Source organism: Roseivirga sp. 4D4 (assembly GCF_001747095.1).
Classification (GTDB): Bacteria; Bacteroidota; Bacteroidia; order Cytophagales; family Cyclobacteriaceae; genus Roseivirga.
The window spans coordinates 1,659,804-1,890,489 of the sequence record NZ_MDGP01000001.1 but is presented as its reverse complement, the minus strand read 5'-3'; the positions used below and the strand labels follow the sequence as shown (position 1 = coordinate 1,890,489).

183 protein-coding genes and 1 tRNA gene (2 of these 184 only partly in view) are annotated in these 230,686 nt (G+C 41.5%); 66 read left to right on the top strand and 118 right to left on the bottom strand.

The window, feature by feature from the left end; translation table 11 throughout:
* Positions 1-561, bottom strand: the 5' end (the start) of a protein-coding gene (locus tag BFP97_RS08100) for a hypothetical protein (protein ID WP_069841938.1). It extends 687 nt beyond the left edge of the window; 561 of the gene's 1,248 nt are visible here — the first part of the coding sequence; it begins with the start codon at positions 559-561; its stop codon lies off the left edge, out of view.
* A gap of 87 nt (positions 562-648) precedes the next feature.
* Positions 649-1,668 (bottom strand): AMP-binding protein, encoded by a 1,020-nt coding sequence (locus tag BFP97_RS08095; RefSeq protein ID WP_069841937.1) that lies wholly within the window; start codon positions 1,666-1,668, stop codon positions 649-651.
* Between the two features lie 79 nt (positions 1,669-1,747).
* Here BFP97_RS08095 and BFP97_RS08090 point away from each other — a divergent pair, with 79 nt between their 5' ends.
* Complete coding sequence (locus tag BFP97_RS08090) at positions 1,748-2,884, top strand: carboxypeptidase-like regulatory domain-containing protein (RefSeq protein ID WP_083262474.1); 1,137 nt, start codon at positions 1,748-1,750, stop codon at positions 2,882-2,884.
* On the opposite strand, the gene menD is transcribed toward BFP97_RS08090, so the two are convergent.
* Genes menD through BFP97_RS08075 form a run of 3 tightly spaced genes read right to left on the bottom strand, consistent with a single transcriptional unit; the run spans position 2,881 to position 6,211 of the window.
* Positions 2,881-4,560 carry a 2-succinyl-5-enolpyruvyl-6-hydroxy-3-cyclohexene-1-carboxylic-acid synthase gene (menD, locus tag BFP97_RS08085; protein WP_069841935.1) on the bottom strand — a complete coding sequence of 560 codons (1,680 nt, stop codon included), beginning with the start codon at positions 4,558-4,560 and terminating at the stop codon, positions 2,881-2,883. The two genes, BFP97_RS08090 and menD, sit on opposite strands and share 4 nt — an antisense overlap.
* Positions 4,557-5,789 (bottom strand): chorismate-binding protein, encoded by a 1,233-nt coding sequence (locus BFP97_RS08080; protein WP_069841934.1) that lies wholly within the window; start codon positions 5,787-5,789, stop codon positions 4,557-4,559. Before BFP97_RS08080 ends, menD begins: the two co-directional genes overlap by 4 nt.
* Positions 5,789-6,211, bottom strand: a complete 423-nt coding sequence (locus tag BFP97_RS08075) for a hotdog fold thioesterase (protein WP_069841933.1) — start codon at positions 6,209-6,211, stop codon at positions 5,789-5,791. The genes BFP97_RS08080 and BFP97_RS08075 overlap by 1 nt, the downstream gene beginning before the upstream one ends.
* A 57-nt stretch (positions 6,212-6,268) precedes the next feature.
* Between BFP97_RS08075 and BFP97_RS08070 the strand changes: the two genes are divergently transcribed.
* A complete protein-coding gene (locus BFP97_RS08070; protein ID WP_069841932.1) occupies positions 6,269-6,892 on the top strand; it encodes a histidine phosphatase family protein in 624 nt (207 codons plus the stop codon).
* Here the strand turns inward: BFP97_RS08070 and BFP97_RS08065 are convergent.
* Genes BFP97_RS08065 through BFP97_RS08055 form a run of 3 tightly spaced genes read right to left on the bottom strand, consistent with a single transcriptional unit; the run spans position 6,864 to position 10,198 of the window.
* Positions 6,864-8,258 carry a tol-pal system YbgF family protein gene (locus BFP97_RS08065; RefSeq protein ID WP_069841931.1) on the bottom strand — a complete coding sequence of 465 codons (1,395 nt, stop codon included), beginning with the start codon at positions 8,256-8,258 and terminating at the stop codon, positions 6,864-6,866. The genes BFP97_RS08070 and BFP97_RS08065 overlap by 29 nt on opposite strands.
* Positions 8,259-8,318: 60 nt before the next feature.
* Positions 8,319-9,089, bottom strand: a complete 771-nt coding sequence (locus tag BFP97_RS08060) for a zinc ribbon domain-containing protein (protein ID WP_069841930.1) — start codon at positions 9,087-9,089, stop codon at positions 8,319-8,321.
* A gap of 11 nt (positions 9,090-9,100) precedes the next feature.
* Positions 9,101-10,198, bottom strand: a complete 1,098-nt coding sequence (locus tag BFP97_RS08055) for a Nif3-like dinuclear metal center hexameric protein (protein WP_069841929.1) — start codon at positions 10,196-10,198, stop codon at positions 9,101-9,103.
* A gap of 52 nt (positions 10,199-10,250) precedes the next feature.
* Between BFP97_RS08055 and lpxK the strand changes: the two genes are divergently transcribed.
* The gene (lpxK, locus tag BFP97_RS08050; protein WP_069841928.1) at positions 10,251-11,273 is read left to right on the top strand and encodes a tetraacyldisaccharide 4'-kinase; all 1,023 of its coding nucleotides are present in this window, start codon (positions 10,251-10,253) and stop codon (positions 11,271-11,273) included.
* A 32-nt stretch (positions 11,274-11,305) separates the two neighbouring features.
* Positions 11,306-13,231, top strand: a complete 1,926-nt coding sequence (locus BFP97_RS08045; RefSeq protein WP_255399553.1) for a putative porin — start codon at positions 11,306-11,308, stop codon at positions 13,229-13,231.
* Here BFP97_RS08045 and BFP97_RS08040 read toward each other — a convergent pair.
* Positions 13,228-14,130 carry a DUF3078 domain-containing protein gene (locus BFP97_RS08040; protein ID WP_069841926.1) on the bottom strand — a complete coding sequence of 301 codons (903 nt, stop codon included), beginning with the start codon at positions 14,128-14,130 and terminating at the stop codon, positions 13,228-13,230. The genes BFP97_RS08045 and BFP97_RS08040 overlap by 4 nt on opposite strands.
* A gap of 128 nt (positions 14,131-14,258) precedes the next feature.
* On the opposite strand from BFP97_RS08040, the gene BFP97_RS08035 reads away from it, so the two are divergent.
* Positions 14,259-14,864, top strand: a complete 606-nt coding sequence (locus BFP97_RS08035; RefSeq protein WP_255399412.1) for a tRNA-(ms[2]io[6]A)-hydroxylase — start codon at positions 14,259-14,261, stop codon at positions 14,862-14,864.
* Here the strand turns inward: BFP97_RS08035 and BFP97_RS08030 are convergent.
* Positions 14,861-16,129 (bottom strand): asparagine synthetase B, encoded by a 1,269-nt coding sequence (locus tag BFP97_RS08030; RefSeq protein ID WP_069841925.1) that lies wholly within the window; start codon positions 16,127-16,129, stop codon positions 14,861-14,863. The genes BFP97_RS08035 and BFP97_RS08030 overlap by 4 nt on opposite strands.
* Positions 16,130-16,240: 111 nt before the next feature.
* Between BFP97_RS08030 and BFP97_RS08025 the strand changes: the two genes are divergently transcribed.
* Together BFP97_RS08025 and BFP97_RS08020 are read left to right on the top strand one after the other, a co-directional pair.
* Positions 16,241-17,473 carry an ABC transporter permease gene (locus tag BFP97_RS08025; protein ID WP_069841924.1) on the top strand — a complete coding sequence of 411 codons (1,233 nt, stop codon included), beginning with the start codon at positions 16,241-16,243 and terminating at the stop codon, positions 17,471-17,473.
* Positions 17,474-17,550: 77 nt separating this feature from the next.
* Complete coding sequence (locus BFP97_RS08020) at positions 17,551-17,928, top strand: hypothetical protein (protein WP_069841923.1); 378 nt, start codon at positions 17,551-17,553, stop codon at positions 17,926-17,928.
* Here BFP97_RS08020 and rsmG read toward each other — a convergent pair.
* Genes rsmG through BFP97_RS08005 form a run of 3 tightly spaced genes read right to left on the bottom strand, consistent with a single transcriptional unit; the run spans position 17,922 to position 20,297 of the window.
* Positions 17,922-18,548, bottom strand: a complete 627-nt coding sequence (gene rsmG, locus BFP97_RS08015; RefSeq protein WP_069841922.1) for a 16S rRNA (guanine(527)-N(7))-methyltransferase RsmG — start codon at positions 18,546-18,548, stop codon at positions 17,922-17,924. The two genes, BFP97_RS08020 and rsmG, sit on opposite strands and share 7 nt — an antisense overlap.
* 46 nt (positions 18,549-18,594) lie before the next feature.
* Complete coding sequence (locus tag BFP97_RS08010) at positions 18,595-19,203, bottom strand: RNA polymerase sigma factor (protein WP_069841921.1); 609 nt, start codon at positions 19,201-19,203, stop codon at positions 18,595-18,597.
* The gene (locus tag BFP97_RS08005; RefSeq protein WP_069841920.1) at positions 19,194-20,297 is read right to left on the bottom strand and encodes a glycosyltransferase; all 1,104 of its coding nucleotides are present in this window, start codon (positions 20,295-20,297) and stop codon (positions 19,194-19,196) included. Before BFP97_RS08005 ends, BFP97_RS08010 begins: the two co-directional genes overlap by 10 nt.
* Before the next feature lie 72 nt (positions 20,298-20,369).
* Between BFP97_RS08005 and tgt the strand changes: the two genes are divergently transcribed.
* Genes tgt through BFP97_RS07990 form a run of 3 tightly spaced genes read left to right on the top strand, consistent with a single transcriptional unit; the run spans position 20,370 to position 23,484 of the window.
* Positions 20,370-21,500, top strand: coding sequence for a tRNA guanosine(34) transglycosylase Tgt (tgt, locus tag BFP97_RS08000; protein WP_069841919.1), 1,131 nt, complete (start codon positions 20,370-20,372; stop codon positions 21,498-21,500).
* Positions 21,497-22,579: an LptF/LptG family permease gene (locus BFP97_RS07995; protein WP_255399409.1), complete on the top strand. Its 1,083-nt coding sequence runs from the start codon at positions 21,497-21,499 to the stop codon at positions 22,577-22,579. Before tgt ends, BFP97_RS07995 begins: the two co-directional genes overlap by 4 nt.
* The gene (locus BFP97_RS07990; protein WP_069841918.1) at positions 22,579-23,484 is read left to right on the top strand and encodes a DMT family transporter; all 906 of its coding nucleotides are present in this window, start codon (positions 22,579-22,581) and stop codon (positions 23,482-23,484) included. Before BFP97_RS07995 ends, BFP97_RS07990 begins: the two co-directional genes overlap by 1 nt.
* A 9-nt stretch (positions 23,485-23,493) precedes the next feature.
* On the opposite strand, the gene BFP97_RS07985 is transcribed toward BFP97_RS07990, so the two are convergent.
* The 10 genes from BFP97_RS07985 to BFP97_RS07940 all read right to left on the bottom strand — a co-directional run bounded on the left by BFP97_RS07985 (position 23,494) and on the right by BFP97_RS07940 (position 33,830).
* Positions 23,494-24,333 (bottom strand): M23 family metallopeptidase, encoded by an 840-nt coding sequence (locus BFP97_RS07985; RefSeq protein ID WP_069841917.1) that lies wholly within the window; start codon positions 24,331-24,333, stop codon positions 23,494-23,496.
* A complete protein-coding gene (gene ispE / locus BFP97_RS07980; RefSeq protein ID WP_317039319.1) occupies positions 24,293-25,120 on the bottom strand; it encodes a 4-(cytidine 5'-diphospho)-2-C-methyl-D-erythritol kinase in 828 nt (275 codons plus the stop codon). Before ispE ends, BFP97_RS07985 begins: the two co-directional genes overlap by 41 nt.
* 54 nt (positions 25,121-25,174) lie before the next feature.
* Positions 25,175-25,990: an enoyl-ACP reductase gene (locus tag BFP97_RS07975; protein ID WP_069841915.1), complete on the bottom strand. Its 816-nt coding sequence runs from the start codon at positions 25,988-25,990 to the stop codon at positions 25,175-25,177.
* A gap of 97 nt (positions 25,991-26,087) precedes the next feature.
* The gene (locus tag BFP97_RS07970; RefSeq protein ID WP_069841914.1) at positions 26,088-27,218 is read right to left on the bottom strand and encodes a carbohydrate porin; all 1,131 of its coding nucleotides are present in this window, start codon (positions 27,216-27,218) and stop codon (positions 26,088-26,090) included.
* A gap of 80 nt (positions 27,219-27,298) precedes the next feature.
* On the bottom strand, positions 27,299-28,951 hold the full coding sequence (gene recN / locus BFP97_RS07965) for a DNA repair protein RecN (protein WP_069841913.1): 1,653 nt from the start codon (positions 28,949-28,951) through the stop codon (positions 27,299-27,301).
* A gap of 37 nt (positions 28,952-28,988) precedes the next feature.
* A complete protein-coding gene (locus BFP97_RS07960) occupies positions 28,989-29,903 on the bottom strand; it encodes a DUF4835 family protein (RefSeq protein WP_069841912.1) in 915 nt (304 codons plus the stop codon).
* Complete coding sequence (gene coaBC, locus BFP97_RS07955) at positions 29,878-31,077, bottom strand: bifunctional phosphopantothenoylcysteine decarboxylase/phosphopantothenate--cysteine ligase CoaBC (RefSeq protein ID WP_069841911.1); 1,200 nt, start codon at positions 31,075-31,077, stop codon at positions 29,878-29,880. The genes BFP97_RS07960 and coaBC overlap by 26 nt, the downstream gene beginning before the upstream one ends.
* A gap of 6 nt (positions 31,078-31,083) precedes the next feature.
* Positions 31,084-31,413: a DNA-directed RNA polymerase subunit omega gene (locus BFP97_RS07950; protein ID WP_069841910.1), complete on the bottom strand. Its 330-nt coding sequence runs from the start codon at positions 31,411-31,413 to the stop codon at positions 31,084-31,086.
* A 2-nt stretch (positions 31,414-31,415) separates the two neighbouring features.
* Complete coding sequence (locus tag BFP97_RS07945; protein ID WP_069841909.1) at positions 31,416-32,246, bottom strand: outer membrane protein assembly factor BamD; 831 nt, start codon at positions 32,244-32,246, stop codon at positions 31,416-31,418.
* Between the two features lie 108 nt (positions 32,247-32,354).
* On the bottom strand, positions 32,355-33,830 hold the full coding sequence (locus tag BFP97_RS07940; RefSeq protein WP_221406595.1) for an OstA-like protein: 1,476 nt from the start codon (positions 33,828-33,830) through the stop codon (positions 32,355-32,357).
* Positions 33,831-33,903: 73 nt separating this feature from the next.
* Here BFP97_RS07940 and tilS point away from each other — a divergent pair, with 73 nt between their 5' ends.
* Together tilS and mdh are read left to right on the top strand one after the other, a co-directional pair.
* Positions 33,904-35,232, top strand: coding sequence for a tRNA lysidine(34) synthetase TilS (gene tilS, locus BFP97_RS07935; protein ID WP_069841907.1), 1,329 nt, complete (start codon positions 33,904-33,906; stop codon positions 35,230-35,232).
* A 101-nt stretch (positions 35,233-35,333) separates the two neighbouring features.
* Positions 35,334-36,254 (top strand): malate dehydrogenase, encoded by a 921-nt coding sequence (gene mdh / locus BFP97_RS07930; protein WP_069841906.1) that lies wholly within the window; start codon positions 35,334-35,336, stop codon positions 36,252-36,254.
* A gap of 76 nt (positions 36,255-36,330) precedes the next feature.
* On the opposite strand, the gene BFP97_RS07925 is transcribed toward mdh, so the two are convergent.
* The gene (locus BFP97_RS07925) at positions 36,331-36,873 is read right to left on the bottom strand and encodes a toxin-antitoxin system YwqK family antitoxin (RefSeq protein WP_069841905.1); all 543 of its coding nucleotides are present in this window, start codon (positions 36,871-36,873) and stop codon (positions 36,331-36,333) included.
* A gap of 407 nt (positions 36,874-37,280) precedes the next feature.
* Here BFP97_RS07925 and BFP97_RS07920 point away from each other — a divergent pair, with 407 nt between their 5' ends.
* The 5 genes from BFP97_RS07920 (at position 37,281) to BFP97_RS07900 (ending at position 46,507) form a co-directional block, all read left to right on the top strand.
* Entirely contained in the window at positions 37,281-39,788 is a 2,508-nt protein-coding gene (locus BFP97_RS07920; protein ID WP_139135227.1) for a hypothetical protein, read from the top strand.
* Positions 39,769-41,400: a mechanosensitive ion channel family protein gene (locus BFP97_RS07915; protein ID WP_083262473.1), complete on the top strand. Its 1,632-nt coding sequence runs from the start codon at positions 39,769-39,771 to the stop codon at positions 41,398-41,400. Before BFP97_RS07920 ends, BFP97_RS07915 begins: the two co-directional genes overlap by 20 nt.
* Before the next feature lie 6 nt (positions 41,401-41,406).
* Complete coding sequence (locus BFP97_RS07910) at positions 41,407-42,546, top strand: trans-sulfuration enzyme family protein (RefSeq protein WP_069841903.1); 1,140 nt, start codon at positions 41,407-41,409, stop codon at positions 42,544-42,546.
* Positions 42,547-42,791: 245 nt separating this feature from the next.
* The gene (locus tag BFP97_RS07905; RefSeq protein WP_069841902.1) at positions 42,792-43,157 is read left to right on the top strand and encodes a hypothetical protein; all 366 of its coding nucleotides are present in this window, start codon (positions 42,792-42,794) and stop codon (positions 43,155-43,157) included.
* Positions 43,158-43,333: 176 nt separating this feature from the next.
* A complete protein-coding gene (locus BFP97_RS07900; RefSeq protein ID WP_069841901.1) occupies positions 43,334-46,507 on the top strand; it encodes a VPS10 domain-containing protein in 3,174 nt (1,057 codons plus the stop codon).
* Positions 46,508-46,567: 60 nt separating this feature from the next.
* Here the strand turns inward: BFP97_RS07900 and BFP97_RS07895 are convergent, their stop codons facing one another.
* The 4 genes from BFP97_RS07895 to BFP97_RS07880 form a co-directional block, all read right to left on the bottom strand.
* A complete protein-coding gene (locus tag BFP97_RS07895) occupies positions 46,568-47,656 on the bottom strand; it encodes a family 10 glycosylhydrolase (RefSeq protein ID WP_069841900.1) in 1,089 nt (362 codons plus the stop codon).
* Positions 47,656-48,744 carry a carbohydrate-binding family 9-like protein gene (locus BFP97_RS07890; RefSeq protein ID WP_069841899.1) on the bottom strand — a complete coding sequence of 363 codons (1,089 nt, stop codon included), beginning with the start codon at positions 48,742-48,744 and terminating at the stop codon, positions 47,656-47,658. Before BFP97_RS07890 ends, BFP97_RS07895 begins: the two co-directional genes overlap by 1 nt.
* A 97-nt stretch (positions 48,745-48,841) precedes the next feature.
* Positions 48,842-49,960, bottom strand: a complete 1,119-nt coding sequence (locus tag BFP97_RS07885; RefSeq protein ID WP_069841898.1) for a hypothetical protein — start codon at positions 49,958-49,960, stop codon at positions 48,842-48,844.
* 64 nt (positions 49,961-50,024) lie between these two features.
* The gene (locus tag BFP97_RS07880) at positions 50,025-51,416 is read right to left on the bottom strand and encodes a sodium-dependent transporter (protein WP_069841897.1); all 1,392 of its coding nucleotides are present in this window, start codon (positions 51,414-51,416) and stop codon (positions 50,025-50,027) included.
* Positions 51,417-51,607: 191 nt separating this feature from the next.
* Here BFP97_RS07880 and BFP97_RS07875 point away from each other — a divergent pair, with 191 nt between their 5' ends.
* Positions 51,608-52,861 carry a DUF819 domain-containing protein gene (locus BFP97_RS07875; protein WP_069844237.1) on the top strand — a complete coding sequence of 418 codons (1,254 nt, stop codon included), beginning with the start codon at positions 51,608-51,610 and terminating at the stop codon, positions 52,859-52,861.
* Here the strand turns inward: BFP97_RS07875 and BFP97_RS07870 are convergent.
* Both BFP97_RS07870 and BFP97_RS07865 read right to left on the bottom strand, forming a co-directional pair.
* Complete coding sequence (locus BFP97_RS07870) at positions 52,858-53,124, bottom strand: hypothetical protein (RefSeq protein ID WP_069841896.1); 267 nt, start codon at positions 53,122-53,124, stop codon at positions 52,858-52,860. The genes BFP97_RS07875 and BFP97_RS07870 overlap by 4 nt on opposite strands.
* Before the next feature lie 31 nt (positions 53,125-53,155).
* Positions 53,156-54,109 carry an OmpA family protein gene (locus BFP97_RS07865; protein WP_069844236.1) on the bottom strand — a complete coding sequence of 318 codons (954 nt, stop codon included), beginning with the start codon at positions 54,107-54,109 and terminating at the stop codon, positions 53,156-53,158.
* Between the two features lie 135 nt (positions 54,110-54,244).
* Here BFP97_RS07865 and BFP97_RS07860 point away from each other — a divergent pair, with 135 nt between their 5' ends.
* The 3 genes from BFP97_RS07860 (at position 54,245) to BFP97_RS07850 (ending at position 59,334) form a co-directional block, all read left to right on the top strand.
* On the top strand, positions 54,245-55,114 hold the full coding sequence (locus tag BFP97_RS07860) for an SDR family oxidoreductase (protein ID WP_069841895.1): 870 nt from the start codon (positions 54,245-54,247) through the stop codon (positions 55,112-55,114).
* Between the two features lie 325 nt (positions 55,115-55,439).
* Positions 55,440-58,208 (top strand): TonB-dependent receptor, encoded by a 2,769-nt coding sequence (locus BFP97_RS07855; protein WP_069841894.1) that lies wholly within the window; start codon positions 55,440-55,442, stop codon positions 58,206-58,208.
* A gap of 76 nt (positions 58,209-58,284) precedes the next feature.
* Positions 58,285-59,334 carry a phytase gene (locus BFP97_RS07850; RefSeq protein WP_069841893.1) on the top strand — a complete coding sequence of 350 codons (1,050 nt, stop codon included), beginning with the start codon at positions 58,285-58,287 and terminating at the stop codon, positions 59,332-59,334.
* A gap of 73 nt (positions 59,335-59,407) precedes the next feature.
* Here the strand turns inward: BFP97_RS07850 and typA are convergent, their stop codons facing one another.
* The 4 genes from typA to BFP97_RS07830 all read right to left on the bottom strand — a co-directional run bounded on the left by typA (position 59,408) and on the right by BFP97_RS07830 (position 64,068).
* Entirely contained in the window at positions 59,408-61,213 is a 1,806-nt protein-coding gene (gene typA / locus BFP97_RS07845) for a translational GTPase TypA (protein WP_069841892.1), read from the bottom strand.
* A gap of 123 nt (positions 61,214-61,336) precedes the next feature.
* A complete protein-coding gene (folE, locus tag BFP97_RS07840) occupies positions 61,337-62,032 on the bottom strand; it encodes a GTP cyclohydrolase I FolE (RefSeq protein ID WP_069841891.1) in 696 nt (231 codons plus the stop codon).
* Positions 61,995-62,402 carry a 6-pyruvoyl trahydropterin synthase family protein gene (locus tag BFP97_RS07835; RefSeq protein WP_069841890.1) on the bottom strand — a complete coding sequence of 136 codons (408 nt, stop codon included), beginning with the start codon at positions 62,400-62,402 and terminating at the stop codon, positions 61,995-61,997. The genes folE and BFP97_RS07835 overlap by 38 nt, the downstream gene beginning before the upstream one ends.
* A gap of 124 nt (positions 62,403-62,526) precedes the next feature.
* Complete coding sequence (locus tag BFP97_RS07830; protein ID WP_069841889.1) at positions 62,527-64,068, bottom strand: kelch repeat-containing protein; 1,542 nt, start codon at positions 64,066-64,068, stop codon at positions 62,527-62,529.
* 333 nt (positions 64,069-64,401) lie between these two features.
* Here BFP97_RS07830 and BFP97_RS07825 point away from each other — a divergent pair, with 333 nt between their 5' ends.
* A complete protein-coding gene (locus BFP97_RS07825; protein ID WP_139135226.1) occupies positions 64,402-64,989 on the top strand; it encodes a hypothetical protein in 588 nt (195 codons plus the stop codon).
* 274 nt (positions 64,990-65,263) lie between these two features.
* Complete coding sequence (locus tag BFP97_RS07820) at positions 65,264-65,662, top strand: hypothetical protein (RefSeq protein WP_139135225.1); 399 nt, start codon at positions 65,264-65,266, stop codon at positions 65,660-65,662.
* Positions 65,663-66,033: 371 nt separating this feature from the next.
* Here BFP97_RS07820 and BFP97_RS07815 read toward each other — a convergent pair whose 3' ends face one another.
* The 8 genes from BFP97_RS07815 to BFP97_RS07780 form a co-directional block, all read right to left on the bottom strand.
* Complete coding sequence (locus BFP97_RS07815) at positions 66,034-66,450, bottom strand: BrxA/BrxB family bacilliredoxin (RefSeq protein ID WP_069841886.1); 417 nt, start codon at positions 66,448-66,450, stop codon at positions 66,034-66,036.
* 22 nt (positions 66,451-66,472) lie between these two features.
* Positions 66,473-66,793 carry an SUF system Fe-S cluster assembly protein gene (locus tag BFP97_RS07810; protein ID WP_069841885.1) on the bottom strand — a complete coding sequence of 107 codons (321 nt, stop codon included), beginning with the start codon at positions 66,791-66,793 and terminating at the stop codon, positions 66,473-66,475.
* A 1-nt stretch (position 66,794) separates the two neighbouring features.
* The gene (locus BFP97_RS07805) at positions 66,795-67,232 is read right to left on the bottom strand and encodes a SufE family protein (protein WP_069841884.1); all 438 of its coding nucleotides are present in this window, start codon (positions 67,230-67,232) and stop codon (positions 66,795-66,797) included.
* Positions 67,232-68,473 (bottom strand): aminotransferase class V-fold PLP-dependent enzyme, encoded by a 1,242-nt coding sequence (locus tag BFP97_RS07800; protein ID WP_069841883.1) that lies wholly within the window; start codon positions 68,471-68,473, stop codon positions 67,232-67,234. The genes BFP97_RS07805 and BFP97_RS07800 overlap by 1 nt, the downstream gene beginning before the upstream one ends.
* A gap of 2 nt (positions 68,474-68,475) precedes the next feature.
* Positions 68,476-69,801 carry a Fe-S cluster assembly protein SufD gene (gene sufD, locus BFP97_RS07795; protein WP_069841882.1) on the bottom strand — a complete coding sequence of 442 codons (1,326 nt, stop codon included), beginning with the start codon at positions 69,799-69,801 and terminating at the stop codon, positions 68,476-68,478.
* A gap of 3 nt (positions 69,802-69,804) precedes the next feature.
* Positions 69,805-70,563, bottom strand: coding sequence for a Fe-S cluster assembly ATPase SufC (gene sufC / locus BFP97_RS07790; protein WP_069841881.1), 759 nt, complete (start codon positions 70,561-70,563; stop codon positions 69,805-69,807).
* A gap of 34 nt (positions 70,564-70,597) precedes the next feature.
* Entirely contained in the window at positions 70,598-72,043 is a 1,446-nt protein-coding gene (gene sufB / locus BFP97_RS07785) for a Fe-S cluster assembly protein SufB (RefSeq protein WP_069841880.1), read from the bottom strand.
* A gap of 120 nt (positions 72,044-72,163) precedes the next feature.
* Entirely contained in the window at positions 72,164-72,631 is a 468-nt protein-coding gene (locus BFP97_RS07780) for an Lrp/AsnC ligand binding domain-containing protein (protein ID WP_069841879.1), read from the bottom strand.
* A 446-nt stretch (positions 72,632-73,077) separates the two neighbouring features.
* On the opposite strand from BFP97_RS07780, the gene BFP97_RS20710 reads away from it, so the two are divergent.
* The 3 genes from BFP97_RS20710 (at position 73,078) to BFP97_RS07770 (ending at position 75,673) form a co-directional block, all read left to right on the top strand.
* Positions 73,078-73,190, top strand: a tRNA-Glu gene (locus tag BFP97_RS20710).
* Positions 73,191-73,494: 304 nt separating this feature from the next.
* Positions 73,495-73,929: a hypothetical protein gene (locus tag BFP97_RS07775; RefSeq protein WP_069841878.1), complete on the top strand. Its 435-nt coding sequence runs from the start codon at positions 73,495-73,497 to the stop codon at positions 73,927-73,929.
* Positions 73,930-73,993: 64 nt separating this feature from the next.
* On the top strand, positions 73,994-75,673 hold the full coding sequence (locus BFP97_RS07770) for an AMP-binding protein (protein WP_069841877.1): 1,680 nt from the start codon (positions 73,994-73,996) through the stop codon (positions 75,671-75,673).
* Between the two features lie 47 nt (positions 75,674-75,720).
* Here the strand turns inward: BFP97_RS07770 and BFP97_RS07765 are convergent, their stop codons facing one another.
* The 3 genes from BFP97_RS07765 to BFP97_RS07755 all read right to left on the bottom strand — a co-directional run bounded on the left by BFP97_RS07765 (position 75,721) and on the right by BFP97_RS07755 (position 77,844).
* Complete coding sequence (locus BFP97_RS07765) at positions 75,721-76,272, bottom strand: energy transducer TonB (RefSeq protein WP_069841876.1); 552 nt, start codon at positions 76,270-76,272, stop codon at positions 75,721-75,723.
* Positions 76,273-76,363: 91 nt separating this feature from the next.
* A complete protein-coding gene (locus BFP97_RS07760; RefSeq protein WP_069841875.1) occupies positions 76,364-76,570 on the bottom strand; it encodes a DUF2892 domain-containing protein in 207 nt (68 codons plus the stop codon).
* Between the two features lie 194 nt (positions 76,571-76,764).
* Positions 76,765-77,844: a serine hydrolase domain-containing protein gene (locus BFP97_RS07755; RefSeq protein ID WP_069841874.1), complete on the bottom strand. Its 1,080-nt coding sequence runs from the start codon at positions 77,842-77,844 to the stop codon at positions 76,765-76,767.
* A gap of 84 nt (positions 77,845-77,928) precedes the next feature.
* Between BFP97_RS07755 and BFP97_RS07750 the strand changes: the two genes are divergently transcribed.
* On the top strand, positions 77,929-78,348 hold the full coding sequence (locus tag BFP97_RS07750; protein WP_069841873.1) for a hypothetical protein: 420 nt from the start codon (positions 77,929-77,931) through the stop codon (positions 78,346-78,348).
* Here BFP97_RS07750 and BFP97_RS07745 read toward each other — a convergent pair whose 3' ends face one another.
* The 4 genes from BFP97_RS07745 to BFP97_RS07730 form a co-directional block, all read right to left on the bottom strand.
* On the bottom strand, positions 78,349-79,929 hold the full coding sequence (locus BFP97_RS07745; RefSeq protein WP_069841872.1) for an N-acyl-D-amino-acid deacylase family protein: 1,581 nt from the start codon (positions 79,927-79,929) through the stop codon (positions 78,349-78,351).
* Between the two features lie 47 nt (positions 79,930-79,976).
* Positions 79,977-81,539, bottom strand: coding sequence for an FMN-binding glutamate synthase family protein (locus BFP97_RS07740; protein WP_069841871.1), 1,563 nt, complete (start codon positions 81,537-81,539; stop codon positions 79,977-79,979).
* Positions 81,540-81,675: 136 nt separating this feature from the next.
* The gene (locus BFP97_RS07735; protein ID WP_069841870.1) at positions 81,676-82,194 is read right to left on the bottom strand and encodes a paraquat-inducible protein A; all 519 of its coding nucleotides are present in this window, start codon (positions 82,192-82,194) and stop codon (positions 81,676-81,678) included.
* Between the two features lie 192 nt (positions 82,195-82,386).
* Positions 82,387-84,825, bottom strand: a complete 2,439-nt coding sequence (locus tag BFP97_RS07730; protein WP_069841869.1) for a zinc-dependent metalloprotease — start codon at positions 84,823-84,825, stop codon at positions 82,387-82,389.
* A gap of 105 nt (positions 84,826-84,930) precedes the next feature.
* Between BFP97_RS07730 and BFP97_RS07725 the strand changes: the two genes are divergently transcribed.
* Positions 84,931-87,909, top strand: a complete 2,979-nt coding sequence (locus BFP97_RS07725) for a S9 family peptidase (RefSeq protein WP_069841868.1) — start codon at positions 84,931-84,933, stop codon at positions 87,907-87,909.
* 213 nt (positions 87,910-88,122) lie between these two features.
* Here the strand turns inward: BFP97_RS07725 and BFP97_RS07720 are convergent, their stop codons facing one another.
* The 16 genes from BFP97_RS07720 to smc all read right to left on the bottom strand — a co-directional run bounded on the left by BFP97_RS07720 (position 88,123) and on the right by smc (position 103,799).
* On the bottom strand, positions 88,123-88,368 hold the full coding sequence (locus tag BFP97_RS07720; protein ID WP_069841867.1) for a hypothetical protein: 246 nt from the start codon (positions 88,366-88,368) through the stop codon (positions 88,123-88,125).
* The gene (locus BFP97_RS07715) at positions 88,365-88,958 is read right to left on the bottom strand and encodes a pyridoxamine 5'-phosphate oxidase family protein (RefSeq protein WP_069841866.1); all 594 of its coding nucleotides are present in this window, start codon (positions 88,956-88,958) and stop codon (positions 88,365-88,367) included. Before BFP97_RS07715 ends, BFP97_RS07720 begins: the two co-directional genes overlap by 4 nt.
* A gap of 57 nt (positions 88,959-89,015) precedes the next feature.
* Positions 89,016-89,585: a pentapeptide repeat-containing protein gene (locus BFP97_RS07710; protein ID WP_069841865.1), complete on the bottom strand. Its 570-nt coding sequence runs from the start codon at positions 89,583-89,585 to the stop codon at positions 89,016-89,018.
* Complete coding sequence (locus tag BFP97_RS07705) at positions 89,582-90,466, bottom strand: GyrI-like domain-containing protein (protein WP_069841864.1); 885 nt, start codon at positions 90,464-90,466, stop codon at positions 89,582-89,584. The genes BFP97_RS07710 and BFP97_RS07705 overlap by 4 nt, the downstream gene beginning before the upstream one ends.
* 76 nt (positions 90,467-90,542) lie before the next feature.
* Complete coding sequence (locus tag BFP97_RS20705; RefSeq protein ID WP_170827427.1) at positions 90,543-90,719, bottom strand: hypothetical protein; 177 nt, start codon at positions 90,717-90,719, stop codon at positions 90,543-90,545.
* A 10-nt stretch (positions 90,720-90,729) separates the two neighbouring features.
* Positions 90,730-91,611, bottom strand: a complete 882-nt coding sequence (locus BFP97_RS07700; protein WP_069841863.1) for a PD40 domain-containing protein — start codon at positions 91,609-91,611, stop codon at positions 90,730-90,732.
* A gap of 358 nt (positions 91,612-91,969) precedes the next feature.
* A complete protein-coding gene (locus BFP97_RS07695; RefSeq protein ID WP_069841862.1) occupies positions 91,970-94,174 on the bottom strand; it encodes a M56 family metallopeptidase in 2,205 nt (734 codons plus the stop codon).
* On the bottom strand, positions 94,171-94,542 hold the full coding sequence (locus BFP97_RS07690; protein ID WP_069841861.1) for a BlaI/MecI/CopY family transcriptional regulator: 372 nt from the start codon (positions 94,540-94,542) through the stop codon (positions 94,171-94,173). The genes BFP97_RS07695 and BFP97_RS07690 overlap by 4 nt, the downstream gene beginning before the upstream one ends.
* A 119-nt stretch (positions 94,543-94,661) precedes the next feature.
* Positions 94,662-95,144 carry a heme-binding domain-containing protein gene (locus BFP97_RS07685; protein ID WP_069841860.1) on the bottom strand — a complete coding sequence of 161 codons (483 nt, stop codon included), beginning with the start codon at positions 95,142-95,144 and terminating at the stop codon, positions 94,662-94,664.
* A gap of 88 nt (positions 95,145-95,232) precedes the next feature.
* The gene (locus BFP97_RS07680; protein WP_069841859.1) at positions 95,233-96,564 is read right to left on the bottom strand and encodes a hypothetical protein; all 1,332 of its coding nucleotides are present in this window, start codon (positions 96,562-96,564) and stop codon (positions 95,233-95,235) included.
* A gap of 18 nt (positions 96,565-96,582) precedes the next feature.
* Positions 96,583-97,086: a hypothetical protein gene (locus BFP97_RS07675; RefSeq protein WP_221406594.1), complete on the bottom strand. Its 504-nt coding sequence runs from the start codon at positions 97,084-97,086 to the stop codon at positions 96,583-96,585.
* Positions 97,087-97,181: 95 nt separating this feature from the next.
* A complete protein-coding gene (locus BFP97_RS07670) occupies positions 97,182-97,958 on the bottom strand; it encodes an anti-sigma factor family protein (RefSeq protein ID WP_069841857.1) in 777 nt (258 codons plus the stop codon).
* The gene (locus tag BFP97_RS07665) at positions 97,948-98,568 is read right to left on the bottom strand and encodes an RNA polymerase sigma factor (protein ID WP_255399401.1); all 621 of its coding nucleotides are present in this window, start codon (positions 98,566-98,568) and stop codon (positions 97,948-97,950) included. Before BFP97_RS07665 ends, BFP97_RS07670 begins: the two co-directional genes overlap by 11 nt.
* Positions 98,569-98,734: 166 nt before the next feature.
* On the bottom strand, positions 98,735-99,577 hold the full coding sequence (locus BFP97_RS07660; RefSeq protein ID WP_069841856.1) for a cyanophycinase: 843 nt from the start codon (positions 99,575-99,577) through the stop codon (positions 98,735-98,737).
* Complete coding sequence (locus tag BFP97_RS07655) at positions 99,574-100,242, bottom strand: SGNH/GDSL hydrolase family protein (RefSeq protein ID WP_069841855.1); 669 nt, start codon at positions 100,240-100,242, stop codon at positions 99,574-99,576. The genes BFP97_RS07660 and BFP97_RS07655 overlap by 4 nt, the downstream gene beginning before the upstream one ends.
* Before the next feature lie 23 nt (positions 100,243-100,265).
* The gene (smc, locus tag BFP97_RS07650) at positions 100,266-103,799 is read right to left on the bottom strand and encodes a chromosome segregation protein SMC (protein WP_069841854.1); all 3,534 of its coding nucleotides are present in this window, start codon (positions 103,797-103,799) and stop codon (positions 100,266-100,268) included.
* Between the two features lie 68 nt (positions 103,800-103,867).
* Here smc and BFP97_RS07645 point away from each other — a divergent pair, with 68 nt between their 5' ends.
* On the top strand, positions 103,868-104,314 hold the full coding sequence (locus tag BFP97_RS07645; protein WP_069841853.1) for a hypothetical protein: 447 nt from the start codon (positions 103,868-103,870) through the stop codon (positions 104,312-104,314).
* On the opposite strand, the gene BFP97_RS07640 is transcribed toward BFP97_RS07645, so the two are convergent.
* The 3 genes from BFP97_RS07640 to BFP97_RS07630 all read right to left on the bottom strand — a co-directional run bounded on the left by BFP97_RS07640 (position 104,311) and on the right by BFP97_RS07630 (position 106,744).
* Positions 104,311-105,612 carry a M56 family metallopeptidase gene (locus tag BFP97_RS07640; RefSeq protein WP_069841852.1) on the bottom strand — a complete coding sequence of 434 codons (1,302 nt, stop codon included), beginning with the start codon at positions 105,610-105,612 and terminating at the stop codon, positions 104,311-104,313. The two genes, BFP97_RS07645 and BFP97_RS07640, sit on opposite strands and share 4 nt — an antisense overlap.
* A 6-nt stretch (positions 105,613-105,618) precedes the next feature.
* A complete protein-coding gene (locus BFP97_RS07635; protein WP_069841851.1) occupies positions 105,619-105,993 on the bottom strand; it encodes a BlaI/MecI/CopY family transcriptional regulator in 375 nt (124 codons plus the stop codon).
* An 88-nt stretch (positions 105,994-106,081) separates the two neighbouring features.
* Positions 106,082-106,744, bottom strand: coding sequence for a DUF4159 domain-containing protein (locus tag BFP97_RS07630; RefSeq protein WP_069841850.1), 663 nt, complete (start codon positions 106,742-106,744; stop codon positions 106,082-106,084).
* A 179-nt stretch (positions 106,745-106,923) separates the two neighbouring features.
* On the opposite strand from BFP97_RS07630, the gene BFP97_RS07625 reads away from it, so the two are divergent.
* Positions 106,924-107,478, top strand: a complete 555-nt coding sequence (locus tag BFP97_RS07625; protein ID WP_139135224.1) for an NUDIX hydrolase — start codon at positions 106,924-106,926, stop codon at positions 107,476-107,478.
* 14 nt (positions 107,479-107,492) lie between these two features.
* Here the strand turns inward: BFP97_RS07625 and BFP97_RS07620 are convergent, their stop codons facing one another.
* From BFP97_RS07620 to BFP97_RS07610, 3 genes are all read right to left on the bottom strand, one after another.
* Entirely contained in the window at positions 107,493-107,882 is a 390-nt protein-coding gene (locus BFP97_RS07620; protein ID WP_069841848.1) for a RidA family protein, read from the bottom strand.
* Positions 107,872-110,358 (bottom strand): hybrid sensor histidine kinase/response regulator, encoded by a 2,487-nt coding sequence (locus BFP97_RS07615; protein ID WP_069841847.1) that lies wholly within the window; start codon positions 110,356-110,358, stop codon positions 107,872-107,874. The genes BFP97_RS07620 and BFP97_RS07615 overlap by 11 nt, the downstream gene beginning before the upstream one ends.
* A gap of 89 nt (positions 110,359-110,447) precedes the next feature.
* A complete protein-coding gene (locus BFP97_RS07610) occupies positions 110,448-111,035 on the bottom strand; it encodes a TIGR00730 family Rossman fold protein (protein ID WP_069841846.1) in 588 nt (195 codons plus the stop codon).
* Positions 111,036-111,513: 478 nt separating this feature from the next.
* On the opposite strand from BFP97_RS07610, the gene BFP97_RS07600 reads away from it, so the two are divergent.
* The 5 genes from BFP97_RS07600 to BFP97_RS07580 all read left to right on the top strand — a co-directional run bounded on the left by BFP97_RS07600 (position 111,514) and on the right by BFP97_RS07580 (position 133,460).
* Entirely contained in the window at positions 111,514-117,732 is a 6,219-nt protein-coding gene (locus BFP97_RS07600) for a BspA family leucine-rich repeat surface protein (protein WP_170827426.1), read from the top strand.
* Positions 117,733-118,157: 425 nt separating this feature from the next.
* On the top strand, positions 118,158-122,072 hold the full coding sequence (locus BFP97_RS07595) for a response regulator (protein WP_069841843.1): 3,915 nt from the start codon (positions 118,158-118,160) through the stop codon (positions 122,070-122,072).
* Positions 122,073-122,346: 274 nt separating this feature from the next.
* Positions 122,347-122,835 (top strand): hypothetical protein, encoded by a 489-nt coding sequence (locus BFP97_RS07590; RefSeq protein WP_069841842.1) that lies wholly within the window; start codon positions 122,347-122,349, stop codon positions 122,833-122,835.
* A 10-nt stretch (positions 122,836-122,845) separates the two neighbouring features.
* Positions 122,846-132,709 (top strand): immunoglobulin-like domain-containing protein, encoded by a 9,864-nt coding sequence (locus BFP97_RS07585; protein WP_069841841.1) that lies wholly within the window; start codon positions 122,846-122,848, stop codon positions 132,707-132,709.
* A gap of 307 nt (positions 132,710-133,016) precedes the next feature.
* Positions 133,017-133,460: a hypothetical protein gene (locus BFP97_RS07580; RefSeq protein WP_069841840.1), complete on the top strand. Its 444-nt coding sequence runs from the start codon at positions 133,017-133,019 to the stop codon at positions 133,458-133,460.
* A 100-nt stretch (positions 133,461-133,560) separates the two neighbouring features.
* On the opposite strand, the gene BFP97_RS07575 is transcribed toward BFP97_RS07580, so the two are convergent.
* From BFP97_RS07575 to BFP97_RS07565, 3 genes are all read right to left on the bottom strand, one after another.
* Entirely contained in the window at positions 133,561-134,811 is a 1,251-nt protein-coding gene (locus BFP97_RS07575) for a cation:proton antiporter (RefSeq protein WP_069841839.1), read from the bottom strand.
* Positions 134,812-134,874: 63 nt separating this feature from the next.
* Positions 134,875-136,227, bottom strand: a complete 1,353-nt coding sequence (locus BFP97_RS07570) for a sensor histidine kinase (protein WP_069841838.1) — start codon at positions 136,225-136,227, stop codon at positions 134,875-134,877.
* Between the two features lie 14 nt (positions 136,228-136,241).
* A complete protein-coding gene (locus BFP97_RS07565) occupies positions 136,242-137,615 on the bottom strand; it encodes a sigma-54-dependent transcriptional regulator (RefSeq protein WP_069841837.1) in 1,374 nt (457 codons plus the stop codon).
* 152 nt (positions 137,616-137,767) lie between these two features.
* Between BFP97_RS07565 and BFP97_RS07560 the strand changes: the two genes are divergently transcribed.
* From BFP97_RS07560 to BFP97_RS07530, 7 genes are all read left to right on the top strand, one after another.
* Positions 137,768-140,203, top strand: a complete 2,436-nt coding sequence (locus tag BFP97_RS07560) for an ABC transporter permease (protein WP_069841836.1) — start codon at positions 137,768-137,770, stop codon at positions 140,201-140,203.
* Between the two features lie 14 nt (positions 140,204-140,217).
* Entirely contained in the window at positions 140,218-142,641 is a 2,424-nt protein-coding gene (locus BFP97_RS07555; RefSeq protein WP_069841835.1) for an FtsX-like permease family protein, read from the top strand.
* A 1-nt stretch (position 142,642) separates the two neighbouring features.
* Positions 142,643-145,027: an ABC transporter permease gene (locus BFP97_RS07550; RefSeq protein ID WP_069841834.1), complete on the top strand. Its 2,385-nt coding sequence runs from the start codon at positions 142,643-142,645 to the stop codon at positions 145,025-145,027.
* Positions 145,028-145,038: 11 nt separating this feature from the next.
* Positions 145,039-147,393, top strand: a complete 2,355-nt coding sequence (locus BFP97_RS07545) for an ABC transporter permease (protein ID WP_069841833.1) — start codon at positions 145,039-145,041, stop codon at positions 147,391-147,393.
* Positions 147,394-147,564: 171 nt separating this feature from the next.
* Positions 147,565-149,958 (top strand): ABC transporter permease, encoded by a 2,394-nt coding sequence (locus BFP97_RS07540; RefSeq protein WP_069841832.1) that lies wholly within the window; start codon positions 147,565-147,567, stop codon positions 149,956-149,958.
* 3 nt (positions 149,959-149,961) lie between these two features.
* Positions 149,962-152,361, top strand: coding sequence for an ABC transporter permease (locus BFP97_RS07535; RefSeq protein ID WP_069841831.1), 2,400 nt, complete (start codon positions 149,962-149,964; stop codon positions 152,359-152,361).
* Between the two features lie 125 nt (positions 152,362-152,486).
* On the top strand, positions 152,487-154,805 hold the full coding sequence (locus BFP97_RS07530) for an ABC transporter permease (protein ID WP_170827425.1): 2,319 nt from the start codon (positions 152,487-152,489) through the stop codon (positions 154,803-154,805).
* Between the two features lie 7 nt (positions 154,806-154,812).
* Here the strand turns inward: BFP97_RS07530 and BFP97_RS07525 are convergent, their stop codons facing one another.
* The 7 genes from BFP97_RS07525 to ade all read right to left on the bottom strand — a co-directional run bounded on the left by BFP97_RS07525 (position 154,813) and on the right by ade (position 161,594).
* Positions 154,813-155,700 (bottom strand): tetratricopeptide repeat protein, encoded by an 888-nt coding sequence (locus BFP97_RS07525; RefSeq protein ID WP_069841829.1) that lies wholly within the window; start codon positions 155,698-155,700, stop codon positions 154,813-154,815.
* 77 nt (positions 155,701-155,777) lie between these two features.
* Positions 155,778-156,236 carry a hypothetical protein gene (locus tag BFP97_RS07520; protein ID WP_069841828.1) on the bottom strand — a complete coding sequence of 153 codons (459 nt, stop codon included), beginning with the start codon at positions 156,234-156,236 and terminating at the stop codon, positions 155,778-155,780.
* Between the two features lie 28 nt (positions 156,237-156,264).
* Entirely contained in the window at positions 156,265-156,741 is a 477-nt protein-coding gene (locus tag BFP97_RS07515) for a hypothetical protein (RefSeq protein ID WP_139135223.1), read from the bottom strand.
* Between the two features lie 81 nt (positions 156,742-156,822).
* Positions 156,823-157,101: a hypothetical protein gene (locus BFP97_RS07510; RefSeq protein WP_069841826.1), complete on the bottom strand. Its 279-nt coding sequence runs from the start codon at positions 157,099-157,101 to the stop codon at positions 156,823-156,825.
* Positions 157,101-158,417 carry a hypothetical protein gene (locus BFP97_RS07505; protein ID WP_139135222.1) on the bottom strand — a complete coding sequence of 439 codons (1,317 nt, stop codon included), beginning with the start codon at positions 158,415-158,417 and terminating at the stop codon, positions 157,101-157,103. Before BFP97_RS07505 ends, BFP97_RS07510 begins: the two co-directional genes overlap by 1 nt.
* A gap of 193 nt (positions 158,418-158,610) precedes the next feature.
* A complete protein-coding gene (locus tag BFP97_RS07500) occupies positions 158,611-159,900 on the bottom strand; it encodes a tetratricopeptide repeat protein (RefSeq protein ID WP_069841824.1) in 1,290 nt (429 codons plus the stop codon).
* Positions 159,901-159,971: 71 nt separating this feature from the next.
* Positions 159,972-161,594: an adenine deaminase gene (gene ade / locus BFP97_RS07495; RefSeq protein WP_069841823.1), complete on the bottom strand. Its 1,623-nt coding sequence runs from the start codon at positions 161,592-161,594 to the stop codon at positions 159,972-159,974.
* Positions 161,595-161,829: 235 nt separating this feature from the next.
* On the opposite strand from ade, the gene BFP97_RS07490 reads away from it, so the two are divergent.
* The 11 genes from BFP97_RS07490 (at position 161,830) to BFP97_RS07440 (ending at position 171,980) form a co-directional block, all read left to right on the top strand.
* A complete protein-coding gene (locus BFP97_RS07490) occupies positions 161,830-162,696 on the top strand; it encodes a hypothetical protein (RefSeq protein ID WP_069841822.1) in 867 nt (288 codons plus the stop codon).
* A gap of 7 nt (positions 162,697-162,703) precedes the next feature.
* A complete protein-coding gene (locus tag BFP97_RS07485; protein ID WP_069841821.1) occupies positions 162,704-163,231 on the top strand; it encodes a hypothetical protein in 528 nt (175 codons plus the stop codon).
* Positions 163,232-163,233: 2 nt separating this feature from the next.
* A complete protein-coding gene (locus tag BFP97_RS07480; protein ID WP_069841820.1) occupies positions 163,234-164,043 on the top strand; it encodes a hypothetical protein in 810 nt (269 codons plus the stop codon).
* Positions 164,044-164,147: 104 nt separating this feature from the next.
* The gene (gene cmk, locus BFP97_RS07475) at positions 164,148-164,834 is read left to right on the top strand and encodes a (d)CMP kinase (RefSeq protein WP_069841819.1); all 687 of its coding nucleotides are present in this window, start codon (positions 164,148-164,150) and stop codon (positions 164,832-164,834) included.
* Positions 164,835-164,842: 8 nt separating this feature from the next.
* Positions 164,843-165,736 (top strand): 4-hydroxy-3-methylbut-2-enyl diphosphate reductase, encoded by an 894-nt coding sequence (locus tag BFP97_RS07470; protein WP_069841818.1) that lies wholly within the window; start codon positions 164,843-164,845, stop codon positions 165,734-165,736.
* A 143-nt stretch (positions 165,737-165,879) separates the two neighbouring features.
* Entirely contained in the window at positions 165,880-167,247 is a 1,368-nt protein-coding gene (locus BFP97_RS07465; protein ID WP_069841817.1) for a Na(+)-translocating NADH-quinone reductase subunit A, read from the top strand.
* Between the two features lie 5 nt (positions 167,248-167,252).
* On the top strand, positions 167,253-168,470 hold the full coding sequence (locus BFP97_RS07460; RefSeq protein WP_069841816.1) for an NADH:ubiquinone reductase (Na(+)-transporting) subunit B: 1,218 nt from the start codon (positions 167,253-167,255) through the stop codon (positions 168,468-168,470).
* The gene (nqrC, locus tag BFP97_RS07455) at positions 168,460-169,224 is read left to right on the top strand and encodes an NADH:ubiquinone reductase (Na(+)-transporting) subunit C (RefSeq protein ID WP_069841815.1); all 765 of its coding nucleotides are present in this window, start codon (positions 168,460-168,462) and stop codon (positions 169,222-169,224) included. The genes BFP97_RS07460 and nqrC overlap by 11 nt, the downstream gene beginning before the upstream one ends.
* 4 nt (positions 169,225-169,228) lie before the next feature.
* The gene (locus BFP97_RS07450) at positions 169,229-169,894 is read left to right on the top strand and encodes an NADH:ubiquinone reductase (Na(+)-transporting) subunit D (protein WP_069841814.1); all 666 of its coding nucleotides are present in this window, start codon (positions 169,229-169,231) and stop codon (positions 169,892-169,894) included.
* A gap of 12 nt (positions 169,895-169,906) precedes the next feature.
* Positions 169,907-170,518, top strand: a complete 612-nt coding sequence (gene nqrE, locus BFP97_RS07445) for an NADH:ubiquinone reductase (Na(+)-transporting) subunit E (protein ID WP_069841813.1) — start codon at positions 169,907-169,909, stop codon at positions 170,516-170,518.
* 94 nt (positions 170,519-170,612) lie between these two features.
* Positions 170,613-171,980 carry a S41 family peptidase gene (locus BFP97_RS07440; RefSeq protein ID WP_069841812.1) on the top strand — a complete coding sequence of 456 codons (1,368 nt, stop codon included), beginning with the start codon at positions 170,613-170,615 and terminating at the stop codon, positions 171,978-171,980.
* Between the two features lie 3 nt (positions 171,981-171,983).
* On the opposite strand, the gene BFP97_RS07435 is transcribed toward BFP97_RS07440, so the two are convergent.
* The 3 genes from BFP97_RS07435 to BFP97_RS07425 form a co-directional block, all read right to left on the bottom strand.
* Positions 171,984-174,830, bottom strand: a complete 2,847-nt coding sequence (locus BFP97_RS07435) for a M16 family metallopeptidase (RefSeq protein ID WP_069841811.1) — start codon at positions 174,828-174,830, stop codon at positions 171,984-171,986.
* Between the two features lie 100 nt (positions 174,831-174,930).
* The gene (locus BFP97_RS07430) at positions 174,931-175,548 is read right to left on the bottom strand and encodes a hypothetical protein (protein ID WP_139135221.1); all 618 of its coding nucleotides are present in this window, start codon (positions 175,546-175,548) and stop codon (positions 174,931-174,933) included.
* Positions 175,549-175,701: 153 nt separating this feature from the next.
* Positions 175,702-176,244 (bottom strand): pyridoxamine 5'-phosphate oxidase family protein, encoded by a 543-nt coding sequence (locus tag BFP97_RS07425; RefSeq protein ID WP_069841809.1) that lies wholly within the window; start codon positions 176,242-176,244, stop codon positions 175,702-175,704.
* A 135-nt stretch (positions 176,245-176,379) separates the two neighbouring features.
* On the opposite strand from BFP97_RS07425, the gene BFP97_RS07420 reads away from it, so the two are divergent.
* Positions 176,380-178,620, top strand: coding sequence for a Tex family protein (locus BFP97_RS07420; protein WP_069841808.1), 2,241 nt, complete (start codon positions 176,380-176,382; stop codon positions 178,618-178,620).
* On the opposite strand, the gene BFP97_RS07415 is transcribed toward BFP97_RS07420, so the two are convergent.
* The 5 genes from BFP97_RS07415 to BFP97_RS07395 form a co-directional block, all read right to left on the bottom strand.
* Positions 178,597-179,379 carry a glycoside hydrolase family 16 protein gene (locus tag BFP97_RS07415; RefSeq protein WP_069841807.1) on the bottom strand — a complete coding sequence of 261 codons (783 nt, stop codon included), beginning with the start codon at positions 179,377-179,379 and terminating at the stop codon, positions 178,597-178,599. The genes BFP97_RS07420 and BFP97_RS07415 overlap by 24 nt on opposite strands.
* 176 nt (positions 179,380-179,555) lie before the next feature.
* Complete coding sequence (locus tag BFP97_RS07410; protein ID WP_069841806.1) at positions 179,556-181,010, bottom strand: S41 family peptidase; 1,455 nt, start codon at positions 181,008-181,010, stop codon at positions 179,556-179,558.
* 166 nt (positions 181,011-181,176) lie between these two features.
* Complete coding sequence (locus BFP97_RS07405) at positions 181,177-181,527, bottom strand: hypothetical protein (RefSeq protein WP_069841805.1); 351 nt, start codon at positions 181,525-181,527, stop codon at positions 181,177-181,179.
* A gap of 200 nt (positions 181,528-181,727) precedes the next feature.
* A complete protein-coding gene (locus BFP97_RS07400) occupies positions 181,728-181,919 on the bottom strand; it encodes a hypothetical protein (RefSeq protein WP_069841804.1) in 192 nt (63 codons plus the stop codon).
* A 161-nt stretch (positions 181,920-182,080) separates the two neighbouring features.
* Positions 182,081-182,377 carry an antibiotic biosynthesis monooxygenase family protein gene (locus BFP97_RS07395; RefSeq protein ID WP_139135220.1) on the bottom strand — a complete coding sequence of 99 codons (297 nt, stop codon included), beginning with the start codon at positions 182,375-182,377 and terminating at the stop codon, positions 182,081-182,083.
* A gap of 132 nt (positions 182,378-182,509) precedes the next feature.
* Between BFP97_RS07395 and BFP97_RS07390 the strand changes: the two genes are divergently transcribed.
* On the top strand, positions 182,510-183,316 hold the full coding sequence (locus BFP97_RS07390) for a lectin ESA-2 (protein WP_069841802.1): 807 nt from the start codon (positions 182,510-182,512) through the stop codon (positions 183,314-183,316).
* Positions 183,317-183,532: 216 nt separating this feature from the next.
* On the top strand, positions 183,533-185,428 hold the full coding sequence (locus BFP97_RS07385) for a tetratricopeptide repeat protein (RefSeq protein ID WP_069841801.1): 1,896 nt from the start codon (positions 183,533-183,535) through the stop codon (positions 185,426-185,428).
* 18 nt (positions 185,429-185,446) lie between these two features.
* On the opposite strand, the gene BFP97_RS07380 is transcribed toward BFP97_RS07385, so the two are convergent.
* Positions 185,447-188,758, bottom strand: coding sequence for an amidohydrolase family protein (locus BFP97_RS07380; RefSeq protein ID WP_069841800.1), 3,312 nt, complete (start codon positions 188,756-188,758; stop codon positions 185,447-185,449).
* Positions 188,759-189,141: 383 nt separating this feature from the next.
* Here BFP97_RS07380 and BFP97_RS20700 point away from each other — a divergent pair, with 383 nt between their 5' ends.
* Positions 189,142-189,291 carry a hypothetical protein gene (locus tag BFP97_RS20700; RefSeq protein ID WP_170827424.1) on the top strand — a complete coding sequence of 50 codons (150 nt, stop codon included), beginning with the start codon at positions 189,142-189,144 and terminating at the stop codon, positions 189,289-189,291.
* Positions 189,292-189,305: 14 nt separating this feature from the next.
* On the opposite strand, the gene BFP97_RS07375 is transcribed toward BFP97_RS20700, so the two are convergent.
* The 3 genes from BFP97_RS07375 to rluF all read right to left on the bottom strand — a co-directional run bounded on the left by BFP97_RS07375 (position 189,306) and on the right by rluF (position 191,700).
* Positions 189,306-189,824: a DUF1697 domain-containing protein gene (locus BFP97_RS07375; RefSeq protein WP_069841799.1), complete on the bottom strand. Its 519-nt coding sequence runs from the start codon at positions 189,822-189,824 to the stop codon at positions 189,306-189,308.
* A 91-nt stretch (positions 189,825-189,915) separates the two neighbouring features.
* Positions 189,916-190,884, bottom strand: coding sequence for an aldo/keto reductase (locus tag BFP97_RS07370; protein WP_069841798.1), 969 nt, complete (start codon positions 190,882-190,884; stop codon positions 189,916-189,918).
* Positions 190,885-190,965: 81 nt separating this feature from the next.
* On the bottom strand, positions 190,966-191,700 hold the full coding sequence (rluF, locus tag BFP97_RS07365) for a 23S rRNA pseudouridine(2604) synthase RluF (RefSeq protein ID WP_069841797.1): 735 nt from the start codon (positions 191,698-191,700) through the stop codon (positions 190,966-190,968).
* Between the two features lie 117 nt (positions 191,701-191,817).
* Here rluF and BFP97_RS07360 point away from each other — a divergent pair, with 117 nt between their 5' ends.
* The gene (locus tag BFP97_RS07360) at positions 191,818-192,687 is read left to right on the top strand and encodes a bile acid:sodium symporter family protein (protein WP_069841796.1); all 870 of its coding nucleotides are present in this window, start codon (positions 191,818-191,820) and stop codon (positions 192,685-192,687) included.
* Here BFP97_RS07360 and BFP97_RS07355 read toward each other — a convergent pair.
* From BFP97_RS07355 to BFP97_RS07335, 5 genes are all read right to left on the bottom strand, one after another.
* Entirely contained in the window at positions 192,684-193,178 is a 495-nt protein-coding gene (locus BFP97_RS07355; RefSeq protein WP_069841795.1) for a DUF2589 domain-containing protein, read from the bottom strand. The genes BFP97_RS07360 and BFP97_RS07355 overlap by 4 nt on opposite strands.
* On the bottom strand, positions 193,175-193,528 hold the full coding sequence (locus BFP97_RS07350; RefSeq protein WP_069841794.1) for a hypothetical protein: 354 nt from the start codon (positions 193,526-193,528) through the stop codon (positions 193,175-193,177). The genes BFP97_RS07355 and BFP97_RS07350 overlap by 4 nt, the downstream gene beginning before the upstream one ends.
* A 9-nt stretch (positions 193,529-193,537) precedes the next feature.
* Positions 193,538-193,735, bottom strand: a complete 198-nt coding sequence (locus tag BFP97_RS07345; RefSeq protein ID WP_069841793.1) for a hypothetical protein — start codon at positions 193,733-193,735, stop codon at positions 193,538-193,540.
* Between the two features lie 11 nt (positions 193,736-193,746).
* Entirely contained in the window at positions 193,747-194,355 is a 609-nt protein-coding gene (locus BFP97_RS07340; RefSeq protein WP_069841792.1) for a DUF2589 domain-containing protein, read from the bottom strand.
* A gap of 83 nt (positions 194,356-194,438) precedes the next feature.
* Positions 194,439-195,206 (bottom strand): DUF2589 domain-containing protein, encoded by a 768-nt coding sequence (locus BFP97_RS07335; RefSeq protein ID WP_069841791.1) that lies wholly within the window; start codon positions 195,204-195,206, stop codon positions 194,439-194,441.
* Between the two features lie 231 nt (positions 195,207-195,437).
* On the opposite strand from BFP97_RS07335, the gene BFP97_RS07330 reads away from it, so the two are divergent.
* Together BFP97_RS07330 and BFP97_RS07325 are read left to right on the top strand one after the other, a co-directional pair.
* A complete protein-coding gene (locus tag BFP97_RS07330) occupies positions 195,438-196,364 on the top strand; it encodes a carbon-nitrogen hydrolase family protein (RefSeq protein ID WP_069841790.1) in 927 nt (308 codons plus the stop codon).
* 68 nt (positions 196,365-196,432) lie between these two features.
* A complete protein-coding gene (locus BFP97_RS07325; protein WP_069841789.1) occupies positions 196,433-198,988 on the top strand; it encodes a M14 family zinc carboxypeptidase in 2,556 nt (851 codons plus the stop codon).
* A 107-nt stretch (positions 198,989-199,095) separates the two neighbouring features.
* Here BFP97_RS07325 and BFP97_RS07320 read toward each other — a convergent pair whose 3' ends face one another.
* The 13 genes from BFP97_RS07320 to BFP97_RS07265 all read right to left on the bottom strand — a co-directional run bounded on the left by BFP97_RS07320 (position 199,096) and on the right by BFP97_RS07265 (position 214,250).
* Complete coding sequence (locus tag BFP97_RS07320; RefSeq protein ID WP_069841788.1) at positions 199,096-200,118, bottom strand: TIR domain-containing protein; 1,023 nt, start codon at positions 200,116-200,118, stop codon at positions 199,096-199,098.
* A gap of 481 nt (positions 200,119-200,599) precedes the next feature.
* On the bottom strand, positions 200,600-201,451 hold the full coding sequence (locus tag BFP97_RS20230; RefSeq protein ID WP_083262470.1) for an ABC transporter permease: 852 nt from the start codon (positions 201,449-201,451) through the stop codon (positions 200,600-200,602).
* Complete coding sequence (locus tag BFP97_RS20225) at positions 201,451-203,010, bottom strand: ABC transporter permease (RefSeq protein WP_083262469.1); 1,560 nt, start codon at positions 203,008-203,010, stop codon at positions 201,451-201,453. The genes BFP97_RS20230 and BFP97_RS20225 overlap by 1 nt, the downstream gene beginning before the upstream one ends.
* A gap of 353 nt (positions 203,011-203,363) precedes the next feature.
* Complete coding sequence (locus tag BFP97_RS07310) at positions 203,364-204,158, bottom strand: MBL fold metallo-hydrolase (RefSeq protein ID WP_069841787.1); 795 nt, start codon at positions 204,156-204,158, stop codon at positions 203,364-203,366.
* Between the two features lie 14 nt (positions 204,159-204,172).
* Positions 204,173-206,011 carry a phytoene desaturase family protein gene (locus BFP97_RS07305; protein ID WP_221406593.1) on the bottom strand — a complete coding sequence of 613 codons (1,839 nt, stop codon included), beginning with the start codon at positions 206,009-206,011 and terminating at the stop codon, positions 204,173-204,175.
* Positions 206,012-206,199: 188 nt separating this feature from the next.
* Positions 206,200-206,886, bottom strand: coding sequence for a phosphoribosylanthranilate isomerase (locus BFP97_RS07300; protein WP_083262468.1), 687 nt, complete (start codon positions 206,884-206,886; stop codon positions 206,200-206,202).
* Between the two features lie 76 nt (positions 206,887-206,962).
* Entirely contained in the window at positions 206,963-208,123 is a 1,161-nt protein-coding gene (locus BFP97_RS07295) for an intradiol ring-cleavage dioxygenase (protein WP_069841786.1), read from the bottom strand.
* A gap of 89 nt (positions 208,124-208,212) precedes the next feature.
* Positions 208,213-209,019: a LytR/AlgR family response regulator transcription factor gene (locus tag BFP97_RS07290; RefSeq protein WP_139135219.1), complete on the bottom strand. Its 807-nt coding sequence runs from the start codon at positions 209,017-209,019 to the stop codon at positions 208,213-208,215.
* Positions 209,020-209,313: 294 nt separating this feature from the next.
* Positions 209,314-211,947: an ABC transporter permease gene (locus BFP97_RS07285; RefSeq protein WP_069841784.1), complete on the bottom strand. Its 2,634-nt coding sequence runs from the start codon at positions 211,945-211,947 to the stop codon at positions 209,314-209,316.
* Complete coding sequence (locus tag BFP97_RS07280; RefSeq protein ID WP_069841783.1) at positions 211,944-212,276, bottom strand: PadR family transcriptional regulator; 333 nt, start codon at positions 212,274-212,276, stop codon at positions 211,944-211,946. Before BFP97_RS07280 ends, BFP97_RS07285 begins: the two co-directional genes overlap by 4 nt.
* 389 nt (positions 212,277-212,665) lie before the next feature.
* On the bottom strand, positions 212,666-213,187 hold the full coding sequence (locus BFP97_RS07275; RefSeq protein WP_069841782.1) for a hypothetical protein: 522 nt from the start codon (positions 213,185-213,187) through the stop codon (positions 212,666-212,668).
* A gap of 8 nt (positions 213,188-213,195) precedes the next feature.
* Positions 213,196-213,795 (bottom strand): redoxin domain-containing protein, encoded by a 600-nt coding sequence (locus BFP97_RS07270; RefSeq protein WP_069841781.1) that lies wholly within the window; start codon positions 213,793-213,795, stop codon positions 213,196-213,198.
* A gap of 2 nt (positions 213,796-213,797) precedes the next feature.
* Positions 213,798-214,250 carry a TlpA family protein disulfide reductase gene (locus tag BFP97_RS07265; protein WP_069841780.1) on the bottom strand — a complete coding sequence of 151 codons (453 nt, stop codon included), beginning with the start codon at positions 214,248-214,250 and terminating at the stop codon, positions 213,798-213,800.
* A gap of 147 nt (positions 214,251-214,397) precedes the next feature.
* Between BFP97_RS07265 and BFP97_RS07260 the strand changes: the two genes are divergently transcribed.
* The gene (locus tag BFP97_RS07260) at positions 214,398-215,258 is read left to right on the top strand and encodes a LytTR family DNA-binding domain-containing protein (RefSeq protein WP_069841779.1); all 861 of its coding nucleotides are present in this window, start codon (positions 214,398-214,400) and stop codon (positions 215,256-215,258) included.
* 105 nt (positions 215,259-215,363) lie between these two features.
* Here the strand turns inward: BFP97_RS07260 and trxA are convergent, their stop codons facing one another.
* The 3 genes from trxA to BFP97_RS07245 form a co-directional block, all read right to left on the bottom strand.
* Positions 215,364-215,699 carry a thioredoxin gene (gene trxA / locus BFP97_RS07255; RefSeq protein ID WP_069841778.1) on the bottom strand — a complete coding sequence of 112 codons (336 nt, stop codon included), beginning with the start codon at positions 215,697-215,699 and terminating at the stop codon, positions 215,364-215,366.
* A gap of 102 nt (positions 215,700-215,801) precedes the next feature.
* Positions 215,802-220,094: a DNA polymerase III subunit alpha gene (dnaE, locus tag BFP97_RS07250; protein WP_069841777.1), complete on the bottom strand. Its 4,293-nt coding sequence runs from the start codon at positions 220,092-220,094 to the stop codon at positions 215,802-215,804.
* A gap of 314 nt (positions 220,095-220,408) precedes the next feature.
* Complete coding sequence (locus tag BFP97_RS07245; RefSeq protein ID WP_069841776.1) at positions 220,409-221,332, bottom strand: hypothetical protein; 924 nt, start codon at positions 221,330-221,332, stop codon at positions 220,409-220,411.
* A gap of 313 nt (positions 221,333-221,645) precedes the next feature.
* Between BFP97_RS07245 and BFP97_RS07240 the strand changes: the two genes are divergently transcribed.
* Positions 221,646-224,213, top strand: a complete 2,568-nt coding sequence (locus BFP97_RS07240; protein ID WP_069841775.1) for a M14 metallopeptidase family protein — start codon at positions 221,646-221,648, stop codon at positions 224,211-224,213.
* Between the two features lie 89 nt (positions 224,214-224,302).
* On the opposite strand, the gene BFP97_RS07235 is transcribed toward BFP97_RS07240, so the two are convergent.
* Entirely contained in the window at positions 224,303-225,553 is a 1,251-nt protein-coding gene (locus BFP97_RS07235; RefSeq protein ID WP_069841774.1) for a hypothetical protein, read from the bottom strand.
* 128 nt (positions 225,554-225,681) lie between these two features.
* Between BFP97_RS07235 and BFP97_RS07230 the strand changes: the two genes are divergently transcribed.
* Positions 225,682-226,791 (top strand): hypothetical protein, encoded by a 1,110-nt coding sequence (locus tag BFP97_RS07230; RefSeq protein WP_139135218.1) that lies wholly within the window; start codon positions 225,682-225,684, stop codon positions 226,789-226,791.
* A gap of 457 nt (positions 226,792-227,248) precedes the next feature.
* Here BFP97_RS07230 and BFP97_RS07220 read toward each other — a convergent pair whose 3' ends face one another.
* Positions 227,249-227,530: a hypothetical protein gene (locus tag BFP97_RS07220; protein WP_069841771.1), complete on the bottom strand. Its 282-nt coding sequence runs from the start codon at positions 227,528-227,530 to the stop codon at positions 227,249-227,251.
* A 151-nt stretch (positions 227,531-227,681) separates the two neighbouring features.
* On the bottom strand, positions 227,682-227,954 hold the full coding sequence (locus BFP97_RS07215) for a hypothetical protein (protein ID WP_069841770.1): 273 nt from the start codon (positions 227,952-227,954) through the stop codon (positions 227,682-227,684).
* Positions 227,955-228,186: 232 nt separating this feature from the next.
* Between BFP97_RS07215 and BFP97_RS07210 the strand changes: the two genes are divergently transcribed.
* Both BFP97_RS07210 and BFP97_RS07205 read left to right on the top strand, forming a co-directional pair.
* Positions 228,187-228,576 carry a hypothetical protein gene (locus BFP97_RS07210; RefSeq protein WP_069841769.1) on the top strand — a complete coding sequence of 130 codons (390 nt, stop codon included), beginning with the start codon at positions 228,187-228,189 and terminating at the stop codon, positions 228,574-228,576.
* A 93-nt stretch (positions 228,577-228,669) separates the two neighbouring features.
* The gene (locus tag BFP97_RS07205; protein ID WP_139135217.1) at positions 228,670-229,062 is read left to right on the top strand and encodes a hypothetical protein; all 393 of its coding nucleotides are present in this window, start codon (positions 228,670-228,672) and stop codon (positions 229,060-229,062) included.
* 54 nt (positions 229,063-229,116) lie between these two features.
* Here the strand turns inward: BFP97_RS07205 and mtaB are convergent, their stop codons facing one another.
* On the bottom strand, positions 229,117-230,436 hold the full coding sequence (mtaB, locus tag BFP97_RS07200; RefSeq protein ID WP_069841767.1) for a tRNA (N(6)-L-threonylcarbamoyladenosine(37)-C(2))-methylthiotransferase MtaB: 1,320 nt from the start codon (positions 230,434-230,436) through the stop codon (positions 229,117-229,119).
* Between the two features lie 234 nt (positions 230,437-230,670).
* Between mtaB and BFP97_RS07195 the strand changes: the two genes are divergently transcribed.
* Positions 230,671-230,686, top strand: the start of a protein-coding gene (locus BFP97_RS07195) for a glutamine synthetase III (RefSeq protein ID WP_069841766.1). It continues 2,147 nt past the right edge of the window; only the first 16 of its 2,163 coding nucleotides appear in the window; the start codon lies at positions 230,671-230,673; its stop codon lies beyond the right edge, outside the window.

The window sequence follows — 230,686 nt, the reverse complement described above, 5'->3', positions numbered from 1 at the left end:
GGCGTAACGTTTATCGTATTCTACTAAAAGGTTGGTGAGTGACTTATGGGTCAGGGCTGTTTTTTCTATCCTGTCTAGTATCAGGTCGCTCTTGTCAAGCATGAGTTTCAACACATCTAAATAAGGTTTGAAAACCCGATTGCGGAGTTTGTCTCCAATTACTTTTTCTGTGAGTGCTTCGAAATCTCCGGTAGTGGTGTTTTCCAAATAGAAGTAGTTTCTTCTGAACCGATCGCGATAGCCATAGAGACGCATTGTGCCCTCATAAATTACTTCCAGGAAAACGGCCTGCTTGTTATCGATCTGCTTGGAGTTAAATAAAAGCTTGTCTTCTATACCATATCCATAAATGTCTTCAGGTTGATAAACCTTCTCTTCTCCTGTATCACCATTTCTAAACACACATTGAATGGCCGCCTTGTTATAACTATAATACTTAATCTGCCCGCGGGTGGTGTCAAATGGACTGGTGAGAATAAATCCTTCTCTATATAATTCCTGACCTATACCTGTTTGGGTAAGGCACAAAAATGAAAAGCAAAGTAGAATGAGCTTTTTCATAGAAGGTTGATTGCTTCATTAATTTAATCAATCTTCAGGAGAAATGATATGATGGATTGCTATGAATGTCTTGCAGTTGACTGGTTTCTAGGCTTTTGAAGCTGCCAAAGAAGAAGCGCGATCAATTTTTCCGCTTGGGGTAAACTGGAATGAAGGTATCAATCGCCAGGTTTTGGGGAGATGGTATTTGGGTAAAGCCTGTTTTATAGCGTCATTGTGTTTGTGTATGTATTCTAGAGTCTGCTTATCATTCGTCATGCCGATCAGGCTTTCTCCAAGATCTTGATGTTCTTCTTTCCACAAAGCAATAGTACCCGATAATTCCTGAGGTAATTGTCCTTTAATCAACTCTTCCGCGCTTTCAATTAGGATTTTAACGCCACCACTATTGACTACCAAATCAGCTCTACCCAGCCATTTGAATTTGCCTCCTTTGAGCTCCACCAAGTCATTTGTGGTAATCCATCTGTTTTGGGTGACCGCTCCCTTGATTTCCAAACAACCTTGCTCGTTAGTTCTGACTTTAGTATCCCCGACAATGCTAAACCATTCTGACCGATTAGGTCCATTCAATGCTTTCAAACCAACATGAGAGACAGTCTCAGTCATGCCGTAAGTATGAAAGCATTCACAGTCGAGTTGTTGAAGTTTATCTGTCAGATCTTTCGAAACCGGAGCTCCTCCAATGATGATTTTTTTGATTCGATTAAGGTAGTTTTTACCATGTTCGGTTTTAACCAATGCGCTAACCTGCAGCGGTACTAAGGCAGCGAAATCATAGGCCTCATCAGGCGAAAAGGAGTTTACCTCCATAGAGGGTTCGATCAATTCCAATTGCCAATTGCCGATGATACCACGGACCAACATCATCTGCCCACCAATGAAAGATGTGTTAATGCAAACTAATGCCTGTGTTCCTTCAGAAAGATCGAGCGTTTTAATGGTCGCTAAGGCACTGGCGATCATTTGCTCTCTGGTAATGTTTATCTTTTTGGGACTTCCAGTAGAACCAGACGTGGTGATTGAAAAAGTCTTTTGATTGTTAAGCCATTGCCTAATAAAAATTTGTGCTGAAAGCGCCCAATGATCATTTTTCCCTAAACCCAATTGCGAAAATTGAGTTAAAGAATATGAGTGGTTATGGATAGAAATGGTACATTCCACGGCCCAAGTTTAACGAATTGAAATGAGATTAAAACTATACATATTACTAACTGTCTTATTGGTAAGTTTTGAAAGTTTGGCACAAGATCGTTATACGGTAAGGGGAACGGTAAAAGATGCTGCAACAGGAGAGGTTATGCCTTTCGCTACTGTCTTTTTTGCTGAAACAACCTATGGTACTGTTACGAATGAGGAGGGGCAGTATCGTTTGACGGTTTCAGATCCAGGGACCTACGATTTAATAGTGAAATTTGTGGGTTATCAGACATTTGCCGCACAGTTGAAACTTGGGGACCAGGAGGAGATTACTTATGATGTTTTAATTAAGTCAGGCGCCAAAAATCTGGGTAGTGTGGTAGTGACAGCTCGGAAAGATGCGAGGTGGCAGGAACACATGCGTGAATTCAGACTTATCTTCTTAGGCGAGTCGGCCAATGCACGACAATGCAAAATATTGAACGAGGAAGTGATAGACTTCATCTATGACGAAGAAAATGTAGTCTTGGAAGCTTTTTCTGCTGAACCCATTATCATTGAGAATAAGGCGCTTGGCTACAAAATCCAATACTATTTAGAACAGTTTGTGGTAGACTATAAAGCCAACATGAGTAGTTACTATGGTTATACCGTCTACGAAGAGCTCAAGTCAAGGAGCGACAGAAGGATGAAAAGGTGGGAGGCTAATCGCCAAAAGGCCTATGAAGGTTCGACAATCCACTTTTTCCGATCGTTATACGAAAATAAGCTTGAAGAGGATGGCTTTTATGTACAAGTAGCGAAGGATGTAACAGGATTAGGAAGAGTGATTGACCCAAAGGATGCCAATGTTTATCAGTTTCTAAAAAGCGGCACGACAGACATCTCAAAAGCGCTTCCATTCGACAACCTTCTTTACGTTACTTATGACAAAGAATTCGAGTCTAAGGAATATCAAGAAATTCAAAGCAGGCGCAATATAGGGCATGCATCAGTTGGTAAGTTAAATAAGAAAAAGCCCCAACAGTCTTGGATATCGATTATGGAAGGTCATGAGGCCATCGAATTTGAACCGAACGGTTACGTTTACAATCCGGTGTCCTTTTATTCAGCTGGTTATTGGGGATTTGAGAAAATAGCCGAGATGATTCCTTTGGACTATCGTCCGAAAAAAGGGAATTAAAGGGCAAACAATTTTTTGAACTCATTAAAGATCTCTGTGTTCTTCTTGCTCTCAGAGAAGACCTCTATGAGTCTCGGCCTACCAACCGGCTGAAAGAAACTTTCCAAAGCCGTATTTAGGCTTTCTAAGTCCGAACAAGCCTTATAATCAAAATTGTAATCCTTGGCGGTGTTCTCAGCAGTTAATGGTTGATGTGTCTCAAACAGCTTATCATAATCAGGCTGGTCTTGAGGGCCTTTGATCATTCTGAAAATACCTCCGCCATGATTATTTAATACAATCACTCTAAGTTTTGACAGGTCATATCCATGCCAAAATGCATTCCTATCGTAGAAGAAAGCCATGTCACCCGTAATTAGGGTTACTAGTTTGTCTTGACTCAGCGCTGCACCCACTGCGGTTCCGTTGCTGCCATCTATGCCGCTGGTACCTCTGTTTGAGAATACTTCAATGTTCTTTTTAAGGCCGATGAAATTAGCATAGCGCACAGCCATACTGTTTGCGAGATGCAGTTGACTATGCTCAGGGAGCGCTTCAATACATTTAGAAACGGCTTTTAACTCTCCGAAATCACAAGTTGCAAGAAAGTCGGAGATCGAATTACTAGCAGTTTCATCCGCAGACTTCCATTTTTCATTGAAGGAAGTATTGTCCTTGCCTGGATTGAAATTTTGAAAGAAAACCACTGGATCGGCTTGTATCCACCTTGTTAGGTGTTTGAATCCATCATTTATTCGATCTGAGTTTCTAATATGCCAGTGGGCCTTAGGGGACTTGTTTCTTAGGTAGACTTTCAAATTTTTAGAAATCAACGACTTGCCAAGTGTGATTACTAAATCTGGACTGAGACCTTCTAGAGCCTTCTGAGCAGTGGGTTGAAGAAAGGCATCTTGGTGTTGAACAGCACCCGGTATTAAATGTTGGTTGCCAATGATTTCGTTGATGATAACGGTTCCGGTTTCTTCGGCAAAGGCTTGCATGGCAGATGATAACGCTTCATCTGGTTCATGTTGTCCTATGACGATTACTTTGTTTTCATACTGATCCCATTCGGATTTGAGTGCCTCAAAAGTCTCTTTCGATAATTCGAGATTAGCCTGAGTATGTCTTATGATCCTTGTTTCAGGGAATTCGATATGCTCTCCGTCAGATGGATAGAATGGTTCGCGGAGTGGAACATTAATATGAACAGGTCCTTGGGGGAAAGACATCGATGCAATCAGCGCTTCGTTGGAAATTCGATTGCCATGCCAAAAAGCATCAGGGTGATTTCCATCAACGGGGTAGTCGTAGCTTGCCTTTACATGTTTGCCAAGTATTCCTGATTGCTGAATGGTTTGGCCATCGTATTGATTAACCCATTCTGGAGGTCTATCTGCTGAGATGACAATCAGTGGAATTTCTTGATAATATGCTTCTGCAATGGCAGGTGCATAGTTGAGCACAGCCGAGCCTGAGGTACAGACTAAAACAACTGGCTTTTTCTGTTGTTGGGCAATCCCAGTAGCAATAAAGGCCGCAGATCTTTCATCACCAATAATTTTGACCTCTATAGCTGGGTGTGCGTTAAAGGCAAGGGTAAGTGGTGCTGATCTAGAGCCAGGTGAAATAATTGCAGTTTGAACACCATGCCCAGCACAAACCGAAACGATATCGTTGATATGTTCAAGGATCAAACCTTCTTGTTCAGAATGTTAAGTAGAGTTTTGAACTTTAGTTCAGTCTCTTGGTACTCTTTTTCAGGCTGAGAGTCAGAAGTAACTCCCGCACCAGCATAGAGTCTTGCCCTGTTTTCGAGCAATTGCATACAACGAAGGTTCACAAACAAGTTAGTGTGGCCATCTATATTTACCGGCCCTAAGAACCCACTGAAGAATTCTCTATCTATTCCCTCATGTTCTTTCAAAAAGTCCATGGCTTCCTCTTTTGGCATTCCGGCTACTGCTGAGGTGGGATGTAGTAATTTGAGCATGACAGTGGCCAACTCTGGAAAATTGGTCTCTTTGGTATTGACGCTATACGAGGTTTTCAGGTGCAAGAGGTTGCCCGCCTTTACGGTTTTGGGTCCTGCTTCTTCAAACTCTCTCAGTCTAATTTTTTTGAAACAATTAATGATATACCGACTAACCATAGCCTGCTCCTCAATTTCCTTCTGCGTCCAGCTAGTATCACTGATTGGCATGATTGGATCGAACCGTTGTGTTCCTGCCAAAGCGATCGTCTTAAAACTGTCTTTTTTCTTTTCTATTAAGACCTCAGGTGTTGCACCGATCCATGTCCCTATTTGCGGTAGCGAAACAAAGGAAACAAAGGCATTAGCATAACTGTCGCACAAGTCTAAAAGAAGGTCAATAGCATGGAAGTCTTCTTCAAGTTCAATCTCTTTTGTTCTGGCAGGGACTACTTTATCGAAAGCCCCCTGTTTAATCGCCATGACAGATTTCTCTATCAGTTGATGATAGTCATCATTAGAGCTTGAAGAGTCCTTTGGTTTGACGTGGTAAGATTTTGCTTTGATAGATTGATCGAGAAATTGCTCAATACGGGCTTTCAGTTGCTCAATTTTTTCTAAGTTTTCCTCTTGCTGGGTTTTTTGCATTTGGACCACCTCGTCAAAGTCAAATGACAATGAGAAGTCCGCATCAATGAAGTGCGCAGGTAATTGGCCAAGGTGGAAAGGTGCGATGACAAAACCAGTTCCAAGGTCTTCTATATCTATTTGTTCAAGTTGTCTTGGAGCTTTAGAGCTAATCACCAAATGAATTTCCGATTGATGCGGTATACGCCAAACTGCAATAGGAAGGTCCAAATCGACAGCGGCCTTTAGAGCAGCGTTCATAATCTCCTCTTTAGAAAAGGAGTTAATGTTTAGTGTTAGTATTTTATCCTTTTGGGTTGAGGACATTAGTTCTTTTTGTCAATTATCGCCATTGTGAGCCTGCTAATACAAACCAGTTCGTCTTGATCATTGGTAATGCTAATCTCCCAGATCTGGGTTCGTTTCCCTAAGTGAATCGCCTTGGTCTTTCCAAAAACACACCCACTTTTCACACTTTTCACGTGATTGGCATTCACCTCTAGGCCAACGCAGTGTTGTAGCTTTTGGTTTAGCGTAAGACTAGCAGCAATACTTCCAATGGTTTCAGCTAAGACAACAGAAGCTCCTCCATGTAACAAACCCATGGGTTGATGGGTCCGGTGATCGACTGGCATTTTCGCGATAATGTAATCTTCCCCTAGCTCGATAATCTCAATACCCAAGTGTTCAACGAGAGTATTTTGGCACATCTGATTGATGGCGTCAAGCGTTATGCCTTTTTGAAACATATAGGTTCAGATTAATTTTTAGTTTTGCGCTGGCCAAGGCAAAAATAGGAGAAATTGATGATCAAAAAAATATACCTCACGAGACACGGACAAACTGATTATAACAAGATTGGGGTAGTGCAGGGTAGTGGTATAGACTCCGACCTAAATGACCTTGGAAAGGCCCAGGGGCAGGCCTTTTTTAATGCTTATAAGCATGTGCCTTTTGATAAGGTCTACATCTCTGCGCTCAAGAGGACCTACCAATCTGTAGCTAATTTCATAGAAAGTCCCTTGACACATGAAAAGCTCGCGGACTTGAATGAAATCAGTTGGGGTGATCGGGAGGGAATGCCTGTAGATGAGGAAGGTAATGCCTACTATCAGAATATGATTAGGTCGTGGCAGGAGGGACGAACAAATGTGGCGATCGATGGGGGTGAAAACCCGGAACAAGTTGCCATTCGAATGAAGCGTGCGCTTGAACATATTCTTAATCAACCTGATGAAGAAAACATCCTGATCTGTATGCATGGAAGGGCAATGCGCGTGATGTTGGCGGTCATGCTCAATTATCCATTAAAATGTATGGATCTATTCGAGCATACCAATCTCTGTTTATACGAATTGACCTATACCGGTTCTATGTTTATTCTAGACCGCTATAATGACGTCAATCACCTTTCGGGGTTATCTGTTTAAGCGCAATTTTGGCCTTACTATCAAGGCTACTTTTATAAGGATGTTTTCTGAATGAAAGTACCTCGTGGAAATACATCTTAGCACTTGCTATATCACCACTATCTTTCATAAGATAGCCCAGTTGAAGGAATGAATTAGGGGCGTAATAAGTCTCAGAAATTAGCGCTGCACTGCCGATCACTTGTTGATAGAAAGCCTTAGCTTCCTGAGTATTTCCTTGGAGGTGGTTGAGGCGAGCTTTACGATAGGTCAACTCTAATCTCTCGTATTCTGAGAGGTCTTTTTTCTTTCCAAGTAATGTAATCAGGCTATCGGCTTTTTGATAGAAACCACCATCTATGGCAAAGCGTATTCTTAAGGCTGTTGGGTTTTGTGTATCAAGTGTCTTAGCAATTTTTGCAGCGTTTTTGTCCACTTCAGAGTAATCATCGCCTTCATTTCTGCTTTTATCTAAATACCGTTCGTAGGTTTCTATTTGACCAATCAACCCATATGAAATGCTGAGTTTAAGGTAGGTGTCTTTAATATAAGACTTGCCCGTGAATGAGTTAAGAAATTTTTCGTAATGGTTAATGGCGGTTTGATAGTCACCAGCTTGAAAGTAGGTCTCCGCGATCAGGTAATCATGTATTGGAAAGTGCTTATCGCTATTGGATAACAATTCACGTGAAACGATCGCTTTATGTGCCTTTGAATAGACCAGAGACTTTACATAACGAAACAGCGGTTCGTCACCAGCTTTGCTTTGGTCAATGAAGTCAGCGGCTTTTCTGAAATCCTCCAATAAATACGCGTTCGTCATACCAAGAATTAGCTTTGACTCTATTGCCAATTCAGGATAATCCGCACCAATGGTACTTAGTTGGTTGAGTCCGGTGAGAACATCACCTCTGAGGCCAAATAGGTTCATGAGCCACTGGTTTTTGCTCGGTACATTGCCAAAAATGATATTCAGGACTCCAAGCGTTCTTTGGTTTGGTTCAAAACCTGGGTAATCTTTGGCATTGCTTTTTGCCAATCGATAAGCACTTCTTAAACTCCAGAAAGCATCCCATTCTTTCCCATATTTGAACTTTACGAATGCCCACTGCAGTTTAATCTCCGCTTGAACAAATGCTGACCATGGGGAAGGTTTATCTAAATTTTTGATGGTTTTGAGTCTGATACTTTCGTTATCCTCTAGTTCGTCAAAGCGCTCATCGCTTTCAAGAAGTATCAATTCTAGGATGTCTGCCAGGTTGGCGTAGTACAAATCCATTGGGACTTTGGAATTTGCAGTCGCAAGGCGTGTTTCTTCAAAGTCCAGATTAAGCAGGGGAGCTCTACCAACATGTTGTCCGCTGGCCGTCAAAAAAGTAGAGAGCATAAAAAATGGATAGACTAACAAGCCTATCCATCTTCTGTATTTTGTTGAAAGCTTCAACGATTATGCTTTCTTTCTTCTGCTTCTTTTTGGTTTCTCCTCCGTTACAATCTCATCAGTAACTTCGGCTAAAATTCTTCCACAGTGCTCACAGACAGTAATTTTCTTGCTGTCTCTAATGTCAGCTTGTCTTTGCGGAGGAACAACGTTGAAACAACCACCACAAGCTCCTCTGCTAACAGGAACAACGGCCAAACCGTTTCTGGCGTTTGTACGCAATTTCGTATAAGAGATCAGAAGTCTTTCTTCAATATTTTTCGCAGCCTTATCTCTTTCTCCTAAGAGTTTCTTCTCATCTGTTTCACTTTCTTTCGTCAATACTTCTAGCTCAGACTTTTTAGTCTCAAGATCTTTCTGTCTTTCTGCCAACTCACCTTGGGTCTTTTCGATTTCTTCTTTCTTAAGATCAATCTTAGCGTGAGCTTCTTTGATTCTCTTCTCAGAGATTTGAATTTCAAGGTTTTGCAACTCCATTTCCTTCGTAATGGCATCGTATTCACGATTGTTACGAACGTTCATTTGCTGCTCCTCATATTTTTTTATGAGCCCTTCAGAATTTTTTATTTGAGTCTTGTGATCAGAAATATTGCCTTCCAGTTCTGCAAGTTCAGTGTTGAACTTTTCAACTCTCGTTTCATATCCTGCAATCTCATCTTCAAGATCTGCTACCTCTTCAGGTAATGCTCCTCTTACTTTTTTGATCTCATCTAATTGAGAGTCAATCGATTGTAGGTTCTTTAACGCCTCTAATTTCTGTGCAACTGTTTTTTCCATTGACGGTTTTTTTAGAAGTACTTTACGGGATTCGTATCCACCTCTGATAAATAGGTTGCAATATTAGCAAAATTTTCTCTGATAAACCCATCAATCAAGTCTTTTGTAAAGACTTCACTTTCATAGTGTCCAATGTCTGCAATCAGGGTTTTTCCCTCTCCGTCAAAGAACTCATGATACTTGAAATCTCCGGTTACGAAAGCATCCGCTGACTGTGCTTTTGCCTGACTCAATAAGAAGCTCCCAGCACCTCCACAAACTGCAACTTTTTTGATCTGTTCTCCATCAAATGAAGTATGCCTTATCATACTTAGAGACATCTTGTTTTTTAGGTAGGAGAGGAACTCTGCAGGCGTTTTTGATTCGGGTAATTCTCCAATCATACCAGCACCTACCTGCTGGTTTGTATTTTCAACAGCTTGAATGAAGTGGGCCACTTCTTCATAGGGATGGGCAGAATGCATAGCACTAATGACCTTGTGCTTAAGTACTGCGGGTAAAATCATTTCAATTCGGTCTTCTTTTACAGTTTCCTGTTTGCCGGCCTCCCCAATGCTGGGCTTGGCAGAATCCTTAGGTTTGAATGTGCCTATTCCTGTCACTTTAAAGCTGCAGTGGCTGTAGTTTCCGACATTTCCTGCGCCCGCCTGATGTAGGGCCTCTAAGAGTTTGTCAGTGGATTCTGCTGGAACGAAAACCTCAAGTTTCAAAAGTGTGTCTGCCCTAGGTGCCAAGATTTGAAGGTTCTCAAGCTCCAGTTTCTCTGCGATTTTTGCATTCACCCCGTTGTAAACATTGTCTAGATTCGTGTGTATGGCGTAGATGGCGATATCATTTTTTATCGCTTTTATGACGGTTCTTTCGACATAGTTTTTACCATTGAGCTGCTTCAGGCCCTTGAACACGATGGGGTGATGTGCAATAATGAGATTGCACTTTTTACGAATCGCCTCATCAACAATAGATTCAATGCAATCCAATGTGACGAGTACGCCACTTACTTCCGTGTTAAATGCACCCGTAATTAGCCCAGAGTTATCGTAGCTTTCCTGATATCCCCTTGGAGCGATGCTTTCAAGTGCAGAAATGATATCCTTTATTTTCGTCATATTTGACTTTATTTGCAGCCTTTAAATCTCTAAAGATAATCAGCTGAACTGAATGAAATTCATCAGAGCTTTATTCTTTCCTTTTTCAATACTCTATGGTTGGTTGATGCTGGCCAGAAACCGGCAGTTTGATAATGGTCAGCGTACACAGACTGAGTTCGACAGAGTAGTAATATCGGTCGGTAACTTGTCTACTGGCGGAACAGGAAAAACTCCGATGATTGAGTTTTTAATTAGTAAGCTGAAAGATCAATATAAGCTGGCGACAGTGAGTCGTGGTTATGGCAGGCACACTAAGGGTTTTCGGATTGCAATTGATTCTGATGACGCTAAGAGCATAGGTGATGAGCCATTGCAGTTCTATCGTAAGTTTGGTAAAGATGTTGTTGTATCTGTATGTGAGGAGAGAATCCTTGCCATTCCATCGATCTTAATGGAAAAGGACGATATCGAGGTTTTCCTGCTTGACGATGCTTACCAACACAGGAAAGTAGCTCGCGATTATAATATCATGCTTTCTGATTACCATCATCCTTTCTATAATGACTATGTTTTGCCCACGGGTAATCTCAGAGAACCTCGTTCTGGGGCAAACAGAGCAGATGCCATTATAATAACTAAGTGCCCAAATTTAAGCCAGCAGGAAAAAGAAGAGGTTATTTCATCCATTCGAGCCTATAATGATTCTGCTCCTGTTTACTTTTCTCAAATTGCCTATCAGAAGATTTTACCTGTTTTCGGGGATGCCCAAGTATCTGGAGAAATAGCGCTCCTTACTGGTGTTGCAAAGGCTCAACCGATTGCCGATCACCTTTCGAATTCTTATAATGTTTTGAAGCATCTGGAATACGCAGACCACTATCATTTCAGATCGAGCGATTTGGATGAGATGTTAAAGACACTAGAAAAAATTGAAACCAAAGTACTCGTAACAACAGAGAAAGATATGGTACGACTTTTGCCTTTCAAATCGCATCCTCTGTTTCAAAAGATCGATTTGTTTTACTTACCTATTGAGTTCAAGATAGATCGGGAAGATGATTTTTTATCGGGGTTAATGAAGGTGATTCGATAAGGGAAAGGTAAACTGAATTTGTATTTTTGGCCGTGCGTAAGGGAATTCTATTATTAATTGGTTTAGTCAGTTTTGGTTCTTGGGCTTTGGCACAAGTAAACAATTTGAGTTCGTTTAGTAACGCTCAAACAGATTCACTTTTAGAGGCTCGTAGCAAGGCCAGGGAGGAGCGCCAGAAGAAAACCGGGAACTATGGGGCACATACCACGCGCTTTACATTCGAAGAGAACTTTAAGTTCAATAATATTCAGTTCACCACTCCCGACACAATTCCTGACAACCTCCATCGCTTTTCAGACTTGGAAAGAAGTGATTACCTAATCCAAAACCTTGGTAATATTGGTACGGCCCGAAGGTCGCTTTTCTTTGAACCCTCAAAAACCATTGGAAGAACCTCGGGCTATTCGGTTTATGATCATTTCTATACTAGCCCTGACCAGATTAAGTATTATGATACGCGATCACCTTATACAGATATTTTTGCTGCTTTTGGAGGAGGTGGTAGAGCCGTAACAGATGTGACCTTCACGCTGAATGATAGTGTTCAGTTCAATATTGGATTCAACTTTAATAGCATCAGGTCAGACAAACAACTGGCTTTTTTGACACGTGGCGATCGGCAAGTAAAGAACAACGACTGGAATATTTTTGGGTTCCTACGTCCAAAAAGCCTGCCCAAGTATTTGCTGTTATTTAATATGACTCAGTTAGATCATGAGGTGACGGAGCAGGGAGGGATTATCGACCCGAGTATCGATACATCTAACCCTGAAGCGACATTTTTTGACTATCAGGATGCCAATGTTATTCTTGACGATGCCTTTAGCAAAGACAAACGAGGAGGCTTTCATATTTATCAACAGTATGACTTAGATTCTATTTTTCAGGTTTATCACACCTTTAATTATCTGGAGCAAATCACCAGGTATGATGACTTTTATACATTGAGTGGTTCAGATTCTCTCCTTTATGAATCAGTTGGAGGAGAGATTTCTGGGACTATTGCTCAGAGAACCACTTTCAGAGAACTCTTGAATGAAGTAGGGCTGAAGGGCAGAACAAAGAAATTCTCATACACGCTATTCTATAAAAACAGACTATTGACTTATGATGTGGCACAAATTGCTAACACAATCAATGAAACAGAACACTATTTAGGTGGAACATTTAGACAACAAATTACTCCTAAAGTGTTTCTAACGGCCTCCGGTGAACTGCTGACCGGAGGGAACTATTATGCCGAAGGAAAATTCACCAGTGATTTTTTTGATGCTACCTATAGTCGTATCAATAATAAGCCTTCGTTTCTGGCCGAACGTTTTGAAGGTGAGCAGAGACAGTGGACTAATGCTTTTAATAATCAAATCTCGGACAACCTTAAAGGTACTATCAAATTACGTTCAGGGAATGTCGGTTTCAGGCCTTTCGTAAGGTTCAACAGAGTTTCTAACTACACTTATTTTGATGAAAACCGACTTGCTGCCCAAGCAACAGGTGATTTATTGTTGTTGTTGTCACCTGGTTTTCACCTGGACTGGAAGATTTCTGACAAATGGTATTGGAGTAGCTCGTTCTACTACAATAACGTGAGTGGAGGAGCGACTAGCACGTTTAGGATTCCTGAGACAATGGCACTTGCTCAAATAGCTTACAAGAATGTGTTATTTGATGGAAAAATGATTGTGCAAACTGGAATGGACGTGCATTTTAGAAGTGCTTATTTTGGACAAGCATACGATCCGACTTCACAGCAATTCTATCTTCAGAATAGTTTTGAACAAGGTAGTTTTGCTAAAATCGACTTGTTCTTGAACTTTAAGGTTAAGACCTTCCTTTTCTTCTTGAAATCTGCCCATTTGAATCAAGGTGTAACGAGTGACGGTTACTTCATAAGTCCGTTATTCACCGGCACTCGTAGAACACTTGATATGGGTGTTAGATGGTCTTTTTACGACTAATTAGAAGTAAAGAGCGCAAAGTTTGCACCGAAGTTCAATACATGCTTGAACTGTAACTCTCTCGTTGGAGGGCCACTTTCTTGCGTGAAGAAGATGTCCGCATCATAAATCATCTGAGTACCGAATGTGGCATTGAACCACTTGTTCACTTTCATTACTAATAGTGTTTCCCAGTTCACATCAATAGTTCCGAAAGTATCAGAATAAGGCGTAAAGAAGTTTGCTGTACTAGTAAATGTAATATTCTCCATCAATGGAAGACTAAGACTCGCCAAAAGGTTGGTACCGAATTCAGCCCTTACATTCTCATTTGGGTCTACACCATATGCTCCTACACGGGCAAGATCATCATCCGAAACAAAAGTGAATTTCCCTGCAGCAGGTGCGAATGAAATACTCAAGTGCTTACCTATCTGATGATCAATACCTAGGTTGATGGATAGGTAGCCAGGAGCCATGAAGTTTGAAATCTTTGTTACGAGCTCCTCTCCCGGGTTGTCCGGATCATCCTCGAAAGTGTTACCCACTAGCAGCTGTGTTCTCAAAATTCCCGTTAAACTCCATGAGAGATTCTCTCGGATTGACTTACTATACTGGGATAGGAGAATAATGTTATCATCGGTTTTTCTGAAGTCTTGCTCACCAACTTTAGCTCCACCAAGGGCGAAATCGAATTGATTTTTCCAAGTACCATTTCCTTGTTTTCTCACGATCGAAGTGTTGAACACAGTTCCAATGGCTAGAGAATTCTCTCCACCACCAGCCCAGTTGGAAAGGCCAACGTTAGCAAAATTCACTCCCCAAGAGCCCTTTTTTTCAATGGTGACGGAGTCAGCATCTTGGGCCTGAACCGTAACTGCAGCGACAAGCAATACCGCTATTAGAATATGTCTTTTCATGCTTTTATTTGAGTTGTTGATGTATTTGCAAAAATGAAGTTTATATCAGGATTATCAAAAAAGAATGGATTTTTAGATTGTGAATATTCAATATTTCCGATTTAGGAGACTAAGAGTACTTTTGCAGTATGGAGACTGAGTTCAAGAATAACATGTTGGGATTGCAACTTCCAACAGATCCCAGGTGGGTCAATATAGCCCAGATGAACATCGAAGATATATTGGTGGATCATGCCTATTGTGAACAAAAGGCGGCATCGTCATGTATCTCTCTAATCGTTCAGTATCCTGAGAAAGAAGCACTTGTGGAAATGATGACGCCAGTAGTGGCTGAGGAATGGAGTCATTTCGAGCGGGTGATCGAACACTTGAAGAAGAGAGGTATGGCTTTGGGCAAGATGCGCAAAGACGAATATGTTATTAAGCTCTCAGGCATTCTCAAGAAAGGAGGAAGTCGGGAAGCCCAGTTAGTCGAAAAACTGCTGATGAACGCCTTAATCGAAGCGAGAAGTTGCGAGCGATTCAAGTTATTGCATGAGGAAATAGAAGATGAGGAACTTCAGAAGTTCTATTACGAACTTATGGTCTCTGAGGCTGGGCACTACAAAAATTTTATCAGCCTTGCCAAAGAATACATGCCCGAAGACTACGTGAGAGATCGCTGGAAAGAGTTTTTACTAGAAGAAGCGAAAATTCTCCAGTCACTTGAAGTGCGGGGCGATCGGATGCACTAAGTCTTTCTCTTTTTCTTTTTTGCCGCTGGAAACAGGATGTTGTTAAGGATTAGCCTGTAACCCGGTGAATTTGGGTATAGGTTCAAATCGGTTGGTTCTTCACCTACCTGGTGTCTGTAATCTTCTGGATCATGTCCTCCATAGAATGTCCAAAAACCTTTACCATATACCCCATGAATGTATTTGGCCTCATCAGCCGCGGTAGTTTCACCCATAATCACCACATCTGGCTTTACAGTGAATTTTTTAAAGGAGGTGGTTTGACCATAAAAGCCTTTTACTAGGTTGATATGGTTTTGAGTCAGCATTGTGGGAATCGGGTCCCATTTTGCCGAGAATTGAAATAGCTTAAAGTAATCGTTCCTTTCATTTAAAGATCTGATTCTTCTGGCATCTGTATTATCAATATTAGAGAACTCATATTCCATCGGGTCCTTCTTGATCTTGAAATTCTCGAATGCCAAGGTTTGTGAAAAGTCGAATTTAGATTCGGCAGATGGGTCTGCAGGATCGCCATCGTACATGGCTTCAATAAAGTCTGTTCCGGCAGCAGCCAATGCAATATCAAAGCTATCGGTAGCAGAGCACATGGCAAAAAGAAACCCTCCACCTGCTACAAAAGTCTGAATCTTTTGTGCTATAGCAAGTTTTAGCTGGGAGACCTTTCTGAAACCATGTTTTTTGGCCATGGCTTCATAATCTTTTTGTTGTTGTATATACCAGCTGTAGTTTTTGAATGATGCATAAAACTTTCCGTATTGTCCTGTAAAATCCTCGTGGTGCAAGTGAAGCCAATCATAGGTAGTGAGCTCGTCAGCCATCAACTCATCATCGTAGACAACATCATAGGGTATTTCTGCATAGGTGAGTGCAAGCGTCACAGCATCATCCCATGGCATCTTACTCTTTGGAGAGTAAACGGCAATTTTCGGGACTTTTTCCAGACGCATCATATCCATGTTAGTCGAGGGTGATGAGAGTTCTCGCTCGTATCTGGCTGCATCCGCATCGGAGATCATTTCATAGGAGACACCACGAATGATCAACTCATTTTGAATTCCTGTTCGGGCAGGTAATAAAAAACTTCCTCCCCTAAAATTTAACATCCAGTCAATTGGTTCGTCTTGACTTAGAACCCAATAGGCTACGCCATAGGCTTTCATATGATTGGTCTGAGATTGATCCATTGGTACAAGGATCTTATTCGCATACCCAAAACTAGTAATGGCAGTCAAAAGGAGTAGGGAAAGAATTCTCTTCATCATGAACAGGATTTTAAACCGTTTAAGTGTGGAATCGTTTAATTTACGTATTAGTTACTAAAATCTGACCAGTGGTCAGGTACATTTGTAACGAGCTAAAACTCAAAATGACCAATGAATCTAGGACAAAATATTAGCGAAGGGATAAGTTCTATTAAGTCCAACATCTTAAGGACGGTCCTGACAGGACTAATTATCGCAATTGGGATTACCTCACTTGTAGGTATGCTTACCGCTGTGGATGGTATCAAAAGTGAAATAGATGCTAGTTTGTCCAATTTGGGAGCGAATAGTTTTGACGTTAACTCAAAATTTGCTCGTGGCAATAGAAATGGACGGAAATCTAAATCTTTTGAGCCGATCAAGTTTGATGATGCTATGCGATTCAAAGATGATTTTGATTATCCATCTACGACCACCGTTTTTACCAGAGCAAGTGGTATCGCTGAGGTCAAGTATGAAGAAAAAAAGACCAACCCTAATGTAACGATCACCGGAGGTGATGAAAACTATTTTGTCATTAAGGGTATTGAAATAGAAAAAGGTAGAAACTTCTCTTCGCTTGAAACACAGTATGGTAATTACGTCTGTATTCTCGGTACCGAAGTGGTTAAGAAACTCTTTGAAGATAATGAAGACCCATTGAATAAGACCATCAAGTTTTATGGTAATAACTATCGTGTAATTGGTGTGCTTGAAGAGAAAGGTGGATTTGGGGGGGATACTGAAGAAGACAGAAACATTATAATACCGTTATTGAATGCCAAACGTCTAGACAGAAGCGGTCGTATGCGTTACAGCATTACCACTATGATCGCCAACCCAGAAAACATTGATTATGCTATGGGCGAAGCGACCGGTTTCATGCGTAAGATTAGAGGTGATAAGATTGGAGAGGAAGACTCCTTTGAATTAGAGCGAAGTGATTCTGTAACAGAAGCACTAGACGACATTACTAATGGTATGCGATGGGCAGGTTTCAGTATTGGGGCTGTCACTTTGTTAGGTGCTGCTATTGGTCTCATGAATATCATGATGGTGACCGTTACGGAGAGAACTCGAGAAATCGGAGTTAGAAAGGCTTTAGGCGCCACGCCAAAGAGAATACTGCAACAGTTTCTAATTGAAGCTGTGGTAATCTGCCAAATGGGAGGTATTGTTGGAGCAATCTTGGGGATTATTGTCGGCAATCTCATTGCCAATTTCTTAGGAGGTGCGTTCGTAATTCCATGGTTATGGATTACTGTCGGACTCGTTGTTTGTGTGATTGTAGGAGTTGTTTCTGGATATGTGCCTGCAAAAAGAGCTGCCAAGCTTGACCCTATAGAGTCGCTAAGATTTGAATAAGCGGTTTGTGCCGCTGATGAAAAAGCCCCGACTTGTCGGGCTTTTTTTTATCTTGAAGTTCACAAATCTCAACAACTATGAATCTTCAAGACCCAGTCCATAAAAAGGTAATCGGTATCTCGTTTATCGTTTTTAGTGCATTATGGCTTTTGTCCATGGCGTTTTTCGATACGTTCATGGATTTTTTCGTAGACCGTGCTATGGAAGAATCGGGAGGAGACCCAGATGTGTTCTTCATCTTTGATATTATCAATTCAATCTTTTGGGGACTAACTATTCTCTTTTTCATACCAAGGTTGATTCTGGGAATAGCCTTAGTGAGTGGTCAGAAATGGGCTAATATTCCATCACTAGTATACGGTGTGGTGAGCCTCATTAACTTCCCTGTCGGAACTGCACTGGGTATTTATTGCATTTTGGTGTTTACCGCAAAGAAACCAGAAGAAGATTATTGAGCAGGAAGGTAAATTACCTTCTTGGTTTCAAAGAATTCCTCTTCAAAATAGTCGCTCAACTTGTGGGTGGCTATTTTTTTGAGTTTTGATTCTTGAAGTTCTTCCTGCAAGTCTCCTCCTTTTAGGTATAAGAGGCCATTCTTTAGTTTGTGCTTCGACCTCGGTTTGAAGTTTTTCCTGATCCATGGATAAAAGCGAACCAAACGGGTGACGGCACGGCTGATTACAAAGTCATATTCATCCTTGATTTGTTCAGCACGGGCATGTTCGCCTTTCACATTGGTCAATCCAAGGCTTTCACTCACGGCATTGACCACTTTGATTTTCTTGCCTATAGAGTCCACCAAATGAAAGTTACTTTCTGGGAAAAGAATGGCCAATGGTATGCCTGGGAAACCTCCGCCCGTACCAACATCAAGAATATTAGTGCCTTTCTTGAAGTTGATGACTTTAGCAATCCCTAAGGAATGAAGTACATGACGCTCATAAATATTTTCAATATCCTTTCTGGAAATTACATTGATTTTCTCGTTCCAATCGGCATATAATGACTGTAATTGAGAGAATTGATCAATTTGTTCCTTTGTGAGGTCAGGAAAGTACTTAAGAAGAATGTCCATTGATCAGGGAATGGTTTATTGAAAAAGGTTAGCCCTAAATCAAGTGCTATATATGGTCTTTTTTACTTTTGACCAAGTCATACATCAATTCACGTGCTCTGTGAAGTTGCGCTTTTACGGTACCTAATGGTGCTTCCAACTCTTTAGCAATTTCATCATAACTGAGTTCATCAAAGTACCTTAGCTTAACGAGCCGTTGGTATTTGGCCGGTAGTTTTGTTACAAATAGTCGGACGAGCTCTATTTTCTGACTTTTAATCGCTTCCTCTTGAGGATTAAGGTTTCTGTCAGCAACGTCAATCGTCACAGAATCTCCATTATCATCCTTGAAAGAAGTGTCAAGGCTCATGGTATCCAGCCTTTTTTTCCTGATGAAGTCAATGGTATTGTTTGTGGCAATTCTGAATAACCAAGTACTGAAAGTAAAGTCTTTCTTAAACTTATGAAGGTTCTTGAAGGCTTTTGCGAATGCTTCAATGGTCAGGTCTTCTGCATCATCAACATTTCTGACCATTTTCAGTATCATATGATAGACAGGTTTTTTGTACCGTTGCATTAGGTCAGCATATGCTTGCTGGTCCTGACCGTCAACGGCAGAGTCTATCAGGCGAAAATCTTGAAGTGCCTTATCAGAAAACTGTTTACCTACTTCCATTTAATACTTTTTGCTGATATCGCTCGGAGGCTCACAACAGGATAGTAAATACTATAACAAAGATCCAAAACAGGAAGTGCCCAAAAAATAATAGGGGAACCGAATTTTTGACCAATGCGGGCAAATATACTATAAAATGACAAGCTCCTTAGACCAAAAGCCGCCAAAATAAAATAAGGGTTAATTGCACTTACCAACAACGAGAAAAAGAAAATCCATCCGAACAAAAAGCTTAACGTAAAAACTCCTAAAAGCGTTTTGTCTTTTTTATGATAGTGTACACCGACTGATAAGTGACGAATTTTTTGTGTTAAATATTCGTGCCAAGTGTGCTTTGGTTTTGAAATGGTTTGGCTGGACGGTAGGGTGATGTTAATCGTGTTGTCCTTGGTCGCGATATGATTAATCATTAGATCATCATCGCCCCCGACAATATGTGCCATCGAAGCTAAGTAGTCTAGGTCGTAGGAGTTTCTTCTTATTGCCCAGTTACGACCTACTCCCATATAAGGTCTTCCAATTGCCGATAGTCCCAAGTATTGCAAGCCAGTTAACAAAGTCTCGAATTGAATGAATCTGTTTAAGAACCCGGCTACTTTTTGATAAGGTGAAAAGCCAAGTACAATGGCTGTTGTCTCCTTGAAAGCTCCTGCCATTAAAGAAGCCCATTGTGATGATTTGGGGATGCAATCGGCATCAGTGAAAAGTAGTATGTCATTTTTAGCTGCTTGAATACCCAGGCTTAAAGCATGTTTTTTGCCAGTCCACCCTTCGGGAAGGTGATCGATTTTGATCTGTTTAAAATGGGGTTTATTCCTTATGGATGTTTCAATAATAGTCTCTGAATTGTCTGTTGATCTATCATTCACAATGATCACCTCCAAGTCAGGGTGATCTTGATCGTGCAAAGCGCGAATGAGTTTAGCAAGGTTTTCATCTTCGTTTCTAGCGGCAATGATTATGGATACGCTGGGTGTTTGGGAAGACTTTTCGGGTGTATCTTCCTTTTGTAAGAGTTTTCTAAATACCAGTTGATGAAATAGAATCTGAACCAGCAGGCAGACTGAAAAAAGCACCAGTATGATCTCCGTCATTGGGGAAAGAATAAGTTTCAAAGAAACAAGAATTGACCAATACTGCTATTTTTGTGCCGTCAAAATGTGAGAATGGACTTTAAGTTAGAAACAGAAGATAAAGGCTCAAAAGCCAGAGCGGGAACCATAACTACCGATCATGGCAAAATAGAAACGCCCATTTTCATGCCTGTAGGAACAGCAGGAACAGTAAAGGCTGTCCATCAGAGAGAACTTAAAGAGGATGTTAAGGCTGAAATCATCCTTGGTAATACTTATCACCTCTACCTTCGACCTGGGTTGGAAATTATAGAAAAGGCTGGGGGGCTTCATAAGTTCAATGGTTGGGATAGACCATTGCTAACCGACTCTGGAGGTTATCAAGTCTATTCACTCGCCAATACAAGGAAGATCAAAGAGGAGGGTGTTACCTTCAAATCACATATTGACGGCTCTAAGCATACATTTTCTCCCGAATATGCGATCGATATTCAACGAACTATCGGTGCTGATATCATTATGGCCTTTGACGAGTGTACGCCTTACCCTTGTGAGTACGGTTACGCGAGAACCTCTATGGAAATGACCCATAGGTGGTTGAAGCGCTGTTGCGACCGTTTTGACCAAACCGAAGGAAAGTATGGTTATAATCAAACTTTATTCCCGATTGTACAGGGGAGCACTTATAAAGACTTAAGACAGAAATCGGCCGAGACGATAGCGTCTTTTGAAAGAGAAGGCAATGCGATCGGTGGTTTGTCGGTAGGAGAGCCTCATGAAATACTTTATGAGCAAACCGAGGTAGTTTGTGATATCCTACCTAAGGATAAACCAAGATATTTGATGGGAGTGGGTACGCCAGAGAACATACTGGAATGCATTGCTTTGGGTGTTGATATGTTTGATTGTGTAATGCCAACCAGGAATGCACGCCATGGCTTACTCTTTACATCCGAAGGGATCATCAATATCAGAAATGAGAAATGGAAAGATGACTTTTCACCTGTTGATCCAAACTTGGATGGCTATGTAGATAGTTTCTATACCAAAGCTTATTTAAGGCACTTGACTCACAGTAAGGAAATTCTAGCTGCACAGATCGCCAGTATTCATAATTTGACTTTTTATCTCTGGTTGGTTAAAGAAGCGAGAAAACATATTCAGGCAGGCACGTTTATTGATTGGAAGAACGTCATGGTTAAAAAGCTGGTGACAAGATTATGATGAGGATATTAGATCGATATATCCTTAAAAAATTCTTAACGACCTTCGTTTTTGTGGTTGCTATTCTTGTGGCCATAGTACTGATCATCACTTTCTCAGAAAGGAATGAGAGTTTCATCAAAAACAATGTTCCTGCAAGTCTGATACTTCAGTATTTTCTGTCATACGCTCCGTATATCGCCAACCTGATCACCCCAATCACAGTGTTCATCGCTACGGTTTTTGTGACTTCTAAACTGGCGAGCCACACAGAGATTATTGCGATTTTAAGTGGAGGAGTGAGTTACCCCAGAATGCTCAAACCATTCTTTATTGGCTCATTGATCATTGCATTAGTGAGCTTTGTTTTCACTGGTTGGATCATTCCTGACGCTAATAAGTTCAGGGTGGCATTCGAGATTAAGTACTTCGATAAGGAGTTTAATTTCAGCGACCGGGATGTCCACTTTAAGGTTTCACCAACAAAGTATGTCTATGTAGCTTCCTATGACAACCGGAGGGATATTGGTTTTCGATTTACGTTAGAGGAAATTCAGGACAAACAGGTGCTCTGGAAGTTGACCGCCAGGGATGCTACTTGGGATACACTGCAGATGGGCTGGAAGTTGAAGGATTGGAGTTTGAGAGAGTTTAATGGACCTAAAGAGATATACAAATACGAAAATGTAAAAGATACGGTCATTCAAATCAATATGACGCCAGCGGATTTTGGGAATACCAAGAGTTTCGAGCAGACATTGACAATTAATGAGCTGGATGACTATATCAACGAGCTAAAAATGAAGGGTGCTGATAATATTGCCATCTATAAAATTGAAAAACTTGTTCGGTATATGTCGCCATTTACGGCCATCATATTGACCTTCATTGGGGTAATTCTATCCTCAAGAAAGACGAGAGGAGGGGTAGGATTCCAAATCGCGTTGGGCTTCTTTATTGCCTTTATTTACATTTTACTTTTCATCGCTGCAAAGAGTAATGCCGAAACAGGTTCGATGAATCCTATACTTGCCATATGGCTGCCTAACATAGTATTCTCTATCTTAGGCGCCTTGTTATATCGCTTCGTGCCCAAATAATGACAGCCACTTTCAAAGATTTTGCTAAGCTTCACTTCATAGTGTTTCTGTGGGGCTTTACTGCCATTATTGGAAAGGAGTTGACCATCTCTACGGCAGATGTGGTCATGTACCGTACAGGAATGGCGGGATTAGTGGTGGCTATTTACATGTATATCAGAAAAGATCCTCTACGTTATCCTACTAAGGTTCTGATTCAGTTCGCACTTACCGGTTTGGTGATTGCAGCACATTGGTTTCTGTTTTTTGAGTCTGCGAGAGTTTCAACCGTTTCCGTTTGTCTGGCTGGGATGGCTACCACAACTTTTTGGACGAGCTTGATAGAACCCATCTTCACCAAGAGGAAGGTAAATGCAATTGAGGTGTTCTTGGGTTTGGTGGTAATCGGTGGACTCTATGTGGTTTTTAGCTTTGAGATAGACAACGTACTGGGGTTATCACTGGCAATTTTGTCTGCCATGCTTTCCGCTACATTCTCTGTGCTAAATGCAGGTTTTGCCAAAAAGCATTCTCAGTACGGTATTACATTGTATGAAATGTTGGCAGCCTGTCTGTTTACCATGACCTTTATACCGTTTTATAAAGTTTACTTTTTGGATGAGGCAGCAGCTTATGCTGTTCCTACGGGTTTTGAGGATTGGGGTCTACTTGTACTGCTTTCCGTGGTCTGTACGGTTTATGCGTTTTCTGCATCTGTTGAACTGATGAAGCGGATATCAGCTTTCGCTGTGAACCTAGCCATCAACATGGAACCCGTGTATGGTATTTTAATGGCCCTACTGATTTATGGGGAAAGTGAGGAAATGAGCCAAGGGTTTTATTTGGGTACATTGATAATCATGGTGGCGGTGTTTTCATATCCTATGATTAGAAGGTATCAGAGAAAAAAGCAGAGAAAGCATTAGCCTAGTCAGTTAAAAAGCGGAATACATCTTTCCTTGCTTTAAATATCCAATCTTGTTTGGTTGATATTTAAACTTCGTTTTAAATGTAATTTGGCGAGTGCCGTCCGTTTTAAAGACAATAAAGTGAAGATGCGATCCTGTAGTATAACCAGTATCTCCGCATTTGCCTATTGCTTGACCTTGTTCCACTACATCACCGACCTCGACAATTGCCCCATTCAATTGTAGATGGTGGTACTCTGCCATGGTTCCATCGTCATGCAAAATACGGATGTAGTTTCCGTCTGACATACACTTTCTGGAAGGACAGCCTTGATCCGAGTCTTCTTTTATTTTTACTACAGTCCCATTTCTGGCCGCCAGAATGGTTTCACCCTCTGGCATCGTAAAGTCAAGCGCGTTGATCCCTCTATGTGTTGAAGGACCATTATAACCTTGCGACATTAAGTATCGCTTTCCTTTTTCAAATGGGAGTTGATAGACATAATCTTCATCATGAACAGCATTGCCGTTGCCCTCCATATACTGAAACTCATAATTCACTTTCCATGGGATGTTTTGTTGCAGGTGGAAGGTGGCGATGATGAATCGTTTTTCATTGCTGGGTAGAACGATAAACTCTGGTAACGGTTTATCAAGACGAAGTCCTCTAGAGTCTATTTTTAATCTGATAGTGTAGGGGTAGGGGTCTGGGTTGTCCGCATATAGCAGAACTCGCTGACCTACTTGTGTATCGTAAATGGTGATGGTTTTTTGTGCGGATAATGAAGTGACAGTAAGGGCTAGTAATAAAGCCCAAAAGGATCGCCTATAAAGGCATAGCTTTAGTAAAGTATTTGGTATCCTCAAAGTCAGTCGTGTCAGCAGGTCTACTAAATATACCAAATAGTGTGGAACCTGACCCACTCATAGCTGCATATAATGCCCCTGAATCATATAATTTGGCCTTTATATCAACTAATTCTGAATGTTGATCAAAAACGGAAGCTTCGAAATCGTTGGTCAAAGATCGCTTCCAAAGCTCAAAATCCTTTGATTCTAAGATCTCTTTTAGGTCAATCTTTGGAGTCTGCGGACTAGTGCCGGCATAGGCAGCTTTTGTAGAAATATGGATTCCGGGGTTAATAACTAAAAGGTGACAACCACTCAGGTCCAAATCAAGATGATTAATCTCAGTTCCTGTACCTGTAGCAATGGCAGGCTTGTTTTTAATGAAAAAGGGGCAGTCACTTCCTAATTGAGCAGCATACTCCTCTAGAATAGAGTCATCTAGAAAGAGCTGAAACTCCTCATTTAGCATATGTAGCATAAAAGAAGCATCCGATGACCCTCCACCAAGGCCAGCTCCCATGGGAATAGTTTTGAGTAAATGAATATCTAGCTCAGGAAGAGGGTAGTCCCTCTTGAGTAGTTTATATGCCTTGAGAATAAGATTATCATTGGGATTGCCAGGAATCTCAATGCCACTTGACGCGAATGAGGTCTTTTTGGATGGAACTGCCTCGAGCACGTCACAGAGGGGGATGGGGTAAATGCCAGTATTGATGGTGTGATAACCGTTGGGTAGTTTGCCTGTGATTTGCAGGCCTAAATTGATCTTGGCATTTGGGAAGGTAATCATTCTAAAAAGCGCCATGCCTAGTTGAAGCAATGGTCTCAGCTTCTTCTCTAAGCATGGCGCTTGGTTTTATTAATCTTTCTTCAATTGGTCGATCAGTGCATCTGTAATTCCTGAGGAAGAGAAACCACCATCGTGCATCAGGTTTTGCATGGTCACCATACGGGTAAAGTCTGAAAAGAACATGACTGTATAGTTAGCGCAGTCTTCTGCACTTGCATTACCCAGTGGGGACATTTTATCAGCATAGTCGAAGAATACATCAAAGCCTCCAACACCTGTTCCGGCAGTTGTCATGGTAGGAGATTGAGAAATGGTGTTAACTCTTACATTCTTTAGCCTGCCGAACCTCTCACCATAACTTCTGGCAATTGACTCTAGCATTGACTTAGCATGGGCCATGTCTGAATAATCAGGGAAGGTTCTCTGAGCAGCTATATAAGATAAGGCCATGATGGAACCCCACTCATTCATTGCATCAAGCTTTTCTGCTGTCTGCATTACTTTATGGAATGAGATGGCAGAAACATCTAGTGTCTTTTGTAGCCAATCATAGTTCAGATTACCATATTCTCTACCTTTACGAACATTCGGACTCATACCTATCGAGTGCAAAACAAAATCGATTTTACCCCCCAGGATTTCCATTGATTTAGTGAACAGATTTTCAAGGTCCTCTACAGAAGTAGCATCGGCCGGAATGATTTCAGCCCCGCATTCCTCAGCTAACTGGTTGATGGCTCCCATGCGCATTGCAATTGGTGCATTGGTTAGCGTGAAGGTAGCACCTTCCGCCTTTGCAACTTGAGCTACTTTCCATGCGATAGAACGCTCGTCCAAAGCGCCAAAAATGATTCCTCTTTTTCCTTTGAGTAGGTTATGTGACATAGTTTGTTCGTCTTGATTTCGGTCGTAAAAATAGGGATTAGATTTTAAATAGTGATGCACTTAAGCCGCCCATTGCATCTGTAATGGATAATTCGCTTTAGAACTTAATATAGGCTCTCAAGGCAATAATGATAGGGTTTTTCTGATTATCGATGATTTGATTCATCCCGATCCAATGAAAATAGGGTTGCAAGCTTAACCAATCCGATATTTCTTGCTTGTAATTGATTTCGATGATCGTCTCACTTTTCAAGTTATATTTACTCCTAACACTCAAGAATTCATTGTTGAGTCTAGCATGGCCTAGGGCCAATCCAATTTCGTTAGTTTTCTTACCAATGTAATTCGAAAGACGTAGACCAAGGCCATAGTAATAATTTAAATCACTAACCACTTTAGTACTACTATTAAACTGAAAGAATAGGTTGACCGTTTTTTCATCCTTTTTTGAGATCAAGAGGTCTGAGACAAGGTAAAAGGCGGAAAGTCCACGTGTCGTATTTTGTGTTTCTCTATTTGTGAACTGACCTGAATGATGAAAAAAGCCGACTTTCTGAATAAGCCTGTCTCTAAATAACCTGAATTCAGGTTCTACTAAATAGAGAAGGCCTTGGTCATTGGGTAAGTCCCAGTTGACGGTTAGGAAGTTGTCTCGAGGAACAGCGAATTGTCCATCGAAGACACCAAGCTTCAGATCTAACTTGTCATTTAGTCGAATACCAGTGGTCAAGGCAGCACCGACAACAGGGTAGGTAGGAGCCGGCATGTTAATGGTCGCTACGGGATCTATACCAAAAGAACTATGGGTGAATAGCAGAGCGTTTTCAGATACAAAAAAGTCCGTATTTAAATCCTGTTGACCGAATTTCAACCAAAAATCATCCGTATAATATTGGTAATACATTTCATAGAACCCATATAAGAAGCCCGCCTCGATATTTGAAAAGGTCTGTAGATCACCGACTATGTTAGCAGAAGGTTCTCCACCGTGTGTAAGCATTAAGCCAAGATTAAGGCTGTGTTTTTCACTAATGCTGAGGTTTGAGGTGTTGAGTAACCAACCTATTAAATGTAAGTCCTTGCCTTCATTCTCTGAAGTATGAGCAAGAACTTCCGAGAGGTAAATGGTTTCATTGGTATACTCAAGTGACTGTGCGTTTAGATGGTTCAGTGTTGTGCCAAGGAAGAAAAGTATTGAGGCACCAAAAATGGATCGCTTTCCGAGCATTCAGTCTATTAGTATTTCCATCCGACCGAATATAGTAGACTGTTTTGTCAGAATAATTCTAAATAGGCTTTATTCAGATATTAGACTTTCATTAACTCTCTTGCAGAGTCAAAGGCATTAGTAGAAGCTTGTTTTCCACCTATCATCTCGGCAATTTCATTTAGGCGCTCTTCTTGATTCAGCTTACGGATTTGACTTGTTGTGATATCAGTACTCTCGTCTTTGAAGACAAAATAATGAGATTGGCCTTTGGCAGCAATTTGGGGGAGGTGAGTGATTGTGATAACCTGGTGGCTCTTAGCCATTTCAAGCATCATTTGAGCCATTTTGATGGCAATTTCGCCTGATATTCCCGTGTCAATTTCATCAAATACAATAGTGGGTAGGGCGGTCTTCTTAGCCAAGATGTACTTGATAGAAAACATGAGTCTTGAGAACTCTCCGCCAGATGCTGCTTGTTTTAAGACTTGAGGTGCAACTCCTTTATTAGCTGAAAACAGGATATCAATTTGATCTATCCCATTGGCATTTAGTTCCGTGTTTGAATGATCCATCGAGATGGTGGCGTTTGGCATGCCTAATTCCGATAGTAGGCTGATTACTTGATCGCTAAAGCCTTCAAATACGGACTGCCGCTGTCCAGAAAGCTCTTGCGCAAGTTTCAAAGCTTTTTGATAAGCTTCTTGCTTGGCCCTATTAGCCTCTTCTATGGCCTCATCAAGATTTTCTACTTTCAGTACTTTGTTGCCCAATTCATCGTAAATGGATAGCAGCTCCTCAATTGAGCCGACTTGGTGCTTTTGCTGAAGTTTATAGATCAGGTTGAGTCGCTCTTGAACTTCTTCAGCACGATTTGGGTCGTAGACAACACTGTCCTCTTCAGTCTCTAACTCACTAACAATGTCTTTCAGTTCTATCCTTGTACTCTCAACTCTTTCCAATAAGCTGGCATATTTGGGGCTAAATTGACTGATTTGATTAAGGAGTGTTTTCATCTCCTGTATCATATTAGTCAAATTAATCTCAGAACGATCAGATATGCTCAATGCCCCATTGAGTTTAGTCTTGATTTCTTCAGCGTTTTCGAGCTTATTTAATTCCTCCTCAAGACTTTCTTGCTCATCACTGTCGAGTTGGGCATTGTCTAACTCCTCAAAGAGAAACTGATTATAATCCGACTCTTTTCTAATTTGATCTCCTTCAGTAATGAGGCTCTTATAGATCCTGTGTTTCTCCTGGTAAGCTTTGAACGCCTCCTGCACTTCGTTTAGAAGCTCGGAAGTCGAAGCGACCGTATCGATGATTTCTAATTGATAGTGATTGTGGGCCAGGCGAAGGGTTTCATGTTGAGAATGCACATCCATGAGCCTGATACCCAATTGCTTCAAAAAATCCAGATTGGTAACACCATCGTTTACAAAAGCTCGAGATTTACCTGAGGCACTAATTTCTCTTCGGACAATACACTCTCGGTCAAAATCGATGTCAAATTCTTCGAAGAGCGGTTCTAATGCGTAGGCAGAGATGTCAAAAACTCCCTCAATAACACATTTTCGGCTTTGATCAAGGAGTACTTTGGTATCGGCACGATTGCCTAATAATAGACCCAGTGCTCCAAGCATGATAGACTTACCCGCGCCTGTTTCGCCCGTTACTATATTCAATCCCTTGTCGGGACTAATTTGCAAGTGCTTGATAAGGGCATAGTTCTCTATGGAAAGGCTCGTGAGCATTGAACAAAAGTATCAATTCAGGCAGCCAAGTACAATACTAATTCTGTACGATTTTCTGATACTTGGACCTTCGGGTTGGATCAAGTTTTAAGAGTTCGTTATAGACATTCCTTCGTACATCCATTTGTCCTTTTGAAAAGAGGTTGATGATTTCATCATTCTTAGCATCAAGGAAGGCTATGATAAGAATGGAGTTGGGAAGAATTCTATTTACATTCTGAATTTCTTTCAGTGATTCCAGAATAATTGCCCTGCTATCATCTGGTGTCCGTTGAAACTTATCTAATGCCCGCAGGTGATATTTGTAAATGGCTCTCCTTATCGGCTCGTACTGATTGTTTATTCTTAAGTTTTCTATCAACCAGTAACGATTTCTTCTGTTCTGGAATTGGCCCCAGCCAGTAGATCCCGAATTTTGGGCATTGTTTACAATCAACAAGGCCTTGTCGTAAAACTGTGTTCCGCCCAACGGGCTAAAAGAGTCATAATCTAAGCCTAAAGCAATGTAGGCGTAGTAGGCCAGGAGAGACGTGATGTTGCTACTGAAGTTATTCTCATTGAACTGCAGAGGTTGAGAAGTTGTGAATTGGAAATCCCAATCTCTATCAGCAAAATTTAATAGTACAGTCTCATAAGAAGTTCCATAAATAGGTCTTATCAATTGTATTTGTGCATTGGCAGTAAAACGTCCAATACTAGGCTGGTCTTGAATGGTAAGCAGAAGATTGCCTTTAATTTTTTCAGTATTACGAAACCGATCGTCACTCCATTTTGTATCGTTTAGAAAGCGTTGGAAAGCAGTCCTCATCTCATCGAAAATCCCTCGTTCTGTAGTTTGGACAACATCGGCATTGATACTAACCGTGAAGTCTAGTTCTTGGCCGATCGATTTGATCGGGGAAATGAGGAGGAGTAAAAAAAGGAGACTAGCTAACCTGCTTAATGATGGCATCGACAATGTCTTTTGCGACTTCTGTTTTAGTCTTTAACTCAAAGTGCTCAATATTATTGGCTTTGTCAATAATTGAAATTTTGTTGGTGTTGTGGCCGAAGCCGGCTCCAGCATCCTGAAGAGAGTTTAAAACGATGAGATCAAAGTTTTTGGCCTCAATTTTCTCTTTGGCATTATCCAACTCGTTGTTCGTTTCTAAGGCAAAACCCACGTTAAGTTGACTTTCAGTTTTCTTTTGGCCAAGTGCTTTTGCAATGTCGACCGTTTTGGATAAGGCGATTGACATGCTCTGTCCCTGCTTTTTGATTTTCTGATCAGCTACATCGTTAGGTGCATAATCAGCTACGGCTGCAGCAAAGATCGAAATATCAGTCTCTGCAAATATCTTATCACAGGCTCGGTACATTTCCTCTCCAGAACGGACCGATACCCTTTTCACATTGGGCTCATCGATCTCTAAATGTGTTGGACCAGAAATAAGGTTCACCTCGGCTCCTGCCTGAGCGGCAGCCTTGGCAATAGCATACCCCATTTTACCTGTTGAATAATTGCCAATAAATCTAACTGGATCAATGGCTTCATAGGTGGGACCAGCAGTAATGAGCACCTTCTTACCTGTAAGTGGTTTGTCAGCTGAGAAATGTGTCTCTAAAACTTCAATCAAGTCCTCTGGTTCTGCCATTCGGCCTGTGCCGATTAGTCCGCTAGCCAGTTCCCCATGCTGGGCCTCAATGATCTGATTGCCAAAAGATTTTAGCTTTTCAATGTTGTTTAAAACAGAAGGGTGCTGATACATATCAAGGTCCATAGCCGGGGCAAAAAAGACCGGGCATCGAGCGGATAAATAAGTTGCCAGCAATAGATTGTCACACAAACCATTGGCCATTTTGCCTATAGTGTTAGCGCTGGCTGGCGCTATCAACATAGCATCGGCCCAAAGACCCAGATCAACATGGTTATTCCATTCACCTTGGTCTCCATCTGTAAACTTGGAGAAAGTCGGATTTTTAGAAAGGGTGGAAAGTGTAAGAGGAGTAATAAAATCCTTGGCAGCATCCGTCATTATGACCTTGACCTCAGCTTCAGCTTTGACCAATAGTCGAACCAAAAAAGCAGCCTTATAGGCTGCTATGCTGCCGGTAACCCCGACTAATATTTTCTTTCCTTTCAACATGAAAGATTAGCTATTTGCTTCTTCCTCAGCCTCTTCAGCTTCTTTGAACCTGTGATAGATTTCACCATTGATGAATTCTTCCACGGCCATTGCTGTAGGCTTCGGCATTCTTTCGTAGAATTTAGAGATTTCAATTTGCTCTCTATTTTCGAAGATTTCCTCAAGGTTATCAACGGTAGAAGCGAATTCTGCGAGTTTACCATTCAATTCTTCTTTCATGGTGCTTGCAATTTGCTTCGCTCTTTTAGAGATGATTGCTACAGACTGGTAAATGTTACCGGTTGGTTCTGCGATTTTATCAGAATCTCTTGTAATGATTGATGGACTTGCTGCCATAATTAATTTGTTTTCAGTTTGTTTAATTCGTTCGTAGACCTTTCAAAATAGTCCTTTGCTTTATCCGAGTATTCACTTACCGGAAATCGCTCTATAAAGTCTTTATATAAATCTAGTGTTCTGTCAAATCGTTCCTCCTTCAAGGAGAAAATACTATTATCAGCCAACTTGAAACTTGTTTCAACACTTAAGAACATGAGTTCCTCATTGTACTTAGAATCTGGATAGTCAGATTTGAAAGATTGAAATGTCGTTAATGCCGCTTCCAGATAATTTCTAAATGAAAGTCCGGTGCTGAGTCTATAATATAGCTTAGCAGTTTGATAGGCTTTGGTTTCAAACCTAACCTGAAGCTCATCAATTATATCGTTGGCCTCTTGATAATACTGAGACGCTGGATAACGATTCAGGAAGGTTTGCATCGCTACTACTGCACTCTCAGAGCTGCTTTGCTCTAAATCAGGTCCTGGTGAATCTAGATATAATGAATAGGCCTCCATGAATTGAGCTTCTTCTGCCAAAGGACTTCTTCCATAAGTTCCGTAGAAAACACCGAACTGGTAAGCGGCCAGTTGATATAGTCCGCTGTAGTACTCACAATACGCCCAGTAGTACCTGATTTTTTCTGAATATTCCGATCCGCGATAGAAGGGTTGAATTCTTTCAAAAAGGACCTTAGCCTTGCTATATTGCCCTTTTTCGTAGAAAGCTACGGCTCCATTAAATAACTCGCCATACTCATTGGACCGCTCTAGTTTTGCCAACTGTGTAGTACAACTAGAGAGCACCAATATCAATGAGCATAAAGTCAATAAAATGGGGGCTTTTTTCATAAGCGTGCAAAGTTACCAGTATATCGGCAGAATTCCAATCTCTGGGGGTTGACAATCAATGATCAAAGAAAATTAGTTTTTAGCTTAATAATAAGCGTTTAACCCTTTTTAACGGTCATATCTCAGGTGTCTGGCAATCTCTCTGAGCTTTGGTTTTTCCGCAAAACGCCAATTAAAGCCTCTTAGTATTTTGTCGGTCGGTTTGATTTCAAAATCAGGGATAACCTGGCCGTCTACCTCTCTGTACGTCCTGATCTCCACAACTACATTTTCTTCAAAGAAGAGTGTCATAGACGAGCACTTGAGTTTATTCATGGAAGTGGCTCCCAAGTTGTCAACAACATAGTATATACTTTCTCCATTACCATTGACATCTGTCTTGCTCACGAATCCTTCTTTGAAAAACACTTCCATGGTCTTCCCGGAAACCTGATTGAAGTTTTTCGAACTGTCTTGTGAGATCACAAACGATTTAATGGCCAAATTCATTTTATGGACTTTATCATTCACTATCTCAATATTAATGGAGTCGGCAGTGATTTGGCTATCATTAGACCAAATCACTGGGTCTTGATACATGTAAATGGTGGAATCTGAGAAATTATAGCTCATTGAATCAGCGATTCCTTGCATATTCGACTTGAACATCTGTACTCCTTTATAGGCAGTGATATACTTGTTTTCAGGATCGCTTTGGTCGGAAAACAGCGTGTCAGCTTTAATAAATAAGGAGTCTCCCTGCATCATGCTTTTCATGTAGGCATTCTCATAGGCATAGGCAGTATTGTTGGCTTTATTGTATATGGCCTTGTCCCCATATATGGTCAAGGAGTCTTCCTTAGACAGCATGGTAATGTTGTTGAACGCCTCATAAACCTGGAGGCTGTCGTTTGTGATGAGCGTATCAGCCTCTATATCAAATTCAGCATTGAAAATTCTACCTTGATAAATTTCGGAGTAGCGGGTTTGTCTATTGTACAATAGTCCCTTGCTCGATTGCAAAGTGTCTCCATCAGTCGTTATCCCCAAGGTTGGGCCATAGCTTCTTGTCTTAGTATCGAGCGTATTGTAAAAAAGTGTGTCTGTTTCTAAGTAAAAATCTTCATTGACCATTCTTACGGAGTCATAAAAGCGGGATTCTTTGCTTACCGAATTGTAATAACCTGTTTTGCTAGTTAGCTTACTGGTATTGTCAATCAGTTTACCACCATTGAAATAGTTTCCGACTTGTGTATTTCGATCGTAATCGAGATTGTCTGTGTATAGCGTAGTGCTATCATCTTTCATAATGACATTATCTCTTAAGAAAGCAACCCGCGTGTTGCCATTGTATTCGAGGTAATCACTTTTTACATCAATGATGTCCACTGTATCAATGATCCGTACATGGCCAAAGGCCAAAGCAGAATTCGTGGCTCTAATCAGGTAAGCAGAGTCACAGAAAATTTCAGTATTGCCCTGAACCAAATGCACGCTATCAATCAGCTTCTGTACATTTTGTCCATCAATAATCTCAGACCTAAGTTTACCAGAGTAAACAAGCCGAACGGTGGACTGCCCAACTAAACTCAGGTGAAATACCAAAAACAAAAAATAAAAGAAGGTTCTCCTCATTTCAACAAGCCGCAAAATTAGCGATTTATGCTATTTTTGACCCATGCACAAACGCTTTTTGCAGTTTATCAAAAAACATGCCCTTAATGTCCATGAGCATAAATACCTCTTGGCAATTAGTGGCGGGGTGGACTCAATGGTGTTATGGCATTTAGCGGAACAGTCCGATGTTAATTATTCAATTGCGCACTGTAATTTTCAGTTGAGGGGCGAGGCTTCCGACAGGGATCAATCATTTATTGAAGAGAGGGCTAAAGGATTAGGCCGGCAATTTCATTCAAAACGTTTCGATACTGAGTCCTATGCCACGCTTAATAAGGTGTCGACTCAAATGGCAGCCAGAGAATTACGCTATGCTTGGTTTGATGAGTTATGTAGCAAAGAGGGCTATCAAAAGATTTTTTTAGCGCACCACGCAAATGATGATGTGGAGACTTTTTTGCTAAACATGATTAGAGGGACGTCAATAAAGGGTTTGACGGGAATGGATTCATTTGGCGAGAAGCTTGTACGTCCATTGCTCGATGCGAGTAAGGAGGAAATTATGGAGTTTGCTATAAGCCATGACATCCTATGGAGAGAAGATAGCAGCAACGCGGAAGTCTATTACAAAAGAAACTTTATTCGGAAGGAGATCATTCCTAAACTCGAGACCCTGAATCCAGATTTTTTAACCACGATGAAAAGGAATATGGTTAAAAATATGGAGGTTGCCCGACTTGCTGACCTAAACATTGAAAAGCTCAAAGCCGAACTATTAGAGGAAATCGGTGATGGGTTTTCCATAAGAAAGCGTGATTTGACCGAGCAGGAGATAGGACCTTATGTATTAAGTGAATTTCTGAAAGAGTTTGGTTTCAACTATTATCAATGTGAAGAAATAATTTCTGGACTATCAGGCATTTCTGGTAAAGTTTTCAAAAGTCCTTCTTATGAGTTACTCGTAGATCGAGAGGTAGTTCACATTAGACACATTTCTACAAATTTTCAGGAAGAGCTACTGATCGAGTTGGGAGACGTGCTGTCAGTTCAGAGGGGTGAATATAAAGTATGGATATATGATGATCCAAATCAAGAAATTGATCAGGCTTCCAGCAATGCAATGCTGGACTTAGACAAATTGAAGTTCCCTCTAGTCCTTAGGAAATGGAATGAGGGTGACAGAATTCAGCCTCTGGGAATGACAGGTCAAAAACTAGTAAGCGATTTGCTCATAGATTCAAAGCTATCTCGTTTTGAAAAACAATCTGTACATGTGTTATGCTCTGAGGGTGAGGTTGTCTGGGTTGTGGGTCTTAGAATTTCAGATAAGTTTAAGGTGGATAAGGACACCAAGTCCATATTGCACTATCAGCTTGCTGACCGTGTCTAGTATTTGATCAAAAAAACACAAGAATCATTTCTATAGCATTTTATTTAGGCGTCTAGGTTACTACCTTTGCGCGAGTTTAAAACCTAAATCAAATATTCATTATGAAAGTTACTGTAGTCGGTGCCGGAGCAGTCGGTGCAAGTTGCGCAGAATATATTGCGATCAAAGATTTTGCTGCTGAAGTAGTTTTAATTGATATCAAAGAAGGCTTTGCCGAAGGTAAGGCAATGGATTTGATGCAAACCGCATCATTGAATGGTTTTGATACAAAAATTACTGGTACGACAGGTGATTACAGTAAGACGGCCGGAAGTGATGTAGCGGTCATTACCTCAGGTATTCCACGTAAACCAGGTATGACCCGTGAAGAATTGATCAGTACCAATGCCGGTATTGTAAAGTCGGTAGCTGAAAACTTAATCAAAGAATCTCCTGATGTGATCATCATTGTGGTTTCGAACCCAATGGATACAATGACCTACCTTACCCACAAGGCTACGGGGCTTCCAAAGCATCGTGTGATAGGTATGGGAGGAGCTCTTGACTCAGCTCGTTTTAAGTATAGACTTGCAGAAGCAGTTGGAGCACCAATATCTGATATTGATGGAATGGTGATTGGTGGTCATAGTGACACTGGAATGATTCCACTTACGAGACTCGCAACACGTAACAGTGTTCCTGTTTCAGAATTTGTAAGCGAAGATAGGCTAGAGGAAGTAAAGCAGGCGACAAAAGTAGGTGGTGCCACTTTGACAAAACTCTTGGGTACATCTGCGTGGTATGCTCCTGGTGCAGCGGTATCGGCAATGGTTCAGGCAATTGCCAATGATTCAAAAAAGATGTTCCCTTGTTCATGCTTGCTTAATGGCGAATATGGGCTTGATGATATTTGCATTGGAGTGCCAACTATTATTGGAGCTAAAGGTGTAGAGTCAATTGTTGAAATTGAGTTAAGTGATGCTGAACAAGCAGATTTAACGGCTAGCGCTGAGGCAGTAAGAAAAACTAACGGATTGCTTTAAGTTCAATCAGTGTATAAAGAAAAAACCAGATGTTTCGTTTGAAGCATCTGGTTTTTTAATGTCGTTTAACTAATTTCTAATTTTCGAAAATAGTCTTTCCTTTCTTATTCATGAGTTTGTATTTGCTCTGACTCAGGATGGAGATGTTTTCGCTCGTTTCTAAAGTCTTATCTTGACTGTCAATGAAGTAGATGACCGCATCTTCTTTGGACTTTAGTTTATGCTTGCTGCCAGAAGCTACTTCAAGATTTGTCACCTTTTCACCGGAGCCGTAGGCGTTTAGTCCTACCTGGAACTGAACCTTAATATCACCGTTTTCATAATACTCTTTGAAGGATCCAAAAAGTTTACTAAACGTATAATTTCGCTCACTTTTGACACTTCCATTTGAGAAGAACTCGGTAGCAAGACCATGCAGACGCCCTTCGAGAACCCTATATCGAAATTTTAGGGTCTCGTTTTCGTAATAGTCAATGATCTCTCCTGTGATCAGGCGATCATCAAATTTGTAAAGTCCATTGGCAAATTCTACTTCTGAAATTAGAACTTTGTCAGAGCTGGAGTTCACAGGTGAAAATAGCACAGCTAATGCTATTAATTGTGTCAGTAATATCCTCATTATCAGTCATTTTTGATTAATCAAACTATCAATTAGCATTTGTCAGCCTATTGATATCTGCAATCAAAAGTCAAGTGTCAAGTCGATAACGTAAAATTCCATTAAAAGTGTCAGATATACAATACAAAAAAAGAATGTTTACATCTTATTCTTTGTAACTGACCAATTGTCAACAGTTTGTCTACATTATTTTCTTTTTACTTTGACACAGTTGGTTTAAGAATGGTTTAAACGGTGAATTAAAAACAACACGTATGTAGGTTTGAATACACAAGTCTGTAATTTTGAACGTTAGAGGTTTAAAATTTCGAAAAGCGTTGAAGTTAAAGGGTCTATTTTTTGTTTTGGTTTTGGTGGCTGTACTTGGGTATTTTCTGTACCCTTCACTTACCAGTTCTAAAGCGAATGTGAAGCTTCTTATCCCTGAAACAGCGTCCATTGCCTTACAACTTGAGAACCCACAGAAGACTCTAATTACCCTTGAAGAGTTAGGTTGGTATAAAGCCTACCGGTCGATTCCACTGATAGAAAGATTGCAGTTAGGAATTGAGAAGATTGACTCGCTGGAAAGCACCGGTGCATTAAGTTCTCAAATCTCCAAACTACCCTTATGGATAAGCTTGCATACTACTTCTAGTGATGATCTATCAGCTCTCTTCATGTTAAAGAGTAGCGGATTCGATTGGACCCCCGATAACCTAAAGACACTTCTCGGTAAACTGCTGAGCAGAGATGTTGATTTGAGTAATCAGCAATTTGATGGAAAAGAAATATTGACTTTTCAATCGCAGGAATTTAGCGTTTCTGCTCTAATCGAAGGTGAATATTTGGCTTTCTCTAAGAATGCAGTGCTCGTAGAAGATGTGGTTCGTGCCATTCAAGAACCGGAAAGTCGCTTGTTAAAAGAAACAGAGGGCTTTGGCAGTACAGGTGATTTGAACATAGTAGTGAACAGTTCCAGGCTGTCCGAATTGAGCGCGGTGTTCTTCGAATCCTTTACTTCATTTCAATTCGATACGCCTACGGATGGAAATCTGATAGTGGATGTTGACTTTAAGAATGATGGGCTGGCATTCCGAGGTAATGGACAAAATTTTTCAAGGCAAGGAAAGCCGGCCTCAATCTTCGCTGAAAACCTGATACCCATCACGTCAAATACCTTTTTCTGGAAGCCAATAGAAATCAACTCAGACCCTTGGCAAAACCTGTTCAAAGGTGATTTATGCAGTATTGAAATTGATAAAGGTGGCAGGGTGACAAGTAAGGTTTTTGTATTCTCAGTCACCGATACTACGAATTTGAGAAATGTAATGGATCGCCTTGCCGAGGAGAATCTAAGTGAGAAGGACTCAATGATTTATAAAGAGCGATTTGTTAATTCAGATATTGGTTTTATTGATAATAGTCAGTTGTTGAATGAACTGCTTTCAAACAATACCACAACATTCAAATCACCTTACTACACAGTTAATCAAGGTTTCTTGATAATGTCTGATGACAACGATGCTTTGAAAATGGTTCTCAATGATTTTGAAAACGAGAGCACTTGGGGTAGGTCAGTAGACAGAAGAAGGACCATTGACGAGATGATTCAAGAAACAGATTTGACCCTGGTTCGAGACTTTGAATTTGCGGCCGATCCTTTGAGGAATAGACTCAAGCCCAAGTGGAAGTCTTTTGTTGAAAAGAGTCCAGAAATACTTTCTGTTTTGAATGTGCTAATGCTTCAGTTCAATCGTACCAACAAGAATGTATTAGTCGCGGGCGATCTTTCCTTCAATACTGTTTTTGAAAGACTGGAAGACGATGTAAATACAAAAGAAGACCTGGTCGTCAAGGCGAATGTTTTTGGTGATGCCGATTTGACTTCCAAAGCACATGTGGTCAGAAACCATAATGATGGGAGCTTGGAAGTTCTTTTCCAAGACGCTGATCAACAGCTTTATCTAGCCAATAAGCAGGGTGAAGTGCTTTGGAAAAGAGATGTTGACGGTGCACTGAGTGGAGAGATTCACCAAATTGATTTCTACAACAACAAGAAACTGCAATACCTGTTTTTCACAGATTCTTTAATCCATTTAGTTGATAGAAATGGAGATAATGTCAGTGGATTTCCCGTAAACTATGATCAGGGTTTACCGATTGATGGCACAGCCATAATCGACTATGATAACAATAAGCGCTATCGCTACTTGACGAAAGATAGGCGTGGAAATTTGTACCTATATAATAAGGAAGGTTTGCCTTTGGAGGGGTGGCAACCAAAATCAATAGGTAGTGATCTGCTTCAAATACCTTTTCACACCAGAGTAAGAGGACGTGATTGTTTTGTGGTTGTTGAAACCACCGGTCGGATTCATCTACTCAATCGAAGAGGAGAGGAGTACGAAGGTTTTCCTGTGAACATCGATAAGCGTTTTTCCGGAAAAGTAGCCTTCACTAAGGGAGCAAATTTCGATCAGAGTCTAATCTCTGTGAGTACTGTCGATGGAGAGTTAATCCAAGTTGATCTGAACGGTAGGTTGGTGAATCGCAATCAGCTACTCAGGGCGTCAGGAAGTGAATTCAGTTTGGTTGATGATGCCTTAAAAACAACTTTCAGTATTGTTCGGAATGACGGTAGGGTCCTTGCCTTGTTTGACAAGAATGGAGACGAACGTTTTTCTCTCAACTTCCCTAACTCAAGATCGATTGCTGTCGATCAGTATAATTTCCGGAACGGTAAAGAGGTTTTTGCAGTCAGGGATTTGAAGGAGAAGGTCTTTAGATTAGTGGACAGGGAAGGTAGGTTCTTGACGTCTTTGATACCAGCCAGCCAACCCGTGAGCATACTTTTTTATCAGAATAGACTCGAATACGAAGTGTTTGTTAACTTCGCAGATCAGCTCAATATTTATGCGATTAAGCCACTTTAAACCATTGCGAGCCTATCTGGCATTAATTTTCATCTTCGGAGCCACGACTTTGAAGGGGCAAGAGTCTGAGCTTCCCTCTTCTTTTAGTACACCTTATGATGTTATTTATAACCATCTTCAATATCTACAGGAAGGGTCACGCAATGAAGCTCAAGCTGCAAAGTCGCTCTATTCTGAGGGTAGAAGTCCTGCTAAACTTAGACAGTTAGCTGTAGAGTTAAAGCAAATTTTTGATGGTTCAGGTAATTACATAAGGCTTGAAGACTTACCCCGTACCACCAACTATTTCGATTCTCTGACACAAAAGCATCGATACATACTGACTTCTGACTTTCCAGATATTTATGTTCAAAAATATGGAGATCGATGGCTCTTTTCAGAACGTACAGTTACTGAAATAGACGATATCCATAAGCAGGTTTATCCCTTTGGAACCGATAAACTTTTAAACCTGCTTCCTAAGTTGGGTAACAACAAATACTTGGGGCTTCATTTGTGGCAGTACTTGGGTATACTCATTCTAGTCTCTCTAGGGTTTATGCTGCACTTTGTACTTGTTTTCTTAATCAAGGCGTTTCTGGTGCGTGTTATGCATCGCTATGGGAAGATCGACTTGGCAAGAGATGTGCTCATACCTGCGGCTAAGCCCTTCAGTCTCATGGTAGTGGCTGAAGTCTCTAAGATATTGGTACCCACCCTTCAGTTGCCACCGTTTGTAGGCGCAAATCTGATTTTAGTAGCTAGGGCTTTGGTTCCATTCTTTGCCACCATATTCTTTTACAAGCTGGTTGATATTCTCGGCCTGTATTTTGAGAGAATGGCTGATAAGTCTGCCAATACACTGGATGATCAGTTAGTACCACTCATAAGAAAGATATTGAGGGTTTTTGTCGTGATCGTGGGCATAATCGCGATTCTTAGCAGTTTCAAATTTGACATTTGGCCTCTACTTACGGGGCTTTCAATTGGAGGTTTGGCATTTGCATTGGCTGCTCAGGATACACTGAAGAACTTTTTTGGGTCGCTAATGATATTTATAGATCGCCCTTTTCAAATCGGAGACTGGGTGACTTCAGGAGAAATTGATGGTACGGTCGAGGAGGTAGGTTTCAGGTCTACTCGAATCAGGACTTTTAGGGATTCGGTGATGTATGTGCCAAATAGTATTATTTCCAACAGTACAGTTGACAATCATGGATTAAGAAAGTACCGTAGGTTCTACACCAAGCTTTCGATAACATATGATTCTCCTGCAAGACTGATCGAAGTTTTTGTTAAGGGTATTGAAAGAATTGTTCAGAATCACCCAGAAACTAGAAAAGACTACTACAATATTTTCCTCAATGATTACGCTGCCAGTTCATTGGATGTTATGCTCTATATTTTCTTTGAAGTACCAGATTGGACAGCTGAGCTAAGGTGTCGTCAGGAAATAATGCTAGAGGTAAACAAGTTGGCTGAGCATCTAGGTGTTCGCTTTGCGTTCCCAACACAAACATTGATGATAGAGCAAACCCCTGGTCAGCTTTCCTTGACCCCTAATTATAATCAGACCGAGGAGGAGATGAATAAGGAGTTGGAGGCCTACTTTGACAAGCTAAATAAAAAGTAAAGCACAATGCATTTTGATACCAAAGCAGTACATGCCGGTGTGGAGCCAGATCCATCTACAGGTGCAATCATGACACCTGTTTTCCAGACTTCTACCTACGTTCAGAAGTCTCCTGGAGATCATAAAGGGTTTGAATATGCGAGATCACAAAACCCTACAAGGTCTGCTTTACAGAAGAGTATTGCTGTATTAGAAAACGCAAAACACGGACTGGTCTTTGGTTCGGGCGTTGCCGCTATTGATGCCGTAGTTAAACTACTAATGCCTGGAGATGAGGTAATCAGTGGTAACGACCTTTATGGTGGAACCTATAGAATATTCACGAAGATTTTTGAAGGCTTCGGTATAAAATTCCGCTTCGTTGACATGAATAATGCTGCTGAGATAGAGCAGTACGTGAATGACAACACAAAACTCATATGGCTAGAAACGCCAACTAACCCCATGATGAGCATCATCGACATCAGAGCTGTTGCCGCCATAGCGAAAAGCCATAAGCTACTATTAGGGGTAGATAATACTTTTGCCTCACCAGTTCTCCAGAGTCCAATTGACTTAGGTGCCGACATCGTAATGCATTCAGTTACCAAATATTTGGGCGGGCACTCAGATGTAGTAATGGGCGCATTAGCACTGAATAATGACGAGCTCTACGAAAGACTCGCCTTCATTCAGAATTCTTGCGGAGCTGTCCCCGGTCCACAGGATTGTTTCTTGGTGCTTCGAGGTATTAAAACGTTGCACTTAAGAATGGAGCGACACTGTGAGAATGGAGCCAAGGTAGCAAGATACCTGTCAGAACATCCGCAAATTGACAAAGTCTACTGGCCAGGCTTTGAATCTCACCCTAACCACCAGATAGCCAAAGAGCAGATGAAAGGCTTTGGTGGAATGATATCATTCACTTTTCACCAAGATGATATGCAACGCTCGTTCAGAGTCTTAGAGAATCTCAGGCTATTTGCTTTAGCAGAATCACTCGGAGGCGTAGAATCTATGGCCAATCATCCTGCTTCTATGACGCATGGTGCGATTCCAAAAGAAGAAAGAATGAAAGTTGGACTGCTAGATTCACTGATAAGGCTCAGTGTCGGTATAGAAAATGCCGATGATTTGATTGCTGACCTCGAACAGGCGATCGGCTGACCCAAAGAATATTTCGATTTAGAGGCCCGCGACAAGTGGGCTTTTTTGTGCCCGATATTTCAGTCCCTATATTCTACGGTTCATCCGTGGTTTTGACCGATTGGGAAAATATTCTACTTTTTTTTCGATTAAAATTAAACTTTTCATGAACTTTGTCGTCTAAATAAGTGTATAAAAAAGAATAATATTTGGTATCACAAGATTAACAACCTAGACACAAAGAATACATTCGAAACAACACGGTCATGAAAAGAAAGTTAAACACAAAGAGAACAATGTCAGCGATAGTCGCATTGGCATTGGCCGCAGCAGTAACGCTAACTGCGGGCATTGAGTCTTACGAGATCTCGAATAATGAAAAGGACGTAATGTTCGACTTAGAAGCATCTCTGGAGAGAGCTTACAGTGACGTTACTATGGATGAATTCGATTTCGATTTAGAAGTTGAGTCATTTGAGACAATCAAAGTTTATGACAGTGAGGATAATCTTGTAAGATCTATCGTACTGAGTAATGATGATGTAATTGAAGATGCGGAAGCTAAAAAGCTATTGAATAGAGCAGAGTTTTTGACGTCTTATAACAATACAAGCCTTTACAGAATCAACTAATAGGTAAGGGGATAAAGTTTAAATACAGATTCATAGCAGAGTCGACTCATTTTTGGGTCGACTCTTCTTTTTTCCATTCGTGTAAAACACGGTCTACACCTTCTGTAAGTGGGGCTTTGTTCATAACTTTTAGAACAATAACCTAGAGTACATTTACCTTAATCAAACTATTAATTATGATAGCAAAAAGATTCACAACGAAAGGTGTATTAGTTGTGGTATGTATGCTTCTTTTCTCTTTTGTCTACGATGCTGAGGCTCAAAGAAGGAATAGGAGAAATAGAACCGCAGATAACGCCAATACGCCTGATCCCAAAGCCGAAGTATACAAAGGCATAGAATGGCGATCAATTGGACCATATAGGGGCGGCAGGGCCTCCACAGTAACAGGTGTCCCTGGGAAACCTAAACTTTTTTATATGGGTGCCACAGGTGGTGGCGTCTGGAAAACCGATAACGGTGGAACCACCTGGAAGAATATTTCTGACGGTTACTTTGGCGGTTCTATTGGAGCAGTCGCAGTCAGCCATTCTGACAACAATGTAATCTATGTTGGACAAGGCGAAGAAACTGTAAGAGGGAATGTATCCTCTGGTTTTGAAGGCATTTGGAAGTCTACTGATGGTGGAGAAACTTGGGTCAATATGGGGCTCAAAGACGCCATGCATGTAGGTCGAATAAAAATCCACCCTGAAAATTCTGATGTGGCTTGGGTTGCCGTAATGGGAGACCTTTTTAAGTCAAGTGAAACTCGTGGTGTTTATAAAACCACTGATGGTGGTCAAAACTGGCGCAGAGTATTATTCGCCAATGCAGATGCAGGAGCAGTCGATCTATCGATTGATCCAAATAATCCAGATTTTATGATGGCCAGCACATGGCGTGTAAGAAGAACACCTTATAGTCTTACCTCAGGTGGTGATGGTTCAGGTGTTTGGAGATCGAAAGATGGGGGTGAAACCTGGGAGAATCTAATGGAGAAATCAGGTATGCCAAATGGCCCGATTGGGATCAGTGGAGTTTCGATCTCTCCTGTAAACCCTAACACCATTTACTCAATCATTGAAGCCAATAAAGGAGGCGTTTACAAGTCTACCGATGGTGGAGAAACTTGGAGAAATACTAATTCCGATAGAGCACTAAGACAGCGTGCCTGGTATTATTCCAGAATTTATGCCGATACAAAGGATGTTAACAAAGTCTATGTGATGAATGTGGGCTACCATACTTCTACTGATGGTGGCAGGACCTTCGACAGACGGGGTGCGCCTCATGGAGATCACCATGACTTGTGGATTGCTCCAGAGGACAATATGAGACTCGTTATCGCTGATGATGGTGGTGCTCAGGTATCATATGATGGCGGTGACAGTTGGTCTACTTATAACAACCAACCAACAGCACAATTCTATAGAGTTACTACCGATAATGCCTTTCCTTACCGAATTTATGGTGCTCAGCAGGATAACTCTACGGTTAGAATTGCACACCGTTCTTTCGGTTTTGCGATAACGGAGAATGATTGGGAATCAACAGCAGGAGGTGAGAGTGCTCACATAGCGCCAAATCCTGATAACCCAGATATTGTTTATGGTGGTAGTTATGGTGGATTTTTGACTAGAAGAGATCATGATAAGGACATAAGCAGAAATATCAATGCTTGGCCAGATAATCCAATGGGGCATGGGGCTGAAGATTACAAATACAGGTTCCAGTGGAACTTCCCGATTTTCTTCTCGCCACATAGTTCTAATAAGCTTTATACCGCTTCAAACCACCTTCATGTAACATACAATGAAGGCCAGTCTTGGGAATTGATTAGTCCAGACCTTACAAGAGCTGAGCCGGACAAATTGGGTAAATCAGGTGGTCCGATTACTTATGATGATACTTCAGTTGAATACTATGCGACTATTTTTGCCGCAACTGAATCACCTTATGAGAAGGATCTGATTTGGGCTGGTTCTGACGATGGTCTTATTCATGTTACCAGAGATGGCGGTAAGAACTGGGAGAATGTAACACCTCCTGATTTTCCTAAATACTTGATGATCAATAGTATTGATGCCGATCCTTTTGTAAAAGGAGGGGCTTACATCGCAGGTACTCAGTACAAGTTAGGGGATTATCAGCCATACCTTTATAAGACAAAGGATTACGGTAAAACCTGGACCAAGATTACCAACGGTATTCCAAATGATTACTTCACAAGGGTTGTTAGAGCAGACCAGAAGAAAGAAGGTTTGCTTTATGCTGGAACAGAAAGAGGAATGTTTGTGTCTTTTGATGATGGAGCTTCTTGGAAGCCATTCCAAATGAATTTGCCGATCGTTCCGATCACGGATTTGGCTATTAAAAACGATAACCTTATCGCGGCCACACAAGGTAGGTCATTCTGGATGATCGATGATTTGACCATCTTACACCAGTTATCAGATGAAATAGCTGCTAAGAACTTCCATATGTTTAAGCCAATGGATGCCTATAGGCTTGGTGGAGGCGGAGGTCGCTTCGGGCGTAGTGGTGGAAACGCATCATTGCTTTATGGTAAGAATAAGCCTGCTGGACCTATGATCTACTACTACATGAAAGATGAAGTAGAAAAAGGGACGAAGGTCGCAATTGAAATCTACGACAAGAAAGGTGAACTAGTGAAGTCATTTAAGCAGAAGGCCAAAAAAGGAATGAACTCCTTCAATTGGAACATGCGATATGAAAATGCAGAAGGTTTTGAAGGTCTTATCATGTGGGCTGCTTCTATCAGAGGGCCTGGGCCAGCTGCTCCTACAGGAGAGTATACGGCTAAGCTTATTGTGGGTGATGAGTCTCAAGAAACCAAATTCAAATTGATTAGAGACCCTCGTTACCCATCAACGGACGCTGATATTCAAGCACAGTTTGATTTCTTGATGAAAGTTCGAGATAAAGTGACTGAGACACACCGAGCCATTAAAGATATCCGTGCTGCAAGAGAGCAAATGGATGGCCTGATGGCTAAAATCAAAGGTGATGACAAGTATGAAGATGTAGTCAAGTCTGGCAAAGAACTGATGAAGAAGATGACCGCTGTTGAAGAGGCGTTGTATCAGACCAAGAACAGGTCTGGTCAAGATCCATTGAACTTCCCAATTCGATTGAATAACAAGCTAGCTGCACTACTTGGTGTTGCTGGCGGGGGAGAATGGAGACCAACTGCTCAGGCCGAAACAGTGAGGGTTGAGTTGACCAAGCAGATTGATGCAGAGTTGGCTACGCTGAAAGGGCTGATGGAAAATGATCTACCAGCGTTCAATCAGCTAGTAAAAGACAAATCTGTTGATGCCATTATCTTGAAAGAGAGAAAGAAATAGGCTCAGTTAATAAAATAAAAAAGGCCTCGACCCCCGAAACTTTGAGGGTCGGGGCCTTTTTTATTTTGTATTCTTGAGGTCTTCAAGAACCTTGGCCTTATCCTCATTGAGTAAACCATAATCGTAAAATGCTAAGCCATTCGATCCACCGGCTTTTGCTTCTTTGATCATCACAGCGACCTCTTCGGTAGTCTTGTCATGAAGGTATTGGGCTGTATAAAGCGGTTTTGAACCTTTGAGTGCTTTGACTCCTTCTGCTGTAGCCGTTCTGACAAAGTCGATCGGTTCAGCATAGAAATCATAATAGATCATTGGGAAAACAAAGTCTAAATCCCATTCGTCCCAAGCTTGTCTTACAAACTTGCGGGCCAAGGTTGGTGTTGCAAATACCGAAGCCGATAACTTTTTATCTCTGGCATGAACTTCCTTGGCAATTCGGTTCACTAGATTCGTAATAGAATCATATCGAAACTGCCGCCATTGTTCATCCTGACTTGGGTCTTCGAGATCTAAGGGGTCATATCCGCTTTCTGACCTAAACTTATTTCTACAAGTGTCACAATAGCAGAAGTCGTATTCTGCCATTTCATGATCTTGAACTAAGTCATACTTTTCCCATAACCCTCTGGGCAGAATTACATCGCAATAACGAACGTAATCGAGCTGTACACCATCCAGCCCTTCAACTTCTGCTATTTCAGTCATGCCCTTAATGATATAGTCCTGTACTTCAGGTTTGGAAGGACAAAGCCATTGATAATATCCAACATAGGGATTCACATCCAGGCTTGAATCTCCATTTCGGCTTACAGCATACCATTCCGGGTGTGCCATGGCCTCCTTATTTCCGGGACGATTCATTACCCATTGCCAGGAATGAATCTCTAGACCTAATGACTTAGCCAATGGTACGGTTGTCTTTAGTGTCTCAACATTCCCACCAGCTAGCACTCCATAAAATCCTAATTCACTAAGTCGGGTAAATTGCTCACGCCATTCTTTCTCCGGCTTATTGGCTCCACCACCAACCCACATCCAAAGCTTGAAATCTTCAGGTGTAGTTGATTCACAAGATGAAACGAGAGTAGGGGTAGCGGCTATTGCGAAAGAACCGAGGCCCAGTTGCTTAAGGAATTTTCTTTTGTTCATTACTTTTTTATTTCTCTCCAAAGCCTACCTGTTTCGTTAATGTGCCAAACGATAGACTTGTTAAATGGGTGTTGCATTATGGCATGATATCCATAATTGTCAGCTTCAATTTCCCATTGTATTGTTCGGCCTACATTAAAAACTTTGTGCCTGATCAAGGACTCTTTTTCATTACTATAAGGTTCTTTTTTTCTTCTCAGAGCGATTTGCTGTCTATGTACATCAAAGAGCAATTGTCTCACCTCTTCCGATCCAAAGTCAGATACAAAATCAATGTTCTCACCCACAGGGACATCAAAAAAAACAACCATCCCCCAGAATTCAGGTTCGTGCATGGCGATCGCTCTTTGAGGAGACCAAACCCAATTGTGTTCTGGCAGGTTCTTATCGGTTTCTGGATTCTTTTTCTTTAAATAGGACCTTCCTTTGATCTCGGTTTCCCATTGAACTCGGGAGAAGTTGACTCGCCAAACATCATTGTTCCTTGGAGGTACGGCAGCCCTTGTCGCTTCTTTCAAAGCCTTCCAGGGAATTGCTACTTCCAATGACCAGCCTTCATCCTGATCGCTTGGATCATTGATAGTCCCTATAATATCAACAGCAGACTTAAGCCCTTTAATATCCCAATTGTTGATGGCATGACCATTGTCTCGATAAGGTTTAGTCAATAGAAGGTCCCAAACAGTATTGAAGGCATTGACTTCGTATTCATAATAATTATGAGTGTCTCCATCAGGATCGATGAAAATCTCAAAGTCGTTATCATGGAAAATGACTGCGTCACGTTCGGTAAGTTTGGCCCATATATGAGGTTCTTCCATTTCAGCATAGAAGTAGAAGTACTTATCATCCCAGAGCATTTTAACTCTGGTTTTGTGATAGGGGGCAGGCTTCTTACTACCTTCTATATCAACGAAATACTCACTCCAAGAGGCTTTTTGCCAAGACGCCTCTGTTCCGAGTCCATCGACCGAGATATTGTCAATGGTATGTTTGGCAGCATAAGCTCTTCCTTCTATCAATTTAATTTGGGCCAAACATGTATTTGTAATGGCCAAAATGAATAATAGGGTAAGAAACTTCTTCATGGATAAACATATTCCGATTTTGGAATGGGTTCAATATCCTAAAAACTGATTAAATCTAAGCCACCAATTGAATAATAGATGCTTGGTTTGGGTTGAATTAATTAATCGGTATATGCACTAGTCCTTTTCGTGCACGCCACCTTGCATAATTAATTATGAACCACATTCGTCCGTTTTGTCCTGCTGTAAAGTGGTCTTTTTGGTCACTACCATAATACGCCATATAATTCGATTCACTTAGCTCATTAGTCGTCACCTGAACCTCAAGGCCCATAAACTTACCTGTCAGAAGCGTGATATAGTTCAGAACAGAATTGTTCTCGGTCAGTTCCTCCAGACCATCTCTATAGCCATATTTGATGCCCTCTGGCTGGTGAGTGGGTGGAGTATCTCCATAATCAATTCTATACTCCCAACGGGGTTGTGGAAGTTCAACATCGGGCAATGAGAAATGATAGTCATCAGGAAAATGCGTTCTGCCCGCAGATTCTGCATTAATAGCTCTTTTTCCAATCCAGAAGTTAACGTAGGACTCCGGATTCCAATAATACTCTCGTTGCCATACTTCTATAGACTGAGAAAAGACTTCATGCTGACTGTTATACCTATCGATTCCTATTTCATTCAAAGCCTGTCCTGCCTCGTCAACTTCTGCCAGAACAAAACTGAATTGGCTTGGTAAGTTTTGGCTACTGCTTATGTCAAGGGGTTGGAATGAGAACTTTGCGTTGAGTTTGTCAATGAATTCCTGCATCCGTTCACTGATATCGCCAGGTTCATTTTCTGATACATGGAAGATGACAGGTATTTCAACTTTTTGGTTTTCCAATACATATATGATGTGATTGGCTACAATCTCGTTATCAACTAAGAGTTGAAACTTATAGCTACCCGGAGTCTCAGGCGTAAAGCTATATTCTCTTTCCCCACTGGAAACAACTTGTCCATTCTGTACTACGGAAGATATACTTTGAAGCTCCTCAATAACACGACCATATTGATCGAAAAAGCCAATATCGAAAGTTGCGGTTGAGCTTCCATCAGCAACCAAGAAGGTAGCGCTACTGGCGAATTCAATCCTATCCGCATCTTGGACAGTAGGTTGAGGTTCTTCATTTTCACAACTTAAAAAGAAAAGGAAATTCAGGCACAGGAACACAAATGCGAGAGTGTGGTTCCTGAAAACAACCTTATCCGTCAGTTTTGATTGATGCATAACTAGCCTCAAGATATCTAATCTTCGCTAGAATTAAAAGGGTAAGTACTTATCTGTGAGTTAATTAGAATATGCTGATTCCAAAGAATTTGAATAACACGGTCAGCACAAACACAACTGCCAATACAAATGGAGCAAGATAACCAACGGCAAAGTTCAAGTACTTTTGAACAAATGAACCCTTATAATTTGGAGAACCTTCAGCTAGCTCATCATCTAAGTTATGCTTCCTCCAAACGTGAGCTGCAAAGAAGGCTATCATACATCCACCGAGTGGAAGAATACTATCATTTGCCAGAGAGGCAATAAAAGAAAGAAAATCGGTATCTGTCCCTCCTTCTTTATAAGTAGTGAATGCGGTACTAAAGAAGTCAGAATAGCCGAAGCCTAACAGCGAAGGAATACCAATCGCGAAAATGATACCCGCAACAATCCATACCGCTCTATTTCGTTTGATGTTTAATTCGTCTACAGCATAGGCTACCGGTACTTCAAGAAGTGAAACGGTAGAGGTTAGAGCTGCAAAGCAAAGCAGTACAAAGAATAAAGTTCCTACTACCGGGCCAATTGAGCCTAGTGTTCCAAAAATGGTAGGTAGAGTAACAAAGATCAGTCCTGGTCCACCGGCAGCACCTTCCATAGTTCCTCCGCTCATAAAACCTATTAAAGGGAAAATCATCAAACCGGCTATTACTGCAATACCAACATCTGCTAGCGTGATCAGCGCAGCTGCTGATACGATATTCTCTTTCTTATTAACATAGCTACCATAAGTGATCAATGCACCCATACCAAGCGATAATGAGAAGAAGGCTTGCCCCATGGCATTGTAAACAACCCCTGCATTAATTTTAGAAAAGTCCGGAACTAGGTAAAAGCGAATACCATCCATGGCATTAGGTAATGTCAGAGAGTAAATAACCATCGCCAGCATCATAACCACAAGTGTTGGCATAAGCATCTTAGCGGCTTTTTCAATACCACCTGAGATACCTCTTGAAACCACTAGTGCCGTAGTAGCCATAAAAGCGAGTCCATAACCACCCACTTTAAATATCTTGAGTGTGTATTCACCAAACTGTTCACCACCGCCAAAATGGCCAGCAGCCATTTCGAAGATGTACCCAAAGGCCCAACCCGCGATTACATTATAGAATGAAAGAATAAGAATGCCAGCTAGGATTCCGAGTTTTCCGACCCAGTTCCAATTTTTATAACCTAAGGCAGTAAATGCACCCACAGGGTTTTTCTGAGTTTTTCTTCCGATAGCGATCTCAGTGGCCATTACCGGGAAGCAAAGAATAAAACAGAACATCAGGTAGATGACTACAAAAGCAGCACCACCGCCTTCACCTACTTCGAATGGGAAGCCCCAAATGTTTCCTAAACCCACAGCAGAACCTGCTGCAGCTGCGATAAAACCTATTCTACTTGAAAAACCTCCTCTAGGTGCCATTCTGAAAAATTTTGAAATCCGAATATATGGGATTCTTGTTTTCAATTGTTCCTATTCATCAAAAAAGTAGCTGTAAATACTGATATGACAATTCTGACATGCTTGAATTGGATGGAATGAGCACTCAAGGAACAATGCAATCGACAACTTTCACGAAAAACAGCTATTATTGGTGTTTTGAAAATCACTTCATGGAACCATTCTTTACCAATGACGCAGTAGTTCTCGGACTATTGGTCATCATCGTTGCTGCTGTATTTCATACATCTTCTTCTTCGAACCCGAAGTGGAAAAAGTTCTACACTTACGTACCTAGTATTCTTTTGTGTTACTTTCTACCTGGCTTACTCAATTGGCCCCTAGGCTTGGTCTCAGGAGAGGAGTCGAATCTATACTTTGTTGCTTCAAGATATTTACTGCCTGCTAGTTTGGTACTGCTCTGTCTAAGTATTGACATCAAAGGAATCATCAACCTAGGCCCCAAGGCAGTCATAATGTTCTTTGCGGCCACCATTGGTATTGTTTTAGGCGGACCTTTGGCTATACTCATTATTTCTACCGTGGCACCTGATGTATTGGACGTGGGAAGTGGTGAAGAAGTGTGGAGAGGTTTAACCACGGTGGCCGGAAGTTGGATTGGTGGAGGAGCTAATCAAGCTTCAATGAAAGAGATCTTTGGAGTGAGCGATAGCTTATTTGCGACTATGATAGTGGTGGATGTTATCTGTGCAAATATATGGACGGGCTTCTTGTTATACGGGGCCAGTAAGACCCAAAAAGTTGATAAGTGGCTGAAATCTGATACAACCGCAATCGATGATTTGAGAGATAGAGTGGAGCACTATCAGGCGAGTATCGCCAAAATTCCAACCCTTTCTGAAGTGATGACAATTCTCGCGATCGCTTTTGGTGGAACAGCCCTGGCGCATTGGGGTGCGGATGTCATTGCCCCATTGATGGAAGCAAGGAGTGAGTGGCTCGCAAAATATAGTTTAGAATCACTTACCTCAGGGTTTTTCTGGCTTGTGGTAATTGCTACGACCATCGGAGTAGGTCTTTCCTTTACCAAGATGAGGAAATACGAAGGAGCGGGCGCTTCGCGATTAGGTAGTGTTTTCATTTTCATCCTTGTGGCGACCATTGGAATGAGAATGAACGTAGGGGAGGTTTTTGATAACCTAGGGCTCTTCGCAATCGGTATCACCTGGATGCTTTTCCACGTGATCATTATGATCGTTGTAGCCAAATTGATCAAGGCACCATTCTTCTTTGTCGCTGTGGGCAGCCAGGCCAATGTTGGTGGAGCAGCATCAGCACCTGTAGTGGCTTCGGCTTTCAGTCCAGCTTTGGCGCCAGTAGGTGTACTGTTGGCAGTTTTAGGTTACGCGCTTGGAACTTATGGGGCTTTGCTTTGTGCTCAATTGATGGCAGGCGTTTCTCCTTAGATGCCTTGTCGACTATCCAGTTCTGCTTGTATCTTCTTTTGCATTGGTCCAAAAGCCATAATAGGGTAGGCTATGCCAATAATGAGCATCAAACCTATAACGGGATATAGCTCACTGGTTTCTTTCCAAATAGACACTGCAATGGCAATCGAAGCCGTAATCAGGCATAAGATCATAATGACTTTTTGAATTGCCTTGAACTTCTTTTGTTTCTGTTTTAGTTCTTCTATGCTGTGGTTTGAGAACTCGTTTTGATCTGACATGCTTCTTAAATTACCTGCTTAACCGAATTGTTTAATAGGTTTCTAATAATTGGAAGAGCTCATCCAGTTTTGGGGTTAAGATGATTTCGGTACGCCTGTTCAGCGCCTTGTTTTCTGCAGTAGTATTTTCTGCTACTGGAGAGAATTCACCGCGCCCCGAGGCAGTGATTACTTCTGAACTAATGCCATTGCTGACCAAGATTCTTACAATAGAGGTGGCTCTTACCACACTTAAGTCCCAGTTATCGGCAAATTTCCCAGACCCTGATAGAGGTACATTGTCGGTGTGGCCTTCAACCATAATGTTGATGTCAGTATTTCCGCTTAAGGCATTGGCTAGTTGTTTCAGGGCATCTTCACCTTTAGCATCTACTTTGGTGCTTCCTGAATTGAAAAGTAGTTTTTCGGCCAGCGATACATAGACTTTTCCGTTTTTCACTTCTACCGATAGATCGCTTGCTTGAAAGTTGAGCAAAGCATCTGTTACTCGTTTCTTCAGTTGTTGAACAGCTTTGTCTTTTTCAGAAATCAATCGCTCAAGCTCTGCCACCTTCGCTTCTCTTTTTGAAAGGTCAATAGCCAATTCTTCATTCTTTTTTCGCTCAATTTCCAAATCATCTTCAATTGCTAATAGCCGCTGCTGTTGCTGGGCCAAATCTGTATTTAACTGACTACTATTGGTAAGCAGATTGTCATAAAGTTGTTTGATACGGGTGTATTCCCCTTGAACGTCCTTTAATTCTTTACTTACTAGATCGAAGTCACTCTGAAGGGCTGTGTTTTTTCCTTTTAAATCTTCGACCTGAACTTCTAGGCGTTTTGCCTTTTCATTTACCACTGCAAGCTGCTCTTGCAGTCTTGTCTTGTCATTTTCTAAGGCGTTCTTTTCGCTGACAACTGTATCGAAGTCTTTTTTAGCAACACAGGAACCTAAGAGGATTACAAAGGTTGTCAAGAGTGCAGCTTTTTTATAGAAGGTCTTCATAAGATCGATTTGGGTTGTACAAATATGCTCAATTCGGTTGAGATTGTCATGTGCTATATACTCATCGGCCATTATTAAAATTATGCTGCATGCATAATATTTTCTAACTTAAAGCCACTGATTTAAAGCTTTGTTATGAGAACTGATGGAATGCTAAAGGATGATGCCCTGAAGGGCCAAACGATCATAGTTACTGGTGGGGGTACTGGCCTTGGACGTGCCATGGGTAAGTACTTTTTAGAGCTGGGGGCCAACTTGGTCATCACCAGTCGTAAGATGGAGGTTTTGGAAAAGGCAGCTCAAGAACTTGAAGCCGAGACTGGAGGAAAAGTATTACCAGTACAGTGTGATGTCCGAGATTATGACCAAGTGGAAAATGTACTCACAAAGACTGAGGAGCATTTTGGGCAAATACATTGCCTCTTGAATAATGCGGCAGGAAATTTCGTCAGTCCTACCGAAAGGTTATCCAACAGAGCATTTGATACGATTATTGATATTGTTCTGAAGGGAACTACCAATTTCACACTAGCCTTAGGCAAGCGTTGGATCGCTGCTGAGCAAGCAGGTACCGTTCTCAACATAGTAACGACCTATGCATGGACCGGTTCGGGTTATGTCGTGCCCTCAGCATGTGCAAAAGCTGGTGTGTTGGCTATGACACGCTCACTGGCTGTAGAGTGGGCGAAATACAAGATCAGACTCAATGCCATCGCACCAGGTCCTTTCCCAACGGAGGGTGCATGGAGTCGCTTATTACCAGGTGACCTAATTGATAAATTTGATCCGGCCAAGCTTGTTCCGGTAGGCAGAGTAGGAGAACATCAGGAACTAGCCAACCTGGCGGCCTATCTTATGTCTGATTTTTCTGCATATGTGAATGGTGAAGTGGTGACCATCGATGGGGGAGAATGGCTGATGGGCGCTGGCGAATTTAGTCATCTGGAAAAAGTACCACAGGCCATGTGGGATATGCTAGAAGCCGGAAGAGGAAAAAAGTCATAGGCCCCAAGCTACTTTGGGGCTATTGGAAAGCCAAACGTCAATTAAGAAAGACCGAGTTTTAGCAAAAAATGCATTGAGCTTTTCGGTAAATCATAGAATGTAAATACAGCTTTACAAACCGATTGATTTCATGATGTTTCTTGCTTATTTGATTTTAAGTATTTAATAATCAGATGGATAGGTGGCCTTCTTAATATTCCCTTCACAATTTTCACAGAAAGTTATCATTTGAGTCAAGCCTACTTGATTTCTTAATTCTTTTCTTAAAGAATCGCACACATTCAAGTCTAAGGTGCTTTACACCTTTGGGTAAATTTTAAAACCCATGAAAAGAACCTTAACCACACTTTTATTTCTTTTGACGTTTACCACATTCGGGTTTGCTCAAAACGGAATTATTCGAGGAAAAATTACAGACGAGCTTGGTTTACCATTACCGGGTGCAAGTGTAATGATAACATCAATAGAGAAGGGAATGCCTTCTGATGACAATGGTAATTATACTATTGTGGATATACCCGCAGGTACCTATAAACTGATAACCACATTTATTGGCTACAAGAGAATAGAACAGGACATTACAGTAATCGCTGGGGAAACAACAGTCATCAACATAAAGATGGAGCCAGGATTTACGGCAGGCGGTGAAGTAATTGTCCTAGGCGATCGACTGAAAGGCCAAGCCAAGGCTTTGAATCAACAACGCACCAATGCGAATATTACCAATGTGGTAGCTGCTGATCAAATTGGTAGGTTCCCAGATGCGAATATTGGAGATGCATTGAAAAGGATTCCTGGTATCACGATTCAAAACGATCAAGGAGAAGCTCGAAACATCATCATTAGAGGCTTGGCCCCTCAATTGAATTCTGTGATGTTGAATGGTGAGCGTATACCATCTGCCGAAGGCGACAATCGAAATATTCAGTTGGATTTGATTCCTTCAGACCTTATTCAAACTATTCAAGTAAATAAAGCAGTGCTACCTGATATGGATGCTGACGCAATCGGTGGGTCGGTGAATCTAGTGACGCGTTCGGCACCAACTGGTAGGCGAGTATCCGGAACTCTAGCTTCAGGATATAACTTCTTATCTAATAAGCCGATTTGGACAGGCACGGTGGTTTTGTCCGATCGTTTTGCAGATAATAAACTAGGAGCTGTATTTTCTGCAAGCTACAACAATCACAATTTTGGATCGGACAATGTAGAGGCAGTCTGGTTCGAAGGTGATAATGGCGAAGCGCTTATCGAAGAGTTTGATATCAGAGAATATCGTGTTCAGCGAGTAAGAAGAAGCTTTAACCTGGCTTTGGACTACGAGATCAATGATAACCATAAGCTAATCCTCTCTGGAACTTACAATTGGAGAGACGACTGGGAGAATAGATATAGAATGCGTGTTTCGCAGATTGATGATGCCTTTGGTGATGGAGATGCAGTGCTTACCGGTGCAAATCAATGGACTTTACCGGCAAGGGTTCAATACCAAACTAAAGGTGGTATTGGAAACGATAGAGTTGATAATAGAAGACTGGAAGATCAGCGCAACAGGAATGTGACACTTAAAGGTGAGCATCAATTTGATAAGTTAAAGGTTGATTGGTTTGCTACCTATGCAAGAGCCTCTGAAGAAAGGCCTAATGAACGTTACATCAGCTATCGAGAGAGTGGTCAAAATGTGAGTTTGGATTTAAGAAACCCTGAGTTTCCGATTGCCACGTTGACCAATCCTAATGATAATTTTAATATCGGATTCCACGAAATCACTGAGGAGTTTCAAGATACTTATGACGAGGATTTCAATACTCGAATTGATTTCACTTTGCCAGTTTCTGAGAAGGCCATCCTGAAATTCGGAACTCGGTTGAGAACTAAAAATAAGGTAAGAACCAATTCATTCTTTTCTTACGAACCGGTCGACCTAAATACCTTTGGTGCGACCCTTGGAGATCTTCCAAACACTAATTTTTCTGATGCTGATTACCTTGCTGGTAGTCAGTACCAAATTGGAAACTTTGTCAGCCCGGAGTTCTTAGGAGGACTAGACCTGACCAATGCCTCTCTTTTTGATCAATCAGATGAAATAGGTGAGTATTTACCAGGTAACTATAATGCAGACGAGAACATCTTCAGTGCCTATGTGATGTCTGATATTCAATTCAGTGATAAGCTGTCTGGTATTGTAGGTTTAAGGTTAGAGTCTACAAGCATTGATTATTCAGGGTTTTTATTGGATGTCGATAATGATACGTTCACTGAAGAATCAGCTTCTCAGGATTACAGTAACTTCATGCCGGGCGTGCATTTAAACTATAATTTCTCTGAGTACTCAGTATTGAGGTTTGCCTATACTAATACCATTGCAAGACCCAACTATTTCGATTTGGTACCTTATGCGGAGTTCAGTCCGGACGATGAGGAACTCGTAAGAGGTAATCCGAACTTGGAAGCTGCTACTTCTACCAACTTTGATTTGATGTATGAGAACTACTTCCAAAACATCGGTATTGTCTCTGGAGGCTTCTTTTACAAAGACATTGATAACTTTATCTATGAGCAGGTTCAAGAAGGTTTCAACGATCCACAGTTTGGCAATGACCTTGAGTTCACAACATTTGAGAATGGTGGTACAGCTGAAATTTATGGATTTGAGTTATCTCTCCAAAGACAGATTTGGAAGGGCTTGGGTATCTACTTGAACTATACCTATACTCAATCAAACACGACAGGTATTCAAGGAAGAGAGAATGATGACTTATCACTTCCTGGTACTGCCGAGAATATGTTCAATGCCTCTCTTTCTTACGAAACGGATAAGCTGGTATTGAGAGCGTCTCTGAATTACGCCAGCGATTATATTGACGAGTTAGGGGGCGAGGCTTTCGAAGATCGTTTTTACGATAAGCAGACTTTCTTAGACTTGAATGGTTCATATGCATTCAAACCTAATTGGAGATTCTTCTTCGAGGTGAACAACCTTACGAACCAACCATTGAGATATTATCAAGGGATCAGTTCTAGGACTATGCAAGCTGAATATTACAATGTGAGATTCAATGCTGGTTTGAAGTTTGATCTGTTCAATAACTAGAAATTCATCATCATATATTGCTCTTTAATGATGGTAGGGGGTGGCTTAGGTCGCCTCCTACACATTTTTTAATAGTATGATAAAAAAGAAAGCTCTGATGACCTGCCTTGCCCTCATTATGGCGGGGTGTAGTGGTCCGAAAATTCATAAGGATGCCGTGAAACCGGTAATTATTACTGAGTCGGTGAAATATGATACCGATGACCCTGCAATATGGGTAAACCCACAGGATGCATCTAAAAGTCTGATTATTGGGACCGACAAGAATGAAGATGGTGCACTCTATGCATTCGATCTCGAAGGAAAAATTGTTCAAGACAAGGTAGTAAGAGGCTTAAAAAGGCCCAACAATGTTGACTTAGTTCATGGCTTTGTTTTGGGAAATGACACGATTGATATAGCGGTAACTGGCGAGAGACTCACACATAATTTAAGAGTGTTTTCAGTTCCTGATATGAAACCAATTGACAGCGGAGGGATACCTATGTTTGTGGGGGAAACTGAAGTGGAATATAGAGACCTAATGGGTGTTGCACTCTATAAACGTTCTTCAGATGGGGCGGTCTTTGTTATTATGGGAAGAAAAACTGGACCGACAGATGGCACTTACTTATGGCAATATCGCCTTGAGGGTACTGAAACAGGTTTAGTAAAGGCTACATTGGTCAGGAAGTTTGGCAAATACAGTGGTCAATTTGAAATAGAGGCGATTGCTGTGGATGACGAGTTAGGATATGTCTATTATTCTGACGAAGGTGTCGGAGTTAGAAAGTACTATGCTGACCCCGAAAAAGGTAATCAAGAATTGGCACTATTTGGAACGGAGGGCTTTGCACAGGATCATGAAGGAATATCGATTTTTGATTCAGGTAATGGTAAAGGTTTTATTTTAGTGTCTGATCAACAGGCAAATGCCTTTCATATTTTTCCGAGAGAAGGAACAGCGACTGATCCACATAGTCATCAAGTCACAAAGATGGTTTATGTTTCAACGAATGAGAGTGATGGTTCCGAAATCAGTAATGTCAGTTTCAACGCCACTTTCAAGAAAGGTATTTTCGTAGCCATGTCTGATAACAAGACTTTTCAATATTATCGAGTAGAAGATATATTGGATATCAACTGAAACGAGACCCGTGAAGACAAAAAAGAAAGGGAGTGAATAATTCACTCCCTTTTTTATGATCTAAATATCTTAATTAGGCTAGCGTCTTAGCCATTTTTGACCTTGTATGCTCATCTAAGTAAATCTTTCTCATACGGATGTTATTTGGCGTGATTTCAAGGTATTCATCCTTTTGGATGTATTCCATGGATTCTTCTAGTGAGAACCTTCTTGGAGGGGCAATTTTAGAGTTACTATCCGAACCAGAAGCTCGCATGTTAGTCAATTGCTTTCCTTTTTGAATGTTCACAACAATATCGTTTTCACGATTGTGCTCTCCAATTACCTGACCTGTATATAGGTTTTCTCCAGGTGCGACAAAGAAATAGCCTCTATCTTGAAGCTTGTCAATTGAATAAGGTGTTCCAGGTCCATTTTCCATTGAGATCAGCGATCCATTGATACGCCCCTTAATCTCACCTTTAAATGGCTGGTACTCTTTGAACCTGTGATTCATTACCGCTTCGCCACCTGTAGCAGTCAATACATTGTTTCTCAAGCCAATCAAGCCCCTAGAAGGGATGTCAAACTCTAAGTGCTGCTGATCACCTTTTGGCTCCATGATCTTTAGCTCTCCCTTACGCTGAGTAGCAAGTTCAATTACTTTACCTGAAACCGCATCTGGCACGTCTACCACAAGGGTTTCAATAGGCTCACACCGTTGACCATCAATTTCTTTAAAGATCACTTGAGGCTGCCCAACCATTAATTCATAGCCTTCTCGTCTCATGGTTTCGATCAAAACAGACAAGTGGAGTATGCCACGGCCATAAACAAGGAACTTGTCCTCAGAATCAGTCGGGTCAACACGAAGAGCCAGATTTTTCTCAGTTTCTTTCATCAAGCGATCTCTCAAGTGGCGCGAGGTCACAAATTTACCTTCGCTACCAAAACCAGGAGAGTTATTGATTGTAAAAAGCATGTTCATCGTTGGCTCATCGATTGATATACGATCAAGAGGAGCTGGGTTTTCAAAGTCGGTGAGTGTATCACCAATCTCAAAGTTTTCAAGCCCTACGATTGCACATAAATCACCGGCTTTCACTGAGCTTACCTTCTGTCTTCCTAAACCTTCAAATACTTGAAGTTCTTTGATTCTTACACGCTGAATTGAACCATCGGCTTTTGTCAAGCCCATTGATTTTCCTTCTTCTAATGTTCCTTGGTAGACTCTGCCAATTGCAATTCGGCCTACGAAGGAAGAATAGTCAAGAGATGTTACTTGAAATTGTGGTGTTCCTTCCGGAGATGGTGCTTCAGGAATTACTTCAATAATCTTATCTAAAAGAGGAGTGATGGTATCTGTAGGCTTTTGCCAATCATCACTCATCCAACCCATTTTTGAAGATCCGTACATGGTCTCAAAATCAAGCTGTTCTTCGGTCGCATCCAAGTTGAACATCAGGTCGAAGACTTGTTCATGCACTTCGTCAGGTCGGCAGTTTTCTTTGTCCACCTTGTTAACCACTACAATAGGAGTAAGGCCAAGGGCTAAAGCCTTGCTAAGTACAAATCGCGTTTGTGGCATAGCACCTTCAAAAGCATCGACCAACAAGAGCACACCATCCGCCATTTTCAGAACACGTTCTACCTCGCCACCAAAATCTGCGTGACCTGGAGTGTCAATGATGTTAATCTTTACACCATTATAGGTTACAGAAACGTTTTTTGAAAGAATGGTAATTCCTCTTTCTCTCTCGAGGTCGTTGTTATCCAGGATTAGGTCTCCAGACTCTTGGTTCTCCCTAAAGAGTTTAGAGGCGTGGATAATCTTATCTACAAGAGTAGTTTTGCCATGATCAACGTGGGCAATGATGGCGATATTTCTGATGCTTTGCATGAGCGCTTTCTAATTGAAGCCGCAAAGGTAATCTTTTAATATGAATCCATGATTAAGAATTCGAAATCAAGTGAATCAAACTGTCACTTGACAGTTTGATTCACTCGTCATTATAGAAATTGGCTATTTGAGTTTGTTCCCTATGTAAGTCAGAAGCTCGTTCTTTGTGCTGTCTTCCTTAAATTTCCCATCAAACTGGGCAGTAACTGTACTGCTGTTCACATCTTGAACACCACGAGAAGACACACACAAGTGCTCCGCGTCAATTATGACTGCCACATCTTCTGTTTCAAGAATGCTTTTGAGCTCATTGGCAATTTGGACAGTAAGTCGCTCTTGCACTTGCGGTCTTTTTGCGTAATAGTTGACGATGCGATTGATTTTCGATAGTCCAATTACCTTACCACTCGATATATAGGCGACATGTGCCTTTCCTATAATAGGAACAAAATGATGTTCACAGTTAGAATAGAAAGTGATATCCTTTTCAACCAGCATTTCATTGTACTGGTACTTATTTTCGAATAGTGCCACTTTAGGCTTGTTGGCTGGGTTTAATCCGCTGAAGATTTCTTGGATATACATCTTGGCCACTCTTTTTGGAGTTCCGCTCAGACTATCATCAGTCAAATCCAAGCCCATGATTTCCATAATATCTCTGAACTTATCTTCGATCAAGTTCATCTTTAGGTTATCATCCATGTCGAATGCACCTTCCTTGAGCGGGGTATCATAGCTAGTACCTATATGCTCATCACCAATCTCTTCTACTGTCAAACCGTTAAGCTGGGTATTCAACATAGTTTCGTTCTGTCTCATATAATGTTACTTTCAGATCGAGTTCAGGCTCGATTTTTTCTCTTAGGATGTTATAAATCACGACAACAATATTTTCAGCCGTAGGGTTTAGGTTTTCGAACTCAGGGACATCGAGGTTAAGGTTCTTATGATCAAGCTTGTCAGAAACATTCTCCTTGATTAAGTCGCTCAATACCTTCATGTCATATACATAACCCGTTTCAGGGTCAGGTTCACCACTTACCTTGACAATTAACTCGTAATTATGGCCGTGATAATACTTGTTATTACACTTCCCAAATACTTGCTCGTTCTTTTCTTCCGACCAATTGGGATTGTGCAATCTATGGGCAGCATTAAAATGCTCCTTTCTAAAAACCGCTACTTTCATTCGTGATTGTTTTATAGAGTAAGAAGTTTGCTTACTACTCAATTTGTTTCACTGGTCCTTTAACACAAGGTGGTAGAGAATTGTTCAGCTAGGCATTAATAAAAAATAGAATAGGGGAGATGATCTAGTTAGTCCTCCAAATATCCTCAAGGATTCCACTATTGTTACTTCCACCACTCACCCAAATGGAATTGTTAAATGAGAAAATGGCCATTTGATCTCGAACATCAAATATTGGGTTCGTGTCTTGCTGAGTCCAATTCAGGCCGTCTGGGGAAGTCCAAACGTCATTAAAACGGTTGCCTGTATCATCATCCCCACCAATAACCCATAAGAGGTTATTGTACGCTATGGCTCCGTGTAACCACCTTTCAACAAAGAGGTTGCCGCTTACGAAGACTTCTGTCCAACTGATACCATCAGTGCTCATCCATATATCATTGCGTTGTCTCTGTAATTGATCGCCATCCAGATCGGTACCTGCAATTAGGACCATTTGGCCATTGAACACCGTCAATGAATGACCTAGTCTTGGTGTAAATAAATTTCCGGTTGTTGTCACTTGGCTCCAAGTTGATCCATTGGAACTCATCCATACTTCGTTTTTGAAAGCCCCATCACTTCCTCCAACAACCCAGATGTTGTTATTAAAAACAACTGCTGCATGGTCTGCTCTGGGGCTAAAGATACCTTGTGTATTTACCTGTGTCCAATTAGCTCCATCAGGTGATGACCATACATCATTAGTTCTGCCATTGGCAGTAAAGCCTCCTATAACCCAGATTTTGTTATCAAAAATTACAGCTTCATGCCCGTTGCGTGGCGCAAAGGCATTAGTCGTGTTCACTTGAGTCCAAGTAATCCCATCAGTACTGGACCAGACTTCATTGATTCGATCAATTCCCCTTATTCCGCCTATCGAGAATAATGTTCCATTTAAGTCGACAATTTTATGCCCGTATAATCCTCCGAAAGCCGCATTGGCTGTTGCCTGCGTCCAAGCTATTTCGAAGAGATCATTAAGATTAACTGTCACTATAGATGTCTGGCTCAGTGATCCATTAAACACGTTGATGGTGGCAGTGAGGCTCGTATTTAATTCATAGTCGAATAAGCTTGCGTCTGCCACCGTCAATACTCCAGTGCTCATGTCTAATGCAAAGGCTCCTGCTACGCTCTCATCATCAAGATCAAAGCTTACCGATCCCAAATCTGTTGTTCCTGTAACCGTAACTAAAATGTCTCCATTCGATGGGTTTTCATCGATCGTAATCGTTTCATCCTGTGTACTTACTACCTCCAATACATTATTAAGATTTACTGTAATGGTCGCATTGTCAGTAACACTTCCGATTGAGGCTTCAATTGTGGCGGTTAGGGTAGGGTTAGTTTCGAAATCGAAAGCCTGAGGGTCGGCCACTGAAAGGATTCCAGTGTTGGAATCCAGGTTGAATGCACCAGAAACAGACTGTGAGACTAAATTGAACTGCACGTTTCCGCCACTTATGTTGGCGTTTATTGTGACTACAGACATGCCCGCCTGAGGGTTTTCATCTATGGAAATTATTGCGTCACTGGCGTCTACCGTTGGGTTGGTTTTATTGTTACAAGCAACAAAAGCTAGAGAAAAAATGAAAAGTAGGAGTTGGAAGACGTGCTTTTTCATGTTTTGGTAGAGGATTGTTGAAAAAATAACCGTTTAGTCAAAGTTTAATGAAAAAAAGATTTTTTGGCAAGTGGTATTGATCTTAATAGGTTGGTAGTAAGGTGTTTATGAGGTTTTGTAAGGCCATGCCCTAAGACTTATTTCCTTCATTTTCGTGATTATTCAAGGACAGTTTTACAACTTAAGATGGCTTTGTGACATCTTGTGACATTCGTTTACCCTTCCATGACAAACCCCTGTCGAAACCCCCGTTCATTTGAATAAGAATTCGCAAAAAGGTTATCGCGAAGACTTATGAAGATCAAATACAACAAAAACTCAAAAACAACAAAAATGAAAAAGCAAATCACAAAAGCAGTAGCAGCCATCGTTTTATTGGCTAGTGGATTCTTGGCCTCAGCTAACGAATCTGAAAGAGAAATCTCATTGTCAACTGAAAATCAAAAAGCAGTTGTCCTACAAATGAACAACATCAAGGCAGGAACCCAAATCTCTTTAAGAGATGAAAATGGTAAGCTCTTGTTCGAAGACAAAGCTGATGCAAATCAGTATGGTAAAGTTTTCAACTTGTCACGTTTAGAAAAAGGCCAATTACAATTGGAAATCGAAAATGAAGAGACGCTTGAAATCATGTCAATTGAAGTGACAGAAAGTGCTGCCTCAATAAAATCAGGTAGTGAGCAGGTTTTCCAGAAGCCAATTGTTAAGCATAACGGTGAATCAATGAAAATTTACTTCGGAGAAGGGGAGTCTGGCATGAAAATTACAGTATTAGACCAGTATGGCGATGTTGCCTTCAAAGATAAGGTAGAAGCAGGTAGCGCCTTGAAAAGATACGATGTGTCTAAGCTATCAGGAAAATATAATATTCAGTTTACTGCAGACGGCAGAAGCTTTTATCATACAATCACTCTAGATTAAAAGTGCAATTTTAAAATGGAGGAGACCCCGACTTGTCGGGGTTTTTTTATGCCTTGACGACAAACCTAGGTAAATGTTACACTGTATCATATGTGACAATAAGTGTACGTTTTTGTACAAGTATCTAGTCGTTCTGGCACAAGAAAATTATATAAACAATTGATAATCAGTATTTTAATGTTTTTGGCACAAGCATTGGAACTAGAATGGCAGGTCAGTTGCTTTGGTCAGCAACACTAAAAGATCGAAACTCAAAATAAAACAACAAAAGGTCATGAACTCAATAGCATTAAACAACTTAAGCACTTTGAAGAGACGATTCATACTAGCAATCGGAATCTTAGTGGGAATAAGCACAATGGTACTTGCGAATCCGATTGAGGACAGAGCAAGGTTAACAAAAGAAGAAGCCAAAGAATTAATTTCTATGATTTCTGAAGAATTGGAACTCGCAACTTACGAACCAGTATTGGTTTTTGATGAAGAGGGAATGTTCGAGGAAGTTCAACCGCTTCAGATTATTAAAGTATATGATAACAACGATGAATTGTTGTTAGAAGCACCAATCAGAAAATTACAACAGGCTAAGAATAAGCATTTAAGAAAGCTTTTGAATGCGAGTGATTTCTTAACTGAGTATGATAACATTAAATACTATAGACTGGATTTGTAAGGTTATTCAGACTATAACAAAAAGGGCGCTCATTGAGCGCCCTTTTTGTTTAAAGAGACATGTGACTGGTCTTACAAAAAAGAGGGTCACCAAATTAATGGCAACCCTCTTTCGAATTTTACTGAGTGTACAAAGTAATCTCAGATGTTTAGGGTACAACAATTATAAGATGCATTTGTGAACCAACCAAATGTAAAAAAGGCTCTTGGGTCCCCGAAATGGACTTTTTGTCTGTAAGTAGTTACGAATTGAGTGTGAACGACAGGATAGTATATGTACAAACATCTAAGATTTTTAAAGAAATTTTGATGGGTATAAAAAAAGCCACCCCGACAGGTCGGGATGGCTCTCTTATGATCTATGCTTTTGGATTAGCAGTGCTCTTCGAACACATCTGCTAAGTGGTTTCCTATTACTTCTGCAGATCTACCTTCAATATGGTGACGTTCTACAAAGTGAACCAACTCACCGTCCTTAAAAAGCGCAACTGAAGGAGACGAAGGAGGGAAAGGTAAATGGAATTCTCTCACCTTTGCCGTAGCCTCAAGGTCGCCACCAGCGAATACAGTTGTTAAGTTATCAGGTTGTTTATCAGCAAGCTTTAAGGCCATTTTAACACCTGGTCTTGCCGTTCCAGCTGCACATCCACATACTGAGTTGATTACTACCAAAGATGTTCCTTTGTGATCTGATAGGTGCTCTTCAACAGCTTCTGCTGTTTTTAATTCTGAAAAGCCCGCTTCAGTCAATTCTTGTCTAAATGGGACTAATAAATGTTCTGGGTACATATCTCTACTTTTTATATTCTTATTACATAAAGCCGAGCTCTAACTTGGCTTCTTCAGACATCATGTCTTGGGTGAAAGGCGGATCGAATGTCAGTTCAATCTCAACATCGTTTACACCTTCTATTTTTTTTATTGCTTGTTTTGTTTCTTCCGGAATAACCTCTGCTGCTGGGCAAGAGGGAGAGGTGAGTGTCATTAACACATAAACATTGTTTATTGGAAATACATTGATCTCATAGATCAAGCCCAATTCATAAATGTCTACAGGTATTTCAGGGTCGTAGACTGTCTTTATCGCAGCAACGACTTCGTCTCTCAAGTTTTCTTTCAATCCTTCCGCCATACTAAGCACTTTGTGTTTTGGTAGAAAAGGCTAAGCCATAAATTTTCATCTGCTTCATCATTGCTCCAAAGCCATTTGATCTTTGCGTTCCAATGAATCGATTCAAACCAATCTTATCAATGAAGTATAAGTCCGCATCGATTATCTCCTGAGGAGATTTACCCGAAAGAATTCTTACCAGTAAACTCACTAAACCTTTGGTAATGGCCGTGTTGCTGTCTGCCTCAAACTCTACCTTTCCATCCTCCAGGCCAGCTTTCATCCAAACCTTTGACTGACAGCCTTTCACTATGTTGTCCTCAGTTTTGTTTGCTTCGGTCATCTCAGGCAATTGTTCACCAAGCTCCATGATGTAGCTAATGGTCATTTCCATATCGCCATCTAGCATAGAAAACTCATCTATGATCTCATCCTGTATTTGGTTGATTGCCTGACTCATTATTTGAATTTGGTGATTATGTCTTTCAGAGCTGACACAAAAGTGTCTATCTCAGATTTGGTATTATAAACAGCAAACGAAGCCCTGGCAGTTCCCTCAATACAATAATGATCCATTAATGGTTGAGTACAGTGGTGGCCAGTTCTCACAGCAATTCCCTTCGCATCTAGCCACATACCAAGGTCAAAATGATGGATTCCTTCTACTTCAAAAGAAACAACACTGACCTTTTCTTGTGCAGTCCCAATAATCCTTAAGCCTTCGATTGCTGACAACTGCTCTGTCGCATAGGAGAGGAGTTCTTCCTCGTAAGCCGAAATGTTCTCTTTGCCCAACTCATCGATAAACTCGATTGCCTTCTTCAAAGCGATGACGTTGGCAATGTCAGGAGTACCTGCTTCAAATTTATAAGGAATGTCATTGTATGTCGTTCCACCAAATGAAACATCCTTGATCATCTCACCACCGCCTTGGTATGGGGGTATTTTTTCTAGAATGCCTCTCTTACCATAAAGCACGCCAAGGCCTGTCGGGCCATACATTTTGTGTGCCGAAAAGGCAAAAAAGTCAACATTCAAATCTTTTACATTCACCTCTAGATGAGAGGTAGACTGTGCACCGTCTATCAGCACTTTTGCACCAACGGCATGCGCCATTTTGGTGATCTTTTTTACTGGGTTAATGGTGCCCAGCGTATTGGAAGCATGGTTGAAAGCGACCATTTTGGCCTTCTCTGTCAAGAGTTGCTCTACTTCCTCCAGAATAATCTCTCCAGCCTCATTAATGGGCATTACTTTTAAAATAGCACCTCGTTCTTCACAGATCATTTGCCAGGGCACGATATTGGAATGGTGCTCCATGGCCGAAATCAATACTTCATCACCTTGGTTCAAGAACTTTCGTCCCCATGAACTAGCGACAAGGTTAATGCTTTCAGAAGTACCCTTTGTGAAGATAATTTCTTCAGCCTCATTGGCACCAATGAATTCTTGAACCGCTTTTCTGGTTTCTTCAAACTTTGCTGTAGATCTTTCTGCAAGGGTATGAATGCCTCGATGAATATTGGCGTTATCATTTTGATAATGATGTACCAATGCATCAATTACCCGTTGAGGTTTTTGATTGGTAGCCGCATTGTCAAAATAAATCAAAGGCTTTCCATTGACTTCTTGATCAAGTACTTGGAACTCCTTTCTAATGCGCTCTACATCGATATGGTGATCAGTCAGTGTATTTGACATGATTACTTTTCTAACCTGGCTGTAATAATCTCCTCTACGTAATCTTGAATGGCCTTAATCTCTAGGTTCTCGATTACATCACTTGCAAAAGCATGCAATAGTATGGCTCTTGCTCTTTCTTTTCTGATACCTCTGGCTTGCAAATAGAACAACGCATCCTGATCAAGCTGGCCAGTGGTACATCCATGCGAACATTTTACATCGTCAGCCCAAATTTCCAACTGCGGTTTAGTGTTCACAGTGGCATCATTGGTCATTAAAATGTTTTTATTGGACTGGAAGGCATTAGTTTTTTGAGCATCTTTTCTAACAAAGATTTTACCATTGAAAACTCCTTTTGACTTGTCGTCCATAATGCCTTTATAGAGCTCGTTGGAATAGGCATTTGGCATAGTGTGATCAACCGTGGTGTGGTTGTCAACATGCGTTTTTCCTCCCAAAACATAAAGCCCGTTCATGTGTGCTTCGCAACCTTCGCTATTCAGTTTGATGTCGAGGTTGTTACGTACCATGGCACCATTTAAGGCGATAGTATTTGCTGTAAAATTGCTATTTCTGTCTTGCGCTACATTCACATTTGAAATATGATAAGTAGCATCGGCATCGTTCTCTACTTTGTAGTATTTGGCGTTTGCATTTTCCGCAACAAAGATCTCATTAACGGCATTGGTAAATGACTTCTCTTTACCAAGCGTATCAAATTTCTCAAGAACAGTCACTTGGGCAGACTTTCCAACAACGACAATGTTTCTTGTATTGTAAATAGGCTGTTCACTAGAACTATCACTGACGAAATACAATGCAATTGGCTTATCGACAACGACATTGTTTCCAACATTTATGACTACTCCATTATGACTGAATGCCGTGTTTAAGGCTATGAATGGATCTTTCTCAAAATCTGCCTGTTTGCCAAAGTAATCAGCTACATGGTCCGCGTTTTCCTTTGAAGCCTGCTCGAAAGTATTCACCTCTAAGCCTTCAACTGAGAAGTCATCAGATTTCTCTGCCGAGAATTCTCCATTTATAAATACTAAGTTGTATGCATCGAGATTTGGAATCTTAACGCCTTCGATTTGCTTGGTAGTGATCGATGGGGCAGAGGCCTGCGTATGAAAGTCTATGTTCTTTTCTAAGGCTCTGGTGAGGTTAGTGAACTTGTATTCTTCATCCTTAGGCGCAGGGAAGCCATTGGCCTTCAATGCTTCGAAAGCATTTTTCCTAACCTGATGAATGGCTGACTTGCTCTGACCGTTTAAGCTTTTTTCAAAAGCCTCGAATCTACCAGTCAGTGCATCTAAAATAGATTGACCTGATAATTTGTCCATTGCTTAAACAGTTGCGTCAGCTTCTTCTTTAATCCAATCGTAGCCTTTTGCCTCTAATTCAAGGGCCAAGTCTTTGGTGCCAGACTTAACGATGCGCCCTTTGTACAATACATGTACATAATCCGGCACAATGTAGTCCAGTAGTCTTTGGTAATGTGTCACAACAATAGTCGCATTATCCTTAGACTTAAGTGCATTCACACCGTTTGCTACAATCTTAAGGGCATCAATATCGAGGCCCGAATCAGTCTCATCAAGGATGGCCAACTTCGGCTCGAGCATTGCCATTTGGAATATCTCGTTTCTTTTCTTTTCACCACCAGAAAAACCTTCGTTTAAAGATCGGCTTAGTAATGACTGATCGATTTCAACGAGCTTCATCTTCTCTTTCATCAACTTCAAGAAAGAAACTGCATCTAATGGCTTCTCGCCATGATGTTCTCTGACTTGGTTGATGGCTGTTTTCATGAAGTTAGTAGTACTAACTCCTGGGATTTCTACAGGATACTGAAATGCCAAAAAGATACCTTCTCGTGCTCTTTCGTCCGCATCCATATCCAAAAGGTCCTTACCTAGGAAGTCAACATCTCCCGAAGTAACCTCGTAATCTTCACGACCAGCAAGTACAGAAGCAAGTGTACTTTTCCCCGATCCATTAGGTCCCATGATGGCATGAACCTCTCCAGGTTTTACTTCTAGATTAATACCTCTGAGAATTTCTTTCTCTTCGATTCTGGCCTCTAAATTCTTTATAGATAACATTTTACTCTTTTGTCTTTTTGAAATAGGAGTGTGATTATCCCACTGAGCCTTCTAGGGTCAATGCGAGTAGTTTTTGTGCCTCAACGGCAAACTCCATTGGTAATTGATTCAATACTTCTTTGGCGTAGCCATTTACAATAAGGGCTACTGCTGACTCTTCATCGATACCTCTTTGCTGGCAGTAGAAGATTTGATCTTCACCGATTTTCGATGTCGTTGCCTCATGTTCTACTTGTGCAGATGAGTTCTCAATATCGATATAAGGGAAAGTGTGCGCTCCACATTTGTCACCCATTAATAATGAGTCACATTGTGAAAAGTTTCTTGCATTCTCGGCACGTTTCATCACCTGAACTTGGCCACGATAACTATTCTGAGAATAACCAGCTGAAATACCTTTCGAAACGATTCTCGATTTGGTGTTTTTCCCTATGTGGATCATTTTTGTTCCTGTATCCGCCTGTTGGTAGTTGTTTGTTACCGCAACGGAATAGAACTCACCTTGAGAATTATCTCCTTTGAGGATACATGACGGGTACTTCCATGTAACGGCTGAACCGGTCTCAACTTGCGTCCAAGAAATTTTGGAGTTATCGCCTTCGCAAATACCACGCTTGGTCACAAAGTTGTAAATACCTCCTTTGCCGTTTTTATCACCAGGGTACCAGTTCTGAACAGTCGAATACTTTACCTCCGCATCTTTAGCAGCTTTAATCTCCACTACAGCGGCATGTAATTGGTTTTCATCACGTTGTGGTGCTGTACAGCCTTCTAGATAGCTTACATAAGACCCTTCGTCTGCTACAATCAGTGTTCGTTCAAACTGACCTGTATTAGCAGCGTTAATTCTGAAATAAGTAGAAAGCTCCATTGGGCATCTTACTCCCTTGGGGATATAGGCAAATGAGCCATCCGAAAAGACTGCAGAATTTAATGCAGCGAAGTAATTATCAGAAGTAGGTACTACTGTACCCATGTGTTTTCTTACTAGTTCTGGATGCTCTTTTACTGCCTCAGAAAATGAGCAGAAAATAATACCAAGTTTACCTAGCGTATCTTTAAATGTAGTGGCAACAGATACGGAGTCGATCACTGCGTCTACGGCTACTCCAGTGAGCCTCTTTTGCTCTGTTAATGAAATACCAAGCTTTTCGAATGTCGCCAATAACTCTGGATCAACTTCGTCTAGTGACTTTGGTTTCACCTTTTGTTTGGGAGCAGAGTAGTAGATAAGGTCTTGATAATCGACTTTTGGGTAGTCAACATTAGGCCACTCTGGTTCTGTCATTTTTTGCCAAGTCCTAAAGGCTTCAAGTCGCCATTCAAGCAACCATTCTGGCTCTTCCTTCTTAGCGGAAATGAATCTAACAATATCTTCATTGAGCCCTTTGGGAGCTTCATCTGCTTCTAAGTCTACTGTCCAGCCAAATTCATACTCTTTCGAGGTGAATTCTTCTAAAATCTGGTCGTCATTGCTCATCAAATCTTATTTAGAATGATTTCAAATACAAAGGTACAACCTAAAACCGTAATGAAAGGTTTCAGACTTTCTTTTTTATAAATGGGATATAGAAATTGTTAATTAAAAAATGCCTTAAGACTAGCCATCTAACTCGATACTTCTACTTAATGTTTCCTCCAAAATCACAAATGTTTCTGTACGTTCGATGCCACTTACTTTTTGGATTTTGTCATGTAGTATATCCTTTAAGTGATCAGTGCTTTTAGCATAAATCTTTACAAACATACTATAGTTACCAGTGGTATAATGAATGGAGGTAATCTCAGGGATTTTGGCTAGCTGTTCTGCTACTTTATCATAGAGAGAGCTTTTAGAAAGGAAGACGCCAAGGAATGAACCAACTGTATAACCAAGGGCAGTCAAATTCAAATCGAGTGAAGCCCCTTTGACCACGCCCAATTTTTCAAGCTTATTCATTCGCACATGGACAGTACCGCTTGAGACGTAGGCTTGTTTGGCTACTTCGGTGTATGGTTTCTTCGCATTATGCTGTAGTAGCGATAGAATCTTCAGATCAACGTTATCGATTTCGTAATTATCGGGCATGATTGACTATCTAAATTATGGTATATGTATCAAAATTAATGATTAATTAATTAATCTGTAAAAATTAAGCTATTATGTTAATGATATTATATCAAAATCGTTTGATCTATTAACTTTGAAACAGTTTCAAACGAGAAACACGTTGAATTGACACACTGTAGGATGACGAAATAGGCAGCCGTGCCCTCCTTTCCCGGGGGTGGAGAACAAGAAATAAATTAAACTACCTAAGTAAGGCTAATCTCTCCGTGAAGGTTCGAGTCCTTCTCCTACAGCACAATGAAGATCATTCCTGAAGGGAGTGAATAAAAGTTATTGGAGATTTGGGGCCTTCTAAAGAAGTCCCTGTCTGCCTACAGGCAGGCTTCTCCTACAGCATAACGTTTTAGTATGATTAGTATCAATAGTGAGTGTCTTGCAATCAGGCACTCAATGTTGAGAAACACTGTAGGGTGACGAAACAGGCAGCCGTGCCCTCCTTTCTCGAGGGTGGAGGTTCTGAAATAAAGCCAATCGGCCTAATCACTCCGTGGAGGTTCGAATCCTTCTCCTACAGCCATTCAAAAGGGAACCATTTCGGTTTCCTTTTTTATACACTCTTTTTGGATGAGAACCTCGGTTCGACATCGAGCGCAGCGAAGATTCACGAGGGGCAGTGCGGCATGCCTTGCGCGTATGAGTAATCCTTCTCCTACAGCATCTTAAAAAGGGAGCCATTTCGGTTTCTTTTTTTTATACTCTTTTTAGACGAGAATCTCGGTTTGATCCCGAGGTCTCGGGACACCAGGGGGCGTGCTACGTAGCTTATGAGTGCGAATAATCCTGCTGCTTGCTTTCCTATTACAGATGAAATAGATTGTGTTATGGATTCTAACTATCCGGAGATAGTCGCCCTAAATGATATCTACATTGCCCATCAGGTTTATATCAAGATCGATAGAAGCCAGGTTTTGGGTGATCAGCAATATTATCCAAGAGTGGATTTTAAATTCTCAGGCAAAAAATTTCACCTGTTTGTCGATGATGAGTATGATGATTTTAGAAACAACTATCCACTGCTCAACCTCTGTTTGGTACTTAGGGAATTGGAAGGCTATGAATATGCCGATGATTACTATGTTTGGTGCCAAGAAAGAAGTTTAGATGCAGGGAGTCCTCAGGTCAAGGACAACTATGCACATTTAGGTGAGGTTTATTCAGCCATCAAATCAATTATGGGCAAGATCGATAGCCAGGTATCGGATTTTGACTTTGAAATGAATGCCCGGGCAGCACAGGCCTTAAGAAGGAGTAAGTGAGTTAAGATATTGAATTGATGAAACTACATTTCTCTTATATTTGGTGTTAGCCAAATTTTATTGAATGAGTACTCACCCTTGGATCGCCAATTATCCCGCGGGGATAGCGGCAGAAATCTCAGAAGACAGACCGGAAAACTTACTTGAACTGTTTAATCAAGCTTTCAAAAGCTTCGGAAGCCGAGAGGCCTTTGAAAACATGGGAAAGGTCTTAACCTTTCAGGAAATCAACCTTCAGTCAGATTTCTTCGCGGCATATCTACAAAATGAAGTTAATGTCCAGAAGGGGGATCGTATTGCCATTCAAATGCCTAATTGTCTACAGTATCCTATTGTCCTGATTGGGGCTTTAAAGGCAGGTTGTGTCGTTGTAAATACTAACCCGCTGTATACACCTCGTGAAATGGAGCATCAGTTCAACGATGCCGAAGTCAAGGCCATAGTCATCATTGCCAACTTTGCCCATAGTCTCCAGGAAATACTTCACAAGACTAAAATTGAACATGTGATCGTCACAGAGTTGGGTGATTTGCTAGGTGGCCTGAAAGGTAAGCTGGTGAATTTTGTGGTGAAGAATGTGAAGAAAATGGTGCCTGCCTATTCTTTACCAACGGCTAAGAAATTCAATGCGGTAATGAAGAAAGGGGCACGGATGAAATATACCAAGCCAGAAGTTCAGTCATCAGATACTGCCTTTTTACAATATACAGGCGGAACTACTGGAGTATCGAAAGGCGCTACTTTGTCTCACAGTAATGTAGTGGCACATACTTTCGCCATAAACAATTGGTTTACGCCATTGCTTCAAGAAGGACAGACAGAATTGATGATTACTGCCATTCCGCTCTATCACATTTTTGCTCTGAATGTAAACTGTACTTTCATGATGCACATTGGAGCCAAGAATGTCTTGATTACCAACCCTCGGGATATGCCGGGCTTTATCAAGGAATTGAAGAAGCATCCTTTCACATTGTTTACGGGAGTAAATACACTTTTCAATGGACTGCTAAATCAACCAAATTTTGGTGAGGTGGATTGGAGTCATTTAAAAGGAGCTATCGGTGGAGGTATGGCAGTGCAAGATTTTGTGGCTAAGAAGTGGGAAGAACAAACGAAATCTCCTTTGGTCGAAGGTTATGGCCTTTCCGAGACGTCTCCTGTGGCCAGTTGTAATCCTCTGGATGGAAGTCATCGGATGGGCACCATTGGTCTACCGATTTCTTCAACTGAATTATCGATTTGTGATGATGAGGGCAATCACTTACCACAGGGTGAGGTAGGGGAGATCTGTATTAAAGGTCCACAAGTAATGAGTGGCTATTGGAAAAAGGACAACTCAGGTGTCTTCTTTGAAGGTAGGTGGTTTCGGACTGGGGATATTGGACAAATGGACGCAGATGGTTTCTTCAAGATTGTCGATCGGAAGAAGGATATGATTAATGTGTCTGGCTTCAACGTATTCCCGAATGAAGTAGAAAACGTCATTGCCGATCATGAGAAGGTTTTAGAGGTGGCTGTTATCGGTATTCCTGACAAAAAGTCTTCTGAATGTGTAAAAGCCTTTGTAGTTAAAGGTGATCCATCTCTGACCGAGAAAGAATTAAGAGATTTCTGCGAAGAAGAGCTGACCGGGTATAAGAAGCCGAAGTATATCGAGTTTGTCGATGAACTCCCAAAGACCAATGTCGGGAAGATTCTCAGGAGAAAGTTGAAGGAGATGGAAGCAGCAAAGGATAGCTAATAAAAAAAGCCTCATAAGAGGCTTTTTTTATTCCATGACCTTTGGACTCAATTGTTTTCTTCTGTTTCGTAGATGATTGCTTTGTCTTTTTGTTCATAGACTATCACCTCGTCCACTTTCTTCGGTTCTTGGATTTGAATTACGCTGAGGTTTTTGTCATTCATTCTAAAAGCAACTCGTGCCGTCAATCTAGTTCTCACGGCTTGGTTCTTTTGCGTGCCAGGTACCCAATTGGGGCCGTCCATATACACTCTTAGTGCTTCCTCACCTAATCCACCACCAGGGTTTCTAAGTAGTTTAAAATCACTCAGTGATCCATCAGTTTCTACAATAAAGGTCATATATACATTTCCTTCAATGCCTTTTTCTTTTGCTTCTTGAGGATAGATTAAGTTTTCACCAAGAAATTTTCTATAAGCTTTTAGTCCTCCAGGGAAGGTAGGATCTTGCTCAACAACCAGAAAGACTTTGTCGTCTGCAGGCTTTTCGTGAATTGTTGAACCGACTTCGTAATCGCTTCCTTCGGGTTCTACAAACATTTCGGCATCTTCACACGAAACAATAATGACAATGGCTAATAATAGGGATAGTTTTTTCATAGCAGGGTTGTTTAACTAATTAATTAAATACAGAACTAATATATTAGTTAATTGTTACAAAAAAAAGCCACACCGAGGTATGGCTCGTTTGTCATGAAGTCACTTTACATGTTTTCACACCGAAAATGGCATAAATAGGGCAGAAGCCTGTTAAGCTTGTCAATGTGAAGATACCTGCGGCAACGAGCGCGACTGTACCCCAAAGACTCGTTACAGTTCCTGTGGCATAGAGTGCTACTAACGCAGCTACAATTACTAATCTCACGATTCTGTCAATGGATCCCATGTTCTTTTTCATCGCTTTTTATTTTAAGGTTTCTATCAAAATTGAAATACCGAAAATGATGCCTGTACAGATCAGACATACCATCAAAAACTTGATGATTTTACTTTTCATGGGATGAATTTCAACAATGTGACCAAATCATTATGTGACTTAAGTCACATAATCAAGTCATTTTGATCAGGTTTTGTCCCTATAGGTCTGCTGGCTTACTTGATAAAGAGTTCCATCAGCTCGTACTGGAGTCCACCATAGTTCAATGGATACATATTTCCGACTATTGCCAGGACCGTTTCGGTTTCTGGGTGGATCATGAAAAATGTGGTTCCTCCTACAGATCCACCACTGTGACCATAAAATGTATTACCGCTTGGTCTTTTTAAGGTTCTCCAACCAATTCCATAATTGGTTTCCCTGCCATCCGTGGTTGTCTGAGAAGTCATCCATTCATCTAGAGTAGACTGTTTTAAATAACCCGCCTTCATATGTGCTTGACCAAACTTGCAAAGGTCTTCGGTAGTGCCCACGAAGCCACCACCAGCCCATTTATAGCTATTGTCTACATAGGGTGCAATCACTGCCTCACCATTTCTCTTCTGATAGAATTGTGTTCTATTGGCAATATCGTGATCCGCATGATCAGGTACCGTGTTTTTCATTCCAATGGCATCAAAGACCTCTTGTTGCATAATGGACAAGAAGTTTTTACTGGAGAGAAAGCTGGCTTGGGGGGCTGCTGCATTTTCCATGGCAGCAGAAATCAGGTTCCAACCATAGGATGAGTAGGAGTATTCCGTTCCCGGTTTATTGATGAGTGGATCATTGATGAATATAGCAAGTCCGTCAACCACATCTTCGTATTTCACACGGCTCATGAATTCAGCACCTCGATAATGCCTTATGCCAGCCAAGTGTCCTGCGAGCATTCTCAATGTTATAGTTTCACCTTTGTCTGGCCATGCTGGCACATACTTTTGAATAGGTGCGTCCAGGTCCACCTTCCCATCTTCATACAGCCTGGCAAGTCCTGCTGCGGTGAGTGTCTTGGATACGCTTCCTATGCGGAACTTAGACTTTGATGGATCGACTGGAATCTTCTTTTCACGATCGGCATAGCCAAAGCCTTTTGAGTAGACCAGCTCTCCCTTTTGAGAGATTGAGATACTCAATCCAGGAACTTTGGTTCTTTCGACAAACGCTTGCAGCTTTTCGTCAGCTATTGCTTCATTTGACTGGGCTGTAAGCGCCAGAGGTAAGACAGTAAGTAAAAGAATCAAGAATCTCTTCATGGCTTTAAAGGCTAAATTGACTGATTCAATTTACAACCATTTTGGCATTTGTGTAGTCAAAGGAGAAAAGGGTAAACAAAACCGATGAAAACCATAAAGTATGTCTTCCTAATTCTGCTCATCGCTGGTGGATCATTTTCCTGTGAAAATGAGGATGAATTATCCATTGAATCTTTAGATGAAAGTGCCTTGGTTGGCTGCTGGACGAATTCATATGAAGAGGGCGATGGTATTTATCGCGGTTGCCAAAGTCAATCTTTCCCGGCAAGCCGATTTAGGCAAGTCTTTGAATTTCGTGCTGATTTTACTTGTGATTATCTGGTCTTGGCAAGTAATGATGCCCACTATCTACAAGAGGGACGGTGGAGTTTCAATGATGAAAGAAATGAAGTCAGTATCCTGGATCTCGAAGGAAACGCTTTACTGAGTTTTGTGATTACTGATGCCAACCAAGAGTCCATTACAATACTGGTGACTTCTCAGAATAAATTTATTGGAGACTAATTAATCATCTCCTTTTCGTAGTACTTCACCTCCAAATTGAGGTCCCTCCAGACCTCCCTGATAGGTCAGTTTACCATTCACAAATACCATAGAAATGCCCTCTGGGTAATGGTGTGGGTCTTCGAATGTACCCTTTTCATTTATTAAGCCTGGGTGGAATACGGTGATATCCGCTTGCATACCTTCTTTTATCCAACCTCTATCCTCAAATCCCAATCTTTCGGCTGGGAGGGAGGTCATTTTTCTGAGGGCTAACTCCAGGCTTATAATTCCTTTATCTCTCACATAATAACCCAATACTCTAGGGAAGGTGCCATAGCTTCTAGGATGAGGATGTCCTCTTCCTGGTTCTACCAAACCTCCATCTGAGGCTACCATAGCGAGTGGGTGTTGCATAATCCGCTGAACATCCTCTTCACCGATGGCATGGAAGATACATTGGGCTCCGCCATTTAGTTGGCCTTCTATGACTAAGTCAGCGCCTATGGTAAAAGACGGATCCAGACCTTTTTCAATAGCCCAATCTTTCAGGGTTTTTCCATTCAAATCTGGTTTCCAGCTAACATTTGCAAACTGTACCACATTCAAGTCCGCCCCACCGCGATCATTCTCAATATTGAACATGATCTCTCGATGAATGCGTTTCCTAGTAACAGGATCGTTGACCCTCTTCTTGAACTCTTCCTGCCCACCGGCCATTGCCCAAGTAGGAATCAATACGGAAAGGCCTGTTGAGCTAGCAGTATAGGGGTACTGATCCATCATGACGTCAATGCCGACTTTTCTTGCCGAGTCCACCATGGCTAAAGTTTTAGTACTGGCACCCCACATAGGCTTGCCTATGGCCTTATGATGCGTAAGAACAATTGGAATATTGGCTTCTCTTCCAATGACTAATGCTTCTCTGACACCTTCAATCAATCCAAGCCCTTCTTCTCTGAGATGAGATGTATAGATGCCCCCTTGTGCTGCGGCTACTTTCGATAATTCAATCACCTCTTCCAATGAAGAGAAAGAGCCGGGTACATATTTCAAACCCGTGGAGATGCCATAAGCACCGTTATCCATGGCCTCTTTTACCAGATCCTTCATGGCTTGAAGTTCATCACTAGAGGGGGCACGATTCTCTGTACCCATTACTTTTCTTCTAATGGTATTGTGTCCAACTAGCCAGGCAGTATTGATGCCTAAGTCGTAGGTTTCCAGGCTATCAAGGTATTCGCCCATAGGAGAGGGGCCTCTACCATCCGGGCCAGCCAAAACTGTTGTTACACCTTGTCTGATAAAGCTTGTGGCATCAGGCATACGCATTATTCTCTCAATATGAGCGTGAACATCGATAAAGCCCGGGCTGATGATCTCCGTACCGTTGAGCATGACAGTACGGTAAGCAGATTGGCCTTCCAAATCGCCAATGGCAATTATTTTACCATCCTTAATACCTACATCAAGGGGTTGCTCTGAAAGAGATTGTCCATCAAATACCAGCCCGTTCAATAAGAGCGTGTCATATTTATCATAGAACAAGAAGCAACTGTTGCTCAAGAAGAACAATGCAATTATGGGTAGAGTCTTTTTCATTAGTCAGGCGCTGATTGCCTAACCAATTTACCGATAATTCTGATTAGCTAAGCATGTACTGCTAAGTCGGTGTGCTTGCTTCCCAAATGCTCGCAATCCAAGAGTGCTTGCGTACTTCTAAAAGGAACTGGCGTCTTTTTGTATTTGAATACGTCTTCCAGTGTGGTAGTGTAATTATTATCGCCCATGCTCATATCGACATCTTGCATGGTCATTTGGCAAGGATGTTCGTAACCGGCAGCATGCGATATTTCTAGGATTTCTTTCCTGAGCGTCCGAGCATAGCTGGCAAAGCGTTCCGACTTTAGGGTGGGGTCAATGCCATTTTGAAGCCATTTCTTTTGTGTGGCAACTCCTGCAGGGCAGTTATTGGTATGACATACCTGGGCCTGAATACAGCCGATAGACAACATTGCCTCTCGCGCCACATTGATGAGGTCAGCTCCCATCGAAAAAGCCATTAATGAATTGGAAGGGAAACCTAATTTTCCAGAAGCTATGAATACCACACGATCCGTGAGTCCTTTTTTCTCAAAGATTTTGTAGACAGCCGCAAATGCATAAACCCATGGCAAGGCCACATGATTAGCAAAAGCTGGAGGTGCGGCACCTGTTCCTCCCTCGCCACCGTCAATGGTTATGAAATCAGGCCCTTTTCCAGTTTTGAGCATGAGATCGGTCAATTCTTCCCACATTTCGAGCTTACCCACGGCAGACTTAAAGCCAACGGGCAAACCTGTGTGATCAGCTATATCTTCAATAAATCTGAGCATTTCAGGAATATTTGAAAAGGCCGTGTGACTGGCAGGCGACAGTACATCTTCGCCTAATTTCACATGTCTGATTTCAGCAATTTCTTTGGTGATTTTGGAAGCTGGTAGAACGCCACCTTTTCCAGGTTTGGCACCCTGAGAGAGCTTTATCTCTATGGCTCGGACTTGTGGAAAATCCTGGGTTAACTTGATCATTTTATCCATAGAGAAATTGCCCTCGTCATCACGAACGCCAAAGTAGCCCGTGCCGAAATGAAAAACGATATCCGATCCGTGTTGATGATGTTTGGATAAGGATCCTTCGCCTGTATTGTGATAGCAACCGGATAGGGCAGCACCTTTGTTTAAAGATTCTACCGCCTTAGCCGAAAGAGACCCATAACTCATCGCAGAAATATTGACAATGGATTTCGGACGATAGGGCCTTTTGCGCTGATTAAACTCGCCCATTACTTTTGCACAGGGCAAAAGGTTTTTATCCTCTAAGTTGGGGTGTCCCTCTTCCAATTTATGGGGAATCATGGCCGGATTGATGAAAATAAAGCCAGGTGCACTTTGGTCTTGATCCGTTCCAAACCCTTGATAATTATTTTGTCTCTTAGATGAGGCATAGACCCAAGATCGTTGACTTCGGTTAAAAGGAAGTTCCTCTCTATTATTAGCGACTATATATTGTCTGAGTTCAGGCCCGATTTTTTCGAGTAGATATCTCAGGTGACCGACTAAAGGGTAGTTGTGACTAATAGCATGCCTTTTTTGAAGGACATCGCGAATTACAACGAGGAGTAGGCCAAAAAGAACCCAAGCCCACCAAGGGATTGCTGAAACTGTTTCCATGATTTGTTAATCTAAGGTCTAGAGAATACTCAATTGTGAAGTTTGAACTCAATATAAAGCATTCACATACTAATACCTTTATTTTAAAGTAAAGGCTGCTCACTATACAAACAGGTAAACTCTACTAGGAAACTGATTAGTTATTATAAGGACTCAAAGTTTTTTTGATTTCCCTTAAATCCATGATTTGAATGCCAAGGATTGAGATAATGCAATAAGCTGTGAAATAGTAGAAGCCAACAAATATTTCGGCCGAAATACTCTCTTCAGAAGCCGTTGCCAGATAGGCCAGGAATACACCTACCACAAAGACATCAGCCATGGACCACTTACCGATCGCTGCAACGAATCTATATAGGTGTTTTCTAAATCGCCATTTTTTAGCCGCCAGGACGATAAGTAGCAATACGGCCTTAAGCACTGGGATGACCACAGAGAAAATCAGAATGAGTGTAGCCACCAGATTATTATCGAAGTCGTAAAGTGATCGGATCGCTTCAATTACACTTTGTGTACGTTCAAACAATTCAAAATCACCTATGAGTGGAATCTTTGCTGCAATGCGTATGCTTAGCATCGGTTCGGTCAAGCCAGGGTAGAGGCAAAGCAATGAGGCAATGATTAATACAAAGGCAATGATGTTTCTAACGTTCATAAAGTCTAATTCAATAAGCTATTGACGTACCAACGTGGTAAAAAGTAACGTGAAAATATAAAAAAGTCATTACCCTAAGGCTTCTCTACACGTCATTCCGAACTTGATTCGGAATCTATTCAGTTTGTTACCAATTTTCCGAAGACCCTGAAATGAATTCAGGGTGACGATTTTTCCTTAGGGTAATGATTATCAATGGCCAGTGCCGAATGAGCACCAATCTTGTAAATCTGTTCCGATCGGTGAACCGTCAGGAGGCGTCAATGCTCTTTGTATCTGAAGGTCTCCTGGATCATCAAAAAACCTTGTAATTAGGTTGGTGATGTACATCCTGTGAGCCTCATCCGCAGTTCCATCATTGTTTGCTTTATCCATACGTTTGGCAATGGTCTTCAAACCTAGCATAGCTTCAGCTCTAGCTTGAGAAGAAGCACTGTTGCTGTTATAAAGATTCATGAGTGCATTTACTAATTGCTTTTCGGTAGCACGTTTTAACTCTAGGTAGTAATAGTTGCTGTAGGTCCTGCCAGAAATGTCATTTAATACCTTATTGATAACATCCGTGAGGCCCATTTGACTCTGGTCAAGTGCTTTTTGCTGTACTAGTCTTGTCGCTCTTTGTGAGTTGAAGATGTAACTCATAACTGCACCCGCGACAGTTTCACCAGGCGCAATTGGATCAAAGTTCAATCCTGTTCTTACTTTAAAGGTTTCTCTTGACCTGCCATTTCCCGGAGGGCGTGGAGGTATCATAGCAATAATGTGATCAGGGAATGCAAGATTTCTTGGGTTGACTACGTTAAGAAGTGCATCGAGGGCAGCATCTTGCTCAGCTCTAGGTACAGTACGTTGTTCAGGCTGTGAATCGCCTCTTAACTTATAGTTATAATAGGTGCCACCAATTACTTTTACAGCGCCTTCTAGCTGATAGCGATGAATCATATACATGGGTACTAAGACTTCTTCTAGCTTAGCCATTGGCACGCCAACAGGGATGTTCTTCTCAGAGAAGTCACCCAATACTTTCTCTCTCACTTTCATCAAATGATTCAGTTGATCCACAGGGTTCTTTCCATTGTCCCACAGGTGGGCTTCAGGATGACTACTGCCGATAGGCCTAGAGTCGGCATCAGTAATAAAGTACAGTTGATTTTTGATTTGATCTTCGATGAGTTTGTTAAGTGCTTCATCTTCATTCACCCTGTCAGGAAAATCTTGGTAACCCCAAGTCACAGCGGCCTTATCCCACTCACCAATACCAACATCATAGGCATTGTCCAATGAGATTTGATCGTTTTTCAAGTCTATTCTTGGGTGAGGATAATCCATAACCGAAGCCCTGTCGTTTACGCTGGAAGCATAATTGTGCATGAGTCCAATTGTATGGCCTACCTCATGTGCAGAAAGTTGTCTGAGTCGTGCTAAGGCCATTTTCAATAGTTCTGGATCAGGAGTTGTACCATTTTCATAGGGCGTCAAAAGACCTTGCGCAATCAGGAAATCCTGACGAACCCTTAATGATCCCAAACTCACATGACCTTTAATGATTTCACCCGTTCGAGGGTCTGTCACTGACGATCCATAAGACCATCCGCGAGTCGATCGGTGCACCCATTGGATTACATTATAGCGTACATCTAACGGATCAGCACCTTCCGGCATCTCTTCAACGATGAATGCATTTCTGTACCCCGCTGCTTCATAAGCTTGGTTCCACCAGCGTGCACCCTCAATCAATGCTGATTTGATTGGTTCTGGTGCACCTCGATCCACATAATAGCGAATGGGTTCTACAGGGTCGCTCATTCTGGCTCCAGGATTCTTCTTTTCTAACCTATGTCTTCGGATGTATTGCTTGACAATGTTTTCTTGAATAGGAGTGGCGTAGTCCATATAACGAATTGAACCATAACCTGATCGGGGATCTGCTTTTCTCGTTTGATAATTATCGTCCGGCAACTCTATAAAAGAGTGGTGCATTCTCACCGTCACAGCGCTTGAGGTAGGTGTTACACTTCGGATAAACCGACCTGTAGGTGTACCTGCAAAAGTTATTGTTGCTTCGAATTCGGAGTTCTTCGGGAAGTTTTTGAGCATAGGAGGGTAGACGGCCGATCGATTGGCATCCATGCGATAGCTTCCCTGACTTCTCAAACGACCTGCCACTCCGTGCGCATCGCTAAGCAGCATGGGAGTAATATCAATTAAAATCTTTCCATCACTTTCTCCGGCAATTTTAAAGCCTTGCAACACTGACTCAGCGAAGGCTTCTTTCACAGCCCTTACTTCATCTGCATTGTCAGAAATGGCCCTGTAGGAATAGTTCGGCTGAACAAGCATTACTTTCGGCCCAACGCGTCTGAATTCCACTATACGCGTACTTCCTAGTTGACCTCTATCTAGACCAATATCATTTGAACCGATACCTGCGGAAAGGGAGTTGACATATAAGAATTCAGAATCGAGGTTCTCGATTTCAAGCCAGACTTTGCCACCTTTTTCATCCCAGTAGTAATCAAAGTAGCCTTCCTTTTTGGTCATGCCTTTTGTCAGCTCAGCGATTGTCTTCTGAGCGAAGGACACTGTGGTAAAAAGGCAAAGCAGTATTGCGATAAGTGATTTTTTCAGCATTTCTTTTTCAGGTTAAAATTTATCCGATGCCATCAATATAAGAAGTCTTTGCAAACACAACCATACAATTATATTTGTGAGGTTACTAAATCAAAATTTAGACTTATGTTTTCGAGAAAATCCCTTTTGATGCTGAGCCTCATGTGTTTAGTGTCTCTGGCTTTTGCACAAAAAAAGCCACTTACACACGATGTTTATGATGATTGGAAGAGTCTGGCATCCGTCAGCATTAGCAATGATGGTGTTTGGGCTGGTTATCGTATCAATCCACAAGTGGGCGATGCCGTATTAGAACTAAAAAACCTCAATACCAATGAGACAATCTCCGTTGATAGGGTTTCAAGGTATTCTTTTTCCTCCAATGGCCTGTATGTTGCTGCCGAGATCAAGCCAGCATACCTGGAAACACGAGAGTTGAAGTTAAAGAAAACGGCTGCTTCTAAGATGCCAAAGGACTCTCTTTATATTATCAACCTCAACTCTGGTGATATCAAGAAAGTAGCCCGTGTAAAAAGCTACCAGCTACCGAGCGAGTCGGAAGAGTGGATGGCATGGATTCATGAGAAGCCATTGAAAAGTGCTAAGAAAAAGACTGCTAAGAAAGATGATGATAAGGAAAAAGAGGAGCCTGTCGTAGAGGGTAAGAAAAAGAAGAGAAGAAATAAGAAGAAAGAAGCTCCTAAGGAGGAAGAGAAAAAGGAACCAGAAGCTCCTAAAGATCCTCGTGCTAAGTCTAAAGGCACTGAATTAGTACTCTACAACTTGAAAACAGGTGAGTCAAAGAGCATTACTGGCGTAATGGAATATAAGTTGACCGATAAAGGCAATCACTTATTCTTTGAATATGATAAGGTAGACTCCTTGAATCCTTCTGGTATTCATGCCATGAATACAGCAACGGGTGCTTTAGTAACCTTGAATGAAGGAATGACGGACTACAAGAAGATGTCTACTGATGAAGCAGGAAACCAAATTGCCTTCTTTGCTTCTGCCAATGAAAAAGATGATGACCACAAATATTTCAGCCTGATGCACTGGAGCGCAGGCAATGCCAGCGCGAGTATTGTGGCAGATACAACTTCCGCGGGTATTCCAGAAAACTGGATGGTAAGTGGTAATAGTAATATCAGGTTCTCTGAATCTGGCGAACGACTTTACTTTGGTACCGCTCCAAGGCCTTTTGAATATGCTTATGAAGCAGATACCACCTTGTTGAAGGATGATCGTCCAGATGTTGATGTTTGGTCTTATAACGATCCTTATATCCAGCCCATGCAGAAGCTTCAGGCGGGTAGAGAGAAGAATAGATCCTATGATGTAGTGCTTAACACCAAAACTGGCAAGCTTGTGCAGTTGGCTGGTCCAGATTTGGAATCTATTACCATTGATTATAGAAGCGATCGCGATTTTGTTTTGGCAATGAACGATCAGCCCTACCGTACTCAAATGACTTGGGATACCCAGCTACCTAGAGATTTTTACAAAGTTAGCACTGAGACTGGTGAGGCAGAGTTGTTGATTAAAGGAGCGAAAGGCTTTCCTTCATTGTCTCCTGGAGGAAACTACCTGACTTGGCACAATCCTGAGGATGGCGATTATTACATGATGTCAGTGGCTACAGGAGATATCAAAAACTTGACTGCTGGAATGAGTGTTTCCTTCTCAAATGAATTGCACGACTCACCATCACTTGCCAGACAATATGGTGGTCCAGGATGGGCCGATGACGATGCGGCTTTCTTCCTATATGATCGCTACGATATCTGGAGGTTCGATCCTAAGGGAGGCGATCCAGTGAACGTGACCAATGGCTATGGTCGTGAGAATAAGATTACAATGCGATATCAGCGTTTGGATCGCGAAGCAAGAACAATTGCTACCGATGGTCCTGCCACACTTAGTGCTTTCAACGAGTGGACAAAAGCATCTGGTTTTGTTACTGCAGACATGATGGGTTCTGCCAACCCGAAAATGGTTGTGATGGAAGATATGAGTATCTATGGTCTGATTAAAGCTAAAGATGCCGATCGTGTGCTAGTCAGAAAGTCAACCTATGAGGAATACGGTGAGCTGTATGCTGCGAACAGTGTTGATATGTCTGGCCTCAAGAAACTTAGTGATGTGGGTGCTCAGGAAGATCCGTACAACTGGGGTACTGCCGAGTTGATCGAGTTCGATAATACCTATGACGGTGAAACCATGCAGGCGATACTTTACAAGCCTGAGAACTTCGATCCAAATAAGAAGTATCCAATGATTGTGTACTTCTATGAGCGTAGATCAAATTCTTTGCATAGTCACCCAAGTCCGGCACCGAGTGCCAGTACTGTGAACATCCCTTACTATGTGAGCAATGACTATTTGTTACTTGTTCCGGATATCAAGTATGAATTGGGTCATCCTGGAAGAAGTGCCATGAATCACGTGGTACCTGCCACTAAGGCTGTTATGGCCATGGGTTTTGTGGATGAAGATAATATGGCCATTCAAGGTCAAAGCTGGGGTGGATATCAGGTAGCACATATGGTGACCAGAACTAACCTTTACAAAGCTGCAGGTGCAGGTGCTCCTGTTGTAAATATGACTTCTGCCTATGGTGGTGTAAGATGGGGCAGTGGCATGAGCCGTATGTTCCAGTATGAAAAAACACAAAGTAGATTAGGAGCTACACTTTGGGATAGACCTGATCTTTACATTGAGAACTCTCCATTGTTCAAAGTACCGGATATTGAAACCCCACTTTTCATTATGCATAACGATGCTGATGGAGCCGTACCTTGGTATCAGGGTATTGAATTCTATATGTCGCTGAGAAGGCTTCAAAAACCAGCTTGGATGGTTTCGTATAACGATGAGGCACACAACCTGAGAAGACGTAAGAATCGTAAAGACCTTTCTATCAGAATGGCTCAATTCTTCAACCATTACCTTAAGGGAGAACCAATGCCAGAGTGGATGGCCTATGGTCTACCGGCTAAGCTAAAGGGTAGAACATTGCGCTATGACTTGATAGATGAGTCTAAGGAGAAAGTAGAAGAAGGCGAGAGCCTTAAGCTTGAGAAGACAAAAGGTGGACAGAACTAGTTTTCTTTAGAAGCTAGAAGCTAGAAGCTAGAAGCTAGAAGCTAGAAGCTAGAATTAAGAAAGTCAGGCTTAGAAATAGGTCTGGCTTTTTTGCTTATTCGGCTGGTGTTTATGCCACGAATGCATAAGAGAGAAATGACCAGATTTAGAAGACAGATAAGTGGAAAGAACTCTCTAGAATTGTACTGGAAGATGTAGAAGTGAAATTGAAAACTAGTCTTTCTCGTCAAAGAACCACATATCGCATCGATCCTGATTCCATGACTTCAAATCCCTTTCATATTGATTTAGGAATAAGTCGATAGCGGCTGCTCCAACAATTTCTGCCTTATTGCCTTCTTTGATGGATGGTTGCCTATTTGACTCTTCAACTAGCAGGTGAGGCACGGTCATTCTTGCAAGCCTCGACTTCCAATTACTTAACTCTTTAGAACCCTCGGGATACTTTAATATGATCATGCCTCTGCAGCTTTATTTAGCTCTTCCAGTAGATCTGGGTGTTGTTTCACCAAGTCTTTCATCTGATCAATAGTAAACTTGGGCGTAATGTGCTGGGGGCAATTCCAGTCAAAGCCTTTGATATGGAAGACAATGATCCGTTCTACCTTGGCCTTGTAGCCTGGATCGGTTAGCATCTCCAAAAGATCAGGATTGTCTTTCGGTTCAAGAATCTCAGTCTCTGCCCAGATTTTGAGTCGTGTTCTGGTAGAGTAATCCATCAGGAATAACATGGCTTTCTTGGAAGTTTTCAAGTTTCCTGTACTGATATACTGCATATTTCCACCAAAGTCAGCATAAGCCAGGGCTTGTGCATCAATTACCTTTAGAAAGCCTGTCGGTCCGCCTCTAAATTGGACATATGGCCATCCTTTTTCTCCCACTGTTGACATATAGAATCCGTGCTGTTGGTCTATGAAGGTCGTTTCTCTGAAAGAAAGCTTGTACTGATCCTTTTCTTCCATTCGAGCATAGGATGCCCTGGATCCTCGGGCCTCTTGTTCTGCTTTTACACTATCCGTAAATGCGAAATTGGTAAAGTTCTTTGCCATGATAGAGTCTTATCAAACTTGTGATGATAAAACTCAATAGCCGAAAGAAAAATTCAATTATTCAATATGGATATCGTATTTATTGAGCAATCCAGGTAAACCGGATATGGAGAACATGGCTTTACTCACCTTATTCAAAGTTGGATCCAGGTTGTAATCTGAGGCGGTACGGAAATCTGCTTTGGTAAGGTTAGTGTTTTCAAAAATTGCTCCTAACAGGTCGCAGTCATTGAATTGAGCTTCAGTTAAGTCTGATTCTACAAAGTCTACCTCTTTGAGGCTACAACTTTGGAATAAAGTCCTTTTGAGCGAAAGCTGATAAAAAGAGGAGAGGTCAAGTTGACAATGCTCAAAGCACATTTCTAGTAAGAATGGGTTGCAATGATCGAAATGAAGCCCCAACAACTTACAGCTGTTAAAGCTTACGGTCTTAAAGCTGGTGGAAAGTATTTTTGCTGAGGTGAGGTCACAGTCTTTGAAGCTGCACTCTAGGAAACTAAGGTTAGAGAGATCAACGCCCGAAAAGCTACACCCGATGAAATTGCAGTATTCGTAATCAGCATGCTGAAATTTCTTTGCTGAAAAGTCTATTCCCTTGAACTCTTCGTCTTCAATTAATTCTTTCATTCAACCTGGTTCTTCAGTTTGATAGGAAGAAAGATAAATAATTCTGACTCAGGATTTTCAGGCCCCTGGTAGTCTTTAGGATAATGTTCAAAATGTTCTCGATTATCGATTTCATAGATAGAATTGGGTAGCCAGGTACTGTAGATGTATTCGAAGGTCATTTGTACATTACGTTTGCCACCTCGGTGACTAAATCGTGCGTAGGTGCCTCCTGAGAGTTCATAGGCCACCATATCTTCAGGTATTTCCTTAATAGCACTTACCTCTACAGTTGCCCATTTATCAACCATTGCGTTTGCTGAGAATTGAGTTGGGTCAAAGTCTTTATATCCACTGATCCCAAATCGACCATTATCTAGGCTGTTGTCAATTTCATGTAGCCTTCGCATAAATACCTGCCAAAGCACAGGGATGTTGTTCTGTACCGAAGAGGTTTGGCAGTGTATCCCTATAAGCTTACGCTGTGGTTCGGTAACTATGGTGGGTTCTAACGAAACATTCTGTTGAAGATGCTCGATTCTTTCTGCAGATAGGCTACTGCGTCTATGTGCCAATATGTTGACACCATTCTTGCGATATTCATTAGGGGTAAGTCCATAGACACCTTTAAAAGATCGTGTAAAAGACTCCTGTGAGTCGAACTGATAGTCGATAGCAATTTGGCCAATCTTATCAGGTGATTTGATTAGGTCGAATGCGGCCTGGGTTATCCTTCGTCTTCTGATGTAGTCACTAACTTTATCTCCTGTAGCTGATTTAAAGGCTCTGGAAAAGTGATACTTGGAAAGACATGCAGCATCTGCTACTGCTTCCAATGATAAAGGGTTTTGAAGGTTTGCCTCTATATAGGCAATCGACTTTTCAACACTAATGCGGTTCATGAGCTTTAATTATAAAGCAATGATAGGCTGATTTCATAAAAAATTTTTGATAGTTATTGCTGAATTGACAGCATTATCATTCATTTCTAGATTCTGCCTGTTTGCTCAGTTCAGTGTAACCAAATACCAGACTAGCCCCGCAAATCAACCCTAATAGATATTCACTTGGACCTTTTCCTGTCACAATAGCGTATACACCAGCACCCATTCCAAGAATACCAATGACTAAGAGGATATACTTTGTGTTTTTCATAGCTTTTAAATTATCGCATCTGGTCAAGCACCTTGGTACTCACCCAATAGATATCATTATAACTGGTATAAAAGAGGTATTTACCATCTTTCGTGACGAAAGGGCAATAATCTGGGCCTCTGGAGTTTATGGGCCTGCCAAGATTTTTAGAAGGGAGCCAATTCCCATCCTCATCTTTGAAACTGATGTATAGATCAATACCACCCGCACCATCTTCCCTTCCTCTGGAAGTGAAAATGAGGTAGGACTCGTCTGGAGCGATAAAAGCATCAGCTTCATAGGCCTCTGTATTAATAGCATCGCTTAGTCTAACTGGCTCTTCCCATCCGTCATCTGTTGCTTCTGCTCTGTAGATATCAAAGTTACTGTCTGAATCAGTCTCCTTGTTGGATGAAAAGTACATGCTACCGTCTTCTGAGAAGGAGATATAGTACTCGTTCTTATCTGAATTGATTTGAGGTCCAGCATTGATCGGTTCAGACCAGCCATCAGCCTCTTTTTCAATATACCAGATATCATAATTGGAAGGGACATCACGTTCGTCTCTGGGCTTTCTAGAAATAAAGAATAACCGCTGCTCATCATTGGAAAGGAATGGGTCGTTGAAACCGTAATCAGGATGTTTAAGGAGTAGTTCGAAAGGAGTCCACTGACCATTAACAGATTCACTGAAGTGGATCTCGTGACGAGCTGATGGTCCAGTTGCATAGTAGAAAGACTTACCATCTTTTGAGAAAACAGAGCCAAATTCAATGGTGTCACGTTTGGAAATCACGCCTGACATAAACATTTCAGGAATATTTCCAGGAGGTGTTTGTCCAAAATACTGATCATTTTCTGCACTACATGCACAAAGGATGAAAGTGAGTAAAAAGAGTTTTAACTTATTCATTGAGTGAGGTTTTGACCATTTACGGTAAAATTCAACCGTCTGTGGGATTATTAAAAATAAGACTTAAAACTCTAAACTTTGAAAACTGGGAATCGTTACATAAGTATCTTGATAGTAATACTATCATATAGATAAGTAAGACAATCAAGTGTGGGTACCGGAAGGTACGATCTTTGATTTGAAAAGTAGAGTTAGTTGTTGATGGATGAAGTGAAGATTTAATAAATCCTTTCGGATTACCCACACTATTTAATTGCTAGTTTTTAGTTGAACAGAAAGGGGGAGCTCAAGCTCCCCTTTTTGTTTTATTACCTCATATCATTCCTTGTTTTTGGACACAAGAATAATCACCATATTTCTAAATACCTGATAGTTCCATGGTTGATAGTTTAGCCCAAAGCAGGCCTTTATCTGTCAATTCATAGTTCTCCTTGAAATATGCTTCAGTCCAAATTGTTATGAGCTCTTGTGGTAAAAAGCCAGATGAAGGTGCAATCCAAAAAGAGACTAAAGACTCCGCATCTAGATTCTTTATTTGTGAAAGATTAGCCTGTTTATCATCTATATTCAATCGGTATTTTTCCTGATCATAATGCTTTTCAAGTTGGTCACTCTTGACCGATTTCTCTTTCCAGATACCTACTAGATATTTTCCCTCACCTGCTTCGCTTATGAGGACTTCTTTTTCACTTAGACTGAGTTGACCAAAGCTTTTTTCAACATATTGACCATTTCGATTTTTGAACCTAACAGTGAGAGGAATCAAATGAGCAAGTCTCTGATCTAAGTCTTTTTCCTTTTCCCTTACTGCTTGATTCTTCTCTTTTGCTTTTACCTCTTTGACTTTGGGTACTTCCTTTAAGTCTGCTTTTGGTTTAACCTTAATCACCGCGGGTTTTTCTTTCACACTTTGAGGCTTCCCCTTGCTTGGGACTTCCGCAGTTTCATAGACTTCTGGAACTTCTTCAATTTCAAAGACATCTGGTACCTCTTTAAGCTCCTTGACCTCCGGTATTTCTTTGATTTGAGGCTTGTTTTTTACTTTTTCTTTAGCTGATTTCTGCTCGGGTATTTCAATAATTATAGGCCTTTGATAATCAATCCATGAGCCTTTAGAATTCGGTAGTGTCTCATAATGTTCGCGAGTGACTATGTCAAGTTGAAATACATGCTTGCCGTAGTTTTTGGCATTTCTACCCAGTCTACTTTTGGTATAGTAGTAAAAGTCATTAGGAGAATAATCCTTTAGTCTACTGTTTTCAACGTTTTTCCCATTTAGCCAAACGCCATATTTCTCGGTATCAAAAAAGTCATCCAATATTTTTTGATCCATATAGCTAGGGGGTGGCGGGGGCAAGTAGAACTGTGGCTTAGCATCTGGGTTCTTAAATCTTTCCTTTTCAGCCTCGGATAGCTCATTGTATTGTTTTTCTATCTGTTGCCCATTTTCGTCATTAAACCTGACTCGCCTTCCTTTTAAAATCACCCCGAATTGTTTTATGCGCACGCCTTTTGTGGTGTCTTGGAGTTCGAATTTCAGCTTTGGCTTCAGATCCAGTGTAATGCTATCCAGAAAATTCGACTTTACCATTAGTTTTGCTTGAGTATCAAGCTTTACATTGGGCTCAAGTTTCGCATTAAGGTCAACGGCAACTTCTTGAGCAATAAGGCGTGTTTCTCCACCAATCCAGAAGGTGCCTGCTATGATACCAGCAGCTGCAATCTGCTTGATCATAGACTTAAATTTGTTTGTGTTTTTAGTCATCATATTTAATCGTTTTTTAGTAAAACCGTAATTGAGATTACTCGCAAAGGCAGGGGTCAGGGCTAGCTGCTTGCGTGTAATGTCAAGTAATATTTTTTGATACTCATAAGCTGAGCTTTGACGCTTCAAGACATGTTGATCTGCCAAAAACTCATGGTTGAGTTTGATCGCTTTCTTAATAAAGTAGATGAAGGGATTGAACCATAGCAAGCACTGAACAAACTCGATGTAGATGATATCGTAGCTATGCTTTTGTGTGATGTGATGCTTTTCATGCTCAATGATCTCATCCGGTAAATTGCCTTGTTCGTAACGCATCTTGTTCGTATACATTAGGTTTAAAAAGCTGAATGAAGCCCTTATATCTTCTCTCAAGACTATTTTTATTCCTTTGTCTGAAATAATATGTGCCTTGTCTTTTAGTCGGGTAATAGTAAGAAGATTGCGAGTGAACCTGATGAGTAGGATCGCTGTGATTAATGCATAAATGGCCCAAAGTACGGACTCCCAAGGGATACTGAAGGCAGTTTCGGGCTCGTGTGTAAGCTCGGTAAGAGGCGGTGCATAATTCAGTGACTCTATGCCGATCGGATTGTCATATGTCTGAACTTCTTGAGCGACTGGCACCTCGATGATTTTGGTTTTAACGACCGTCAGCGGCACTATCAATGCGATGGCAACTATGGCAAGTAGGAAAAAACGGTTAAAGCGAAAGAGCCTATCGTTTTGCAACACACCGTAGTAGAAAAGCAGCAGTAGGCCTGAACAACCAATAAACTTGAGTATATAGATCATCATTTCTTTCTCTTGTTTATCTGTGCCTCAACTATTTTTTGAAGTTCCTCTAGTTCGGCATCAGTCAGGTTCTTTTCAGAAGCGAAAAATGATGCGAATTGAGATACTGAATCATTAAAGAAGTTTTTGATTACCCCGTTGAAGTGCTTTGAGAAGTATTCTTCTTTCTTAAGAATAGGGTAGTACTCTCTGACATTTCCATATTTCTTAAAACCAATGGCTCCTTTATCCTGGAGACGCTTCAACAGGGTGGCAACGGTAGTCGAGGCTGGCTTGGGGTCAGGGTAGGCTTCTATCAGATCCTTCATAAATGAAGGCCCTGCTTGCCATAGGTATTGCATCAACTGTTCTTCAGACTTGGGTAAGTTCATTCTACTTTTGTCAATTGTATTCTACAAATGTAGAAATACTGTTTAAAACTACAACGTTAGTTTTAAATTTTTTTAAAGAACTCTGTCTGTTGAAGTAATCAGCAGGCTGAAAAAAGCACTTAATCGTTAGACTGGGCCCGCTCAGCGGCAATTTTTTCTCTTTCGGTATTTATCCAGGTTTTGAGAGATGTAATCTGCTCTGTGTTGAGTCTGGCGTCACTGTGCATTCGGACATAACTGGGTAGGGGCATATGACCTTCTTCAACTTCCTCGATCATTTCTTCAAGTTTATGATCTCTTCGTCTGGCGGAGTAGGTGGCCCATTTTGAAAAATTCAGTTCATCTCGGCCATGTTCAATGTGCTCCGCGATCCGCCAACTCACCGGAGCCACACTGGCATACCAGGGATAACGCGGTTGGTCAGAGTGACAGTCATAGCATGCTGATTTCAGTAGGGAAGCTATGGGGCCTTCAATTTCGAGCGCATTGATGATATCATCATCGTTAGCAGGTTCACTAATCCGTTCCGGGCGTTTGATAAATTGTATTACAACGAGTGAGACTAAAACTGCTCCAAAGGTGTATTTAAGTGCTTTCTTCATGGCCCTGATTTGACTTTAATTTATGTAAACGAGAACAAACAAAAAAAGCTCGGTGACCAGCCGAGCTTTTTTTGTTTGTTGAAACGTCTTAATTAGACTTTTTCTTTGGACTTGTATGACCTATTACTTCTACTGGGTGATCCTCATGGTCAGGAGCAGTTTCATAGACGATGGCCTCTGGGAAACCCGAATGGGAGAAGCTTCCAGTACTTGCTTTTAAAGTGGTGATGTCAATCTCCTTTTTTAGCTGATCAATTGACTTTTGCCCTCTCGAGTAAGCTTCGATTTGGCTCTTGGTTACCTGGAGCCTGATTGCCTTAGGTAGTTTAGTTTTTCTAAAGGCAGACCCTAGGTTAAGGTTTAGTATAACAACCTCATCGCTTTTTACGCTTCTTAAGGTACGTCCGTAAGTCACTAAACTTTCTTTTACCAGCTCAATCAGGTCATCAAAATTTTCTTCTACTTTCTTGTTGGCCTCTTCAACTTCCTTATTCTTTTCATCATTGCTCGATGCTCTTACACCTGTAACAGTTACCGCGTCTGCCGATAGAAATCTAACGCCACCACGAGCCCCTGTTAAGTTCATATCGAACATTAAGCCAAAACCTTCAAAATAGGTCCAGTTGGTTTTGCCGCTTCTACGGTAAATTCCGTCAAAGTTGGACTGGAATAGATCATCGAGAATTCCTGCCATAATTTTAGCATCCGGAACTGAATTTATTTCACTTTCTACATTACGTTGAACTATAGCAGAGTTCGCGGCCTGAAGGCTTGTTTTACCATTTAGGTAACTTGTAATGGTGGAGAAATCAATGGAAGAGACCATTCTCTTTTTATCTGTTTTACCACCACCATGATAAATTATATTGGAGCCTCCTTGAACAGTAACCCCATTTTGGCCTGATTTAGTTGGTCTCAACGTGGAGTAATTAACATTAAGCATTACTTTTTCTCCAGCTTTCAGATCACTTAGAATACTGCCATAGTTGACCAAGAAGTCTTTGGATAGTGACTTGATTTTGTCTTCTTTTTCCTTGTTCTTCTCATCTGCTGTTTGCTCGTCTTTTGCTTCCTTTGAAACATTTTGTGAGGCTATAATTTCTTCAGCAAAAATCACATCATAACTGCTTCTGCTAGCCGATCCAAAATTAAAGATTACTCCTTTGCCGGGTACATAAATTCCTTTGGCACCTCTACTGGCAGAGTAAAAACGGTTTCCTTGGCTGAATAAATCATTGAGCACATTTTGCAAGATGATAATATCCCTCTCCATTTTTGGCAGTTTGGCGATATCTTGAGTATTTCTGCTGTCGGATACCCCTGCCACTGTGTATGCATTTTGGGCAAGTGGACTCATATTAAGTGCAAATAGTGCGATGACTATCAAAGCCCATTTTCCTATTGTTGTTTGATTTTTCATAATTCTGATATTTCGATTTTAATCTTTTTCTACTGTAATTTTTTCTGCGAATTGGACAGCTCCAAGCTTACCTGTTTTTAAATCTTTTAAATCCTTCATATTCCATTTGGCAGTAATCAAGTAAGCTCTTTCACTGGCTTTGGGTGATGGGGGGATCACTTTACCGTTCTTCTTCAATTCTGAATCTTTGACTTCAAAAATTACCCTGAAGTCTTCGTTACCCTCCAAATTGGGTATGTAGCTATAAAAGTCTGTGACAAACTTTATGATCGCATCCAACAGACGCTGCTGCTGAAGTGAAATGATTTCTGGTGTATAGAAAGTATCCATCATTCCCTGATCACCGCTCCTGAAAACACCGCCTTGAGTATTCATTAGAATATCGGCATTCGGGGCATCTACTTTAAAGGTCACTCCTTGGCCTTTCTTGTATTCTGCTTCTGTGTTAGTGATTTTGTTGAGTAGCGGATCACCATCCCACTTTTTAAGAAAATTCTCTAAGGTCACTCTTGTTATTTCCATATCGCGCTGAACCGCATTGAAGGATTGAGCTCCAACGTTAATTGCGCATAGAAGTATTGCAAGAGTGAAAAGATATTTTGAGTATTTGACCATTGTTATTTGTTGTTTGAATTATTGGCAATCACGGTGTTCACCTTTTCTTCCAGATCTACCAGAGCATTTTCAAGTTGAAATTGCTTGTTGATTGTAGCATCTTCTAGTTCAGTGAAAGCTGCTTGAATGCCTCTTAAATCTTCGATGCGCTGGGATTCAATATTGTTTGAAAAGTTGACCACAATTTGTCTAAGGATATCACGATAGTCACCACTGAGTTTGTCATTTAATCCGACCATCTGTGTGATGAGGGCATCTTTTTCCCTTTCGAAAATTCCTTTAATAATTTCCTCATTATCGTTATTGGCCTGTAAGGCATCAATCTTTAGATTCAGACTGTCTTGACCCAACTTCATGTTGTCTTGCAGATAGGCCGCCATAGATGCGTTGTTTTCAAAGATCATATCTGATATCTCCTGTTCAGAGAGGCCTCTTTCAATCTCTCCATAACCAAGATAGAGTCCTTCATCATCATAGTTCACTTTAAAGCCCGTGGCCCAACCAAAAGTCAAGATGAGTAGTAGGGTAGCAGCAATCGCTACATACTTTCTCCAGTAGAGCCACTCTTCGTTTTTGGCAGGTTCCATAAACGCCAGCTGGCCTGGAAGTTCTTCGTCCTCTAGCTCGTTAAAGATCACCCTGGTGTCGCTCAACGCTTTGAGTTTTTGTTTCTCTTCAGGGTTCTCCTCTAGATAGGCTTCCACTAGGCCTGCCTGATCTGTGTCAAGCTCGCCATATAGGTAGGCCATTAATATCTCTTCGGTAGGTTTATACTTCATAATGCACCGTTTCTCTATTGATATTCCATTGATCGAGTAGTTTCTTAAGACTGCCCAATGCGTAGTAAAGTCTTGACTTTACTGTGTTTTCTGAGATGTCTACTATCTCAGCGATTTCACGAATCTTTAAGCCCTCATATTCTTTCATGATGACCACAATTCGTTGTTCTTCTGGTAATGTGGCCAAAGCTCTTTTCAGTAGGGACTTTAGTTCCTCATTGCCATAGACTTTTTCAGGGTTTTCACCTCTGGTTGCGCTCACCGAATTTTCGATCTGCACATTTTCCTGATTGTTTTGCACCTTCATAAAAGGGAAAACCCACCTTTTCTGCTGCTTTCTTACTTCTTCATGACAGTAATTGGCGGCTATTCTATAAATCCATGATTTAAACCGACCTTCTTCCTTCAGGGTCTTCAAGTTCTTATTCATAGAAATGAAGGTTTTTTGCGTCACCTCCATTGCCAGGTCGTAATCATTGAAGTATTTGTAAGCAAAGTTGTAGATCCGTTTTTGCCATTGTTTAATTAACTGATTCATGGCAATGACATCACCCGACTTGGCTGCTGTGACTAAGAAGTTGGTTTGTGGCATCAGGTCGATTTCCTTCATGGGTTTTCGTTCCGCCTTTATGATGACAGTGGCTTTGAAAAAGTTTGAAGGAATTTAAGAAAAAGATAAGAATCGCCTTTTATTGATCGAAAAGCTTGCAATTCTTCTGTTGTACATGGTCTTGAAGACCTAGACAGTACAATTAGGGAGTGTCCTAAACTGGTATTTAACGAATCACCCTTCTTTCGGCCATATCATACTTTCTGCCTTTTCGAAGTACGTGAAATCGTTCTTGGCCTGGTTGATTCTTTACAAACTGGTTTTTGGTTTGATCCCAGTGTGTTCCATCATAAATAAGGGTGAAACTTTGGCCAATCACTTCAAATTCATCGCCAGTCACCAGTATGGCGGTGTTTTCATCAATCGAGATGCCTAGTAAATCAGGGTAGACCTTCAGCACCTCAAACATATCGAATTGGCGATTTCGAGCTAATGTATGCTGATCGATCGCAATATTCTTCACAAAGCCAAAACCTTCTTCATGATCACCGACCATGATGGTGTTGGTTTTGCTATCGCCTCTGGCTAAGTAGGATCCTTGTATAGTGGCACCTGCAGAACTACCCGCTATGACACCCCCACGATCCAAAAGATCAAATAAATATTCCTGAACTTTTGTATTGAGATAGGAGTCAGCAAAGCGCCATTGTCTTCCCCCAGGCAGGTAAACACCTGTTGCTTCCTTTAAAACTCCCGCAAAGGCTTCTGTGTCCGCTTCTTCTGGGTCAGTGGTGTGGAGGATAGTCACTTTTGCGGCACCTCGTGCTTGCCAGGACTTGATCAAGCCTTCTTCTCTTTCTTTAGTGACTTCATAACCACCTGCCGTAGGTATCACCACAATATGTGACTCCTCTCCACCAGCGAGTTCCATGAATTTGGCATAAACGCCTGGGTCGCGCAATGCCCCTCCAGCAATGATCAAATGGCCCTTTTCAGGTCCGGTGGTTTGCTTTTGGGCACTAAGTCCCAGGCAGATAAAAACGGCAGTAATGCTTAGTAATATTCTCATTGCTTTACAATTTTAGCTACGTCATCTGCAAATAGTGCTACCCATTCTGAATACATCTTTCCCGAAGGGTGAAGTTTATCCTTAGCGATTAATTCGGGACGTTCCTTCGCCTCACGAGAAATGGGCGTGATGTTAAAGAATGGAATGCCATAAGACAGGGCAATGTGCTTTGCGATTCGGTTGTACTCATCGAGCTCTTTTGCGATCTGTTTTTCCTTTTTTGCACCAAATGGTGTTTTGCCGTAGTCTGGAATAGAGACTACAAAAACCTTTTTTGGATTGTTTCCTGCAAACTTGATAGCGGTATTGATCAGCTCTTCAAACTCTTTTTTATATTGAGCAATGGCTTTGCCCTGATATTGGTTATTCACACCAATTAATAAGGACACGAGGTCATAGTTTTCTAATAGCCCTTTGTCTTCCCTGATACCTTTTTGGAGATCATCGGTTCGCCAGCCTGTGGTTGCGATGATCTTAGGCTCGGCCATCTCAGTGCCTTGGTCATTGAGCGTTTTCACCAGTTGAACAGGCCATCTTTCAGATATATCTACACTTTCACCAATGGTGTAGGAATCGCCCAATGCGAGGTATGTCTTTTGTGCCATGATAGTCGTTGTTGAGAAGAGTAAGGCCAGCGCGAAAAGCAGTTTGAGCTTTTTGATCATAAGAAAATAAGTGTTTCTCTAATTTAGTCAGCTAACTCTCGTAAGTCAACTGGTACTACTCTGGAAACACCTTGTTCAATCATTGTGATTCCATAAATAATGTCTGTAGAGGCCATTGTTCTCTTATTGTGCGTCACAATAATGAACTGAGACTCCCCGGAGAATTTCTTAATGATGTTGTTGAACTTGTCAATATTCGCATCATCCAGTGGCGCATCCACCTCATCGAAAATACAGAAGGGAGCTGGTTTAAGTAGGTAAATAGCAAAGAGGAGAGAGGTGGCAGTCAAAGTCTTTTCTCCACCTGAAAGCTGGTTGATGGTCAAAGGCCTCTTACCTTTCGGCTTAGCCATGATTTCAATTCCTGACTCAAGAGGATTATTAGGGTCAACTAATCTCAGGTCGCAATCATCTTCCTCAGTAAAGAGTGATCTGAAAACCTTGATAAAGTTAGACTTGATGTTTTCGAATGCCTCAAGGAAAGTCTCTTTTGCAACGGTGTCAATTTCACTGATGGTTTCCAATAGGGACTCCTTAGCTGAAATCAAATCATCACGTTGTTCGGTAATGAAGGTATGTCTTTCCTTAATTTCGTCATAAGCTTCCATGGCCATCGGGTTGATTGGCCCTATCTTCTCTAACTTTTCCCGCAATTTCAATACGTTTCTCTCTAACTCATCGAGTGATTTCTCTGATGAGTTTTCTTCCTCATTAAGGAGTAGTTGATCAAGATCCACATTGAACTCTACTGAAAGTCTTTCTTTGACAGAACTTAGCTCCAGCTTTGTTTCATTCAATCTGTTTTGGAGTTCCATCATGAGGGTATCAGAGTGCTCCCTTTTGCGCTGGAGCTCGCGGAGTGTTTTGTCTGATACATCTATATCACCACGTTGCGCGTAATAGTCTTTTTCAGCTTCATTGACACCTTTTTCGATAGACTCCTTCTCATCGTACATTTCAATGAGTTCGTCATCGTTGGACTCGGTATTGGCAATGAGACGTTTGATCTCGGCTTCGTTATTACTTAGCTCAAGCTGATTCTTTTCAATCCGCTGCTTGCTACCTTCAAAGGCCGTTTCTTTAAAGCCAATTTCCTGATTCACAGAACTGACTCTGTTTTGCTTCTGATGGAAAAGGATATTTCGTTCATTAAAGGCCTGAGACTTCTCAGCTAACTTTTGGGACTCAGATTTCGCCTTTTCCTCTAGGGCTCCAATAACGCCCTCTACCTCAGCAAAAGATGCTTCTTCTTCGGATACGGTTGGAGTAAGCTGATCTAATGATGCACTGATTTTATCAATGTTAGCAACGATATCTTCTTTACGATTGGCCCTACTAGAGAGCATTTGAGCGAGTTGCTCTTTCTTGGTTTTGATAGAGATGAGCTCTTCATTAACCCGGTTGAAATCAGTCTGTAGCTGATCAATCTCTGACCGGAAGGTATCTGATTTTAAACGTGCTAATTCCTGTTGACGATGCTCAAGTTTTTCCTTGATATCAACGGATTTAGTTTCAAGTGACTTGATGTCTTTTTCCAGCTTTTCAAGGTTCTTTGCTCTACCAATCCGCTTTCCTTCAAAGAGTCCTACCGAACCGCCCGATACACTAAACTTACGCTTGGTATATTGCCCACTTTCGGTAATGAAAACAGCTGAATCATCCACAGGTATATCTCCAGGACCGCCATTAACGATGAAGACGTTTTCGAGAATGAAGCCTATTAGTTTTTTATACTTTGGCTCATATTCGACTATCTCAGTAGCGTGAACTGTGTTTTCAAAGAGCTTTGACTCCTTAGCTTCGTAGTGGTCAAAAGCATCGAGCACAAAGAAGTTTGCCTTTCCTTTTGATGCATCACTCAAAATATTCACCGCCTCAAACGCCTGACGTTCCGTGTCCACTATATAATAATTCATATAAGTTTCGAGATAGTTCTCGATGGTCACACGGTACTTTTCGTCACAGGTAATGATATCAGAAAGGAGAGGGGCCGACTTGTTCCAATTGGCTTTCTTTTTAAGAAACTTAATGGCTTCTGGAAAACCCTCTAAGTTTTCAACGAGTGACTTAGTAAGATTATACTCGTTTCTTTTTGAATCTAAGCTTCTACTTACACCGGTCAGTTCTTCTCTAATAATATCGATAGTTTCCGATGTTTGCTGAACGGCTTTGGTATGCTTTTCTTCAGCTGCCTTTCTATCGTCAAGCAGCTTCTTTTTCTCATCAAATTCCTTTTGTAGGCCTGAGAGCTTCTCATCAAACTGAGCAAGGGTTTCTGATTGCTCAGAAGTATCAGATTCTGTCTTGGCAAACTCAGTTTTCAAAGTCTCTAACTGAATCTCCTTTATCTCAATGTCTTTCTTGAGGGTGTAAAGTTTTTCTCGTTTGTCGGCAAAAGTTCGTCTCTTTTCCTCGTACTCATCCTGAGCCGATTGAGACATTGATTTTTGCTCTTGATAAATCTTCTCTAACGAACCTACTTCATTGGTAATGGATTGCAATTCCTTCTCGGCTTCATCAAGTTCTTTTCTCAGGCTTTCCAGGCTAAAAGCGGCTCGTTCATTGCTCTTGCGATCGGCCTCGATTTGTTCTCTGAGATTGTCGCTTTTGTCTTCTAAAAAGGTAAGTCGCTCGTTTTTGATTTTTCTATCACTTTCGAACTGCCTGATTTTATTGACATGTTCGTTTAAGGTGCGTTGACGTGAGGCGAGGAGCTTTTCTTTTGTAATGAGATCCGTTTTACCCTTTTCAATATTCGCTTCCTGATTGGCAATCATTTGACCGATTTCAATCTTACGGTCACCTTCTTGCTTTATCTCATTTTCCAGTTTTTTGAAGTTGTCAGTTTTCTCGGAGACCGCTCTTCTTGCCAGTTGAATACTATCAACTTTGTATTCCTCTTTGAGCTTGTAGTACTTTTCGGCCTGACGGGCTTGTTTTTCGAGAGACTTCAGGTTTTTCTCTATTTCGAAGAGTAGATCTTCTACACGATCGAGATCATCATCAGTATCCTTGAGTTTTCTAAGGGTCTCTTTCTTTCTCTTTTTGAATTTTGAGATACCCGCAGCTTCTTCAAAGAGGTCGCGCCTGGAGTCGTCCTTATCATTTAAAAGGTTGTCAACCATCTTTAACTCAATAATGGCATAGCTATTAGAGGCTATACCCGTATCCATAAAGAGGTTATTGATATCCTTTAGACGACAACTAATACCATTCAATAGATATTCACTTTCACCTGATCGGTAATAGCGTCTGGTAATGGTCACTTCTGTGTATTCGGTAGGGAGGAGGTTCTTTGTGTTTTTAAAGGAAAGCGAAACTTCAGCGAGTTGCGTTGGCTTTCTTTTCTTGGTACCATTAAAGATGATGTTCTCCATCTTTTCAGACCGGAGCATCCTCGTTTTTTGTTCTCCCAGAACCCAGCGAATGGAATCTACAACGTTGGATTTTCCACAACCATTGGGGCCAACAATGCCTGTAATACCTTCATCGAAATTGATTACTACCTTGTCTCCAAAGCTCTTAAATCCTTTTATTTCAAGTTTGGTAAGTTGCATTAACTAGAATCCGTAAAAAATAGGTATAGCTAGCAAAATTAGAATTAATTCTTAGATTTGCTAGTGTCATGGACTTCGACTTTAGCACCGCTCTTTATCTAATTCTTGGAATCATATATTTTATTTTTACTGGTGCTAAAAAGAAGAATCAGCAGGGTAAAAGTCAGCCGAAAAGAGGGCGACATTCTGACCCGGAAACGGTAGGCCCACCACCTGTCTCAAGGAAGCCTACTTTTGAAGAACTTCTGGAAGAATTTACTGGTCAAAGGACGATTCGTGAAGAACCTCAGTTGGAGCCTGTCCCGGAAGTTCCTGCACCCCCTGTCAAGGTTTATGATACACCTAAGCCAGCTCCAAAACCTGCTCTAAGAAAGATGGATAAGCCTATGGCTTCTTTTAAAGGGTATGAGATAGAGGAGGAAGTCGATCAAGAAGATTTCAGAGAGATGTTTTCAAGTCTTGATGATGCAAAGAAAGCCTTTGTGGCTTCTGAGGTTTTCAATCGAAAGTATTAAGATCTTTTTAATTCAATAGGAAGGACAATGTTCGTCTCTTGAACCTCGCCATCTTTAATACCTGGTGTCCATTTACCTGCTCTTGCAAGTGCATTTATAACTTGTCTCTCGTATTCCGCTCCAAGTCTCTGAGAAAAGCGAAGGTTCTCTAGAAGACCTTCTTTGTTTACAGTGAATTTTACTTCGACTTCACCGTTCAATTGATTCGCAATCACCTCACCAGGGTATGCGATATTTTCTTCGATAAACTCTTCCCAGTTTTTAGCCCCTTTGACTGGTGCTGGAGCAATATCAGATGCCCCAAAGGTGTTGTTTTCAATCTGGTAACCATTGATAGTCAAACCATCAGGCAAGGCAGCTTCGAAAGAGAAAATGAAGAACAATAATGCGATCAAAGGAAGAGGAATTAGCAATCTCAAGAAGTTTACCTTCTTGGTTTTAGCCAACATTTGAACTCTTTTGACTGTTTGATTTTTGCCAAAGTAACTTCCATATTCTAAGCCCATTTTACGGAACACCGTCTTTACCAATAGTCTGCTGTACACTTCTTTGCCTCTTTCTAGGGCGACTTTTCTATCGGCTAGATACTCATGGCTTTCTTCCAGCAATAGCTTGTATAGGTACATGAATGGGTTGAACCAGAAAAACACTTTTAACAACTCTATGAGCATGATATCGTAAGAGTGCTTCTCTTTAATATGGACCATTTCGTGATCCATAACCTGTTGCTTCTCCTCTTGCGTAAGAGAAACTGTATTGTCCCAAAACAAATACTTGAAGAATGAAAAAGTAGGCATGGAGCCATCCGTTTTTACGAGAAAGTAGTCTCCTTTTACTTTATACCGTGTTCTATGTCTCTTAAACCAAATGATTTCCTTAAACGACCTGATCTGCAGTAGCAATTTGGATAAGCCAATGACCACTCCACTCACATATAGCACTAATAGTGCTTCCCACCAGAGCAGGAATGGGCGTTCCGATTGCGCTGTTATGGTATAAGAGTAGGCTCTGTCTGCTTCAATTATTGGTTCACTCCCTACTTCATTACCCACCTGGTGTATAGAATTGAGTACGGCAGGAGTATTTGCAGGATTGTAATCGATCTCCAGTAATGGGAAAGAAACCGAGAATAATATTGCTGCCAACAAATAGAATCTATTGTATTGAAAGCTCTTTTCTTTCCTGAGTAGAAAGTAATATGCCAGATACAGTATAGCCAAGCAAGTAGCTGATTCAAGGGCATAAATGAGCGCGTCATTAAGCCTTTCTAATAGTTCTATGGTTGGATGCTTCCCCATTAGCTCTTATTCATCTTTGTCTTTCAAATTGTCTTCAACATGCTGCATTAATGATTCAAAATCATTGATGTCCATATCGTTTTCTTTGGCAAAAAATGAAACTAGCTTTTGAAATGATCCACCAAAATATCCACCGATGAAATTTTTCAGATAAAAGTTACTATAGGTCTTCTTGTCAATAATAGGGAAGTACTCATGGGTTTTTCCGTAGGCTTTGTAGCCTACAAATCCCTTTTTTTCAAGAATCCTGATGATTGTAGATACGGTATTGTATGCTGGCTTAGGTTCGGACATTTTTGCCAATACATCTTTGACAAACCCTTTTTCAATCTGCCATAAAATTTGCATTACCTGTTCCTCTGCCTTTGTCAATTCCTTCATAACTATTGTTTTGATACTATCAATCAATTATACAACTATCCAACTAGTTTTCAAACTAACCTGTTAGTTTTTATTGCTAATGGTCAGCCTAATATTGGGTGAGTGCGAATGAAATGATATTCGCTCCCATACGAAGTGCTTTTAGTCGTACCTCTTCTGGGTCATTGTGTATTCTTTTGTCTTCCCAACCGTTTCCCAGATCTGACTCATAAGAATAAAAGCACACTAACCTCCCTTCATAAATCAGGCCAAAACCTTGTGGTGGCTTGTTATCATGTTCATGAATTTTTGGCAGTCCATCTTCAAACTTGAATTTCTGATGGTAAATGGGGTGGTCAAAGGGGAGTTGTATGAATTCTAGTTCTGGAAATATCTTTTTCATCTCCAACCTTATGTAGGGATCAAGACCGTAATTATCATCAATGTGGAGAAAGCCACCAGCGAGCAGATAGTTCCTAATGTTTTCTGCTTCACTATTACTAAAGACCACATTTCCATGGCCAGTCATGTAGACATAAGCATACTCAAAGATTTCAGGACTTCCTGCCTCAACGATGGCATCCTGAGTATCAAATGATGTCCTTAGGTTTTCATTGCAAAACTTGGCGAGGTTGGGTAGAGCGGTTTTGTTGGCATACCAATCGCCCCCTCCATTATATTTGAGCTTGGCCATTTTCAACTGCTCTTTTTGACCAAAAAGGCTTAATGAGAGACAAAGCATTAACAATGAAAGTGCTGACTTCTTTAACATTTATCTGAGGTTGGGAACTTCTTAATACTGGAACGGTTAATAGTCTTTGAAGTTTATATTTAATTATCAGTAATAAAACACATTTTTGTTAAGTGAGCCCTAACACCTTCGACCATTTTGTACAAAGTCTTTCAAGAAGATTGAACGAGCCGCTACCTGGTAGGAAAGCTCAAGAAATTATGGCGCCCAGGCCAATAGATGAGAAGAGGTTTAGCGAAGACCCAAATAATCCGGCAAGACCTGGAGGCGTAATGGTGTTGCTTTACCCCGAGAATGGTGACATATATCTTCCTTTGACCAAAAGACCTGTTTATCGAGGCGCGCATAGTGGTCAGATTAGCTTGCCTGGAGGAAAGGTAGAAAAGAATGATCGAGACATCGTCCATACTGCACTAAGGGAAACTCAGGAAGAGATCGGTGTAGAAAATGAATCCATCGAAGTTATCGGTCAGCTATCCGAGCTGTTTATAATTGCGAGCAATTTCAAAGTTTACCCAACGGTTGGAGTGGTCCGGTCACAGCCAGAAATTGTCCCGGATACTCGAGAAGTGATCAGAGTACTGACCCCTTCTTTGACTGAACTCAGGGATACAAACCGAAGAAGTACGAAGACTATGCACTTTCCACCTTATACCATAGAGTCTCCGTACTTTGATATTGATGGTGAAGTGGTTTGGGGAGCTACCGCAATGATATTAAGCGAATTGGTCCATCTTATCGATGAAATCTATTGATCGATAATAGCTGTCTATTGATCGATAATAGCTGTCGCTTCAATCTCCACAAGATATTTATCGTCAATCAATCGGGAAACCTCCACCATTGTGGTGCATGGTTTTATATCACCAAATACCTCTTGATGTGCCTTGCCGATCGCTTCCCAGTGATCTATGTTAGTCACAAACATTCTTGTTCTCACCACATCCTCAGGTGTTGCTCCGGCACTCTCCAAAGTCGCTTTTATCTTATCTAATGAGTACTTGGTTTGAAGGTAGGGGTCATCGCCTCCGAGTAACTCACCTTCGTGATCAGCCACCGTACCTGTTACTTCTATGGTGTTGCCTACCCGAACCGCTCTAGAATACCCAACGATATCTTCCCAAGGGCTACCGGATGAATAGTTTGTTCTATTGCTCATTTTGTCGATTAGTGTAGAGGTTTAGTTTTTGAAAAAGATCTTCTGGGTCAAATGGTTTATGAACGAAGTCGACAAAACCGAACTGCTTCAATTCTATCTCAAATTCCGAAGCATTATGTGCGCTCATTGCAATGACTTTTGGGGTGCCATCCGGACGCATTTTTCGGAGTTGGTTTGTGGTGTCAAAACCATTGATTGGTTTCATTTCGATATCCATTAAGACCACATCGTATTCAGTCTCTTGGATTTTGTCAAGTGCATCATAACCATTGTCGGCATCATCGAAAGAGGCATTCCAGATTTGAAATAATCGCTTGAGGACCAAGCGATTCATGTCATTATCATCAACCACAAGTATTTTTCGCTGATTCAAATCCTTGTCTCTGTCTTGCTGTTGCAAGTCGATCATGTCAAACTCAGGGTCTATCTTAAAGTCAATCTCAAAACCAAAAGTGGTGCCCTTATCTTCGATACTCCTCAATTGTATTTTGCTTTCCATTAAGTCGAGTAGCTTCTTGACAATAGATAAACCTAATCCCGTACCACCATATTCTCTGGTGGTTTCTTCACTCGCTTGCTCATACTCTTCGAAGATAGCTTGAAGCTTGTCTTCTGGTATACCTATACCAGTATCAGCCACACTAAAGGCTACTTTTGCTGTCTCATCTTTAATTCCGGCTAGCACAGCTTTTATATGGATATGACCTTCATGAGTGAACTTGATGGCGTTACTGATAAGGTTGTTCAGTATTTGAGTCAATCTTGTAGGGTCTCCGAAGAGTCGATCGGGTAGGTGTTCCCCAATTTCAATTTTGAGTTCTATCCCTTTATTGTTGGCTTTATATTTAAAGCTTTCTCCAAGGTTTCTTAGTAAATCTATAAGCGAGAACTCTGTAGACTCCAATCTAAGCTTACCCGCCTCAATTTTATTGTAATCTAGAATATCGTTAATCAAAGAGTGAAGACCTTCAGCTGAGAATTTGAGCGCATCGATATACTCCTTCATCTCTTTGTCCTTGTTGTCAATCTCCATGATATGGGACAGACTGATGATGGCATTGAGAGGTGTCCTAATTTCATGACTCATTACAGCCAAAAAGTCTGACTTATCTTTGGTAGCTTTTTCAGCCTCTTGCCGGGCTTCCTTCAAGGCCTGGTTCTGTTTCTTGATCTGTTGCGTTCGGTCAGCGACTATTTCTTCGAGTTCTTGATTAATGTCAATTTGTAACCGCTCATTTTTTCTTAACTGTAGAATTAACGATCGCTGAGTAATGTCATGATCCTCAAATTGGCGTTTCAATTTATGGCTTATTCCCAGACTAAAGACCACAATTTCTACAATGATGCCTCCTTGGACAAGGATAGGGATGTTACTTGAAGCTTCAATTAATTGACCAACTACCACGATAAGTACAGAAGCCAAAAAGAACATGGTACCGTAGGCAAAATACTTGGCTATGATGTTATTGGTTCTAGCTGCCCGAACAATTAAAACCAAAGCGAATGCTGAAAGCACTAGAATCGTTATGTGCATTACAGCTATGGCGAAATACATGTTACCAGTTAGAAACAGGTAAGTGGATAATGCCAGAAACATTGCCAGCGAGAAATAAGACAACACTGTGAGTAGCCTATCCCATTTAGGTTGGTCGATGTGCGTTTCAAGGAAAAAGCGCGAGAAGGTGAAGTAGGCAGCAGCACTCAATAGTGGTAAAATCCACAATGAGGGTATCGGATCTATTAAGTTTGTTAGTACATAAAGCTCAATGATGCCATGCATATTGAGAAAATAGACCATGTTAGAAAGAGCATATATGGCAAAGAATAGGAAAACCCGCTCGCGCGTATATCCAAAAATGAAAAAGGCCAAAATGATCACGACAAACAGTATGCCTGAAAAGATTCCTTCAAGCAGATTCATGTTCTCAAGCCTGTTAGTCCATATATCTTTGGGTACTAAAGAAGCTCTTATGTCAATAGGGTTAAAGTCTGTGCTTTCAACTTTAATGTAAACATGAACGGTTTCTTCAGCCGGCAGGGTCATGTTTATTCTGGTAGGATAACCCTGTCTAATATCTCTTTCGCCACTTGGGAAATGATAACCGGTTTTCTTTACGCTGACTTCTTCATCCCGAATCAGGTAATAGGTCTCCTTTCCATTTCGCCCACCGTGAAGCACGAAGTCTATGTCTTGATCAGCTCGGCTTACAAGCCGAAAGTAAGCCCAATAGGTAGCATCCTTATTGAAAATGGAGATGTCGTCCAGGTGAATGAAATCAGATGCTTGTAGTTGACGAACATCATCAATGATTAGTCTATTTTCATCATCACGGTAGACCAAGATTTCGTCTGCCTCAATTATTTCCTCATCGGCAGAATAGATGGAGTGGCTGTTCTGGAAAGAATTCCTTTGTCCGAAGCCATTTAAGGTGCTGAGGGTGAGTAGTAAAAAGAGTAAGAGTCTATTAATGTGCATTAGGGCACTTTTGAAAATGGAATTTCAGCATTTTTCAGCTTTCAGCCAATCATTCGTGTTTAATTGATAATATAAGAGTATCCTTCTGACTAGACTTGTGCAAATTTTATAGCGTCCTTAGACCAAGGAGCACTTTGTTGAATGGCTTCAAGAACTCGTGTGGGGTCGGTCAAAACGGTCCAGATGGGCCTATGGTTTTCGCTTAAAAAACCCTCTTCTATTGCCTGTTCAAGCATATGTAGAAGAGGATCATAGTAGCCATCTAGGTTGAGTATCACAATGGGTTTAGTGAAGATTCCAAGTCGTTTTAAAGTGATCGCTTCCATGAGTTCTTCGAAGGTACCGCATCCACCTGGCAATGTGATTAAGGCATCCACTCCAACCATGAATTGTTTTTTACGTTCATGCATATCGGCAGTGAATATGAACTCATTAACATCCTTATGATGAAATTCGACTTCCTTCATAAAATGAGGCATTATGCCAATAATTCTTCCACTCTCTTCAATTACCGTATCAGCTAAAGTCCCCATGAGCCCCCTGGCACCACCACCATATACCACAGTAGTATTATTCTTTACTAGTGCCTTTGCAATAACTCGTGTTGCCTCAAAATACTTTTCATCGATTTTATCACTAGAGGCACAGTAAACGCAGACTTTTTTGATTTTTTGCATTGAGTAAGGGGTCGGAGCCCATGGTTTCTGAGAACAAGCTAGCTAAAAATAGCGCATCACAAAAAACCACTTAGCCAAAACGTTGATATCGTTTGTCATTCCATCAATTAGCATATGAGCTCAATCAATAGATTAAGAATGAATAGTTTTTTACTTCGTAAATGAAGGTAATAAATACCCAAAATTTGGTATTGACTGCGATGACTTATTGTGACTATCTTTCAGCTTGCTGAGGTCTCTAATTTGGGGCTTCTTTTTTAACACAAACACACATAATATGAGCTCTTCAACCAAGAGGGAAGTGTCTGATGGTACTTTTTTATCAACCAGTGCTAGCACTGATTTCAGAACTTTCTCAACAATATGTCGATCTAATACCTTTTTTACTCGGGTCTTGAGGCTATCAGGCTTCTTTAGGTACCTGATGTTTTTTCTTCTGATCTCTAGCATCTCCTACCACCAGTTACTAGGCCAAAATATGAACGGTGTCATTGATGCACCAGGAGATATTGTATTTGTAGCTTATCATGATAATGATGATGGATTTTCCTTTGTTCTATTGGATGATTGTCCAACGGGTACGGAAATACGTTTTACAGATGAGGGTTGGAATGGAACCTCCTTTAATTCTCTGACGAGTGAAGGAGAAGTCTTATGGATCAATGATTCAGGTGCGACTTTGCCCATTGGAACGGTCGTGAATATTGAAGATGCTGATGACAATGGTCTGGGCATATCTGCCTCCAGTGGTTCAGCATCTGAGGTTGAGAGTGGGTTTACCACTGGAGTTACAGCCGATCAGATTTTTGCCATTACTGGTACTAGAGCCACACCGGGTGTCTTTCTGGCTTTTGTGGGGAACTCCTCCTTAGATGGAAGCAGCACTAATACTTTAACAGGTACAGGGTTGGTTTTAGGTAGTACGGCCGTTGACCTTGGTAGTGGTGAGGGCTATTACAATGGCCCCGATGAATTTAATGGTACAATCACGGATGTAGCAATTACACTCAATACGTTTGCTAACTGGCAATTGGGTGCATTTACCTTTCCTCCTGATGTAATTGATGGTTTTGGAGGTTCTGTATTTCCTGGAGGTAGTACAAATCCTTTTGTCACTACCTGGTCAATCCCTGCCGATGATCTAGAATTGACATTACCATTAGCCGGTACAAATTTCAGTATTGATTGGGGAGATGGTGTGGTTGATACTGGGCTTACCACTGGCGATATATCTCACACCTACGCCTCTGCAGCAACATACACAGTAAGTATTGGGGCTGATATCACATCGATTTCTATGAGTACTTCGGATGATGGGCCTGACCTATTGACAATTGATCAATGGGGGGATGTGTCTTGGAACTCCATGAATGGTGCTTTTGCAGGCACTGCAAATATGACAATCGTAGCAACTGACATACCAGACCTTAGTGCTGTTAGTGATGCAACTTCAATGTTTGAAGGTGCAATTTCAATGAATCAATCGATCTCAAATTGGGATGTAAGCAATATTACCTCTATGCGAAGCATGTTTGAAGGAGCTTCTAGCTTTAATCAAGACATTAGTTTATGGAATGTTGCAGCAGTCACTACAATGCGCGAAATGTTTAGAAATGCCATTGCCTATAATCAGCCATTGGATACTTGGAATGTTGGGAGTGTTACTGATATGTCAATGATGTTTAGAGGGGCAGTGCTGTTTAATCAAGACCTGAATAGTTGGAATGTCAGCCAAGTAAACGATATGAGCGCTATGTTCAGCGCAGCCTCTGTTTTTGACGGAGAAATTGGAAACTGGAACGTTTCGAATGTAACCAATATGAGTTCAATGTTTCTATTTGCAACCATGTTCAATCAGCCCATTGGAAATTGGCAGTTGGATAATTTGACAAGTATGTCGAACATGTTTGGGAGCGCAAGCAGCTTCAACCAAGACATCGGTAGTTGGAATGTCAGTCAGGTCACTTCGTTCTTAAACCTCTTCCAAAGAGCGAGTGCATTCAATCAGAACATAGGGGATTGGGATGTAAGCAATGTTACTTCGTTATCTAATACATTTCTATTGGCATCAAACTTCAACCAGCCACTTGACAATTGGAATGTATCAAGTGTTACTACATTGAGAAATACTTTCAAACAGGCAGCTGCTTTTAATCAGCCTCTAACTAGTTGGAATGTGGGTAATGTTACCGATATGCGTGGCACATTTGAGAATTCAAACGCATTCAATCAAGACTTAAATAGCTGGGATGTCAGTGGTGTTATTGACCTTTCATTTGCCTTCGCGAATGCCACTGTTTTCAACGGTGATGTTAGTAGTTGGGATGTTGGTAATGTCACAAACATGGATAACACTTTTAATAGTGCACAGGCTTTCAATCAGAATATTGCGGGCTGGAACGTTGCCAACGTCACTTCGATGGCCAATGCTTTCAGAAGTACAATTGCATTTGATCAAAACTTGGGCAATTGGAATGTGGGGCTGGTTACAGATATGAGTAGTATCTTTTCAATTAGTGGGATTTCAATTGAGAATTATGATAATACGCTAATAGGCTGGGCCTCTTTACCAACTCTTCAGTTGAATGTACCTTTAGGAGCACAAAATGTAAAGTACTGTCTAGGCGAATCGGCACGTCAATCGCTTATAGACGATTTCAACTGGAACATCACATTGGACGAAAGAGAGTGCCCAATCGTATTTACCAGTCCTGATATTGCTTTTTTCGCTGAGAATAGTTTTGGTACCATCATAGACATTAACGCCAATGTGGGTAATGGAGATGATGTGGATGTCAATTATAGCCTTGGTACCTCAAATGATGAAGGACTATTGGTTATCAATGGCTCAAATGGAGAGCTTGTATTTAATTCACCACCAGATTTCGAAAACCCGCTAGATGTTGATGCCAATAACTCTTATAAACTGGAGGTGTTCGCTACGAGTGGTTCCGAAACGGTGAGCCAGATTCTGACCGTAACCGTGACAGATGTTTTCGAAAACATAGCACCAGTATTTACATCTACGCCAGTACTCACGGTTAACGATAATGAGCTCTATAGCTATACTATCACGACTACAGATGATAATAATGATAACACTACTGTCTCAGCAGTCACTTTACCCTCTTGGCTAAACCTGAATGCCATTACCGGCAGTAATACTATAACCATTGCTGGAACTGGAGGAGCTGACTTTATTAATGGCAATGGTACTTCAGCGGCTTTCGCTTTTCCGGCTGGTGTTGCAGTTGATAATGCGGGTAATATTTTCGTTGCAGATCAGGATAATCATGTTATAAGGAAGATTACTCCATCAGGAGATGTTTCTACGTTTTGTGGATCAGGAATTCAAGGATTTGCCGATGGCAGTGCTGGTGTAGCGAGGTTTGATAACCCAAAAGACCTGGCTTTTGACAACTCTGGAAATCTGCTTGTAGCAGACTTGAGTAATAATAGAATTAGAAAAGTTGCGCCAGATGGTACAGTAACTACGCTAGCCGGCTCAGGTGCCGCAGGTTTTATCAATGGTAATGGAACTTCAGCTGTGTTCAGGTTTCCAGCAGGAGTAGCGGTTGATGCCGCTAACAATGTATTTGTTGCGGATCAGGATAATCATGTGATTCGAAGGATTACCCCAACAGGAGACGTTACGACTTTTGCTGGGTCTGGCACTGAAGGTTTTGCTGATGGTTCGTCTGGTGTAGCACGTTTTGACGATCCAAAGGACTTAGCCTTTGATAATTCAGGAAACCTTTACGTAGCAGATTTTCAGAATAATAGAATCAGGAAGATTACTCCAGATGGTACAGTTTCTACATTAGCAGGTTCTGGGGCAGCCGGATTCGTTAATGGAAATGGTACATCTGCTGTCTTTAGGTTTCCGGCCGGAGTGGCAGTCGATGCTTTTGGAAATGTTTGTGTCGCAGACCAGGATAATCATGTCATTCGACTTATTACCCCAAATGGCGATGTTTCTACATTCGCAGGCTCAGGAATAGAGGGTTTTGCGGACGGGGATGCCACAACAGCACAATTTGACGATCCAAAGGACATCACCTTTGACAATGCGGGCAATTTATATGTTGCTGACTTTGAAAATAATCGCATTAGAAAACTTGTTAATAATGGTGCAATTCTTCAGGGTAATCCAGCAGGGCAACCTTCGGGTGACTATCCTGTGGTATTAAAGGTAAGCGATGGAAACGGAGGGGAGACGCTTCAAAGCTTCACCGTTACCATCATTGATGCAACCTCTCCGGTAGTTATTACTCAAAATTTGGTTGTTGAATTGGATGAAAATGGGGAAGCTATCGTGGATGCTCAAAGCGTAGATAATGGATCCTCCGATACCAATGGAATCCAGAGCTTTAGCTTAAGCCAAACCAATTTTGATTGTGATGACATTGGTTCTGTAGAAGTCTCTTTATCTGTTACAGATAACAATGGACTTTCAGCATCTGCTACAGCTAATATTGAGGTTCAAGACAATCTATCACCAGTCCTGACACTTGTCGGAGATCAAGTGATTCAGTTGAACCTTAACGAAACCTTTACTGACCAAGGGGCTACCGCTTCCGATAATTGTAGTGCAGTATTGACGGTTGGTGGCGATACTGTAGATACAGGTGTTATTGGTTCTTATACAGTAACCTATGATGCTGTTGATCCATCAGGAAATACTGCTGTTCAGTTGACTAGAACTGTCAACGTAGTTGATGTTGCGGATCCAGAAATTACAGTAGTTGACATCCAGATAGACAATGATCTAGGAGTCTGTGGGGCAACAGTTGCAGATTATGCAGCAACAGCGACAGATAACTCTGGTGTAGTGACACTCGACTTTGATATTACCGAAGGCTCCCTGTTTCCTGTGGGTACTACGCCAGTAACGGCCACCGCCACTGATGGAAGTGGTAATACTAGTCAGGTAACATTTAATGTTACGGTGAACGATGTTGAGGATCCTGTATTGATACTCAATGGTTCACCTGTGATTGATCTTAACCTTGGAGATACCTATGTTGAACAAGGAGCGATGGCTTCGGATAATTGTGGTGCGTCAGTGACTATAGGAGGGGATGCTGTCAATACTTCCTCTGTTGGTATTTACCTAGTGACCTATGATGCTGTTGATCCGTCAGGAAATACTGCTGTTCAGTTGACTAGAACTGTCAACGTAGTTGATGTTGCGGATCCAGAAATTACAGTAGTTGACATCCAGATAGACAATGATCTAGGAGTCTGTGGGGCAACAGTTGCAGATTATGCAGCAACAGCGACAGATAACTCTGGTGTAGTGACACTCGACTTTGATATTACCGAAGGCTCCCTGTTTCCTGTGGGTACTACGCCAGTAACGGCCACCGCCACTGATGGAAGTGGTAATACTAGTCAGGTAACATTTAATGTTACGGTGAGCGATGTTGAGGATCCTGTATTGATACTCAATGGTTCACCTGTAATTGATCTTAACCTTGGAGATACCTATGTTGAACAAGGAGCGATGGCTTCGGATAATTGTGGGGCGTCAGTGACCATAGGAGGGGATGCCGTCAATACTTCCTCTGTTGGTGTTTACCTAGTGACCTATGATGCTGTTGATCCATCAGGAAATGAAGCCGCTCAGTTGACTAGAACCGTCAACGTCATTAATACTACGCCAATCAGCTTGACACTAGAGGCCAATATAGCCAACGCTAAATTGGGTACGAATATAACCTGTGCAGGAGGCATGGATGGATCAATTGATGCCACAGTCACCGGAGGTACGCTGCCATACACTTACTCGTGGAGTAACGGTGCTGACACTGAAGACCTAGGTCAATTGCCTGCAGGAGTCTATACACTTACCGTTACCGATGCCACAGGCCAATCTATTGCTGAAAGTATCACGCTGACAGAACCTGATCCGATTTCGATCAGGGTTGATATGTTCCCTTCGAGGCCATTGGGACACTACGGAGCTACCCATACTATCTATAAAGGTTTTGGTCCTCAAGCAGTATGGTTGAAAAGTAGGGCTACCGGTGGTAATGGGTGGCTTAGGTCTAGGTGGAGTGGTCCTGGCATTAAATTTCAATGGAGAGGGATTGCTGTAGTAGCACCAAAGGAGACTACCACTTATGAGGTGTCGGTTACGGACAAGAAGGGCTGTACATCTGTTGAATCGTTCACCGTTTATGTAATTGATGTCAGGTGTTTCCACTCAAGTGGTAAGAAGAAAAAGAATAAGTGGGGCCGAAAATATGGACATAATAAATGGAATGGGAAAAAGGTACATATATGCCATAATGGTAGAACGCTATGTGTAAGTGTCAGATCAGTTTGGTCTCATTTAAGACATGGAGATTCCCTGGGAGCTTGTGAATCGACTGGGATTATGAGTGCCGCATCTTCGGAAGTTGATAATGACGTGATCGATTTTGTTGAACCAAATTTGGAGATAAAAGCTTATCCGAATCCTACTGATGGGTATACCAGTATTAGCTTCTCTAGCAATGTTGAGGGTCCTGCAAAGGTGTCTGTCTTTAATAGTACCGGAATACCAATGGCCACACTTTTTGAAGGAAAGCTAGAACCTAGAAGAAGGATGAAATTGGATTATGACACTCATGAACTACCAAGTGGCATATACATTGTGCGCTTAGTAACAACAGGAGGAGTGAAGACACTAAAGTTAATGGTGAAGAAGTAATTCTAGTTTTATCATAATTTTTAGAGCGCTTACAGTTCTTACAAGGAACGGTAGGCGCTTTTTTATTGAATAAGACGAAAAGATGATTTAGTAATAGGATTCGAATCGAAACAGGTTTGCCGTGCTGACTATCACAAAATAATTGATCAAACTACCCGAATTGGGTAGGTGCTGACATGTGATTTTCCAGAATATTGTATTTAAAATAAAGTAATGTCAATCTGATATCAAGTCGGAATTGTCAGTCAAGAGATGTTCTAAGTTAATAGTCAAGGTATCTGAACATTTCAAAAAAAGATCTCAGAGAAGCTGAGGTCTTTTTATTCAAATCTTCACAATAATTATGCGTGTGAACCTATATTTTGTACTGACTTTCTATCGGCCTATCTTGTTGGAAGAATTTTATAATTCTCTGATACACCAAAATGCGTAGTGGTTCTTTTCTCCTCCTTAGGCTTGGCTTAGGGCTTATCTTATTACTTTTCCATTGTGCCTTGTTATCCCAAGAAGTGCCATCCCTGACCATTAAGGAGATTGGTACCCCCTTTATCAATACATACCTTCCTACAGATTATGGTGCGCATGAACAAAACTTCGAAATCGTGCAGTCCCCTGATGGGTTGATGTATATAGCCAATGTGACTGGGGTCATAGAATTTGATGGGTTTAATTGGAATGTGGATAGTCGCGTGTCTGATGACTCTTTCAAAGCGGTTACAATTGGCAACGATAATTTGGTGTATGGCACTACAAAGAGTTTGATTGGCCGTTTTCGGTCCGATTCTTTGGGGAGAACTCAGTTTGAGTCATTAGGCCCAAAATTGCCAGCAGATCTCCTAAGCTTTGGAGATGTTAGATCGGTTGATGCCTTGGGAGATTTGGTTATCTACCGTTCAAGAAATGCTTTGCTCTTATATCATATTGTCAAGGATACATTCAAAGTTATCACTTCCCAAGACGGATTTGGTTTAGGCAGTGTAATCGATAGTGAATTTTATGTGGTGGATCACTCAAAAGGCTTGATGCAACTCGAGGGAGAAAGCTTGGAGTTATTATCAGGGTCAGAGAGCCTTAAAAGTAAGGCTCTAACAGATATGGTTCGTTTTTCCGATGACGAGCTGCTTTTTCTCACAAAAGGCAATGGATTTTTGAGGTATGATTTCAAAGCCGTGCACACTTGGGAAACTTCTGTGTCGGAATATATAAGAAAACATGATGGCTTCGCTGCTATCAATATTTATGATCGATACTATGCTGTTGGCACTGGTAATGGCGGTGTTGTGATCATAGATGAGCATGGGAAACTAATTCAAAAGTTGAATAAAGAAATGGGGATGGGAGCCGATGGCCTTATTCAAGATCTTTATTTAGATAAGGATGATAACCTATGGGTTGCACAGCATGGTGCCTTACATCAGGTAATTCTAAACTCGCCTTTTACTACAATTGATGACCGACATGGGGTCAATGGCTATGTGCTATATTTTCAGAATTGGCATAGTAGAACCTATGTTTCTACCGCTACAGGAATTGTTGTGAAAGATCAAGATTCACCCTGGCAGAGCCTTAGTGCCGATTATAAGCCTTTTAAGCCTATTTCTGACGACCAACAGAGAGTCTGGATGACTATTAAGCATGGTGATGATTTCTTTTCGGCAGGTAATAGGGGGCTTATTCAGATCACAGATGATGGACTTAAAAGCTTGCTCAATAATGGCGAGCGCATGTGGGCAGCCGTGGCCATGCGAGACTCCAAGGAGATGATCATTGGAAGTATAGAAGGCAACTTACACAGGTTCGTGAAGGTAAACGGGGAATGGAGACATGACAATAGAATAAAGGGGTTCAACAAGCAGATGGACTTCTTAGAACAAACACCAAACGGAGGCATCTGGATGACTGATTCTGGTACAGGTGTATTCAAGATCAAATTGAATGAAAAGCGAGATAGTGTTTTATCAGTCAAAATGTATGGTCCTGAGCAAGGGCTCCCTGAACTAGAGAGAAACAGAGTTTTTCGGCATAGTGATGGCCTTTATTTTGCAACTGCTTCTGGTGTTTATCAGTACAATGCTTCTTCCGACAGTTTCTATCCTTCGGAAAAGTTTAATCAGCATCTGTCTGAAGACTATGTTTTCAGGCTAATAGAGATGAAAAATGGTGATGTATATGGATCACTGAATCCAAGGGGTAAGTCTTTAATGAAAAGAACAGAGGATGGGTATGACTTCACACAAGTACCTTTCCAAAGGATCGCAGGTCATAATTCAGAGTACGTTTCAGGGATGGGAGGGAATAATATCTGGATTGCAGGCACTGGTATAAAACACTATGCGGGTGGCTATGAACATAAGCCATCAAAAGGTTTTGCAGCCTATATCAGGTCAGTTGAAGTATCTAATAAGAATGATTCTTTGATCTATTCAGGAGGAGATGTTGATCGTACAGTTGAGCTCAGGCCTAACGAAAATGCTGTCCAATTCGAATATTCCGCCTCCTATTATGATAAAATAGAAGAAATAGAGTTTCAGAGCTATTTGGAAGGGTCGGAAGAGACCTGGGCGCCTTGGAGTAGTAAGTCGAGTAGGAACTACACCAATCTGAGACACGGTACTTATACGTTTAAGGTTCGTGCAAGAAACCTCTATGGAGATGTTAGTGCCATAGGTGAGTATACATTCACCATTTATACACCTTGGTACCTTACAGTTTGGGCCTTTTTGCTTTATGCCATTCTGGTAACATTATCAGTATGGTCAATTGTAAAGTTAAATACCAGACGGCTTGAAAAAGAGAAATTACGACTTGAAGCAACCATCTATGAACGGACGGAAGAAATTCGGAGGCAAAAAGAAAAGGCCGAGGCTGATAAATTAGTCATTCAAGAACAAGCCGATAGACTCAAGGAGCTTGATAAGGTCAAATCAAGGTTTTTCGCTAACATCTCACATGAATTGCGGACACCTCTGACACTTATAAATGCACCATTAGAGTCACTGATCGAGGGCGGGAAAATTGAAGATGAAGAGATAAGAGAAACCTTAATCACTGCTAAGAGAAACGGTGTGAGTCTCCTCTCATTGGTTGAGGAAATCCTTGACTTAGCCAAGCTTGAAGCGGGAAAATTAAAGCTCGTAGAAAATCCTGTTAGGCTAAGAGAATTCTTGGGGGATATATTAGGTGACTATATAACGGTAGCCAAAAGTCGAGGCATTGAAATTAAATTCAATTTTTGGCCTGATAAGAACCTAACGGTGCTCTTGGATGAGAATAAGACAGGAAAGGTCATTAGAAATCTATTGTCAAATGCCCTGAAGTTCACAAGGAACCACATTGAGTTGAGACTGCAATATAGTCCCGATGAACCTGATAGAGCTCAACTAAGTGTTATAGACAATGGGGTAGGTATTGATGCTCAAGACTTACCATTTATATTCAATAGGTATTATCAATCAGAGAGGCCAGATAAAAAGGCAGAAGGGGGTACGGGTATTGGTCTTGCACTGGCTAATGAACTGGCTGAATTGCAAGCAGGCAGGCTGACTGTAGAGAGTCAACCAAATGAAGAAACCATATTCACTCTTGAATTCCCTTTGAAGGAAGTTAAGGAGGAGACTATTGTGCCACTCACCCAGGCAGACAGCGAGAATTTGGATAAAGCACTCAAAGATACCATAACAAGGTATGGCCAGAAATTCGAGCTCGAAAAACCGGTATTGTTAATAACCGAAGACCACCCTGAGATGCGTGCGTTCATTGCTAAGACGCTCACTCCCTATTTTGATATTCTTCAGGCAGAAAATGGTAAGTTAGCTCTCGAAATTCTGGAAACCCAGACTGTGGACATAGTGATTTCCGATGTGATGATGCCAATAATGGACGGCTTTGAATTGTTGGAAGCAATTAAGAAAAATGAAAGGCTCCGACAAGTCTCTGTGGTAATGCTTACTGCCAGAGCAGATCAGGAAGATCGGCTTCACGCGCTCACTTTGGGTATTGATGATTATTTGACTAAACCGTTCAGTGCTGCGCTGTTCCTTGCCAGAATCAAGAATATACTTGAGAATCGGATTAAAGTGATAAGGGCATTTAAAGAACTTGCCCATAAGGAATCAAATGGTGCTCAATCAAATGTTGCATGGTTGATCAAAGAACATGATCTTTCAGAAAGGGAAGTAGAAGTAATGAGACTTTTGGCAAAGCGGTACACCAATGCCGAAATATCAGAAAGACTGTTTGTCTCCCAAAACACCGTAAAGTATCACATCAAAAACCTGTTTATAAAACTGAATGTCAAGAGCCGTAAGGAAGCTGCCGATAAAATAGGGGAACACCTGTGATTGGGTAAAACGCAGGTTCTTTTGACAACGACTACCATATTTCGAGGGAATCTGACTCCCATTAACAAGTGTTTGAAATAGTGCGGCTTAGCATTTGCGCAGTTAGATCGCCTGGACGGTTCAGAGTATTTTTTATTTCATTCAAATACAATTTTTTGTTAAAACTACTCGAAGCGGGTAGGTGAGTTAGAGGTAATTTTGGCGACATTTCCATTGTCGTAGCGATTTTTTATTCACTACGGTATCACCATTTATCGACCAAAACACGTAGTATATGAAACCCTTTTTACCAATCAAAGGGGCGTTAATCAATGCCCCTTTGATGGTGGGTAATCTATTCGCCCCCCATTTAAGAATTAACCTCAGCATCATATTCCTGTTGCTAATCTCATTTCAAACCTATGGACAAAGTGACTGGACACTCCTAAAAGATGAAGGAGGTGTCACGATTAGTTATCAGGTGGCTCAAGTCACTCCGGAGATTAATAGTGAAGCAGTTGCTGTGGCACCAGCAGATCTGCCCCAGTATTTGAAACTAAAGATCGAAAATTCCAATTCAACAGATATTACAGTTTCCTGGAAACAGGAAATCAAAACAGACGGGAATTCTGGGTTAATAAATTTTATCGCCAACCCTGGCGAATCAATTATCGACAATAGATCAATGGTGCCATTGCTTCAATTGACAAGGGCAGAAAATGATCAATATCCAAAGTCATTTACTGAATACATGGATTTGTTCACTATCACAATCAAACCTTAAATCGGAAGACATGAAAAGATCTATACTGTCTATATCACTTTTAGTTTTATGCCTTCTCTTTTCGGAGGCAATATTTGCCCAACAGCAATTTCCAATTACACCCAATTCTCAAGTCACATCAGGTAACGATGACGATGTGCTTAGAGCCTGGCTGGAAGAAATCGATGTGGCTCCTGGTGGGACGCTCTTATATAGGAGGTCGACTAATGGTTCTAATGCTACAGCCTTTCATAATGCGGTATCAGGGCAAGGTCCTGCTATAGCATTGATTAAACTTAATAATGGAAACGTTTTTGGTTTTTATAACCCAGTAGGTTGGAACAGGACTAACCAGTATGTGGGTAGTACAGATGCATTTATTTTCAACCTAACCTTAGACAGAAAAGGAGATGCTAACCCTTCCTATGCCAATAGGTCTGTTTTTGACTATCAGTATTATGGACCAACCCTAGGACAGGGGCATGATTTATACATTGATGGCAATTTGACAGGCGGCCATGTATATGGATGGTATACATTCAATGCAGTGGATGGAACAGGTGTCAGAAGTTCTAGTTTCGTCAGCTCATTAACAGGGCTTAATGTTACCACTACTGGCGCATATTCAATTACTGGACTAATTTCAGAAATCGAGGTTTACAAAATTGAATTTAATGTTTCTGGGCCAATTATCGAAGGACAAGATATTACGGTTCAATTAGATGAAAATGGGCGTGCTAGCATTATAGCTTCTGATATTGATAATGGCACCACCGACCCGGATGGTCCGGTGACACTGAGCATTGATATTACCGACTTTACTTGTGATGATCTTGGTGGAAATTCGACAGCCATTACTCCTCAGAATATTGGTAACGTGTCACAAGCCACTCAATCTCATGGAGGAGGCTATAATCCACATACAAGAGAGTTTTGGTATCCGCAATGGGCCAACCCAACGGTATATCGATACGATGAGAATCGTAATTTCTTAGGGACATTCAACACTGGTCAAAATCAAATCATGCAATTATGGATGGACTTGGAAAGTGAAGATTACTATACTGCAAATTGGGGGTATAATACCATAACGAGAAGATCAGGTAGTTCAACTGTTTGGACATATAATATGGGGGCCACAGCAGCATCAGTATCTACCGATGCTGATTATGTATATGCTTATGGTGTATGGCAAAACTACCTAAGAGTGCTGGACAAAGAGACGGGTGCTTTTGTAAGAAATATCAACCTGCCAGGTGGTATTTATAACTATGGAGGACTTGTGATCGCTAATGGATATATATACATAGCCGGTTATGCTTTAGGGTGGTCTAGTAATCCCAATGATTGGCGATATGTACATCAACTGGATATGGATGGTAACTATATTGGGTCCACCTATTCAGGCGAGACAGTGTACAATATGGCTTTTGATGGAGAGACCATGTGGATTGATGATTTTGGTAATTTTCCTGTTGGAGTCAAAATCGCTGAAGTTAGTGCTTATGAAGGGTCTGGTGGCTCTAATGCCGTGACGCTTACAGCAACCGACCCACTAGGTAATTCACGTTCAGCCATTTTCGCTGTGACAGTCGAAGATAATATAGCACCAACCATCGTGCTTAATGGAGATGCACAGATGTCAGTAGACTCGGATACCGATGAGAACGCCTCTTTTGAAAGTTTAGAGCCTGGAGCAACTGCCTCAGATAATTGTTCTGCTGAAGTAGAAATCTCAGGTACTGTTGATATGGCGACACCTGGCGTTTATACACTCTCCTATAAGGCCATAGATCAAAGTGGCAATGAATCTGCTTCCATTACACGAGAGGTTACTGTTGTTGATGCAACAGCTCCTGAAGCGAAAGCAGGCCGTGTAGTAGTAGAATTAGATGAGAATGGAGAAGCTACGGTAGATCCGGCTAGCCTTGACAATGGCTCAACCGACAATGGCAATGGAACATTGACTTTTTCATTAGACCGGACAACATTTGATTGCAATGACTTGAATGCCGAGGGAGGCAATACTGGCGGTAATGCCATTGATATGGCCCTAGTGGGTAACGTGAATCAGCCTACGCATAGCCATGGAGGTGGATATAACCCAAATACCAATGAGTTTTGGTACCCTCAATGGGGCTCTTATGCTGTTCAGAAATATGATGCCGACCACAACTACATAGGTGTTATCAATAATTCGGGCAAGCGCTATGTAATGCAATTATGGATGGATACGGATAGTGAAACGGAATTTTATACTGCCAACTGGACTGATGGTTATAACTATACCAAAAGAAATACCAGTGGTCAGGAAATATGGAGTTACAATAATGCCAATGGCAACTATCCTTCAGGAATAAGTACAGATGCAGATTATGCCTATGTTTTGGCTTATGGTGGCGACCGCATTGATGTTTTAGATAAAAATACAGGTCAGTTCCAAAGAAGTATCCCTCTTCCAGGACAGGTTTATCACTATGGAGGCTTGGTAGTAGCTAATGAGCAAATCTATATAGCAGGCCAGGCCAATAGTTGGTCTACTAACCCTAACGACCTCAGATATGTACACCGATTAGATATGGATGGAAACTACATTTCATCCATTTCTACCAACGGGGTTTATGTCTATAACATGGCCTTTGATGGTGAGGTGATATGGGTATCCCAAAACAGTAATACCATTACTGGAATCCAAATCTCAGATGGAAACGGATATGGTCAGAGTGGAGGTGTACCTGTTACACTTACTGTTACTGATGAGCTTGGGAATTCTTCAACAGACGAAGGTGCAGTGGTTGTAGTAGATCTGTTGGCTCCAACTATTGCATTTAACGGAGACCAAAGTATTACCACACCACTTGGGTCAACTTTCAATGATCCAGGCGCTACTGCTGATGATAATTGCTCTGCCACTGTAGAAGTTGTGGGCACTGTCGATATTAATACTTTGGGTGATTACACCTTAACCTACAAAGCAATAGATGGTTCAGGAAATGAATCTGCGGAGATTACAAGAACTGTCACAGTAGTACCCAGTGTTTCATCTAATATCTCTGTGATTACACAGGAGGGAGACATACTGAATGATGGTCTATTGTTAGAAGCCAATAACGTGGGCAGTGGTGCCAACAATATTCAGATGAATGGTGTCTGCTTTACCAATTCAGCTGGTTCAATTGCCGGAATGTCAAATGGTGGTGGAGATTTTTGTTCTGATTGTACACCAGGGACGGCATTTGATCAGTTAATGAGCACTTTAGTCTTTGAGCCTAGTGGCCAACCAGCTACTTTGACAATGACAAATTTAGTGCCAGGTAACAAGCATCGTCTTCAGGTTTTCCTTTCTAACGATGTGAATGCCACTGGAGCAAACATGGTGTTCGCTATGCAAAATGTTAATATTCCAGTGACAGGTTGGAGACCGAATTCTATAGCCGTTGTTATTGAATTTACCCCACAAGGAAACTCTGAAATATTAACCATTACTGCTGATGGAAACAGGGCAGTAGTAAATGGCTACACACTGCACGATTTAGATCAGGTGGGCATACTTTGTAATGAAGATCCGGTAGCTGCTACTCAAGGAGATATTACGGTGGGAACTGGTGCTTCAGGAGATGTGACAATTACACTAGATGGCTCATCTTCTACAGATGATACTGGTATTGAAAGCTATGAATGGTTTATTGCTGGGAATAGCGTGGGCACCGGATCTACTTTAGATACTGATTTGCCAATAGGTACCTATTCTGGTGAGCTGGTTGTGACTGACAATTTCGGCCAAACCAGTTCAGTGCAGTTCTCAATAGCAGTAATTGATGCTACACCTCCAAATGTTATTACCAAAGATGTAACAGTTGGTCTAGACGCAAATGGGAATGCTACTATTACTACACAGGACATAGACAATGGGTCTTCCGACAATTCTGGAGGAACCTTAAGTTTCAGTCTCGACCAATCGAGTTTTGATTGTAGTGACCTCAATAACTCAAGCCCATGTGGTGGTTCTGCAGTAGATTTTAACAGTACTAATAACTACATCGATGCCTCGGATAACGCTTGGTTCCCAAATGATCAAGTCGACGACTATACCTATGAGGCATGGGTGAATCTTGATGATATAAATACACTTCAAGGTATTGTCAATTATGCTTGGGACATCAATACCAATGAACCTCACAGTGGGCTATGGGTTGTGAATGGCCAGTTAATGGCTCGCGTTAGAAGTGATAATGGGTCTTCAGGATATTTTGTGAATATGACCGGAGGAAATTTATCAACCAATCAGTGGCATCACGTAGCATTTACAAAGTCTGGCTCAACCTATAGTATTTATCTAGATGGCATTCTTGTTAATAGTCAAATAGTAACTATTAACTCGGGTTGGACATTTACTGGACGGAATAAATTTACTCTTGGTTCTTTGTGGAATTCACAATCGGTTCAAGGACCAATCAATGGTCGTTTGGATGAAGTGAGAATATGGAGTACAGGAAGGACATTAGAAGAAATCAACGCTACTAAAGACACGTGTATTGATCCGAGTGAGACTGGACTTGAGCATTACTATAAGATGAATGAGGGATCAGGTGCCACAGTGTCAGATGAGACCAGTAGAAACATTACTGGAAACTTTGTGAATTTGAACGGAAATAGCGCTTGGGTTGCTGGAGCACCAGTATCTGTAAATGGAAATGTGGTGACCTTGACCGTTACAGATCCATCTGGCAATACTTCAACAGCTACAGCCAATGTAACAGTAGAAGACAATATCTCACCTTCAATCACATTAAATGGAGATGCAACAGTTTACCATGATGCATTTACTGCATATACAGATGCTGGAGCCACTGCGGATGACAATTGTTCAGCTACTTTGGATACGGATAATCCGGTGGACGTTAATACACCAGGCTCATATACGGTGACTTACAAAGCAACTGACGGTAGTGCTAATGAAACTACTGCTACGCGAACAGTTATAGTTCAGGATGTAACCGCACCTGTTGTAGTTGCTCAAGACATCACAGTTCAACTGGATGCCAATGGCAATGCAAGCATTACTCCGGAAGGAATAGATAATGGCTCTTCCGATGATTCAGGAACGGTTTCTTTAAGTCTAGATCAGGCGACATTTGACTGTACAGATGTCGGAGCTGTGCAAGCCGCAGAATTTGCCATAAGAGTCGATGGACAAAATGATTTCATAGACTTGGGTAATTTCGATGGTGCCCTGATTAATGCGAGTCAGGCCACTGCTCAAGTATGGTTGAATCCATATGCTATTCCAGCGGGTATTCAATCTTTGTTTGAAGCGAATGTGGATGGGGTCAATTATTTTTCAATTGAAACAAATGGTGCTAATAAGATCGATTTCTATGTAACGGGTGCCGCCATTAGAACTCCAACGGACGTTTTCCAAATTGGACAATGGATTAATTTGACTGCTGTTTATGATGGTACGGCTCCGCAAGGGGACAGGTTAAAGCTGTACATAAATGGTGTACGAGTACAAAATCCTGATAAATTCCTTAATGGTAATAATCAACCTTCGCTCTCAGGTAATCTTCCTGATTTCTATTTAGGAAGTCAAGGTGGCAATGCCCAATTCGCTAGTGTACTTTATGACGAAGTGAGAGTTTGGAATAGAGCTCTGAATGATCAAGAAATTAGCAATAATTGGGATCAAACACTGGTTGGGAATGAGCAAGGTCTAATAGCTTATTATTCCTTTGAAGACGGACCTGGTAGTTCGACTGTGACAGAATTGACAGGTATTCAAGGACAGGCAGATTTGACGAATATGGACCCTAATACTGCTTGGGTAGCCGGACCTGATGGTCTGTCTCAGGGCGGAACGGGAGTTGAAGTGACGCTGACGGCAACTGATCCATCTGGTAACTCAACTACAGCAACGGCTTTAGTTACCGTTTTGGATCTGATAGATCCTGAAATTTCAGCTCCAGCAGATATTGATGTCTTTGCTACTAGTGCCGCTGGAGCAGTTGTGAACTATGCAACTCCAGTAGGAACAGACAACTGTTCAGTCACTACAGAATTGACGGCAGGAGAAGCTAGTGGGGCTACATTCCCAATTGGAACAACTTTGGTAACATATACGGCTACTGACGCCTCAGGTAATACAGCCTTGGCAAGCTTTAACGTGACTGTTACTGGTCTTCCACCTCAAATTGTGGTGCCAGCTAATATTACTATGAACAATGATGTAGGTGAATGTGGTGCAATAGTTGACTTTGCCGCAACAGAAACCACAGCAATTCCACAGTCAACCATTACTTATGATATTCAGCCAGGAACATTCTTCCCTGTTGGTACGACCACGGTAACGGCAACTGCAACAAATCCTGTAGGTACTTCTACCGACTCGTTCACAGTGACTGTAGTTGACAATGAAGGACCAGTGGTGATCACACAAGACTTGATTATTGATTTGGATGAAAATGGCAACGTGATAATTAATGTCACAGACATAGACGGAGGCAGCAGTGATAACTGTGAGGTTGCTAGCATTGAACTCAATATCACTTCTTTTGACTGTTCAAATGTTGGTGCTAATTCGGTAACCTTAACTGTGACCGATATTCATGGTAACAGTTCAACAGGTACTGCAACCGTGATGGTGAATGATGTTACGGCTCCCATTATTGATGCTCAAGACATCACCGTGTCCTTGGACAACAATGGCAACTTCAGCTTGGACGCCAATAATCTTTTAGAAACGCCTCAAAGCGCTCGTGAACGTAGGGTTGAGATTAGAAGGGCTGAACTGCGAGAACGTAGAGCAAGACAAGCAACGCAGGTCGCTAACTTTATTGTGGAGCGTACAGAAAGCGAGCTAACTGCATTGAATGAGCAATTGGCTTCAGCAACTACAGCAGAGGAGAGAAATACTATTCAGGGACAGATCGATGATAAGGAGCTGGATTTAATTTCAGCCCAAGATCGCTTAGCACTGGAAGCAGCTGAATTAGAAGAGAGTCAAAACGCCTTGGCAGCACTGTTGAGTATGATGACTTTGGGGACGGCTTCAGATGCTTGTGGAATTGATACTATTGTTGCTTCTCAAATAGATTTTGACTGTTCACATGTTGGGTCAAATACAGTGACATTGACCGTTACTGATGTGAACAATAATGTGAGCACCTCAACAGTGGTTGTTACAGTGGTAGATGATACTCCTGCGGAAGTGATTACTCAGGATATTGTAGTTGACCTAGATGCAAATGGATCAGCAATAATTGCAGTAGATGATATTGATGCTGGCTCAAATGATGCATGCGGAATTGCAAGTAGGGTACTAGATGTGACTTCATTCGACTGTGGAGACACTGGATCAAATGTGGTCACACTTACTGTAACCGATGTCAATGGCAATGTGAGTAGCAAAACAGCTACCGTTACGGTAAGAGATGTAATTGCCCCGACAGTCTTGACTAAAGACATAACAGTTGCCTTAGATGAGAATGGTGAGTCTACGATCATAGCCTCAGATATTGATAATGGTTCTTTTGATAACTGTGACTTTAGCTTAAGTATTGACAACAGTGCGTTTAACTGCAATACCTTAGGTGCGAATACTGTGAACTTAACGGCTACCGATGCGAGTGGTAATGAGACTACTATGTCTGCTACGGTGACAGTAATAGACAATGCCGCACCTGTTATCGTAGCTAATAATATTGTTGTGGAGCTTGATGACAATGGTTCAGCAAATATCACGGTCTCAGATGTAGACGGAGGTACCTACGACAATTGTGGAGTGGCTAGTGTCACCATCGATGTAGACAGCTTCGATTGTGATCACTTAGGCGAAAACATAGTAACCTTAACAGCTACCGATGTAAACGGTAATGTCTCGAGTGGTCCGGCAGTAGTGAACGTTATCGATGTTATTGCACCAACTGTAGGCGTACAAAACATTAGTGTAGACCTTGATGAGAATGGTGTGGCCAGCATTGTGCCTGAAGATGCCCTTTTATTTAGTGAAGAAGATGTATTAAGAGATACTGAATGTGACTTGAGAAGTAGCACATTGAAGTATGTGATGAAGCTGAAAGGTGATAAGAGAGGTAATGTCGGCAGTGGCAAAGGTGGGGATCATGATAAGGGCAAAGGGAAAGGCCATAATTATGACGATGATGACGATGACAATGATCCAGGAAAGGGTAAAGCCAAGGGTCATAAGGACGATGACGATGACGATGATGATGATGATGATGATGACGATAATGACAAAGGAGGTAAATATGCCAAGTACGTTTTCGATGGCACTGGCAAAGTACTGAAGCGTCTAGATGGAAGTCTGTCAGTATCAGGAACACTCGTCAATCAGAACGATCCATCAGATAGTTATGATTTGACACTGGAACTTATCGGTGCATATGATTACACCACTTGGATGTCAATGGATAAGAAGGTCAAGGAGATTAAGTATCAACTTTATCACTTTGACTGGACGTATTATACGATTGCAAATGGTAGTCTGACTGGTTCCGGAATTAATGCCGGCACAACAGTGAGTCTGGGCGACTATTCAAACAAAGAAGGTTTCCAATTAGGAGGCTGGGCAAATGGTGAGAATAGTAGTGAAGGTTTGAGAGGGAAGTTCAGAGGTATATCAGACAGCGACTTCAAAGGTGAATTGAAACTGGATGTATTCAATTGTGAGTTACTTCCAGTTTCTGAAGGAACAATATATACGAGGGACAACTGTACTATTGTTGACTTCAGCTTCGATAGAGATACCTTCACTTGTGCGGATTTAACAGAAACCGTAGTCAACCTAACGGCAACTGATCAGAGTGGTAATGCCACCACTGTACCAGTTACTGTAACGGTTAATGATAGGATCGCCCCAGTTATTGTGACTCAAGACATCACTGTAAGTCTGGGTGCAGATGGAAGTGTGACCGTTGATCCAAGTCTCTTGGATGGAGGCAGTACTGATAATACCAACTGTGGACTAGTCTTTACTCTTGATCGCGATACTTTTGATTGTGGAGATATTACTAAAGGACATGGTAATGGAAAAGGTAAAGGTCATAACTATGGAGATGACGATGATGACAACGATCCAGGAGAAGGCAATGGCTATGGTCATAAGAAGAACCGAGGCCACAGGGTGACTTTAACAGTTACAGACGCAGCAGGTAATTCTTCAAGTGCTACGGCATACATCACAGTAATAGATGATGTGGCACCTGTGATTTCTTCGGTACCAGTCACGGTAGTGGTTTATGGTAAGAAGAAGACCTATCTATCTAAGAAAGATATTGAGCAGGCTGTATCTGATAATTGCCAAGTGAAGGATATCAAGTTTTCACGTAGGAAATTTAGTAGAAGTGATGCTGGAGTGCATAGCATCATGACAACAGCGACAGACTATTCTGGTAATAGTACAACTGGCAACGTAATGGTGAATGTGGTAGATATCTCCACGTCAGGGCGATATGTCGACATCTGTTATAATGGTAGAACGAGGCGTGTTAGAAATAGCCAGGTTCAGAATTACCTAAGAAAAGGAGCTAGTCTTGGAAGCTGTCAACTTACTGCCAGAGCAGGGTCGAATACTTCAACGAAGGAAGTAATTACAGATGAGCCAGCCTTTGCACCAGAGCTTAAGCTTTCCAGCTATCCTAATCCAACTTCAGGGTACACGGTGGTTTCATTCTCAAGTCAGATGGATGGGCCAGCTAAAGTATCGGTAATCAGTACAAATGGCATTGAAATGGCCACTTTATTTGATGATGAATTAGTGGCTAAAGAAGAAGTTGAGGTAGGTTATGAAGCGGGGCAGTTGCCAAGCGGTATATACATTGTCAGAATGATAACCGCAGGCGAAGTTAAGACAGTAAAATTAGTAGTCAGAAAGTAGCCAAGTCAGTAGTCAGTCAGTAAGCTGCTTTCTAAAATAAGGCCCCGAAAATTCGGGGCCTTTTATAACAAAAAAGAATAATGGAACGTCAAGAAGTATTACTCAAGGACAAACGGAAGAAGGTTGCAAAGCTCTTAAATGTGGTTTTTTGGGTTATGCTGATCGGTACTTTGGTAAATGCTTTTATGATCTAAAATACTATACCTCATTTTCAGTGATTGAGACGCAATCAATGACAGTGCGCAGGTATATGACCCCGATTTTCTAAATCTTAGAAGTCGGGGTTTTATGTTAACTTGTAATAGATATGGAGCTGGCAATTACTATCGTTGCAGCAATTTTTGCTCTGGTTTGGTCAAAAAATGCAAAGAAGAAGACGACAAAGATCGCCACAGTCTTATTGGCATTGAGTTCTCTCATCCAGTATGATCCATATTTTGGCCTCAGGGCTTACGCGATATACTTCCTGATATTCTTCTCATTTTTTGCGGCCATTGAATCAATGAACTCCCTGAGGTTGACAAGGGGACATCAATTCTTCTTTTTGGGATGCGCGACAGTAATCACATTCTTCCAGCTTATTTACCTCATAGACTTTCCTTTCCATATTCCTAAGTACCCCTTTGCCTTATTATATATCGCTGGTCTTGTCATTTTGTGGATATTTTCCAGACGAAAAATCCTTACGAGACTGGGGGTATTGGCAGTATGGTTAGGCATAGCTCTTAAATGGATGGTAGAGGCTCTCTAATCCAAAACAAAAAGCGTTTCAATATCCTCTTGGAATCTTGTTAAGCTTGATTCTGCTTTCTTGCGGACACTAACCAATAAATCTTTCTCAGGGTTAACGGTTAATGATGAGTTTGTTTTCCCAATACCTTTCTAACCAAAGGACCTATGGTCAAACCCTGGCAAATGATCGAGAATACAACGATTATGTAGGTCACAGTAAGGAATAGCTCTCGCTCCATTTCAGGTTGTAATGAAAGCGCTAAGGCAATACTAATTCCGCCTCGAATACCTCCCCAAGTCATTATAAGATCTGTCTTAGGAATGAAGTCTAACTTCTTTCTAAATATGAAGATCGGCCCAGCGAGGGCTATATATCGTGCAATCAAGGTGACCGGTATGGCAAGCAAACCTAGTAAAACGTATTCGCCATCATCTGCTACGATCAGCAGTTCAAAGCCTATAAGCACAAAGAGAATAGCATTCAATAGCACATCGACTAACTCCCAGAATTTGTCGACATAGGTGTGCGTGGTTTGAGACCAGGCGATTTGAGGAGACTTGTTTCCGATAAAAATACCTGCAACAACTACTGCTAACGGGCCGGAAAAGTGTATGTAATGAGCAATAGAATAAATACCCATTACGAGTGCCAAAGTGATCATCACTTCCGTTTCATAATGATCGATTGACTTCATAAGTTGAAAGCCAACCCAGCCCATGGCGAAACCTAGGGCAATTCCTCCAAATACTTCTTCAAAGAACAGAAAGCCGACTTCTTCAGCTTCGACCGAAGCAATACCTTTTTCTGCAATCGCCAAAATCACCAAGAAAATGACCACACCCACTCCATCATTGAAAAGGGATTCGCCAACAATTTTAATCTCTAGCTTCTTAGGAGCTTTGGCGTCTTTCAGTATACCTAAGACTGCAATAGGGTCGGTAGGAGAGATCAGTGCTCCAAATAATAAACAGTATATAAACTGTATTTCGTGTCCGATAGCTTGCGCGATGAAATAAAACAGGCCTGCTACTATAAAAGTGGAAATTAAAACCCCAAGCGTGGCAAACATCATAATGGGCGCTTTCTGTTTCGCCAGTTCATCTAGTTTCGTATGCAGAGCTCCAGCGAAAAGCAGAAAACTGAGCATTACTTCTAGTAAGACGGTTTTGAAATCTATCGATTCAATGAGCAAGGTGGCTTCATCCAGAATCCAATGATCAAATGAGCCAAGCACTATAATCACAAGGGTAAAACAGATCGCTATGATCATCAACCCGATCGTGAAGGGTAGTTTTAGAAACCGAGTATTGATATAGGCGAACAGTGCCGATAAGACTATGAGAACCGTAATGATGGTAAAGACATCCATTGCTTAAATCGAAATTTTAAAGTATCGAAAATATTGACTCCATGTGATAAGTAAAAGCCTGACCTAATATTTGAAGGTAAGATAAAAAGTGGCTCCATCGCCAACTTGGGATTTGACGCTCAGATCTCCCTTGTGTTTCTTCATAATCTGTTTGGACAAACTTAATCCAATGCCTGAACCTTGTTGCTTCGTGGAGTAGAATGGAATAAATATCTCTTCCATTTTTGCAGCATCAATTCCGATACCGTTGTCCTTGATTTCTATGATTTTTTGGTGCTGATCTGAATAGGCATTTATTCGTATTTCTCCATTTGCTTTGCCCTCAAGTGCATGACGTGCATTAGTGATTAAGTTAATCAAGACCTGTTCTATAAGCTTTCTGTCCATGGCAATCGATAAGTATTCTGGTGCCTTTACACTAAGTCGGACACCGTCCTTTTCGGCTTCTGCCTTTAATAGCATAGCCATTTCATCCAGCATGCCTTTTACCTGTACATCTTCTAGTTCAAGCGCCTTGATTCGTGTGAGTCGTCTATAGTCGTCAACAAAGTGCAATAAGCCCTCGCTTCTTTTTTGAATTGTTTTCATGGAAAAGCGAAGATCCTCCAAGGTTTCCTCAGATAATTCTTCCAGCGATAAAGGCCTGCCATCGTCTTGTAGGAGCATAAGCATGGTCTCGGTAAGCGATGTCACTGGCGTAACCGAATTCATGATTTCATGGGTAAGGATGCGAATCAGTTTATGCCAAGCCTCAATTTCCTTTTGTTCAATTTCCGACTTGATATCCTGGAAGGTAACTATCGTGTACCGATAGTTTAGAATCTTCAAACGGTTTACTTGTGCTGATACCTGTAATTTTTCTCCCTTAATATTAAGTTCTAACAGCCGCTTGTCAGCGTCCTCCATATCCGTTATCTCCTGGCTAAAATGGGGTAGGAGTTGCTGCAGTTGTTTCCAGTAGTTTGGAGTAGCCGTTTTGAGTAAGTTTTGAGCCTCTGAGTTCATCAGTTCTATGGAGTAATCCTCCTTGATGGCTAGAACTCCTACTTTTAAGTTGTCGACAATTACCTGAAGGAATTTGAACTGTGCCTCTTTCTCTACGCTTACCTTTTTAAAAGCCTCGATGATTTCGACAAAGGCTTCCTGAAGTTCTTTGAAAGACTTTCCCTTTTTGTTGCCTTTGAAGGAGATGGAAAAATCTGAGTAGCGAATGGCCATCAGTAATTTTGCCAATTCCCGATTAGTATGGGTAATGAACCGGATCAGTTCTGAAACTTGCAGAATGATCACTCCCAATAGGATGATCTGGTTAAAGAAGAGTTCAGTTCGCGCAAAAATAAATGCCAAGGCCGTTAGAGTCAGCATGAGCAATGCAATGCGTAGTATGACTAGAAAGGCAAAACGTTTAGATACCATGTGCTTTTTGTCCTTTAAAGTCCATATTTCTGAAGCCTTCGGTAAAGCGCGAGACGATCGAGCCCTAACTCTTTGGCCGCTCGAGTGACGTTACCGTTATTTTTGTCTAGCGCCTTAAGGATCAGGCGTTTCTCCATTTCGCTCAAGTTGAGTGTATCTGCGTCCTCACTTTTACCAGAACTACTGGTCTGTAATAGGAAGTCGTTGGTTGTCAATTTATTACCATCCGCAAGAATAATGGCCCTTTCAATCGCGTGTTGAAGTTCGCGAATATTACCTGGCCAGTTATAACGCTTAAGTTTGTTGAGTGTGGCGGTATCAATACGCATGTTGGGTTTTTTGTACTTCTTGCCATATACATCCATAAAATGCCTGACCAGAAGCTCCATATCATCTTTACGTTCAGCAAGCGATGGCATTCTCAACTCAACGGTATTAATTCTATAAAGCAAATCTTGCCTGAAGGTTCCTTCCTTTACCATATCGTAAAGCGGCATATTGGTAGCGCAGACCAACCGAATGTCAATGGGCATTTCTTTGTTAGAACCTACTCTCTTGACCTTTCTTTGTTGAAGAACGGTTAGGAGTTTTGCCTGTAAGGGAAGCGACAGGTTACCTATTTCGTCCAAAAAAAGAGTTCCTTCAGAAGCGAGCTCAAATCGCCCAGGCTTATCTTCTTTGGCATCTGTAAAAGCACCTTTGACATGCCCGAAGAGCTCGCTTTCAAAAAGTGTCTCACTGACAGAGCCCAAATCTACACTAATAAAGACTTTATCGGATCTTAGAGATTGTCTATGTAATGCTCTGGCAGCTAGTTCTTTGCCGGTACCGTTTTCACCCAGAATCAACACGTTTGCATCGGTTGGACCAACCTTGTCGATCAGTGAAAATACCCTTTGCATCGGTTCGCATTCTCCTAGGAAATTCTCATACTTCTGATCGATATCACCAGAGATGGTCTTTTGCGTATTTTTAAGCTTGTCGACTTCCAATTTGCTCTTTCTCAATTGAAGGGCAGAGGTGATGGTACCAAAGAGCTTTTCGTTTTTCCATGGCTTGGTAATGAAATCAGTAGCTCCAGCCTTAATGGCCTTTACCGCCAGATCAAACTCTCCATAAGCTGTGATAAGAATAACAATGGCATTTGGGTCGATATTCAGAATTGTGTTCAGCCATTTTAGTCCGTCTGAGCCATCATTTTCACCCTTCCTGAAATTCATGTCTAATAAGACAAGGTCGAAGGATTCTCTTTCAAAATGAAGAGGGATATTTGTTGGATCATTCTCAATCTGAACCAGCGTGAATTGCTGCTTCAGGTACATTCTGGCGGTGTTGAGAATATCTATGTCATCATCGACAACGAGTATTTTGGCTTCCGTTTTAGGCATCTTAAAACTGTATCAAAAACAAACACTTAAATGTATTGAAAACAAACGAATATATTGATGAATGATACTGTGATTTATTGTAAGTAACTGTTTTTCAGTTATTTATTTGTTTGGCACAGGATTAGTATAAAGAATATCAAAAGAGACGAGCCATGTTCAAGAACTACATCAAAACAGCCATTCGAAATTTAGCGAGAAACCGCGTTTTCACAACGATCAATATTCTAGGGTTGGTCCTGGGTATTTCTGGTGCTATTATCATTTATCGGATTACCCAATTTGAGCATAGCTTTGAAAGCCATCATCAAAATGCGGATCAGGTATATCGCATTAACCTAGTTCAGGAGAATGATGGTGACATACAAAGAACGGCTTCCGTAATGCACCCCTTAGGGCCGGCCATCAAAATGGATTATCCTGATTGGGCAGTATCAAGAATTCACTGGTACTGGGATGGGGTTTACAAATACGAAAACGAACAAGGTGCTCAGAAGAAGATCAAGCAAGACAATAACATGGCGTTTGTCGAGCCTGATTTCTTCGAAATGTTTGACTTTGAAATCATTGCCGGTAACCCTAATGACTTACTAGGTGAGCCAAATACCATGGCACTTTCCGTAAAAGGTGCTGAAAAGCTTTTTGGGCTGAATGGTTCGAATTACCAATCTATCATCGGGAAAAAAGTAGTTTTTGAAAATCAGTTGGATCTCTTGATCTCTGCTGTTTATGCCGACCCACCAAAAAATACAGATTATGGAATTGATTTCCTGATGTTCTATGAGGGAGCGAGAATCTACCCATATTCCAATGGCTTAACGTCATGGGGAACAAGAAATGGAGCAACCAGAACTTTTATTAAGATTCCTGTCAACCAGGATTTAACACAGGCGGAGGCCTCGTTAAAGAGTTCCTCCACCAAGTACCTAAAGCATATAGGTATTGATGCCGAAGAAGCCGGAGTATACTTTGGTCTTCAACCTTTAAAAGAGATTCATTTAGATCCGGAGTTGGGAGCAGGGGGCTATGTAGATCAAAGCATCTTGGACAGCATGCGTATTATCGGCATAATCTTAATCATCATAGCGGCCATAAATTTCATCAATCTGGCAACAGCACAGTCGGTGAAACGTGCAAAAGAGGTTGGTATTAGAAAAGTATTAGGTAGCGGTAAGGGCCAAATTGTCTCACAATTCTTAGGTGAAGTGGCAATCATTACCTTGATGGCAATCCTGCTTTCCCTTGCGCTCAGCGAGGCCGCTTTGATGAGGTTAGAACCTATTTTGGGTTATAGTCTTGGTTTGAACCTATTTTCTGAACCATCTACCATTGCCTTCTTGGTAGTACTTCTAGTCGTTGTGACATTCCTCTCAGGTTTCTATCCGTCAGTTGTTCTTTCTAACTACAGTCCTGTACATGCTATCAAGAATAGTAGTTTGACTGCCAAGTCTGGAGGGAAAAGCTTTTCAATTAGAAGAGGCTTAGTCGTGTTTCAGTTTTTGATTTCGCAAATATTGATCATCGGTACATTGGTTGTCTTATTTCAGATGGATTTTATGAGAAATCAACCATTGGGCTTTAAGTCAGAAGGTGTTTTGACTTTCCCTGTACCAGAGCGCACAGAAGAGAATATGGAGATTTTGAAATCAAGACTCACCTCAATTGCAGGGGTTGATGACATCAGTTTCTTCATTGCGACACCTGGAGCATCAAACACAAACAATATTGATACGATCGAAGATCCGCGTGACGGAGATAATGATGGTATTCGAAGCAATCGTAAAAATGTAGATCACAACTATGGTGAATTATTTGACCTGGACTTGGTTGCTGGCAGTTTCTTTGGAAAAGATGCTCCCGAAGATCACAGTGTAATCAACGAAAAACTGGCCAGTTCTTTAGGGTTTGAAAGCCCAGAGGATGCTATAGGGCAGAGGTATAAAACCACGTATGACCGATCATTTTATATAGCAGGTGTAGTAAAGGACTTTCATAACAGTTCATTCCGATCTGATATTGACCCAGTCTTTATGATGAAAGGACCTTCCCAATACTTTGAAGGAGGCATATCCCTAACGGGAACGGGGAATTATCAAGCCATCGTTGATCAAGTTGATGCGATATGGAGTGAGGTCTTCTCGAATGATGTCTTCACTTATAACTTTATTGAAGACCGAATTGCAGGGCAGTACGAAACTGAAGAAAAGATTGCGAGCCTTTTCCAGGTTCTGGCAGGTATGGCCATTTTCATATGTTGTCTTGGACTATACGGACTGGTGTCCTTTATGGCTAACCAAAAGGTAAAGGAAATAGGAGTTCGAAAGATATTAGGGGCGAGCATCAATAATATCCTAGGCATATTCTCAAAAGAGATATTGACATTGATTGGGATAGCATTTTTGTTCGCATGTCCATTGGCCTATCTGATGATGAATGGATGGCTTGATGGGTATGTTTACCACATTCAGCTTGGTGCCGGAGTATTTATACTGGGCGTGCTGGCTACTCTGGTTATCGGTGCGTTCACAGTCGGTTTCAGAGTATTTAGATCGGCAACTTCTAACCCTGTCAATTCATTAAGAGACGAATAATAGACTAGAAACTTATGATTAAGAATTACTTCATAACCGCCATAAGAAACCTTATCAGAAATAAGAGTTTCACCATCATTAATGTATTTGGTCTTGCGCTAGGAATTAGTGCAGCATTGGTGCTTTTCAAAATCGTTGTTTTTGAAAAGAGCTTTGATCAGCACCATTCAAAAATTGACAGACTTTATCGCTTTGTTAAGAAAGTCGAAAACCCGAATCTAGTAGAATTTGAGGCGGGTATTCAAGACCCCTTTGCAAAGGCATTTAAAACCGATTACCCAGATCTTGGCCTTCCAGTAAGAACCTTCTATGTGGGAGACAATCAATTGAGCGTAGAAGGAGCTGGAGGCGATTGGATCCACTATGAACAACGTGATGGAATATCTTTCGCAGATCCGGAGTTCTTCGAGCTATTTGACTATGAATGGATCATTGGAGACGCTTCAACAGCGCTTGTTAAGCCGAATGCATCTGTGATCACCGCTGGGTTAGCTGAAAAACTATTCGGTGTTACCGATGGCGGTTATGATCGCGTAATGGGCAAGGAGATTCAGCTCAATAGTGAACTCACAATTTTTGTGAGTGGCGTAGTAGAAGACACACCTCAAAACTCCTCATTACCTTTTAAGATAATCATAGCCTATGAGGCTATTGATGAGGTTTTTGACTTCTATCAACCAGAGTCCTGGACTTCGACATCGTCCAATGCCCAGGTGTACTTTTTGATTAATGAAAATGTAAAACCTGAGCAGGTTAATGAAGTGATGCCAGAGATGGTCAAAAAGTATATTCCAGAGACGGAGAATGCTACCTCATTTAGTCTGCAGGCAATGTCTGATATTCATTTTGATCCGACCTACAACACATATGGCGATTTGGCCGTGTCGTCAGAGGTAAATACGTTTAGGATTGCTATAGCTCTTTTTCTTATACTGACCGCTTGTATCAACTTCGTTAATCTCTCAACTGCTTTGGCCATTAAGAGGTCTAAGGAGGTAGGTATTCGAAAGGTTTTAGGAGGACACAAAGGGCAGTTAATGTTCCAATTTTTAGGAGAGACGTTCCTGATCACGTTGTTATCCATGGTACTGTCCATGGGGATCGCTGAATTGGTAATGACAAATCTCAGTGAGGTGATCGGTTATGAGTTATCCCTGGGTTTAATAAATGATCCACTTTTGGCAGTCTTAGTGGTCTCTGTGATTTTGGGAGTGACACTTCTCGCAGGGCTATATCCATCATTGATCTTGTCAAGGCTAAAACCAGTGTCGGTATTAAGAGGGAAAGGTCAATCGGCACTTTCAGGTAATATTAATACCAGAAGAGGATTGGTGATTTTTCAATTCTTCATCTCTCAGGTATTGGTGATCTGCACCTTGGTGGTGATTTCCCAGATGAAATACTTCGAAGGGCGTGACCTGGGGTTCAGACAGTCTTCTATTATTACATTTCCGTTGCCAACAAACGAAAGTGATAAACTCAGTACCCTTCGCAATGAACTCATGACATTTTCTGGTGTAGAGAAGGTTAGTTATGCTTTTGCAAGCCCATTGAGTGACTCTAATATCGGGTCCAACTTCGCTTATGCTCCTCTTGAAATGGACGCACTTTTTGATGTCGCGTTTAAGGTAATAGACGAAAACTATATTGATTTATACGGTATTGAACTCTTGGCAGGAAGGGACATCAGCAAGACAGACACCCTGACTGAAGCATTGGTTTCCACAGAGATATTAAAGCTGATGGAAGTTGAGAATCCTGAAGATGCGATCGGCTTAACCATTCAAACTGGTTTTTCCGGAGACAAGAAGATTGTGGGAGTGTTTGAGGCATTCCATAACAGAAGTCTGAGAGAAAAAATCGACCCAATGATTATGGTCAAGTACTTTGGCTATTTCTATGAGGGTGCCGTTCGGTTCGAAGGCTCGAACACTCAGTTTAATGAACTTATGGCCTCTGTAGAGAAGGCATGGACAGCGCAGTATCCAGAGATTCTGTTCGACTACAATGTGCTTTCAGATGAAATAATGACCAATTATGAAGAAGAAGCGAACATGCTGACACTGTTTCAAGTATTCTCGGGCATAGCCATTTTGATTGGTTGTCTTGGCCTTTACGGTTTGGTCTCTTTTATGGCGAATCAGAAGATGAAGGAAATTGGAATCAGAAAGGTTTTAGGCGCAACAATTCCCCAAATACTAAACCTATTTTCTAAAGAGCTATTGGCACTAATTATTATCGCCTTTTTAATCGCTACGCCTGTGGGTTACTACTTCATGAATGACTGGCTGGCAGATTTTGAATATAGCATTGACCTGAACATTTGGGTCTTTGTAATTGCAATAGGGTTTACGCTATTGATAGGACTGCTTACAACAGGTATCAAGTCATTCAGCGCAGCGACTTCCAACCCTGTAGATTCACTTAGAAGCGAGTAATATGTTTCGGAACCACCTCACATCAATACTCAGGAACTTAAAGAGAAATAAGGCCTATGCTGCTATTAATATTAGCGGCTTGGCTATGGGGTTTGCTGCAGCGCTGCTCATCGGTATATACGTGTCGAAGGAATTTACTTATGATCAACACTATAAGAATCATGAGTCAATCTATAGGCTGAGTGGGAGAAGCTTCGCGTTATCATCTATAGCTCACCTTAACAAAATTAAGCAGGACGTACCGGGTATAGATGCGATTGTGAACTTGATGCCAAGCCCATCAGCTACTTTGACTTTGACAGACAATCAGAGTTTCGTGGACAAGTCGGTTTACTATACGACTGACGAATACTTTCAGGTTTTTGAGCATCAGATGGTTTATGGAAATATGGATGATGCATTATCTGTTCCAAACGGTCTGATCATTACCCAATCGATGGCTACGAAGTTCTTTGGTAACCAAAACCCAATGGGACAGGAGATAACACTTGCCACACAGATATCTCAGGATTTATTTGAAGTGACAGGGGTAGTTGAAGACTTACCAACCAATACTTCTTTAAAGTTTTCAGTGCTGGCACGCTTGCCTCGGGAATTCGAAGAAAGAATCAAGGATAGTTACTCCTTCACTACAGGTTACAGCTATTTCAAAACCGAAAGTAAGGCTGAGGCCGCGACACTTGACCAAAGAATAAATGATCTTTTCATGAAGGTCGATTATGAGCGTTTTGGTCAAGAAAGATCATTTGAAGCGTTTAAGGCTGATTATACACCAGGTCTACTAGTTATGCCTCTGAAAGCGGTTCACTTGGAGTCGAATATCCAGTTTGAAGCTTCTGAATCTGGTAGTAGAAGGTATTTATTCATTTTTATATCGATTGCACTTTTTGTAGTTGTTTTGGCGGCTATAAACTATGTGAACTTGGCAACTGCTCAGGCGTCTAAACGCGCCAAGGAAATTGGCGTCAGAACAGTGTTAGGATCATATCGGAGGCAATTAATTCAGCGATTTCTTGCAGAATCGCTGTTCGTAGCTTTATGTGCCATTATTGTGAGTTTTGGCCTGACGGAAGCAGCGCTACAAGGGCTTCAGGTTGTAGGCATAGAGGAGCTCGGTGCCAATACCTTTCAGCATCCTCAGCTTTTGTTATTGATTACACTTATAGGACTTGTTACAGGTTTATTGGCAGGAGTTTACCCAGCATTTTACCTGACTAGGATCAACGCTTCTACCGCATTAAAGGGCAGTTATTCAGTTGGTGAAAAGAGTAAGCTCTTCCGCAATGGATTGGTGGTTTTTCAGTTTGTAATCTCTCTTTCGTTGGCAGTATTCTCACTTTTTGCCCAACAACAACTTCAGTATAGTTTAGAAAAGGATTTGGGTTTTGATAAAGAGAGAGTCATTGTAGTAGATAACAGTAAGAGTCAATTGGGTGAGGAGGATGAGAACCGAGAACCACTTAGGCAGGAACTCTTAAGACAAGCCAATGTAAAGTCTGTTTCATTCAGTCATTATAGTATGATTAATCAGCTCCCCTTGAGTGGTATGTCTGAATTGGTTCCGGATGCTGAATATCAAAGAATTCAATATAAATACACAGACGACCAATTTATACCCACGATGGGCATGAAGTTAGTCGAAGGAAGAAATTTCAACCCTGAAATCGATGATGAGAGAACAGTTGCTGTAATCAATCAGTCCTTTGCTCAAAAATTAGGAGGCAAGGTGCTGGGAAGAAAGTTTGATGCAGGGTTTAATGGTCGTGAGGTTGAGGTTATTGGGGTAGTAGAAGACTTTCATTATCAGAATTTCAGTAATGCGATCGGTCCTGTAGTATTCTTTTATAGAGTGTATGCTTCACAGATCAATATTGCCTTCTCGGGGAATCCGAAAGATGCGCTCGAATCGATTGGTAATACGTATGCAGGTCTATCAGATGCACCTTTTGATTATTACTTTTTTGATCAACAGTTCGATCAATTGTTCAAGAGGGAAGCAAGGCTGGGGCAAATCATCAAATTGTTCACTGGGCTTTCTGTATTTGTAGCCACCCTTGGTTTAATTGGTCTCATCAGTTATAAGCTGGATCAGAGGATCAAAGAAATTGGTATCAGAAAGGTGTTAGGGGCTTCTGTGAGTCAAATACTCTCATTGTTGAGTAAGGAGGTAGTCGTTCTCATCATCATCGCCCTATTTATATCCATTCCCATTAGTTACTATGCGGTTTCTAGTTGGATGAATGACTTTGCTTATCATATAGACCTATCAGTATTGCCATTCGCTAGTGTGGCTGTTATGGCTATCATCACAATATTAGTCATCGTCACGATTCGGTCGTATCGCACTGCGATTGCAAACCCTATCAATGCATTAAGAAACGAATAAACCCTAAGATTATGTTCAAGAGCTACTTGATTACCTTTCTGCGAAAGCTTAAAAGAGAAAAACTTTTTTCATTTCTTAACATAGGCGGACTTACCATTGGCTTGACGACAGTAATCTTGATAAGTCTGTTTATTCGAGATGAGCTCAGTTACGACCAATTCCAAAGCCGAAAGGAATCAGTTTTTTTACTCTGGCATGAAGTAGGTAAGAATGCTAGTAAAGGAGCTCGTGTTCCTTACAGATTGGCATCGGAAATGAAAGAGAGTATACCGCTGTTTGAAGAAGTGGTGAGTACGCAAAATCGAAGCGTTCTTGTTTCTAATGGAGAGAAGTCTTTTTATGATAACAGCGCTATCTATACAACTCCTGGTATTTTCGATCTGTTCGATGTCAATCTAATTTCGGGCGACTATCCAGATTTAGAAAGACCAGACGTGGCAATAGTCTCAGAAAAAGCAGCCCTGAAATATTTCGAACGAGTGGAAGATGCCATCGGCCAAACGATTCGAGTTGATGAAAAGAATTCTTACATCGTAAGTGGAATTTTTGAAAACCTAAAGGCAAATTCTAGCATTCAATTTGACTTTCTGTTTTCAGGTAAGTCATATTTCGATTCGCGAAGCGCAAGGATTGATTCCGAAAGAGGCTACTATCCAACTATGAATTGGGTGCTCTTGAGTCCTGATCATGACATTGATTTGGCAAGGAGTCAAATGGCTAAAGTGATAGAAGGCTCTATGTTCGAGTGGCTCTATAATTTAAGTAGCATAGAAAAACCGTTTCATTTGTTGAATTTGACTGATCTGCACTTAAGGTCAGGGTTAGACAGTGCTACTCTTGGTAGCAGTGATATCCGATATGTTTATCTTTTCACCGCAATTGGTGTGCTAATCTTGCTGATCGCTATCATTAACTACACAAACCTATCAACCGCTCAATCTATTAAGAAAAGTAAGGAAGTAGGATTGAGAAAAGTAGTCGGGGCGTCAACCAATCAAGTCTCTAGATATTACTTGTTGGAGTCATTGGTGCTTGTTTTTATCAGTTCTTTGATAGCATTTGCAATTGCAGAACGTTGCTTGCCATATCTCAATAGCCTTATGGATAAGGAGATCGTTTTGGATTACCTCTCCATTGAGTTTTTTGCCATCACTTTTGGGATTACCCTGATTATTGGAATTGCTGCCGGTCTTTATCCAGCATTTATACTCTCGAGGTCTAAGCCATTGGTTGCATTGAATAATCAGAGAAGTTCAAAGGGCATGATCAAGAAGGGCTTAATGGTGACCCAATTCTTTATTGCTCAATTGCTGATTATCGCTACAGTCATCATCCAGCATCAGCTCAGTTACATCCAAAACAAGAACCTGGGCTATGATAGAGAGCATTTGCTAGAGATTAATACACATGGAGAGTTCAATGATGATGCAGCAGTTTTAAAGGCTGAGGTATTGAAAATCTCTGGTGTAAAAGAAGCTTCTCTTTCTAATAACACCATCAATCGCCAAGATCTGGTATTTCTGAATAATGAGAGCATAGAAAGTGACCTTGATATTAACATTGTATTTGATTTCTATAATGCCGATCGAGACTTTATCAAATCAATGGGTATGAAAGTAGTGCAGGGCAGAGGGTTTGCAGATCAGGATACAAAAGGGCTTTTAATTAATGAGTCTGCTTACAAAGCTTTCGGATGGGATTCCTTTGAGGGAAAGACAGTGAAAGCTTGGGGCAATGAATATCCTGTGATTGGTGTAATTCAAGACTTTCATGGAGAATCTTTGAAGAGTGAAATTAGACCGACTGGAGTGGCATTGCAAAAAGACGTTTCAAGCTTCCTCGTTACCAGATTAAACCCGACTAATATCAAAGAGACAGTTACTACCATGGAAGAACTCTGGGGTAGTTTTAATACCGGTAGACCATTAGATTACAAGTTCTTAGACCAAGAATTTGATAGCAATTATAAAACAGAATCTAGGCTTGGGAGCTTGTTTCTTTCTTTCGCTGGTCTTGCTATTTTCATCGCACTCTTGGGGCTCATGGGCTTATCTACATTTACTATAGAACAGCGGGTGAAAGAAATTAGCTTGAGAAGAGTTCTTGGAGCCAACTTCAGGCAGGTATTTAGTTTATTTGCTAAGGGCTATTTAGGAATGATTTTTATCGGGTTTCTGATGGCGGCACCAATCGTTTATTATAGTATTATTGATTGGTTAGAACAGTTTGTATATCGTATAGAACCGGGACCTTTTGAATTCATTTCAGCTATAGGCCTTACAACAGTTTTGGTACTTGTAATAGTGTCCTTACAAGTGGTTAGGGCCAATAAATTCAATCCTGCACAAGTACTCAGAAACGAATAAAAGAGTGTATCAAAAACAAACACTTTACTGTAGTAAAAACAAACGATTCTGTATCTTATGGAATCGTTTTTTATTTGTAAATACCTGATAAATAGGTATTTATAGATTTGGCATTCTAATTGTCATAGAATTCGAATATCGGCCCAAAGTCTGATTCAAAACAACAACACTATGCTTAAGAACTATTTAAAGATTCTTCTCAGAAATTTCGCTCGAAATAGAGCTTTTACCTTGATCAATATTTCAGGATTAACACTTGGTATTACTTGTAGTCTGATCATGTTTATGATCGTAAAGGAAGAGCTGAGTTTTAACCAGTATCATTCAAAACTTGATCGTATCTATCGGGTCGGTCATATTGATTATATCGATGGTAATGAATATCCTGGTGGCGGAGTGCCTCTGCCTATGAGGGCTGCTGTGGCTGAAGACATTGTTGGTATTACCAATTCAACACTCATTTCTCATGAGATGTACGGTTTAATTTCCATCACAGGTCAAGATGGTAGTATTCAATATTATGAGGAATCTCCCGAATTGGTATACGTACAGCCAAGCTTCTTTGAAATGTTTGACTGGAAGGTGCTGGAAGGAGCAGTTGAGAACTCCTTTAAAGAGCCTAATATGGCTGCCTTGAGTGAAACCTTGGCTAAAAAGTATTTTCCGGATGAATCTGCTGTGGGCAAAACCATTAGGCTGAATAAGCAGCAGGACTTATTGATCACTGCAGTTTTGGAAGATCAGCGTAAGGATTCTGATTTCCCTTTTGGCTTATTTATGTCAATGGAAACTAAAGGAGCAGAGAGCGGTTTCACGCGTTGGGGAAGCATTAGCAGCAACGATGTGCTTTTTGTTGAATTAGATGAATCTACTGATCCCGAAGATGTCGATGCCCAGTTTCCAGACTTTGTAGAGAAGTATTGGAGCAAGGAAGAGCGTGAAGAAAGGACTTTTCTTTTGGCACCATTTAGTGAGTATCATTTTGACGATCGTTTCGGAACCTTTAGTCGTAGTGCTTCAAAGCAAATGCTTTGGACATATGTCGCTATTGGAATATTCTTAATAGTCACGGCTTGCTTTAACTTCATCAACATGTCTACGGCAATGGCGGTTAAAAGAGCCAAGGAGGTAGGTATGCGTAAGGTTTTGGGCAGTAGCCGCAAACAACTGGTGGCTCGCTTCTTAGGAGAGACATTCGCTATCACGTTTTTATCCCTTCTTGTTTCTGTTGCATTGACAGAAAGGTTAATTCCTTTAGTAATCAATGAGTTTTTTGAGTTAGAAATAGGTTTTTCGCTGCTGAGCGATACTTCCCTAATCTTGTACCTGCTGGCTGTATTAGTGCTCGTGTCTCTCATGGCAGGCCTTTACCCTGCGTTTGTCCTATCTGGTGCTAAACCAATCTATGCCTTGAAAGGAGCTTTAGATAAGAAGGGAAGTAACATGACCTTAAGAAGAGCATTGGTGGTGTTCCAGTTTTTCCTTTGCCAGCTTTTGATCTTTGGGACTATAGTAGCTGTGCGTCAGATGAATTACTTCACGAGTGTGGATATGGGCTATGAAAAGGAGAACATTATGTTCTTTAGAATGGCGGAGAATGACTTGGACAAACAAAAACTATGGAAGTCTCAAATAGCAGATATACCGGGTGTTAAAGTGGCATCTGTAGCCTCACATCCTCCTTTTTCTGGCTCCGTGATGGGAACAAATGCCTATTACTATACAGACGATACCACAAGACAGGAAATCGACATTCAGTTTAAAAGAGTTGACGAGACTTACAGGGAAACTTATGGTCTTAGGATGTTGGCTGGTGATTGGGTGGCTAAGAGTGATACCATAAATCAGTTTGTGGTAAACCAATCCTTCTTGTTAAAGGCAGGCGTTAAGGATCCACTTGAGGCCATTGGTGAAACTGTTAATGTTTGGGGTAATAAGTACCCGATCGTGGGTGTGGTAGAAGATTATCATGCCACTACGCTGTCAAATGCAATCGAGCCAATGGCAATGTTTTCAGATGCAGGCCAAAACCAGACCATAGGACTCAAGATCAATGCCGAACGTACAGAAGAGATTGTTGCTGCACTTGAAGAAATATGGGTGGGCATGCATGAGGAATATGAGTTCGACTATGAGTTTGTAGATGTGTCTATAGCCCAGTACTATGAAAGCGAGCGTAAGATGTCTCAACTAATGACCACTTTTGCAGGTATCTCAATCTTTATCGGTTGCCTCGGTTTGTACGGTTTAGTGGCCTTTATGGCCAACCAAAAGTCAAAGGAGATTGGTATCAGAAAGGTCTTAGGAGCAACTGTTTCTAGTTTGGTAGGCAACTTTAGTGGCGAGTTTGCGAAGCTTGTCGGCCTAGCCTTCTTGATTGCAGCCCCTTTGGGGTATTTGGGCATGACCTCATGGCTACAAGAGTATGAGTATAGCATTTCTATAGGTCCTCTAATTTTCATTACTACCATTGTTGCCTCTATGGTATTAGCATTATTGACTACGGGTTATAGGTCTTTAAGAGCAGCCACTGCGAATCCAGTTACTTCACTAAGAGACGAATAAGCCATGTTCAGAAGTTATCTCAAATCGACTTTTAGGAAGCTAGCGAAGGATAAAGAGTATACTGTAATCAACCTTGTGGGATTATCCACAGGGTTGATATTGTTTCTGATCATCTCAATTTACATTGACAATGAGTCGTCAGTAGATAAGCATTTATCAGATTGGGACTCTATCTACAGGGTCAATACGGTATTCACCAATAATGAAGGGCTAACCGAAGAGTATGCCGTGAGTTATCAGCCGCTGGCCGAAGCCTTAAAGAATGACTTGGCCAAAGTATCTTCCGCCACTACGTTCTATTCACCTTCTGCACAATTCTCTTTTCGGTCTGGTAATGAAATGGTATCCGTTGAGAATGATCAGATATACTTTACCAATGACGAATTTTTCAATGTCTTTGATCATCAATGGGAGGGCCCCCAAGGGGCATTGAACCAACCCAATACCACTGTTATATCCGATAAGCTGGCTGAAAAGTTTTTTGGGAGTTCAGATAAAGCAGTTGGTCAAATGCTGACTTACAAAGACCCTCAAAGGACCCTGTCACTTTTAGTTTCAGGAGTTTTCAGAACCTCAAATGCACCGAGTCATCTTTCTTATGAGATGTTAATTCAAGATGAGTCTAGCATTAATTTTTGGAATTCCGGAATTCGTGGAAGCTGGAGCTATCTCTATGTTTACACCTATTTCAAAACACTACCCGGAATATCTAAATCTGACCTTGATGAGTCCTTATCAGGTATCAGAAAGAAGCATCAGGTAAATCGAGATAACATTCAATATTCGGTTCAACCTCTTGGTGAAGTCTATTTCAACCCTAAAATGAATGAGCCTGGGGTTAATGGTAATATGATGTATGTCTATGTGTTTGGCGTGTTTGGACTTATCGTTTTGATATTAGCTGCAGTCAACTTTATCAATTTGATGGTTGCTCGATCGATCAGACGCATCAAAGAAGTTGCCGTAAGAAAGGTCGTAGGTGCATCTCGAGTAGGGTTAATCCTGCAGTTCTTGTTTGAGGCTACAGTTTTGGCACTATTGTCTATGATGATTGCCGGAGTTTCGGTTGAGCGATTGATGTCAGTCATCAATTCAAGTTTCGATCTGAATTTGAGCTTCAATGTTTTTCAAGATTCCCAACTTTTGTTGGTTATGCTGATTACACCATTCGTGATTGGAGTGGCTTCAGGCATATACCCCGCACTGGTGATTTCAAAGTACAAAACCAATACCCTATTAAAGGGGACATCTCATCTCAGCATTTCAGGAGCCCCGGTTAGAAAAGTACTTCTGGGTTTTCAGTTTTTCATCTCCGTGTTGGTGATCTCTGGAGTGGCCATCATTAATGATCAGCTTTCATATGTAAAGGCAAATGGCTTAGGTTTCAAAGAAGACCCGATTATCGTTTTACCGAGAATATCGGCTAAATCAAACATACTTATTCGAGAGAGAGTAGCGAACAATGTCAATGTTAAGGGTATGGCATCTCTTTCGGCTATACCAGGATATAGAAGTCCTTTGACGCGTAATATTAAAGCGAGTAATAGCACAGGTGATGGTGTAAGAACCAATGCTGTATGGGTTTCAGAACAATACTCAGATATACTTGAACTTCAATTTGTATCTGGCAGAAACTTTAATGCTAGTGATGACGAACACTGTCTAATTCTTAATAGAAAGGCCATTGAAGCTTTGGGCTGGGCTCCTTCAGAAGCCTTGACTCAAAAGTTAGTAATGACTGGCAGGTCTGGTTTTGAACCACAAGTTTATGATATAGTAGGAGTGGTTGAAGATTACAATTATGGGTCTATGTACGAAGCAGTAGAACCACTTTTCTTACAAAATGATTCGCAAAGCTTAGTAGGAGGAAAACCTAGCATCGTTGAGATATCTAGGGGTAATTTTGACGAAACGCTCGTTTATCTATCGTCTGTATGGAATGAAATTGAGCAGAACGAGGCCTTTGATTTCTATTTTTTGGATGATGCTATGAGCACGATTTATGAAAATGAGATCAAGCTTTCGAAGACCATACAATATGCTTCCATAATTTCTCTCCTTATCTGTTTTTTAGGCTTGTACGGCATTTTGAATTTGAGCTTAGCCTCTAAAAAGAAGGAGATTAGTTTAAGGAAGGTTCTGGGTGCTACAGGCAAAAGCTTGGCACATCTTATCTCGATAGGCTATTTCAGAATAATTTTAATCGGGGTGATATTAGGACTACCTATATCATATGTGCTTATCAACCGGTGGTTGGAAAGTTTTGTATACCATGTTAAGTACTCCTTTGCTACCTATACAGCTATTGCTGCCACCTTGATGATTGTCTCAATTGTGCTCGTAAGTATTCAAACTTTCAGGGCCTCTAATGTTAACCCTGTCGACTCACTGAGAGATGAATAATGCCGGGTCCATATATCATCCTTTGAAAACGGTTGTTTCAAACTATTCTGAAAACTTAAAAGAACAATTAAATGCTGCTTAACTACCTTAAGACTTTTTTGAGATCCTTTAAAAGGCGCCCTCTATTGTCAAGTTTAAATGTGCTTGGTCTAAGTATTGGTATCGGTTGTTTTCTAGTCATCTCTCTTTACTTATTTCAGGAGAACTCCTACGAAAAGGGCTTCAGTAACAGTGAGCGAATCTATCGTATTGAGGAGGACTTTATGGGCATTGGGGTTGTTGCCCTAACATCAAATAACTTACCCTATCGGCTTGGAGATATCTCGGTGGTAGAAAGCCATACCAGAGTAGGGGCTTTGGGTGGTCAGATGAAGGTCATCGTTGACAATAATCGATATAGTCAACGGGTCTTGTCGGCAGACAGCTCATTCTTCAAAATCTTTGATTATGAGTTTGTTCAGGGTGATCCAGGACAGGTACTTAAGAATCCAAGAGAAACCGTTTTGAGTAGGGAAACTGCTCTGGAACTCTTCGGAACAACAGATGTCCTCGGGCAGCAGTTAGAATTTCTTGACTTTCCACCACACACAATAGTGGGTGTTACTAAGCCCTCGGTAATTAAATCACACATTGATTTTGATGTATTACTTACTCATCGAAATGATGAATACAAACCGACAGGATGGTATGGTATAGGTGGATATTCTTATGTTAAACTCGTTCCGGGTGCCACTCAGAATGCTTTTCAAGCCCGGCTAGATTCTCTGACCAAGGATAATATTTACCCTGTGGTTCACCCATCTGGAAGTCTGCCCTTTGCAGAGTGGGTATCTAGTCCGAATAAAATTAAACTCTTTCCCAAGCCTGTCCGATCAATTCACTCTTCATCGAATGTCCAAATGGAATTAGGCCCAAATGGTGATTATCAGACTAGGGTGACTTTGACAATTATTGGGCTTTTTATTCTGGTGATTGCCTCCATAAACTTTATGAACCTGACTACGGCCAAGTCGTCACACAGGACCAAAGAGATCGGAATGAGGAAAGTGCTGGGTGCTAGCAAAAAGAGGCTTACAACATATTTTCTGGTAGAAAGTGTCTTTATAACATTTATATCTACTGTGATTGGAGCAGCCCTCTCGGAACTCTTTATACGAGTGATTAATATCTATTGGAACGGTGATATCACGGTCTCCCTTCTGACTTACCCAATTCTGCTGGCGTATCTATTGGCTTTTGTACTTGTGCTGGGATTTGTTTCTGGTATTTACCCAGCCTTCTTTCTTTCATCTGCGAAAATGATCCCTCTGTTAAAGGGAATGAAATTGGGGCGTGTATTAAACTTGGCGTCCGCCAAAACTATGAGAAATGGACTTGTCATATTACAGTTCGCTATTTCTACAACCTTAATCATTGCAAGCTTATTCATTAATAATCAACTCAAGCATCTCAGTGCCATGGATCTTGGCTTCAATAATGAGCAGGTCTTGGTAATCAAAAATATGCCCGTGCTAAAGTCTTCCAAGAAGGCATTTCGTTCGGAGCTAATTCGTAATCCGGCAGTTAAGAAAGTCGGTTTTTCACACAGGCTGCCAGCTGATGGCTCTTCAGCAACCACGTCTGTACTGCTGGATTCGGAAACTTCGTTTACGGCTGACCATTTTTATGTTGATGAAAACTTTGATGAGGTACTGGATTTGAATGTTTTAGAAGGGGAGTGGTTCAACTCTGAGAAACAACAATATGACTCACTGGTGGTGTTGAATAAAACTGCTGCTATGTCCTTGGGTTATGATGATCCGGTCGGCAAAGTATTTGGTAAGTATTGGACGATCATTGGTGTGGTAGAAGATTTCTACTATGGAGGGTTACGACAGGAGATCGGTCCAGCTATGTTTATTTATGACAAAGGGCGGTTCAATTTGCTCTCCGCTCAAATTGATGCCAAACTTATTTCAATTGATGAAATAGAGGAGATATGGTCAGGTTTTACAAACGAACCTCTGGAGTACTATTACCTAGACCAAAACTTTGAAAGGCAGATTCAATCTGAAAAGGAAAACGCCAATGCTGTACTGGTATTTACGGTGCTAGCCATATTCATTTCCTGCTTAGGCTTGTTTGGCTTAGCAGCATTCAAGGCCGAAGAAAGATTACATGAATTTGGTGTGAGGAAGGTATTGGGTGCCAAGGTGTCTGATATTATAAAGCATTTTGGAGGTGGCTTTTTAAGGCTGATTGTCTTCTCATTTATAGTAGCCATACCGATCGCCTATTATGGGGTGAATCTGTGGCTAGAGGGTTACGCCAATAGAATATCTATTGGCTTATTACCATTTATGATTGCTGGATGTCTAGCCTTACTCATTGGCCTTGGCACTATTTTCTATCAATCCATTAAAACAGCAAAGCTCAATCCAGTAGATACACTTAGAAGTGAGTAGGAATAGTTTACTTCTTCTTTCTATATAAACCATCAAAGCTTGGAGTCCAGGTTTTTCCTTCATCTGTAGAGCCTTCAAACAGTTGACGAACGGTGCCATCGTCATTCAACGTGAAAGTGAGTCTAGAAAGTGAAATATTACCAGTGGGCCCCATGAATTTGCTTTGAAACTGAAGCAATCCTGATTCTCTTTTGGTTTCCAGGTAATTGTAAACGTCACCGCCACTTCCTACCCAGTGCTGGTGCCATTTCTTGTCTATTGGGTCAAAGAAGTTAATGCTTTGTCCAGCATAGTTTCCTGCGGTGGTATAATTCTCATGAATAGCACAGCCACCTTTTGCCATGGTGATTGAATTATCACCTACTTTTCTTCCGTTAACCAGTACATCCCACTCTCCAATCCAGAAATCAAAATGCCGATAGTTAGCACTTCCTAAGCAGGGATAGGCATTTTGCTCGACCTTTTTTAGGACTTCCATAAAACCAGTAGAAGACTGGTATGCTTCGAACGCAGGGTCGTTTTTTAAGAGAGCAATCGCATTAAGACCATTACCTGCTCCTTCGTTGAGTACTTCAATCATTTTGGTCTCTTCTTTAAGAGCTGCATATGACTTTGCCATACCGAAGGATATGAAGGCGGGAGGGAAGTTGTGTTTCTTTGCCTCTTTGAAATAGTCCAAAGCCTCAACATGATCCGATATTCTCGCACTGCTAACTGCCAAATTATACCAATCAAGAGAATCCCCCTCGTTTTCTTTGAGGTACTGCTGGTAAGTCTTGGCAGCTGCTTTAAAATCTTGCTTGTTATATTGATCTAAGGCTGTCTGCCTTAAGTCTTGACCAAAGGTTTGAATAGCAATGAATAGTAGAAAAGTAAGTAATGTTGTTTGCCTCATAATTCAATTGTTGTGAGGTAAACTTATCACATAGGAGGGGTTGAAAAGGAAAATCCGATCATTTTTACCCCGATTATCTAAAAACCGATGGTTAATTCCTGAATCTCACCGCCATAGATAGAAGTGTACCTAATAAGCACATCTATGCCGAAGGTCACCGGATTCAATGGGTCATTCTTTATTTCGAGAAACACAATCTCCTTGTCAATCTTAAATGGAGAATCATTACCAACATTTGTCGAGTTAACCCGTCTGTCTCTAATATTGGCTGCATCTAAAACCGCGTCCCAATGCGTATACACTTTTTCGTCATATGTCAATTCGGTGGATTTGATGATAGCTGGCCCGATACCTTCATTCATGAGGGTCAGTCGCCATGTGCTATCACTAGCCCATCCGGAAAAGAAGTCGAGATAAGGCATCACGCTAAGCTTATTGTGCTGTTGAGAAATTCTTACTTGCCAGACCGAGACTACTACGGCACAAACGGCAACGATCATCACTAGAAATTGAGTGAGCTTTTCTGACTTTGACATGGACATCTCTTAGCTTTTTAGGTGAATTTTAGAATGTGAATTCTATCGAATCTTCCTCGTTATAAATTGACTTATATTCGATCTTAATAGTGATGTTTTTATTGTTGAAATCAGTCTCCAGTCTCATTAATACTTGCTCCTTACCGGAGGCAATCAAAGAACCTTCACTATAATTATTGAGGTACCTTATGTTTCCTCCTTCACCTGCTTCACCCAACACGCTGTTCCAGTCACTGTAAGCCTTTCCATCATAGATAAGCTCGAAAGAGTTGATAATAGCTGGCCCATAACCTTGATTTGAAACTTTGACTTCCAACGTTTTATCACTGCTGTTTGTAAATCGAGTAATGTCGATATAGGGTTTTACGGTAAGTCGGTTGTGTTCTTGGCTTATCTCTAACTGTCTTTGTGAAATTCTTCCTTGCCATACGCTAACCAAAACCGCACATAATGCAATAATGACGAGTACGAATTGCGAGAGTTTCTCTGTCTTTGTCATTGCCATAATCGAAGATATAGCGATCCATTCAATAAAAAAAGCCCTAATCATACGGTTAGGGCTTCTTGGTCATTGCGAATAGTATTATCAGAGCTCTTCAGCTCCAGGGCCTTTACGGAACAATTTTTTAAAGGCTTGTTCGATTTCTTCAGCCGCAGACTTTAAATGGTGTTTGGCCTCTTCAATCTTTGGCTCATTTTTTAATTTAAAGTCACTGATCTTCTCTTCGAGCTTATCTCTTTGGACCTTTAAGGCTTCAATGGTTTCTTCCATTTCTTCACGCACTTCCTCACTGGCGTCCTTGGCCTTGTCAATGAGCTCGTCAATCTTCTCTCTTAACTCTTGAAGTATTCTGTCGCTGCTCATTAGTTACTTGGTCTGGTTTTGATCGTGGTGGATCCGCCAATCCAGCAACCTACACTAATGGTTTCACCCTCTTTCTTATTTGCCGTGAATACATCGGAAACGGTAGGGAACTGCTTTTTTGCTTCCGCCATGCCTTGTGCATTTCCAGCCCTCTGGTACAAATCATAGGCCGCCATAAAAATCGCTCTGTCGTCTATTTGACTTTGCTTTTTGGAGCAATCATCAAAGCTGTTCATGTACATGTTTGCAATGTAGGTCAGGGCCTCACTGGCCTTAGAAGGGTCAAGTTTTGCAGCTTCTCTGGCGGCAGCTCTTGCTTCACCTTTCTTACCTTGCGCTAGATTTAGTTGTGCAATATTCATCTGAAGATCAGCCTTCTTTTCGTTGTCTGTCGAAAGGTTAAGTGCCTCCATGTAAAATGCAGAAGCATTCTCGTAGTCTTTGTTTCCAAATGCTCTTTGCGCAAGCACTTTGGCAATTCCTTCTGTAGGTTCCTGCTTTTGAATAATCTTCGCAGCAATTTCAATATAGCGGTTGTCGCCACAGCCTCTTTCCAGTAGTAGGCCAAAGACCTTTTTTGCGAGCGTCAAGTCATCTCCCAGATCCAAAGGAGGGGCAAGGTTCTGCTCTATAAATTCACAGTTGAGGTCGTCACCCATTACTTGAGTCAAAAGCCCATTCACTGCAGCTTTATATCTATCAAGTTTAGCAGCATCTTCTCCACCAGCGGCTTTGATTTCGATAACGTTCATGACCTTGCTGTACACATCGATTACCTCTTCGTTAGAAAAGTCGTTGCCGTAAGCTCTGTACCTTCTAACCATATCCATATAAGAGACAATGTTATTATTAATGACACTATTCGGGGCTTCGTAAACAACCTTATATGCCTCCATACCAGCACCAATTCTTGATTTATCGGACTTCCAGTATTTGTAATAGCGATAGGCTTTGTTATTTTTCTCTCTATCGGATAAGCCGAAGATTTCTTCCTTTTTGTTGTAAGAAAGTATCATCGAGTCGAGAAACATATTTTTTTGTTCTTCATTGGGCGCAGCATTTGCTAACTCCTCATATGCCTTGTAAGCATTAATGTAAAGGCCATCATAAAGATCTGGAACATTGGTCATCAACCAGTGAAGAGCGTTGGCCGATTCTCTATACTTATCTATTGATATGGCATCGACCGATATGGCAAACCTTCTTGAGGCTTCTGCCGCGAGCTCAGCATCTGCTGGCATTTTTAATTGTTGTCCTTGTAATTGAAATGATTGGATCAGAATTAATCCAAGCATTAAGCGTTTCAAATATTTCATTTTTATTGTTTTTTCTGCCAGTTCATGGCTTGCTACCTCTGGCCAAAATAATTGGGCACAAATGTACAAGCAAACGGGCAGTCGCCTTCGTTCAAATGGTTAACAAATTGTTGCTTTTCTATCGAAAAGCAAACGCTTAATTAGAGTTTAAGGTTTTGCCAGGTTGAATGACTATTACAAATATAGTTGAGTGTTAGTTACTAGAGCGTGTTCTCACTTTAGTTTTTGCATTAATCCAACAGCCGACACTGATTGCATCGCCAGCTATCATGTTATGATTAAATGCTTCAGATTTGGTAGGAAACTGCTTTTGTGCCTCTTCCATACCAGCAACATCTTTGGCCTTTTCAAACATTTCGTACGCCACAAAGAATACCGCTCTGTCTTCTACCGGGTTATTTCCTTCAGAACACTCGTTAAAGCTACTCATGTACAGGTTACCTATAAAAGAGTAAGCTTTAGCAGAGCCTTTTGGGTCAAGTTCAATGGAAGCTAGTGCATTCTTTCTGGCCGCAGGCTTATCCATATCGATGTAATAGAGCTGAGCAATATCGAAGTAGATGTTCGCTTTCTTTACATCGTCAACTTCTAAAGCTAGCGCTTTCTGGTAGTAAGATATGGCTTCCTTGTACTTCTTGTCAACAGCACTATACTGCGCCAAGATTTTGAATAGGCCAGGATTTGGCTCATTACGCGCCAATATGCCCAAAGCTTTTTCATATTCGGTAGTCCGGCCACATTTAGTATCTAAAGTGATGCTCATAAGTCGCTTCGATACTTTTACGCTATCGCTTCGGCTTAAACCACCAGCAAGTCGAGTCATGGCATCACAAGAGATATCATCTCCAAGCAACCTTATATAGAGGTTGTCAACGTTAGACATGTAATTATCTAACCTCGAAGCGTTACCGTTATTGGCCTTCCTTGTTGCCACCTCGCCCTGTATGTCATCATAGATCTTATTCTTCTGATCAATAGATAGCGTTTTGTTGGCAGCGTCATATTGCTTCGCCATATAGATGTATGGTACCAAGTTGTTGTTAATCACCGTTTCAGGCTTTTTGAACACATCTACAAAGGCTTCATAAGCTTCCTCATATTTCTCAGGACTGTTTCTGAAATACTTATAGTAACGAAAAGCGAGTTTATTCTTTGCCAAATCACTTAGGCCGAAGTACTCTCTTTTGGATTCGAAAGCGATTAACATGGAGTCTAAAAGAACCAATTTCCGTTGTTTATCTCCAGTCTCGTTTGCGATGGTCTCAAAAACTTGGATGGACCAATCTTGAACACTCTGGGAAAAGGATGGAGCATTCTTGAGCAACCAATTTAGGGCTGGAATAGCCTCGTTATATTTCTTATAATCCATGTTATCGCTCGCGATAGCATAATTATTCTTTATTTCTTGTTCTGTGACATCCTGTGCTAACGCACTTGAATATGTTATAGCCAGAATGAATAGAAAGATATACTTAACTCTCATGGCATTTTAATTTAAGGTTCGCTTAGAAGTTAGCCAAAAATATGCCAGAAATCAACTATGGTATTAGTTCACTAGTCAAATAGAGGCTTAAACTCGAAGTTTTTTCCATCGAATAGACCCTTGTCGCTAAGCTTTAAATTAGGTATAACTAAAAGCGCCATAAAGGAGAGTGTCATGAATGGAGAAGTCAGCGAACTCCCCATTTTTTTAGTCATTTGGTCGATTTTTGTATAAGCGTCAGCTATTTCATAACCATCTTCGGCAGACATAATTCCGGCTACGGGTAGGGGGAGGACTTGTTCTTTATTTTTAGCAACTGCACTTACACCACCTTTTGCTTCAATTATTATGTTAATCGCTTTAGTAATTGATGCATCATCAACGCCAACGGCAATGATATTATGGGAATCGTGTCCCACAGAGGATGCCAAAGCACCCTCTTTTAAATTGAAGTTCTTGATAAAGGCAATGGCAGGGTCAGCATTATTGTATCTATTGACTACCACCATTTTTAACATGTCTTGAACTATATCTGATATCGCAAAGCCATTTTCGTCCCTTCGTGTTTCTAATTCCAGACAATTGGTAATCAGTTGGCCATCTAATGCTTCAATGACATTCACCTTGTCAGAGGTAGCTTTCACCCGAATGGATTCAATCGATATTGGATCACAATTGAATTGGTTGATGACCGCATTGTTAACCCTCGATATATGACTCTTCCCGTTTTCGGCTACCAACTCCCCATTGATGTAAGTGGATTGAATGGCAAAGTCTTCAAGACTATTTACCACTATAAAATCTGCATAGTCACCAACCTGAAGTGCCCCAACGTCTAAGTTATAATGATCGATAGGAGTGATGCAGGCTGCCTGAAGCACATCAAAAAGGTCATAACCCTTGGCAAGTGTTCTTTTGACCATATCGTCAATGTGGCTCTCCACAAGGTTGTCAGGGTGTTTATCGTCCGAGCAGAACATGAGCATTTCAGGTGCTTCTCCGAATAACTCAACCAAAGCATCGAAATTCTTAGCAGCAGAACCTTCACGGATGGCTATTTTCATTCCATGCTTTAGCTTATCTCTCGCTTCATCTGCGGTGAAGCATTCGTGATCGGTAGAGATGCCAGCCTTAATATATTGTTCGGCTTGATCACCTCTTAAACCAGGTGCATGACCGTCAATGGGCTTACCCAGTTTTTTAGCGATGTCAAGCTTTTCATAAACTACCTTATCATTGAATAGTACACCAGGCCAGTTCATCATCTCCGCTAAATACTTCACCTCGGGCTTTTGTAGCAGATATTCTACTTGTTCAGGGCTTATTTCTGCTCCGGCTGTTTCAAAGGTTGTGGCTGGTACGCAAGACGGAGCACCAAAATTAAACTTGAAATTCACCTGTTTGCCATTCTCAATCATGTATTCAACGCCTTCAACACCCATCACATTCCCAATCTCATGAGGGTCCGATACCGTGGCAACGGTACCGTGAACCACTGCAAGACGTGCAAACTCTGAAGGCACCAACATAGAGCTCTCCACATGTACATGAGCATCTATAAAGCCGGGTAAGATGTATTGATCTTCCACATCGTCCTTCTCTTCAATTGAGATTATTCGATTCTCAGAGACCTGAATTTCTCCTTTATAAATTCTTCTATTTCTAACGTCTATAATTTGCCCTGAAATTGTCATAGATTCTTTTTTGGAGACTAAGTTCGATCAAAAGAAGGAAAGATGAAATCTTATTAGCACCCCTTTTTTATTAGTATTCTTTAAATGTTCAGAATAGTTGATGGTTCTCAGTCTTGAGGCTAAATGAGTGCATATCCGTTTTGAAAGTGGATGGATTTTCAATTTGATAAATGAGAATACTTTTTTATTTTTAATCAGGCTATACTTAAATTAAGTCTCTTTAAACCACACTGTTATGATGAAATTATCAAGTCAAGTAGATCGGGATTTGTTGATTCAGGGATTGGACCAGTATTTTCTAGAAACCGACAAAAGAACTCCTGTAAATTCAACTCCGGAAGTCATTAATGTCACCTTTCCTGAAGGTGGTTACTCACACTTTTTAGCAGGGCAAATATGTGTCGTTTTGGCCAGAAAGGAATCCGATATCCTTTCCCGTATTAAGGAAGAATTAATACTCGGGAACTACGGACAAATGGATGGCATACTTGGTAGAGTCAATGCAGATTTTACCAATGTAATCGAAGGTAGCAAAAAAACACAGCCTCAACATCTTTCAGATATTCCTGTCTTGGCAGAGGTTAGTTACAACAAACACAAGTTCATAGCCGGGATGCAAATATTTGAAAGTCTAGATGCTGTCGGTATGTTTATTCCTTTTAGTGGAGGTGATTTGGACGTGGATAAATTTGATTTGGATCTTTTTGTAAAGGATGAGTCTAGTGAGTTATTGGAATGCTTGATTCTAATTAGACAGCCTGAATTTTCACTTTTTGAGCAAGCGGTAAATCGTAAAGTATCAGGTGATGTATCCGAATTACGAATTGGAAGCGAACCTAAGATGTTATGGGGAGCAGTGGCGTTGGTAGTTGGTGCTGTGGTTGTGGTCGGTGCCGCACTGGCTACTTATGCTAAAAGAACGGCTCGTGAGCGTAGGAAACAAATGGAGAGACAGGCGGAAAGAAGTGGAAATAGGTTGATGCCTGAAAGAATGTCATTGGAAGAAACGGACAAACTCTTAGAACAACTCGAAATGTCTTCTTCTTTGGATGAGCTGTTGGAAAATAGGGCGGATCTGATGTCCAAAGGTGTGCTCTTCTAATTAGAAAATGTCTTATCCGATTGAATTATATTTAATCAGTGCAATATTCTCCATATGGCTTGTCGTTTCGATTTTTGCACAGTTTGAAAAGCTTAAATGGGTTTATAAGCTTAAATATTATGATCTGTGTTCCATGATACCATCATGGACTTTCTTTGCTCCAAAACCTGGTACTTCGGATTTTAGGATTCTTTACAGAGACAGGTTAGTAGATGGTAAATATTCCCCATGGAAACTGACATTTGATGAAAGCCACAGTCTGTCTGAGGCGCTATGGAATCCCAGCAAAAGGATAATGAAGGTGGTAGACGATGCCATTATGAACGTACTGCAGTTAAGTGTCGAAGACCCAGATAATAAATCCATATTGTTGTCCTACTCTTATATCGTTCTGCTCAATCATATTATGATGATGGACTCAAGTAACTTTAGCGAGATGAGGCAATTTATGATTACCTCTACTGTTGGACATGAGGAAGCTCCAGAACCGGAAATAATGTTCATATCTCAACTTCATAGATTCAATAGAGATTGACTATGTTATCAGAACAACAGGCTGCTTTATATATTCAAAACCTAATAAGCATTGCCATATTGATAGACGCTGCCGAGATTCTGTTTATGCGCAGACAGTACAGCTTGCAAGGTATTTATAGCTATCAAATTGTCCGCTCTTCACACAAATGGGTGCTTTCAGGGGTTACTGGCAATTTATTCGGTTTTATATTCAGTTATCCTCGGTTTATTTACCTCATTCTTTTCCAGGCTCTGGCGGCAGTGATGGTACTATCTCAAGCTTTCGGAGGCCTTACATTGATATTATTAATTGCTCTAATTTTCTTCATTAAGCTATCAGCGAACATGAGGCATCAGACAGGTTTGGATGGGGCTGATCAAATGCAGGTAATTGTTCTAGCGGGACTTGTGGGCTTTTATTTATTCGATGATCAAAGGATTCAAACTATAAGCTTGATTTTTATAAGTGCGCAGTCCATTCTCTCCTACCTTGTCTCAGGTGTAGCCAAATTGTTGTCAAAGGAATGGCGGAGTGGCGAGGCCATTAAAGGTATAATGAACACTGTAGGGTATGGCAATAAGAAACTGGCAAAAGTGTTTACTTCCAGCAAATCAACTTCTAAACTTGCTTGCTGGTCTGTTATAATAGTAGAATCGTTCTTCCCTTTTTTTATCCTGATTAATATTGATTTTACTTTTATTTTTTTGATCGTAGTAGGGTTAATGCACTTGTCGATCGCAATCGTAATGCATTTAAATAATTTTTTCTGGTCGTTCATTTCTACCTATCCTGCAGTCATTTACTTATCATATCTTGTTCATCAGAACTAGTTAGGCTATGACATGATGATAGGTGAGTATAAATCATCAATGCGCTAATTTCTTTTTTGTGCAATGTGGTCTGCTGTGATGTGAAAACTTACCTTTGCAGCATAATGACAAAAATAAACATTGCCATAGACGGTCTTTCAGGCTGTGGAAAAAGTAGTACAGCCAAGGCCGTTGCGAAGTCACTGCACTATAAATTTATCGACACTGGTGCAATGTACAGAGCGGTAACCCTCTACTTTCTTCAACACAATGTAGACTTATCAAACCACGATCAAGTGGTCAATGCTCTATCTGATATCCAAATCGACTTTGAGTTCAACCAGGAATCTCAGAAAAACGAAACCATTTTGAATCAACAAAATGTTGAGCAGGAGATACGAAAAATGTACGTGTCTGAAATGGTAAGTCCGGTTTCAGCAATTAAAGAAGTTAGGGTCGCTATGGTTGCTCAGCAACAGGCTATGGGAAGAGACAAAGGTGTTGTCATGGATGGAAGAGACATTGGTTCAGTGGTCTTCCCAGATGCAGAGCTAAAGGTTTTTATGACCGCTAGTACTGAGGTAAGAGCAAAAAGAAGGCAGGCTGAATTAGCCGCTAAAGGTGAAGAGGTGGCGTTAAATGAAATTATTGCTAATCTGGAATCAAGGGACCATCAAGACTCAACGAGAGCCGAAAGTCCATTGATAAAAGTGGATGATGCAATTGAAATTGACACCTCTGATTTGAGGTTCGAAGATCAAGTGCAAAAAGTGTTAAATTTGGCCAACAATCGTATCGAGAAGGCAGAATAAAGAAGAGGATGCAAGTAACGGTAGATCAGAATTCAGGGTATTGTTTTGGAGTAGAATTCGCCATTCAGATGGCGGAGGATGAGATGTTGGATGGAGATCTGTATTGTTTGGGTGATATTGTCCATAACAGTATGGAAGTAAAGCGCCTTAAAAATAAAGGATTGCAGATCATCGATCGTGATGCACTCAAAGATATCAAAGACTCAAAAGTTTTGATTCGAGCCCATGGCGAACCGCCAGAGACTTATCAATTAGCATTAGAGAATAATATTGAATTGATTGACGCCTCATGCCCGGTAGTATTGAAGCTTCAAAATAGGGTCAAACTGGCCTATGATAAAATCAACAAAGTTGATGGTCAAATAGTGATCTATGGTAAGACAGGCCATGCCGAGGTAATCGGCCTAACGGGGCAGACCAATAACAACGCTATAATTGTAATGGAGGATGAGGATCTGGAAAAGATCGATTTTAACAAGCCCGTTACATTATTTTCTCAAACAACTAAGAGTACAAAGGGTTTCTACAGAATACGATCTATGATCGAAGAGAGAATCCGAGAAGCCAGGGGTTCATTCGAAGAAATAGACTTCACTGCAAATGATAGTATTTGCAGGCAAGTATCTAATCGTGAACCACAGCTTCAAAAGTTTGCCAACGAAGTTGACGTTATCGTTTTTGTAAGCGGTAAGAAAAGCTCTAATGGTAAAGCGCTCTACGGAGTATGTAAAGTGGAAAATGAAAGAAGCTACTTTGTGGAGAACGAAAGTGAAGTGGATTTAGACTGGTTTAAGTCAGAGGATAAAGTAGGTATTTGTGGCGCAACATCTACTCCGATGTGGTTAATGCAAAATGTTGCAGATCATATCCAAAAATCATTCTCTGAAACAGTCTCAGTATGAGATTTTACGGAGTCTGAGAAGCGCAAGAAATTTCGGGTTGAATCCTTACCTTAAAAAGGTCAGATTAACCCTTTTATATGAGTGCAAATGTATTATTTTTGCCTCGATTTTGATCAACCTTAGTGATTCGCAACTAAAAGAGTATGTCCAAAACTGTAAAGCTGAAAAAAGGCTTTGACATCAATCTAGCCGGCAAGGCTGAAAAGACAATCGCGAGTACCCCTCCTTCGGAAACGTTTGCTATTAAGCCGACCGATTTTATCGGTATGAAAAGACCCAAGCTCTTTGTAGCTGAGGGCGACACCGTGAAGGCTGGTACACCTGTACTTTATGATAAGATGCAGGAAAATGTGATGGTCTGTTCTCCTGTGAGTGGAGAGATAGTCGAAGTGAAGAGGGGAGCCAAGAGAAAATTATTAGAAATAAAGATCTTGGCCGACAAAGAAATTGAGTACGAAACTTTCCAAACCTATAGTGATTCCGACCTGAGAAGTCTTTCTAGAGAAGATGCTCAGGCTCAGATGACCAAAGGTGGAGTTTGGTCTAACCTGATACAAAGACCTTATGGTATAGTGGCTAATGAGGCTGATACACCAAAGGCTATCTTCATTTCTGCCTTTGATACACATCCGCTATCTGCTGATATCGCTTTCACTCTGAACGGAGAAGAAGCGGCCTTCAAAGCGGGTGTTGAAGTGCTTAAGAAATTTACGTCAGGCAAAGTTCACTTGAATCATGACCTGAACGGAGAGGTTTCGACAGTCTTTGCTAATATCGAAGGTGTTGAGAATAATAAGATAAGTGGTCCTCACCCTGCGGGTAACGTAGGTGTTCAGATTCACCATATAGACCCAATCGGAAAAGGTGAGGTAGTTTGGACAATCACACCATATGGTGTTGCTCAAATTGGTAAACTTTTCCTTAAGGGAGTTTATGATGCCTCTAGGTTAGTAGCCGTTGCAGGTTCTGAGGTGAGCAAGCCTGAGTATTATAAAACATTCACAGGTGCAGCCATCAACAAGTTGGTTGATGGTAACCTGAAGCAAGACCATGTGAGATTCATTACTGGTAATGTTTTGACTGGTGAGCGAATTGAAAAGGAGGGTTACCTAGGTTTTTATGACAACTTGTTGTCTGTTATTCCTGAAGGAGATCATGCAGATTTCTTGGGTTGGATTATGCCGAAGAAAGAAGTGTTAAGTTTCCATAGAGCTTGGGGATTGTTCTCATTCCTTAATGGAAAGAACAAAGAGTATGTGCTGGATTCTAACACAAATGGTGAACCACGTGCCTTTGTTCAGACGGGAACCTTTGAGAAGGTGACTCCTATGGATATCTATCCGACTTATTTGATAAAAGCCATTATGGCCGAAGACTTTGATAATATGGAGGCACTTGGTATTTACGAAGTGATTGAGGAAGATCTGGCACTTTGTGAGTATGTGGATGTTTCAAAGCATGACATTCAGGAAATTGTTAGAGAAGGACTTGAATTGATGCAAAACGGATAATTGGGATGAAGTTTTTACATAAGATTTTAGAGAAACAGAGGCCTATGTTCGAAAAGGGCGGTAAGCTTGAAAAGCTATACTACCTTTTTGAAGCAGGTGAAACGTTTATGTTTTCACCAGCAAGTACGGCTGGCAATAAAGGCGTTCAGGTTAGAGATGCCATTGACTTGAAAAGAATGATGATGACTGTGGTGATCGCTATGATTCCATGTCTTATCTGGGGTATTTTCAATGTGGGTTACCAGCATCATGTCGCGATTGGAGAAGCTACTTCATTCTTCTCAATTGATAACTTATTATTTGGTGCCCGTTGGGTATTGCCAATCGTTTTAGTGGCCTACGCTGCCGGTGGTTTGATCGAGGCAGTATTCGCAGTGGTTAGAAAACACCCAATCAACGAAGGCTTCTTAGTGACTGGTATGTTGATTCCACTGATCGTTCCTCCAACAATTCCTTTATGGCAAGTGGCTTTGGCTACAGTATTTGGAGTTGTAGTGGGCAAAGAGATTTTCGGAGGTACTGGTATGAACGTACTGAACGTTGCCATGACATCTAGAGCATTTTTATACTTTGCTTATCCACTTCAGATTTCAGGGGAAGTTTGGACACAGTTGGGAGGAGAAACTGCTGTCGATGGTTATTCTGGTGCAACCGCACTTGCAGTAGCAAATAATGTTTCTATTCAAGGTACACAGTCAGTTGTAGAAGGTTTGACACAAGCCAATAATGTTTTGGCATCTCCTTTTGGGGGTGAATTCTTTAGTTTTCAAAACATGCTAATAGGCGGTATCCCTGGATCGATAGGAGAGACCTCTACCTTAATGGCACTAATTGGCGGTGTGATTTTAATAGCTACTGGTGTTGGTAGTTGGAAGATTATTGTCAGCGTTTTCGCTGGAGCATTTGCTATGGGAACTATATTCAACCTAGCGGGTGCCAATGAGTTCATGCTTTTACCTGCCCACTATCATTTGGTTTTGGGTGGTCTCGCGTTCGGTGCTGTCTTTATGGCGACAGATCCAGTTTCTGCCGCACAGACGGAGACAGGGAAATGGATTTATGGAGTGTTAATTGGTATGTTAACTGTGATCATAAGGGTGGTGAACCCTGCTTATCCGGAAGGTATCATGCTTGCAGTTCTATTTATGAATGTTTTCGCTCCACTGATTGACTTTTATATAGTTCAAGCAAATAAGAAAAGGAGGTTAGCTCGTGCAGTCTAATAGATACATTATCATATTTTCTCTGGTACTGACAGCAGTACTTGGAGGTTTGCTTTCAGGAGTGTCTCAGGTATTGGGTCCAACTCAAAAGAAAGCGCAGGATTTAGATACTAAGAAGCAAATTCTTGGTGCCATTCCAGCAGAAAAGGAAGCTTTGGCTGATATGGATGCTGAAGCCATTCTAGCCAGATATGCTGAGGTGATCAGCAGTCAGGTATCTGATTTTCAGGGTAACCTTGTGGATACTAATGAAAAAGGCGGACGGATGATTGCTGAAGAAGTAAGCATCGAAAAAAACTACAAGAAGTCTATTGAAGACAGGATGTATCCGGTCTTTAAATACAGTGCCAATGGGAATGAAGCATATATTCTTCCTGTTTACGGAGCAGGCCTTTGGGATGCTATCTGGGGATTCGTTGCGGTAAATCCTGACTTGAAAAGTGTTAAAGGTGTGAGTTTCGATCACAAAGGTGAAACACCTGGTCTTGGTGCCAGAATTACAAGTGATGAAATTCAGGCCCGCTACAGAGGAAAGAGTCTTTACGATGATAATGGCAATTTTGTAGCTATTACAATGGTAAAAGGTGAGAAGACACCTGAGGATAGATTAGGTCCTAATAAGGTGGATGGTTTGGCTGGAGCAACACTTACAGCTAATGGTGTAAATGATATGTTGTTAAACTACATTAACTACTATCAGAAGTATTTTGACAAGCACGTAAGAGGCGGTGCTATGACCCTAAATAATCAATAGACTTATGAGTACTGAAACTATAGAAGCTCCTGTAGCCAAAGAATCAGAAGCTTTACTATCGAAAAGAAGGAAGAAGTTTATTACTGATCCTTTGAATGATGACAACCCAATTACGGTTCAGGTTTTGGGTATATGTTCAGCACTGGCGGTAACAACGCAAATGAAGCCTACAATGGTTATGGCATTGTCTGTAATCTTTGTAATGATTTTCTCTAACCTGATTATTTCACTTTTAAGAAATGCTATCCCAGGCCGAGTTAGGATTATCGTTCAATTAGCGATTGTTGCTACGTTGGTAACACTTGTTAATGAAGTTTTGAAGGCTTATGCTTTTGACATCTATAAGCAGTTATCTGTTTTCATTGGATTGATTATTACTAACTGTATCGTAATGGGTAGACTTGAAGCTTTTGCCTTGGGTAATAAGCCTTACGACTCGGTACTTGATGGACTAGGCTCAGGTCTGGGTTACTCTTGGATTATCCTGGCTGTAGCTTTCTTCAGAGAACTTTGGGGTTCAGGAAAAGTATTTGGTTATGACCTGATGGGGGCAATTGGTTTTGAAAGCTTTGCTGCAAATGGTTTAATGGTTTCTCCAGTAGGAGCATTTGTTGTTCTCGGATTTATCATCTGGGTGCAGAGGTCTAAAACAGGATACGTAGAACATTAAGGAGATAGGATCATGGATTTATTGAATTTAGGTATTAAATCAATTTTTATAGAGAACATGGTGTTTTCCTATTTCTTAGGAATGTGTTCTTTTCTTGCTGTATCTAAGAAGGTTTCAACAGCCTTTGGTCTTGGACTTGCAGTTGTGTTCGTTTTAGGTATCACCGTTCCTATGAACTGGTTATTGAACGAATATGTACTGAATGAAGGCGCACTATCTTGGTTAGGTTCAAGCTTTGCTGAGATTGATCTGTCTTTCTTAAGGTTCATCATGTTCATTGCGATTATCGCTGCAATGGTACAGTTGGTAGAGATGACCATTGAGAAATTCTCTCCATCACTTTACGGATCACTTGGTATTTTCTTGCCACTGATCGCTGTAAACTGTGCTATTCTTGGATCTTCACTTTTCATGGCGCAAAGAGACTATACAATCGGTGAGGCTACTGTTTTCGGATTTGGTTCTGGAACTGGTTTCTTCTTGGCGATTATTGCACTTGCTGCGATTAGAGAAAAGTTGAGATACTCAAACGTGCCTGACGGATTGAAGGGCTTAGGTATTACAATGTTCATTACCGGATTAATGGGTATCGCATTTATGAGCTTTATGGGAATTTCTATCTAAGGAATTCTTAATACAATATTGAAGGGCTTCTTACGGAGCCCTTTTTTTATGTCTTTTCCGGAATCCTTGAACCCATACTTACGTAAAGACATACATGCTTTTGAAAAACGCAGTGATCTCTGCACTTCTCACCTTAATAAGTCTTACAACGCATGCTCAAAAAATATCTAAGGCAGAGGCTTTGGCTGACCTAAATCAACTAGAAAGCTCATTTAGAACATACCATTCAGGTCTTACACGGTATACGCCTATGGACTCTATCAAGTATTACTTTGATAAGGTCAGAAGCGAAATGGGTGATATGGAGGAAGCAGAGTTCTTCGGTAAGGTGACTTATTTGTTGAATAAGGTGCGTTGCGGACACACGCGATCGTCTATGCCACAAAGTGTGAATCAGAGCTTTAAAGCTTCACGTAAGTTCATGCCTATATCAGTTAAGTTCTTGGGTGATCATTTGTTCGTCAGCGATATGGTTGGGTCAACCGGCCTAGAAAAAGGAGATCAAATATTGAACATCAACGGTCTCAATATGGCCCAGATCAAAAAAAGAATTTTCGAACACCACTCCTCAGATGGCTATATAAATACGAGTAAGCATCGTTTGACGGAAAGGTATTTCCGATACTACTATCAGCTGTATATAGATCCAGATGCTGAAGTATATAATATGAATGTTAACAGAGGTGAGCAAACGATGAGAGTCAGTGTGGAAGGAAAAGATTGGGATAATATATCCGCATTGGATACTCCGCTTCCAGAGCAGGCAGTGCTAACACTAAGCCACGGTAAGGAATATAGTTACATGCGGATAGGCACTTTTGTGAACTATTATATGAGACAGGAAGACCTGGATTATGAGACGTTCCTAGAATCGAGTTTCCAAGATTTAAAGGAAAGGGAGGTGAAAGATTTGGTTCTAGACCTGCGAGGAAATGGTGGTGGAGATGATAATTATGGGGCCTTGCTCGTATCCTACTTTGCAAAGAAGAACTTTCGGTATTTTGATAGAATAGAAGTTACCGATGACTATGAGGGTTATGGTAATGTTGCTAAGCGGAATGGAATGAACCTAATGACCTCACACAAAGGGTTATCGACTTGGGAACCACAAGAAAATCGATTCGAAGGAAATGTATATGTGTTGACAGATGGTTGGAGTTTTTCTACCTGTGCTGATGTGGCTACAGTTTTGCACCATAACCAATGGGCTACGTTTATAGGTGAAGAGACAGGCGGAGGTTATGATGGTAATACCAGTGGAAATTCCAGAACTTTGTCTCTTTCTAACTCAGGCATTAGAGTAAACCTGCCGATGTGGAAGTATACCACGGCTAATTTAGGACATGATTATCCAGGTCGAGGAGTTATTCCTGACTATCCTGTCGTACAAACCTTAAATGAGTTCCTATCTGGAAAAGATGCGGTGCTCAACAAGGCCATTGACCTAATTGAGCACCGGTAATCATTATTTGTTTTCTGGTGATACCATTTCATTAATGAGTACTGGCTTACCATAACCTAATTGCTCCAGGCGTTTCATTTGGGTTTTGGCATCGCCCACCACTAACCAGAACATTTTATCTGGGTCTAAGTACTGGCCAGAAAGGTTTTGAATCTTTTCAACCGTCATGTCTCGCACAATGGCTTCACGATCCTTTACGTAGTCATCATCCCATCCGTAACGGCTAATGTTCTGGAGCATGCCCAGTTTAGAACCAGCAGTTTCGAACGCTCTGGCATTACTTTTAATCAGGAAGCTTTGAGTTGTTTCAAGGTCTTTTTCAGTAAAGTCCTGAGCATAATCAGTTAGTATTTCTTTTACCAATTGGCTGGACTCTAACGTTACATTCGATCTTACACCACTAGATATGGTGAATGCTCCTGCTTCATTTGTACCAGAGAACCTTGATCTAATACCGTAGGTATAGCCCTTACCTTCTCTCAGCTGCTGTGTTAATCGAGAAGCGAAACCACCACCGCCTAAGATGTAATTCATGACTGTTGCTGGATAGTAATTGTCATCCGTTGCAGCCAATGCCGGGTAGCCTATGCGCAATACAGACTGCTTGGCATTCGGAACATCGTAGAAGAACACTTTTGACTTATCAGGGCTGTCTGGCGTTTTGTATACTGGAATCTCAACAGCCTTAGCTGTCCACTTACTTTCTAAGTCGCTAAGAGAGTTCATTACTTCTTCTTGGCTGATATCCCCAACAATATGCATTGTCGCAATAGAAGGGGAGATGTTCTTTTCGTAAAAGGCCTTTAGGTCGTCAACACTGATCTCACTCACTGAAGATTCTGAGCCAAGAATGTTCTTGGATCTAACATTATCCTTACCATAAATGAGAATGTTATAGGCGTTTGTTGCAATGGCATTTGGGTTAGCCTCTTGCTGTTTTATTGAGCTGATTACACTTTGCTTTCTCAATGTGAATTCTTGTTCGTCCCAACGAGGTTCTAATAGCATCTCTTCTACCAGATCCATAGTCTTCTGGTAGTTACGCTTGAGCGTGTTTCCTGTAATAGAAATACGCTCCGTTCCAGCAAAAATATTGATTGAAGCTCCCAATTGAGCAATTGCCTCTTCCAGTTCTTTAGGCGATTTAGATTTTGTGCCTTGCGTCATCAGGTTGGCTGTAAGATTGGCTACGCCAACTTTATTAATATCATCTAGCAATAGCCCTCCTTCAATTGAGATATCGAATTGCACCAGAGGGACTTCATCATTTTCTATTCCAAGGACCTTCATACCATTGCCCAATTCAGCTTTCCACACTTCTGGAATCACGACCTCAGGTGTTTGACCATAAGGAGGCTCTTGCGTTCTGTCAAAAGTAGACGGTGTACGCTCGTATTCGGCCTGAATGGTTGCATCGAAAGTTTCTTCAGCACCTTGAACTATCTTTTCTTCGACAACATCCGCTTTAACGGATCCACTGAGCGCCTGGGCAGTTCTGCCCTTAGGTACCATACTGGTGGCAATGAAGTTTTTCCCTTTGATATATTTGTTGTAGACATTCATTACATCTTCTACTGTCACGTTCATGATGTTCTGAATATCTTGTTTCACAAACCCCGGGTCATTGGCAAAAATATTGTATTGAGCGAGTTGAAATCCTTTTCCTAATACACTACTCAGGCTATTGTAGAAGCCCGTTTCCTGCCCAGCTTTTATACGGTCTAAGTCTTTTTGAGGAATCCCTTCATTCTCAAACTTTGCAAATGCCTCTTGAACTGCGTCTGAAACATCATCTAGATTCTTATCAGAGAATGCCCTTACTGATAACTGGAATTGCCCAGCTAACTCTGAGGTTCTATTGCCCATTCTTGCACCAGAACTTAATTTCTTGTCTTCAACCAATACTTGATAAAATGGTGCCTGTTTACCTCTGGACAGGTATTGCCCTAAAACTGTTAGCGCATAAGAATCTGGGTGATAGAGTTCCACAGTAGGCCAAACCATGGTCAGCTCGGGCAGTCTGGCGAAATTATCTTCATGATAAAGCTTTACAGTCTCATCAACTCTTCCAGGCCTCTTCTCGAGGGCTGTAATTTCTTCACCTCTGGGAATCTCGTCAAAGTACTTCTTAACCCATGCCTTGGCTTGATCAGCCTCAAAATCTCCGGCAACAACTAATGTGGTGTTATTAGGGACATACCACCTTCTGAAAAATTGTTTTACATCATCTAAAGTGGCTGCCTGAAGATCTTCCAGTGAGCCGATAACTTGCCAGTTATAAGGGTGGTCGTTGGGGTAGAGCTGTTTGTCAATGATATATGAGGTGTGACCATAAGGTCTGTTATCTACGCCCTGACGCTTTTCATTTTTCACCACTTGCTTTTCTTTGGCAAGTACAGGATCGGTTACTGTATTGATAAACCAGCCCAGCTTATCAGCTTCTGCCCAGATCATTTTTTCTAATGCATCTTTCGGTACAGTTTGGAAGTAGTTAGTACGGTCTCTACTGGTAGAACCATTGGCACCAGAACCTCCAATCCTTGCACTCATTTTATCAAGTCCACCTTTACCAAGGTTTTCGGATTCTAGAAAGAGCAAGTGTTCAAAGAGGTGAGCAAAACCCGTTCTTCCTTCAATTTCTCTTGCAGAACCCACGTGAGCTGTAAGTGCTACAGCTACTACAGGATCGGACTTATCAACATGGAGGATTACCTCGAGCCCATTGTCAAGGGTGAATTTTTCGTAATCAACCTTGAATTCCGGTTGATCGTTTGTCCCTGCCGATTGACATGACCAAATAGTCAAAGAAATAGAAAGCGTAATTGCTGATATGAGTCTGAACCTTTTCATAATATAAATTTAGGAATCAGACGAGTATAGGCAATTAATCAGTCAGTCACAATCAACTTAGGACAATGAGAGGAAAGAAAAAGAAAAAAGCAAAGAATGCTTAGTCCCTTGTCGCGATGGTACTGACATTAATGCCTTGAATATCAGTGCCGTTGGCGTCAATAGTGAGGCCTACCCATCCTTCAATGGTGGCAGACTTAAATGGGAGGTAGGCAATGTCATTCCAAATAAGAAGGCTTGCCGCAGTCAGTTCGCCATTTCTGAATTGGCTAACAAACATGTCTTCATCACTGGCATCAATAATCACGTTAGCATCAATGATAGTACCATCTGGGAGTAACCTCAACCCCTGAAAGGACTGTTCAGTACCGAAAATCTCAAAATCAGAATCATCACCTGAAACGGAAAATCCGTTCACAGCTTTTACCGTCAATAGAATATTGTCCGTCCAAGTCACCAATTGAAATAAAAGGTCTGACGAAATATTGCCATCTAAATCCAGATTGGCTTGGAAAAAAGTAGAATCTCCAGTCTGAAGAGATTGAGCAAATGTAATCTCAGAAACATCAGAGCTATAAACAACATCCTCCTGACTTGTATTACCCACTTGTAAGAATTCAGTGGCACCTCCACCACCTCCTCCAAGACCATCGTCAGGGCCATTAGAACAGCTGAAAGCGATAATTGCGAGTAGAGAGAGAAATAAGGACTTTTTCATAATCATAATGCTAATGTAGAAGCGACAAATTTATGTAAAAACACATCAGTACCGATATAACGAACAGATAATAAATCGATACATGTCAGTAATTAAACAATTCATTGATTGCTTCACCTAACTCGAGATGTCAAATTTTGTTTTCTAAATGAGCTAATCGAAAATACCAGTGGGAAAGCCATCAATACTTCCAACGTTCTTTAAGGCCCAATAGTCTCTCAGCTCATCTTCTGATTTCTTTGCAGCCCAATCGTTTAAGATTTGTCGATCCTCTTTGTAGTCCATATAGGGAACGGCAAAACCACAAGAAGTCTGTACAGATTCTATTTCAACAACAAAGATGTTTCTGGCTCCAGGGTTCTCATTAAACTTATTCATATACTCATTCCATTCAGCATCCTGACGGTGTATCGTTTTAGCAGAACCATAAACTCTCAAGATTAATGGCTTACCTTCAAAAGCACAGAACATCAGTGTGATTCGATTAACCAGCTTAAGGTGAGCCGCTGTCTCATTACCACTGCCCGTGAGGTTAAGCCAGGCAATCCTGCTAGGAGATAGCACACGAAGAGAATCTGTCCCTTTGGGCGAAACATTCACCCTTCCTTCTTGTGCTGCCGTTCCGGTAAAGAACATCTTTTGGTCTTCGATAAACTCAATTAATTGAGGTTCAAGGTGATCGTAAAATTTGGCCATAGGATAATATTGAAACTAAGCATAAAACATAGCTCATTAACGCCAGAATATGCTTTTGAGTTTAAAAATTCAAAAAGCATTTTGAGCTGAAAACACTTTAATTACTTTTGGACTTCCCAAAAACAAGATCAGTTTATGACCCACCATTTTCAGACTATCGCTTCGGAACTTAACGTTTCGGTTCAACAGGTAAGCGCTACTGTTAAGCTACTAGATGATGGTGGTACTGTACCTTTTATCTCAAGGTACAGAAAAGAAGTAACTGGGAGTTTAGATGAAGTGGCGGTCGCGAATATTAGAGATAGAGCTCAGCAACTACGAGACCTCGACAAAAGAAAAGAAGCCATTTTAAAGTCTCTCAAAGAGCAGGAAAAGCTCACTCCGGAGCTGGAAGACAAAGTGAAGTCTGCCGAAACTTTGGCTCGGCTGGAGGATATTTATTTACCCTACAAGCCAAAACGCAAGACAAAGGCAAGTATGGCACGGGAAAAGGGGTTGGAGCCTCTCTCAAAGTTTATAATGGAGCAAATAGGGAATGATGTCGATTCGGAAGCTGTCAAATACCTGAATAAGGAAAAGGGTGTAGAGAGTGCTGAAGGCGCGTTGCAAGGAGCACGTGATATTATTGCCGAAACCATCAATGAAAATGCTGAGCTACGCGATAGAATGCGGAAGTTATTCAATCGTACGGCTACCATTAAGTCTAGGGTGATGTCCGGTAAAGAAGAAGCTGCACAGAAGTATAAAGACTACTTCGAATGGGAAGAAACCTTGTCAAAGGCGCCTTCGCACAGAGTGCTAGCCATGAGACGAGGAGAAGCAGAAATGTTTTTGATGCTTGATATCCTACCTCAAGAAGAGGAAGCCATAGCCTTAATGGAAAAGCAGTTTGTAAAGGGTAGAAATGCTTGCGCAGATCAAGTTAAACTAGCGATAAAGGATTGTTATAAGAGACTTTTAAGTCCATCGATGGAGACAGAAACTCGGATGACCTCTAAGAAGAAGGCCGATGAAGAAGCGATTAATGTCTTTGCCAAGAACCTTTCAGAATTGCTCATGGCAGCTCCTTTGGGTGGCAAGAGGGTACTTGCGATTGACCCCGGTTTTAGAACAGGGTGCAAAGTGGTTTGCCTTGATAAGCAAGGTAAACTCCTTCACTTTGAAGCAATTTTTCCGAACGAACCACAGAAGCAAACTGCAAAATCTGGAGCACTCATCTCTAGCTTAGTGAGCAAGTTTAATATTGAAGCTATCGCTATCGGTAATGGTACAGCGAGCCGCGAGACTGAGGCTTTTGTAAACGGAATTGGTTTACCTAAGGAGGTTATTGTGGTTATGGTTAATGAGAGTGGTGCTTCCATCTATTCAGCTTCTGAAATTGCCAGAAAGGAGTTTCCAAATGAAGACGTGACGGTAAGGGGATCGGTTTCTATTGGTCGAAGACTAATGGATCCATTGGCAGAACTCGTTAAACTTGATCCTAAATCAATTGGTGTGGGGCAGTATCAGCATGATGTAGACCAGACAGCCTTGAAAAACTCCCTGGATGATGTGGTGATGAGTTGTGTGAATGCAGTGGGTGTGGAGGTGAATACCGCTTCAGAGCAGTTGCTCACCTACGTTTCGGGCCTTGGGCCTCAACTGGCTAAGAACATTGTTGAGTATCGTGATGCGAACGGTCCTTTTAAGGATAGGCAGGCGATCAAGAACGTCACACGCCTTGGCGACAAGGCCTATGAGCAAGCCGCTGGTTTCTTAAGAATCAGAAATGCTTCAAATCCACTTGACCAAAGTGCGGTTCATCCTGAGTCTTATGGATTGGTAAATCAAATGGCAAAAGACTTAAAGTGTACGGTTGCCGATCTCATCAAGAACGAAGCGCTACGCAAACAGATCGATTTAAAGAAGTATGTGACTGATCAGGTAGGATTACCAACGCTCACAGATATCATTGAAGAATTAGCCAAACCCGGGAGAGATCCTAGGGAGCAATTCGAAGCCTTTAGCTTTGCTGATGACGTCCACAGTATGGAAGACCTCAAAACAGGAATGAAACTACCAGGCATCGTTACAAACGTCACGAATTTCGGTGCCTTTGTAGACATTGGTGTGCATCAAGATGGTTTGGTACACATTTCCGAGATGTCAGACACTTTTGTGAGCAACCCTGCAGAAATCCTATCTGTGCAGCAACAAGTAGAAGTAACCATCACAGGGGTGGATATAGCGAGGAAACGAATCTCTTTATCGATGAAGTCAGGTGATAAGCCTAAACCAAAAAGGAAAGAAAGACCAAAACCTCAACGTAGAGAAAAACAGCCAGAAACGGACATGGCCACTAAGTTGGCCGCTTTAAAAGGTAAGTTCGGAGGGTAGTTTAGACCCTTTCACATGATCAATCACAAATTCCTTGGGGTACTTATTACTCTTTGAGTCGTGACCATCAACAGGAACCTCATAAAGATTCAGCATCAGTTGCATGGGGTAATCGGGTGACTGATTAATCCTTCGAATGAACTTGTCGTCAATATAAAAGTCAACATGCTCAGGCGTCCATTCACAAGCATAAGAATGAAATTCTTTGATATCTAGTTCAAAGTGATCCTCGTAAAACTCATCCTTGATTTTCGGGTCACCAAAGGGGTGAAGGCCGTAACCAATTAATGCTCCATTTTCGGGTTGCTTACTTCCTATGATTTCTACGATACAAATCTCGGCAGAGCGGTTAGGCTGATCCTCAAAACCAATCATCCATAATGCTGCAACATTATCAATGCCTAGGTTTGGAACCCTACACCTAATTTCAAATCGACCATAAAGCGGAGTATAGGTTCGTTGTTTTGGCTGATATTCTCTTACTACCAAGTCTTCGGAAAACCTGTGCTGCCCTAAATTACTTCCAATAGGTCCCGAATAAACTCCTGTTTGGAGATTAGAAACCTTGACTTGGCCATTAAACTCTTCACTCCAAGGCTCTTGATCTTCCGTAATTTGCAGTATGAGCTTGTTATCGATGAGTTGATACTTGGGGTAAGTCTTGTCTCTTGATGACCACTGGGGTAGATAGGTGGGAATCCACAACTCCGCATTTAAAGTGGTTTCGGTAAAGTCATCATAAAACTCAGCGTTTTCCATATCAGCTTGCGGGACAATTTAGTCGAGGTCATGTAAATCGCGCAAGTAAAATCGGAATTCTATACTAGCTTATTGAGAAATCAAATCACCACTCACGTCATTGCAATGCTTTAGTCCGTCCTGTGCTCACAATCGTTTTGAGTTATTCAGATCAGCGAGGCCTAGGTAGAGTTGGGCTAATTGTTCAATAAGGACTTCGCTTTTTCTAAGCCTGCGTCACGTTTGCTCATATAGTCCTCGTATGTCTTTTTGACGACAATGTCAGGCTTAACGCCATGGCCATAGAGCTCTGGCTTATCCACAGATGAATAATACCTGACGATCGGAATGTAGTAAGTGATTTTTGAGTTAGGCAAGGTAATGTCGTATTGCATGGCACTGTTATTCCCATAATAGCCACCGCCAACTTCTCTGCCTACAAATGTCCCTCTTCCGTTCTCATAGAGAATTGAAGCAACGTCTGCCGCAGTCGAAAATGTCTGACCATCTACTAAAACCACTAACTCCCCATTGAAGGTTAAGTCATTGGGCTTTTGAGTTCTTAATCCCCTGTGATAATTAAAGGTGAAGTAGCCAGGTTTCTTCTTGTCTTTCTTCAGTATTACACCGATCCAATTCATCCATTTGGTGTTCGAATAGTCTTTATAATTGAATTTGGAAGTAACAGTTTCCATGCGATCAAAGTATCCGAACTCCTCATTGATAAGGTACTGACAGAGCATTGCACCCAAATAGTCGTCTCCACCACCGTTACCACGTATATCGAGGATGAGCTTCTTTACTCCTTGCTCTTTCATCTGAGCGAATGAGTTTTTCAGAAATTTCTTGTACTTGATGTCTCTACTTTTCAACCAGCCCTTAGCAAATGTGTTGATGTCTAAATAACCGATCCCCTCTGATATGCTGAACTGAGCCAGAGGCTGACTCCAGCGATTTGGTTCAGCACCGTAGCGTTCTATTTTGACTGATTCGTAACCCGCCTTAGTAAGTCCCTGAAAGGTCTTTGTCACTTTTTGTTTGAGGTTAGGAGAGTAGATTTCAAGCTCAAAACTATCGGCTAAACCGTAATGAAGTTGATACAAGTGATAGAAATTGGTTGCTACGAAATTGAATCTTCTCGTTTGATTGAAACCATCAGATATAGTATATCGCTTTAGGTTATTTACAATCTCAAGCATTGAGACACCATTCATTGCAAGAATCTGTGCGCCAATCTCAACCTCTTGGTCGGCTGTTAAGTCGTTCATGATCGTAAAAACACTATCCTCAAAATAGAGGTCAAAGGGAAGTCTATAGTTTCCCGAGTCCAGCTGATTTGTCCATGCCTTTGGTCTCTGCATCCAAGAGTGTCCACAGTTTATGCCAGCGTAGAACTCCTGTAGAAGCCCATAAAATGATTGGATAGAAAGGTCCGTGGTAATAGATTCCTCAATGCCATTGAAACGATCAGCCACTTCTGAAGAGTCACCATACCAATATAGACCTGGGTGGATATCCTGAATTGAATTTTTGAAGACCTGAAAGTCTTCTTGCATCTGTTGAGAGATGAGCATTTTTTGACTCAGGCCATGCTGTGCCATACAGATGAAAGCTATAGAGATGAAAGTGATTTTAATTTGATACCGATTCATGGGCTTTTGTTGTTTGCCATATTACAAACCACAGCTGTGCCATAAACTGTATCTCTTTGGTTTATAGTGTTATAGGATTAGTGTGATCGCCCTGATGAGACAATAATCTACCGTTTTGAAACAATGCAGTGTTTCGAAATGAAACAGGCCGGAAGATTATGAGGGGCTATTTCTTCTTGGTGGGTTTTGGAGGCAAGGTCTTGGCATAGGCGTGAGTCATTTCCATGTAGTGCTTAAGGGTCTCAATGTCCTCAAACAACTCTTGTGGAATTGGCACATACTCTCTCATGACTGCTCCATAAGACTTAAGGTCACCGACATTATATTTTTCCCTAAAAGCAGTATAGTCTTCTTTTCCGAGACGAATACCCAAGATGCCTTCCTTACCCATATAGGTATACATATTTCCATTCATGGAGGTATACCACATGTTTTTACCCTTCAGTTCCATTTCAGGAACCAGAGATACTGCCAATTGAAACTGCTTTAGATTTTCTTCTGGTGGAGGAGTTGCCATATCTTTAAGTTAGAATTAAGAATTAAGAATTAAGAATTATTTTTTGCTAGAAGCTAGAAGCTAGAAGCTAGAAGCTAGAAGCTAGAAGCTCTTCGAATGTTTAATGAAGAATTATAATAAATAGTTGAAAACGATTCTCAAAAGTGAAACTTTACCCAATTACCCAATTACCCAATTACCCAATCACCCAATCACCTAAATTATCCCGCTACACCATCTCCGTCTATATCTTGACCGGTGTACTCTTCCAATGCCTTTAAGGTCTTTACCAAAAGTACTTTGGTGTGATGCAGTTCTTCTTCCAGCCAAGCCACTCTGCCTTCAAGCGAATTAGCTCGGTTTTGTTGATCGCTGATTTGACTTTGCTGCATTAAGTCCCAGAATAATCCCATAGTTTTCGTTGTTTGTTGAATCTAAACTAACGTAAGATAAATAAGAATAATATCTAAGAAAGGCCGGTGGTGTCTGATTCGGCTGAGTGGTCGAAAACAGCCTAATTTCAAAGCGGATTTCAATAATAGGCCTTGGGAAGATAGAACCACTACATTTGCTGTTAAAGTACTTCGAAGTGCTCCACGGTTTTATCAAAAGAAACCATCATCCGCTGAGCCTCTTCTGGTACCATAGCCTTTGAAATGTCTTTTCCGGCAAAGGCCTCAATGGACTCCAATGATTCCCATAAAGTGATCACTAAAAACTCGAGCCCATCAGGTGTTCTTCTTTTTAGAATATCTGCATGTACAAATCCAGGTAATGCGCGAGCGTTCTTGAAAACGACATGATTTAAGAAGTTGATGTATTGATCCTGCGCGTCTTCTTTAAGAATGCATTTCCACTGTCTGGAGATCATAGTCAAGGTACTTTTGGGATTAGTTCGAATAGTCAGAAGTATATACTTTTTAATCTGGTTGTATTCATTGATAGTATTGTACTTTTTAGTGCTGAAATTGCCTAAGTAATTAAACAATAAACACACACAATTATGGCAATTTACAAAGTTCAAAACCAATGGGGTGGAAGCTCTGCTCCTTGGAACGATGGTGGCATCTGGGTTATGGGATGTCGAGACAATCAAAACGTGGTAGCTGTTGAGGCAAAATCTTCAGACAGTGGAGACAACCTTGTAGGTACGATGACCTATGCTGGTGAAGGACCAATTGGCCTTAAAGCAGCAAGAAATGTTGGTAACAGCTATGCTGCCGAAAATCAATGGGGAGGTGATTCCGCACCTTGGCATGATGGCGGTGCATGGTTGGTAGGCTGCAGAGATGGTCAATTCGTTGTTGCATTGGACATTAAGTCTGCTGACGGAGGCAAAAGCTTCGAAGGTACTATGACTTATGCTGGTGAAGGCCCGATTGGCTTCAAGGCTGAATTGGTAGACGGTAGTGCCTACACTACGGAAAACCAATGGGGCGGTAATTCTGCACCTTGGCATCCAGGAGGTGTTATGGTATTAGGCAGACGTAATGGTCAAAATCCTAATGGTTATGACATCAAGTCTGGTGATGGTGGAAAATCATTTGATGGTACCATGAATTATGAGGGTGAAGGCCCAATTGGTTTCATAGGTCAGCGCACCGGATGCTGGAACACTTATGATGTACAAAACACTTGGGGTGGATCTGGAGAAAAGCATCCTGCCGGTGATTTTGTAGTGGGTGCCCGTAATGGACAAGCGACTGTGGCCCTGAACCTTTCTTCTAAAGATGGAGGAAAAAGCCTTACAGGAACTATGACCTATGAAGGCGAAGGACCAATTGGATTTAAAGGGACACTTTTAGCTTAGTCAATTCGATAACTAGAGAAATATTAAGGCTTAGTCTCCTTAATGTAGTTGAACAAAGAAGCCGTGGGTATTAGTACCTGCGGCTCTTTCATTTTAATTATCGACAACCGCCAATTCCGGAATTCTTCACAAAAACAACACATTTTAAAGGCTTCATTGTGATGAGATATTGCTTGATTAAATGACTAAAAGGTTATTAAAGTCAAATATCTCTTCATGCGATTATCAAAAGGAATCCTTCTGTTCTTATTTCTCAATACTGCTTGCTCGAGTTCAGGTCAGGATTTTCAGTCTTTTTCCAACGGAGGTCGGGCAGCCGCCATCAAAGCATATAATCAAGCCGATGCCGAGAAGGCCTATCAGCTTTTTGATGCCTTATGGCAAAACGAATCTACACCACAGGACGATAGACTTGAGGCCGGCCGATACTTGGTAAAGCTGAACTTTAGACAGTTTGACAATCCCCAAATGGCACTGGAAATCATAGATGAACTGATTAAGGAAGAACAGGATGTCAGCCTTGCTTATACCCTTAAGGCAAGAGTTTTATCTGAACTGGGAAAGTATAACGAAGCCACATCATGGGCGGAAAAAGCAGTTGAAACCAGTACCTCAGAAATACAGCATATCAAAGCAGCCTTTATTTATGGAAAGAGTGTGCTCTTGCAGGCGCGAGAAGAGATGCTGAGTAGCGGAGAACTTTCTGAAAATATGCGCAGTAAACTGGCATCAGCTCATCAAAAGCTTGGGGAGTGGTTGAATGCGAGACAGGACAATAGCGACTTAGCAAGACTTTATTTGGGTCATTCGATTTTCTTAGAGAATGGAGAGGAGGCGCTAGAGGCTTGGAGGTTATTCTTCCGGCTAAAGGAACGAGATGTCATTCACCCAAGCCTCATGAAAGATTACGAGGTTTTCGAAAAGGCATTGAAAGGGATAAGCCCGGGAAATGTAGAAAATGACAAAATCATAATTAAAGGCTTGGCCGAATCTGGGTTTGTCGAATATGCCTATATGATGGCCAACCTCAAGTTGGGAGAAGATGCTTTCAAGGATCAAAGCATTAGAGAGGTTGTTAAGTATTATGATTATCTCGGACGCCTTGACAAAACCATAATCTCATTCTATAGAAGAACTGTCAAGGGTTGGGGTCAGCAACAGGATTTACAGGATGGCTTTACCAAGGACAGTCGCTGGTTATGGGATCAACTGGAATGGCCTGGCAGAAAACCCAGCTATTCGCAAAGCCAATTCATCAAAACGGTTGCTGAACAGTTCAAGGGGAGGATTTTATTCAACAGAGTCAGTGGGTTTTATGGGCTGCACGTGGGCCAGATCATCTTGGATGATAGAAGACTCATCAGTCAGTATGATCAATCTGCGGAGTTCAGGTATATCTTATTGGATCATATGTTGTCCAATGGGTATACCACCTGGTTTGCAGATGGTGAGAACTCCGTAGGAGGCTGGGCAACAACACAAGGTTATTTCGTTCAGGTGCGTGCGGATTTGAATAGGGAAATCACTGGTGTCTGGTCCTTATTGAAAGACCCTTCAGAAAGGCGAAAGATGGAAAGCCAGATTGAGAGAATGTCAGTCAACGAAGAAAGAATGCTACAGAGTCAGCCAGTGAGGTACCTGCCAGGGCTTCAATTGAGAATATTGCTCAGTGAAAGCCAGAAGATTGTTGATTCATTAGAACATTCTGGCCTTAAGGGTGATGCTTTGAGGTATGCATTTATCACACATATGGAACGAATAGGTCAGGATTCGAAAATCTATGCCCATGAAGGACGCCACTCTATAGATATGAAGTATGGCTTAGTTTCCGGTTCGGCCAATCTGGAGTATACGGCAAAGCTGTCAGAAATCTATTTCTCTGAAAAGCCCTTGTTCTTCCTGGCCACCATTTTAAGTTCCAATATGGGTAATGGAACTTCCCATGGTGATGCAAATCAAAGGGTATTTGAAAATCTAGTGAAGTGGATGGAAACAAACTCGGCTGAAATTCCTGGTTTTGATACGTCCAAACCCACTATGCTTCAATTGGAGAAGCTAACAGATAGACTATTAAAAAAGGCCATCAGATCACTCGATCCGATGGCCAATTAGACTTATGTTTTTCTATGATTACTTCTTGATGCCTGGAACTCCAATAGGAGCATATTCTTGCCACCAAAGCTTAGGCATTTTCTTTTGTTGGGGGTGAATCTCGTCCAGCGTATCCCCATCATAAAGCCTACCATTAAACATCACATGACTGATGTCCTTGGAGTTCTTAATGTTGTCCAGCGGGTTGCTGTTCAGAATCACCAAGTCAGCGAGCTTACCAACTTCTAGAGAACCCAGGTCTTGGTCTAAGCCGATCGCTTCAGCACCAATGATAGTCGCCACACGTAGAGCATCATACTCTGTCATGCCACCCGACTGTACTGCCCACAGCTCCCAGTGATACCCTAGACCTTGCAACTGCCCATGGCTACCTACACCGGCACGACCACCTGCTTCGACCAGGTCTTTAGCAAAACCAGACTGTTCTACATGTACATATTCTTCTTCCATAAACCAACCCGCATTTCTTCTTCTGGTACGTGAATCAAGGTTAGAATGCGGCATAAAGTGCGTCAACTTAGGATCGGCATGAGGATTTTCAGTCGCATAGAAATAGTTCTCGGTCCACGGCCCCCCATAAGCGACCAACAGCGTAGGCGTATACACCGTCCTTGAAAAAGCAACGAGATCAATGACATCCTTGTAAAGTGGGAAAACAGGGAAGGAGTGTTCATGTCCCGGATAGCCATCAATTACCTGAGTTAAGTTGTTTTTGAAATCAAGTCCACCCTCAGTTGTCGGCATGATGTTCTGCTCATGAGCTGCCTGAATGATCCACTGGCGCTGTTGTCTGTTCCCAGCGCCATACATTTTGATCGTCTTGGTATTGTAGTAAGCACTGTATCGCTTCATCACTTTACGTGCGTGCTCCAGACTGCTCACATTCTCACTCCTGAAAATACCAGGACCAGTAGAATAGATTCTTGGTCCGATTAATTTACCCGCATCTACCAGATCGCCATAGGTAAGCACATCAGTAGTGGCGGTTTGAGGATCACGTGTTGAAGTCACACCAAAGGCCAAGTTCGTCAGGTATGGCCAGAACTGCCCTCTATGAAGGTTCACCGGATGGCGAAAGTGGGAATGCGTATCTACAAAGCCCGGAACGATCGTCTTACCTGAAACGTCAATGACTTTGACTCTTCTACCGGCTTGAATGTTCTTACCAATCTCTTTGATACGATTGTTCTCAATGAGGATATCTGTGTTTTCGAGTACCTCATTGTTCTTCATGGTAAGAAGGCGGGCATTCTTCAATAGAATGGTTCCTTTAGGAATATCACGATCGGCCTTTACCTCAATTCTTCGTTCTGCAGGCTCGTAATTCTTTGGCTTATCATCCTTTTCTTTTTCCTCTTCCTCTTCTTCACTTTTTTCTTCCTCCTTTTTATCCTTAGCGACCTTAGCATCGGCAGCTTTCTGTTCATCAAAAGCTTTGGCGTCAGAGAGGTTATACATCACATGGGCATTACCTATGGCCCAGTGAACGGTATTGTTATCCCAACTCCAGGCAGGGAATTGGCCACCAATATCCGTCAGTTCTCTAGAAGGAAAAGCTGCATTCTTTGCATTAGCTACTGATATTGTAGGCGCCTCTGCGCTCACCTGAGGAACAGTGACCACATATAAGTTGGTGCCTACGGCAGCTAAAGCCTGATCTCCTTCACGAGCCATCTGAATCCAGGATGCACGTGGGGCATTGGAAGAGCCAGGAGTTGCCTTGCCTCTTACCTGAACGTGAGCTTTCTCATCAGTGCCATCCCAACGGATAGAAGTCAAACCTCTGAAACTTGATAGGTAAATGCGATCAGAGTTTTTGACGAAATGTGGATTGCTGCGTCCATTGGTATAGGAAATGAAATTGTTGCCAGAACCATCTGCAGATATCCAAACTAAGTCACTTGTGCCTCTGAATGCTGTGCGCTGTAACGCTTCTCTAAAGTCTTTGGAATTACCTTTAATGGCTACAATTCTACTACCATCATTATTCCAAACAGGGCTTTGAAAGACACCATCTTCTTGGTTGAGTTGCGTTAGGTTACGGCCATTCGGTCTCACCTTGTATACTTTTCCACCTTCGGCTTGCCAGGTCGCAAAGGCTAACCATTCGCCATCTGGTGACCAGGCCGGCTCAGCTTGTGTTTCCTCCAGGTCAACAAGTTTCTTTGGTGTTCCATCCGGCAAATCCATTAAATAGATTTCGTTCAATGCGGTGAATGCCATTTGTTTTCCATCGGGGGATGGGGCAATATCTCGGATTTGAGTGACTGTGAATTGGGGATCGTCAGAGATGGGATAGTCAAAGTCCAATTCCGGACCTAGTTCAATTTTGCTATTTACGCGAAAGGGGATTTCAGTTGCTGTCTTGTTGGCCACATCGATCTTGTGAATCTTACCACCATAAGAAATCACGATATGCTGATTGTCAGGTGTCCAGGAAAAACCAGGTAATACATCTCTGGAAGCTCTCGATTCCTGATCGTCATGTTGAATAGGATAGGCCAACCAACTTTCGTCACCTGTAGTTAAGTCTCTGAGTATAAGTCCGGTTTCAGCATCATGTCTGGTAGCATAGGCCAACCATTTGCCATCGCTGCTAGGGGTTGGGCGGAAAGCAGAGCCATATCGTGAAGTCTGTGTGATTTGTTCGCCCGTAACCCGATCGTATCGCGAGATTTGATATTGAGGCATTGGCGCATTATAGGTCCAAGACCCATTTCTACGCGAATACCAGACATAGCGATCGGTATCGCCAAAGGCGCCTTCAAGCATTCTAAGCTGATTAGGCTCATTGACAAGAGCCGTTCCAGAACCACCATCCACATGATAAAGCCATATTTTATGGAGTCCTCTTGCTTGCTTTGAGGCAATCATATATTTACCATCTGGAGACCATTCAGGGCCTTGATAAGCATTGTTATTGCCTTTTGTCACCTGTTTCTTTTCTTTTGAATCGACCTCAATCGTCCATACATTTTCTCCTCCTGATTCGTCAGAAATGAAGATGACTTTGGAGCCATCAGGACTAAATCTCGGCTGAGAATCGAATTGCATGCCTTCCGTTAGCTGAGTGGCTGTTCCTCCAGATATTGGCATCGTATAGAGGTCGCCCAGAAAATCGAATACGATCGTTTTACCATCAGGACTTACATCTAAGGCAATCCATGAACCTTCGGTAAGGTCAAACTCAAAGGTTCTTCCAGCCTCTAGTGGGAGGTTTTTGTTCTTTTTCTTATCTGATTTAGTGGTGTCTTTCTTGGCGGGAGCATCCTGAGCACTCAACGAGAAAGAAATGGTCAGAGCCAAAGCGGCAATGAAAAGCTTCTTCATAATTGGTTGGTTGTGATTGAAAAGTAGGATAATGTAAACTTATTACTTCAGTTAGTCAAAGGGCATTGGGATGGGAGGAGTATTTTGGGTATTGGGTATTGGGTATTGGGTATTGGGTATTGGGTATTGGGTATTGGGTAGTGCGTAAAGTGTACTTACCAACAGTGTCTTCCGATCGCGAGTCTTTCTCCATCAGAACCTTCCGCAAGAAACCCTTCCATTCTTTCTCCATCAGAGTCTTCCGTAGGAGACTCTGATGAATAATCTTCCACAGGAGACTCTGATGAATAATGTATTTCTGAAGCAGACTCTGATGAAATGGTTGTATCGGCTTAATTATTATTAATGCCCTTTAGTCCTTTTTAGGGCAGTTAATCAATAACTTGAGTCAAGTAAAAAGAGTAAATGATATGATCAATTTCTATAATAAGTTCAAGAAAGGCTTAGCCAAGGGAACAGGCTGCAATTTCAAAGTGATGATGCTTGTCGTGATAGGATGGCTGGCTTACGAGGTGGTGATCCCATTTGTCTAATCCGGAAACTCCGATCAAGTGACCATCGCTATCAGTTTGTTGATGGTATTGAGGTTGCGCCCCGTCATGGTAACTCCTTTGAAAGCACGTCCAATGCGTTCCGCCAGTTTCGATCGGCCAATACCATCAGGTGCGTGAAGGTAGAACACGTTATCAACCAGTTTATATTCCTCAGTAGGGGACTTGAAGGACTCTAAAAGCTCATAGCCTACATTTTGAGGAGTTTGATCACAAAAGAAGAAGTGCACCGCCTTTCCAATATCTGTTGGGAAAGGGTTGTTGTCCGAAGCAGCCTGCAATTCAATAGCACTTATTACCAAAACCCAAGGTCTGAAACCAAAATGACCTTCAACGAGCTCAGATATTTCGTCTGTCGGTTTAGTTTCACTATCGAATACCACATTGCCGCTTTGAATATAGGTTTTGACATTAGAGAAGCCATTGTCTTCCATCAATTTGGTCAACTCTTTCATTGGGACAATGTGCTTGCCACCCACGTTAATGCCTCGCAATAGTGCTATCCAGGTTTCCATTGGCTTAAGATCAATAGAATCACTCAAATTCAATAGTTTTCGAAGGAGAATCTCTCAGGTCAAGTCTCCTCACTGGGATCAGGAGAGGGATTTAATCCCCCGATTTATTTAATTCTTCAATGACCTCTTTGCTTAGACTAATACCAGCAGCCTTTGTGCTTTCTTCTATTTGGCTGGGTCTGCTTCCTGAAATGATGGGAATGATTTTCACCCGTTGGTTCATAATCCAGGCAAGCACTAACTGGTTTTTAGAACAGCCAAGTTGCTTGGCTATTTTTTCAAGGGTGGACATCCTAAGTTGATTGTCTTTTGTGTCATACTCTTGGGGGAGCTCGATATTCCCATCTTTGGAGTAGGCTCCGGAAAGAAGTGTCGAATAAGCAAAGAGCGTTAGCTCTGGTCTATAGCTAACATAGTCAATCATCTCTTCGTCAATTATCCGTTGCACCCAAAAGTCAGCATTGTACTTTGGTCGCAGATAAGAGAATTTTTGTTGGACAGCGCAGTACTGGGGAAGACCTTGGGCTTTGCTCAAGTTGTTACTTTCCTCTATCCTCCAAGACCATGTATTACTCGTTCCTATTTCTCGGATTTTACCTTGTTCCTTAAGCTTTTGAAAGGCATTGAGGCGTTCTTCTATTGGGTACTCTGGAAAGTCAATATGCCCATACATCAGATCGATATAATCAGTTTTGAGTCTTTTCAATGATCCTTCCACAGCCTGAATAATGGTGTCATGTGATAGTCCTTCTAATGAAATATTATCAAGGTTGCCATCAAAGGATTTAGGGCGTGCACCACACTTAGTAGCTAATATGATCTTATCCCTTTGTTGATGCTGAAGCCAGTTTCCTATAGTTTGTTCGCTTTCATCGCCTATTCCACCTTCCATCCAGAAGGCATAGTTATTTGAGCTATCCAGAAAATTGCCGCCATTATCTAGAAATGTTTCGATGACACTTTCTGATTGTTTTTGGTTCGTCTTTGTTCCAAAATACATAGTGCCGAGGCACATTTCTGAAACTTTAAGATTGGTGTTGCCGAGTGTTGTTTTCTTCATTTTATCCTTTGTGTATTGTTTATACTTATCAAGAAATCGATGCAACACCGATTACTCTTGATAAGGTTAATGCTTTGATTGTTAATCGTGAGTCTTTGTGGAATCTGAAACCAATCGGTTGATCTCTTTCAATTCTTTCTCGGTCAGGTCGCGCCATTTCCCAACGGGAATATCCAGTCCTACATTCATAATGCGGGTGCGCTTGAGTTTTGTCACCCGATAGCCCAGGTATTCACACATGCGCCTGATCTGACGGTTGAGTCCCTGTGTAAGCACAATTCTAAATCGGAATTTGCTTAGGACTTCTACCTCACACTTTCTTGTTACGGTGCCTAAAATAGGAATGCCGTTACTCATTTTCTTTGCGAAATCACCATGGACAGGTTTGTTCACCGTGACCATATATTCCTTTTCATGATGATTGCGCGCGCGAAGAATCTTGTTCACGATATCACCATCATCTGTCAGGAAAATAAGGCCCTCACTAGGCTTGTCTAATCGACCTATTGGGAAAATCCGTTTCGGATAATTGATAAAGTCAATAATGTTGTCCTTCTCAACCCTGGTGTCCGTAGTACAAACAATACCAACGGGTTTGTTAAAGGCCAGATAGACATTCTTTTTCGCCTTGGCTTCTGAAATAAGCTTACCATTAACCCGTACTTCGTCACCCTCGTGAATTTTTGTACCCATCTCAGGTACTTTTCCGTTGATGGTCACTTTTCCCTGCTCAATTAGCTTGTCTGCCGCTCTGCGAGAGCAATAGCCAACTTCGCTAAGGTACTTGTTGATACGGGTGCTTTTGGTTTCTGACATGGGTGAATTGAGCTCCAAAAATAAGCCTTTCTTCCCGATGTTGGAAGGGGCATTGTCTGATGAATGGATTCGGTTCTTGTTTGTTTTTTGGTAGCTTGTGATTCAACCTTAAGCTTTATGGATCAACTATCAACCATTATCCTCGGTGCCTCCCTATTTATCATCATGCTGGGCATGGGACTTTCACTTGTTACGGACGACTTTAAACGGGTATTGATCTACCCAAAGGCGGTCATCGTTGGGCTGGTCAGTCAGTTGGTATTGCTTCCGATTATCGGCTTTGGTGTAGCTTCATTATTTGATGTTAGGCCAGAGATTGCTGTGGGAATAATGATTTTAGCCGCCTGTCCTGGTGGACCAACTTCTAATTTGATTGCTCATTTGGCGAAGGGTAATACGGCCTTGTCGGTCACTTTAACGGCTTTCAGCAGCTTTATCACCATACTGACCATTCCTTTCATAGTGAACTTTGCTTTAGAGCAGTTTATGGATCAAAGTGAGTTCATCAAACTAGATGTCATCCAAACGATCCTTCAAGTGATGGTCATCATCATTATTCCGATTGTGGTAGGTATGATGATTCGAAAGTACAAAACTGCCTTCGCCCTGAAGATGGAAAGACCTGTGCGGATCGCTTCGGGGGTAGTGATTATGCTGGTAATAGTGGGGCTTTGTGTCAAAGAGAAAGACAATATGCTTCCTTATTTGCAGGAGGCAGGCTTAGTATCGCTTGTCTTAAATGTCGTGACCATGTTTGTGGGTTATCGAATGGCGAAACTCTTCAGCTTAAACGATAAATCAGCGGTATCCATTTCTATTGAATCGGGGATTCAGAATGGTACGCTGGCCATTTCAATAGCTGTAGTATTGCTCAATAATACTGAGTTTGCCATAGCACCAGCGGTTTATGGTTTGTTGATGTTCTTGACCGGTGGGGTAGTGATTTATTGGTCCAGCAGGAGGTTTGCTAAATACAAAAGCGATTAACTGATCTGCCTTTTTAGAATTGACTCGTACCCTTCCACCAATACCTTTAGACCCTCTGAAGTTTCCTGTGGTGTGATGGTGATCTCTAATTTGGCGCTGTTCTTTTTTGGTTTTCTCAGAAAACTCAGGCCATTTCCTTTTTTCGGGAAGTTGAGTTCTATTTCCCCATCTATAATCTCCATTTCAAAGTCCGCAGTGACTACAGCCTTTTCCACTTGAGACATTTGTAGAGGAACCAGCGTGATAAGAGGTACATGCACTTCACTTGTAACTTCGTTGCCAGAGGCATCAACACTCGGGTATTCGAGAATTACAGTTTTTGGGTCAAGTATCGTCTTCTTGGTCACCTCATCGGTTTCCGGATCCTTTATTTCTCTGGTATTCTCTTCGAAATACTTATCCAGCAGGCCGACATTTTTATCCATCAGCGAATCACTAGCATTAATGATGGCATCATGGATGGCATTGACGAATGACTTAAAACTGATCATGGCTTTTGGGCTAAGGAGTTTGGTGTGGAAGTATAAGTATCAAGCACCTTGATAATACCTGGAGAGATATTCAGTGAAGTAACCTGATGTTGGCTAGGAGAATGTGCAAATCCTCCTGTTGAAATCTTTACCGAATTCATTGGGTCTTTGATCAAGGGCGCTTGAGTCATCAGCGTGTACTCCAGTGAGGATAGCGTGATGCCGACTTTAGGTTTCGAATGACTTGATGCTTTCGTTTTTCTAAAGGACGGCTTTCTTGCCCCTGATGGACTGTGCTTCACCACAGCTTTTGGGACAGTTTTTAGCAGTTTATCCCTAATGGACTTGAACAAAGATTTGAGCTTGCTCATAGCTTCAATCTACTTGGCAACGTTCTTTTTCAATTCCTCAAATTTGTCCATGGTCTCCTGTACCAATGGCTTGCTTTGATCTGATAAGCCTATGGCTGCCTGACAATTAGGGCAAGAGAATTGCACACCCATCAGCAATTGCTTGGTGTCAAATGGGATTTTGGTTTGACAGACAGGGCAGGGGATACTTTGGTCTAAATTAATCATGCTATTGTTGTTTATTCTTCGATCGATTCAGTCTTCTTTTCTTCAGGTAGTGGTTGAATGTTTTTCGTATACAAATCCAGAATGGCCAGGACGCCAACCGGAAGCGGGAGGGGCCCTGCGTTGATTCCAACCTTTAACTTACTTGAGGATTGTGTGCTGGCCTTATCAGAACTGGGTCCACCGCTAATCTTGCCATTGAGCTGGGCCTTCTTGTCCATGATGTTGTTCTCACCAACTTTTTTGGTCGACTCTTTGGAAGTGACCGAGGTGATTTCCATGTCAAAGTCTACAGTGACTTTGTCGATAGCTAATGAGTTCAAGGGTACCAGGCACAACAATGGGATATTAAAGGTCAATTGCGCCTTTTTGATATAATCTGGGTCCGTTGGTTTCTTTGAATCATCAATCACTCCCCGAACCATTGACATTTCTATCATCACTGGCTCATAGGTTGTGCCATCTTCTTTAGAAAAGCAGTACTCAAGCAAAAAGCGCGTTTGCCCAGTGACCATCATTACGTTGGCCTTAGAAGCTGCAACGAGCGGAGCACTAATGATAGACTCAATATTGAGCTCTTTGCCAAAACTAGGTTTAAAAGACTGATTTTGAGACTCAGGCATATCTATATGCTAAATGATTTATTAAATAGAAAGCTGGTGTTACCACCAACTTCCTACTATGATTCACCTATTGTCGTCTGCTATTAAGCAGATAATGTTATCGGTTGAATTGACTGTGTAAAGGCTTCAATGATGGTATTGACCCCTTTAGGCAATGGCAGCTGACCGGCATGTACATTCACGGTATACTTAGCTGAATTACTTTTTTGATAATGGGTACTGTGTGTAGAAGAGTCCTTGGAATCATAACTCGCACTACCCCTAACAGTAACAGAGAATGGACCCCATCCGGCTTTCGCCTCAAAGCTGCCTTCGGTTTTCACTTGCTTCTCTGAAGTTTGAGATGCCTCTTCCGCAAAGCTGGATTTTACCTCCATTTCAAAATTGATGTCGACAGTCTCTACGGCCAATGAATTCAGTGGCACAACAGTTAGCATCGGAAGGTTAAACTCAGTTTTAACGTTTTGAATAATCGCTGCAGTTGCCGGAGTAGCGGGTACTGGCGGAGTAGCAGTTGGGTCTCCAGCAGATGCCGGTGTTCCTGGCGTAATTACACCTCTCGTTAAGGTCATTACAATCATTACAGGCGCATAGTTGTTATGTGCTGGAATAGCTGGTGTTCCAATCACTTCAGCCACAGGCGGGGTAGCAGTCGGGTCTCCAGCAACTGGGGCAACAGCTGGTGTATCACCTACAGGTGTTACAGTAAAGCATGTGTCCAGCATAAATTTTGTTTGCGTCACAGCCATCGCTGCATTAGCCTTAGCAGCGGCTGTTAATGGGCCACCAATAAGCGACTCCATGGGTAGCCCGGAAAACTGTTGGGCCATTGATAATAAAGCGGTTTCCATAATCTTTTGGTTTTGGTATTGATTCGTGTTTATAAAATACTCCTGATCCTTCAAGAGTTGTGCGTTATGAAATTTAGAGATTTGTCTGTACTTATCAAATAAATAATAGGTTCATTACTTGATATTAGACCTATAATTCAAAAAATGGCTGAAATCAGCTAGGTACTACAACGTAGAGGCACTCATAGAAATGGGGTAGACATCCTAGTTTGCTTTCAGTATCTTTCCCCCATGTCCAAACGCTATTCGGTCGCAGTTGTCCAGGCTGCTCCTGTTTTATTCAACCTTGAAGCTACCCTCGATAAAGTCGAACGGTGGGTTGAAGAGGCAAGGGATGCCAGTTTGATGCTTTTTCCGGAAGCATTCGTTTCGGCTTACCCACGTGGTCTAAGCTTTGGTACGGTGGTAGGAAGTAGAAAGGAAGAGGGAAGAGCGCTTTGGCAAAAGTATTGGGAGTCTTCCATTGCCGAAGGTGATGTATCATGTGATCGACTAGGCCAAATAGCCAGGAAGGCCAATAGCTTCTTGGTGATCGGAGTCAATGAAAAGGATAGTGTTTCGGGAACGCTCTATTGCAGCATGTTCTATTTCGGTCCTGATGGATCGTTTCTTGGCAAGCATAGAAAGGTGAAGCCAACGGCTCAGGAACGCCTGATTTGGGGAGAGGATGACGGCAGTACGCTATCGACTTTTGACACGAATCTGGGTAAGATTGGTGGACTCATCTGTTGGGAAAACTATATGCCTTTGGCCAGAATGGCGATGTATCAAAAAGGTATTCAGCTTTATTTGGCACCCACTGCTGATAATCGAGACGGCTGGCAGCAAACCATGCGACATATCGCCCTAGAGGGAAGATGCTTTGTCTTGGGGAGCAATCAGTTTGTTACAAAGGATATGTACCCTGCCGATCTACCAGGGGCCAGTGATTTAGAAAGTCAACCTGATATCATGGCCAATGGGGGATCCATTATTGTCGATCCGCTGGGTAACGTCTTAACCGGACCGCTCTGGGGTGAGGAAGGAATCCTTACCGCTGAAATCGACCTAGACCAGATCATACAAAGTAAGCTGGACTTTGACCCGATAGGTCATTATAATAGACCTGATATATTCGAATTGAAAGTAAATCGTCAACCAGATATTAAAAAGCTTTAAGTTACAAGCCTCAAGTTTCAAGAATACTACTTGTAACTAACAGCCTGCAGCTTACAACTCTACACGCTATGAAAAACAGACGCCAGCTTACCCTCTTAGGATTGATTATGTGCCTTGGTCTCAACACAGTCACTGCCCAGTCCGATTACTTTTTTCCACCAAATGCACGATTTGATGAAAGCATCCCCACTCCAGAAGAGTATTTGGGTTATCCGATCGGTACACTACACACCCGTCACGATGCGATTGTCGGTTATATGCGTGAGTTGGCCAGAATATCGGATAGGGCTGAGCTGGATACCATAGGGGAGACTTATGAGCACCGCCTGCTAGTCGTGCTGAAGGTGACGTCTCCAGAGAACCATAGCAATCTGGAGCAGATTAGACAAGATCATTTGAAGTTGGTTGATCCGGCTCAATCCTTAGAAGAGTATGGAAGTCAAAAGTCCATTGTGCTATTAGGGTATAATGTTCATGGTAATGAGCCCTCAAGTTCAGAGGCTGCACTATTGACCGCTTATTATTACGTTGCAGGACGCAATGCAGAGGTTACTGATGCACTCGATGATGCGGTTTTGCTGATCGACCCGGCTTTCAATCCTGACGGAAGAGATCGGCATAGCACCTGGGCAAATAGCTTTAAGGGAGACCCGATGGTTTCAGATCCCATTGACGCAGAACACAATGAAATGTGGCCTCGTGGCCGAACGAATCACTACTGGTTCGACCTGAACCGTGATTGGTTGCCTTTGGCACATGTAGAGTCTCAAGCGCGGATCGACTTTTATCACAAATGGTATCCGAATGTGGTGACTGATTTCCACGAGATGGGAACCAATTCAACCTACTTCTTTGAACCGACCAAGCCCTTTGGCTCGGAAAACCCAGTAGTGCCACGCGATAATTATGATGGCCTGAATAATCTCTTTGCCGGATATTTCCATGAGGCACTAGACGAAATCGGTTCGCTCTATTTCACCAAAGAACAATATGATAACAGTTATCCCGGCTATGGTTCAACTTATCCGGATATCCACGGGGCCTTGGGTCTGGTTTTTGAACAAGCAAGTTCCAGAGGGCATCTACAGGATTCCAGAATGGGCAAGGTGGCTTTCGCTTTCACCATCAAAAATCACCTCACTTCCAGTATGGCAACGGTTCGTGCTTCAGTCGGAGAGAAGGAGACCCTTTTGAAGCATATGGAGAACTATTTCAACTCTGCGGTGGAAGAGGGTAAGAGAGCAGGTGGAGGCTGGGTGTTTGGCGATCAGACAGACGAAGGCCGAAATGGTGAGTTTATTGACCTGCTCAACAGACATAAAATTGAGACCATTCAATTGAATGAGGACATTACATTGGGTGGCAAGCAATTCAAAGCAGGTAACGCCTTCTATGTGCCGAATGCGCAAAAGCAGTATCGCATGGTGCGGACCATGTTTGAGCAGGTGACCACTTTCTATGACAGTATCTTTTATGATGCTTCTTCGTGGACCACTGCGCTGACCTATAATATGCCTTATGCACGATATACGGGCAAAGCAGCCCTGAGAGGTGTAGCGATTGACGATAATTTTAGCGGCTCTACCTATGCCAGCGTACCGAAAACTAATTATGCCTACCTGATCGAGTGGGATGAATACTACTCGCCAAAAGCCTTACACTACCTTTTGGAAAAAGGGCTTTATGTCAATGCCGCTTTCAAACCTTTTAGCATCGAAACGAATGATGGTGTCAAAGACTTTGGCTACGGTACCTTGATGATTCCCGTGAATCGTCAGGAAATGAATTCCAATCTCGTCCACGGTTTTGTGGAAGAAGCCACCGATCTGGCGGGTATCCGTGCCTACAGCGTGACTTCAGGTTTTAGTACCAAGGGCATTGACCTTGGCAGTGGTAACTTTAGAACCATCCGTCAGCCGAAAGCGGTGATGCTGATTGGCGGTAATGTCAGCAGCACCGAAGCGGGCGAAATCTGGCATTTGCTCGACACGAAAGTCGGTATGCCAGTCACCAAAGTGATGACGAGCAATGTAGGTCGTATTGACTGGGCCAAATACAATACTTTGATTCTACCATCCGCCAATTACAGCGGTTTGGGCAAGAATACGATTGACCGCATTAAGCAATGGGTAAGAGAAGGAGGAACTGTAATCACCCTCCGTAGCGCGACCAGCTGGGCGATTAGCTCCAAGTTTGTCAATGAGAAATTTGGCAAAAAACCTGAAAGAGATACGCCTGAGCGCATGGACTATGTGACCTCCAGAGAGTTTAGAGGATCAAACTCCATAGGTGGCTCTATGTATATGACAGATGTGGACATTACGCATCCACTGGCTTTTGGCTATACGCAAAGGGACTTACCCGTCTATAGAAACCACTCCATCTTTATGGCGCCAAGCGAAGATCCGTTTAGCACGGTGGTGAAGTACAAAGAAAATCCACTGCTGAGCGGCTATGTAAACAAAACCAACCTAGAAAAGCTAGGAGGGACAGCTTCCTTAATAGTCAGTGGCATTGGTAGGGGCAACGTCATTATGTTTGCCGATAACCCTAACTTTAGAGGTATGTGGTATGGCACCAATAAGCTCTTCTTTAATGCACTGTTTTTAGGGGATCAGTTTTAGGAACGTCCAACTAAAATGAGTTTACGTTTAGTTGTTAGGAGCACTAAAGCTTCTAATTTGAATTGTTATGTCAAAGTGCTCAGTCCGCATATTCATTTTAGTGTTTGTTATGTTTTGGTTGCTTTCTTGTCTTTATCTGCTATTTTACCCTCCCTCGCAACAGTGATTAATTTCAAGGCCATTTCTAGAACATTCGGATCGAACTTATTAGAATCTAGCCCGTTGAAAGAAGAGTTCTTATCAATGTTCCAATATTGAAATACATTCATAATCTCATCGGACTTTACATTTTTACCAAATACTTGCAAGTAGAATTTACCAAAAGAGATGGCATGAATCCTATCAGAGTTCTTCAATGATTCATTCATAAAGGTTTTTGCCAGCTCAAACGAATACTTAGATGCTGCTATGAAGAGGATTATTATTACCAACCCTCGAACAGTCCAAAAAATTATTTCAGACCATTCAATTTCACCAGAATGATCTTTATAGGTTACTATAGTTAGTAGTACAGTTGAAATAATTCCGAGAATAAAAGAAGAGTATCCTGCGATATACCAAAGATTGGCAGTCTTACTTAATTTCGATTCTCTACTGGTTAACTCTTTTATAGTCTCATTTATATATTCTGCCGATGATGTCTCTATTCTATCTTTAATTTCTGTTTCTTCCCTCTCTATGGCTGCTCTTTCTCCAGTGTATGCCGAGACTACTCGTTGAATTTTATTCAGGATTTGCTCTTCTTCAGTTTTTATATTTTTGAAGTGTATGGAATTATATTCCATTAATATTGCTGGTAGTTTGTTTCCGAGTGTTTCATCAACTATTGGAATAATCAAAGGGCCATTTCTCTTTCTAGCAGATTCCCGAAAATCTTCTAGCATATAAAGTTCATGTTTGATGTCCTGATAGAATCTACCCTCATCTCTGCTGAAATCACTTGATAAAACGATGACGACAATCTGAACTTCTGAAAGTCTTTCTCTTAAATTATCAACATAGTTCGGACTGTTCTTAAGAATAGGATCACTTCTGAAAGTTTCAAAACCAACCTTGTTAAACCAAGATGAGATTTTTGAAGCTAATTCAGACCCACCTTCAGAATATGATATGTAAACGCTCTCTGTCATAAGAAATCAAAAATAACGTTGTATAACGCTCATTTTTATGAGCATTACTCTCTAAAAGTTTACGAAAAATGAGCGTTAGCTAACACCTTACGGTATGCTATACGCACCTTTTATTTTCCAAAAAAGCACAGCTTGAGATAGGGTGGGCTGTGTGTGTTTCTTCTATGAAGGAAAGAAATTATAGGGATAGTTACAAGAAACGAAGGAGCAATGGTGAATTAAGAATGAGGAATTTGTTGGCGTTCTGAGGATAGATGAAGTGTTGAAATTTGAATTAAACGATCCGACCGATATGTAAGGAGGCACAGATCGGTCGGATCGGTACTTAATTCAGGTTGAGATATTGTTTTGTCCACCCTGCCTGCGGCAGGCAGGCCCCTAACCCCCGCCAGTTCTTGCGCTTCACAAGCGCTAAAGGTAATGCGAACACGGTAAAGCTTCGGCACCAGCGTAGTGGGGGGAGAGCAATGATAAGTTCGAGCTAGCTATATCGCAGCGCATCTGCAGGGTTGGCGCGAGCAGCTTTGATAGATTGATATCCCACCGTAAGCCATGCAATGGCAATGGCAGCTACTCCAGCCATCAGGAAAATGATTGGATTGATTTCTACTCGATAGGCGAATCCGCTCAGCCACTCAGATGATGCCCACCAACCGACAGTCGCGGCAGGTATGAAAGCGATGAACACCAACAGGATAAATTCTTTCGTCAGGGTGATGGAAAGCGAGCGTACGGAAGCGCCCATCACTTTGCGTATGCAGATCTCCTTAATCCGTTGTTCTATTGTAAATGCAGCAAGTGCGAATAGACCAAGGCAGGCAATGAAAATGGCCAAGCCAGAGAAGATGCTCAGCAATTGGCCAACCCGTTCTTCGGAGCGAAAGAGTTTGTCAAAACTTTCATCCATAAAGGAGTACTCAAAGGGTCCATCGCTGGCATATTGTTTCCAAAGTTTTGAGGTGTTGTCGATGACCGTTTTGGCATTGCCCTCATAACGGACCATCAGGTTGCCTCCGGTAAAAGTGTGCGGTAAAATGGCCATAGGCCGTATGTTATCGCGATAACCGTTATAATTAAAGTCCTTCATAATGCCGATCACACGGGCAGGTACAAAAGAACCGTTTGGGCTATGCAAAATCTCTTTTCCTTCGGCCGTATCAAACCCAAATTCCTTTGCAGCCGCTTCGTTAATGACTACCGCATTCGAATCAGAAGGAAAATCCTTTGAGAAGTAACGACCATCCTTCATCTCAAATTTCAACACATCCTGAAAGTCCAAATCGGCTCGGAATATCCCGACAAAATGATCAACACCTGATTCCGTGGCACGCATTACCCCTTGTCTGTAATTCCCCGGAAAATCATTAACGGTGAAACTGACGTTTGAAATTCCGGCTTGCTGCACCAACGCGTTACGAAAGGCTTCACCATTTTTTCAAGTTGGTGCCCTGTCTCAATTACCAACACATTCTCCTTATCAATGCCCATTTGCAGCTCTTGCATGAAATTGATCTGGGTGTAAATAATTGAAGTGACAATGATGAGGAAAATAGAAATGGCAAATTGAAACACGACCAATGTGCTGCGGATGCCTTTGCTCTTGAGTCCTGCGGTTACTTTCCCTTTCAATACATCAATCGGACTAAATGAAGTAAGATAAAATGCGGGATAGCTTCCCGCCAGTAAACCAACCAGCAGCAACATAAGCCCGACACCGAGAATGAATTCTATCTCTAATAAATTGATAATGGATAAGTCTTTTTCTGATAGTGTATTGAATGCCGGTAGTGCAAAGTAGCAGAGAACCACGGCTAAGATGACAGCGACCAAACTGTATAACATGGACTCGGTAAGGAATTGCCCGATCATCTGGCTGCGCAGCGAACCCAGTGTTTTGCGCAATCCCACTTCTTTTGCACGGCCTGCAGATTGGGCTGTAGACATGTTCATGAAATTGATACAAGCGATCAAGACGATAAAAATGCCAATGCCTCCAAAAATGTAGATATAGGTCATATTTCCACCCGCCTCTATATCGTCCTGCGAGGTTGTCTTTAAATGGATATCCGTGATTTTTGTGGTGTAGTAGTTGTAAACTCCACCTGTTTTACGAAACTGATCCAGATCGTTACCCAAAAATTGTTGTAGATCAGGAGCCACATATTTCGTTACTATGTCATCAAACTTTTTTTCCACATCGGCAACTGATGCGTTTTTTCGCAATAAAAAATAGGTGAATACACCAGAGTTTAGCCATGCATTTGCTTTGAAGTAATTATCTGGTCCTGCAGCCGAAAGCAATACATTAAAATTGAAATGCGAATTATCTGGACTGTCAGCGGCCACACCTGTAACCTTGTAATGTGTCTGGTTACCTTCACCTATGAGGATCAACTTGTCAAGAGGATTTTCATTACCGAAGTATTTGCGCGCTGTGGTTTCGGTAAGTACCACTGAATTAGGTTCTTTCAATGCTGTCTTGGCATTTCCTGAAATAAGCCTGAAAGAGAAGAATTCAAAAAAGTTGCTCTCGGTAAAAAATACTTTATCCTCCGAAAACACATTTTCCCCATATTGCAGAATAGGCCTTCCCCATTGATTCAGCCTAAGCGTAGATTCCACCTCAGGTATCTCGGTGAGCATCGCATCCGCCAAGGGAGGGCATACGGAAATGCTTCGTACATCTTGTTCTGCAAACTTTTTGTGTAGCCCAACTTGATAAATACGATCGGCATTTGCATGAAAATCATCATAACTAAATTCGTCAATGATATATAAGGCAATGAGGAAACAAGCGGTGAGGCCTGCTGTCATACCTAGGATGTTAATGCTTGCAAAAACCTTTCGTTTGAGAATGTTGCGAATGGCGATGGTGAAATGATTTCTAAACACAGCTGCTTTGATTGACGGTTCTGACGATGAAGTATCAATAAATCTACAGTTCTTTTGTGTTCACCCAATGGACTTTTTATGAAAATGGATACATGAGGTTTAAGTCTTGAATAGTAAGGATGAAGGAGTGATGAGTATTGGGTAGGGCGTATTGAGTATTGCGTAATGTGGTTATGTTGTCCATCCTTGAGGGAGCTTGTCTGCCGACAAAGGCAGGCCTGTCTGCCGACAAAGGCAGGGTGCCCATAAGCCTACGCTAAAGCTTCAGCCAAGGCGCAAGGGCGGAGGGAGATAAATGACCTACTTATACATAAGAAAGCACAGATCGGTGGGATCGGTAGTAATTTTGAACTTCAAAGACTGATAGCGTCACCCTTACGCAGAACGGCACATTTACTACCTATGCCTTCGACTCCCCGTTTGAAGTCCGCTGCGTCAGCAGTATTGAACCTCTTACTGAAGAATGCCGGGCAATTATAATGACAGGGGATTACCAGTTTTGGCTTCATAATTTCTACTGCCTTTAAGGCTTCGGTCACATCCATGGTATTGTGTATAGCTTTTCCTCCTATCGGAATCATCAATACATCAGGACTGTCAATGGATTTCCATTCTTCAGCATGGAGTAGTGTGTCGCCAAGGTTTACGAGGGTTTTACTATTCATTTGAATCTTAAATCCGATGGCACCCCATCCAATTCTCTCTTCAGGTCCAGGGTGCAAGGTTTTTGAAAATGGCCCCATTTTAACGGTAAGCGGGCCGTGAGTTGTTTTGATCCCTGTAATGTTGATACCATCAACCGTTATGGTTTCGTCCACAGAAAGCGTATGAACTCTTTTAACTTGTGTGGTGAAACTAACTCCTTTATCCCGAGGTCCCAGCAAAAGATGCTTTCCGCCAACCTCCTTGATCATGGTCTTGTTGCAGATGATGGGCGCATTGGAAACGGCTGCCATTCTATCTGCATGCCAATAATGATCTGGATCGCCATGCGTGATCAGGATATGTGTGATGTCCGACCATTCGGTTTTAGGAATCAAGCTAGTAAAACGGAAATAGTAAAACATTAAACCTCCGGGATCGATGGCCAACTTCTTATCGCCAGATTCGATGAGGAAAGCGTTGTAGAGGAAGTGGGTTATTTTCATTGGTTTAGACTGTTCTAACTCGTGGGACCAAATACCAATGCTTTATCATCTCTGCTCAATTGTTCGCAACTTTTGGAGAAACTGCTACCATCTAATGGAATGTGAAAACGAAGGCTATCCTCTTCTTGCGAAGAAACAATGGGAAGCCATCGATAGGGCAGGTCCAGTTCGGTCACTTTTGGATCCAATAGTTTAAGACATACAAATGCTCCTTTTTGAATTTTGGAATCTACAGGTCTTTCAAAACTCAATTCTAGCTTATGTTCATCGATCGGCTTATGCTCAAGCAATCGGACGATTCGTTGGTCGGTGAAAGATTGATCATGAACCGATGTCCAAATCTTATCTTTATTCATCTGAAGAGCAGCCAAAAACCCTCCCGTGATGCTCCCTTCGAATCCACCTCCAGGAAAGGCCCATGCTGAGGCAAAATACAAATTGGGTATTAAGAAGTTGTTTCTAAATCGCTCATTTCCAATTTGTTCTTTCGTCTGGGCATAACCATACACTGATCCAGTGGGGTTGGATGTGTATCGCTGAATGGTCTTAGAAGTAGAGACCTCGTAGTACTCAATACTTTCCCTGATTCCAGGAAATTGCTTATCCAATCGTTGCAATAGTATCTGGGCTACTTCTTCCTTTTTGGCCTTGTATTCCTCATCGTTCAAGCCTTCCCAGTCCTGCACATAATCGACCGTACAAATCACTCCTTCAGATTTATCGGGCGGTGCGAGTTGGGCATCTACCTTACCGTAGTCGACAAAAATGAACCTGCGCTTGTTCCAGTCTCCCTGATGGTTTGACTTGACGTCCTTCAATGATCTTACGTCCTCACCCTCGATGACATTGGAGTAATGCCCCACACCGAATTCTTCTATTTTTTTATTGAAACCAAGGTACATGCACAACAGCGAACAAGAATTGACCTTGCCTGAGATTTGTTTTTTCAGAGAACTGGCAAAAGGTTCATCCAGCATGGCCGGTACAACGGGAATTGCACAATTGGCCACTACATTGTCACAATTGATGGTTACGGGACTCATGTCCTGATTGAAACTATCGCGGAAAGTTACCCCCGTCACTCGACCATTTTGAGTGACAATCTTCTCTGCTTTTTTTCCTAATAGAACTGTGCCTCCCTGCTTTTCAATGTACGCTGCGAGCTGATCAGAAAGCTTTTGAGACCCGCCTTGAATGAAATGGCCTCCATTCTCTATGAATCCTGAGAAGGGTAATCCATAATAAAACATGGATAAGGTATAAGGATCATCACCCCAGTAGGCAATGTGCGCCACCAAGTCCAACTTTGCACTTTCGTTGGTGATGTACTTGTCTAACCATGACCCAACCGTATGTTTACTTGCCTCAACGAGGTTGGGGTAAAGTAGAGGCATAAAAGGGTAGATGAGCTTTCTAACTAGTTTAGAACGTGGTTGACTGACTCCTTCTTTTCGAATACCCCTGAGTACTTTCATAAAGCGTCTGATACCTTTTTCGTCCTCTGGATATTTGTCAAGAAGGGCCTTGGCTGCTGCATCATAGCTGTGTGGCAATACGAATTGTCCTCGGTCAGAAAAGGCAGCATAGAACTCAGGCACCTTGAGAAGGTCAATCTTTTGATCGACCTCAAGCATTTTAAAAATTTGCGGGAGCGTACCATTCTCCAAGATGCCGCTCATCTCGTGCAGACCCACCTCAACGATGAAATCTCCTCTCTTGAAGGTGGTGGCACAGCCACCGGGCTTGTAGTGTTGTTCTAACAGGAGGACTTTTTTTCCAAACTTTGACAGAGTAGCTCCAGCAGTCAATCCGGCTAACCCTCCTCCAATGACGATAGTGTTGTATTTCACCATATAATTGGGGTTAAATAATCAGATTGGAAATTAGGTTTAATTGTACTTGGCTCTATTGAAATCGGTCAGCGCTCTTGATGATTATAATCATGTCGGCTATGAATAAGATCGGGTAAAAATGAGTAGGTCAGTGCTGGGTATTGCGTAATGAGTATTGTGTATGGAGTAGAGGGAAATGGGTGAAGTATTTACTTGTTAGTAAAATCCACCTTCCGAACGGCTGCAATAAAATCCCCAAGCTTGCGCACATCAAGTGCTGAGTTGGTGCGCACACCTGAGCATAGGTCAACCCCGAATGGGCGAACTATTTTTATGGCTTCGCCCACATTTTCAGGTGTGAGTCCACCGGCTAAATAAACGGGTAGGGGACTTCTTCTTACAAACTCAGCACTAATGGACCAGTCATGGGTTCTGCCTGTTCCGCCAAACTCGGGTGTCTTGAGGCTTGGTTTTCCTGAATCGAGGAGGAAAGCATCCACATAAGGCGCATACTTGTCTATCAGATCGAGTGAAGCTTCAGACTCAACATGAATGACTTGCAAGCGTTTGGTATCCGGGATCAACTCAGACAATCGTTTTGACTCTTCCGAAGTGATGTGAGCCAGTATCTGAACAGATGAAGTTCCGGTAAGCTTGACGTGCTCTGCAATCTCCGCGGCTGTAGTAGCTGAGGTTAGGACAGTGGTATCAATGTGCTGCGGAATAAGCGGTGTGATCTCCGCCACCTTTTGCTTGTCGATGGTCCGAACTGAAGTTGGGATGGCACAAACAAAGCCCAGTGAATCTGCTCCGGTATTTATGGCCAGTTGTGCCTCTTCAAGGGAAGCAATACAGCAGATTTTGATTTTGGTGTGCGAAATTGAGTGCGAATCCATAGATGTGTTTGGATGTGGAAGTTCTTCCAAAAAAGTGTGAATTGCTAACTCAAGTTGATAAGGAATAGTGGAGGTTTTATTTATGCCTGGGCGGAGCTAAATGCATATAATCACCTTTGGTGTTATCAAGGGCTTCTGACATCAACTTATAGTTGCTTTCTGTAGGCGATAGCTCGATAAATTTGGCCACCACATTGCTGTTTCTATAGATGATAAAAGTATTGTTGGCTAATGGGTTGATTTCATTCAAATAGACTTCTGATTCGCGATCGGCATATGAGGGCACAGTAGTGAGGGATACCTTGCGGAGGCCTAATTCCTTTCCGATCCGGACCAATTTGGCATTTACCTCCTCCCTTTCTTTTGCTGTACAAATGAAGAAAGTTTTCAGATATTCTTGTCGTTTGAAGCTTTCTGCTTCAAGATATCGCAACCAGGCTTTTACCTCCATCCAGTCTGTATTGGCACCAGCAAAGTAGAGTACTCCCTGATAACGACCGTACTTGCAAATGGGGCAGGTGGTGGTACCCATATCTGGTCCCCAAGCATGATAAGGGGTGAAGGAGAAGAGATCTTCGCCAATGCTTCTACCCGAATTGATCTCTGGGCTTTCCTTTTTGGGGTAATTGGGAATATTGAGCCCGAGAATAAAGTTGTGCTCGGCTATTTGAATATCACCTTTCATTAAAACCCTTAATATGCCACTACCGGCACGGTTATCCATGGCCTTTCGCTTAGCGGTGGTCAATAAGATGTCATCATCAAATACTAGGGCATCGGTATAGTATGGTGTGTTAATCTGAGGTTCGAGAATTGTGGGGTGGATATGGGCAGGATCTGACCTGTTCGGGTAGGCCGCAGGTCTTATGGTATAAATTGCGTATTTACCCTCAGCATCAGATTTTACCCAGCCCCTTAAATGTCCGTGCCTTGCAGCACGTTGGTCCATGTCTTTACGGCTGCTGTAATGCCCTTCCGTGTCAGTGTGGTAGTAATACACGATTACGTTAGGGGCAGGTGTTTTGCCATCTGCTTTAAGGATTTTCCCGGTGATGATCAGTTTTTGGCCCTTGCCAAACCAGCCGAGCGTAGTGTCGCTGGAGGCAATATTTTCCGGCATGCCGAAATACATAAACTCTGCATTTTCGAATGGTCCACCGACCTTTTTTGACTGGAAGGCATTGCAGCTGAATACGGAAATAAAGAGTAGGAGGGAGAGGGTGAATGACTTAACCATGCTTTTGCTTTTCTTTTGAAATACGCAAAGCGGATTAACATGGTGAATCTAAATATGGTGAAGCGAGTAGTTAATAGCCTGAGACGTGGCTATCCAAACTGGGCCTTAAATTGAGCGCTGAAGCTTCGGCTCATCCTAACTGTTGATCCATTCTTCAACTCAACGTCATAGTCGCCATTCAGCCTAGATGTAAAAGACTGAACCATGTCGCCATTGATGATGGTCGACTTGTGCACCCTGATAAATTGATTGCTGTCTAAGCCTGTAAGGATAGATTTAAGGGTTTGTTGCTTTAAGTAGTTGCCATGTGCTGTGACAAACTTGATATATGGGCTTTCGGCCTGAATATAATAGATATCTGTAGTGGCCAATACAATCTTCTCTGTCCCTTTGTTGATCAAGATGTTCTGAAGAGAGTTTTCTACTGACGCCTGCTTGGGCTTTTCCATATAGCTAAGTGCCAGTTGAATCAAGCCATACCCGATCAAGGTGATGAACACATATTTAGAAAGGGCATAAGACAGCACCTTAGTAAAAGTGTAGGGTTGATAAAAGAATAGGCTCGAAAGTATGAAAACCAGTAAGGGGTAGGCGAGTAGGTGGAGAGCCGATGCTGCAATAGAATCCGTAGCTATTCGATACTTATTCGAATGGCTCTTGAACCTTCTGCTTAATATCGCTATAGGTATAAAGAGCACCCAAAAGGTGTTGAAGAGTAATGACTCGCTCCAATAAAAACTGTAGCCCTGCACATAGGAATGAAGATAGTCTTGGAAGAGGGCTAGAAATAAGGCAAGCGTAAGAAGTACCGCGCCAATCTGAATGGTATTAACCCTTTGACTTTTTATATATGCTAAAAAACTCACTGGACTTAATAACGGGCTTTGCTTTTTCAAGGTTAAAGCTAGCTGAATTTGGCGTAGTACGTATTGCGTAGTGTGTTGAATGTTGGGAGGAGATTGGGTTTCAATATATCGATCCGACCGATTTGTAAGGAAGCACAGATCGGTCGGATCGATGGTTAATGAGAAACCAGAGCTTGAGAGTTAACCTTTAACTCAAATATAAACGTCACCCTGAACCTGCCTGCAAAGGCAGACTGGTTTCAGGGTCTCGTAATCAAGATTCTGAAACACCTTGAAGCTTCGAGGCAGAATGACGGTTTAATAAAAGTCATGGTCACCGACTATTTAATCATCCCTAAGCGTAGTCGCAGGATTTGCCCTTGTCGCTCGCCAAGCTTGCCATCCAATAGTGGCTGCACCTATTCCAACCATTGCCAGAGCAGTCATCAGGAATACGTCAAAGCCGAAGGAGGTTCTATAGGCAAACTGATTGAGCCAGACGTTATTGGCCATATAGGCCAGTGAGAAACCGATGATAAAAGCAACGGTCAGCATAATGCTGAGGCTCTTAGAAAGTAAGAATATCAACCCCTTAACACTTGCGCCTAATACCTTGCGAATACTTACTTCTTTCATGCGAATCTGAATAGCGTAAGTTGAGATACCCAATAGTCCCATGCCCGCTATACTGATGCTCAAAATAGCGATCAGACCCACGATATAAAGAATGTCAAAGAAGAAGGCATTGAATTCATCAATTTCTCCCTGAAAGGTTTTGAGAATGATTTCGTGGTTAGGATCAAACTCATCCCAAACGGCTTCGATGCCAGAGATTTCTTTGACCATATCAAAACCAGCCACTTTGATCTGGGCTATGTTAAAGCCTGAGGGGTCATAGCGAAGCATCATAGGGTCTATGCCCATGATCAGCATCATGTGGTTGTAATCCTTTACCACACCTACTACATTGAGAGGAATGGAATCATTTTCAATGTAAAACTGCTTTCCAACCGCTTCCAAAGGGCTTTCAAAGCCAAACTGTTTCACGGCAGTCTCATTCAGGATGGCGGCTCTTTTGTTTACCGAAGGAGCGTCTTTGATAAAGTCACTACCGGCAATAAGCTCGAGTTGCAGGCTGCTGATATAGTCCTCATCCACATCGAAGTAGTTCATAGAAAATGGCTCATCTCCATTGTTGAGCGTCACATCTTCTGAGTATTCCGTACCCATACTTGGAATGTTGTTCGTGGCCGTTACACTTTCAACAAAAGGAAGCTTCTCAAGCTCGTTCTCGAACTTGGCGAAGTCCTGACCCTGCATATGCACGTTCAGTATATTCTCCTTGCTGAAGCCATAATCTGTTTCAACAATAAACTTGATCTGCTTATAAACTAAAACAGAGGAGACGATCAGTACAATGGAAATCACGAATTGGGTTACGATTAATGCTTTTCTCAAACTGAGTTTGGAAAGTTTAGAATTCGAAACTGAATTCTTCATGGCCTGAATCGGCTTGAATGAAGCCAAATAGAGAGAAGGGAAGATGCCTGTGACCAAACCCAGCAATACGCTGAAGCCGAAGAATTGAAGATAAGCTTTCAGGTCAGGTTTCAACTCCCACTCCAAAAGTGAGCTCATTTGTAATGATTGGAAAGCAGGAATTAAAAACTGTAATAGGCCGATCGCCACGATCAAAGAGAGTACGGATACCAATATAGATTCGACTATAAACTGGATAGTCAGTTGTCCTTTTTTTGCACCCATTACCTTTCTAACGCCTACTTCCTTGGTGCGTGTCAATGCCCGAGCTGCCGATAGGTTGGTGTAATTGAAAGTAGCACATACAATGATCAGCACGGCTAATACTCCTAAGCCAATAACAAAGAAATTCGGCATACCCGCACCAATTTGATTGCCATGAAGGGGGCCTGGCGTGATTTTGGACATCTTTTGGAGTGTAAACTCCTTACGTTCATCTGAATCTGGTTCATAATGCTCTTTCTCTGCCTCAGCCAAATAAGCCTTCAGAGGTTCGATAGCGTAGCCATCTCTGAGATTAAAATATATCCAAGTCTCGCTACCATTTTCCCAGTTGCCGATAGATGAACCGAGCGTTTTGTTTTTCTCTAGCTTATCTAAACTGGACAGCGAGACAAGCGATTCGAATTTGATATGGGTTTTACCGGGAAGTTCCTTTAGGACACCAGTCACTTGGTATACGCCCTTGTTACCAACCTCAAGGGTTTGTCCCATAGGATCTTGATCTTTAAAAAGCTTCTCGGCTATGTCCTTTTTCAAGACAATCGAATTAGGTGTGCTTAGCGCAGTTTCTGGGTTCCCACGTTCCAACTCAAAACTAAAGAGCTTAAAAAATGAGGGCTCGGTGAAATAGCCTTGAAGGGCAATAGCCTTTCCGTTTTGAATCACATCTCCACTAAAACCCCTTCTGAACGTAACCATATGCTCAAAACCGGCAAACTTATCTTGCATGGCTTCACCCAAGGGCATAGGCACGGTGGCCATGGGTATATTAATTTCATTTTGATCATAGTGAGTAAATCGATAAGTCTCTTCACTATTTGCCTGCCATTTGTCATAGCTAAGCTGATCGTTGATCATCAGGATGATTACCAGACATACGGCCATAGACACTGAGAGCCCTAAAACGTTAATTGCTGTAAATGACCGATTCTTCATTAGGTTTCTAAAACCCACTTTGAAGTAATTACTGAGTATTGACATGTTGTTGTTATAAAATTTAGATTGACCTTTTCTTTTGAGTGTGTGCCTGTTCATAAATCGAATGACATCAAAACAGAATTTGCGATTGGCCTTTCGTTGACCATGTTTTTCTAAGTTTTCATCGAAGCGTTCATAGAGATCACCAATAATGGAGTCAAAGAGAGGAGGGTAGCAGTACCACTCAAAGAATCGTTCTGCCCACTTGGGTGGATCAATATGTTGCTTCGTTTGATTCATTGACCAAATTCGAGTATGAACTTTGGAATCATATTCCAGATGTGATTTCTGGCTTCTCGTGTTTCTTTCAATGCCGTTTTCCCTTGAGAGGTGATGACAAATACACGCTTTCTACGACCTCTACGATTGCCTTCCGCATCGCCAATTTTTGAAGTCACAAAACCTTTCTCTTCAAGCCGATAGAGTGCGGTATGCACACTACTCATAGTAACCGATCGCTTGAGTTCCTTCTCGATGGCTTGTGTTACAGATAGACCATAGGCCTGTTCGTGTTGCGCTGCGACAAGCATGAGCACGATTTCTTCAAATTCTCCGAGTTTGCTATTCATCTTATTAGTCTCAAATGGAGTTATAACCTAACTAACCTTAGGCAGGTGTTTACTTTAATGTATTTCTTACTCAAACATTACGATTTAAGAATTTGGATTTACGCCCATCGTAGATCATAAATCGTACATTTTGGTTTGATAATTTTTCATTCCGACTTTATGTCGTTCTAAAAACTATGGCGCTTTCGGTCCATAGGATTTTATTTACCCTTTTGTAAAACAATTATCGCTTTAAAAACCGAAGTGTACAAGACTTCGGTACTAATTATTACCCAATTGTAAAACAATTATAAAGGTTAGATGGGGCAAGCGTAATAAATGTTGCAGAGGAGATGAATTTTTTTTGAAATAACCCTATAAGACCAGCGTCAGACGGTTTCTGGGTTAGTTTATTGAAGCTGGTCGCTATTAGCGGCTAGCGGTTCAATTCTAGAAGCGAGCCTTCTGGATTGCAGAAGTTTTCTTGCCGTTACATAGCCCAAGGTCATTGTAATAACAAAGTACAAGTGGACAGGGAGGTCTGGAAGTGCTTCCAACAAATCCCAAACGTCAGTACCGTTTCTCCAAAACCCTCCCTGATAGTTATAGGCCATATCTGCCATGGGTGATACTACCCCAAAAAGTAATATGATCCGGAAGTGTTTATGCGTTTTCTTATTGCTTAGCCAGGCCAATGCGAGTAGCATGAGCATGCCATCAATAAAGAAAGGTGCGGCATCGATCAACCACGATTCCACTCCAGTATGAATTACATAACCAAAGTAGAAACCCAGTTCCGCATGAATGCCAGGTAGTAGTTTTAGTTCTTGAATATCCGCCCCCAGTATATAGGCTGCTAGTGCATGACTTCCCTCATGTCTGGCTGTTGTCCATATGATGAGTAATGGAATAATCAGAAATCGTAAACGCATTTGCAGGTCTAGTTTCTAGGTATACGACAGCCTCTTCCTAGTTTTACGGGCACAGGGACTTTTCCGCCCTTGACCGTTGCCGAAATGGCATCATCCAGATAATGTTCGGTCGCTGCATCACTGTTCGTCATGTTGTTATCTACGATTCCCTTATATACCAATTTGAAGTCTTGGTCAAACAGGTAGGAGGTGGGTGTAACCCTGGCATCGAAGTGGTCCGCTAACTGAAAGTTGTCCTCAATTACATAATCAAATGGAAGCTTCTTTTCGCGAGCGAATTGGGCCATTTCTTCTAATGATTCACCAGCTTCTCGTTGTGTTTTGTTGGAGTTCACCCACAGTACTTTGATGCCATTTTGCTCTGCTTTGTTACCTGTCTCAATCAATCTGTCGTACCAATATTTTACTGCAACACATTCGTTTGCTGCGAATACGATCAGTATCCCTTTTTCTCCTTTGAGGCTACCTAACTCTGACTTTTCACCATTGGCATGCACCAATTCTAAGTCGGTCATGGGCAGCGGATCTCCAATCTCAATCGTTCTGTCCTCTGTCAGTGGCTGTAATAAAGTGGAAAATAGAAGGGGTATAAGTATCAGTTTTCTCATGGTTAAAAAATATTTAGGTCTAAAAGGTCTTGTTGATTGATTTGTCTTCTGAAAACTTCCTTTCTGACGCCATCGCTATACACCATAGTTAGTGGAACTCCTCCGACCCAATCTTCAAGGATCATTGGAAGTTTGTCATCCAAGGCTTCTAATAAATAATGTGCACCAGTAACGCCCTTTTCGGCTAGCAGCTTTTGAGCTTTATCTATCTCTTTCGGAATATCCAGGGAAATGAATATCAGGTTTGCCTTTTTCTCTTTCGAAAATGCTACTAACTCAGGCATTTCTTTGATACAAGGTCCGCACCATGTAGCCCAAAAGTTAATGATAAGAGGCTCTTCAGAACTACCACTGATTTGACTGAAGTCTTCGACTTTCAGCAGTTTTACTTTCAAGTCCTTATCAGGTGAATAAGTTGTGCTCAGCAGTAGAAGAAGTATAGATGTGATTTTCATGGTTGTATCTCTTGATGCTCACAATTAACGGTGGCAGTAGATAGGATGTGGCGTAGAATTTCCCTTTTGGTACCGAAATCCTGCATTAATGTCTGAACTCCTAACTGAGGAAATAACTCAATCCGATCAAAGTCGTTGTGGAATGATATGAAATCGCTTGAACTGAGTTTCGGCTTGTTTAAAAGACCTGCTTTTCTATTGTGCTCTGTCTTACTTTTCCTTATTCCTTATGCCCAGATTGATTTCTATGCATGTTATCAGACTGCTTCGCAGTATACCGAAGGCCTCACCTTCAATAAGTTTATGTTTAACATAGTGCTTAACAAATTGCTGTTTGCGGTAATATCCATTTGGCTTTTGAGTGCTCTTTTTAGAATGATGAATTCCAGACTGGGACTAGAGCGAATGGTATTAAGCCTTAAGGGGGTTCTTAAATGGCAAGCTGCTCTGTTTGTCGTAGCTGTGATCAATGCGATCGGGTTTTTTGTCATCAGTATTCCATTACAGTTTGTGGTGAGTCCCATTGATTTTGGATTGGCCGAAGAACCAGTTGATGCTGGTAGAGTGATGGTTTCCCAATTCTCATTTCTAACCTTTCTGGGTCTTTTCCTTGGGAATGCGAATCTCTTCAATAGTGCCATGCGAAGTCGGAATAAAACCAATGAGAAAGATTCAATCATCGTTTCTAGCAACATTGGCGAGTTAAGCTTGGATATAGATGAGGTAGTCTATGCAGAAAAATCGGGAAGGAAGTATTGGGTTTATACCAATAAAGAGGTCTATGGATTAAAAATAAATTTGACTGACCTGGCCAGACTCTTAGAAGGAAAGGGGTTTTTTAGAGTGAATAGAGCGACAATTGTTAATCTGAACTTTGTAGATGATATCAGGTTTTGGGAATTCGATAAATACATATTGAGTATCCGTTCAAAGGAGAAGAAGGAGTTCGTTATGTCTCGTGATAGGTATAGAGACTTAAAAGCTCAGGACTTTGAGCGGGCTTTTTGATTCCCCTTAGTTGTAATATTCAAAGTGTATTGTGTTATAAATAAAAAAGCCCCGATTAATCGGGGCTCTTATCTTAATACTTTGTACTAGCTACTCAATACTATCTTAAGCTTCTGCTCCGATAGCTTCGTCTAGTTTGTTGGTCAATACGTTTTTTGGCACAGCACCAATAACGCTATCTACTACCTCACCATCTTTGAAGTAAAGTAAGGCAGGTATAGATCTGATACCGTATTTGATAGAAATATCTTGGTTGGCATCCACGTCAACTTTTCCCACAACTGCCGTGTCACTATACTCACCAGCAATTTCTTCTACTACAGGACCTACCATTCTACAAGGACCACACCATGCTGCCCAAAAGTCAACTAAAACTGGTTTGTCAGACTTCAACACTAACTCTTCGAAGTTGCTCTCATTAATTTCTAATGCGTTCGCCATTATTTCTATTATTTATGCTTTGTTTTTATTCTAATTCACTGCAATGACATCAAAAGTAATTAAAAAGTTCCGAACGAATGTCGGAACAAATTACATTCTGATTTAGGCTGTTATCAAATGCGCACCATCGGTACATTGCTTCAACCCTTTGATCAGTTCATTGTTTGGGTCAATCTTCATTTTTCGTGCAAATAACTCAACAGTAAGGTTTTCGGACCGATCGACCAGCTCCACCTTTAGGTCTGTAGATCCTTGATGCTCATCTGTCAGCTTCATGATGTTTTCAATCAATTCCTGATCGACCATTTTAGCATCGAGTTTGATATGGATCCCTTTTCCACGTTTTTCTCTTAGTTCACTCAAAAGTGAAACCGCGAATGTTTGCAACTCCCAATCTTCTGGTGTTGGGTTGATGCTTGGGTTTTCCCTGATCTCCTTTTGCTTACGCCAGTTGATCTCTACGCGCCCCGTGATAAACAGGAACTCGCCAGGCCTCAAGTATTGGGCATGGTTGATATACTTTTCTCCCATCAAAAAGAGTTCTACAGAACCATTGTAGTCTTCTACACTGACGACACCGTAAGGTTTACCATTTTTCGTTTGGCCATTGCGTATACCATTGACAATGCCTCCAATTGAGATTTCTTGGTTAGGAAACTTGTTGATGTCATTGATCGGCTTACAGAAACTCTCGAGTTCAATCTCGAATTGATCTAATGGATGCCCAGAAATATAGAAACCCACGATTTCCTTCTCCCTCTTGAGTTTTTCCATCTGACTGAAAGGTTCCATATCCGCTACGCTTGGTAGCGGAGTAGCCACATTACTATCACCTCCAAAGAGGGATACCTGCGCAGCATCTTTCTCTGCCTGTTTGGCATTCGCATAACGGATCACCTTTTCTATTAGGGTTTGCTCTCCCTCTGGGGCCCAGAGGTATTGCTTGCGGTGATATTGTTCGAAACAATCGAATCCACCCGCTTGAGCAAGCGATTCAAAGTTTCTCTTATTGACAGTTCTAAGGTTAATGCGCTCAGCGAATTCAAAGACGTTTGGATAAGGCCCGTTTTCCTTGCGTTCGCGAATGATTTCTTCGATGGCGGCTTCTCCTGCACCTTTAACGGCTCCCATACCAAAGCGGATTTCACCTTTGGCATTTACCGTAAACTTGTAGTTAGACTCATTAACATCTGGTCCCAACACCGGAACGCCCATGCGCTGGCACTCTTCCATAAAGAAAGTCACCTGCTTAATGTCGTTCATATTATTACTCAGTACTGAGGCCATGTACTCAGCAGGGTAATGGGCCTTCAGGTAAGCCGTCTGAAATGCGATGTAAGCGTAGCAGGTAGAGTGCGACTTGTTAAAAGCATAGGATGCAAAAGCTTCCCAGTCGCGCCAAATTTTTTCGAGCTTGTCTTCGGCATGGCCTTTGGCTTTTGCCTGGTCGACAAACTTGGGTTTCATCTTGTCCAGTACCTGACGTTGCTTTTTACCCATGGCCTTACGCAAGACGTCCGCTTCGCCTTTGGTGAAGTCAGCTAATTTTTGCGAAAGCAACATCACTTGCTCTTGGTAGACGGTGATACCGTAGGTTTCTGCCAGGTATTCCTCCATATCGTCCAAGTCATAGGTGATCGGTTCATCACCATGTTTTCTTCGGATAAAGGATGGAATGTATTCCAAAGGCCCAGGACGGTATAAGGCATTCATGGCAATGAGGTCGGCAAACTCAGTGGGTTTGAGTTCCTTCATATACTTCTGCATACCAGCAGATTCATATTGGAAGATACCTACCGTCTCACCGCGTTGGAATAACTCATAAGTTTTCTTGTCATCTAATGGAAAGTCATCAGGAACAAGATCGACATCATGTTTTTCCTTTACATTCTTGACCGCATCTTTGATCAAGGTTAGCGTTTTTAGACCAAGGAAGTCCATTTTGAGCAGTCCCGCGCTCTCAACTACAGCATTATCAAACTGTGTACACCACATGTCTGAGTCCTTAGCTGTGGCGACAGGAGCAAAGTTGGTAATGTCATCAGGCGTGATGATCACCCCACAGGCATGGATTCCTGTGTTACGCACAGAGCCTTCTAATACGCGTGCCTGATTGACTACTCTTCCTTCAGCCGTACTGCCTTTGGCAATGTTCTTCAACTCATTAGCCAATGGAATTTGCTCGGACCTAATCTTGGCTTTTAGTTCCTGATCGCTGAGTGAAAATAGCTTCGCAAGCTTGATGTCGGGCACTAGCTTCGCAACACGATCGGCATCGGGAAGGGGAAGTTCCATCACCCTTGCTGTATCTCTGATCGAAGACTTGGCCGCCATGGTACCATAGGTAATGATCTGGGCTACCTGATTCTTTCCGTATTTCTCGATCACATAGTCGATGACCTTCTGACGACCTTCATCATCAAAGTCGATATCAATATCGGGAAGTGATATCCTATCGGGATTCAAGAAACGCTCAAATAGGAGATCGTATTTGATAGGATCTACATTGGTGATATTAATACAGTAAGCGACTACCGATCCTGCAGCAGACCCACGACCGGGCCCGACAGAAACACCCATCTCCGTAGCCTTGTTCGTAAAGTCCTGTACAATGAGGAAGTAGCCTGGGTAACCAGTGTTCTCAATGGTTGCCAGTTCAAAATCGAGGCGTTCGCGAATCTCATCTGTGATTTCACCATAGCGTCTTTTAGCACCTTCATAGGTAAGGTGCCTCAAATAAGCGTTTTCACCTCGTTTACCACCGTCCTCATCATCTTCGGCATGAATGAACTCCTCGGGAATTTCGTATTTAGGAAGTAAAACCTCTCTAGCGAGCTTGTAAGGTTCCACCTTCTCAACAATTTCATTGGTGTTGGCAATGGCCTCCGGAATATCTGAGAAGAGCTTTTTCATCTCCTCGGATGACTTCATGTAGAATTCATCATTGGGGAATCCATACCTGAATTCTCTACCGCGTTTGCCGATATACTTTTTGGGTTTGCTGACAGACTCGGCATCTTTTACGCATAAGAGTACATCATGTGCTTCAGACTGTTCTTTTCGAGTATAGTAGGTATTGTTGGCCGCGATCGGCTTAACACCATATTTCTCACAATACTGAAGTGTGATCTTGTTGACGTGTTCTTCTTCTGGAATGCCATGCCGATTGATTTCGGCATAGAAGTCATCGCCAAATTGTTCTTTCCACCACACGAAGGCTTCTTCAGCTTGCGTTTCACCAACATTCAAGAGCTTGTAAGGCACTTCACCCCAAAGTCCACCTGTGGTTACAATTAGGTCTTCCTTATACTTTACAAGATCGTTTTTATCAATCCGAGGTACATAGTAGAATCCCTCTGTAAAGGCAATGGAAGACAGTTTGACAAGGTTATGATATCCGTTTTTGTTCTTCGCCAGAATCACGGTTTGAAAGCCATTGTCTTGAACTTTCTTATTGCTTCTATCTGCACAGATATTGAATTCACAGCCAACAATGGGTTTGATGTCGTTGGCTAGGGCAGCACTTACAAACTGGAATGCCCCCATCATATTGCCATGATCGGTGAGCGCAACCGCAGGCATGCCTAGTTCTTTGGCAGTATTTACAATGCCGTTAATCTCCGATACAGCTTGAAGAATAGAGAACTGAGAATGAACGTGTAGGTGGGAGAAGGGGATGTCCTCCAAAGCAGAAAGTGCTTCAGTATCTACCTTAGATTGGCCTGTGTCAGTGCTGTCGCCCTGTCCTTGTGCAAAGTTGGCTGCATCTAGTTCTGGGGCTTCGTAAACTACTTCGTTCAGTTTTAATGATGAATCATGAGGAACAACACTTTCTTTGATCAGGCCAAAGAAACATCTGGCTGTGGCATCTACGTCATAAGCTGCATCGTGTGCATCGGCAAAAGGAACACCAAAAAGTTTCGTATGAAGCTCTGTTAAGGTGGGCCATTTGAACTGGCCGCCACGACCCCCAGGTATGGCACAAAAGTCTGTGGAAACCAGCTTGGTGTCCAATGGCTCAAGGCCTTCTAGTTCATTTTCGAGTTCGGCTCGTAAGTATTCGGAGCCGACAATGTTGTAGTCAAACTCAATGTTATGACCTATACCCAGTGTGGCTTTAGCAATGTCTTCTTTGAAGATGGCCAGTACTTCTTTAAGGTCTTGACCTTCGGCTAGTGCGCGTTCGGTAGTGATACCATGGATCTGAGCAGAGTTATAGGGTATGGTAAAACCATCTGGCTTAACAATCAGGTTCTGCGCAGCAACTAGTTTGCCGTTAGGTTCATGGAGTTGCCAAGCTAATTGGACGAGTCTGGGCCAATTGTCAAAATCAGTAAGTGGGGCATTGTAATTCTGGGGTAAACCGGTGGTTTCAGTATCAAATATCAGATACATAAGTACTTAGCTAGATTTGTTGATTTTGGGCCTGAATTAGTGAACTAAAGTAAAGAAAAGCGACCAAAATTACCCGTTTGTTTTAACATTAATCAGACTGTATAAAAACAGTCGTTGAAGGCTTAAGATTTGCTAAGAATAAAATCAAGAATGGCTAAGTAAGTGTGCCTGATTTGACTTTTTGAGAAAACGTTTATAGTCACTCACTCACTCACTCACTTACAGTATGCTTTTGAGTCAAGCATGTTTTTTTGGAGGGTAATTTTCACACCAGTTGCCAGATTGCTGGCAACCGGTGTGAAGAAGTATATGATCTAATTGTAAACAATTATTTTTGCAGAAGAAACTACGTCATTCCAGTCTTTCGCCCATAGCCCCAAAACACCATCACCTCTCTGGAAGTTTTTAAGGTTATTTAGCGTAGCTTCAAACAGGCCATTGTTGTTATTAAGAGTGAATACTTTGCTGTGACCACCGTATCCGGCATGCTCATAAATATAGAAATCGACCCATGCAGCTGAACCCCTACAGATTTTTATTGAGCTCAATATATCATTGAAATTAACTGGTCCTGAAGGGTTAAGATTTCCTGTAGTATATGGGAATGATAAAAAGTTGCCAACTTGTCCGTTCAGTGCGCTTGGAAAGTTATGGTACATGTCAACACGTCTGCCTTGACCATCAGCATGTTCTGCTAACTGTACCATAGGCGCTGTTGGAGACTGAGGGCATTGGCCAAACCCAGATGTAGTAGTACTACCACCGCCAGAACCACCAGTGTTGCCAGATCCACCAGAACCTCCTGTGCTGCCACCACCAGTTGGATCTCCATCATCAGGGTTATCAAGCACTGGGCTATCAATTTCATTGCCTAAATCTTCTTCAATTAATGCTTGTGACCGAATGCCGGAAGAATTAGCATTCCTTTCGGCTTCCATTGATTGCATCATTAAGTCAGTGCTTGAATAATACTTCACTTCACCATTGCTCAAGTTATTCCATTCATGAATTGGGCTATCTCCGTTAAAGAAATTTTTAATTTGATCTGAGTTTGGACCTGTGATAACAGACATGTCGCCAGTATTAGGATCTTTACTCAAGCTGTATGTGTAGGTTACATCATCTATTATTACAGAATGCTCTTCACCGGGTGTACTAACTTCTGTTTCGATATTCTCTCCGCATGATATTATTACAAGTGTTAATAGTAGGATTAGATTGATTCTTAATTTTTTCATGTGATTATTTGTTTTATAGTGTGCAATTTTAAATGTGTTTATTATGAATTTATAGATTATAATATTATCAATAACGTTTTTGTTTTAAAAATCTTCGTGAAGGAGTTGAAAGTATACCAGTTTTGACTAGGTGAAATCCTGTCTTGAAAGTTGGGCCAAGGAATTTGGTTAACTCCATAACCAATCATATAACCTCTTTTACTTTTAGTAATGTCTTAAGGTGTGAAGCCTTGATCTGTTCTATTCAACCACCTGTCAAAAGTCAATCTCTGTAAATTCAATTATTAGTTATCTTTCGTTTCAACTTTAGTCTATGAAACGTTTTTTCACTTTTGCATTTTTATTCTTTTTTTCCCTTTTACCTGCTTTTGGGCAGATTCCACATCCTAGAGAAACTTTCGGTCACGAGGTAGGTGCTGATTACAAATTGGCTGACTACGATCAAATGCTTGAATACTATGATAAGCTGGCAGCCTCGACCGATCGTGTTCAAATGATAGAAATTGGTAAGTCGTCTATGGGGCGACCGATTAAACTGGTCTTTATTTCCAATGAAGAAAACATGAAGCAGTTGGATCGTTGGAAAGAGATTTCTGAAAAGTTGGCTAGGGCCGAAATCACCGAAGATGAGGCAAGAAGGCTTTCCAAAGAAGGAAAGGCGATCGTTTGGTTTGATGGTGGAATGCACGCTACTGAAAGAGCACATGCACAGATGACATCAGAGTTGATGTGGAAGATTGCTTCAGAAGAGTCTGATGAAATGAAGAAGATCAGAGATGAGGTGATCACTTTAGTGGTGCCGGTTATCAATCCTGATGGTGTTGATATTGTAGTTGATTGGTATAGGAAAACCTTAGGAACCCCTTATGAGAGTTCTGGTCCACCCGTCTTGTATCAAAAGTATGTTGGCCATGATAATAACCGCGATTGGTTCATGAATAACATGCAGGAGACAAAGGTGATAACCAATATTTTATATAATGAATGGTATCCTCAGATTATACATAACCACCACCAAACAGCTCCAAGATGGGCAATGATCTTTTTACCACCGTTCCGTAGCCCTGTTAATCCGCAAATTCATCCGGGGATTACAACTTCTGTAAACCTTGTCGGCACGGCTATGGCGCAACGTTTTGCCATGGAGAAAAAGCCTGGTGTAATTGCCAACGTAGGTTTTAGTATGTTCTGGAACGGAGGGATGAGAACAGCTCCTTATTACCACAATCAGATTGGTATTCTCACAGAGGTGGCCCAGCCTACACCAACCCCAACGAATTATGACCCGGAAAGGAAACCTGAGAACATCCGCGGTTTGCCTGCGGACGGTTCAGAGATATTTTATCCTTATCCATTCGAAGGGGGTGAAGTGAAATTTAGAGACGCTGTTGAATACATGATTACGGCATCAATGGCAATCCTTGATTTAGCTGCCGATAAGAAGGATGAATTCCTTTACAATATCTATAACATGGGTAGAGATGCTATTACCAATGCCAATGGTAAAGGTGCCTTTGCTTATGTGATACCTAAAGCACAGTATAATGCTTCAGAAGCGATTAACCTGACTAATGTTTTAATGCAAGGTGGTTTAAAGGCACATAGAGCTACCGAAGCTTTCACTGTGAATGGTAAAGATTACGAGGCTGGTTCCATCATTTTTTATGGAGCTCAGTCATTCAGACCATTCTTGGCAGATTTAATGGAAGTTCAAGATTACCCTGATCAATTCTTATATCCTGGTGGACCACCACAACCTCCATACGACCTGGCAGGTTGGACTTTGCCAATTCAAATGGGTGTAGATGTAGACAGGATAGAAAAGGAATTCACTGCTAATGTTCAGCCGATCGAGGACAAGTTGGGCTTTGATAAGGGTGTTGTAGCGGGAAATGGGCGTTACGGTTATGTTTTGTCCAATAAGGACAATCAAAGTGCAACTGCTGTAAACAGGTTACAGAAAGCTGGGTATACAGTGAGCCAATTTACTGATGCACAGGATGGTATTGAGGCAGGTTCATTCTTGATCAGATCGAGACGAGGTTTGGCTGCAAATGTGACTGCCTTGAGTGAAGAACTTGGTCTTGATTTTACTGGTGTTTCGAGGAAACCTTCGGCAAATTTTAACGAACTGAGAAAGGTCAAGATTGGTATCTATAAGTCGTGGCAAGCGAATATGGACGAAGGTTGGAGTAGATGGATGCTAGAGCAATTTGAATTTGATTTAGATACCTTACATAACGAGGATATTCAGAGTGGTAATTTAAGTCAGTATACAGCCATTCTATTCCCTGATCAACGACCTGCCGGAATAATGAATGGTAATTCTGCCAGAAGAGCGCCCGAGAAGTTTGTTGGAGGAATTGGTAAGGAAGGTGTAGAGGCTTTAGATGCCTATGCGACTGCGGGTGGAACCATCATTTTTTATGACAAAGCAAGCGACTTTGCCATTGAACAATTCAAGCTACCTGTGAAAAACGTGACTGCCGGGTTGAAGCCTAATGATTTCTTTATTCCGGGCTCACTGGTTCGGATGAATGTTGATAATCAGAACCGATTGGCTCTTGGGATGCCGTCAGAGGTATCCGCTTCTTATAACCAAAGTCGTGCTTTCAAAATTGACGAAAACGCCACTGGAGTAATGGAAGTATCAAAATATGCCTCTGAAGACATTCTAATGAGTGGATGGGCTTTGGGAGAGGAGACTCATTTAGCCAACACATCTGCCATGGTGCATGCCGAGCGCGGTTCAGGTGATTTAGTGTTATTTGCTTTTAGGCCACAATTCAGAGGACAATCAAGAGGGACTTACAGAATGATTTTCAACGCAATCTTTATGGGAGCAGAGAAAAACAAAAACCGACTGTCTAACAAGAATTAGACAAGACAAATATTATCGAAATAGACAAGGCCTTCCATTTGGAAGGCCTTGTCTATTTAATAGGATGCTTAATAGAGTCTAGAAGGATATCACAACCCAGAGTCTCTAAAGTCTTCATAAAAGACTGTTTGCCCTCTATTTGAGAGTCTGGCAAAGTCGAGCTCTCCGGCTCCTTCAAATCGAAATTTGAAGCCAACAATGTCCCCGAGGTCCGTTTCAAATGCTTTGGTTAAGGTTTGTTCTTCATTGATAAAATACTTGGCTTTTCCGTTTGATACTTCAAGGCGAAAATCAGTCCACTTCGATGCTTCGATACCAAATGATGACAGGTCGTTTTCCTTACCTGAGTGAGATTCTCCAGAAGTAATCAAGTAGAGGTCACTAGTACAACCCGGAATTGAGAAGGGCGTGAGAAAGACACCGTCTTGCCCATGCACGAGTACTTGAATGCGTTGACAAATGCCATTACTCTTTTGATAGGTATTCCTGAAGCGAGTTTCAAAGACAAATTCGCTACTTGGTGTCGCTTCAAAATCATCGAAGAAATGGAATGTTAATAAGTCTACCGATTCGAGGTCGTCATTATGAATCTCCTCCAAAACATGATCTTTTAGCCGAATGGTCTCATCCATTTCTAATTCATGATCATACAAATACCTGGGCTTATCAGCATGGTTGATGGTTGCCATCCACCCATCAGTTCTGATATGCAAGTCCTGTTCCTTTAAAATTTGATTATTAGCCAGGAGTTTCGCTTTGAAGTAGCCTGGGTAATAATAGATTCCCGTAGCGGCTTCTTTATCAGGGTCTATATCAAACGTGAGCTTCGCGTTCCAGGACTGCTGTATGCTGGCAGTTTCAACTTGATTATCTCCAAAATCATAGGTAAAAACCACGGAGTTTGGCAGGCCCAAAGTAACCGGTTCTGCACCAAACGCGACTTGCGATAAATCTAATTTTTTAGGGCGTTGGGAGATGCCGACTACAACGATAGTAACCAAGACTAATGCACCGAATAGGGCAATGGGTTTCAATCTCAGGCGCATTTTTTGTCTCTTCTTTGGCGAAGGAGTGAATTGATGACCGTTTTTGAGGGCACTCCAGTTTTCATAACCAATGAACTTGGCTAGGGTGTTTAATGTGGAGATACTGGGTTCGCTGGCGTAATTCACTTTGCCCCACACACGCTTTAAGGTGGTGATGCTCAGCTTAACTCCTGTTTCTTCAAAGATCTGGTTACTGAGTAAATCAAAGTCTTGATTTTGCCAAAGGTCATTGGAGACCCAACCGAGTTTTTCCTCGATCTTTTGCAGACAATATTTGAGTAACTCTCTATTCATATACTATGACAAATGTAAGTACTCAAGTTACGTGAATTAGGTTGCACAGCTTTGAACAGAGTTGCACACTAGTATTTCGGCTGATTGAAATGGTTTTCCGTCTGCTAAAAGAAACCATAGATCAAATCATGCGACAACGAATTTCAATTACCCTTACATTGTGGCTCGCACTATCATCATTAATACTGGCTCAGGAATATAAAATGAAACCTGAATTATGGGAAGTTACTGGAGCAGGACATGTATTCGAAACATTTGAAGGTAAAGAGAGCCTTTATCTCTTTCGGAGTAGGGCTGATCTTAAAGCAGAAATTGACTTTTTAACAGGTATAATTGAGTACGACATTTTCGTAACAGAGCGAAGAGGGTTCCCGGGAGTGAGGTTTAGGATCCAAGATGGTGGCAACTTCGAGGAGTTTTACATTCGTCCTCATCAATCAGGCAATCCTGATGCAAACCAATATACCCCGGTCTTCAATGGCCTAACAGGTTGGCAATTGTACTATGGTCCACGATATGCTGCTCCTGTTTCATATAAAATGAATGCCTGGAACCATGTTAAGTTGGTGATTGACAACGAACAAGCTGAGATTTTTATCAATGACATGGAGCAACCTGTTCTTTACATCGCTGAACTCAAAAGGGAGCCAGCATCTGGAAGCATCGGTTTTAATGGGGGCGGTCCTTCTCCCTTTCATATTGCCGATCTGAGAGTAACCAAACTAAGTAACCCGGTACTCAAGAGTAAGCGCACTCCGATACCAGCTTTGGAAGAGGGGGTTATAAAGGCGTGGGAAGTATCAAATAGTTTCCCAGAAAGTAAGGTGGATGATGTCTTCGAACTTAGAAGAGATCAAAAGAATGGATTGTCTTGGAAAACTATAAATGCAGAATATCCAGGCTTTGCCAATCTGGCCCGCTATGCCCAGATAGATGCCCAAAATAACACCACTTTTGCTAAGATCACTATAACCTCAGATCGTGATCAAGTGAAGAAGCTGACTTATGGTTTTAGTGATAGGGTCAGAATCTATTTGAACGATAAAATACTAGCTGGCGGAAACGATGGATTCAGCTCCAGAGATTATAGATTTTTGGGTACCGTGGGCTATTTCGATGAAGTTTATTTACCGCTTAAGAAAGGCAAGAATGAGTTGTGGATTGCAGTTTCGGAGAACTTTGGAGGTTGGACCGTAATGGGCAAGTTTGATAATCAAGAGGGGATTAAAGTAGATTAGATTCCCGATTCAAAGAAGGGAGGCTTTTGGCCTCCCTTTATATTCAAACTAATCTTAATGATTTACTATGCGATAGCCATAAGGCCTACTTTTACTATGAGTACTGATACTAGTAAAATCAGTAGGTCAATTTTTCTTTCTTGAGCATTGTCTTTCCTTAACCATGCCTTGAACTTGGCCGCCCTAGAGGAGGAAGTTTTTGACAATTTTAGCTTGAGATTTGAATGTTCAAATCGCTTGACCGATCCCTTGTGCAAAAACGATTTATTCCTTCTCGTATTAAGAAGTGACTGGTTCGAATTGTGAGTACTAAATGCTCCTGTTGACGTAATTGCTCCCATAACTTTAAATTTAACTTTCAACTGATTTTACGCAGTAGAGACAGATTTGTTGCCTTTTTCATAGTAAAACTTACTTTTATAATAGTAAAACTATTAACCGGATATTTTCAATCGAATTACAAGGCTAAAATGAGGCTTGTTACAAGCACAATTGAGAAGATCAGTGAAGCTATCATCTTGATCTTTCTTGCCTTACGATCGGCACTTAATTTGGCCCTGAGTTTTCTCATATAGGTGGGGGTGGCTTTCTTAAAGCTATACTTCCGATATGCACTTATTGGCTTGTCTTTAAAGCCATTGTGATCCTTAATGTTAAAGGCTCCAGTTCTTTTTCTTAACAATGCGCGATTAGAACGGAGGCTCTTGATCGCGTCTAACATAAATCCTGCTCCATTCATAACTTTATATAATTAGGTATATATAGTTATGCGCAGGAATTGAACTCTCTGTTAGAAATTCTGAATGAAGGGTATTAGACAAGGCTAATCGGGCTAGGAGAGCCTCGTCTCATGGGTTTCAAGTGTCTTGATTAAAGGTGTAAATAAGTTACTAGAACATCCAGAGTAATAGAGCCGTGGAGATTAAGGTGGTAAGGGTTAGGGTTAATCGAAACTGCTTGTTTTCTATGGCTCGATAGAGATTGATTTTTTCATCAATCGAATTTTTCTGTGCTGGTGTCATGGGAATAATTTCCATTACCGGCCGTTTCTCGCCCATGAAAAGATTGTTCTTCTGAATTTGAAAAGGGCTACTGTCCTGAGATTGTCTGTCATTACCGAATGACATCATTAAACTGGGTATTCTTAGTGCTCCGTTTCTCATAGGTTTCAAATTGATCTAATCCAATATACGAAAAGACAACTAATTAGTTAGTTAAAAAGAAGGGTTTTTGGTTAAGTTATAGAAAGGAGGGATAGGAGATAGTAACTGAGCCATACACATACCTTTTTTTGTTTTCTGTAACTATTTAGATAATTAATTGTCCTTATAAGTAATAAGAATTGAGTAATACGGGTTTTATGGTTGTAATAATTCACACATAAAAAAACATGCTATGAAAAATCTAAAATTCATTTCTACAATGGTCGTCATGTTGATCGCTATTGTACTTTATCTCCCTGTGAGCAATGAGTTAAATGCCGAAATGCCACCGCCACCATGCGTAAATAACCCTTCCATGATGAGAGGACAATCTACACTTACCTATACTAATGGTGGTGGAATCCCGTTGGCTAACTATTTCACACCTGAGATTTGTAACGCTAACTTCTATGAATGGACAACAAATACCGGTTATTCGACTTTGACCACCTCAAACTCTCTGTCAACCGATGCCAGTATCTTTGGATGCGGTAGCGCTTGGATATCAGTTAGAGCCTTAACACAAAGTGGACCTACTAGTAGTTTCACAAAAAACGTCACTGTCAATTGTCTTCCTTTCTAAGATCAGGGTGAAGTTTCTTTCAGCTGACTGGAATAAAACAAGATGACAGTCAGCTGTGATTTATCAATAATTAATACACATAAACCAAATGTCATGAAAAGAATAAGTTTAGTAATTACCGCTTTCATTTTTGTCAGCGTTGCATTCCAATCTAATGTTTTTGGACAACGGTGCCTCTCTTCGCAGACACTAATTAATGGTCCGTCCACTATGAGTTGGCAGGCGGGTCAGCAGAGTTACAACTCTCAAGTAGTCTGTGATGCGGTGGAATATGAATGGACCTTGAATGTTGGTACATCCTGTCCGGCATCTCAAATACAAGCTACACCAAGTGTTTTAATGGATCCTTACGATTTCGGCTTTCTTCACAATGCAATATGTGGTACATGGACGATTTCTGTAAGAGCCAGGGTTGATGATGGGGTAAATCCTCCTTATTGGACAGCCTATGTGACCAAAACGGTTACGGTTACTGGTTGTCCATAGTAGTGGACTTTTACCAGTTATTAAGAAGGGGCGAAAAGCCCTTTTTTTATTGAATTAATGTTTTTCGAAAACCATCTCGGGCTCTTCCACATCGACAGTTCCATTTTCATTGATGGAGAGTAAAGTCACTTCCTTCAATTCATTAATGAGTAATGGATCATACTTGGCAGATACACGTACATAATTCTCTGTAAAACCGTGCATCATGCCATTGTCAATATCATCTTCAAAGAGCACAGTCCTGGTTGTACCCAATTGTGATTCGTAAAACTGTCTTCTTTTCTTTTCAGATAGGATACGAAGCATTTTCGATCTTTCCTGCCGTTCTTTCATCGGAACTGCATCTCCCATTTCCGCTGCTGTAGTATTGGCTCTCTCTGAATAAGTGAAAACATGGAGGTAGGAGATCGGTAACTCGTTCAGAAAGTTATATGTCTCCAAGAAGTCATCATGCGTCTCACCAGGGAAGCCAACAATCACATCGACTCCGATACAGCAGTCGGGCATTAATTGTTTAATCTTATTGACCCTGTCTTCATAGAGTTCCCTCAAATACCTTCTGCGCATAACACGCAGTATTTTGTTATTGCCTGACTGTAGCGGAATATGAAAGTGGGGGACAAAGCGATTGGAATCACTTGTATACTGAATGATTTCGTTCGTTAGCAAGTTCGGTTCAATAGAAGAGATTCGAATCCTTTCAATACCATCTACCTTGTCGATCGCTTTAACGAGATCGACAAAACGTTCTTCTCTTTTACCATTTACAATGCCAAAATCTCCAATGTTCACACCCGTCAGAACTACCTCTTTGACATCAGTTGCTGCAATTTCATGTGCAGACTTAATAATGTTCTCTATACTATCACTTCGACTTTTGCCTCTGGCCAATGGAATAGTGCAAAAAGCACAATGGTAGTTGCAGCCATCCTGAACTTTAAGGAAGGTTCTTGTTCGATCATTGATGGAATAGGCATTATTGAAAGCCTTGGCCTCTTTGACTTCAGAAGCCAGAACCTTGGCTTCAGGTGTCTTAACAAAGCCATCAAGAAGTTCCAGTAGTCTAAATTTCTCGGCAGCACCAAGTACCGCATCAACGCCCTGAATCTCAGAAATCTCTCTGGGTTTGAGCTGGGCATAGCAACCAATGATGGCTACATAACCATCCGGATTAATCTTTTGAGCCTCTTTAACTATCTTCTTACACTTCTTGTCCGCATTTTCTGTGACACTGCAGGTGTTAATAATGAAGATATCGGGAGTATCGGAAAAGGGGACTTTCGAATAGCCTTTCTCCTCAAAACCCCGAGCAATAGTCGATGTTTCTGAGAAGTTGAGTTTACAACCGAGCGTATAAAAGGCTACTTTTTTCATGTCTTGTTAACGGAGCGCAAATGTACTAAAAAAGCTCCTATTACCGGATAGTCTTTAAAACATCATTCTTATAGGGAAATAGAAATTTTTGTCAAATCGAACGAAAAAAGTGGTGGGAGTAACTGATTTTCCGTAAAAACTCAATTTATGGGAATAAAAACAGGGTGATTTGACTTGTAATTACGTAAAACTGTTAATTTTGACATCGAATTTAACCCAAATAATCAACAAGACATGTCGAATCAACGCC

What these genes read in the sequence shown, in the direction of transcription:
- BFP97_RS07490 (WP_069841822.1), top strand. Translation starts at nt 161,830, where the DNA reads ATGATGAAATTATCAAGTCAAGTAGATCGGGATTTGTTGATTCAGGGA.
- rsmG (WP_069841922.1), bottom strand. Translation starts at nt 18,548, where the DNA reads ATGGACATTCTTCTTAAGTACTTTCCTGACCTCACAAAGGAACAAATT.
- BFP97_RS07910 (WP_069841903.1), top strand. Translation starts at nt 41,407, where the DNA reads ATGCATTTTGATACCAAAGCAGTACATGCCGGTGTGGAGCCAGATCCA.
- rluF (WP_069841797.1), bottom strand. Translation starts at nt 191,700, where the DNA reads ATGTCAGAAACCAAAAGCACCCGTATCAACAAGTACCTTAGCGAAGTT.
- BFP97_RS07715 (WP_069841866.1), bottom strand. Translation starts at nt 88,958, where the DNA reads ATGGCAAAGAACTTTACCAATTTCGCATTTACGGATAGTGTAAAAGCA.
- BFP97_RS07805 (WP_069841884.1), bottom strand. Translation starts at nt 67,232, where the DNA reads ATGAGTCAGGCAATCAACCAAATACAGGATGAGATCATAGATGAGTTT.
- BFP97_RS07285 (WP_069841784.1), bottom strand. Translation starts at nt 211,947, where the DNA reads ATGAATCAAACGAAGCAACATATTGATCCACCCAAGTGGGCAGAACGA.
- BFP97_RS07670 (WP_069841857.1), bottom strand. Translation starts at nt 97,958, where the DNA reads ATGAAGTATAAACCTACCGAAGAGATATTAATGGCCTACCTATATGGC.
- BFP97_RS08040 (WP_069841926.1), bottom strand. Translation starts at nt 14,130, where the DNA reads ATGAAAAGACATATTCTAATAGCGGTATTGCTTGTCGCTGCAGTTACG.
- BFP97_RS07550 (WP_069841834.1), top strand. Translation starts at nt 142,643, where the DNA reads ATGTTTCGGAACCACCTCACATCAATACTCAGGAACTTAAAGAGAAAT.
- recN (WP_069841913.1), bottom strand. Translation starts at nt 28,951, where the DNA reads ATGCTCACGAGCCTTTCCATAGAGAACTATGCCCTTATCAAGCACTTG.
- BFP97_RS07210 (WP_069841769.1), top strand. Translation starts at nt 228,187, where the DNA reads ATGAAAAATCTAAAATTCATTTCTACAATGGTCGTCATGTTGATCGCT.
- BFP97_RS07560 (WP_069841836.1), top strand. Translation starts at nt 137,768, where the DNA reads ATGTTCAAGAACTACATCAAAACAGCCATTCGAAATTTAGCGAGAAAC.
- BFP97_RS08010 (WP_069841921.1), bottom strand. Translation starts at nt 19,203, where the DNA reads ATGGAAGTAGGTAAACAGTTTTCTGATAAGGCACTTCAAGATTTTCGC.
- BFP97_RS07545 (WP_069841833.1), top strand. Translation starts at nt 145,039, where the DNA reads ATGTTCAAGAGCTACTTGATTACCTTTCTGCGAAAGCTTAAAAGAGAA.
- BFP97_RS07700 (WP_069841863.1), bottom strand. Translation starts at nt 91,611, where the DNA reads ATGAATAAGTTAAAACTCTTTTTACTCACTTTCATCCTTTGTGCATGT.
- BFP97_RS07235 (WP_069841774.1), bottom strand. Translation starts at nt 225,553, where the DNA reads ATGAATAGAGAGTTACTCAAATATTGTCTGCAAAAGATCGAGGAAAAA.
- lpxK (WP_069841928.1), top strand. Translation starts at nt 10,251, where the DNA reads ATGAAATTCATCAGAGCTTTATTCTTTCCTTTTTCAATACTCTATGGT.
- BFP97_RS07320 (WP_069841788.1), bottom strand. Translation starts at nt 200,118, where the DNA reads ATGACAGAGAGCGTTTACATATCATATTCTGAAGGTGGGTCTGAATTA.
- BFP97_RS07260 (WP_069841779.1), top strand. Translation starts at nt 214,398, where the DNA reads ATGAAATCGCTTGAACTGAGTTTCGGCTTGTTTAAAAGACCTGCTTTT.
- BFP97_RS07205 (WP_139135217.1), top strand. Translation starts at nt 228,670, where the DNA reads ATGAAAAGAATAAGTTTAGTAATTACCGCTTTCATTTTTGTCAGCGTT.
- BFP97_RS08035 (WP_255399412.1), top strand. Translation starts at nt 14,259, where the DNA reads ATGGAGACTGAGTTCAAGAATAACATGTTGGGATTGCAACTTCCAACA.
- BFP97_RS07400 (WP_069841804.1), bottom strand. Translation starts at nt 181,919, where the DNA reads ATGGGATTATTCTGGGACTTAATGCAGCAAAGTCAAATCAGCGATCAA.
- BFP97_RS07975 (WP_069841915.1), bottom strand. Translation starts at nt 25,990, where the DNA reads ATGTCACATAACCTACTCAAAGGAAAAAGAGGAATCATTTTTGGCGCT.
- BFP97_RS07995 (WP_255399409.1), top strand. Translation starts at nt 21,497, where the DNA reads ATGATGAGGATATTAGATCGATATATCCTTAAAAAATTCTTAACGACC.
- BFP97_RS07375 (WP_069841799.1), bottom strand. Translation starts at nt 189,824, where the DNA reads ATGGAAACCTGGATAGCACTATTGCGAGGCATTAACGTGGGTGGCAAG.
- BFP97_RS07895 (WP_069841900.1), bottom strand. Translation starts at nt 47,656, where the DNA reads ATGAACAAAAGAAAATTCCTTAAGCAACTGGGCCTCGGTTCTTTCGCA.
- BFP97_RS07865 (WP_069844236.1), bottom strand. Translation starts at nt 54,109, where the DNA reads ATGAAGACCTTCTATAAAAAAGCTGCACTCTTGACAACCTTTGTAATC.
- BFP97_RS07350 (WP_069841794.1), bottom strand. Translation starts at nt 193,528, where the DNA reads ATGAGCAAGCTCAAATCTTTGTTCAAGTCCATTAGGGATAAACTGCTA.
- BFP97_RS07655 (WP_069841855.1), bottom strand. Translation starts at nt 100,242, where the DNA reads ATGATCAAAAAGCTCAAACTGCTTTTCGCGCTGGCCTTACTCTTCTCA.
- BFP97_RS07705 (WP_069841864.1), bottom strand. Translation starts at nt 90,466, where the DNA reads ATGAACCGCATTAGTGTTGAAAAGTCGATTGCCTATATAGAGGCAAAC.
- BFP97_RS07215 (WP_069841770.1), bottom strand. Translation starts at nt 227,954, where the DNA reads ATGAGAAACGGAGCACTAAGAATACCCAGTTTAATGATGTCATTCGGT.
- BFP97_RS07890 (WP_069841899.1), bottom strand. Translation starts at nt 48,744, where the DNA reads ATGAAGAAGTTTCTTACCCTATTATTCATTTTGGCCATTACAAATACA.
- BFP97_RS07620 (WP_069841848.1), bottom strand. Translation starts at nt 107,882, where the DNA reads ATGAGCAATAGAACAAACTATTCATCCGGTAGCCCTTGGGAAGATATC.
- BFP97_RS20230 (WP_083262470.1), bottom strand. Translation starts at nt 201,451, where the DNA reads ATGCGTGCCACGGAATCAGGTGTTGATCATTTTGTCGGGATATTCCGA.
- BFP97_RS07880 (WP_069841897.1), bottom strand. Translation starts at nt 51,416, where the DNA reads ATGGCACCTAGAGGAGGTTTTTCAAGTAGAATAGGTTTTATCGCAGCT.
- BFP97_RS07825 (WP_139135226.1), top strand. Translation starts at nt 64,402, where the DNA reads ATGAAAAAGCAAATCACAAAAGCAGTAGCAGCCATCGTTTTATTGGCT.
- BFP97_RS07430 (WP_139135221.1), bottom strand. Translation starts at nt 175,548, where the DNA reads ATGAAAAAGTCCTTATTTCTCTCTCTACTCGCAATTATCGCTTTCAGC.
- BFP97_RS07750 (WP_069841873.1), top strand. Translation starts at nt 77,929, where the DNA reads ATGAAAACCATAAAGTATGTCTTCCTAATTCTGCTCATCGCTGGTGGA.
- tilS (WP_069841907.1), top strand. Translation starts at nt 33,904, where the DNA reads ATGCACAAACGCTTTTTGCAGTTTATCAAAAAACATGCCCTTAATGTC.
- BFP97_RS07780 (WP_069841879.1), bottom strand. Translation starts at nt 72,631, where the DNA reads ATGCCCGATAATTACGAAATCGATAACGTTGATCTGAAGATTCTATCG.
- BFP97_RS08030 (WP_069841925.1), bottom strand. Translation starts at nt 16,129, where the DNA reads ATGATGAAGAGAATTCTTTCCCTACTCCTTTTGACTGCCATTACTAGT.
- BFP97_RS08025 (WP_069841924.1), top strand. Translation starts at nt 16,241, where the DNA reads ATGAATCTAGGACAAAATATTAGCGAAGGGATAAGTTCTATTAAGTCC.
- BFP97_RS07615 (WP_069841847.1), bottom strand. Translation starts at nt 110,358, where the DNA reads ATGCACATTAATAGACTCTTACTCTTTTTACTACTCACCCTCAGCACC.
- BFP97_RS08080 (WP_069841934.1), bottom strand. Translation starts at nt 5,789, where the DNA reads ATGTCCTCAACCCAAAAGGATAAAATACTAACACTAAACATTAACTCC.
- ade (WP_069841823.1), bottom strand. Translation starts at nt 161,594, where the DNA reads ATGACAATTTCAGGGCAAATTATAGACGTTAGAAATAGAAGAATTTAT.
- BFP97_RS07925 (WP_069841905.1), bottom strand. Translation starts at nt 36,873, where the DNA reads ATGAGGATATTACTGACACAATTAATAGCATTAGCTGTGCTATTTTCA.
- BFP97_RS07570 (WP_069841838.1), bottom strand. Translation starts at nt 136,227, where the DNA reads ATGGTATCTAAACGTTTTGCCTTTCTAGTCATACTACGCATTGCATTG.
- BFP97_RS07675 (WP_221406594.1), bottom strand. Translation starts at nt 97,086, where the DNA reads ATGGAAATAACAAGAGTGACCTTAGAGAATTTTCTTAAAAAGTGGGAT.
- BFP97_RS07730 (WP_069841869.1), bottom strand. Translation starts at nt 84,825, where the DNA reads ATGCTGAAAAAATCACTTATCGCAATACTGCTTTGCCTTTTTACCACA.
- BFP97_RS07525 (WP_069841829.1), bottom strand. Translation starts at nt 155,700, where the DNA reads ATGAGGCAAACAACATTACTTACTTTTCTACTATTCATTGCTATTCAA.
- BFP97_RS07885 (WP_069841898.1), bottom strand. Translation starts at nt 49,960, where the DNA reads ATGCATCAATCAAAACTGACGGATAAGGTTGTTTTCAGGAACCACACT.
- BFP97_RS07360 (WP_069841796.1), top strand. Translation starts at nt 191,818, where the DNA reads ATGGATCAACTATCAACCATTATCCTCGGTGCCTCCCTATTTATCATC.
- BFP97_RS07900 (WP_069841901.1), top strand. Translation starts at nt 43,334, where the DNA reads ATGATAGCAAAAAGATTCACAACGAAAGGTGTATTAGTTGTGGTATGT.
- sufB (WP_069841880.1), bottom strand. Translation starts at nt 72,043, where the DNA reads ATGAGCAATGACGACCAGATTTTAGAAGAATTCACCTCGAAAGAGTAT.
- BFP97_RS07565 (WP_069841837.1), bottom strand. Translation starts at nt 137,615, where the DNA reads ATGCCTAAAACGGAAGCCAAAATACTCGTTGTCGATGATGACATAGAT.
- BFP97_RS07640 (WP_069841852.1), bottom strand. Translation starts at nt 105,612, where the DNA reads ATGGGGAAGCATCCAACCATAGAACTATTAGAAAGGCTTAATGACGCG.
- BFP97_RS07580 (WP_069841840.1), top strand. Translation starts at nt 133,017, where the DNA reads ATGGAGCTGGCAATTACTATCGTTGCAGCAATTTTTGCTCTGGTTTGG.
- BFP97_RS07555 (WP_069841835.1), top strand. Translation starts at nt 140,218, where the DNA reads ATGATTAAGAATTACTTCATAACCGCCATAAGAAACCTTATCAGAAAT.
- BFP97_RS07515 (WP_139135223.1), bottom strand. Translation starts at nt 156,741, where the DNA reads ATGGCAATGACAAAGACAGAGAAACTCTCGCAATTCGTACTCGTCATT.
- BFP97_RS07695 (WP_069841862.1), bottom strand. Translation starts at nt 94,174, where the DNA reads ATGATGATCTATATACTCAAGTTTATTGGTTGTTCAGGCCTACTGCTG.
- BFP97_RS07395 (WP_139135220.1), bottom strand. Translation starts at nt 182,377, where the DNA reads ATGATCTCCAGACAGTGGAAATGCATTCTTAAAGAAGACGCGCAGGAT.
- BFP97_RS08075 (WP_069841933.1), bottom strand. Translation starts at nt 6,211, where the DNA reads ATGTTTCAAAAAGGCATAACGCTTGACGCCATCAATCAGATGTGCCAA.
- BFP97_RS07270 (WP_069841781.1), bottom strand. Translation starts at nt 213,795, where the DNA reads ATGAGAAAACTGATACTTATACCCCTTCTATTTTCCACTTTATTACAG.
- cmk (WP_069841819.1), top strand. Translation starts at nt 164,148, where the DNA reads ATGACAAAAATAAACATTGCCATAGACGGTCTTTCAGGCTGTGGAAAA.
- BFP97_RS07685 (WP_069841860.1), bottom strand. Translation starts at nt 95,144, where the DNA reads ATGAAGAAAGCACTTAAATACACCTTTGGAGCAGTTTTAGTCTCACTC.
- typA (WP_069841892.1), bottom strand. Translation starts at nt 61,213, where the DNA reads ATGCAAAGCATCAGAAATATCGCCATCATTGCCCACGTTGATCATGGC.
- BFP97_RS07870 (WP_069841896.1), bottom strand. Translation starts at nt 53,124, where the DNA reads ATGTCAGATCAAAACGAGTTCTCAAACCACAGCATAGAAGAACTAAAA.
- BFP97_RS07265 (WP_069841780.1), bottom strand. Translation starts at nt 214,250, where the DNA reads ATGAAAATCACATCTATACTTCTTCTACTGCTGAGCACAACTTATTCA.
- BFP97_RS07505 (WP_139135222.1), bottom strand. Translation starts at nt 158,417, where the DNA reads ATGAAATATTTGAAACGCTTAATGCTTGGATTAATTCTGATCCAATCA.
- BFP97_RS07520 (WP_069841828.1), bottom strand. Translation starts at nt 156,236, where the DNA reads ATGTCAAAGTCAGAAAAGCTCACTCAATTTCTAGTGATGATCGTTGCC.
- BFP97_RS07945 (WP_069841909.1), bottom strand. Translation starts at nt 32,246, where the DNA reads ATGAAAAAAGCCCCCATTTTATTGACTTTATGCTCATTGATATTGGTG.
- BFP97_RS07220 (WP_069841771.1), bottom strand. Translation starts at nt 227,530, where the DNA reads ATGAATGGAGCAGGATTTATGTTAGACGCGATCAAGAGCCTCCGTTCT.
- smc (WP_069841854.1), bottom strand. Translation starts at nt 103,799, where the DNA reads ATGCAACTTACCAAACTTGAAATAAAAGGATTTAAGAGCTTTGGAGAC.
- BFP97_RS07310 (WP_069841787.1), bottom strand. Translation starts at nt 204,158, where the DNA reads ATGAAAATAACCCACTTCCTCTACAACGCTTTCCTCATCGAATCTGGC.
- BFP97_RS07905 (WP_069841902.1), top strand. Translation starts at nt 42,792, where the DNA reads ATGAAAAGAAAGTTAAACACAAAGAGAACAATGTCAGCGATAGTCGCA.
- BFP97_RS07665 (WP_255399401.1), bottom strand. Translation starts at nt 98,568, where the DNA reads ATGAAGGAAATCGACCTGATGCCACAAACCAACTTCTTAGTCACAGCA.
- BFP97_RS07470 (WP_069841818.1), top strand. Translation starts at nt 164,843, where the DNA reads ATGCAAGTAACGGTAGATCAGAATTCAGGGTATTGTTTTGGAGTAGAA.
- BFP97_RS07815 (WP_069841886.1), bottom strand. Translation starts at nt 66,450, where the DNA reads ATGTACCCAGAACATTTATTAGTCCCATTTAGACAAGAATTGACTGAA.
- BFP97_RS07575 (WP_069841839.1), bottom strand. Translation starts at nt 134,811, where the DNA reads ATGGATGTCTTTACCATCATTACGGTTCTCATAGTCTTATCGGCACTG.
- BFP97_RS07590 (WP_069841842.1), top strand. Translation starts at nt 122,347, where the DNA reads ATGAAACCCTTTTTACCAATCAAAGGGGCGTTAATCAATGCCCCTTTG.
- BFP97_RS07760 (WP_069841875.1), bottom strand. Translation starts at nt 76,570, where the DNA reads ATGAAAAAGAACATGGGATCCATTGACAGAATCGTGAGATTAGTAATT.
- BFP97_RS08065 (WP_069841931.1), bottom strand. Translation starts at nt 8,258, where the DNA reads ATGCTCTCTACTTTTTTGACGGCCAGCGGACAACATGTTGGTAGAGCT.
- BFP97_RS07280 (WP_069841783.1), bottom strand. Translation starts at nt 212,276, where the DNA reads ATGAATAGCAAACTCGGAGAATTTGAAGAAATCGTGCTCATGCTTGTC.
- BFP97_RS07420 (WP_069841808.1), top strand. Translation starts at nt 176,380, where the DNA reads ATGACCCACCATTTTCAGACTATCGCTTCGGAACTTAACGTTTCGGTT.
- BFP97_RS08020 (WP_069841923.1), top strand. Translation starts at nt 17,551, where the DNA reads ATGAATCTTCAAGACCCAGTCCATAAAAAGGTAATCGGTATCTCGTTT.
- BFP97_RS07535 (WP_069841831.1), top strand. Translation starts at nt 149,962, where the DNA reads ATGTTCAGAAGTTATCTCAAATCGACTTTTAGGAAGCTAGCGAAGGAT.
- ispE (WP_317039319.1), bottom strand. Translation starts at nt 25,120, where the DNA reads ATGGCGCTTTTTAGAATGATTACCTTCCCAAATGCCAAGATCAATTTA.
- BFP97_RS07230 (WP_139135218.1), top strand. Translation starts at nt 225,682, where the DNA reads ATGCGACAACGAATTTCAATTACCCTTACATTGTGGCTCGCACTATCA.
- BFP97_RS07625 (WP_139135224.1), top strand. Translation starts at nt 106,924, where the DNA reads ATGGCGCCCAGGCCAATAGATGAGAAGAGGTTTAGCGAAGACCCAAAT.
- BFP97_RS08070 (WP_069841932.1), top strand. Translation starts at nt 6,269, where the DNA reads ATGATCAAAAAAATATACCTCACGAGACACGGACAAACTGATTATAAC.
- BFP97_RS07390 (WP_069841802.1), top strand. Translation starts at nt 182,510, where the DNA reads ATGGCAATTTACAAAGTTCAAAACCAATGGGGTGGAAGCTCTGCTCCT.
- BFP97_RS07600 (WP_170827426.1), top strand. Translation starts at nt 111,514, where the DNA reads ATGAACGGTGTCATTGATGCACCAGGAGATATTGTATTTGTAGCTTAT.
- BFP97_RS07510 (WP_069841826.1), bottom strand. Translation starts at nt 157,101, where the DNA reads ATGAGCAGCGACAGAATACTTCAAGAGTTAAGAGAGAAGATTGACGAG.
- mtaB (WP_069841767.1), bottom strand. Translation starts at nt 230,436, where the DNA reads ATGAAAAAAGTAGCCTTTTATACGCTCGGTTGTAAACTCAACTTCTCA.
- BFP97_RS07355 (WP_069841795.1), bottom strand. Translation starts at nt 193,178, where the DNA reads ATGATCAGTTTTAAGTCATTCGTCAATGCCATCCATGATGCCATCATT.
- BFP97_RS07610 (WP_069841846.1), bottom strand. Translation starts at nt 111,035, where the DNA reads ATGCAAAAAATCAAAAAAGTCTGCGTTTACTGTGCCTCTAGTGATAAA.
- sufC (WP_069841881.1), bottom strand. Translation starts at nt 70,563, where the DNA reads ATGTTATCTATAAAGAATTTAGAGGCCAGAATCGAAGAGAAAGAAATT.
- coaBC (WP_069841911.1), bottom strand. Translation starts at nt 31,077, where the DNA reads ATGTTGAAAGGAAAGAAAATATTAGTCGGGGTTACCGGCAGCATAGCA.
- BFP97_RS07460 (WP_069841816.1), top strand. Translation starts at nt 167,253, where the DNA reads ATGAAGTTTTTACATAAGATTTTAGAGAAACAGAGGCCTATGTTCGAA.
- BFP97_RS07630 (WP_069841850.1), bottom strand. Translation starts at nt 106,744, where the DNA reads ATGTTAAAGAAGTCAGCACTTTCATTGTTAATGCTTTGTCTCTCATTA.
- BFP97_RS07770 (WP_069841877.1), top strand. Translation starts at nt 73,994, where the DNA reads ATGAGTACTCACCCTTGGATCGCCAATTATCCCGCGGGGATAGCGGCA.
- BFP97_RS07440 (WP_069841812.1), top strand. Translation starts at nt 170,613, where the DNA reads ATGCTTTTGAAAAACGCAGTGATCTCTGCACTTCTCACCTTAATAAGT.
- BFP97_RS07500 (WP_069841824.1), bottom strand. Translation starts at nt 159,900, where the DNA reads ATGAGAGTTAAGTATATCTTTCTATTCATTCTGGCTATAACATATTCA.
- BFP97_RS07485 (WP_069841821.1), top strand. Translation starts at nt 162,704, where the DNA reads ATGTCTTATCCGATTGAATTATATTTAATCAGTGCAATATTCTCCATA.
- tgt (WP_069841919.1), top strand. Translation starts at nt 20,370, where the DNA reads ATGGACTTTAAGTTAGAAACAGAAGATAAAGGCTCAAAAGCCAGAGCG.
- BFP97_RS07480 (WP_069841820.1), top strand. Translation starts at nt 163,234, where the DNA reads ATGTTATCAGAACAACAGGCTGCTTTATATATTCAAAACCTAATAAGC.
- BFP97_RS07855 (WP_069841894.1), top strand. Translation starts at nt 55,440, where the DNA reads ATGAAAAGAACCTTAACCACACTTTTATTTCTTTTGACGTTTACCACA.
- BFP97_RS07820 (WP_139135225.1), top strand. Translation starts at nt 65,264, where the DNA reads ATGAACTCAATAGCATTAAACAACTTAAGCACTTTGAAGAGACGATTC.
- nqrE (WP_069841813.1), top strand. Translation starts at nt 169,907, where the DNA reads ATGGATTTATTGAATTTAGGTATTAAATCAATTTTTATAGAGAACATG.
- BFP97_RS08055 (WP_069841929.1), bottom strand. Translation starts at nt 10,198, where the DNA reads ATGACGAAAATAAAGGATATCATTTCTGCACTTGAAAGCATCGCTCCA.
- BFP97_RS07735 (WP_069841870.1), bottom strand. Translation starts at nt 82,194, where the DNA reads ATGAACGTTAGAAACATCATTGCCTTTGTATTAATCATTGCCTCATTG.
- BFP97_RS07755 (WP_069841874.1), bottom strand. Translation starts at nt 77,844, where the DNA reads ATGAAGAGATTCTTGATTCTTTTACTTACTGTCTTACCTCTGGCGCTT.
- BFP97_RS07340 (WP_069841792.1), bottom strand. Translation starts at nt 194,355, where the DNA reads ATGCCTGAGTCTCAAAATCAGTCTTTTAAACCTAGTTTTGGCAAAGAG.
- BFP97_RS07645 (WP_069841853.1), top strand. Translation starts at nt 103,868, where the DNA reads ATGGACTTCGACTTTAGCACCGCTCTTTATCTAATTCTTGGAATCATA.
- BFP97_RS07875 (WP_069844237.1), top strand. Translation starts at nt 51,608, where the DNA reads ATGGAACCATTCTTTACCAATGACGCAGTAGTTCTCGGACTATTGGTC.
- BFP97_RS07295 (WP_069841786.1), bottom strand. Translation starts at nt 208,123, where the DNA reads ATGGTTAAGTCATTCACCCTCTCCCTCCTACTCTTTATTTCCGTATTC.
- BFP97_RS07860 (WP_069841895.1), top strand. Translation starts at nt 54,245, where the DNA reads ATGAGAACTGATGGAATGCTAAAGGATGATGCCCTGAAGGGCCAAACG.
- BFP97_RS07970 (WP_069841914.1), bottom strand. Translation starts at nt 27,218, where the DNA reads ATGCTCGGAAAGCGATCCATTTTTGGTGCCTCAATACTTTTCTTCCTT.
- BFP97_RS07335 (WP_069841791.1), bottom strand. Translation starts at nt 195,206, where the DNA reads ATGGAAACCGCTTTATTATCAATGGCCCAACAGTTTTCCGGGCTACCC.
- BFP97_RS07745 (WP_069841872.1), bottom strand. Translation starts at nt 79,929, where the DNA reads ATGAAAAAGACTCTACCCATAATTGCATTGTTCTTCTTGAGCAACAGT.
- BFP97_RS07960 (WP_069841912.1), bottom strand. Translation starts at nt 29,903, where the DNA reads ATGCCATCATTAAGCAGGTTAGCTAGTCTCCTTTTTTTACTCCTCCTC.
- BFP97_RS07915 (WP_083262473.1), top strand. Translation starts at nt 39,769, where the DNA reads ATGCGATTAAGCCACTTTAAACCATTGCGAGCCTATCTGGCATTAATT.
- BFP97_RS07325 (WP_069841789.1), top strand. Translation starts at nt 196,433, where the DNA reads ATGAAAAACAGACGCCAGCTTACCCTCTTAGGATTGATTATGTGCCTT.
- BFP97_RS07635 (WP_069841851.1), bottom strand. Translation starts at nt 105,993, where the DNA reads ATGAAGGAATTGACAAAGGCAGAGGAACAGGTAATGCAAATTTTATGG.
- BFP97_RS07660 (WP_069841856.1), bottom strand. Translation starts at nt 99,577, where the DNA reads ATGAGAATATTACTAAGCATTACTGCCGTTTTTATCTGCCTGGGACTT.
- folE (WP_069841891.1), bottom strand. Translation starts at nt 62,032, where the DNA reads ATGAGACAGAACGAAACTATGTTGAATACCCAGCTTAACGGTTTGACA.
- BFP97_RS07385 (WP_069841801.1), top strand. Translation starts at nt 183,533, where the DNA reads ATGCGATTATCAAAAGGAATCCTTCTGTTCTTATTTCTCAATACTGCT.
- sufD (WP_069841882.1), bottom strand. Translation starts at nt 69,801, where the DNA reads ATGGACAAATTATCAGGTCAATCTATTTTAGATGCACTGACTGGTAGA.
- mdh (WP_069841906.1), top strand. Translation starts at nt 35,334, where the DNA reads ATGAAAGTTACTGTAGTCGGTGCCGGAGCAGTCGGTGCAAGTTGCGCA.
- BFP97_RS07305 (WP_221406593.1), bottom strand. Translation starts at nt 206,011, where the DNA reads ATGGTGAAATACAACACTATCGTCATTGGAGGAGGGTTAGCCGGATTG.
- BFP97_RS07345 (WP_069841793.1), bottom strand. Translation starts at nt 193,735, where the DNA reads ATGATTAATTTAGACCAAAGTATCCCCTGCCCTGTCTGTCAAACCAAA.
- BFP97_RS07680 (WP_069841859.1), bottom strand. Translation starts at nt 96,564, where the DNA reads ATGAAAAATCAAACAACAATAGGAAAATGGGCTTTGATAGTCATCGCA.
- BFP97_RS07810 (WP_069841885.1), bottom strand. Translation starts at nt 66,793, where the DNA reads ATGGCGGAAGGATTGAAAGAAAACTTGAGAGACGAAGTCGTTGCTGCG.
- BFP97_RS07990 (WP_069841918.1), top strand. Translation starts at nt 22,579, where the DNA reads ATGACAGCCACTTTCAAAGATTTTGCTAAGCTTCACTTCATAGTGTTT.
- BFP97_RS07425 (WP_069841809.1), bottom strand. Translation starts at nt 176,244, where the DNA reads ATGGCCAAATTTTACGATCACCTTGAACCTCAATTAATTGAGTTTATC.
- BFP97_RS08060 (WP_069841930.1), bottom strand. Translation starts at nt 9,089, where the DNA reads ATGGAAAAAACAGTTGCACAGAAATTAGAGGCGTTAAAGAACCTACAA.
- BFP97_RS07585 (WP_069841841.1), top strand. Translation starts at nt 122,846, where the DNA reads ATGAAAAGATCTATACTGTCTATATCACTTTTAGTTTTATGCCTTCTC.
- BFP97_RS07725 (WP_069841868.1), top strand. Translation starts at nt 84,931, where the DNA reads ATGTTTTCGAGAAAATCCCTTTTGATGCTGAGCCTCATGTGTTTAGTG.
- BFP97_RS07835 (WP_069841890.1), bottom strand. Translation starts at nt 62,402, where the DNA reads ATGAAAGTAGCGGTTTTTAGAAAGGAGCATTTTAATGCTGCCCATAGA.
- BFP97_RS07710 (WP_069841865.1), bottom strand. Translation starts at nt 89,585, where the DNA reads ATGAAAGAATTAATTGAAGACGAAGAGTTCAAGGGAATAGACTTTTCA.
- BFP97_RS07690 (WP_069841861.1), bottom strand. Translation starts at nt 94,542, where the DNA reads ATGAACTTACCCAAGTCTGAAGAACAGTTGATGCAATACCTATGGCAA.
- BFP97_RS07275 (WP_069841782.1), bottom strand. Translation starts at nt 213,187, where the DNA reads ATGCGTTTACGATTTCTGATTATTCCATTACTCATCATATGGACAACA.
- BFP97_RS08090 (WP_083262474.1), top strand. Translation starts at nt 1,748, where the DNA reads ATGAGATTAAAACTATACATATTACTAACTGTCTTATTGGTAAGTTTT.
- BFP97_RS07595 (WP_069841843.1), top strand. Translation starts at nt 118,158, where the DNA reads ATGCGTAGTGGTTCTTTTCTCCTCCTTAGGCTTGGCTTAGGGCTTATC.
- BFP97_RS07405 (WP_069841805.1), bottom strand. Translation starts at nt 181,527, where the DNA reads ATGGCAACTCCTCCACCAGAAGAAAATCTAAAGCAGTTTCAATTGGCA.
- BFP97_RS07415 (WP_069841807.1), bottom strand. Translation starts at nt 179,379, where the DNA reads ATGGAAAACGCTGAGTTTTATGATGACTTTACCGAAACCACTTTAAAT.
- BFP97_RS20705 (WP_170827427.1), bottom strand. Translation starts at nt 90,719, where the DNA reads ATGAAAAACACAAAGTATATCCTCTTAGTCATTGGTATTCTTGGAATG.
- dnaE (WP_069841777.1), bottom strand. Translation starts at nt 220,094, where the DNA reads ATGTATCTGATATTTGATACTGAAACCACCGGTTTACCCCAGAATTAC.
- BFP97_RS07465 (WP_069841817.1), top strand. Translation starts at nt 165,880, where the DNA reads ATGTCCAAAACTGTAAAGCTGAAAAAAGGCTTTGACATCAATCTAGCC.
- BFP97_RS07950 (WP_069841910.1), bottom strand. Translation starts at nt 31,413, where the DNA reads ATGGCAGCAAGTCCATCAATCATTACAAGAGATTCTGATAAAATCGCA.
- BFP97_RS07435 (WP_069841811.1), bottom strand. Translation starts at nt 174,830, where the DNA reads ATGAAAAGGTTCAGACTCATATCAGCAATTACGCTTTCTATTTCTTTG.
- BFP97_RS07740 (WP_069841871.1), bottom strand. Translation starts at nt 81,539, where the DNA reads ATGGAAACAGTTTCAGCAATCCCTTGGTGGGCTTGGGTTCTTTTTGGC.
- BFP97_RS07245 (WP_069841776.1), bottom strand. Translation starts at nt 221,332, where the DNA reads ATGAAAAAATTAAGAATCAATCTAATCCTACTATTAACACTTGTAATA.
- BFP97_RS07765 (WP_069841876.1), bottom strand. Translation starts at nt 76,272, where the DNA reads ATGAAAAAACTATCCCTATTATTAGCCATTGTCATTATTGTTTCGTGT.
- BFP97_RS07775 (WP_069841878.1), top strand. Translation starts at nt 73,495, where the DNA reads ATGGATTCTAACTATCCGGAGATAGTCGCCCTAAATGATATCTACATT.
- BFP97_RS07380 (WP_069841800.1), bottom strand. Translation starts at nt 188,758, where the DNA reads ATGAAGAAGCTTTTCATTGCCGCTTTGGCTCTGACCATTTCTTTCTCG.
- trxA (WP_069841778.1), bottom strand. Translation starts at nt 215,699, where the DNA reads ATGGCGAACGCATTAGAAATTAATGAGAGCAACTTCGAAGAGTTAGTG.
- BFP97_RS08005 (WP_069841920.1), bottom strand. Translation starts at nt 20,297, where the DNA reads ATGACGGAGATCATACTGGTGCTTTTTTCAGTCTGCCTGCTGGTTCAG.
- BFP97_RS07720 (WP_069841867.1), bottom strand. Translation starts at nt 88,368, where the DNA reads ATGATCATATTAAAGTATCCCGAGGGTTCTAAAGAGTTAAGTAATTGG.
- BFP97_RS07830 (WP_069841889.1), bottom strand. Translation starts at nt 64,068, where the DNA reads ATGAAAAAGCACGTCTTCCAACTCCTACTTTTCATTTTTTCTCTAGCT.
- BFP97_RS07450 (WP_069841814.1), top strand. Translation starts at nt 169,229, where the DNA reads ATGAGTACTGAAACTATAGAAGCTCCTGTAGCCAAAGAATCAGAAGCT.
- BFP97_RS07330 (WP_069841790.1), top strand. Translation starts at nt 195,438, where the DNA reads ATGTCCAAACGCTATTCGGTCGCAGTTGTCCAGGCTGCTCCTGTTTTA.
- BFP97_RS07410 (WP_069841806.1), bottom strand. Translation starts at nt 181,010, where the DNA reads ATGAATCGGTATCAAATTAAAATCACTTTCATCTCTATAGCTTTCATC.
- BFP97_RS07800 (WP_069841883.1), bottom strand. Translation starts at nt 68,473, where the DNA reads ATGTCAAATACACTGACTGATCACCATATCGATGTAGAGCGCATTAGA.
- BFP97_RS07240 (WP_069841775.1), top strand. Translation starts at nt 221,646, where the DNA reads ATGAAACGTTTTTTCACTTTTGCATTTTTATTCTTTTTTTCCCTTTTA.
- BFP97_RS07540 (WP_069841832.1), top strand. Translation starts at nt 147,565, where the DNA reads ATGCTTAAGAACTATTTAAAGATTCTTCTCAGAAATTTCGCTCGAAAT.
- BFP97_RS07300 (WP_083262468.1), bottom strand. Translation starts at nt 206,886, where the DNA reads ATGGATTCGCACTCAATTTCGCACACCAAAATCAAAATCTGCTGTATT.
- BFP97_RS07850 (WP_069841893.1), top strand. Translation starts at nt 58,285, where the DNA reads ATGATAAAAAAGAAAGCTCTGATGACCTGCCTTGCCCTCATTATGGCG.
- BFP97_RS07370 (WP_069841798.1), bottom strand. Translation starts at nt 190,884, where the DNA reads ATGAAGAAAACAACACTCGGCAACACCAATCTTAAAGTTTCAGAAATG.